The organism is Hoeflea phototrophica DFL-43 (assembly GCF_000154705.2).
GTDB lineage: Bacteria > Pseudomonadota > Alphaproteobacteria > Rhizobiales > Rhizobiaceae > Hoeflea > Hoeflea phototrophica.
The window spans coordinates 746834-977519 of the sequence record NZ_CM002917.1 but is presented as its reverse complement, the minus strand read 5'-3'; the positions used below and the strand labels follow the sequence as shown (position 1 = coordinate 977519).

The 230686-nt window shown below is 59.4% G+C and carries 202 protein-coding genes, 1 tRNA gene, 3 pseudogenes and 1 riboswitch (2 of these 207 cut by a window edge); of the genes and pseudogenes, 81 read left to right on the top strand and 125 right to left on the bottom strand.

Annotated elements, in window-relative coordinates; genetic code table 11:
• Together HPDFL43_RS04600 and HPDFL43_RS04595 are read left to right on the top strand one after the other, a co-directional pair.
• Positions 1–717: the 3' portion of a Gfo/Idh/MocA family oxidoreductase gene (locus HPDFL43_RS04600; RefSeq protein WP_156970190.1), read on the top strand. The gene continues 243 nt to the left of window position 1, outside the view; the window shows 717 of its 960 coding nt (coding positions 244–960); its start codon lies off the left edge, out of view; its stop codon occupies positions 715–717.
• Positions 714–1529, top strand: a complete 816-nt coding sequence (locus HPDFL43_RS04595; RefSeq protein WP_007196092.1) for an SDR family oxidoreductase — start codon at positions 714–716, stop codon at positions 1527–1529. The genes HPDFL43_RS04600 and HPDFL43_RS04595 overlap by 4 nt, the downstream gene beginning before the upstream one ends.
• Positions 1530–1651: 122 nt before the next feature.
• Here the strand turns inward: HPDFL43_RS04595 and HPDFL43_RS04590 are convergent, their stop codons facing one another.
• The 6 genes from HPDFL43_RS04590 to HPDFL43_RS21250 form a co-directional block, all read right to left on the bottom strand.
• Positions 1652–2326, bottom strand: coding sequence for a right-handed parallel beta-helix repeat-containing protein (locus HPDFL43_RS04590; protein ID WP_007196091.1), 675 nt, complete (start codon positions 2324–2326; stop codon positions 1652–1654).
• Positions 2323–3477: a DegT/DnrJ/EryC1/StrS family aminotransferase gene (locus HPDFL43_RS04585; RefSeq protein WP_007196090.1), complete on the bottom strand. Its 1155-nt coding sequence runs from the start codon at positions 3475–3477 to the stop codon at positions 2323–2325. Before HPDFL43_RS04585 ends, HPDFL43_RS04590 begins: the two co-directional genes overlap by 4 nt.
• Positions 3478–3481: 4 nt before the next feature.
• Entirely contained in the window at positions 3482–4720 is a 1239-nt protein-coding gene (locus tag HPDFL43_RS04580; protein WP_007196089.1) for a polysaccharide biosynthesis protein, read from the bottom strand.
• Between the two features lie 40 nt (positions 4721–4760).
• On the bottom strand, positions 4761–5846 hold the full coding sequence (locus tag HPDFL43_RS04575; protein ID WP_052093155.1) for a nucleotidyltransferase family protein: 1086 nt from the start codon (positions 5844–5846) through the stop codon (positions 4761–4763).
• A gap of 323 nt (positions 5847–6169) precedes the next feature.
• Positions 6170–7291, bottom strand: coding sequence for a non-hydrolyzing UDP-N-acetylglucosamine 2-epimerase (wecB, locus tag HPDFL43_RS04570; RefSeq protein WP_007196087.1), 1122 nt, complete (start codon positions 7289–7291; stop codon positions 6170–6172).
• Positions 7292–7580: 289 nt separating this feature from the next.
• The gene (locus HPDFL43_RS21250; protein WP_007196086.1) at positions 7581–8339 is read right to left on the bottom strand and encodes a TylF/MycF/NovP-related O-methyltransferase; all 759 of its coding nucleotides are present in this window, start codon (positions 8337–8339) and stop codon (positions 7581–7583) included.
• Between the two features lie 857 nt (positions 8340–9196).
• Between HPDFL43_RS21250 and HPDFL43_RS04560 the strand changes: the two genes are divergently transcribed.
• Positions 9197–10402: an IS256 family transposase gene (locus HPDFL43_RS04560; protein WP_007196085.1), complete on the top strand. Its 1206-nt coding sequence runs from the start codon at positions 9197–9199 to the stop codon at positions 10400–10402.
• On the opposite strand, the gene HPDFL43_RS04555 is transcribed toward HPDFL43_RS04560, so the two are convergent.
• From HPDFL43_RS04555 to HPDFL43_RS04545, 3 genes are read right to left on the bottom strand one after another with little or no spacing between them, the layout of a single operon-like run.
• The gene (locus HPDFL43_RS04555; RefSeq protein WP_007196084.1) at positions 10403–12148 is read right to left on the bottom strand and encodes a recombinase family protein; all 1746 of its coding nucleotides are present in this window, start codon (positions 12146–12148) and stop codon (positions 10403–10405) included. It lies immediately after the preceding gene.
• Positions 12149–12151: 3 nt separating this feature from the next.
• Complete coding sequence (locus HPDFL43_RS04550) at positions 12152–12601, bottom strand: DUF2924 domain-containing protein (RefSeq protein ID WP_007196083.1); 450 nt, start codon at positions 12599–12601, stop codon at positions 12152–12154.
• Entirely contained in the window at positions 12598–12954 is a 357-nt protein-coding gene (locus HPDFL43_RS04545; RefSeq protein ID WP_040449631.1) for a DUF3489 domain-containing protein, read from the bottom strand. Before HPDFL43_RS04545 ends, HPDFL43_RS04550 begins: the two co-directional genes overlap by 4 nt.
• Positions 12955–13690: 736 nt before the next feature.
• Here HPDFL43_RS04545 and HPDFL43_RS04535 point away from each other — a divergent pair.
• From HPDFL43_RS04535 to HPDFL43_RS04500, 8 genes are all read left to right on the top strand, one after another.
• Positions 13691–14671 carry a LysR substrate-binding domain-containing protein gene (locus HPDFL43_RS04535; RefSeq protein ID WP_156970187.1) on the top strand — a complete coding sequence of 327 codons (981 nt, stop codon included), beginning with the start codon at positions 13691–13693 and terminating at the stop codon, positions 14669–14671.
• A gap of 117 nt (positions 14672–14788) precedes the next feature.
• Positions 14789–16318 carry an amidase gene (locus tag HPDFL43_RS04530; RefSeq protein WP_040449065.1) on the top strand — a complete coding sequence of 510 codons (1530 nt, stop codon included), beginning with the start codon at positions 14789–14791 and terminating at the stop codon, positions 16316–16318.
• A 4-nt stretch (positions 16319–16322) separates the two neighbouring features.
• Positions 16323–17606: a TRAP transporter large permease gene (locus HPDFL43_RS04525; RefSeq protein WP_007196078.1), complete on the top strand. Its 1284-nt coding sequence runs from the start codon at positions 16323–16325 to the stop codon at positions 17604–17606.
• Positions 17607–17629: 23 nt separating this feature from the next.
• Complete coding sequence (locus HPDFL43_RS04520) at positions 17630–18604, top strand: TRAP transporter substrate-binding protein (protein WP_007196077.1); 975 nt, start codon at positions 17630–17632, stop codon at positions 18602–18604.
• Positions 18605–18628: 24 nt separating this feature from the next.
• Positions 18629–19189, top strand: coding sequence for a TRAP transporter small permease (locus HPDFL43_RS04515; RefSeq protein ID WP_210165619.1), 561 nt, complete (start codon positions 18629–18631; stop codon positions 19187–19189).
• Positions 19190–19288: 99 nt separating this feature from the next.
• A complete protein-coding gene (locus tag HPDFL43_RS04510) occupies positions 19289–20578 on the top strand; it encodes a malonyl-CoA decarboxylase (protein WP_007196075.1) in 1290 nt (429 codons plus the stop codon).
• A gap of 11 nt (positions 20579–20589) precedes the next feature.
• The gene (locus HPDFL43_RS04505; RefSeq protein ID WP_007196074.1) at positions 20590–22113 is read left to right on the top strand and encodes a malonate--CoA ligase; all 1524 of its coding nucleotides are present in this window, start codon (positions 20590–20592) and stop codon (positions 22111–22113) included.
• Positions 22114–22164: 51 nt separating this feature from the next.
• Positions 22165–23550 carry an FAD-binding oxidoreductase gene (locus tag HPDFL43_RS04500; RefSeq protein ID WP_007196073.1) on the top strand — a complete coding sequence of 462 codons (1386 nt, stop codon included), beginning with the start codon at positions 22165–22167 and terminating at the stop codon, positions 23548–23550.
• Positions 23551–23794: 244 nt separating this feature from the next.
• On the opposite strand, the pseudogene HPDFL43_RS04495 reads toward HPDFL43_RS04500, so the two are convergent.
• Positions 23795–24962, bottom strand: a pseudogene (locus HPDFL43_RS04495) (IS3 family transposase).
• A 29-nt stretch (positions 24963–24991) separates the two neighbouring features.
• On the opposite strand from HPDFL43_RS04495, the pseudogene HPDFL43_RS04485 reads away from it, so the two are divergent.
• Positions 24992–25675 (top strand): annotated as a pseudogene (locus HPDFL43_RS04485) (IS6 family transposase).
• Positions 25676–25859: 184 nt separating this feature from the next.
• Here the strand turns inward: HPDFL43_RS04485 and HPDFL43_RS04480 are convergent.
• Complete coding sequence (locus HPDFL43_RS04480) at positions 25860–26849, bottom strand: LacI family DNA-binding transcriptional regulator (protein WP_007196069.1); 990 nt, start codon at positions 26847–26849, stop codon at positions 25860–25862.
• 178 nt (positions 26850–27027) lie between these two features.
• On the opposite strand from HPDFL43_RS04480, the gene HPDFL43_RS22100 reads away from it, so the two are divergent.
• The 5 genes and pseudogenes from HPDFL43_RS22100 to HPDFL43_RS04460 all read left to right on the top strand — a co-directional run bounded on the left by HPDFL43_RS22100 (position 27028) and on the right by HPDFL43_RS04460 (position 30760).
• Complete coding sequence (locus HPDFL43_RS22100; protein WP_169743225.1) at positions 27028–27168, top strand: hypothetical protein; 141 nt, start codon at positions 27028–27030, stop codon at positions 27166–27168.
• A 51-nt stretch (positions 27169–27219) separates the two neighbouring features.
• Positions 27220–28105, top strand: a pseudogene (ltnD, locus tag HPDFL43_RS04475) (L-threonate dehydrogenase).
• Positions 28102–29364: a 3-oxo-tetronate kinase gene (otnK, locus tag HPDFL43_RS04470; RefSeq protein ID WP_007196066.1), complete on the top strand. Its 1263-nt coding sequence runs from the start codon at positions 28102–28104 to the stop codon at positions 29362–29364. The pseudogene ltnD and the gene otnK overlap by 4 nt, the downstream one beginning before the upstream one ends.
• Positions 29361–30011 (top strand): 3-oxo-tetronate 4-phosphate decarboxylase, encoded by a 651-nt coding sequence (gene otnC, locus HPDFL43_RS04465; RefSeq protein ID WP_007196065.1) that lies wholly within the window; start codon positions 29361–29363, stop codon positions 30009–30011. Before otnK ends, otnC begins: the two co-directional genes overlap by 4 nt.
• Positions 30008–30760: a hydroxypyruvate isomerase family protein gene (locus HPDFL43_RS04460; protein WP_007196064.1), complete on the top strand. Its 753-nt coding sequence runs from the start codon at positions 30008–30010 to the stop codon at positions 30758–30760. Before otnC ends, HPDFL43_RS04460 begins: the two co-directional genes overlap by 4 nt.
• An 80-nt stretch (positions 30761–30840) precedes the next feature.
• On the opposite strand, the gene HPDFL43_RS04455 is transcribed toward HPDFL43_RS04460, so the two are convergent.
• The 42 genes from HPDFL43_RS04455 to HPDFL43_RS04245 form a co-directional block, all read right to left on the bottom strand.
• A complete protein-coding gene (locus HPDFL43_RS04455) occupies positions 30841–31956 on the bottom strand; it encodes an NADH:flavin oxidoreductase/NADH oxidase (protein WP_007196063.1) in 1116 nt (371 codons plus the stop codon).
• Between the two features lie 78 nt (positions 31957–32034).
• Positions 32035–32847: an enoyl-CoA hydratase/isomerase family protein gene (locus HPDFL43_RS04450; protein WP_007196062.1), complete on the bottom strand. Its 813-nt coding sequence runs from the start codon at positions 32845–32847 to the stop codon at positions 32035–32037.
• A complete protein-coding gene (locus tag HPDFL43_RS04445; protein ID WP_040449058.1) occupies positions 32844–34034 on the bottom strand; it encodes an acyl-CoA dehydrogenase family protein in 1191 nt (396 codons plus the stop codon). Before HPDFL43_RS04445 ends, HPDFL43_RS04450 begins: the two co-directional genes overlap by 4 nt.
• 101 nt (positions 34035–34135) lie before the next feature.
• Positions 34136–35728 (bottom strand): class I adenylate-forming enzyme family protein, encoded by a 1593-nt coding sequence (locus tag HPDFL43_RS04440; RefSeq protein ID WP_007196060.1) that lies wholly within the window; start codon positions 35726–35728, stop codon positions 34136–34138.
• Positions 35729–35795: 67 nt separating this feature from the next.
• Positions 35796–36560: a FadR/GntR family transcriptional regulator gene (locus HPDFL43_RS04435; RefSeq protein WP_040449056.1), complete on the bottom strand. Its 765-nt coding sequence runs from the start codon at positions 36558–36560 to the stop codon at positions 35796–35798.
• A gap of 71 nt (positions 36561–36631) precedes the next feature.
• A complete protein-coding gene (locus HPDFL43_RS04430) occupies positions 36632–37312 on the bottom strand; it encodes an ABC transporter ATP-binding protein (RefSeq protein WP_007196057.1) in 681 nt (226 codons plus the stop codon).
• On the bottom strand, positions 37309–38061 hold the full coding sequence (locus HPDFL43_RS04425) for an ABC transporter ATP-binding protein (protein WP_007196056.1): 753 nt from the start codon (positions 38059–38061) through the stop codon (positions 37309–37311). Before HPDFL43_RS04425 ends, HPDFL43_RS04430 begins: the two co-directional genes overlap by 4 nt.
• Positions 38058–38996, bottom strand: coding sequence for a branched-chain amino acid ABC transporter permease (locus tag HPDFL43_RS04420; protein WP_007196055.1), 939 nt, complete (start codon positions 38994–38996; stop codon positions 38058–38060). Before HPDFL43_RS04420 ends, HPDFL43_RS04425 begins: the two co-directional genes overlap by 4 nt.
• Complete coding sequence (locus HPDFL43_RS04415; protein ID WP_007196054.1) at positions 38996–39898, bottom strand: branched-chain amino acid ABC transporter permease; 903 nt, start codon at positions 39896–39898, stop codon at positions 38996–38998. Before HPDFL43_RS04415 ends, HPDFL43_RS04420 begins: the two co-directional genes overlap by 1 nt.
• Positions 39899–39975: 77 nt before the next feature.
• Positions 39976–41292 (bottom strand): ABC transporter substrate-binding protein, encoded by a 1317-nt coding sequence (locus HPDFL43_RS04410; RefSeq protein ID WP_156970186.1) that lies wholly within the window; start codon positions 41290–41292, stop codon positions 39976–39978.
• Positions 41293–41820: 528 nt separating this feature from the next.
• A complete protein-coding gene (locus tag HPDFL43_RS04405) occupies positions 41821–42393 on the bottom strand; it encodes a toxin-activating lysine-acyltransferase (protein ID WP_156970185.1) in 573 nt (190 codons plus the stop codon).
• 654 nt (positions 42394–43047) lie between these two features.
• Positions 43048–43986, bottom strand: a complete 939-nt coding sequence (locus tag HPDFL43_RS04395; RefSeq protein ID WP_040449054.1) for a phosphotransferase — start codon at positions 43984–43986, stop codon at positions 43048–43050.
• Positions 43986–44915, bottom strand: a complete 930-nt coding sequence (locus HPDFL43_RS04390; RefSeq protein ID WP_007196049.1) for a phosphotransferase — start codon at positions 44913–44915, stop codon at positions 43986–43988. The genes HPDFL43_RS04395 and HPDFL43_RS04390 overlap by 1 nt, the downstream gene beginning before the upstream one ends.
• A complete protein-coding gene (locus HPDFL43_RS04385; protein WP_007196048.1) occupies positions 44912–46195 on the bottom strand; it encodes a Zn-dependent hydrolase in 1284 nt (427 codons plus the stop codon). Before HPDFL43_RS04385 ends, HPDFL43_RS04390 begins: the two co-directional genes overlap by 4 nt.
• 243 nt (positions 46196–46438) lie before the next feature.
• Entirely contained in the window at positions 46439–47968 is a 1530-nt protein-coding gene (locus tag HPDFL43_RS04380; protein WP_007196047.1) for an amidase, read from the bottom strand.
• A 67-nt stretch (positions 47969–48035) separates the two neighbouring features.
• Entirely contained in the window at positions 48036–50051 is a 2016-nt protein-coding gene (locus HPDFL43_RS04375; protein ID WP_169743224.1) for a nitric oxide reductase activation protein NorD, read from the bottom strand.
• A gap of 274 nt (positions 50052–50325) precedes the next feature.
• Complete coding sequence (locus HPDFL43_RS04370) at positions 50326–51114, bottom strand: CbbQ/NirQ/NorQ/GpvN family protein (RefSeq protein WP_007196045.1); 789 nt, start codon at positions 51112–51114, stop codon at positions 50326–50328.
• Between the two features lie 87 nt (positions 51115–51201).
• Positions 51202–52245, bottom strand: coding sequence for an aliphatic amidase (locus tag HPDFL43_RS04365; RefSeq protein WP_007196044.1), 1044 nt, complete (start codon positions 52243–52245; stop codon positions 51202–51204).
• A 52-nt stretch (positions 52246–52297) separates the two neighbouring features.
• On the bottom strand, positions 52298–53164 hold the full coding sequence (locus HPDFL43_RS04360) for an urease accessory protein UreD (RefSeq protein ID WP_007196043.1): 867 nt from the start codon (positions 53162–53164) through the stop codon (positions 52298–52300).
• Positions 53161–53844, bottom strand: a complete 684-nt coding sequence (ureG, locus tag HPDFL43_RS04355; RefSeq protein WP_007196042.1) for an urease accessory protein UreG — start codon at positions 53842–53844, stop codon at positions 53161–53163. The genes HPDFL43_RS04360 and ureG overlap by 4 nt, the downstream gene beginning before the upstream one ends.
• Positions 53841–55544, bottom strand: coding sequence for an urease subunit alpha (ureC, locus tag HPDFL43_RS04350; RefSeq protein ID WP_425348829.1), 1704 nt, complete (start codon positions 55542–55544; stop codon positions 53841–53843). The genes ureG and ureC overlap by 4 nt, the downstream gene beginning before the upstream one ends.
• 12 nt (positions 55545–55556) lie before the next feature.
• Positions 55557–56252: an urease subunit gamma gene (locus HPDFL43_RS04345; RefSeq protein ID WP_007196040.1), complete on the bottom strand. Its 696-nt coding sequence runs from the start codon at positions 56250–56252 to the stop codon at positions 55557–55559.
• Positions 56253–56269: 17 nt separating this feature from the next.
• Complete coding sequence (locus HPDFL43_RS04340) at positions 56270–56953, bottom strand: urease accessory protein UreF (RefSeq protein WP_007196039.1); 684 nt, start codon at positions 56951–56953, stop codon at positions 56270–56272.
• A complete protein-coding gene (gene ureE, locus HPDFL43_RS04335) occupies positions 56946–57410 on the bottom strand; it encodes an urease accessory protein UreE (protein ID WP_007196038.1) in 465 nt (154 codons plus the stop codon). The genes HPDFL43_RS04340 and ureE overlap by 8 nt, the downstream gene beginning before the upstream one ends.
• Positions 57411–57473: 63 nt before the next feature.
• Positions 57474–57803: a hypothetical protein gene (locus HPDFL43_RS04330; RefSeq protein WP_007196037.1), complete on the bottom strand. Its 330-nt coding sequence runs from the start codon at positions 57801–57803 to the stop codon at positions 57474–57476.
• A gap of 9 nt (positions 57804–57812) precedes the next feature.
• Positions 57813–58499, bottom strand: a complete 687-nt coding sequence (locus HPDFL43_RS04325) for a tetratricopeptide repeat protein (protein ID WP_007196036.1) — start codon at positions 58497–58499, stop codon at positions 57813–57815.
• Positions 58500–58522: 23 nt separating this feature from the next.
• A complete protein-coding gene (locus tag HPDFL43_RS04320; protein WP_007196035.1) occupies positions 58523–59653 on the bottom strand; it encodes a Rieske (2Fe-2S) protein in 1131 nt (376 codons plus the stop codon).
• A 76-nt stretch (positions 59654–59729) separates the two neighbouring features.
• Complete coding sequence (locus HPDFL43_RS04315) at positions 59730–62099, bottom strand: N,N-dimethylformamidase beta subunit family domain-containing protein (RefSeq protein WP_210165617.1); 2370 nt, start codon at positions 62097–62099, stop codon at positions 59730–59732.
• A gap of 130 nt (positions 62100–62229) precedes the next feature.
• Positions 62230–62670 (bottom strand): N,N-dimethylformamidase alpha subunit family protein, encoded by a 441-nt coding sequence (locus HPDFL43_RS04310; RefSeq protein ID WP_007196033.1) that lies wholly within the window; start codon positions 62668–62670, stop codon positions 62230–62232.
• A gap of 37 nt (positions 62671–62707) precedes the next feature.
• Positions 62708–63406 carry an urea ABC transporter ATP-binding subunit UrtE gene (urtE, locus tag HPDFL43_RS04305; protein ID WP_007196032.1) on the bottom strand — a complete coding sequence of 233 codons (699 nt, stop codon included), beginning with the start codon at positions 63404–63406 and terminating at the stop codon, positions 62708–62710.
• Complete coding sequence (gene urtD, locus HPDFL43_RS04300; RefSeq protein ID WP_007196031.1) at positions 63406–64149, bottom strand: urea ABC transporter ATP-binding protein UrtD; 744 nt, start codon at positions 64147–64149, stop codon at positions 63406–63408. Before urtD ends, urtE begins: the two co-directional genes overlap by 1 nt.
• A 12-nt stretch (positions 64150–64161) precedes the next feature.
• Complete coding sequence (locus HPDFL43_RS04295; protein ID WP_007196030.1) at positions 64162–65265, bottom strand: ABC transporter permease subunit; 1104 nt, start codon at positions 65263–65265, stop codon at positions 64162–64164.
• A 56-nt stretch (positions 65266–65321) separates the two neighbouring features.
• On the bottom strand, positions 65322–66197 hold the full coding sequence (urtB, locus tag HPDFL43_RS04290; protein WP_007196029.1) for an urea ABC transporter permease subunit UrtB: 876 nt from the start codon (positions 66195–66197) through the stop codon (positions 65322–65324).
• A gap of 89 nt (positions 66198–66286) precedes the next feature.
• The gene (locus tag HPDFL43_RS04285) at positions 66287–67594 is read right to left on the bottom strand and encodes a transporter substrate-binding domain-containing protein (RefSeq protein WP_040449049.1); all 1308 of its coding nucleotides are present in this window, start codon (positions 67592–67594) and stop codon (positions 66287–66289) included.
• Between the two features lie 416 nt (positions 67595–68010).
• Positions 68011–68619 carry an ANTAR domain-containing response regulator gene (locus HPDFL43_RS04280; protein WP_040449047.1) on the bottom strand — a complete coding sequence of 203 codons (609 nt, stop codon included), beginning with the start codon at positions 68617–68619 and terminating at the stop codon, positions 68011–68013.
• 19 nt (positions 68620–68638) lie between these two features.
• The gene (locus HPDFL43_RS04275; RefSeq protein ID WP_210165616.1) at positions 68639–70066 is read right to left on the bottom strand and encodes a transporter substrate-binding domain-containing protein; all 1428 of its coding nucleotides are present in this window, start codon (positions 70064–70066) and stop codon (positions 68639–68641) included.
• Positions 70053–70928 carry a GNAT family N-acetyltransferase gene (locus HPDFL43_RS04270; RefSeq protein WP_007196025.1) on the bottom strand — a complete coding sequence of 292 codons (876 nt, stop codon included), beginning with the start codon at positions 70926–70928 and terminating at the stop codon, positions 70053–70055. The genes HPDFL43_RS04275 and HPDFL43_RS04270 overlap by 14 nt, the downstream gene beginning before the upstream one ends.
• Positions 70929–70930: 2 nt before the next feature.
• On the bottom strand, positions 70931–71611 hold the full coding sequence (locus HPDFL43_RS04265; protein ID WP_007196024.1) for an aspartate/glutamate racemase family protein: 681 nt from the start codon (positions 71609–71611) through the stop codon (positions 70931–70933).
• Between the two features lie 6 nt (positions 71612–71617).
• Positions 71618–72460 carry an ABC transporter permease gene (locus HPDFL43_RS04260; protein ID WP_007196023.1) on the bottom strand — a complete coding sequence of 281 codons (843 nt, stop codon included), beginning with the start codon at positions 72458–72460 and terminating at the stop codon, positions 71618–71620.
• 1 nt (position 72461) lies between these two features.
• Entirely contained in the window at positions 72462–73328 is an 867-nt protein-coding gene (locus tag HPDFL43_RS04255) for an ABC transporter permease (RefSeq protein WP_007196022.1), read from the bottom strand.
• Positions 73329–73399: 71 nt separating this feature from the next.
• A complete protein-coding gene (locus HPDFL43_RS04250; protein ID WP_040449044.1) occupies positions 73400–74692 on the bottom strand; it encodes an ABC transporter substrate-binding protein in 1293 nt (430 codons plus the stop codon).
• Positions 74693–74741: 49 nt separating this feature from the next.
• Positions 74742–75746 carry an ABC transporter ATP-binding protein gene (locus HPDFL43_RS04245; protein WP_007196020.1) on the bottom strand — a complete coding sequence of 335 codons (1005 nt, stop codon included), beginning with the start codon at positions 75744–75746 and terminating at the stop codon, positions 74742–74744.
• Between the two features lie 312 nt (positions 75747–76058).
• Here HPDFL43_RS04245 and HPDFL43_RS04240 point away from each other — a divergent pair, with 312 nt between their 5' ends.
• Entirely contained in the window at positions 76059–76709 is a 651-nt protein-coding gene (locus HPDFL43_RS04240; RefSeq protein WP_007196019.1) for a GntR family transcriptional regulator, read from the top strand.
• Positions 76710–76808: 99 nt separating this feature from the next.
• Here HPDFL43_RS04240 and HPDFL43_RS04235 read toward each other — a convergent pair whose 3' ends face one another.
• On the bottom strand, positions 76809–79319 hold the full coding sequence (locus HPDFL43_RS04235; protein ID WP_007196018.1) for a CoA transferase: 2511 nt from the start codon (positions 79317–79319) through the stop codon (positions 76809–76811).
• A gap of 36 nt (positions 79320–79355) precedes the next feature.
• Complete coding sequence (locus HPDFL43_RS04230) at positions 79356–81020, bottom strand: GMC family oxidoreductase (RefSeq protein WP_007196017.1); 1665 nt, start codon at positions 81018–81020, stop codon at positions 79356–79358.
• Between the two features lie 209 nt (positions 81021–81229).
• On the opposite strand from HPDFL43_RS04230, the gene HPDFL43_RS04225 reads away from it, so the two are divergent.
• Positions 81230–82138: a LysR family transcriptional regulator gene (locus HPDFL43_RS04225; RefSeq protein ID WP_007196016.1), complete on the top strand. Its 909-nt coding sequence runs from the start codon at positions 81230–81232 to the stop codon at positions 82136–82138.
• Between the two features lie 16 nt (positions 82139–82154).
• Here the strand turns inward: HPDFL43_RS04225 and HPDFL43_RS04220 are convergent, their stop codons facing one another.
• The 7 genes from HPDFL43_RS04220 to HPDFL43_RS04190 all read right to left on the bottom strand — a co-directional run bounded on the left by HPDFL43_RS04220 (position 82155) and on the right by HPDFL43_RS04190 (position 89282).
• Positions 82155–83036: a 4-hydroxyphenyl-beta-ketoacyl-CoA hydrolase gene (locus tag HPDFL43_RS04220; protein WP_007196015.1), complete on the bottom strand. Its 882-nt coding sequence runs from the start codon at positions 83034–83036 to the stop codon at positions 82155–82157.
• Positions 83037–83043: 7 nt separating this feature from the next.
• On the bottom strand, positions 83044–84858 hold the full coding sequence (locus HPDFL43_RS04215; protein ID WP_007196014.1) for a feruloyl-CoA synthase: 1815 nt from the start codon (positions 84856–84858) through the stop codon (positions 83044–83046).
• Between the two features lie 22 nt (positions 84859–84880).
• Positions 84881–85357, bottom strand: a complete 477-nt coding sequence (locus tag HPDFL43_RS04210) for a MarR family winged helix-turn-helix transcriptional regulator (protein ID WP_007196013.1) — start codon at positions 85355–85357, stop codon at positions 84881–84883.
• Between the two features lie 34 nt (positions 85358–85391).
• Positions 85392–86165, bottom strand: coding sequence for a crotonase/enoyl-CoA hydratase family protein (locus tag HPDFL43_RS04205; protein ID WP_007196012.1), 774 nt, complete (start codon positions 86163–86165; stop codon positions 85392–85394).
• A 27-nt stretch (positions 86166–86192) separates the two neighbouring features.
• Positions 86193–86960, bottom strand: coding sequence for an SDR family NAD(P)-dependent oxidoreductase (locus HPDFL43_RS04200; RefSeq protein ID WP_007196011.1), 768 nt, complete (start codon positions 86958–86960; stop codon positions 86193–86195).
• 141 nt (positions 86961–87101) lie between these two features.
• On the bottom strand, positions 87102–88727 hold the full coding sequence (locus tag HPDFL43_RS04195; protein ID WP_007196010.1) for a thiamine pyrophosphate-dependent enzyme: 1626 nt from the start codon (positions 88725–88727) through the stop codon (positions 87102–87104).
• A 9-nt stretch (positions 88728–88736) separates the two neighbouring features.
• A complete protein-coding gene (locus HPDFL43_RS04190) occupies positions 88737–89282 on the bottom strand; it encodes an aldehyde dehydrogenase family protein (protein ID WP_007196009.1) in 546 nt (181 codons plus the stop codon).
• A gap of 160 nt (positions 89283–89442) precedes the next feature.
• Here HPDFL43_RS04190 and HPDFL43_RS04185 point away from each other — a divergent pair, with 160 nt between their 5' ends.
• From HPDFL43_RS04185 to HPDFL43_RS04165, 5 genes are all read left to right on the top strand, one after another.
• Positions 89443–91197, top strand: coding sequence for a sugar phosphorylase (locus tag HPDFL43_RS04185; RefSeq protein WP_040449621.1), 1755 nt, complete (start codon positions 89443–89445; stop codon positions 91195–91197).
• Complete coding sequence (locus tag HPDFL43_RS04180; RefSeq protein WP_007196007.1) at positions 91176–92012, top strand: HAD-IIB family hydrolase; 837 nt, start codon at positions 91176–91178, stop codon at positions 92010–92012. The genes HPDFL43_RS04185 and HPDFL43_RS04180 overlap by 22 nt, the downstream gene beginning before the upstream one ends.
• Before the next feature lie 8 nt (positions 92013–92020).
• Positions 92021–93244 (top strand): glycosyltransferase family protein, encoded by a 1224-nt coding sequence (locus tag HPDFL43_RS04175; protein ID WP_007196006.1) that lies wholly within the window; start codon positions 92021–92023, stop codon positions 93242–93244.
• A gap of 260 nt (positions 93245–93504) precedes the next feature.
• On the top strand, positions 93505–94560 hold the full coding sequence (locus tag HPDFL43_RS04170; protein ID WP_040449041.1) for a sugar phosphate isomerase/epimerase family protein: 1056 nt from the start codon (positions 93505–93507) through the stop codon (positions 94558–94560).
• Between the two features lie 2 nt (positions 94561–94562).
• A complete protein-coding gene (locus HPDFL43_RS04165; protein ID WP_007196004.1) occupies positions 94563–95735 on the top strand; it encodes a Gfo/Idh/MocA family protein in 1173 nt (390 codons plus the stop codon).
• 28 nt (positions 95736–95763) lie between these two features.
• Here the strand turns inward: HPDFL43_RS04165 and HPDFL43_RS04160 are convergent, their stop codons facing one another.
• From HPDFL43_RS04160 to HPDFL43_RS04155, 3 genes are all read right to left on the bottom strand, one after another.
• On the bottom strand, positions 95764–96417 hold the full coding sequence (locus HPDFL43_RS04160) for a hypothetical protein (RefSeq protein ID WP_007196003.1): 654 nt from the start codon (positions 96415–96417) through the stop codon (positions 95764–95766).
• Entirely contained in the window at positions 96414–96554 is a 141-nt protein-coding gene (locus tag HPDFL43_RS21865; RefSeq protein ID WP_156970184.1) for a hypothetical protein, read from the bottom strand. Before HPDFL43_RS21865 ends, HPDFL43_RS04160 begins: the two co-directional genes overlap by 4 nt.
• A 118-nt stretch (positions 96555–96672) precedes the next feature.
• A complete protein-coding gene (locus tag HPDFL43_RS04155) occupies positions 96673–97608 on the bottom strand; it encodes a hydrogen peroxide-inducible genes activator (protein ID WP_007196002.1) in 936 nt (311 codons plus the stop codon).
• Between the two features lie 86 nt (positions 97609–97694).
• Here HPDFL43_RS04155 and HPDFL43_RS22325 point away from each other — a divergent pair, with 86 nt between their 5' ends.
• The 3 genes from HPDFL43_RS22325 (at position 97695) to HPDFL43_RS04140 (ending at position 99200) form a co-directional block, all read left to right on the top strand.
• Entirely contained in the window at positions 97695–97901 is a 207-nt protein-coding gene (locus tag HPDFL43_RS22325) for a DUF465 domain-containing protein (RefSeq protein WP_007196001.1), read from the top strand.
• A 204-nt stretch (positions 97902–98105) separates the two neighbouring features.
• Positions 98106–98315 (top strand): hypothetical protein, encoded by a 210-nt coding sequence (locus HPDFL43_RS04145; RefSeq protein ID WP_007196000.1) that lies wholly within the window; start codon positions 98106–98108, stop codon positions 98313–98315.
• A gap of 108 nt (positions 98316–98423) precedes the next feature.
• Positions 98424–99200: a MipA/OmpV family protein gene (locus HPDFL43_RS04140; RefSeq protein WP_007195999.1), complete on the top strand. Its 777-nt coding sequence runs from the start codon at positions 98424–98426 to the stop codon at positions 99198–99200.
• Positions 99201–99285: 85 nt separating this feature from the next.
• Here the strand turns inward: HPDFL43_RS04140 and HPDFL43_RS04135 are convergent, their stop codons facing one another.
• On the bottom strand, positions 99286–99729 hold the full coding sequence (locus tag HPDFL43_RS04135; RefSeq protein WP_007195998.1) for an Lrp/AsnC family transcriptional regulator: 444 nt from the start codon (positions 99727–99729) through the stop codon (positions 99286–99288).
• A gap of 239 nt (positions 99730–99968) precedes the next feature.
• Here HPDFL43_RS04135 and rocF point away from each other — a divergent pair, with 239 nt between their 5' ends.
• The 6 genes from rocF (at position 99969) to HPDFL43_RS04105 (ending at position 106612) form a co-directional block, all read left to right on the top strand.
• Positions 99969–100892 carry an arginase gene (gene rocF, locus HPDFL43_RS04130; protein WP_007195996.1) on the top strand — a complete coding sequence of 308 codons (924 nt, stop codon included), beginning with the start codon at positions 99969–99971 and terminating at the stop codon, positions 100890–100892.
• Between the two features lie 40 nt (positions 100893–100932).
• The gene (locus HPDFL43_RS04125) at positions 100933–101988 is read left to right on the top strand and encodes an ornithine cyclodeaminase (protein ID WP_007195995.1); all 1056 of its coding nucleotides are present in this window, start codon (positions 100933–100935) and stop codon (positions 101986–101988) included.
• Between the two features lie 66 nt (positions 101989–102054).
• Positions 102055–102540, top strand: a complete 486-nt coding sequence (locus tag HPDFL43_RS04120) for a YaiI/YqxD family protein (protein WP_007195994.1) — start codon at positions 102055–102057, stop codon at positions 102538–102540.
• A 147-nt stretch (positions 102541–102687) separates the two neighbouring features.
• The gene (locus HPDFL43_RS04115; RefSeq protein ID WP_007195993.1) at positions 102688–103623 is read left to right on the top strand and encodes a LysR family transcriptional regulator; all 936 of its coding nucleotides are present in this window, start codon (positions 102688–102690) and stop codon (positions 103621–103623) included.
• An 81-nt stretch (positions 103624–103704) separates the two neighbouring features.
• Positions 103705–104715 carry an allantoicase gene (gene alc / locus HPDFL43_RS04110; RefSeq protein WP_040449614.1) on the top strand — a complete coding sequence of 337 codons (1011 nt, stop codon included), beginning with the start codon at positions 103705–103707 and terminating at the stop codon, positions 104713–104715.
• A 175-nt stretch (positions 104716–104890) separates the two neighbouring features.
• Positions 104891–106612, top strand: coding sequence for an adenylate/guanylate cyclase domain-containing protein (locus HPDFL43_RS04105; protein ID WP_007195991.1), 1722 nt, complete (start codon positions 104891–104893; stop codon positions 106610–106612).
• A 102-nt stretch (positions 106613–106714) separates the two neighbouring features.
• Here HPDFL43_RS04105 and rpe read toward each other — a convergent pair whose 3' ends face one another.
• Complete coding sequence (gene rpe, locus HPDFL43_RS04100) at positions 106715–107377, bottom strand: ribulose-phosphate 3-epimerase (RefSeq protein ID WP_040449612.1); 663 nt, start codon at positions 107375–107377, stop codon at positions 106715–106717.
• 183 nt (positions 107378–107560) lie between these two features.
• Between rpe and HPDFL43_RS04095 the strand changes: the two genes are divergently transcribed.
• Positions 107561–107953 carry a VOC family protein gene (locus tag HPDFL43_RS04095; RefSeq protein ID WP_040449610.1) on the top strand — a complete coding sequence of 131 codons (393 nt, stop codon included), beginning with the start codon at positions 107561–107563 and terminating at the stop codon, positions 107951–107953.
• A 34-nt stretch (positions 107954–107987) separates the two neighbouring features.
• Here the strand turns inward: HPDFL43_RS04095 and HPDFL43_RS04090 are convergent, their stop codons facing one another.
• The 4 genes from HPDFL43_RS04090 to HPDFL43_RS04075 all read right to left on the bottom strand — a co-directional run bounded on the left by HPDFL43_RS04090 (position 107988) and on the right by HPDFL43_RS04075 (position 112130).
• Positions 107988–109202, bottom strand: a complete 1215-nt coding sequence (locus tag HPDFL43_RS04090) for a mandelate racemase/muconate lactonizing enzyme family protein (protein WP_040449037.1) — start codon at positions 109200–109202, stop codon at positions 107988–107990.
• 125 nt (positions 109203–109327) lie between these two features.
• Complete coding sequence (locus tag HPDFL43_RS04085; protein WP_007195987.1) at positions 109328–110140, bottom strand: cephalosporin hydroxylase family protein; 813 nt, start codon at positions 110138–110140, stop codon at positions 109328–109330.
• Positions 110137–110889, bottom strand: a complete 753-nt coding sequence (locus tag HPDFL43_RS04080; protein ID WP_007195986.1) for an FkbM family methyltransferase — start codon at positions 110887–110889, stop codon at positions 110137–110139. The genes HPDFL43_RS04085 and HPDFL43_RS04080 overlap by 4 nt, the downstream gene beginning before the upstream one ends.
• Positions 110883–112130 (bottom strand): class I SAM-dependent methyltransferase, encoded by a 1248-nt coding sequence (locus tag HPDFL43_RS04075; RefSeq protein WP_007195985.1) that lies wholly within the window; start codon positions 112128–112130, stop codon positions 110883–110885. The genes HPDFL43_RS04080 and HPDFL43_RS04075 overlap by 7 nt, the downstream gene beginning before the upstream one ends.
• Before the next feature lie 116 nt (positions 112131–112246).
• Here HPDFL43_RS04075 and HPDFL43_RS04070 point away from each other — a divergent pair, with 116 nt between their 5' ends.
• The 11 genes from HPDFL43_RS04070 (at position 112247) to HPDFL43_RS04020 (ending at position 125272) form a co-directional block, all read left to right on the top strand.
• Positions 112247–113101: an NAD-dependent epimerase/dehydratase family protein gene (locus HPDFL43_RS04070; RefSeq protein WP_007195984.1), complete on the top strand. Its 855-nt coding sequence runs from the start codon at positions 112247–112249 to the stop codon at positions 113099–113101.
• On the top strand, positions 113098–114174 hold the full coding sequence (locus tag HPDFL43_RS04065; RefSeq protein WP_007195983.1) for a radical SAM/SPASM domain-containing protein: 1077 nt from the start codon (positions 113098–113100) through the stop codon (positions 114172–114174). The genes HPDFL43_RS04070 and HPDFL43_RS04065 overlap by 4 nt, the downstream gene beginning before the upstream one ends.
• The gene (locus HPDFL43_RS04060) at positions 114171–115403 is read left to right on the top strand and encodes a glycosyltransferase (RefSeq protein WP_007195982.1); all 1233 of its coding nucleotides are present in this window, start codon (positions 114171–114173) and stop codon (positions 115401–115403) included. Before HPDFL43_RS04065 ends, HPDFL43_RS04060 begins: the two co-directional genes overlap by 4 nt.
• Before the next feature lie 201 nt (positions 115404–115604).
• The gene (locus HPDFL43_RS04055) at positions 115605–116807 is read left to right on the top strand and encodes a glycosyltransferase family 2 protein (RefSeq protein ID WP_245271096.1); all 1203 of its coding nucleotides are present in this window, start codon (positions 115605–115607) and stop codon (positions 116805–116807) included.
• Positions 116804–117970, top strand: coding sequence for a glycosyltransferase (locus HPDFL43_RS04050; protein ID WP_007195980.1), 1167 nt, complete (start codon positions 116804–116806; stop codon positions 117968–117970). Before HPDFL43_RS04055 ends, HPDFL43_RS04050 begins: the two co-directional genes overlap by 4 nt.
• A gap of 65 nt (positions 117971–118035) precedes the next feature.
• Entirely contained in the window at positions 118036–119739 is a 1704-nt protein-coding gene (locus HPDFL43_RS04045) for a B12-binding domain-containing radical SAM protein (RefSeq protein ID WP_007195979.1), read from the top strand.
• A 453-nt stretch (positions 119740–120192) separates the two neighbouring features.
• Positions 120193–121377, top strand: a complete 1185-nt coding sequence (locus HPDFL43_RS04040; RefSeq protein WP_007195978.1) for an ABC transporter substrate-binding protein — start codon at positions 120193–120195, stop codon at positions 121375–121377.
• Positions 121378–121456: 79 nt separating this feature from the next.
• A complete protein-coding gene (locus HPDFL43_RS04035; protein WP_007195977.1) occupies positions 121457–122245 on the top strand; it encodes an ABC transporter ATP-binding protein in 789 nt (262 codons plus the stop codon).
• Positions 122242–122946, top strand: a complete 705-nt coding sequence (locus HPDFL43_RS04030; protein ID WP_007195976.1) for an ABC transporter ATP-binding protein — start codon at positions 122242–122244, stop codon at positions 122944–122946. Before HPDFL43_RS04035 ends, HPDFL43_RS04030 begins: the two co-directional genes overlap by 4 nt.
• A gap of 5 nt (positions 122947–122951) precedes the next feature.
• Positions 122952–123962, top strand: a complete 1011-nt coding sequence (locus HPDFL43_RS04025; protein ID WP_007195975.1) for a branched-chain amino acid ABC transporter permease — start codon at positions 122952–122954, stop codon at positions 123960–123962.
• Positions 123959–125272: a branched-chain amino acid ABC transporter permease gene (locus HPDFL43_RS04020; protein ID WP_007195974.1), complete on the top strand. Its 1314-nt coding sequence runs from the start codon at positions 123959–123961 to the stop codon at positions 125270–125272. The genes HPDFL43_RS04025 and HPDFL43_RS04020 overlap by 4 nt, the downstream gene beginning before the upstream one ends.
• A gap of 121 nt (positions 125273–125393) precedes the next feature.
• Here HPDFL43_RS04020 and HPDFL43_RS04015 read toward each other — a convergent pair whose 3' ends face one another.
• The 4 genes from HPDFL43_RS04015 to HPDFL43_RS04000 form a co-directional block, all read right to left on the bottom strand.
• Positions 125394–126032 carry a nucleoside triphosphate hydrolase gene (locus tag HPDFL43_RS04015; RefSeq protein ID WP_007195973.1) on the bottom strand — a complete coding sequence of 213 codons (639 nt, stop codon included), beginning with the start codon at positions 126030–126032 and terminating at the stop codon, positions 125394–125396.
• A gap of 8 nt (positions 126033–126040) precedes the next feature.
• Positions 126041–126841: an ATP-binding cassette domain-containing protein gene (locus HPDFL43_RS04010; protein ID WP_210165615.1), complete on the bottom strand. Its 801-nt coding sequence runs from the start codon at positions 126839–126841 to the stop codon at positions 126041–126043.
• On the bottom strand, positions 126817–127914 hold the full coding sequence (locus HPDFL43_RS04005; protein WP_007195971.1) for an ABC transporter permease: 1098 nt from the start codon (positions 127912–127914) through the stop codon (positions 126817–126819). The genes HPDFL43_RS04010 and HPDFL43_RS04005 overlap by 25 nt, the downstream gene beginning before the upstream one ends.
• Before the next feature lie 132 nt (positions 127915–128046).
• The gene (locus HPDFL43_RS04000; RefSeq protein WP_007195970.1) at positions 128047–129084 is read right to left on the bottom strand and encodes a sugar ABC transporter substrate-binding protein; all 1038 of its coding nucleotides are present in this window, start codon (positions 129082–129084) and stop codon (positions 128047–128049) included.
• Between the two features lie 224 nt (positions 129085–129308).
• Here HPDFL43_RS04000 and HPDFL43_RS03995 point away from each other — a divergent pair, with 224 nt between their 5' ends.
• Positions 129309–130535: an ROK family transcriptional regulator gene (locus tag HPDFL43_RS03995; protein ID WP_007195969.1), complete on the top strand. Its 1227-nt coding sequence runs from the start codon at positions 129309–129311 to the stop codon at positions 130533–130535.
• Between the two features lie 25 nt (positions 130536–130560).
• On the opposite strand, the gene HPDFL43_RS03990 is transcribed toward HPDFL43_RS03995, so the two are convergent.
• Both HPDFL43_RS03990 and HPDFL43_RS03985 read right to left on the bottom strand, forming a co-directional pair.
• On the bottom strand, positions 130561–131568 hold the full coding sequence (locus HPDFL43_RS03990; protein ID WP_040449032.1) for a cytochrome d ubiquinol oxidase subunit II: 1008 nt from the start codon (positions 131566–131568) through the stop codon (positions 130561–130563).
• A complete protein-coding gene (locus HPDFL43_RS03985; RefSeq protein WP_007195966.1) occupies positions 131561–132961 on the bottom strand; it encodes a cytochrome ubiquinol oxidase subunit I in 1401 nt (466 codons plus the stop codon). The genes HPDFL43_RS03990 and HPDFL43_RS03985 overlap by 8 nt, the downstream gene beginning before the upstream one ends.
• 173 nt (positions 132962–133134) lie before the next feature.
• Between HPDFL43_RS03985 and HPDFL43_RS03980 the strand changes: the two genes are divergently transcribed.
• The 4 genes from HPDFL43_RS03980 to HPDFL43_RS03965 are packed head-to-tail and all read left to right on the top strand — an operon-like array spanning position 133135 to position 136689.
• On the top strand, positions 133135–134025 hold the full coding sequence (locus HPDFL43_RS03980; protein WP_040449605.1) for a metal ABC transporter substrate-binding protein: 891 nt from the start codon (positions 133135–133137) through the stop codon (positions 134023–134025).
• Positions 134022–134960 (top strand): manganese/iron ABC transporter ATP-binding protein, encoded by a 939-nt coding sequence (locus HPDFL43_RS03975; RefSeq protein WP_007195964.1) that lies wholly within the window; start codon positions 134022–134024, stop codon positions 134958–134960. Before HPDFL43_RS03980 ends, HPDFL43_RS03975 begins: the two co-directional genes overlap by 4 nt.
• Positions 134957–135838 (top strand): metal ABC transporter permease, encoded by an 882-nt coding sequence (locus HPDFL43_RS03970; protein WP_040449030.1) that lies wholly within the window; start codon positions 134957–134959, stop codon positions 135836–135838. The genes HPDFL43_RS03975 and HPDFL43_RS03970 overlap by 4 nt, the downstream gene beginning before the upstream one ends.
• A complete protein-coding gene (locus HPDFL43_RS03965; RefSeq protein WP_007195962.1) occupies positions 135838–136689 on the top strand; it encodes a metal ABC transporter permease in 852 nt (283 codons plus the stop codon). The genes HPDFL43_RS03970 and HPDFL43_RS03965 overlap by 1 nt, the downstream gene beginning before the upstream one ends.
• A 32-nt stretch (positions 136690–136721) precedes the next feature.
• Here HPDFL43_RS03965 and HPDFL43_RS03960 read toward each other — a convergent pair whose 3' ends face one another.
• The 3 genes from HPDFL43_RS03960 to HPDFL43_RS03950 all read right to left on the bottom strand — a co-directional run bounded on the left by HPDFL43_RS03960 (position 136722) and on the right by HPDFL43_RS03950 (position 138772).
• Complete coding sequence (locus HPDFL43_RS03960; protein WP_040449028.1) at positions 136722–137495, bottom strand: EAL domain-containing protein; 774 nt, start codon at positions 137493–137495, stop codon at positions 136722–136724.
• Positions 137496–137696: 201 nt separating this feature from the next.
• Positions 137697–138386 (bottom strand): RES family NAD+ phosphorylase, encoded by a 690-nt coding sequence (locus HPDFL43_RS03955; protein WP_007195960.1) that lies wholly within the window; start codon positions 138384–138386, stop codon positions 137697–137699.
• Entirely contained in the window at positions 138383–138772 is a 390-nt protein-coding gene (locus tag HPDFL43_RS03950; RefSeq protein ID WP_007195959.1) for an antitoxin Xre-like helix-turn-helix domain-containing protein, read from the bottom strand. Before HPDFL43_RS03950 ends, HPDFL43_RS03955 begins: the two co-directional genes overlap by 4 nt.
• A gap of 97 nt (positions 138773–138869) precedes the next feature.
• On the opposite strand from HPDFL43_RS03950, the gene HPDFL43_RS22415 reads away from it, so the two are divergent.
• Positions 138870–139259 carry a recombinase family protein gene (locus HPDFL43_RS22415; RefSeq protein WP_084594562.1) on the top strand — a complete coding sequence of 130 codons (390 nt, stop codon included), beginning with the start codon at positions 138870–138872 and terminating at the stop codon, positions 139257–139259.
• On the opposite strand, the gene HPDFL43_RS21860 is transcribed toward HPDFL43_RS22415, so the two are convergent.
• The 3 genes from HPDFL43_RS21860 to HPDFL43_RS21855 all read right to left on the bottom strand — a co-directional run bounded on the left by HPDFL43_RS21860 (position 139218) and on the right by HPDFL43_RS21855 (position 141639).
• Positions 139218–139892: a hypothetical protein gene (locus HPDFL43_RS21860; RefSeq protein WP_156970181.1), complete on the bottom strand. Its 675-nt coding sequence runs from the start codon at positions 139890–139892 to the stop codon at positions 139218–139220. The genes HPDFL43_RS22415 and HPDFL43_RS21860 overlap by 42 nt on opposite strands.
• A 24-nt stretch (positions 139893–139916) precedes the next feature.
• Positions 139917–141070, bottom strand: a protein-coding gene (locus HPDFL43_RS03940; RefSeq protein ID WP_245271052.1) for an IS3 family transposase whose coding sequence is annotated in 2 segments (ribosomal slippage) — positions 139917–140818 and positions 140818–141070 — 1155 coding nt in all. Because the reading frame shifts where the segments join, the coding sequence is not laid out codon by codon here.
• Between the two features lie 77 nt (positions 141071–141147).
• On the bottom strand, positions 141148–141639 hold the full coding sequence (locus tag HPDFL43_RS21855; protein ID WP_156970180.1) for a hypothetical protein: 492 nt from the start codon (positions 141637–141639) through the stop codon (positions 141148–141150).
• Between the two features lie 307 nt (positions 141640–141946).
• Positions 141947–142033: riboswitch (glycine riboswitch) on the top strand.
• A 148-nt stretch (positions 142034–142181) separates the two neighbouring features.
• Between HPDFL43_RS21855 and gcvT the strand changes: the two genes are divergently transcribed.
• From gcvT to gcvP, 3 genes are read left to right on the top strand one after another with little or no spacing between them, the layout of a single operon-like run.
• Positions 142182–143321, top strand: coding sequence for a glycine cleavage system aminomethyltransferase GcvT (gene gcvT / locus HPDFL43_RS03925; protein WP_007195953.1), 1140 nt, complete (start codon positions 142182–142184; stop codon positions 143319–143321).
• Between the two features lie 56 nt (positions 143322–143377).
• Positions 143378–143740 carry a glycine cleavage system protein GcvH gene (gene gcvH / locus HPDFL43_RS03920; protein ID WP_007195952.1) on the top strand — a complete coding sequence of 121 codons (363 nt, stop codon included), beginning with the start codon at positions 143378–143380 and terminating at the stop codon, positions 143738–143740.
• A gap of 11 nt (positions 143741–143751) precedes the next feature.
• A complete protein-coding gene (gcvP, locus tag HPDFL43_RS03915) occupies positions 143752–146604 on the top strand; it encodes an aminomethyl-transferring glycine dehydrogenase (protein ID WP_007195951.1) in 2853 nt (950 codons plus the stop codon).
• A gap of 81 nt (positions 146605–146685) precedes the next feature.
• On the opposite strand, the gene bcsN is transcribed toward gcvP, so the two are convergent.
• The 9 genes from bcsN to HPDFL43_RS03870 all read right to left on the bottom strand — a co-directional run bounded on the left by bcsN (position 146686) and on the right by HPDFL43_RS03870 (position 159414).
• A complete protein-coding gene (bcsN, locus tag HPDFL43_RS03910; RefSeq protein ID WP_169743222.1) occupies positions 146686–147672 on the bottom strand; it encodes a cellulose biosynthesis protein BcsN in 987 nt (328 codons plus the stop codon).
• A gap of 5 nt (positions 147673–147677) precedes the next feature.
• A complete protein-coding gene (locus tag HPDFL43_RS03905) occupies positions 147678–149834 on the bottom strand; it encodes a hypothetical protein (RefSeq protein ID WP_007195949.1) in 2157 nt (718 codons plus the stop codon).
• Positions 149831–152230, bottom strand: coding sequence for a cellulose biosynthesis cyclic di-GMP-binding regulatory protein BcsB (locus tag HPDFL43_RS03900; RefSeq protein ID WP_007195948.1), 2400 nt, complete (start codon positions 152228–152230; stop codon positions 149831–149833). The genes HPDFL43_RS03905 and HPDFL43_RS03900 overlap by 4 nt, the downstream gene beginning before the upstream one ends.
• A complete protein-coding gene (gene bcsA / locus HPDFL43_RS03895) occupies positions 152223–154532 on the bottom strand; it encodes a UDP-forming cellulose synthase catalytic subunit (RefSeq protein ID WP_245271095.1) in 2310 nt (769 codons plus the stop codon). Before bcsA ends, HPDFL43_RS03900 begins: the two co-directional genes overlap by 8 nt.
• Before the next feature lie 314 nt (positions 154533–154846).
• Positions 154847–155533, bottom strand: a complete 687-nt coding sequence (locus HPDFL43_RS03890; protein WP_007195946.1) for an ABC transporter ATP-binding protein — start codon at positions 155531–155533, stop codon at positions 154847–154849.
• On the bottom strand, positions 155530–156282 hold the full coding sequence (locus HPDFL43_RS03885) for an ABC transporter ATP-binding protein (RefSeq protein ID WP_007195945.1): 753 nt from the start codon (positions 156280–156282) through the stop codon (positions 155530–155532). Before HPDFL43_RS03885 ends, HPDFL43_RS03890 begins: the two co-directional genes overlap by 4 nt.
• The gene (locus HPDFL43_RS03880) at positions 156275–157264 is read right to left on the bottom strand and encodes a branched-chain amino acid ABC transporter permease (RefSeq protein WP_007195944.1); all 990 of its coding nucleotides are present in this window, start codon (positions 157262–157264) and stop codon (positions 156275–156277) included. The genes HPDFL43_RS03885 and HPDFL43_RS03880 overlap by 8 nt, the downstream gene beginning before the upstream one ends.
• Positions 157257–158177 (bottom strand): branched-chain amino acid ABC transporter permease, encoded by a 921-nt coding sequence (locus HPDFL43_RS03875; protein ID WP_007195943.1) that lies wholly within the window; start codon positions 158175–158177, stop codon positions 157257–157259. Before HPDFL43_RS03875 ends, HPDFL43_RS03880 begins: the two co-directional genes overlap by 8 nt.
• A 94-nt stretch (positions 158178–158271) precedes the next feature.
• The gene (locus HPDFL43_RS03870) at positions 158272–159414 is read right to left on the bottom strand and encodes an ABC transporter substrate-binding protein (protein ID WP_007195942.1); all 1143 of its coding nucleotides are present in this window, start codon (positions 159412–159414) and stop codon (positions 158272–158274) included.
• A 299-nt stretch (positions 159415–159713) separates the two neighbouring features.
• On the opposite strand from HPDFL43_RS03870, the gene HPDFL43_RS03865 reads away from it, so the two are divergent.
• Positions 159714–159950, top strand: a complete 237-nt coding sequence (locus HPDFL43_RS03865) for an Lrp/AsnC ligand binding domain-containing protein (RefSeq protein ID WP_007195941.1) — start codon at positions 159714–159716, stop codon at positions 159948–159950.
• Positions 159951–159989: 39 nt separating this feature from the next.
• Here the strand turns inward: HPDFL43_RS03865 and HPDFL43_RS03860 are convergent.
• Both HPDFL43_RS03860 and HPDFL43_RS03855 read right to left on the bottom strand, forming a co-directional pair.
• Positions 159990–160066, bottom strand: a tRNA-His gene (locus tag HPDFL43_RS03860).
• A gap of 173 nt (positions 160067–160239) precedes the next feature.
• The gene (locus HPDFL43_RS03855; RefSeq protein ID WP_007195940.1) at positions 160240–160698 is read right to left on the bottom strand and encodes a phasin; all 459 of its coding nucleotides are present in this window, start codon (positions 160696–160698) and stop codon (positions 160240–160242) included.
• A gap of 256 nt (positions 160699–160954) precedes the next feature.
• On the opposite strand from HPDFL43_RS03855, the gene HPDFL43_RS03850 reads away from it, so the two are divergent.
• Positions 160955–164890, top strand: coding sequence for an ATP-binding protein (locus tag HPDFL43_RS03850; protein WP_040449021.1), 3936 nt, complete (start codon positions 160955–160957; stop codon positions 164888–164890).
• 317 nt (positions 164891–165207) lie between these two features.
• Here the strand turns inward: HPDFL43_RS03850 and HPDFL43_RS03845 are convergent, their stop codons facing one another.
• The 3 genes from HPDFL43_RS03845 to HPDFL43_RS03835 all read right to left on the bottom strand — a co-directional run bounded on the left by HPDFL43_RS03845 (position 165208) and on the right by HPDFL43_RS03835 (position 171431).
• On the bottom strand, positions 165208–168249 hold the full coding sequence (locus HPDFL43_RS03845; protein WP_007195938.1) for an efflux RND transporter permease subunit: 3042 nt from the start codon (positions 168247–168249) through the stop codon (positions 165208–165210).
• Between the two features lie 16 nt (positions 168250–168265).
• Positions 168266–169312: an efflux RND transporter periplasmic adaptor subunit gene (locus HPDFL43_RS03840; RefSeq protein ID WP_007195937.1), complete on the bottom strand. Its 1047-nt coding sequence runs from the start codon at positions 169310–169312 to the stop codon at positions 168266–168268.
• 166 nt (positions 169313–169478) lie between these two features.
• Positions 169479–171431 carry an acetoacetate--CoA ligase gene (locus HPDFL43_RS03835; RefSeq protein ID WP_040449020.1) on the bottom strand — a complete coding sequence of 651 codons (1953 nt, stop codon included), beginning with the start codon at positions 171429–171431 and terminating at the stop codon, positions 169479–169481.
• 181 nt (positions 171432–171612) lie between these two features.
• Here HPDFL43_RS03835 and HPDFL43_RS03830 point away from each other — a divergent pair, with 181 nt between their 5' ends.
• Positions 171613–173487 carry an AsmA family protein gene (locus HPDFL43_RS03830; RefSeq protein ID WP_156970179.1) on the top strand — a complete coding sequence of 625 codons (1875 nt, stop codon included), beginning with the start codon at positions 171613–171615 and terminating at the stop codon, positions 173485–173487.
• A gap of 104 nt (positions 173488–173591) precedes the next feature.
• Positions 173592–173846, top strand: a complete 255-nt coding sequence (locus HPDFL43_RS03825) for a DUF6460 domain-containing protein (protein ID WP_245271094.1) — start codon at positions 173592–173594, stop codon at positions 173844–173846.
• Positions 173847–173892: 46 nt separating this feature from the next.
• On the opposite strand, the gene HPDFL43_RS03820 is transcribed toward HPDFL43_RS03825, so the two are convergent.
• The 6 genes from HPDFL43_RS03820 to HPDFL43_RS03795 form a co-directional block, all read right to left on the bottom strand.
• Positions 173893–174705, bottom strand: a complete 813-nt coding sequence (locus HPDFL43_RS03820; protein WP_007195933.1) for an ABC transporter permease — start codon at positions 174703–174705, stop codon at positions 173893–173895.
• Positions 174702–175610 carry an ABC transporter permease subunit gene (locus tag HPDFL43_RS03815; RefSeq protein WP_007195932.1) on the bottom strand — a complete coding sequence of 303 codons (909 nt, stop codon included), beginning with the start codon at positions 175608–175610 and terminating at the stop codon, positions 174702–174704. The genes HPDFL43_RS03820 and HPDFL43_RS03815 overlap by 4 nt, the downstream gene beginning before the upstream one ends.
• A 10-nt stretch (positions 175611–175620) precedes the next feature.
• On the bottom strand, positions 175621–176007 hold the full coding sequence (locus HPDFL43_RS03810) for a hypothetical protein (protein ID WP_007195931.1): 387 nt from the start codon (positions 176005–176007) through the stop codon (positions 175621–175623).
• A gap of 9 nt (positions 176008–176016) precedes the next feature.
• Positions 176017–177156 carry an ABC transporter ATP-binding protein gene (locus tag HPDFL43_RS03805; protein WP_007195930.1) on the bottom strand — a complete coding sequence of 380 codons (1140 nt, stop codon included), beginning with the start codon at positions 177154–177156 and terminating at the stop codon, positions 176017–176019.
• 60 nt (positions 177157–177216) lie between these two features.
• A complete protein-coding gene (locus HPDFL43_RS03800) occupies positions 177217–178314 on the bottom strand; it encodes a polyamine ABC transporter substrate-binding protein (RefSeq protein ID WP_040449019.1) in 1098 nt (365 codons plus the stop codon).
• A 243-nt stretch (positions 178315–178557) separates the two neighbouring features.
• On the bottom strand, positions 178558–179994 hold the full coding sequence (locus HPDFL43_RS03795; RefSeq protein WP_007195928.1) for a helix-turn-helix domain-containing protein: 1437 nt from the start codon (positions 179992–179994) through the stop codon (positions 178558–178560).
• Positions 179995–180275: 281 nt separating this feature from the next.
• Between HPDFL43_RS03795 and aceA the strand changes: the two genes are divergently transcribed.
• The 5 genes from aceA to HPDFL43_RS03770 all read left to right on the top strand — a co-directional run bounded on the left by aceA (position 180276) and on the right by HPDFL43_RS03770 (position 186606).
• A complete protein-coding gene (gene aceA, locus HPDFL43_RS03790) occupies positions 180276–181565 on the top strand; it encodes an isocitrate lyase (RefSeq protein ID WP_007195927.1) in 1290 nt (429 codons plus the stop codon).
• Positions 181566–181666: 101 nt separating this feature from the next.
• Positions 181667–181906: an SMc00767 family acetate metabolism repressor gene (locus HPDFL43_RS03785; protein ID WP_007195926.1), complete on the top strand. Its 240-nt coding sequence runs from the start codon at positions 181667–181669 to the stop codon at positions 181904–181906.
• A 1450-nt stretch (positions 181907–183356) separates the two neighbouring features.
• The gene (locus tag HPDFL43_RS03780; protein WP_007195925.1) at positions 183357–184226 is read left to right on the top strand and encodes a delta-class carbonic anhydrase; all 870 of its coding nucleotides are present in this window, start codon (positions 183357–183359) and stop codon (positions 184224–184226) included.
• Between the two features lie 131 nt (positions 184227–184357).
• Positions 184358–185938, top strand: a complete 1581-nt coding sequence (locus tag HPDFL43_RS03775; RefSeq protein ID WP_007195924.1) for a sensor histidine kinase — start codon at positions 184358–184360, stop codon at positions 185936–185938.
• A complete protein-coding gene (locus HPDFL43_RS03770; RefSeq protein WP_007195923.1) occupies positions 185935–186606 on the top strand; it encodes a response regulator transcription factor in 672 nt (223 codons plus the stop codon). Before HPDFL43_RS03775 ends, HPDFL43_RS03770 begins: the two co-directional genes overlap by 4 nt.
• Before the next feature lie 14 nt (positions 186607–186620).
• On the opposite strand, the gene HPDFL43_RS22150 is transcribed toward HPDFL43_RS03770, so the two are convergent.
• Entirely contained in the window at positions 186621–189152 is a 2532-nt protein-coding gene (locus HPDFL43_RS22150; protein ID WP_052093152.1) for a methyl-accepting chemotaxis protein, read from the bottom strand.
• Positions 189153–189585: 433 nt separating this feature from the next.
• On the opposite strand from HPDFL43_RS22150, the gene HPDFL43_RS03760 reads away from it, so the two are divergent.
• Together HPDFL43_RS03760 and HPDFL43_RS03755 are read left to right on the top strand one after the other, a co-directional pair.
• Complete coding sequence (locus HPDFL43_RS03760) at positions 189586–191022, top strand: glutamine synthetase family protein (protein ID WP_007195921.1); 1437 nt, start codon at positions 189586–189588, stop codon at positions 191020–191022.
• A 12-nt stretch (positions 191023–191034) separates the two neighbouring features.
• Positions 191035–192321, top strand: coding sequence for an NAD(P)/FAD-dependent oxidoreductase (locus HPDFL43_RS03755; RefSeq protein ID WP_007195920.1), 1287 nt, complete (start codon positions 191035–191037; stop codon positions 192319–192321).
• A gap of 305 nt (positions 192322–192626) precedes the next feature.
• Here HPDFL43_RS03755 and HPDFL43_RS03750 read toward each other — a convergent pair whose 3' ends face one another.
• A complete protein-coding gene (locus HPDFL43_RS03750) occupies positions 192627–193154 on the bottom strand; it encodes a hypothetical protein (protein ID WP_040449595.1) in 528 nt (175 codons plus the stop codon).
• Positions 193155–193715: 561 nt separating this feature from the next.
• Between HPDFL43_RS03750 and zwf the strand changes: the two genes are divergently transcribed.
• The 3 genes from zwf (at position 193716) to edd (ending at position 197846) form a co-directional block, all read left to right on the top strand.
• Entirely contained in the window at positions 193716–195188 is a 1473-nt protein-coding gene (gene zwf, locus HPDFL43_RS03745; RefSeq protein WP_007195916.1) for a glucose-6-phosphate dehydrogenase, read from the top strand.
• 7 nt (positions 195189–195195) lie between these two features.
• Positions 195196–195924 (top strand): 6-phosphogluconolactonase, encoded by a 729-nt coding sequence (pgl, locus tag HPDFL43_RS03740; protein WP_007195915.1) that lies wholly within the window; start codon positions 195196–195198, stop codon positions 195922–195924.
• A gap of 104 nt (positions 195925–196028) precedes the next feature.
• Positions 196029–197846, top strand: a complete 1818-nt coding sequence (gene edd / locus HPDFL43_RS03735) for a phosphogluconate dehydratase (protein ID WP_007195914.1) — start codon at positions 196029–196031, stop codon at positions 197844–197846.
• A gap of 51 nt (positions 197847–197897) precedes the next feature.
• On the opposite strand, the gene HPDFL43_RS03730 is transcribed toward edd, so the two are convergent.
• Positions 197898–198251, bottom strand: coding sequence for a hypothetical protein (locus tag HPDFL43_RS03730; protein WP_007195913.1), 354 nt, complete (start codon positions 198249–198251; stop codon positions 197898–197900).
• A gap of 654 nt (positions 198252–198905) precedes the next feature.
• Here HPDFL43_RS03730 and HPDFL43_RS03725 point away from each other — a divergent pair.
• Positions 198906–199223, top strand: coding sequence for a hypothetical protein (locus HPDFL43_RS03725; RefSeq protein WP_007195912.1), 318 nt, complete (start codon positions 198906–198908; stop codon positions 199221–199223).
• Between the two features lie 195 nt (positions 199224–199418).
• Here HPDFL43_RS03725 and HPDFL43_RS03720 read toward each other — a convergent pair whose 3' ends face one another.
• The 4 genes from HPDFL43_RS03720 to HPDFL43_RS03705 form a co-directional block, all read right to left on the bottom strand.
• Positions 199419–200081: a methyltransferase domain-containing protein gene (locus HPDFL43_RS03720; RefSeq protein WP_052093151.1), complete on the bottom strand. Its 663-nt coding sequence runs from the start codon at positions 200079–200081 to the stop codon at positions 199419–199421.
• A 96-nt stretch (positions 200082–200177) separates the two neighbouring features.
• Positions 200178–200576, bottom strand: coding sequence for a DUF6326 family protein (locus tag HPDFL43_RS03715; protein ID WP_040449590.1), 399 nt, complete (start codon positions 200574–200576; stop codon positions 200178–200180).
• Positions 200577–200640: 64 nt separating this feature from the next.
• A complete protein-coding gene (locus HPDFL43_RS03710) occupies positions 200641–201264 on the bottom strand; it encodes a class I SAM-dependent methyltransferase (RefSeq protein WP_007195909.1) in 624 nt (207 codons plus the stop codon).
• A gap of 62 nt (positions 201265–201326) precedes the next feature.
• The gene (locus tag HPDFL43_RS03705) at positions 201327–201995 is read right to left on the bottom strand and encodes a DUF2306 domain-containing protein (RefSeq protein ID WP_007195908.1); all 669 of its coding nucleotides are present in this window, start codon (positions 201993–201995) and stop codon (positions 201327–201329) included.
• A gap of 122 nt (positions 201996–202117) precedes the next feature.
• On the opposite strand from HPDFL43_RS03705, the gene HPDFL43_RS03700 reads away from it, so the two are divergent.
• Positions 202118–203008, top strand: a complete 891-nt coding sequence (locus HPDFL43_RS03700; RefSeq protein ID WP_245271093.1) for a LysR family transcriptional regulator — start codon at positions 202118–202120, stop codon at positions 203006–203008.
• Positions 203009–203929: 921 nt separating this feature from the next.
• On the opposite strand, the gene HPDFL43_RS03695 is transcribed toward HPDFL43_RS03700, so the two are convergent.
• The 5 genes from HPDFL43_RS03695 to HPDFL43_RS03675 all read right to left on the bottom strand — a co-directional run bounded on the left by HPDFL43_RS03695 (position 203930) and on the right by HPDFL43_RS03675 (position 210579).
• A complete protein-coding gene (locus tag HPDFL43_RS03695; protein WP_007195906.1) occupies positions 203930–205018 on the bottom strand; it encodes an ABC transporter ATP-binding protein in 1089 nt (362 codons plus the stop codon).
• 32 nt (positions 205019–205050) lie between these two features.
• Positions 205051–206727 (bottom strand): beta-galactosidase BglA, encoded by a 1677-nt coding sequence (gene bglA / locus HPDFL43_RS03690; RefSeq protein ID WP_007195905.1) that lies wholly within the window; start codon positions 206725–206727, stop codon positions 205051–205053.
• Positions 206728–206737: 10 nt separating this feature from the next.
• Positions 206738–207880, bottom strand: coding sequence for a carbohydrate ABC transporter permease (locus HPDFL43_RS03685; RefSeq protein ID WP_007195904.1), 1143 nt, complete (start codon positions 207878–207880; stop codon positions 206738–206740).
• Positions 207881–207891: 11 nt separating this feature from the next.
• Complete coding sequence (locus HPDFL43_RS03680) at positions 207892–209133, bottom strand: carbohydrate ABC transporter permease (protein ID WP_007195903.1); 1242 nt, start codon at positions 209131–209133, stop codon at positions 207892–207894.
• A gap of 96 nt (positions 209134–209229) precedes the next feature.
• Positions 209230–210579, bottom strand: coding sequence for an ABC transporter substrate-binding protein (locus HPDFL43_RS03675; protein ID WP_007195902.1), 1350 nt, complete (start codon positions 210577–210579; stop codon positions 209230–209232).
• Between the two features lie 317 nt (positions 210580–210896).
• Between HPDFL43_RS03675 and HPDFL43_RS03670 the strand changes: the two genes are divergently transcribed.
• On the top strand, positions 210897–211970 hold the full coding sequence (locus HPDFL43_RS03670) for a LacI family DNA-binding transcriptional regulator (RefSeq protein WP_007195901.1): 1074 nt from the start codon (positions 210897–210899) through the stop codon (positions 211968–211970).
• A gap of 344 nt (positions 211971–212314) precedes the next feature.
• Here the strand turns inward: HPDFL43_RS03670 and HPDFL43_RS03665 are convergent, their stop codons facing one another.
• From HPDFL43_RS03665 to HPDFL43_RS03655, 3 genes are read right to left on the bottom strand one after another with little or no spacing between them, the layout of a single operon-like run.
• Complete coding sequence (locus HPDFL43_RS03665) at positions 212315–212521, bottom strand: hypothetical protein (protein WP_156970178.1); 207 nt, start codon at positions 212519–212521, stop codon at positions 212315–212317.
• A 15-nt stretch (positions 212522–212536) separates the two neighbouring features.
• On the bottom strand, positions 212537–212929 hold the full coding sequence (locus HPDFL43_RS21245; RefSeq protein WP_007195899.1) for an MAPEG family protein: 393 nt from the start codon (positions 212927–212929) through the stop codon (positions 212537–212539).
• Position 212930: 1 nt separating this feature from the next.
• On the bottom strand, positions 212931–213269 hold the full coding sequence (locus HPDFL43_RS03655) for a hypothetical protein (protein WP_007195898.1): 339 nt from the start codon (positions 213267–213269) through the stop codon (positions 212931–212933).
• 66 nt (positions 213270–213335) lie between these two features.
• On the opposite strand from HPDFL43_RS03655, the gene HPDFL43_RS03650 reads away from it, so the two are divergent.
• The 4 genes from HPDFL43_RS03650 to HPDFL43_RS03630 all read left to right on the top strand — a co-directional run bounded on the left by HPDFL43_RS03650 (position 213336) and on the right by HPDFL43_RS03630 (position 215875).
• Positions 213336–213923, top strand: a complete 588-nt coding sequence (locus HPDFL43_RS03650; RefSeq protein ID WP_169743221.1) for a TetR/AcrR family transcriptional regulator — start codon at positions 213336–213338, stop codon at positions 213921–213923.
• Complete coding sequence (locus HPDFL43_RS03645; protein WP_007195896.1) at positions 213920–214618, top strand: TIGR02453 family protein; 699 nt, start codon at positions 213920–213922, stop codon at positions 214616–214618. The genes HPDFL43_RS03650 and HPDFL43_RS03645 overlap by 4 nt, the downstream gene beginning before the upstream one ends.
• Positions 214619–214818: 200 nt before the next feature.
• Positions 214819–215256 (top strand): GFA family protein, encoded by a 438-nt coding sequence (locus HPDFL43_RS22410; RefSeq protein WP_425348824.1) that lies wholly within the window; start codon positions 214819–214821, stop codon positions 215254–215256.
• A gap of 208 nt (positions 215257–215464) precedes the next feature.
• Positions 215465–215875, top strand: a complete 411-nt coding sequence (locus HPDFL43_RS03630; protein WP_007195893.1) for a hypothetical protein — start codon at positions 215465–215467, stop codon at positions 215873–215875.
• A gap of 257 nt (positions 215876–216132) precedes the next feature.
• On the opposite strand, the gene HPDFL43_RS03625 is transcribed toward HPDFL43_RS03630, so the two are convergent.
• Both HPDFL43_RS03625 and HPDFL43_RS03620 read right to left on the bottom strand, forming a co-directional pair.
• Positions 216133–217179, bottom strand: coding sequence for a CNNM domain-containing protein (locus HPDFL43_RS03625; RefSeq protein ID WP_007195891.1), 1047 nt, complete (start codon positions 217177–217179; stop codon positions 216133–216135).
• Positions 217180–217396: 217 nt separating this feature from the next.
• Positions 217397–218293 (bottom strand): LysR family transcriptional regulator, encoded by an 897-nt coding sequence (locus HPDFL43_RS03620; RefSeq protein WP_007195890.1) that lies wholly within the window; start codon positions 218291–218293, stop codon positions 217397–217399.
• A 117-nt stretch (positions 218294–218410) separates the two neighbouring features.
• Between HPDFL43_RS03620 and HPDFL43_RS03615 the strand changes: the two genes are divergently transcribed.
• From HPDFL43_RS03615 to HPDFL43_RS03600, 4 genes are all read left to right on the top strand, one after another.
• Entirely contained in the window at positions 218411–218839 is a 429-nt protein-coding gene (locus HPDFL43_RS03615) for a DoxX family protein (RefSeq protein ID WP_040449009.1), read from the top strand.
• 66 nt (positions 218840–218905) lie between these two features.
• Complete coding sequence (locus tag HPDFL43_RS03610) at positions 218906–219793, top strand: VOC family protein (RefSeq protein WP_007195888.1); 888 nt, start codon at positions 218906–218908, stop codon at positions 219791–219793.
• A gap of 9 nt (positions 219794–219802) precedes the next feature.
• Complete coding sequence (locus tag HPDFL43_RS03605; RefSeq protein ID WP_007195887.1) at positions 219803–220303, top strand: cytochrome b; 501 nt, start codon at positions 219803–219805, stop codon at positions 220301–220303.
• 75 nt (positions 220304–220378) lie between these two features.
• Complete coding sequence (locus HPDFL43_RS03600) at positions 220379–220984, top strand: protein-methionine-sulfoxide reductase heme-binding subunit MsrQ (protein ID WP_007195886.1); 606 nt, start codon at positions 220379–220381, stop codon at positions 220982–220984.
• A gap of 200 nt (positions 220985–221184) precedes the next feature.
• On the opposite strand, the gene folD is transcribed toward HPDFL43_RS03600, so the two are convergent.
• Positions 221185–222084: a bifunctional methylenetetrahydrofolate dehydrogenase/methenyltetrahydrofolate cyclohydrolase FolD gene (gene folD / locus HPDFL43_RS03595; RefSeq protein ID WP_007195885.1), complete on the bottom strand. Its 900-nt coding sequence runs from the start codon at positions 222082–222084 to the stop codon at positions 221185–221187.
• 170 nt (positions 222085–222254) lie between these two features.
• Positions 222255–224717, bottom strand: coding sequence for a GumC family protein (locus HPDFL43_RS21240; protein WP_169743220.1), 2463 nt, complete (start codon positions 224715–224717; stop codon positions 222255–222257).
• Positions 224718–225232: 515 nt separating this feature from the next.
• Here HPDFL43_RS21240 and HPDFL43_RS03585 point away from each other — a divergent pair.
• Positions 225233–226498 (top strand): lipopolysaccharide biosynthesis protein, encoded by a 1266-nt coding sequence (locus HPDFL43_RS03585; RefSeq protein ID WP_007195883.1) that lies wholly within the window; start codon positions 225233–225235, stop codon positions 226496–226498.
• 49 nt (positions 226499–226547) lie between these two features.
• On the opposite strand, the gene HPDFL43_RS03580 is transcribed toward HPDFL43_RS03585, so the two are convergent.
• From HPDFL43_RS03580 to HPDFL43_RS03570, 3 genes are all read right to left on the bottom strand, one after another.
• Complete coding sequence (locus tag HPDFL43_RS03580) at positions 226548–227426, bottom strand: DUF6492 family protein (RefSeq protein WP_156970177.1); 879 nt, start codon at positions 227424–227426, stop codon at positions 226548–226550.
• A 96-nt stretch (positions 227427–227522) separates the two neighbouring features.
• Positions 227523–228302: a WecB/TagA/CpsF family glycosyltransferase gene (locus HPDFL43_RS03575; protein WP_040449585.1), complete on the bottom strand. Its 780-nt coding sequence runs from the start codon at positions 228300–228302 to the stop codon at positions 227523–227525.
• 134 nt (positions 228303–228436) lie between these two features.
• Positions 228437–229609 (bottom strand): glycosyltransferase, encoded by a 1173-nt coding sequence (locus tag HPDFL43_RS03570; RefSeq protein WP_040449583.1) that lies wholly within the window; start codon positions 229607–229609, stop codon positions 228437–228439.
• Between the two features lie 144 nt (positions 229610–229753).
• Between HPDFL43_RS03570 and HPDFL43_RS03565 the strand changes: the two genes are divergently transcribed.
• Positions 229754–230686: the 5' portion of a glycosyltransferase family 2 protein gene (locus HPDFL43_RS03565; RefSeq protein WP_007195878.1), read on the top strand. The gene runs 57 nt beyond the window's last position; 933 of the gene's 990 nt are visible here — the first part of the coding sequence; the start codon lies at positions 229754–229756; its stop codon lies beyond the right edge, outside the window.

The window sequence follows — 230686 nt, the reverse complement described above, 5'->3', positions numbered from 1 at the left end:
GAAAAGCTTTGCAAAGCATGCAAAATTGACAAAGCGGTTGGCCGACCCGAAGAAATGCTTGGGGAAATCGACGCTCTAATCATTGGCCGGGATGACTGGGAGACCCATTTTTCTCTGGCCATGCCAGCTCTGGAACGCGGCATAAAGGTATTCATCGACAAACCACTTACCTTAAACGCCGAAGAACTGCGTCTACTGGAGCCTTACTTGAAAGCAGGTCAAATGATGTCAACTGCAGGCCTGCGTTATGCCGTCGAACTAGATCCTATTCGATACAATCCCAAACTGGTCGGAGCGGTCAAACTTATTCACGGTGCAGTGCTGAATAGCCCCGAAAGATACGGTATTCATCTGATTGATGCGCTTCTCGGTTTGGGGTACGGGGTTCCAACGCGATTGACCCGGTTAATTTCGCCACACGACTCTTTTTCCATGATCTTCGGAGAAGACGGCCCCCAGTTCATTCTCAACTGCCTTGGAGCTGTTGGGAAAACTTTCCATCTTGGAATTTATGGCGCCGCGGGCAATTTCCAGGCCGATCTCCATGACAATTTTGGCGCCTTCCGGCGAACACTTGCTGCATTTTTTACTATGGTTCAAACTGGAATTCAGCCGATTGCACCTGAGCAGACTATCGGAACAATGAAGCTTCTTATGGCGATGCAGGAAATGGGCGTGGGAGACACTCGAGCGCTGGATTGGGGCAGCCAAATATGAGTGCGCTATTCGATCTTAGCGGCAAGACTGCAATCGTTACGGGCGGTAGCGGAATTCTCGGTCAGGGCTTTTGCCGCGTTCTCGCTGAGCACGGTGCCAATGTAGCGATTGTAGACCTCAAGAAAGAAGCAGCCGAACAAACAGCAAGCGAAATTCGGGAGTCGCGTCCGCGCGGACAACTGCTTCCCCTCTCCTGTGACGTATCAAACAAGGACGACGTCAATAGGATGCTTTCGGCTGTGCTCAACACGTTCGGGTCGGTGGAGATTCTCCACAATAATGCTGCCAGCAAATCTGCCAATCTAGCCGCCTTTTTTGCGCCCTTCGAGGAATATGACTTAGCGGAATGGCGGAACATCATGTCTGTTAATTTGGACGGCGTCTTCTTGGTATCACAAGCTGTTGGCACGCACATGGCTCGAGAGGGTTGTGGTGGAAGTATCATCCATACGGCATCTATTTATGGCGTCGTCGCGCCTGATCACCGCATATACGAAGGTTCGTTCTATTTAGGACAGCAAATCAACACTCCAGCAGTTTATGCCGCCTCCAAAGCCGGCGTAATAGGGCTATCAAATTTCCTTGCAACATACTGGGCAAAGGATAACATTCGCGTCAATGTTTTGACTCCGGGCGGAATTGAAAGTGGTCAAAATGAGGTTTTTAATAAAAACTATAGCAACCGCGTACCAATGGGTAGAATGGGTCAAGCAAATGAGCTGCACGGTGCGCTTCTATATCTAGCGTCCGATGCATCTTCATATGTCACCGGACAAAATCTGATCATCGACGGTGGACTTTCTTGCTGGTGATCCATCTCGCATAAGCCTTTGTGATAGTTTTTACTTAAACAGCGATTGGTCTATATAAGACTTGAATAAATACAGCACATAATCCAGATGATATCGCTTGCACTAGAGATTGCGACGCTTGCTTATTTTGAAAGCTCACAATCAGCCTGTAATGCCAGAATTTGCGTCCTTGGTGGCTTCAAAGATTCTGCTTCGTGCCAATCTTGCTCGTAGTAGCAGGTTTGGGCGTTGACCCTGATATCTACAAAATAGTCATATTTTTTGTTCTGAACCTCTTGCGGGGCTATCACGGTGATGCCCGACATGGACACCTCGTTAACATCAAGCGTTATACCGATCAGAGAGGCATCCGAGACTTTAAGGTTGCTAAGCATTAGACGTCTAATCGGCTCTCCATCAGAAGTAGGCTCTCCGCGGATACCGAACAGAAAGCCAGCTATGGAACCATTGGCAATCTTGATGTTGTCGCCTCCATTAATATAGATCCCGGACTGGGTGCTTGATTGACCGGGTCCGGTGACTGCCTTTCCCTTCAGATTCACCTGAACATCAGAAGAATTGATGTAAAGAAAATAATCGTTGTCCCCCTCTAGTACAACATCTTCCTGCAATTCAAAACAGCCGGGCTGGTCCAGTACTGCCGTGGCGAACAGCATGAAGCAACCATTGTCGAGTTCATGCCAGTAAGGCGAAGCTCTTTTGTTGATGGGCGCCATCAGCAAAAAGGAAATGACGCCGACAGCAAAAATCGCCACGGTTGCTGCATACAGGCGTGTATTATCCGCTGCCCTGCTCATGATTTTGCGATTTCGTTACGCATAACCTCAATGACCTTAGCCTGATCGGAAGTACTCAACCCGGTAGAACAGGGCAACGTCAACACTCTATGCCAAATATCATCGCTTACTGCCATCGCGGTGGCAGGTGCGGCGGCGTAGGGTGCCTGCAGGTGGGCAGGTTTCCAGAACGGCCTGGCATCGATCCCTGCCTCACGCAGACGGGCGCGCAGATCGGGCAGATGCCCGGCAAAATCCCGGCGGAGCACGACACCTGCAAACCAGTGACCGTTGCGGACGTAATCCGGGTCCGGGAATGGCTCAACCATGTCGAGGTCGGCAAATGCATCACGATAGGCGATGGCAATGCGCCGCTTGGCATTCAGGAACAGATCCAGATTCTCCATCTGGGCGCAGCCGACCGCGGCCTGGAGATTGGTCATGCGGTAGTTGAAGCCGACCATGTCGTGATCGTAGTCGGCGCCGACGCGTGCGGTCGTGGTCAGATGCCGGAACAGCTTCGCCTTGGCCTCGTCATCCGTGACGATGGCACCGCCACCCCCGGCAGTGACCGTCTTGTTGCCATTGAAAGAAAACATGGTGAAATCCGCGCCCAGCGCGCCTGACGGACGGTTCTTGTAGCTGGTGCCGAGCGCCGCGGCCGCATCGGAGACAATCGGCAGGCCGTAGCGTTCCGCCAGAGCGACGATCGGGTCCATGTCGGCCGGGATTCCGAGCGTGTAGACCGGAAGAATGGCTGCGACGCGCTGCCCGGTCGCCCTGTGGCGCAGGATTCCGTCTTCCGCCCGTTCGGTTTCCGCCTCAAGCGTTGCCGCAAGCAGTCGCGGATCGAGTGTCCAGCTGTCGGCGGCCACGTCAAAGAGCCATGGTTGGGCGCCGCAATGGGCGATCGCGGCAACCGAGGCAATGAAGGTAAACGACGGCGCGATGACCAGATCACCGTGCCGCACGCCGGAGGCAACAAGGGCTGCGTGCAGGGCCGTGGTTCCGGCCGAGGTCGCGACCGCGTATTTCGCGCCTGAAGCTTCAGCCACCATTTCCTCGAAGCGTCCCACGAAGGGGCCGACCGTCGATACGAAGGTCGATGTGATGCATTCCTGGAGGTACTCTGCCTCGCGGCCGGCAAGGTTCGGGACGGCTAAGGGGATCATCGGCTCATACTCTAAGATCGAGTGATTTATCGCTGGATTTGTGGGTCGTGAGAAAGGACGGCTCGATCCGCGCAACCAGGTTCTTGAGGTGATCCTTGTCGATACTCGGCGGACGCGCAGCGGTAGCACCTTCACGGAAAATCGCCTCGACGTCATCGATCAATGCCGAGACAAGCCCCTTTTCGGCCGGCTTGTAGGCGATCGCCATCAGCTCGTTGAACCCCACGTCCAGCGCAGTTTCGCCTTCGGCGATGAATTCCTCGTAGGGCTTTTCGCCGGCCGTATCGAGCGGCGTCAGCAACAGCGGCCAGCGGCCTTCGGCGCGAAGCCTGCCAACCGATGCCCGCGCCTCGGCTTCGTCGGTCATGATTTCCGGCTTGAAGCCGGATTTCTCGAGAAAGCCGCTTGCCATGCTCTCAAGCAGAAGCAGGTGTTCATCCGGATTGAGCTTCGGCACGATGATGTGCTGATCCGGTCCGCAGATCGATGCCAGGGCGCAGAGCTGCCCGGATTCCTCGAGCGAGACGAAATAGCGGCGGGTGTCGCGCGGCGCGGCCAATGGCTGGCCTTGCTGCAGTCGCCGCTCGAAGCTCTGCAGCAGCGATCCGTTGGAGAACGCAACATTGGCAAAGCGCGCGGATGTAATGGTCGCTTCCAGTCCTTCGGCCGCCTCGCCGCTGAACATGACGTGTTCCATCAGCCGTTTGCTGGCCCCCATGAAGGAGCTGGGGTTTGCGGCCTTGTCCGTCGAAACCGAGAAGAAGCGTCCCGAGAATCCGGTCTCCTTCAACCAGCGCAGCAATTGCGCCTGCTTGCGGAAATTGGTGTCGAACATCTGCAACATGGAGAAGACGTCCTTCTCCGAGCGGACATGCTTGATGGCGGCGAAGTTAAGGACGATGTCATAAGGCGCCTGCTCGTGAATAAGCAGCCGCATCGCCGGAGAGCCATAATCCAGCGGCAGGGTCCGGAAATCCTCGACGGCGAGCGCCTGTTCACGCGAGCGGAGGGTGCGCACCAGTTCGGCAAGCTCGTTTTCGTTCTGGTCGACCACATGCAAGGATGCCGGTTCATAGCCGGCAAGCACTTCAACGGTCGAGGAGCCAATGGAGCCGGCTGCGCCGATCGCCAGAATCCGCCGCCCCTTGACCCGTTCCTCCAGTGTACTCGCAAGCTTCCGGAGGTCACCGGAAAACAGTGGCGTCGATCGTCCGGTGGCGAGGCTGGCGAGTGTGTTCGGCACGAATTCACCTATTGCTTAGTGTTTACGCGAGCGCGTGCGCTCAAGTGGTGGAGCCGGTGTCCGGAGATCCCTTTCCGCCGGCCACGGCGGAGAACGTGTTGTTGGCGCGCTCGAGATCGTCCGGCCGACCAATGTCGAGCCAGTGTTCGCGCACCGGGAACGCCACAATCGGCTTGTCGAGATCGATCAGGCGGTCAAAGAAGCTGTTCATGTCGAAAAACTCGTCAGACGGGACATGATCAAGCACCTCCGGCTCAAACAGGTAGATACCTGCATTTACCAGGAAGTTGCATTGCGGCTTTTCACTCAGTCCGGTGATGCGCCGGTCCCGGACATCAACGACGCCGAAGGGGACCTCATAGCTGAAGTTGTTGACTGCCATGGTCGCCAACGAGTTGTTTTCCTGGTGAAAACTGCGCATCGCCATCAAATCGACGGAGGTCAGAATGTCGCCGTTCATGACAAAAAACGAGGTTTCAGGCCGCTTGTCGAGCAGAGAGAGGGCACCAGCTGTTCCCATGCGCTTGTTCTCGCGCACGTAGGTGAATCTCGCGCCGTAGCGCGATCCGTCACCCAGATGCTCCTCAAGCATATGGCCGAGGTAATTGACGCACAGCGTGATGTTGGACAGCCCCTGCGCCACCAGCCGGTCGACGATCGTGTCGATGAGCGGCCGGCCGCCGACCGAAATCAGCGGCTTGGGAACTTTCTCGGTCAGGGGACGAAGACGGGTTCCCAGACCTCCGGCCATGATCACCACCTCGTTGAGATGGCTGGACTGCTGCTCGAGCATCGGCAGATAGGCAAGGTCGCGGACCCGCCCCTCGTCATCGACAATCGGCATGTGGAGGATTTGCTCATGCCGCAAGCGGCTCAACAGTACCTGCTTGTCGGATCCCCAGTTGGCAGTCCGCGGCTTGGCCTGCATGAATTCCCGAATCGGTGTCTCAAGACCATGCCCCTGTAGCAGGGACCGCCGTATGTCGCCGTCAGTTACCAATCCCAGCAGCCGCCGGCTGTCATCAATGATGATCGCGATTTTCAGCCCGCTGGTATCGATTGCCTCGATCGCGGCGCGCATCGGCTGGTCAGGAAGCAACAGAACTTTTTCTATATCGACATACACGGTATTCACCTACCTAGCATTTTTGCGCCCGCGATGCGCCCCATCCATCATTTCCGGTCTGCAGCACGTCTTCAACGAGTGCGTCGAAGACTCTGAAAAGCCGCGGATGCAGAAAGCATTCATTACCTTCAACCCGTTTGACTTGCCACCCCCTTTGTTGCCGCTTTTGTATACATGAAGAACAAAAACCGCTGCTGCTGCGATTGCAGCAATGCTCATCCGCGGGAACAACTATCGAGAGGCCGGGACGGCAGAGGGGCGCTGGCCAAAGGCCGGGCGGATCGCGCCGCCTGACCCAGTCGACAGGCGCATTTTCCTTTTCGTCAGCGGCGCCATACCCGGCGATTGACATAGTCGGTATAGCTCATGACGATCCGGACGATCTTGTCGGACACATTAGTGGGCAGGTAGTCATTGGGTATCCTGAGGCTGCGGTCCTCGCCGCGAGGCTGCTGTTCGAGAATATCGAGCGCCTGCAGGATCCGCTCGGAATCAAGCCCGACCATCATCACCGACGCTTCCTCGAAGCCTTCCGGTCGTTCGTGCACTTCACGCATATTGAGCGCCGGAAAATTCAGGATCGCACTTTCCTCGGTGATGGTTCCGCTGTCCGACAGCACGGCGCGAGCCCGGATCTGCAACTGGATGTAGTCGAGGAATCCGAAGGGCTTTTCGAACCTGACCAGCGGATGGGCCGCCAGTCCCAGTGCATCCAGGCGATTGCGCGTGCGCGGATGAGTAGAAACGATCACCGGCTCGCCGTTACGCTCTGCCAGGCCATTGACGATCCTGATGAGAGCCGAGAGCCGTTCCGGGGCGTCGACATTTTCCTCCCGATGCGCGCTGATGACGAAGTAACGCCCCTGCTCTAGGCCGAGCTGCGCCAGAACGTCGGATTTCCGGATATCCTCGAGGTAATGCTCGAGCACTTCTCCCATCGGGCTTCCGGTAACAATCACCTGGTCGGGGGGGAAACCTTCGCGCAGCAGATATTGGCGCGCAATCTGGCTGTAGGTCAGATTGATGTCCGAGACATTGTCGACAATCTTGCGGTTGATTTCTTCAGGAACCCGCTGATCAAAGCAGCGATTTCCCGCCTCCATGTGAAAGACCGGTATCTTGCGCCGCTTGGCTGAAATGGCCGCGATGCAGCTGTTGGTGTCACCCAGCAATAAGACGGCGTCGGGCTTGTGTCTTTCGAGCGCAGCGTCCGACTTGACAATGACATTGGCAATGGTCTCGGCGCTACTCTGACCTGCGGCCTCAAGGAACTCGTCAGGACGGCGAATGTTCAACTGGCCAAAGAAGATCTCGTTAAGTTCGTAGTCATAATTCTGGCCGGAGTGGACAAGCACGTGTTCGAAATGCTGGTCGAACTTGGCGATGATACGTGACAGCCGGATGATTTCCGGACGCGTTCCGACGATAGTCATAATCTTGAGCATGGGTTTCCCTGGGGCTTTCGATTTGCTACCAAACTGCAGATGTTGAACGCCATGGTAAGCCCCTTTGCGGCTTCTTCTTGTTTCATGCCATATCCCTGTATTGCAAGCACACAACTAAAAAAGTGAGCCGCGCTAGGTTTGTTTGGCCCCTGGAAATTTTCGCTTACGCTGGCCCAAAATTGGGTAGACCTTCAAAACGTATCAGCCTTTCTGTGTCACGTGGTCCGGCTCGCAGGTTCACTCCCATAAGGGGTCGATATTCATTGCTGTCTAAAACCGTTGCGCAAACTTAACCGTAAATGCGTAACGGCTCATATGTTGTGACAATTTTCTTATCGGAAATTGGCTTGCGCACGAACCAAACTCCTTTACTCTCGCCTGCAACTCGTTCGGGTTTGGTTGGCTGTCCGGCAAAGAACTCATCCACTGCCAGCGAAGCTCCAGGCCATTTTGCTTGGGCATAGTCATCAAACACGATCACGCCGCCAGGGACCAGCTGATCGTAGAGGACATTGAGGCAATCAAGGTGCGATTCGTAAAGGTCGCAATCGATAAAAATGAAGCAGTATTCGCGAGGTGTTAGCTTTGGCAAAGTGTCGGAAAAAAAGCCTTTAACAATGTTGCCTCTGATGCCATAGACATCAAAAAACTGTGTGAGCCTATAAGGCACATCAAGTGCATGCTTAAATTTTCGGCGAATCTTGAAGCGGAAACGGAACGGCCCAAGGTCGGAGTCCAGAATACGGTCTTGCGGGAAACCTTCAAAACTATCGCAGGCAAAGAGGTTCTTTGTCGGGGCGAGGTCACGCATTCGTCTGCCTAAAAGACGTGTCGTGTTGCCGCGATAAACACCGCATTCGATCACATCCCCATCAAGCTTAAGACTTTCCTCGAACAGCTTCATGAGCGGGTTCTCATGACATGCGACATCGAGCTGTTGCCAGTATTCAGCCCTTCCAGCTTCGGTTTCCATCAGCCTTGCGATCTGATCGTCAAGTCGAATTCTTTGACGATCAATCCGCTTCATAATTGAAGCCCGCTCGAGCATATATTTTCCGCGCCTTAGGAATCGAAGGCCCATCTCCCAATAATTCAAATTTTCGCATCCGTTTTTGGCTCTGATACAAATGGATCTAGTTTTGTTAGACCGCTGATGTGTGGACAGGTGACCTTCACACATCTGTTCCTTGGTTGGGCCGCTTCCACCTACGCAATATTTGTTGCAGGGGAAGCTTGCCACTGGCTGACCACCCGCTGGGTCTGGGGCCGCGAATTTCCGGCTCCCAAAATAAATCTGAAAATCCGACAAGCGCCGTCCGTGATTCTATCTCCAAACTCCGCCGGAGAAGGTCTATCCATTTGGTCGCGGTTTGCGGCCTTTGAATCGTGGTCCAGCAAATTGTCTTGCACGACTGTCCCCCAGGAGTGTATGACAATTGTCTTACAAGAACTGAGGTGATCCGTTTTTTCCTAATTATTTCAGAGCTTTGAGATAGGGTAGAAAACCCTTAGCTGGGAATCCAGGTTCCCCAGCCACTCTTTTCAAGTTTTTGATCTGATTTACTTTCTCGCTCGGATTGCAGCTATATTTCAATGGCTTGCAAGCGCACTCGTGTGACTGAGACCGGATATTTGGCTTTTCCCGGCCCCTGAAACGCCGAAAGTCTCAGTCGGCCAATTTGGGGCTGACAGTTTGCCGAAAGAGCATCACCAGGCCATCGGGGTTCTTGGGGTATTTGGGGTTTGGTGCTCAATCAGAGAGTCGCAAGGATGCGCCGTTGGGCCGGTAGTGTCCGTACACGTGGTGTAATTTCATCGGCATTGCCGGTGTAATCTGGGTGGCCATCGAGGTGTATGGTCGAGGTGGAGTTAGCAGCTTCAACTACGAGCCACACGGAGACCCCGATGACCAAGACCAATATGGACCTTTCAGAGCTTCTGCAAAAGCACGATCAGGGCGACTTGCTGCGCTCGATTGCCGAGGCTGTTCTTCAGCTGATGATGGAGAGCGATGTCGACGGCCTGATCGGCGCAGGACGCCACGAACGGGCCGAGCAGCGGACGACCTGGCGCAATGGCTACCGTGACCGTTGTCTCGATACCCGATTGGGGACGCTGAACCTGAAGGTGCCGAAGTTGCGGCAGGGCACCTATTTCCCCGGCTTCCTCGAAGCCCGCAAGACCTCTGAGCAGGCTCTGGTTGCGGTGATACAGGAAGCCTGGATTGGCGGAGTGTCCACAAGGCGGGTGGACGAACTGGTTCAGGCTATGGGGCTGAGCGGCATCTCGAAGAGCACGGTGTCCAAGCTGTGCAAGGACATCGACGAGCGGGTCGGCGAGTTCCTCAATCGCCCGCTCTCCGGCGAATGGCCCTATGTCTGGCTCGACGCCACCTACCTCAAGCAGCGCCAGGGCGGTCGGATCGTCAGCGTGGCCGCCATAATCGCTGTTGCCGCCAATACCGAGGGCCGCAGGGAAATCATCGGCCTTGGCGTCGGCCCCTCGGAAGCTGAGACCTTCTGGATGGACTTCCTGCGCTCGCTGAAGGCCCGCGGTCTTGACGGCGTGAAGCTGGTGATCAGCGATGCCCACAGCGGCTTGAAGGGCGCGATCTCCCGGGTCTTCGAGGCAACCTGGCAGCGGTGCCGCGTTCACTGGATGCGCAACGCCCTGGCTCATGTCTCAAAGGGCCAGCACACGGTCGTCGCGGCCGCCATCCGGCAGGCCTTCGATCAGCCAGACCGCAAGCATGCAGGCGAAACATGGCAACGGGTCGCAGATCAGCTCCGCCCGAGATGGCCCAAGCTCGCCGATCTGATGGATGTCAGCGAAAACGATGTGCTGGCCTACATGGCGTTCCCCCGCCAACACAGGACCAAGCTTCACAGCACCAATCCGATCGAGCGGCTGAACAAGGAAGTGAAACGACGTGCCGACGTCGTCGGGATATTCCCCAACGAGGCCTCGATCATGCGTCTCATAGGCGCGGTGTTGTTCGAACAGAATGACGAGTGGCAGACTTCAAGCCGCTACATGATGGTCGAAGCCTTCGCCCAGATCGACAAGGAGGAGATCGACCCCATCCTCAGCATAACAATGAAAGCCGCCTGATCATGACCTCAGGCCATCTGGAAAATTACACCACCTTGACGGACGTGACCGTTGGGCCTGCCAGTCCGAGGGCAGCGGATTGATGCCAAGCCATTTCGCGGTAAGGCCATCGGGCTGGTCACCCTGGACGATGAGCTTGACGATGTCCGGGGCGAGGAAGGCCAGGTCGATCACCTGCATGATCCGTCTCTTGGAGAGGTTTTCGCTTTCCGCGATCTCCTCAAATGTCTGACCGTTCTTGATCGCGCTGTAGTACTGATGCGCCTTGGCGATGCTGCGGATCAGGTTGGTGTCGGCTGGTTTCGAAGTGTCCGACCCGATCGTGAGTTTCGTTTCAACTCCACGCTTTCTGAACTGGAACGGCAGTCTGAGCACCAGACCATCCGGGTTCAGCTCGTCTTCCGAGATCTCTATTGTGTCGGCGATCGCCTCTGGATTGAGGCTGATCTCGATTGCACCTGGCCTGACGGTTCCCTTTTCGATGCAGGACAGGATGCTGTTCGGACCTTTTGTGCGCGACTGCGCATCAAGCAGATCGAGGTGGTTGCCGATCTTTGAAAGTGCATCAGCTGCGGGATTGATCAGGAGATCGACCGGGAGCCGGTTGCGAAGGTGGGACAAGGTTGCCTTGGCGATCTGATCTTCAAGCGCCTTGGCTGGCAGCCTCCAGCCACCGGTCTTCCTGTTGCTACCGTCTTTCCCGGCAGTGTTGTGCAGGCGGTTGGAGACATAATAACGGTAGCGCTTTCCCTTCTTGCTGGCATGACTTGGGGTGAACTTGTCACCGGTCTCATCAACAAGCGTGCCGGCAAGAGGACTGATGATTGACCCATCCTTCCCCTCACCACGCTTTCGGCCGGCACTTTCCTTCATATGCTCCTGGACCCGAACCCAAACATCCGGATCGATGATTGGCGGATGCTGCCCCTCGTGGATTGTCTCCTTATGCCGGATGCGACCGGCATAGACCGGGTTGGTCAGCAGGTAGTGAAGTGCTGCGCGCTCGAAAGGGACACTATAAGCATCAGGGTTGGTTGAAGGCGTTGTGGCATCGCTTCTGTTTTCGTCAGGCCACATGTTAGCCTTCTTCTGCTTCCTCAACTTTACCTTGCCGCGCAGCCGCAGCCGGTTGGCGTGATCCACCACCGCGAGGATCGAACGATGCTTAAGGTAGAGATCATAGAGCGTTCTCACCGTCTCAGCTTCTTCCGGTACAATCTTCAACGTTCGCCCATCCGGCTCATAGCCTAGCGGGATCGTGCCTCCCATCCAGAGCCCCCTCTTCTTGGAAGCCGCGATCTTGTCCCTGATCCTCTCCGCCGTGACTTCGCGTTCGAACTGGGCGAAGGAGAGAAGCACGTTGAGCGTCAACCGCCCCATGCTGGTCGCGGTGTTGAAGGATTGTGTCACGGAGACAAACGACGCATCGGCTGCATCCAGCCGATCGACCAGCTTGGCGAAGTCTGCAAGCGATCTCGTCAGCCGGTCGATTTTGTAGACGACGATCTGGTCGACCAACCCCTCATCCACATGCTCGAGGAGTTTCTTGAGCCCGGCCCTTTCCAACGTACCACCGGAGATGCCGCCATCATCATAGTGCTCGGGTAATGCCACCCAGCCCTCATGCTTCTGGCTGGCGATGTAGGCGGCACAGGCTTCCCGCTGGGCATGGAGGGAATTGAACTCCTGGTCTAGTCCCTCTTCCGATGATTTCCGTGTGTAGATGGCACAGCGGATCTTCTTCATGGTCTACCCCAATCCGAAGAAGCGCGGACCCGACCAATGAGCGCCCGTAATCTTCCTGGCGATGGCGCTGAGCGACCGATACCGTTTGCCATCCATCTGGAAGCCATCGTCCAGAACCTCAATCTGATAGGTCCTGCCGTTCCACTCGCGGACCAGATGGGTTCCGGGTCTGAGCGTGGATTGGAGAGCCGGTCTAGGACGACCTCCCCCTTCGGATGTTCTTTGATCGGCCTTCAAAGCGGCTTTGAGGGCCTTTCGAACCGCCGTTGAAGGGCCACCATGGGTTTTCATCTGTGCTTCATATGCCAGCGCGCTGCGCATGAACTGCACCGAGACATACTTCAGCGACTGACCTCCCATCGTACGCCGCCATTCGTCGATGCAGTCCTCGCGAGACATTGTTTCGAAGCGAGCGATCTTGACAAACTCCCCTGCCCTTGCCGCCCGATTCATGACGACGCCTCGGCGGCATCGGCTTCATTCTCCTTCGAGTTGGCATTGATCGCGTAGACCATCTCGCCGGTCTTTGGGGACTTCGACGTCACGATCTCATGCCCACGTTTGCGCAGACCCGAGATTGCAGCGCGCACAGTATGGGCCTGCCATCCCAGCCGGTCCGAGATCACCGAGACCCGCACGCCATTCGGCTTCGACAGCAGGGCCACCAACTGATCTTGCTTGCTCTTGGCGCCTTTGTTGCCCGACTTCGCTGAAGTGGCCCCACGCTTCCTTTTCGACGCATTCGCTGTCGCGGCGCCCGGGAGCGCATTCTGGTCTGCGTCATTCTCGATCTTCTGCGTATTCATCGTGATCTCACTCAGGTTCCAGGACCGGAACATCCGGCCCCGCACTGAGTGAAGCCCGCTATGCGGGCAGGATCAGCAGCGACACGATTTCGCTGACCCGACATCAGGAATGCTTGCTTTGACGTGGAAGTCCAGTGGGAGTTCCGAAAGGTTGCTGAGCGGAGAACCCAGGGGTGGCCGTCGCTTTCAGAACGACCGCAATACGCCCCCGAAACGGTCACCCGCGTAACGGGACTCTAATACCGAAAGCGGTCATTCGCTTCATACCCGGTTGATGTCCTTAAAGGGCGGGAAGCGGTCGTTTGCTGCGCTCCGAGCGAGCGGCTGCGTTGCGGACTCTACCGCCGTTCAGTGGATTGTCATCAAGGTCCGCTTTGTTCTGTTCGCGGCGGCGGCGTGAAACACCATGTTCGTGAACCCGACGTTCTCTGTGGTTATGATGCGCCCTGACCGCTTCAGTGCAAGCTGAAATTCATATAAGACTTTTGCCGGATTGAAGTTTGTATTGGCGCACATTGTCTTCGAGTTGATGGTGACGACGTCCATGCCTTTCATCAGCTGTAGCCATTGAAGAAGCTGGCTTTGCCACTTGGTGTACCCAGGCGGGTTATGGACCAAGCGCTGGCGACACATAGTGTGATGTTGAACTCTGGTCTATTTGACGTGGTTGGCTCCAGTGGTGTGAAAACCAATCATTTGCCTGTCCGAGATAGCATATGACCCTATAAAGGCGGAGTTGGCGCAAGTTATCAACGCGGAGGTAGCACAAATTTTGCGAAAGGGTTTTCAACAGGGGATTACACTTCGGCACTTGCGTGCTCTTGTTGCGTTGTCGGATCTGAAACTAATCGCGAGGGTTTCTGAAGCGCTTGGGGTGACGCAGCCAGCCGTGTCAAAACAAATTGCCGAGTTGGAAAAGATCGTTGGCGTGCCCGTCGTGACCCGGGATCGCAACAGGCTTTACCTGACGCCGATCGGCGCGAGGCTTGCTGAACATGCGCGTCAGGCGCTTGGGCAACTTGATCGCGCCGCCTTTGATATCGAGGCGATGACAAGCGGTGTGTCGGGCTCTGTTGCGGTCGGTGTCGTCAGTTCCGTTGCGCCGACACTCTTGCCCAGCACGATTTCCTTGTTCAAGCGCAGCACGCCACAGGCAAACGTTTCGGTCTCCGAAGGACATTTCGTCGAACTATTGCCGCAACTTGAAGCTGGCGCACTGGATCTGTTGATTGCGCGGGTTTGGCAGCCTCAGGAACTGGCTGGTATTGATCAAATGGCTTTGTTTTCTGAACCAGTCGTCGTCGTCGCGGGGCGCGATCATCAGCTTGCACAAGAGGCTGCCGTCAAATGGGCGGATGTTGCAAATTTCCCTTGGATACTACCGAAACCAAACTCGGTCGCCAGACAAGCCGTGGATGCGCTTTTTGCCGCAAATGGATTATCGCCGCCCACGAACACAGTTTCATCCTTGTCACTGGCGCTAAATACCGAACTTTTGCGAGCCATGCCGGTTCTTGGGTTGCTGCCACAGCGGCTGGCACAGACGCAGGCTGGGCGCGGCGAGTTGGTCACGCTGCCGCTGGATACGCATGATTTACTTTCAGAGGTGCGGTGCTTCTGGCGAACAGACCAGATCGCACAGAATGTGGCGCTTGTCTTGTTCTTGAAGTGTCTGGGGCAAGCGACGCAAGATATCGAAACCATTCCGTTTAGTTAATGTTTCCGACATATTTTTCATTATTAATTGCCAAGATCATCTTTTAGCTTAACCAAACACACGGTTTGGGAGGGCTATTGTGTCTATTCGTATCAACTTAAAGAATCGTGCGCGCTCGTGAGCAGCTCCGAGCTTTGCGCGCTCTCCGCTGGTGATGTACTAGCCGCTTTTGCGGCCAAATCCCTGACGCCGAGCGAATATCTTGCAGCTTGCCTAGAGCAGATAACGCAGTTCAATCCCAAAATTAATGCCTTGGCGGCGATGGACGTCGAAGGCGCTGTTGTCAGCGCCGAAGAGGCGACACGGCGCTGGCAGTCTGACACGCCCATGGGGCCGCTGGATGGTCTGCCAATTGGTGTCAAGGATTTGCAGGACACGAAGGGATTGCTGACCACGCATGGCAGCATCCGCGCAAGGGGTCATGTGCCTAACGATGATATGCCAATGGTCGCACGCCTGCGCGCGGCGGGCGCCATTATTCTTGCCAAGACAAACGTTCCCGAGGTGGGGGCCGGAGGAAACAGTTGTAATCCCGTCTGGGGTGCGACAGGCAACCCGTTTGATGCCAATTTGATTGCGGGTGGCTCGTCGGGTGGCTCGGCCGCGGCGCTGGCGGCCAACTTGCTGCCGCTGTGCACCGGCTCTGATACGGGCGGCTCGCTCCGGATGCCCGCGGCCCTTTGCGGCATCGTTGGCTATCGCCCGTCAGTTGGTGTGATCGCCCACCCAACGCGCCCCTTGGGGTGGTCAGGGATTTCGGTGTTGGGCCCAATGGCGCGTACAATGGATGACCTGACGTTGATGCTAGGGGTTTGTCAGGGGCATGATTGGGACGATCCTTTGTCCGTTTCTTCAGTGCCGGATCGCTTCGAAGCATTGCCTCCAGTGTCCCTGAAAGACCTGCGTGTAGGGTTCAGCGAAGATTTTGGTGGCGCCCCTGTCGAACCGACCATCCGCCAGACATTTCGTGCCCGCCTTGATCTGCTGCGCCCGCACGTCAAAGAATGCCGCCTTGTTGACCTCAATCTTGGTGATATGGATCGCTGCTTTGATGTACTGCGGGCCGAAAGCTTTGGCGCAGCCTTTGGCGCGGGTGTCCAAGAAGACCCCGACGGCTTCGGCCCGCATATCAACGAGAATGTTGCGCTCGGTCAGACCATGTCCCTGGCGGATCGCGGTTGGGCGCACAATGAGCAGACTCGCATTCTGCGCCGTTTCAACGCGCTTATGCGCGAAGTTGATGTGATTGTGCTGCCGACTTCGCCGGTGTCACCCTTTCCGTGGACCCAATCACACCCTTCCCGGATCGACGGGCAGGACATGGACATCTACTATCGCTGGCTGGCGCTGTGCTATCGCGGTTCGCTTAGCGGGGGGCCTGCGATTACGCTGCCTTGCGGACGCGATGCTTTTGGCATGCCCTTTGGACTCCAGATGCTAGGAGCGGTGCGAGGCGACGAACAGCTTCTGAGCGCAGCAAAGGCCATCGAAGGTCTGTTTGCTGCCGAAGCAGAAACGGCACGCCCGTTGGCCGATATGAAGACCCTTGCCCTTTCGAAGATCAATCTGCGGTCGATCGTGACGCACCCGCCGATCCTAGCCGAATCCGGGCAATCGGCGCGCGCGTCCCTGCAAACGGCGGTGTAGCGTGATGTGGTATGTTCCGATAGTTTTCATCATCCTGCTGATCAGTGGCACGGCTTTTGCCTATCTCATGGGGGCGGTCTCGGTCCTGACGTTTGTCGCCGTTGATAAAACCCAGTTTCTGTCGATCCTGCCGCAGCGCATCTTTGCACAGCTCGACGTCTTTGCCTTCATGGCAATGCCGCTGTTTATCCTGACGGCCGAGATTATGAGCCGCGCAGGGGTGACCCGCAGCCTGATTGATTTCGCCATGTCTATTGTCGGACGCTTTCGCGGTGGTCTGGGTCATGTGAACATTCTCACGAGTGTATTCTTCGCAGGCATTTCAGGTTCTGCGATTGCCGATAGTGCCGCCTTGTCCCGCACATTTGTGCCCGAGATGAAGGCACGCGGCTATGATCCTTATTATGCAGGCGCGATTACGGCGGCGTCTTCGATGATCGGCCCGATCATTCCTCCGTCGATCATCATGATCATCTATGGCGGCCTGACGGGTGCTTCTGTTGCAGCTTTGTTCATTGCAGGCGTGATCCCCGGCCTGATGCTTGCCGCTGCGCTGATGATCTTGAACGCAGTCATCGCGCATGTGAAGGGGCATCCAGGCGGTGCATCCGACGACCTGCCGCGCTTTCTGCCCAGCTTGCTGAACGCAGCCCCTGCTTTGTGCTTGCCTGTAGTGATCCTTGGCTCGCTGGTCTTTGGGCTTGCCACCCCGACTGAAGGCTCTGCCATCGCCGTGTTTTTCGCGCTCATGGCCGGCCAGTTCTACAAGGGGCTGAACTGGCGCATGATTTTTGACGCGGTCGAAGCCACTGCAAAGATGACCGGGACGATCTTTATTATCCTCGCTGCGATTTCAGTATTGGGGTATCTTGCGGGCCAGTTAGGCTGGTCCAGCGCACTGGCCAATTGGGTGGAGTCCTTCGGGCTGACAGGTACGAAATACCTGTTTTTCCTTGTGATCATATTCCTGATCGCGGGCATGTTCATGGACACGCCCGTCGCCCTCACTCTGCTGATCCCGCTCTTTGCTCCGCAGGCGATGGAGCAAGGCATCAGCCCGATTCAGCTTGGAATTGTGCTGTGCTTCAATCTGTGCATCGGCCTGATCACGCCGCCTTTGGGCAAATGCCTCGTGGTCGTCTCGGCGCTGACAAATCTTAACTACTGGCGGCTGGCCTACGCTGTGCTGCCCTTCATTCTCGTTCAGGTGATGCTCCTGCTGGCGCTGGTCTATTGGCCCGCAATCAGCCTCACGTTGCCACGCCTGTTCGGGTTTTCTGTGAACTAACCAAACCTAAGGGAGGACTACCAATGAAACTCAAGGCACTTACACTCGCGGCATTGCTCGCGATGGCCACAACTGCGTCCGCAGAGGTAAAAATCGCATTGGACAGCAAGCCGGATCTGGAAACCTCTGGCTCGTATAACTGGGCATATGCCTTTGGCAATGCGCTGAAAGAGGCGGGCATGGAAGTGCGGGAAATGCCGCGCGGTTCTGTGGGCAATGAAGCCGAAAAATTCGATCAGGTCTCAACTGGTCTGCTTGAAGTCTCGCTGTCCGATGTGCGCGCGGTTGCGCAGGTTGATCCATTCATCTATGGCGTCCGCCTGCCTTATATCTTTGACAACATCGACCATATGGACCGTGCAATGGCTGCCGGGGATGTCTACACGCGCGTCAACGAAAACCTTGCTAAACAAGACGCAATCCTGCTGGCGCTTGCGCCGCTCGGGCCTGCCTCTGGCGTGATCACCACAACCAAGGCCGTGCGCTCGCCCGCGGATATGTCAGACCTACGGATGCGTGCCTTGGATGATGCACAGATCGCGATGTATCAGGCATGGGGATCGAGCGGCACCATCGTGCCTTGGGGCGAAGTGCCTGCGGGTCTGCAAACCGGTGTGATCGACGGTTACCTGAACTCGCCCTTCATCCCTGTAATGTTTGGACAAACCGACTTTGTAAAGAACTTCGCCACGGCAGATGTAATCTGGCCGCTGCGCGCTGTGATCGTGTCCAAAACATGGTATGACGGCCTGTCTGATGACGACCGCGCCGCTGTGGATGCCGCCGTCGAAACAGCCGATGCGGCAACCCGTGCATGGCTTGCCGAAGCGTCTGAGAATGGCCTGACAGCTCTCGAGGAAAAAGGCGTGACCGTCCAGCGCTTGACCGACGAAGAGCGCGCAGTCTTCCGCGAAGCCTCTTTGCCGGTCTACAATTCCGACCTGATGTCGGCCGAGGACACGGCTCTGTGGAAGAAACTCTCTGACGAGAACCGCTAAACCGATATGGGCGGGCCGCATGACGTGGCCCGCCTCTTGCATAACCGGGGAAGTCAAATGCAGCATTTCATCATCAGCACCAGCGACCGCCTGCACTTGATCATACGCCGCGTGGCCGTGTTTGCAGTCTGTGTGATGTTCCTGACGGTCGTCGTGCAGATTATCGCGCGCTATGTCTTCTCTTCTCCCCCCGTCTGGACCGAAGATGTCGCCCGCTATGCAATGGTCTGGACCGGATTGCTGGGCGCGACCCTGTCCTTCAAGACACGCTCGGATGCTGTTCTGATGGACAGCGTCTTTCCCAAACGCCCACATTACCTTGGGCTTCTCGCGGAGGCGATCCAAAGCGCGGCGGTGCTGATCTTTGTCTTGCCGGTGGTTTATTTCTGCTTCATCGGCCTGCGGGGCGGTTTCGCAAAGGGCTACCTTGCGCGCCAATCGGGGCTGACAGCGGATACCCTTGGGATACCAATGGTGTGGATCTCAGTGGCCGTGCCCCTGTCCATGATCATCATTCTCATCCATCTTTTCGCCCGTTGGGCCGGGGATGACGTTTTGGATGAAACGGGCACCGAGCTCGATTGAACGATTTGATTAATCAAGAACGAGAACACGTTTGAAGTGAGTGTCGGGTGCCGTGTGTACCCTTAATCCGAACTTGACTCATTCAGAGGATCGATCTCGATGACGCAGCAGAGCTTTTTGAGCGAGATCCTTGCAAGGATCGCAGGGGCGGGTCGGAGCCGGACACAAGCAGTAGAAGATACCGCAGCCAGCCTGATATCGCTGTGTCATTCCCTGGTCCGCGACGTAAGCGAGGCTGAAGGACTGAAGATATCGCGTCAGATTCTCGACATTTACGCGGCAGCCGACGTCGCAGAAAAGGCGGCCTTCTTTTTCGCTGTCAGCCGAGAATTCGGACCCGACGATGCAGCGCTGAGCGCAGCCGTCGCCAATTGGACCCCCGGAGACATCGACGCTGCACGCGCACTTCATTTCGTGGCAGAACCCCAAACCCAGGAGTTGATCCGCACCATCAACCGGGTCCCCGGAGCAACTGTTGAATTGGTCGCGATGCGGGCTGATTTGCTCGCGCATGCAAAACAGAACCCACATTTGCGCGGGCTGGACTCGGACTTTCAACACCTCTTTAAGTCTTGGTTCAACCGCGGCTTTCTGGAGATGCGACAGATCAATTGGTCAACTTCGGCACAAATTCTGGAAAAGATCATCACATACGAGGCAGTCCACGAAATCGCCGACTGGGATGATTTGCGCCAGCGCGTCGGGGATCCTGACCGGATGCTCTTCGCCTTTTTCCACCCCGCGATGCCAGACGATCCACTGATCTTTGTTGAAGTCGCTTTGCTTAGCGAGGTTCCGAATGCAATCGGGCCAATCCTTGCGGTCGATCGCAAGCAGACCGATCTCGACACCGCCACCGTTGCGACCTTTTATTCGATCTCCAATTGCCACGCGGGGCTGCGCGGCGTGTCTTTCGGCAACTTCCTGATCAAACAGGTTGTCGCGGAGCTGCAAAAATTGCGCCCGAACCTAAAGACATTCGTCACGCTGTCGCCGGTGCCGGGCCTTAGGAAATGGGCCGAGCAATCCTTGCTGAACGGCGACGCTTTGCTAAGCGATACCGACAAGGCGACGCTAAGCGAGCTTGGCGAAAACTACCTGCCGCAGGATGACTTCGTCACCAAGCTGGCTGCGCGCTTTCTGACCGAAGCCAAAAGGGCGTCGGGCACGGCGGCTGATCCCGTGGCTCATTTCCATCTGGGCAACGGGGCCACCTTGTTACGCGTTCATCCGGGCGCCGATCAAAGCCCGCGCGGCATCGCCAGTTCGTGGGGTGTGATGGTCAACTATCTCTATGACGGTGAGACGATAGAACAAAACCATCAGGCCTACGCAAATCATCACGATGTTTCGGCATCACCCAGTATCATCGCACTGAGCAAAGGGTAAAAGGACGCCCCATGTATCACGGAAACCACTTGGCCGAGAGATTGCGTGCAGCCAGCCTGGGCGCAGAAAACAATCCGTTCCTGCGCAATCATCAAACTGGCGAAAAGGTCTCGTACAAGGCGTTTTTTGCCAACGCCGAACGTATGGCGCAGGCCTTGGTGGCATCAGGCGTAAAGCCCGGCGACCGCGTGGCCGTGCAGGCTCCAAAGACGCAGGCAATGTTGGAGCTATACGTCGCAACAGTTCTTGCAGGAGCCGTATTTTTACCCCTCAACACGGCCTATACTGCCGCCGAGATCACCTATTTCCTGACTGATGCGGAACCGCGGATTTTTGTCTGCGATCCAAATTGCGAGGATGAGCTGTCAGCCGTCGCAAAAGACGCTGGTGTGGCCGAAGTGCTGACCATCGGCGCGGATGAAGGTGGGTCGCTGCCAGAGCGACGCGATGCAGCAGCCCCCGGGTTCACCCCAGTCCCTCGCGGACCCGACGATTTGGCCGCGATCCTCTATACCTCGGGTACGACGGGGCGGTCTAAAGGGGCCATGCTGACGCATCAGGCGCTGGCGTCGAATGCCCAAACTCTCAAGGAAAGCTGGCACTTCAGCGCGGATGACGTCCTGATCCACGCTTTGCCGATCTTTCACACACATGGCTTGTTCGTCGCCACAAATATCACGCTGATTGCCGGGTCGTCCTGCATTTTCATGTCAAAGTTCGACGCCGATGAAATCCTTGATTACATGCCAGAAGCCACGGTTCTGATGGGCGTGCCGACCTTCTATGTGCGCCTTCTTGAAACCGAAGGGCTGCGCAAGGCGTCGGCCAACATGCGCCTGTTCGTATCCGGCTCGGCTCCATTGTTGGCCGAAACCCATAGTCGCTGGCGCAATGTGACCGGACACGCGATTCTGGAGCGTTATGGGATGACCGAAACCAACATGAACACCTCGAACCCATATGACGGCGATAGGCGGGCCGGAACGGTGGGGTTCCCATTGCCAGGGGTTGAGTTGATCGTCACCGACCCGGCAACCGGCGCACCCTTGCCGCAGGGCGAAACTGGCGTGTTGGAAGTGCGCGGGCCCAACGTATTTGCAGGCTACTGGAAGATGCCTGATAAAACAGCGGAAGAGTTGCGCGACAATGGGTTTTTCATCACCGGTGATCTTGGGCGCATCGACGCAGACGGTTATGTTCATATCGTTGGACGCGGAAAAGACCTGATCATCTCGGGCGGCTACAACATCTATCCCAAAGAGATCGAGCTGGTGATCGACGACCTGCCGGGCGTCGTTGAAAGCGCGGTCATTGGTGTCCCGCACAAGGATTTTGGCGAAGCCGTCGTGGCGGTCATTGTCGCCCAGGATGGTGTCGAGATTTCAGCGCAAGACGTCTCTAACATGATCAAAGATAATCTGGCCCGCTTCAAACAACCCAAGAGCATCGAGTTTGTCGAAGCCCTGCCACGGAACGCCATGGGCAAAGTTCAGAAAAATGCGCTGCGCGAGGCTTATGACGGGGTATTCCAATAAAGCGCGCCTACAACGCTGATCGAACATTAAAAAGAGAAATAGGGAGTTGGTATGACACAGCACAATACCGCTTTGGCAATTGCCGCCTTGAATGACCTGTTAGGAGATCGCCTGTCCACCGGCGAGTCCATCCGGGAAATCCACGGCAGGGATGAGGCCTATTCCGAACCCGCTTTGCCGGACGCAGTCGCGTTTCCGGAAAGCACTGACGAGGTTTCGGCGATCGTGAAGATCTGCGCGCAGCATAAGGTGCCGGTTGTGCCGTTCGGTATCGGCACATCACTGGAGGGTCACGTCATCCCGACCCATGGAGGGATCAGTGTTGATACCAGCCGGATGAACAAGATCCTTGAAATCCATGAAAGCGATCTGGACGCGGTTGTGCAGCCTGGGGTTTCACGCACTCAGCTGAACGAGGAACTGCGCGCCACCGGGCTGATGTTCACCGTCGACCCTGGCGCGGATGCGACGCTTGGCGGAATGGCCGCAACGCGCGCGTCCGGTACCAACACCGTGCGCTATGGCACCATGCGCGAGAATGTCTTGGCGCTAGAGGTTGTGTTGCCCGACGGCACGGTGATCGAGACCGGATCGCGGGCGCGGAAATCCTCGGCCGGATATGATCTAACGCATCTCTTTGTTGGCTCAGAAGGCACGCTTGGGATCATTACACGGCTGACAGTGCGTTTGTTCGGCCAACCGGACACGATACTTGCCGCCACCTGCGGATTTGAAACGGTCGACGACGCTGTGAATAGCGTCATCATGGCCATCCAGATGGGTATTCCAATGGCCCGGATCGAGTTGCTGGATGAGATCCAGATGAAAGGGATGAACATCTTCAATCCGGATCTGAGTCTGCCGGAAAAACCCCATCTTTTCCTGGAATTTCATGGTTCAGACGCCAGCGTGAAGGAACAGGTGGAGTTTTTCGAAGGTGTCGCTGAGGAATTCGGCGTTTCGGGCTTCGCGTGGGCGACAAAGGCCGAAGATCGCGGTCGCCTGTGGGCGGCGCGGCATAACGCCTATTACGCGGGGAAGTCACTTCGCAAAGGCTGCGAGAGCGTTGTCACTGATTGCTGTGTCCCCATCTCGGCGCTGGCGGACTGCATCTCACGCACCAAGGAGATTATCAACAAGGCTGGTTTGATCGCCCCAATCGTTGGGCATGTGGGGGACGGCAATTTCCACCTGCTGATCCTGTTTGACCCCAACGATCCCGAAGAACTGACAAAAGCCAAGCAGCTTGCATCTGATGTAAACCGAGTCGCATTGTCTTTTGGCGGGACTGTAACCGGTGAGCATGGCGTGGGTACGGGCAAGAAGAAATATATGGCCGAAGAACACGGCGCAGCCTATGCGCTAATGGCGACGCTGAAGCGTGCGGTGGATCCGGATAATATCATGAACCCGGGGAAAACCGTCGATATCAACTGACACATCATAGGGAAAGTGGTTGAGATCGGCAGGGTGGTTGTTTTCTTGACAGCGTCCAGAACCGCCAATTTCTGCATGTTCTCAACGCCTGTTCCGCTGAGCGAGCGAACCAAACCACGCAAAATCTGTACTCTCAGCGAATGTCAGCAATGCGCAAAAACAGTGCAGCATTTTGACGGCAGAAAGAAAGCCCGCTCTGGGCCGTCCTTGTGGAGTGCCCCTATCGGGTGGTCCGGCTTGATTGTTAGTGCATCATGGGCCTCTGGTCCATCGGGACGATGCTTTCCGGTGCTGGCGGACGATACCCCAAGGAGCTGTGCGGCCTGACGGCGTTGTAGTGAACTCGCCATTGCTCGATCAGGATTTTCGCCTCCCTTAGGCTGTAGAAGATTTCGCCGTTCAGCAGTTCGTCGCGGAAACGGGCGTTGAAGCTTTCGCAGTATCCGTTCTCCCATGGTGAGCCTGGCTCGATGTAGGCCGTCTTGGCTCCGACAGCTGCAATCCAGTCCCGCACTTTCTGGGCGATAAATTCCGGCCCATTGTCCGACCGAATGTACTCCGGTGGGCCGCACAGGATGAACAGGTCTGTCAGAGCATCCAGCACGTCCGTTGAGTTGAGCTTGCGGTCCACGCGGATCATGAGTGCCTCCCTGGTATATTCGTCGATGATATTCAGCGTCCGATAGACGCGGCCGTCAGCGGTTCGATCCTGGACGAAGTCGTAGGACCAAACGTGATCGGGGCGTTCTGGGCGCAACCGCACGCAAGAGCCATCGTTCAGCCAGAGCCGACCTTTCTTCTTTTGTTTCTGCGGGACTTTCAGCCCTTCGCGTCGCCAGATGCGCTCGACCCGCTTGTGGTTCACGTGCCAGCCCGCGTTGTTCAGCAAGCCGGTCACCATCCGATATCCGTAGCGCCCGTACTTTTCGGCCAGTTCGATGATATCGTCTGTCAGACGTTCTTCATCAGCGCGGCCCAGTGGCACCTTGCGCTGTGTAGATCGATGCTGACCCAAAGTGCGGCAGGCGCGGCGCTCTGATACACCAAGCTCCTGCCGCACATGGTCGATGCATTTGCGGCGACGGGAAGGGCTTAGAAGTTTCCCTTTGCCGCCTCGGTCAGAATGAGCTTGTCCAGTGTCAGGTCCGATACCGCGCGCCGAAGCCGTTGGTTCTCCTTCTCAAGCTCCTTGAGCCGGGCGAGCTGTGACCGCCCCATCCCGCCATAGAGCTTCCGTCCCTTTGACCGGCAGGCAATTGCGAAGCAAATGCCGAGAGGGGGCGATAGAACGTCTGCTGCGTCACGCCGATCTGACGCACAGCCTCGGCGATCGTCGCGCCTTGTCCCTGCAGAACTTCAACCTGACGAAGCTTCGATACAATCTCTTCAGCCTTCTCTCTTTTTCCAGCCATCGCTGATCCTCCAATTGCGGGACAAAACTATCCCAATTGATGGACCACTTTCAGGGGGCTACTCCAAGCTTGCCGTCTGGCTGTACTTCCGATTTCCGCTGAACTTCCGCGATGTGGAGGACCTGCTCGCAGAGCGCGGCATTGACACTTCCTATGAGACCGTTCGGCGTTGGTCCTTGAAGTTCGGGCTGGTTTTCGCCGCCAAACTCAGACGTGCACGGCCAACGCCTGGTACATGCTGACATCTCGACGAGGTTTTCGTCTTGATCAATGGCCAGCGCATGTACCTGTGGCGCGCCGTCGACAGCGAAGGCGACGTGCTTGATATCCTGGTCCAGGCCCGTCGAAACAGGAAAACTGCGCTAAAGCTGATGCGCAAACTGTTGAAGAAGCAGGGATACTCGCCGGATGCCGTTGTGACAGACAAACTGCCATCCTATTCCGCCGCCCTCGGAAATCTCGGCATGAAGGCGAAACACGTCACTGTCTGGCGCAGCAACAACCGAGCGGAAAATTCACACCTGCCGGTCAGGTTGAGGGAGCGACGAATGCAGCACTTCAAGTCGGCTGGATCTGCACAGAGATTTCTTTCAACCCATGCCGCCGTCTACAACACCTTCAACGTCCAACGCCATCTCATCTCCCGCAAGACACTTCGAAAGTTCCGCGGCGATGCAATGGCTACGTGGCAGTCAGCGGCGGCTATCATATGATCGAAGAGTACGCATCGGTCTCGTGCGGCTAGCGGTGCTTACCGTGACAAGGCCAATCAATCAGTCAGGGAATCCCGAATCTGAAAAGCTGCGACACGCTTTGGAAAACGATCGCCCGGTCGTTTGAGACGAGTTAGAATTCGTCTGACAGCCCAACGGCGGATGCCCCACCAAACGGAAATGATCAACAGGTTTCGCCGGGGATGAGACGAAAACCCAGGTCGATCACACTCGGCGATGGCAGACTCTCCGATGGCTCAGATGCTTGCATCACATGTGCGGCTGCGCGCCTTCCCATTTCCAGACGAGGCGTCTCAACGGTCGTCAGGCGTATCGGCAGCGCTTCGAGGAAAGACAGTCCGTTGAACCCGGCAAGCGCGAGCTCTGACGGAATTTCGATGCCCTCGCTCAGGCAATGCATGATGCCCCCTGCGGCAAGGTCGTCGTTGGAGAAATAGATCGCATCGGGACGGTCTGCCGAGGCGACCATCTGCGCTGTCGACCGCCGGCCCGCCACCATCGAGGAGGGGCCTTCGACCAGAATTTCATTGACTATTTGGGCGCCAGATTCCCGAACGACGTCCCGGAATGCGGCGAAGCGCTTTTCGGCTCGCAGATCCTTGCCATCTCGGCTGCCAATATACCCGAAACGGCGATAACCCTTCGATATCATATGGGACGCAGTCGTGCGGCCTGCCTGGGTTTGCGACAGCCCGAAGGCTGCGGATATCGGGTCGCCATCGGTGTCCATGACTTCGACCACCTGGACACCGGATGCAAGAACCGCAGCGCGCGTGGCATCGGAATGCTCCAGGCCTGAGAGGATGATGCCTCTGGGCCGCCATGACAGCAGGTCGAGCACCAGTTCTTCCTCCCGCTCCTGGGAATATTCGGTCACACCGAAAACCGGCCGGTACCCGCCGGTTGAGAGGACCTCATTGATCCCGTCAAGCACTTCAGAAAACACACGGTTGCGCAGGGTTGGCAAGACAACGGCGACAAGTGTGGAGCTTTCATCACGCAATGCGGTCGCCAGCCGGTTCTGAACATAACCGAGCTTGCGCGCCGCATCATGAACCCTTTCGCGGACTTCCACAGAGGTCTGTCCGGTGCCTCTGATGACCCGCGAGACGGTCATTTGGCTGACCCCGGCTTCGACCGCAATATCGCCCATTGTAGGCCGCAAATCCGGTCTTCCTGACACCGACTTCATTCCCTTCGATCATTGCGCGAACCACTCGCCCACTCCTATCTCCTGAGAAAGGTCTTGACAATTGTTTACGTAAACGCGATGAAAAAGACGATATGTTTACGTAAACATCAAAGAATGAAAGTCAGTTGAGCTTGTATGATTGAAGCCACAGACCGTCATGGATGAACCGCGCGAAGCCAAGAAGATGCCGATGGTCAATGGCCTTCCGGGCAACTGGGGCACCGGCGCCAGTCAGCAGGTTGTGTCCGACCACGTCCGGCATGGCACTTGGACCCGTTGAGGCGCAACACGTTGCGCAAAAGCGTAGGAAAGGCAGGATAGTATGTCAGAGTTGAAGACTGCCGTGGTCGGCCTTGGGTCGATGGGATACGGGATGGCTTTGTCCTGTGTGCGCGCCGGTCACCGGACCTGGGGGATCGACATCAACGCCAGCGCCGTTGAGCGCTTCGAAAAGGCGGGGGGGGCAGACTGGCGTGCTGCCATCAGATCTCGATGCACTGGTTGTGGTGGTGCTGAACGCGGCACAGACCGAAGCGGTGCTCTTTGGCGAGAAGGGCATTGCCCCGGGCCTGCCCGCAGGCGCTGTGGTCATCGCCTGCGCCACGGTCGCGCCAGAGTTTGCCCGCACCATGGAAGCGCGATGTGCCGGTTTGGGGCTGCATTATCTCGATGCGCCGATTTCGGGCGGGGCCACGAAGGCGGCCAATGGCGAGCTCTCCATCATGGCCTCGGGCAAGGGTGAGGCCTTTGCCGCCGCGCGTCCGGTGCTTGATGCCTGCGCGCAAACGGTTTTTGAACTGGGCGATCAGGCCGGACCGGGCTCGGCCATGAAGGCCGTCAATCAGCTTTTGGCAGGCGTGCATATCGCCACCATGGCCGAGGCGCTGACCTTTGGCATGACGCAAGGGGTAGAGCCGGCCAAGTTCGTTGAGGTGATATCAAAATGTGCCGGCACCAGCTGGATGCTGGAAAACCGGGCGCCCCATATTGTGGAGGGCGATTACACGCCCCGGAGCCAGATAAACATCTGGCCCAAGGATCTCGGCATCGTGCTCGACGTGGCAAAATCGGCGGGGTTCTCGGCCCCGATCACGGCTGCGGCCCTGCAGCAATACATGGTGGCGGTCGGCATGGGGCTGGGGGGCGATGACGATGCGGCAATCGCAAAGGTCTATGCGCGAAATGCCGGTCTGAGCTTGCCGGGTGAGGACAAATGACGACGCTACTTGGCTGCATCGCCGATGATTTCACCGGCGCGACAGACCTGGCCGGACTGTTGGCGCGCTCGGGCGTGCAGGTCTCGCTGCGGATCGGCATACCGGACACGCCGCCCCATGAGACGGCCCCTTTCGAGGTGATTGCGCTTAAGTGCCGGACCGCCCCGGTTGCTGACGCGGTGGCAGAATGCCGCGCGGCGCTGGCCTGGTTGCAGGCTGCCGGGACCGAGCGCTTCTTCTGGAAATACTGCTCGACGTTCGATTCGACGCCTGAGGGCAATATCGGGCCGGTCGCAGAGGCCTTGATGGACGATCTGGCGGTGCAGCAGACAATCTACTGCCCGGCTTTTCCAGAGAACGGCCGCTCGATCTTCATGGGCAATCTCTTTGTGGGCCGCGAACCTCTCTGCGAGAGCCCCATGAAGGATCATCCACTGACGCCGATGCGCGATTCCAACCTGATGCGTCTGCTCGAGCCGCAGGTGACCCGTCCGGTGGGGCTGGCCGACCGGCTGAGCGTTGCCAAGGGCGCAGCGGCGTTGCGTGCGGAACTGGATCAACTGTCGCTCAAAGGCGTGGCGCACGTGGTTGTCGACGCTGTGGCAGATGAGGACCTTGGGGTGATTGCGCAGGCTTGCCGCGACATGAAACTGCTCACCGGCGGAAGCGCAGTGGCTATGCCGCTGCCTGCCTTGTACCGGGCCGATGGCGCGCTGGCCTTCGACGCGCCACGCATGGAGACGCCAAACTTGCCGCTGGCGGCAGTGATCTTGTCAGGCAGTTGCTCGGCCATGACCAACGCCCAGGTCGCGGCCTACCGCGCCACGGGCGCACCGGCGTTGCAGCTCCACCCGCTGGTGCTTGCGCAAAGCGGTCCGCAGCCAGCGCTTGACTGGCTGTCGCGGCAAGACCTTGGCCAGGCGCCGCTGATTTACGCCACCGCAGACCCCGCCAGTGTCCGCGCTGCACAGGAGCAGCTGGGCCGTGACCGTGCGGGTGAGCTTGTCGAGAATGTGCTGGCGGCCTGTGCCGTGGCAGCGCGGGAGAAGGGCGCACGACGCTTTGTGGTGGCCGGAGGTGAAACCTCTGGCGCGGTGACACAGGCGCTTGCCGTGGACCGGCTGGACATCGGGCAGGAAATCGCTCCCGGCGTCCCCTGGACATTCTGCAACACCGGCGGCCACCGCATTGCATTGACACTCAAATCAGGCAATTTCGGCCAACCGACTTTCTTCATCAACGCCCTGGAGGCCCTTTGAGCAACGAAACCGCATTGCGCGAACAGATCTGTCTTCTGGCCAAATCGCTGTTTGACCGGGGACTGACCCATGGCAGCACCGGCAACATATCGGCGCGGACACCGGATGGCGGGCTTCTGGTTTCTCCGACCGGAACAAGCTTCGGGCGGCTCGATCCGGCCAGGCTCAGCCACTTCAATGCCGCCGGACACCTCATCGGCGGTGACAAGCCCACCAAGGAGATGCCGCTGCACAGCGCCTTCTATGAGACACGGTCGACGGCGGGCGCCGTTGTGCATCTGCATTCCTGTCATTCCGTGGCGCTGTCGATGATGCCAGACGCGAACCCCGATGATTTCCTGCCGCCGCTCACCCCCTACGGCATCATGAAGCTGGGCCGGGTCAAGCTCTTGCCGTTCTTCCTGCCGGGCGACCCGGAGATGGGCGCGGCGGTGCGCGGACTTGCCGGCAAACGCTCGGCGGTGATGCTCGCCAATCACGGCCCGGTCGTCGCCGGAAAGGATGTGGAGGCTGCCTGCAACGCCATTGAAGAGCTCGAAGATACCGCCCGGCTGGCGATGATGGTGCGTGGCCAGAACCCAAATGCGCTGACAGAGACCCAGGTTCAGGCCATCGTGTCGAAATTCGATGTGGAGTGGGAGGCGTGAAGTTTTCCGCAAATCTCGGCTTTCTCTGGACCGACCGTTCCTTGCCCGATGCGATCCGGACCGCGAAGGCGGCTGGTTTCGATGCGGTTGAGTGCCACTGGCCCTATGAGACGCCTCCGGAGCAGGTGAAGGCCGCGCTCGAAGAAACCGGGCTGCCGATGCTGGGGCTGAACACGGTCCGTGGAAACCCCGGCGAGAACGGGCTCTGCGCTCTTCCCGGCCGCCAGCCCGAGGCGCGCGCCGCCATCGATCAGGCAATCGATTATGCGACCGCCATCGGTGCCGGGGCCATCCACGTCATGGCGGGTTTTGCCGACGGCCCCGAAGCAGAGGCTGCGTTTCTTGAAAACCTCCGCTATGCGCGGCGGAATTGTCCGGCCGGGATCGACTTGCTCATCGAGCCACTCAACCGTCACGATGCGCCTGGATATTTCCTGCGCACAACCGATCAGGCGGCTGCGATCCTGAAGCAACTCGATATGCCCGGGATCAAACTGATGTTTGACTGCTACCATGTCGGCAGGACCGAAGGGGACGTCGTGACCCGCCTCAAGGCGCTGGCCCAGGTCATTGGCCATATCCAGTTCGCCTCTGTTCCGAGCAGGGGGGCACCGGATCAGGGAGAACTGGACTACAGGTTTGTGTTTGCAAAGATCGCCGAGATGGGCTGGTCACAGCCTTTGGGGGCCGAATACAAACCGGGTGGCGCAACCGACGACAGCCTTGGCTGGTTGCGCAGTTTAAGGTGACCTGGTCCACGGGCGGCGCTTGTTGCGTGCGCCCTATGCTTCTCGAAATTCGCACTGCCGCATACAGGGCCTCGGGCGATCTAGCGTTGACCGATCTTTGAATCCTTGAAAAGCGCGGGAAACTCCCGCGGAGCTGATCGCCAGTACTGTTTGGGGGCGCTCACCTTTGCCCCCAGTGCGGCGGCGGCGTGCCACGGCCAGTGCGGATCGTACAAGATACCCCGAGCCAGCGCTATTGCGTCGGCTTCGCCGTTTTGCACAATCGCATCGGCCTGTTGGGGATCTGTGATGAGGCCCACTGCAATGGTGGGCAAGCCGGTTTCCGCCTTTATCCTTGTGGCGAACGGCACCTGGAACCCGGGTCCGACCGGTATTTTCTGCTTTGGCGACACACCACCCGTCGACACATGGATCGCAGCACACCCGCGCTCCTTCACCGCCGCGCAGAGCGCAAGCGTGCTTTCGAGATCCCAGCCGCCTTCCACCCAGTCTGTCGCCGAAACCCGGATCCAGACGGGTATATGCGGGGCAACTGCGGCTCTGATTGCATCAAACACCTCCAGTGGAAACCGCATCCGGTTCTCAAGCGTTCCGCCATAGGCGTCGTTGCGCTGGTTCGACAAGGGCGAAAGAAACTGATGCAGGAGATAGCCGTGGGCCATATGCACCTCAATCCCGCAAAATCCCAGACGCACCGCCCTTTCAGCCGCCCGTACGAAATCCTCGCGAACCCGCGCCAGCCCGGCTTCATCAAGCGCGATGGGCACATCCTCGCCATCGGCATGGGGCAAGGCAGATGGAGCCTCTGCTTTCCATCCTTCCGGTTCCCCGGGCCGGATTTGCGACCCTCCGTCCCAAGGCGCGTGGCTCGATCCCTTGCGCCCGGCATGCCCGAGCTGGATGGCAACGGGCATGTTTGACTGCTTGGCGAGCACCTTCATGACATGTCCCAGCGCCGCTTCGTTCTCGTCCGAATAGAGTCCCAGATCCGCCGGTGAAATGCGCCCTTCCGGCGAAACAGCGGTGGCTTCGATGATCAACAGTCCTGCTCCTGACAGGGCCAGGTTCCCCAGATGGATCAGATGCCAATTCTGCGCGCTGCCATCGACGGCGGAATACTGACACATCGGCGCAATCACAATCCGGTTTTCAAGCTCAAGCGTGCCGAGTTTCAGTGGTTCAAAGAGATGGCTCATTCGATCAGTTCCAGTCTTCATGTGCTTGTTGAACCTTATGCCGGATGCAACAGTGCCCCGACGGCAGCTGCACCCCGGTCAGAGTGCGTTTTTAAAGTCAGGAGAACGCCGCTCCAGAAAAGCCTTCACCCCTTCGCGCCCCTCGGGGCTTTTACCGGCTTGGGCGATGGCGGAGAGTTCCCGATCCATCTGGCTGGCAAATCCGGACGCGAAGCTTTCGTGCAGCAGCTTGCGGGCAGTGCCCATCGACGCCACCGCGCCCAAAGCCAGCCGGGCAGCCAGTTCGCTCCCCTCACGTTCAAGTGCCGCGTCCTCCACCACACGGGTGACAATCCCGATGGCGGCCGCCTCCGCCGCTTCAACGCGGCGGTTGGTCAGGATGATATCCTGCGCCTGACGCATTCCCACAAGCCGCGGCAGCAGCCAGGTCATGCCGCCATCGGGCGTCAGTCCGATCCCCAGATAGGCTGCGGTAAAATGCGCGGACGGATGAGCCAGAACAACATCACCACACATCGCCATGCTCAGCCCTGCCCCTGCGGCAGGTCCGTTGACCAGGCAGATCAGGGGCTTCTTCATCGACACCAGCAGCGTCATCGTTTGATGCAGTGTGCCTGCCAAGCGCCCCAGAAATTCGCCGATGCTTGCGCTATTGTCGGCAAAGTCACCAATATCGCCGCCGACGCAGAACATCTTTCCCGCTCCGGTGAGAACCACGCATCGAACCTCGGGATCGTTGGCTGAATGCAAGACTGCGTCCAGAAGCCCATCGGCCATTGGCTGATTGAGCGCGTTGCCCCGCTCCGGGCGGTTCAGCGTGATGCGCGCAATCCGACCCGTAACATCGAGCAGAACCGGCGGCGAGGCCGTGGGGTCAGCGGGGGATGTCATACCGCGTGCTCCGTTTTCCAGTCTCGCTTGATCTTCTTGGCAAGGCTCCATTTGTGGACCTCGGTCGGACCGTCATATATCCGGAAAGCACGGATCTCCCGGAACACCTGTTCGACCATGGTATCGCCAGCCACACCTTGCCCGCCCATGCATTGCACACAGCGGTCGGCAACACGCATCAGCGCCTCGGAGACAGCCACCTTTGCCATCGAGCTCTCGGCGCCACCCTGCGCGCCCGTGTCGAGCACATCGGCGCACCAGTAGATCATCAGCTCCGCCTGCTTGAGGTCCATCAGGTTCTCGGCCAGCATGAAGCCGACCCCCTCATGGTCGATCAATGGCTTGCCGAAGGCCATGCGGCGGTTGGCGTAGTCGGTGGCAATCTCGTTGGCGCGCACGCATGCCCCGAGCCAGCGCATGCAATGGCTCAGCCGCGCAGGCGCGAGACGGACCTGGGCATATTTGAAGCCTTCCCCGGATTCGCCCAGCATCTGGTCGGCGGGCACACGCAGATTCTCGATGGCAATGACGGCATGACCGCCGGGCATGGAGTTGTCGATGGTGTCGAGGACCCGCTCGATGCGGATCGCCGGGTTGGGCAGATCGACAAGGAACATGCAGGCGCCATCGTCGGATTTGGCCATGATGATGCCCATGCCGGCGCCGTCCGCTCCGGTGATAAAGGTCTTGCGGCCATTCACCACCCAGTGATTTCCGTCCATCTTGCAGGTGGTCAGCATCATTGACGGATCGGACCCCGCGCCGCCTTCTTCGGCAGGTTCTGTCATGAAGAAGGCAGAACGCATGCTGCCGTTGATCATCCGGGGCAGAAAGCGTTGCTTGAGCTCCGGCGAAGCGACCTTGCCCAGAAGATACATGTTTCCTTCGTCAGGCGCACAGGTATGGCAGGCCAGCGGCCCCAAGATCGAAAGGCCCGAGCGGATCAGCACAGCGGCGGTTTCGCGTTGTGTCAGGTGATCACCATTATCAAGGATATGCGGAGTCATGACACCGGCCGCGCGTGCCAGTGCTTTCATCTCGTCGGCCAGCGGCTCGGAAGGACCGTGGCTGCCAAGCCTCGGATCGCGCTCATAGGGCACGATCTTCTCACGGACAAAGCTTTCAACCCTGTCGGAAATCTGGAGTGCCCGGGCCGACACTCCCGCTCTTTGCAACAGTTTGCTCATATTGAATCAGTCCTGATTTGGGCTGCCGGCCTTGGGCTTGGCCGGCGGGCCTTGGCGTGGAAGGGTTCACCTGCCGCATGTCTGCGGTGTCGCGCATAAGGTCATGGATCGAGGAAGCCCAATTCCTGCCTGATCTGACGCTTGAGGATCTTGCCATTGGCGTTTCGCGGCAGCGGCGCCTGATAAAACGTGTAGCTTTCGGGGCATTGGTAATCTGCGAGCTGGGCGGCGCATTGTGCAGACACGGCCTCCTGCTTTGCCTCGTCCTGATTGACCGAAAGCACCGCATGCACGCGCTCGCCGAGGATCGGACAGGGTTTGGCGACCACGGCGGCTTCGATCACGCCGGGACAGGCTGTCAGCACGCTTTCCACCTGGGCGGTGAACACCTTATAGCCACCGCGGTTGATCATGTCCTTCTTGCGATCATGAACATGGACAAAGCCGTCCTCATCCACCGAGCCAATATCTCCCGATTTCCAGAACCCGGCGGAAAACTCGCGCGCGTCCGCTTCAGGGTTGCGCCAGTATCCCGGAACCACCATCGCGCCCCGGATCCACAGCTCCCCGTCAACGCCCGCCGGCACTTCGCGGCCCGCCTCGTCCATGACGCAAATCTCGGCGCCCGGAACCGGCAGCCCCACCGACAACCGCCGTGCCGCGGTCTGGTCCGACGGCATGACAGTTGCCGGAGACGTCACTTCCGTTGCGCCATAGGCGTTCATCAGCCCCAGGCCAGGCAGCGCATCCGCCAGCCGTTCAATGGTCGCCGCAGGCATCGGCGCGCCCCCGTAACCGCCAACACGCCAGGCCGACAGATCATAGTCACTCAGATTGGCCTGAAGCAGGCAGAGATTGTACATCGCAGGCACCATCAGCGAGCAGGTCATGCCTTCGCGCGCGGCACATTCGAGAAAACGCTCGGCTTTGAAATCGCGCATGATAGCGATGCTGCCGCCTGCACAAATTAACGTGTGGATCCCCGCAACCAGCCCCGTGACATGGTTCATCGGCACGACCACGATGGTCTTGTCTGTCGGGCCCAAATCCATCGTGGTCACGAAATTGATGGACGAATGGACGATCCCGAGGCCCGTCAGCATCGCGCCTTTGGGGACCCCGGTTGTGCCGGAGGTATAGAGGATGGTCGCAACCTCGTCTTCGCTCACATCGGCGGCGTCTGCCAGCGGCCCGGTCCTGCGCAGCCGGTCATAGTCGAGATACCCGGACGCCTGTCCGACTGCGATACGGGAACTGAGATTTGGCGTCTCGTCGGGCGGAGGAACCAGATCGATGAACTCGGCCTCAACGATGAGTGCGATTGCCTCCGAGTTCAGCAGCGCATGGCGGATGCCGGGCATCTGCTCGCGGATGCTCAAAGGGACCGTCACGGCGCCGAGCCGGGCCGCCGCATAGGTCACCACCACGAAAGGCACGCCATTGCCCAGCAGCATCGCCACCCTGTCGCCCTGCCCCACGCCGAGCGCGGCCAACCCCGCAGCGACACGCCCGACCTCGTCATCAAGCTCAGCATAGCTCAACCGGGTCTCGCCGCAGATCAGGGCTTGCCTTCGCGGATGGCGGGCGACGGCACTGGCCAGCATTGCATGGACATTGCGCGGGCGTTCGGCGTGGCACGCGACCACGCGATTGCCGTAGTGAAGTTCCCTGCGCAATGCCACCTGTGTTGTCATCTGCGGTCCTCGACCCAATCCGACCCGCCAGCCGAGCGGCGGTACCCCCTGTCTCTGTTTCGCCTTGTCATGACGGCTGGCTCAAACCGGCCAGCCGGCCAGCCGGACTGGCGATCGGCTCGTCAATCGGCAATCCGGCATGCAGGTAACCGCGCATGAAATCATCGATATGCCGGGTCATCCACAGCCGGGCAGTGTCAGCGTCCTTGCCCCGTATCGCTTCAATGATGTGATGATGCGCGACCAATTGCCGTGACATGGCCTGCGGCAGCTTGGGGATCAGCACATCAACGCCGCTATAAAGCAAAAAACCGATCGGCTCGCGCGCCAGCTGCAAAACCCGGTTTTTGCTTGCCGCTGCCACACGGGAATGAAAGGCAGTGTCGATTTCCACCGTCGCCTGGCCCTGGCCTTCCGCGGCCACCAGCGCCCGGTGGATCTCGTCCAGCGCGGCCATGTCGTCGGCATCGGCGTGTTTTGCAGCCAGTTCGGCAGCCAGCGGCTCGGTGGCGATCGCCACATTCCAAAGTTCTTCGAAGGTGACATCGAGCATGCTCAGCGCGCGGGTTTGCCGTGACGACAGCTCGGCCATGCGCGGGATCGAGACCACAAGCTTGCGCGGCGAAATCCGGCGGACAAAGCCCTCGCTTTCAAGCCGCCGGATGCCCTCGCGCACGGTGGAGCGGTTGACGTTGAACATGCTCGCCATCTCGACCTCACCCGGAAGCCGGTCGCCGGGTTTGAGTGAGGCGTTGAGAATCTGGGCTTCGATTTCGGTCGATACCTGTTCATAGGCATGCTGGACACGAAGGTGTTTGGGCTTGAGCGGCATGGGGACTTATCTCTTCAAATCCTGTCCTTGGAAGCAGGACCCCGCTGCAGGCAGGTGTTGGCGTGTCGCTCTCATAACTTCTCCCTCAGCGTTGAATCAATCACGTTCACCCTGATGATCTCGCCGCGTTCGATGACGCTTTCTCGCTGCAGCAGATCGACCGAATGACTGAGCTCGGACTGCGCGATCAGTACCGACAGACCCTCTCCCTTCAGAGAGGTAATGACTTCCGAAATCCGCTTGGCCAGTGCCGGCGCAACGCCCTCGAACGGTTCATCGAGCAAGAGGAGTTTGCCACCGGCAATCAGAGCCCGCCCCAGAGCCACCATCTTCTGCTGTCCACCCGAGAGCAGCAGCGCCTTGCGCGACGCCATCTTGGTCAGCTCAGGCATCAGGTCGTAGACAAATTCCAGACCTTTCGGGCCATCGATCTCATCATTGGCCCATGCCGGCAGCAGCATGTTCTCCTCGACCGTAAGATCGGGCACCAGGCGGCGGTCTTCCGGCATGTAGCCAAAGCCCAGCCGCGCGCGGTCGCGCGGCGCCATGTCGGAAATGTCCTCGTCATTCCAAAACACCTTGCCGGCTGACATGCCGGCCAGCCCGGTGATGGTGCGCATCACCGTGGTCTTGCCTGCTCCATTGCGGCCGACAAGCCCCATGCGTTCGCCGCTGCCAACCTCCAGACTGACCCCGCGCAGGATGGGCGCCGCCTGGATGCTGACTTCGACTTTCTCGAGTTTCAGGGTCATGCCGGGGCCCCCGTCACATAGCGCTGGACTTCCGGGTCCGAAAGAACCTCGTCGGGCGCATCATCGGCAATGATCCGGCCATCGTAAAAGGCCAGCACCCGCTCGGAGTAGCGGGTGACGATGTCCATGTCATGCTCGACGAAAATCACGGTAACGCCGGCGGAGCGCAGAGCGTCCATCACCAGGTCCATGATCGGAAATTTTTCGTCAGAGGCGACGCCCGAAGTCGGCTCATCGAGCATCATGATCTGGGTGTCCCCGGCCATGGCCATGGCAATGTCCAGCAACTTCTTGACCCCTCCCGAAAGCTCCGGAATCAGCCGGTCACGGTGTTCGGCGATGTGAAAGCGCTCCAGCGTGGCCACCGCGCGTTCTCGTGCCTCTGCATCATGCGCCCGGCGCAGGAACGAAGGCCCCGAACGGCCATGGATCGCCGCAGCCACCAGCATGTTTTCCTCTACCGTGAGTTCCGTGCACAGTTGCGCGATCTGGAAGGAACGGTGAATGCCCAATCGGGTGATCTGGCGCGGCGCCAGTCCGGCAATGTTGCGGTTGCCAAAATTGATCGTACCGGAATCAGGCTTGAGATAGCCTGTCACTATGTTGACGAAAGTGGTCTTGCCGGCACCATTGGATCCGATCAGCGAATAGACAGCCCCTTCAGGCACCGTGACTGAGATATCCTTGGCAGCGGTGACTGCGCCAAAGGTTTTCTGCACGTCGCGGACTTCAAGCACACCCTTGCTCATGCCGCCTTTCCTTTCCGGCGTTTGACCAAAGATCCCAGTCCGTTGGGCAGGACGATGATCACCACAAGCAGGAAGATCCCGAGCGCCAATTGCCAGGTGTTGGGGAAGTAGAGATTGGAAAACGACCGCACCAGTTCGAGGATGATCGCCGCGACGAAGACCGACGGAACGGACAGAAAACCAGCAAGGATCGCGACGAAGACAAACTCGCCGGAGGTCGTCCAGAAGGCAAATTCCGGGTCGACATGGCCCAGAGCCAGCGCCGCAATGGTTCCGCCAATTCCGCCCAGCACCGCGCCAAAGACGTAGTTGTAGGTCATGACATTGCGCACCGAGGCGCCGAGATACTCGACCCTGAGTTCATTGTCGCGGGTGGCGAGCGTGATCAGTCCGCGTTCACTGTCAAAATAGACGCGCATCAGCGTGCCCGCGATCACGACAATCGCCACCACATAAATATAGAGCGCTGTCTGGAGCGCGCGGCCTTCCGGCGCCCAGCCCAGAAATGTCGGCGCGGCAATGTTCAATCCATCCGTCCCGCCGATGAAGCTCATCTTGGACAGCGAGCCATAGAGCACCATCGACAGCGCCAACGACAGCATGGCGAAGAAGATGCCCCGGTAGTTCGACAACAGCGGCCCAAAAGCCATCCCGACCAGAAGGCAGACCGCCGCACTCAACAGCGTCAGCAGGAAGATGTCGGAGACACCGAAATTGTTGGCCACAAGCGTCGCGGTGTAGGCGCCGAGGCAATAATAGAGCCCCTGCCCGAACGACACGACGCCGCCGCGCATCATGCCGACAATGCCGAGGCAGACCAGGCCCTTGGCCAGCGCCATGGCGAACAGGAACATCGCCCAGTCCGGCAGGACCACCGATCCTGCCGCCAGCACGACAAAGGCGACGACGGCCGCGAGGATGAGATTGTACCGCATCAGATTTTCCTCGCCTGGGTTTTCGCAAACAGCCCCTCAGGCCGGAACAGCAAGACAATCGCCATGACGAAATAGATGATGAAGAGCTCGGCCTCAGGCAGCAGATGAACAGAGGCCGCACGGCTGATCCCGACCATCAACGCTCCAATGGCAGCCCCCGGAACCGATCCGAGCCCGCCGATGATCACCACGGCGAAGGCGACGATGATGACATTGACGCCCAGCCCCGGGGTCACGGATATCATCGGTGCAGTCAGCGCGCCGCCAAGAGCGGCCAGGAACGTCCCGGCCATGAAGGCGCCCAGATAAATGCGTTGCACGTTCACACCCATGGTCTGGCTCATCTCGGAATCATGGATGACCGCCAGCACAACCTTGCCGACCCGGGTCCTGTTGAGCGTCAGCCAAACCGCCAGACCGACGATTATGGCCGCCGCGATCACCGCGAAATCGTAACCGACATAAAACAGCGGCCCGATCTCGACATCGCCAAGCAGCGTGTAGGGTTCGTAGACGAAATAGGGGTTCACGCCCCAGATCAGCTTCATCACGTCCTCGAGTATGAGGAACACCGCATAAGTCACCAGCACGTTCAGCACTTCATCGCGGCCGTAGAAAAACCGCAGCAGGCCGCGTTCCAAAAGCGGGCCGAGCACCAGCGCAACCAGCACCGCCGCCAGGATCATGGCAACATAGCTGCCATAGGGAAAAGCTTCGCCGCCGAGGGCAAAATAGGCTCCCACCATTGAGGCGGCCGCATAGGCGCCGATGGCATAGAGACTGCCATGCGCAATGTTGAGAATGTTGAGCACACCGAAAACGAGCGTCAGGCCAACGGAGACGATAAACAGCCAGCCCGCATAAATGAGTCCATCAACAAGGATGGTTGCCGCAAGATCCATGGGTCAGGGGTCCGAACACTTGTACATGAGAAGGGATCCCGTCGCATGTCTGCGACGGGTCTGTTCAGGTTTCAGTGTCAGTCGCACTCGGCGCCGGGGAAACCCTGCGCCAACCAATCCTGAGACTTCATGCCTTCCGGCGGATTGACGCAACGGGCAGCGTAGTACTCCACGTCAACCAGTTCCATTTCGCCGGCATCAGCATTCCACTTTGTGGTGCCGATGGCGTTTGGCTGGATTGCCTGGTGCCCGCCTGCAAGCGCCATCTCGATGCGGCCCGAGGGTGCATCCCATGACAGGCCCTTCATGGCTGCGGCCAGCTCCTCGCTGGTCGGCTTTGTACCGCCATTGTCGGCCATCGCCTTTTCGACCGCCGTCTTCAGACCGAACAGCGCCTGCCACATGCGGAACGGGGCCTGAACCGGGAAGGTGTTGTATTCCACCTCATAGGCATCCCACATCGTGTCGGTCAGCTCCTTGAGCTCGCCGCCGCGGGCGTGAGCGGCCAGACCGTTGACGCCGCGCGCGCCAAGGAAAATCCCGTCAGGCATCTTGTCCTGAAGCTGCGGAATCACGTGATCGCCCGCTGCCAGCGCCAGTTGCGCCCGCTTGTGCAAGCCACGCGCCGTGGCCTGGATCAGGAAACCCTGCAAGTCGCCGCCCCAATTGGACGAGTGGACCAGCGCCGGTTTTTCACGCAATAACGCCGAGATTTCCGTTCCGTACTGTCCGGCACCGAATTTCGGAAACAGCGCGGTTTTGACTTCGGCATCGGGATAGAGCTGCTTCATTGCGCCTGTAAAGTCGGCCCAGCTGTCCTGCCCCCAGGCATAATCCTGATTCAGTCCGGCGAAGCTCGGGACATCGAAACTACGGGATTTGAGGTAGCGTGCAAGGCTCACATTGTCCATCGTGGCATGAGCCGCGGTGCGGAACACATATTCGTAGCTGCCATCCTCGAAGACCCGCGGGGTGCCGCAGTCATACAGGATCGTGAAGGCTTTCAGTTCATCGGCAACCGGCGGAATGGCCAGACAATCGCCGGAGGAGACGTAACCGACGACTGCGTCGACTTCCTCACGCTGCACGAGGTTGCGGAACTCCTGCACCTGCTTGGTGGCGCCACCGGCTTCATCAACGATGACGGCCTCGATCTTCATGCCGCCAAAGCCCATCTTGTCATAGGGCGCGGGCAGTTTTCCGCCTTCGTTGAGCATGTCGACCAGCAGCTTGCCACCGTTCCAGGCCGGCACGCCAAAGCTTTCGGCCGCCTGCCCGGACAGGAACGTGATCACGCCGATCTTGAACGTATCATCTGCGGCCGTTGCCGGCCCTGCCATGCAGGTGGCAAGTGCTGTTGCGGCAAGTGCACCGCCTATCTTGGATTTCATCATTTTCATTGTCTCCTCCCTGAGAAATGTCCGGACAGGGCTTTCGACAAAAGCTGTGGTCGCGACTGTGCTCCTCCAGCACATGACTTGCCGCACCCACCATCGCCATCAGCCCAGACTGCTACCTTTAGTGTCCGATTGTTGGACACTAAAGGCTATTTTCGCATGGCGTCAACCGAATCCGGCCCCAGGCCGCAAAGGAGGCTCTGCAACGGCCCTGAACGGGAAAGGGCATATTAGAAGGAGCTTGGGTCCTGGGTGCGGAGAGATGGAAGGCGACCAACTGCGCGCCGCGCCCTTGTCCGAAGCGCGACGTGCCACCAGTTGAAGTCAGCATGTTGGGAGTGCCATTCGCGCCGACCTAGCCGCCGGATCCGAGCAAATTCAGCAGCGATCACCCCGGCAGGCCATCCTCGAACAAAACACAATCGCTACTGCGGCCTTGGCCTGAGCGTCCGGCGCATTGCCCGAGGCAATGGCTTCCTGCCCCCCGTGCCCTGGATCGGGGAGGCACATTTTCATAATCGGTGCTTAATTCAGTGCCGACAAAGGGGGGTCTTCTTGGGCGCTGTCCGCCTGCATCAGGATTTCAAGGATCTCGGGATCAACCAATCCTGCGACAATTGGATGGATGTTGAGCGGCTGAGCCTTGGCGATCTGCTTGAAGCTCACGAGCATCGCGGTCGCCAGGTCGCGGTTCGGCGCGATGATATCGAGGAGCCAGACCCGGTCGCCGCTTTTCCAGTCCATAACCTTGAGGCGGACCGGGAAAGCACCCGCCTCGATCTGTTCCTTGATTTTCTTGTCGACCTGATCGGAAACGCTCGCCCAGATGGCAATTGCCGCCGGTGCCAGAGCCGTCTCCGGATCGGCGTCTTCGATCGGTTTTGCTGAAGCGATGGAAATGCAATCACGCACCAGCGGATCGATGACAAGGTGGGCCAGATCCGCAAGCGAATGGTTCCGGTAGCGCGGCACCGAACTCATCGCCAGCACCACCTGTCCGATCGAGGAATGCATCTGCGCCTTGACGCCTTCGATCATGGCGAGCGCTTCCGGCGACAACTTCACCAGATCGGAACCTTCAATACTGATTTCGCACATCCTGATATCCTCGTGATCGATCTGTGGAACGCGTTCGGATACGCCCACACATCGGCACACCTTATCAATTAGCCCAACATTACAACCTGAAGACGAACATGGTATTGGGCTTTGACACAAGTCTTGATTTTCGGAGTAAGGCCTTGGTGTCACCAGTTTTGTTCAGGCAGGGTAACCAAATGGTGCAGACCAGTTGCCCAGTCTGCATCACAATGAAACACAATGTCTTTCTGGGACAACCGGCCCGGGCCAAGGCAAACGGACAATCCGGAGTCTTGCCGATAGCCATGAGCCGCATCGCCCTCAAAGATGTGACGTGGTCCAGCTCCGGGACTCAAAACGCTGACTTCACTCTTTACCCAACGTCATCAGACTCACGGACACCGTTTTGTGTTTAATGAAATGATTGGACCTTGAGCGACCGGGTGGAGAAACGGAACAGAAAGCGCGGCCGGCAGATTGGACGGACCTTTGCAAAGCCGCGCGATCGCATCCGGCTTGTGGCGCCGGCAGGTTCGTCATGGAGGATTGGCTGAGATAGACACAGCCGGAACTTCAGAGACAGCGGGCGGCTTGATTTCCAACCACTCACCACGGCAAAACATCACGCAACCTAAACGCGATTTAGTGATTGCTTTTGAGCGGGCCGTTTCATCACAGCTTGCGCAAATGCGTCGACCAGTCCGGATGTTCCATGATCGCGCGCGCCCGCATTTTCTTCCACATACCATACTTGTGAAAGTCGAACCTGAGCCGTGAAACCTTGAGCTGAACCATCGACCACAGGCACCATTTCACATCGGCAAGAGCTTTGTGGACAATCACACGGGACACAATGTCGGAGCGCACTTCACCGAAATACTCCTCAATCAGCTCAAGCTCCCGCTCGGGTGAAAAGAACATCTCGCCGAACCAGATGCCGAAATCGTAACAGCGGTCATTCATCGACGCATATTCGTAATCGATCAGCATGATGGAGCCATCTTCACCGATCATGAAATTGCCCGGCATCGGGTCGTTGAAAGACGTTACCAGATCAAGGCCAGAGGCGTTCATCGCGTCGCGTGCGATCGCAGTGTTGAGCAGGATCCAGTCACTGTCCTTGTACATCGGCGCACCGAGATCGCGCACCTGACCGACATGTTCATCGATCATGTCGAAAACCGTCTTGGTGAGCCCCAGAGCCGGCAAACCGTGAAGGATGCGGTAGGCGCCGATTGCCGTCTTGCAGGTCTCCAGATCGGCGAAATCACCATGGTTCGAAGGGCGATGTCCGGGAAGGAAATCATTGATCTCCACGCCCCTGTCGGCAAGATCATCATAGACCCTTGGCCCAAGACCGGCTGCGGCAGCCTTCTTGGAGGCATCAATCGCCGTGATGCGGTCGATGAACATCTCCGTGCCGTTGCCGGGAACCTTGACGAACCAGTCTCCAGCCCCTTGCGTATTTTTCACACGCCAGTTCTCATTGGAAATACCGCCTGAAACGGGTCCATAGACCATTCCGGCACCGCCTTGGAACAGCGGTGCTTCGCGGATAACGCTTTCGATTGTGTCTTCCATCGGGTGCTGTGCACTTCCAAGAGCTTTCATCATGATGCCGCTCCCGAAGTGCGGATTTTCTCTTCGAAGAGCGGATGGACCAAGGCCATCCGCAGTCGCAGAAGCCGCCATTCGCCATACTTGATCCACTCGACTGCCTTGCGCTCGGAGCGGTGCGCCATTCGTCGGCTCCAGAGCGCATGGAGCATGTCGTCGACGTGGGACCAAAGCCGCGAGCGCGCAAACCCGACCGGATCAAAAGCGCCTGCATAGGCGGCATAGCCGTCATGCATATCGCGTTCGTGATCCGTCATCTCGGCCAGAAGACAGCCCACATCATAGAGCGGATCGTTCATCCCGGCACGATCGTAATCGATCAGCAAGACCTTTCCCTCGGGACCGATCATCAGGTTCGACGAGGATCCGTCATTCCGGCATGGCGCAAGTGTTGCGCTGTCAAGCAGCGGCTCGGCCATGGCGATGACCCGGCGCAACCAGACAACATCGTCAGGGAGCGCAACACCTTCGCTGGAACAAGATTCCATCAGCTCATCGATCCTGGCAAAGGGGTCGAACCGATGGGAAATGGCGGCGCAGCCATGGAGCTTCTTCATTGCCTGCATCGCAGCTTCGATTACAGCGGGGATTTGCAAGTCATTCTGACGGGCCGTCGTCCAGCCATCTCCCAGGGTCTCCATCGCAATTGTCCCCGATGCAAGATCGCTCCACCAGATCTCAGGCCCTGCGCCCGCCTGCCCGGCTCGTTTGGCGAGTTCAAACGCGGTGGCAAGATCGAAGTCTTGCTGCATTTCGGGATGAATGCGCTTAACAAAGCTCCCACCGGTGATGATCGAACGGCTCTCCAAGGCCTGATAGCTGGGAGAGGCGAGCGCTGCCGGGCCGGCAATGGCCCCCTCCATCCCAAGACCGGCTGCCGAGACGGCCTCTGCCATCATGGTGTCGCTCACAAGTCCATTCATTTGACGTCTCCTGCGTTGTCCAAAGAGCCACCCGCCAAGTCCAGTTGCCGGATCATGTCGAGAAGAACATTGCCACCGGCGGCAAGATCCTCTGGCGAGGTGTATTCATCACAGCGGTGGATGACTCCATTGACCGATGGCACTGCAATAACGATCGCGGGCATGACTGCGTTGACGGCCACGGCATCATGACCGGCAATCGTATCCAGCCGCATCCGCGGATAGCCAAACTTGTCAGCACCCTGCTCTGCCAGACCCACCAGCCTTTGGTCGAATTTGCCGGCGGGGCGATGATCGATTGCAATGATCTGGGCCTCGACCGAGGCATTTTCCGCAAGCGTTGGAAGCGCTGCTTTCAACTGCGCCTCGGACCATTCAAGCATGTCCGGTTCAGGCGCTCTCAGTTCCACAAAAAGGACAGCCTTGCCGGGAACGATGTTGGGTGAGTTTGGCGAAATGTCGACGCGGGCAACAGAGGTGTAAAGCGTGCCGGCGGCAGTGTCGGCGAGTTCCCGGACCTTGGCGATGATGTATGCGGCACCGAGCACAGCATCATGGCGGTCTTCCATGGGTGTCGGGCCGGTATGGTTCTGCTGGCCGATCACTTCGATGCGGATCTTGAGTGCACCCCAATGGCGCACAAAGGGTGCAATCCGCTTGCCGGCCTGCTCCAGGGCGGTGTCGCCTTCGATGTGCACTTCAAGAAAGCAATCGGGCTGCGGAGGCTCATCAGTGCCCAGATAGCCTGTGCGAAGCAGCTCCTGCTCCACGGTCTTGCCATCGCGATCGGTGCGCGCCAACGCAAAGTCGCGCGTCAAGCTGCCCGCATAGACCGAAGATCCCAGCAACGAGGGCTGAAACCTCGCCCCCTCCTCATTCATCCAGTCAACGATGACGTAGTTGCAACTCGGTGCGATGCCACATTCGGCAGCTTCTCTTCGCCATGTCTCAACCGCCGTCAGCGCCACAACCACGCCATAGGCCCCATCAAAGCGTCCGCCCTTGGGTTGACTGTCGAGATGCGACCCCACCATCACCCTTGGTGCGTCCGGACCAGCCAGATCAAGGCAGCCAAAGACATTGCCGATATTGTCCACCAGCACCGTATAGCCACGCTCGCGCAACTCGCTGCACAGCCAATCACGCGCTGCCTTGTGATTGTCGCTCAATGCCGGCCGGTCCACACCACCATCACCGGTGTCGCCGAAGCTTGACACCTGTTCCATCAGGGCCTCCAACAGCGCAGTGTCGATCGGGAAGAGATCATGGGCCTCAGACAAAAGCGGTGTCCTTCCATGCCCTGTTTCCGCTTGGAAAATGAACTTCCAGCGCTTCCCTGCCACAGAGGTTTGATGACGGTTTCTTCTTTCCCCGCCAAGGTGCCCTGCCCTTGGTTGGATGAGGACCGGCAATGCGGGTCTTCAACCCCATGCGAAGCAAACGCCCACGCGACTTGGCAGCACCTGCTGTCTGACTTGAGCAAAATGCAGTCTGCGACCTGGTCATGAGCGGTTCCACCCGGCCTATTCGACCGCTGGTTTTCGATGCAGCGTGGCCTGCTCATAGGCATATGCCATTCCGATCAACTCCGTCTCGGACCATTGCAGGCCCAGGAAAATGAGTTCGAACGGAGAACCGGATGCGTAGTATCCGGCAGGAACCGTGACCGCGGGGATTCCCGCGATGTTCAACTCTCCAACGGTCGTCTCCATGAGCGGCTCGCCGGAATGAAGCCCGGGCAACTCATACTGCATTTGCGGGAACACCAGGCCGTCGAGGGAATGCTTGTCAAACACCTCGGACAACAAGCCCAGGTAAGCCGCTTTCAAGGCGATGAATTCAGGCAGCTCCGGCGGGGCTGTCGGGTTTTCCATGGCCGTGCGGAAATCCGGCAAGGACGGCATGAAGCTCAACACACCACCGGGCGAGAAGGGATCTTCGGATTTGACGACCTCGACGAACTCGCTCCAGCTTTTGATTGCAGCGCTCGGGCCAAGCCGCTTCAGGTAACAGTCGACATCCCAGGCGATGGACTCCAGTCCGCGCCCGTCAAAATGAGGCGTTGGCGGGGTCACTTCGCGCAGATCCGCAAAGCCGGTTCCGGCAAAGGGATCCTCAATGAGAATGGCGCCGGCATCCGAGAGTTCAGCCTGGGCCCTTTTGTAAAGAGCAATCGCTTCATCGGACAATGTGTCAGGGCGCCAGCCCGGACCATAAAGGCCGAGCCGCTTTCCGCTGAGCGCGCCCGTGGACATCTTGGATCCAAAGCCACCGGCAGGAATTTTGCCCACGCTTGCCAGCGTTTTGGGATCCTCCGCGCTCCATCCGGCCAACACATCAAGACAGCTGGCCGCATCGGCAACGGTGCGGGCGATCGGGCCGACAACGTCACGGTTGCCTGAAAGCGGCACCACGCCGGCGTTCGGCACCAGACCCATGGTAGGCTTTATGCCGACAAGGTCATGGGCCGATGCCGGGTTCTGGATCGAGCCGCCGGTTTCTTCGGCCAGGCCCACAACACACATGTTGCAGGCAACTGCAGACGCGGTACCGGCGCTGCTGCCGCCTGGCAATCGGTCCTCCATAACCACGTTGATCGTCGGGCCTGCCCAACTGTCATTGGCGTGGGAGCCCGTGTGACTGAGAACAGGAACATTGGTCTTGCCCAGGATCACGGCATCGGCCGCCCGCATCCGTGCCACAACCGGCGAGTCCGTCTCTGGCATCAAATCCACACCGCCGGTCTTGCTGTACAAAAGATGCCAACCGGCGGTGGTGGGGAAGCCTTTCATGTCCATCGGATCCTTGACAACGACGGGCACGCCGGCGAGCGGGCCCAAGGCTTCTCCGGCGGCGCGGCGCTTGTCGATCTCCCGGGCGGTTTCGAGCGCTTCGGGGTTTTCAAGAATGATCGCGTTGTAGGTGCCGTTGAGCTTTTTCACCTGTTCGAGGCTTGCCAGAGCAAGGTCTTCAGCGGTGAAGCTCCCGCTGGCCAGGCCCTCGCTGATCGAGGCAATGCTGAGGGTCTCCAGATTGATTGAAGGATGTGTCATTGCAGGTCCTTTCCAAGGCGGATCGTGGTGAAATGTCGAAGCTGCGACCGATGATTGATCCGGCTCTTCATCGCGAGAGTTTCAGATAAAGCGCGGCAAGCTTCGCAGGCAGTTCCTGAACCGTGGCGATGTTTGCAAAACCGTTGCGGCCAAAGATCGAGTTTTGAACGTCGAGAGCGGTTGCGCCCAAGCCGACGCAAAACACATCAACGCCGCTGGCGGCCAACAACCGAACAGCCCGCCGCGCATCGTGCAGAAGGTAATCAGGGTCATCACAATCGATGTCGGAGGGTTCGCCATCGCTCAACAAGAGCACCAGGCGCCGACGAGCCCTGACCTTCATGAGTTCTGATCCGGCACAGCGAAGAGCAGCGCCCATACGTGTCGAATAACCGGACCTGAGCGCAGACAGGGCGCGCCCCGTCTTCTCGTCCGCCGGTTGGTCAAAGCTCTTGATGGGATAAAAACGGACATCATGCCTGCCGACGGAACAAAAGGCATTGATGGCGAAGCGGTCTCCAACCTCTTCAAGCGCAGCTGCCAGAACCGCCACCGCCTCCATTTCCAGCTCAAGAAGCGTAGCGGTTGTCTCCCTCATCTGGTCACCTGTTGATTGGGAAATGTCTATGAGGATGCTGACCGCCAGTTCGCGCGCCGGATTGCCGCGTTTTTCGTAGATGCCCGGATCCGGCATCTGCCCCATTTTCAATTGAGAGAGCGCAGCGACGCAGGCATCGATGTCCAGAGACTCGCCATCCGGCTGGCGCTTCCGGTTTCTTGTTTCGCCAAATGCGCTGGATTTGATCAGCGACGTCAGACGGCTGATCAGCTGCGATTTCTCGGAAAGGATTTTATCCCAGAAGTCTCCCGAACCCTGCACTGCCTCGTAGCGGTTGACCGTGACCCAGTCGGCTCTCTCACGATTGATCTGGACGTCGAATTCGGGGAAGCGGCCAATCAACCGGCCAGTGTCCCGGCTTTGATCTGCCTCCATCGGTTTTGCGGTTTGGCGTTCATCCTGCTCACTGTCCCGAGTGCTGTTGTTTCTGGACGAGCCGTTTTCTTCCTTTCGGACTTTTATCGCTTCGGTCTGCAGTTCCACGGTTTCGGGATTGTCGGCCAGAGGCGGATCAAGGGAATCCCAGATTCCATGATTGTCGTCACGATAGGCGGGCTGGACAGTGTAGTTCTTGGCATTGAGCTGAACACGCATTTGCCCCAGATCATTCCCCAGGCCGTTTCCAAGCCGGCGGCTGAGATCAGGGTCCTCCCACTCATCGCGTGCATCAAAAAACATCCTGCTGGCTTTGCCGACCCAGCTGTTTTCCTGGCCCTTATCCGGAATTAAATCGGGAGCAAAGAGCGCGTGCGTCAGGGAGGTCAACATATGTGGCGCGGTCTGCATGGCAGAGGGTTTGGCGGCGTGAAATGGCTGCCACAAACGCCTCAGACCCGGCATGTCGCGCATCGCCAAATGCTCCACGCGCGCATCTTCGATCACGGAAACAACCGCAATCTGGATCGGGCGGAGACGTCCCTTGGTTATCTTGCATGGCGAATACGCCAGATGCGCCCCGACATGTGCCAGACTCGCCCGATAAAGCGCCTTGAGCTCAGACCGTCCAAGCCCGGGCATGGCGGCAGGAACACTGATCACGCCGTGTGAAAATGTCGCCCGGTAATCAGTTGGATCGACATTCGCGGGGACGTTCTCCCTGAGTTTCAATCGCAAACCGTAAAGCCCCGCCAGATAGGCTTCCATACCGGTTGAGAAATCGGCGAAACTTGCTTCTCCGGCAGCCTGTGCCAGCCCGCGTATCGCTTCAGGAGCCTCGAGTTTGAAATAGGCCAGCTGCCGGGCTTGATCACTGCCTGAGCTCCGAATGCCGGACCACACCCAGAATTCAAGACCTTCAATCGTGAGGCGCTGTGTCAGCAGTTCCATCTGCTTGAGTGCGAATCCCAATGACGCAGCGGCGCGGCTTATGAGCAGACCGATGAGAGCCAGCCAACGCTCGAACGCGTCTGGTTCATCATATCTTCTGTTCACCAGAACAGCCTTGGCACAGAGATCTTCAGCCACCGATGATCCGGATTTGATTGCTGCCATCGAGACCGTGTCGGCCAATTGGATTGCGGCGGCGGGGCCTCTTCTGTCAGCGATTTCGACAGATGCTTTTTGGTACGCCCTTGCGACCCGAGGGGCATAGCCTGCCGATCTCAACCGCTCACAAGCCTGCGCCCAGATCTCATGCTGGTCATGCAACGGACTGCTGATCGATGATCCGCGCGACAAAGCGCACATGACATTGGAAGAGACCGTGGCTTGCCTGATGCGGGTTGGCGCAGCGCTCATATCAGGCTCCCGGAAGACAGGCATCGACAATCCCGCTCAGGGCATCCCGTATGTCCAGATCATCGGTGAGCGGTATGATGAGTGCGAATTGCGCGGCCTGGTCGAGCGGCAAGCCGGCAGCCGCCAGTCGCGCCATCTGAACAAGAATCCGCGTCGATGCCCCTTCGGCAAGCCCCTCTCCGCCAAGGTTGCGGGACTTTTCGCCAATCTCGACAATGGTCCTTGCAAGCCGGTCTGAGACATTGCCTTCATCGCGCACGATCTGCGCTTCCAAAGCCCGGTCCGGATAGGCAAAATCAAGCGCACAGAAGCGCTGTTTGGTGGATTCCTTGAGGTCCTTGAGAATGCTCTGATAGCCAGGATTGTAGGAGATCACCAGTTGGAAATCCGGATGCGCCCGGACCATCTCACCTTTCTTCTCAAGTGGCAGCATACGCCGGTCATCGGTAAGCGAATGGGTGACAACTATGGTGTCCTGCCGCGCCTCGACGACTTCATCAAGGTAACAGATGGCGCCCATTCGAACCGCCATTGTCAAAGGTCCATCCTGCCAATAGGTGCCATCGGAACCGAGCAGGAAACGGCCGACCAGATCCGCCGCGGTCATGTCTTCATGGCAGGAAACGGTGACCAGCGGCTTTTGCAACCGCCACGCCATATGCTCGACGAACCGGGTCTTGCCGCATCCGGTCGGCCCTTTGAGCATGACCGGCAACCGCATGGAATATGCCGCCTCGTACAATGCAAGCTCATTGCCAGCGGGGTAGTAGCGCGGCTCGCTCTCCAACATGTACTGATCGCAATCCAAACCGATCGCCTCCGGGATAAAAGGTCCAGAAGCCCGCCATCAAAGGCGAGCTTCCATGGGCTTTGCGGCCTAACGATGCGTCGCAGCGGTCTTCTGGTTTGGAATATTGTCCATCGGACATTGATCCGTCCCGACAGTGGGCCGGGTCATTGCCTCGACCATTTCGCGGGTGCCCTCGGGGTCTTCCGCCCATTTGGTGTAGAACTCGTAGGGACAGGCGGCGAGCCCCTTGTCGCCATCACCGGAGTTGATCATGCCGGTGTATCCACGGTGGACCAGCTTGAACAAATGGTTCTGGGACTGACCGTTTGCACGTGCGTCGCGGATCGCCGAGACCGAGAGCTGTCCGTACTGTATCCCCATTTCCTCTTCGCCGCATTCGCCCAGCGTCCGGCCATCAAATCCGATCAACGCGGAATGCCCGAAATAGGAATAGACGCCGTCAAAACCGGCCGCGTTGGCAACGGCCACATAGACATTGTTGGCCCATGCCATGGCCTTTGACATGACAACCTGCTGCTCCTTGGCCGGATACATATAGCCCTGGCAGCGCACGATCAGTTCTGCGCCCTTCATTGCGCAATCGCGCCAGATTTCCGGATAGTTGCCATCATCGCAGATGATCAGGCTGATTTTCAGGCCCTTCGGCCCTTCTGCGACATAGGTGCAATCGCCCGGATACCAGCCTTCAATGGGAACCCACGGCATGATCTTTCTGTACTTCTGAACGATCTCGCCCTTGTTGTTCATCAGGATCAGCGTGTTGTAGGGGGCCTTCCTGGGATGTTCCTCATGCCGTTCGCCGGTGAGCGAAAACACGCCCCAGACATTAGCTTCCCTGCAGGCGGCTGCGAAGATCTCCGTCTCTTCGCCGGGAATTGCCGAGGCTGTCTCATACATTTCCCGCTCGTCATACATAATGCCATGCGTCGAATATTCGGGAAAAATGACAAGATCCAAACCCGGAAGACCCTGCTTCATGCCTTTGAGCATGTCCGCGATCTTGTGGCAGTTCTCGATCACCTCGGCCTTGGAGTGCATGCGAGGCATCTTGTAGTTGACCACTGCAACCCCAGCGGTATCGTTGCTGCTTGAGATATCTCCATGATACATGACGCTAACTTCCTCTCTGTTGTTTCGGCCATCACGCGTGGCCGATGGCTCACTATTTTCGTCTGGGCATGGGAGTTTTACCTGTCAGGGCAACGCGTATTGCACTCCAGAGGGCCTGCATTGCATTGGTCAGGTTTGCACCGCTGGTGGCGATCAACCGAACAACAACAACAGAGCGGTCGGCCAGATGGGTTTGGCCGGCGTAGACGCAGCCTGGATCAAACCCGGCAATGCAGCCTTCAAGTGCAGATGAGATCAGCGCTGCGTTGCCGGCGTCATAGACAAGGAAGGTGCCTGCGCATTGGCGACCGTCCGTTGCGCCAAACCAGTTTTCTCCCCGCACCACCGCCCGATCGACATAGAAGGTCTCGCCCTCTTCGTTATTGAGGCTGATCTTGTTGTCGAGTTCGTTGAACGTGGCGCCATCGCCTTCCGGATCATGGCAGAGCTGCGCATCGCAGAACAAAAGCTTGCTGGTAGGATGAACCTTGGCCGTCAGCGTGCTTGTCAGCCGTGCACCCGGAAACAGGATTGCCGGTTCGGGACAGAATTCCAGCCAGCCGTTTTCACCAACCTTCAGTTCGACATCGATCCTTGAACTGCTCTGATGTGAATTGTGAATGATGGTCGACGCCTGGCTGGTGACATGCGCGCAGGCTCCATCGTCCACCTCAACGCAGAGATGATGGTCATCATCATGATAGAGCCCGCCGGCGCTTGACTGCAGATACAGGGTCGCCATGCCTTCGGGGTCGCCGCTGATCGCGAACGGGCGGGTAATGTGAAACGGGTGCGGCGTGTGCTGGTCCGCAAGATAGGTCCTGCTTCCAGACTTGCGGAACTGAAGCCTGGCACGAACACTTCTGCCGAGACTCGTTGAGCGGAACGGCAGATCCTGGACCGAAACCGGGATGTTCATGCCGGAACCTCGGCACCGAAGAACAACACCTGATGGCAGATGAGATCCACGATCTCATCAAGGCCCTTTCTTTCCGCAAGCCCTCGGCTGATGCAGCCAATGGTCGGGCGCTCACCGCGAATGGCTGACGCCTCCGCAAGAATATTGGCGGCATCCACCAGAACATGGCGCGCGAGATCAAGCTTGTTGATGACCAGCAAATCGCATTGCAGCGTGCCCGGTCCGCGCTTGCGGGGAATGTCATCGCCCTGCGCCACATCGATCACGAACATCCACCAATCAACCAGATCAAGCGAAAAGGTTGACGCCAGATTGTCACCACCGCTTTCGATCAGGATCAGATCGAGCTCGGGGAACTTGGCCGCCAGATCGTCGGCAGCCGCAATGTTGAGGGTCGGATCTTCTCGGATCACGGTGTGCGGGCATGCGCCCGCCTCTACCGCCACCACCCGCTCGGGATCGATCAGGCCGCTGGCCTGGACCCGCCGTGCATCCTCCTTGGTCACCAGATCATTGGTGATCACGGCCAGTTCGACACCCCGGTCATGAAACAGCGGAATGAGCGCTTCAATGAGCGCCGTCTTGCCTGAGCCGACAGGGCCACCAATCCCGATGCGGGCAGCAAACTGGCTCTTGCGATTGGCCGGCTCGGGTGCCGCGATTTTCTCTTGAATGGTCATCGCAGCATGTACCTCTGGGCCAGAGGCAATTGGGTCGCCGGCTCGCAGGTCGCCAATTTGCCATCAACGAAAACGTCGAAGGTTGAAGGGTCCACTTCGATGTGCGGGCAGGCATCATTGTGCAGCATATCGGCCTTGGTCAGCACTCTGGTGCCTTGTGCGGGCAGCAGCTTCTTTTTCAGGTCGAGGGTCTTGTCGAGACCGTTGTCGATTGCCCGCGGATTGACGAAGCAGGCGCTGAGGCTTTGAGCGGCGCGCCCGAACGCACCCCATTGCGGGCGCATGATCAGCGGCTCGCAGGTCATCAGGCTGGCGGCGGAATCTCCCATCGCACCCCAGGCGATGAAGCCGCCCTTGACGATAAGCTCCGGCTTGCTGCCGAAGTAACCGGGCCGCCAAAGCACGATATCCGCCATCTTGCCGTCTTCCAGCGAGCCGATATGGGCGTCGATGCCGAAGCTCTTGGCGGCGTTGATGGTGTATTTGGCGATGTAGCGCTTGATACGCTCATTGTCGCCCTTGGCTGATCTCTCCTCGGGAAGCCGGCCACGCTGCGTGCGCATCTTGGAAGCCAGTTGCCAGGTGCGGGTGATCACCTCATGGATACGGCCCATCCCCTGGCTGTCCGACCCGAGCATCGAGATCGCACCGATGTCATGAAGCACGTCTTCCGCAGCGATTGTCTGGGCCCGAATCCGGCTTTCGGCAAAGGCCACATCTTCCGGGATCGACGGATTGAGGTGATGGCACACCATCGTCATGTCGAGGTGCTCGTCAAAGGTGTTGATGGTGAAGGGATTGGTCGGATTGGTCGAAGACGGAAGGCAATTGGCAACACCTGCGACGCGAATGATGTCGGGCGCATGCCCGCCGCCCGCGCCTTCGGTGTGATACATGTGAATGGTCCGATCGCCGATGGCAGCCAAGGTATCTTCCAGAAACCCGCTCTCGTTGAGCGTGTCGGTGTGGAGCTGAACCTGGAAATCGAGTTCATCGGCGACACTCAGACAGCAATTGATCGCCGCCGGCATAGCCCCCCAATCCTCATGGATCTTGAGCCCCAGACACCCCGTGTTGATCTGCTCGATCATGGCTTCGGGCTTGTGCGAATTGCCGCGCCCCAGAAATCCGAAATTCATCGGCCAGTGTTCAGCGGCCTGCAGCATCTTGCCGACATTGAACGGGCCGCCTGAATCGATGCCCACCGTAATCGGTCCGAGCGAACCGCCGAGCATGGTGGTGATGCCGCTCGACATCGCATGTTCGACAAGCTGTGCACTGTCAAAATGCACATGGACATCAATGGCACCGGCCGTGGCAATCAAGCCTTCCGCATCGCGGACCGTGGTAGACGCTCCAACGATCAGGCGCGGATCGACGCCGTCCATGATGTCCGGGTTGCCTGCCTTGCCAACGCCGACGATCTTGCCATCCTTGATGCCTATGTCGCCCTTGACGATGCCCAGCACCGCGTCGATGACCACGACATTGCAGATCAGCATGTCCAGCACACCTTCGGTGCTGGTCTTGCCCGCGACCAGTCCCAGCCCGTCACGCAACGTCTTGCCGCCACCATGCATGCATTCGTCGCCATAGACCGCATAGTCATGTTCGATTTCGGCCCAAAGCTCTGTATCGCCCAGGCGAATACAATCCCCCTTGGTGGGGCCGAACATCGCCGCATATTCTGATCTTGTCATTTCAACCACGGCTCACGCTCCCTTGAATCCGGATGCGCGCGCCTTTTCCAAGGCAGCCGGCTTCGCATCTTCTGTTGTTTCGCCGTTGGTCAGCGAATTCAGGCCTCCGACCTTGCGGGCACCACCAAAGCGCACCAGCGCAACTTCGCGGCTTTGACCGGGCTCGAAGCGAACCGCCGTGCCTGCGGGGATGTCGAGCCGGAAGCCGAAGGTTTGCGCGCGGTCGAACTCGAGCGCCTTGTTGACTTCGAAGAAGTGGAAATGACTGCCGATCTGAACCGGCCGGTCGGCGGTGTTGACCACATGAACGGCGGTTTTCTCTCTGCCCGCATTGAGTTCAATCGTGCCTTCGGCGGCCCTGATGTGGCCGATCACGCCCAGGCTTTCGTCCGGTGCCATTTTGCCGGGCCGGATCGGATCGTGAACCGTGACCAGCTTTGTGCCATCGGGAAATGTCGCCTCCACCTGGATCATCGGGACCAGGTCGGCGATGCCGGGCATGACATCATCCTGGTTCAAAATGGTGGATCCGAGGGAAATCAGCTCCGCCACAGATTGGCCGTCGCGCGCACCTTCCAATATCTCGTCGCAGATGATTGCGATCGCCTCCGGCGCGTTGAGACGCCGCCCTCGTGCCCGGCGCTTGCGCGCCAATTCCGCAGCCGAGAAAATGGTCAGTCGTTCCAGTTCGGTGGGTGTCAAAAGCATTGCTAGTTCCTGACCATCTAGGTTGAAAACAGGTTTGCGCCGCCGGATGACTTGCGCATCACCGCGATGTCGGCCAAAGGCGAAAAGCTGCTCGGGAAGGGTTGCGGCTCGTCTTCAAGCTGTCTGGCCGCAACGACGGAGACATCTGCAAGGATGCCTTGCGCCTCAATGGCGCCAAGCTTGCCAAGCCGAACGGCAGAAGACACGAACCCCATCAGGGTGCTGTTCAGCGCGGCGACTTCCGCCTGGTGCTTGCCCAGTCCCAGAGCATGAGACACCAGCCCCTGGATCACGGGCTCGTAACCCGCACGGTCCATGGTCTGGCTCGACGCAATCAGCGCCTTGTAGGCAGCCGCCCCGGGGGTTTCGATCCTGGAGTGCACATTGAGGAGCGCCCTGCCAATCCGCCGGGATGCCTGCGCAAGATCATTGTTGGTGTTGTAGAGATGGCATTGCTGATCAACTGCTGTGACCCGTTCGAGATCACCAACGCATTGAAAGGCCTGCCCGACGAAGTACCGGTCCAGCGACAGCCAGCGCGGCAGGATTTGCGTTTCAATGACTTCGGCAATCCCCTTCGCGCTTTGAACCCGGCCCTCGTTGACCAGCGTTTCCAGGCCATTGGAAAATGCAAAGGCGCCCGACGGAAAGGAACTGTCGTTGCACTGCATGAGACGCAACAGATTCAGGATCTCAGCCATTCACCGCACCTCTTTCGAACTGCGCCTTGACCGAGCCGTCCTTGATGAGAGTGTCAATCCTGTCCGTGTAGCTCTGCAACTCCCGCTCAACAGCGACGAGCAGGTCATCACCGTCGAAGCGTACCCGCCAATGCAGGTTTCCGGCATGAAACCCGACCTGGAGCGCAGAGGACTGATCCCTTGGCGTAAGCCGTAGCCAGTCCTCGGCTTCAACCTTCACCACCAGCGCATTGTGCTGATCCAGCATCAGGACTGCACCATCAAACAGCTGCTCGTCACGCGCCAGGCTTATGGCGATGTCGCATCCTTTTTCGCTCGACGAACGAAACCGCCGCCGTGAGAGGTCCTGCCGGGGCAGCAACAAAAAATCGACGGCATGGGCATGCTCCAGATCGTGAATGCGATCATGAAGTGCGGCGTCCGACACGGAGCCGATGATGTGGTCGATCTTCAGCATCGGGCCACCCCGGACTCTGCATCGCTCGACGCCCGATCAGGAAATTCCGGCTGCAAATGTCCGCTACGCTGCAACATGGCTTTTCGCTTTCCTGTACATCAAGACCCAATTTCTCTCCGCACCAACAGGCACGGGAACGGTGTCCTCGGACGGGCTGTTCATCCCGAAGCGTGAGACCATGTGCTCCTTGATGAGGGTCGCCGCGCGTTCGCTCAGCGTTGGTTTGCAGATCCAGATCATGGATCCGGCTTCACCATCACGAAGGCACAGAACGGCCTGATCATCAGTCCCCGTGGTCAGTTGGATGGTCCAATCCGCGCCATCGGTTCCGAACTCCTTGAGGTAACTCAGGAGCTCGAACTTGATTTGCTGGATGCTGTATTTCTGTTCCATCTTCGCCGCCTATTGCAGTGTCGGATCGATGACAGCCTGGCTGGATATCGAGCTTGTCTTGCGGCGCCATGAGTGGATCAACGCGGCTCCCTCGCGCTTTTCCTCGGCGGACATGTCCTGCAAGATGCGTTCAAGTGAGCTCAACGCCGTGCCAACGCCGTGCTGCGCGGCGAGCGCATACCAGACATAGGCGTTGACCCGGCTCTTTGGGACGCCGGAACCATGCTGGTAGCAATAACCCAGGCGCGCCTGGGAGGGATAATGCCCCTGCTCCGCAGCACGCTTGTACCAGTGCGCAGCGCGGTCCATATCGGGTTCCACGTCCTTGCCCGATGACAGTATGGTGGCGAGATTGAACTGGGCGCCGACATCATTGAGTTCCGATGCCATCTCCAGCCATTTCAGACCGGCCTCCACATCCCGCGCACATCCCTGCCCGGTCGCCAGCATCGCTCCCACATTTGTCATGGCTTGCGCAAATCCGGCCTTGGCGGAGCGTTCGAAACACTCGAACGCCTTGGCCGGGGACACCGGTTTGCCCTCACCATTGGCGTAGCAGGAGCCGAGCCACATCATGGCTTCCGCGTCGCCGCCATCGGAGAGACTGGTGAAGATCTCAGCCGCGGTTTCAAACGATCCCGAGACGTACATCGCGACACCGTCGGCGACCGTCTGATTTGCAATTGTCAGGTTCATTGCTCACTCCACGCGCATTGTTGCTAGATCAGATAGTGCTTGAGAGGCTGATACAGCGGGTCATCGGCAATGGTCCGCGGCATGGTCATCAGCCGGTCGATCAGCACGGATTGGGCCCAGTGTTCGATAGGCGAAACACGGCCATTCGCCGGTGAGATGCCAGGTTCGACAAGTTGCCTGTTCTCCTGGCTGACGAGATTTCTCTGGGCTTGTTCAGCGGTTTCACGGGTCTGGGCGATAACCCTCACCAACGCCTCAAGGCTGCTGGCCGAACCAGCGTCAGCGGCGTCAGCAAAATACTGGATGCGGCACATGGCCTTGCCGAGTGCTGTCGGCTGAATTCCGATGGTGCATGCTGCACCTGCCGCGCGGAGCAAGAAGAGATTGGGGTACAGCCAGGTTGCGAAAACCTCGACAGGGCCATTTTCGCCATCGGACGTCTGCAGCATCGCGGAGAGCACGTCCGGTTTGCCGGAACCGGCTGTCGCCACAGCCCCGAACATCGCCTCACCGACGGATTTCCAGTTGCACTGAAATTCAAGCCAAGCCTTGGAGGTGCGATCCCTCGAGACCGCTGACACCATGCCGGCGTCCAGATCGGCGGCACGATTTGCGAAGTCCTTGTCCGGCCCATCCAGGTTGACGAAAATCAGCTTGCCCGCTTGCGCCACCGAAACCCGCAACAGCCGCTCGGGACGCAGGCCGACATATTGAAACATCAAAGCTGTTGAGGTTTCGGCGTCCGACGCGGATATGGCGTCCCTGTCACGGCTGTAGCCGCAGGATGTGAAACTGCATTTGGTCTTGCTACCGCTTTGGCATTGCTGCGGCACGACGCGGCAGCCGCCATGCTGGGCATTGTTGAAGCGGCCCTCCAGCGTGCCGTCAGCCATGCGTTGCACATGAATGCCGTGATTGCCGATCGTGTAGGGCAGCAGATCGCCTTCATCGGGGATATCGTCAGTGGTCCCGATGAAGATCCAGTCCCGTGTCCAGATCGCCTCGTTCTCGAGCAGAGAAAAGGTCAGGGATCGATAGACCAGAGTATTTATGTGCTCCGCCTGTTCGACGGGCAGCCGGGCATTGCTCCAGGTGGATGCATCCAGAAGATCCAGATCATCTTCAAAATATCCAATATCCGGACGTCTCGCCATCAGCCTGTCTCCCGTTCCTCTGGTTTGCGTGGTCGGCCACCGCGCCCGAAAGCGCGGCAGCGGTTTGATGCTGGGATCAATAGTCGGCGCGGCCCCGATACTTGACCGCTTCGGCAGGGGCTGGCGGCAAGGGTCCATCGACCATGAAACGGTCAAGGACGTTCTTGGTCAGCGTCGATATGTTGTTGTTGCACTCGTTCCAGGGCAGCGAACCGCAATAGGCGATCGATGAGAACGAGAAGCAGGCACCACCATTGGGGGTCTCATGGTAGGCGATGTCACCCCGAACACGCGGGTGGGTGGTGCCATCAAGACCCTGCTGGTTGAAGCCGAAGTCTTCCATAACCAGCAGATAGGCTTCGGTATGCCGGCCCGCGGATGTGGCCACGGTCAGCGTGTGCGGCGGAGATCCGAGCATCGTGTCCACGATGTCGAGCTCGAGACCGGCAGCACCGCCGCCGACGAGACCGAAATTGCCGAGCTTTTCGTCGTAATCGATGCCTTCGAAGGCCCAGCTCACACGGCTGTCATTGCTCTCCGGCGTGCGTGAGAAGTACGACGAGATATCGAAGCCTTCCGATGACATGCCGACACCCGCGACGGAGTGCAGGTAGCGGCCACGGAAGCGCCACATGCCGCCGAGCTCGCCGGTGCCCTGATGATAATATTCGCCCGGGTCGGCACGCCAGGTCCGGATGCCCGATTCACAGCGGCGCATTTCGGTGATGACGCCACGGCCGAGTTCATCATAGGCCGGGTGGAACGAGTGCACCCAGTACCAGGCGTCGGCGCCCATATACATGAGCCGGCCGCCACGCTGGGTGTAGTTGTGCAACGCATCCAGCTGGGTTCCGGAATTGTGCTCGGGATGCGAGCCAGTAATGATGACGTTGTAGTTCTCAAGCCGGGCGATACCGTCATAGGTGAGATCTTCGTCCGTGATGCAGTCGTAATCATAGCCCATCGTCTCCAGCCAGTAGATCAGGTGGAGGTCGGCCGGGTACTGCCACGGCGCCTGGGCCAGGAAGTGGTCGTATTTGGGCCTGATGCTAAGGATTGGCCGCAGGCGCGATGACAGGCAGATGCCCGATCCATCGGTATGGGTGTCATAGATCGAACCGCCATACTCGCGGTGCTCGGACAGGAACATGTTCTGGTGCTGCATGATCGGCACGCGGTAGATGAACAGCTCCGCGCCACCCGCATTACAGGCCACGTGCTCATTGGCGTAGGCCATGTAGCTGATGGTCGGTACCATGAAGGCGATCTTGGACTGCTCCTTGCCGATCTCCGGGACAACCCAGAACGGAATGTAGTCCTCATCGCCGTCTTCGGTCGTCAGCTTGGCGGCGTAAAACCGGCTCAGGCAATCCTCTGGAACGGTCCATTCGAAGTCGACATCCCAGCGGGCGTCATCGACATCATCATCGTGGAAATGGATTGCGCCGTATTGCTCAGGCGCCTGCTTCCAGTCAAACACGGTGCCGGACCAGTTGTACCCAGTCAGGGCGCGGGTCGGACAATTCACCAGATGGGCGTTAAGGCGATACGGGCCAAGATCCGTCGCGACGATCGTGTTGATGCCCTCGGAGAAGTCCCAGGCACCGACGATGACTTCGGACAGGGCGCCCGTCGGGCCGCTGTTGCGACGCTCGGTGAGGCCAGGCTGAGCGCCCAGTTTCATCATTTCGATTTCAGCCCGATTAAGGGCCTTGGCGCAAAGCCGCGGCGAGTCGATCTTGCCGTTGTATTTGCCTGTGAACACCACACCTGCCGGCTTTGAAGACTTTGCCAAGGGATCATCGGTGACTTCGTCGACATAAGCCGCGATCGCGAGCGGAACCGGAACATTTTCGATGCCCGAAGAGAGCGTCGTCTCCACAGGTTCGATCACCGGGTCGAGCGCATACTGGATCTGCGGTTCATGAATGAGAACCAATTTGCCGGTTGCCGCATCGAAGGTCGCGGCGAGAAAATGCCAGGCGTGATCACGCAGCGGTGTCGGGGTCTCGATCGACTGACCGTTGACGCGAACTTCGGCATGGCCCTTTTCGTTGATGAACAGACCGTAGCCTTTGCCGCCAGACCATTTGGTCACCAGGCCCTGGGCACCGTGCTTCCAGTATTTCGGGTGCGTGATCGGTGTCGTCGGCCAGACATAAAGCTGCAACGTGAAGCTCTCGACGTTGAGCGCCTTAACATCCGGCACATATCCATAGGAGCCGCCGTGAATGATCTGCCTCTTGCCCGGCAATGTCTCGGTGAGACCACCGGCGACCGGCTTTTCAATGAAGCCTGGTCCGCGCGGATTGGTATCGCCGTTGATCATCTGGACGATCTCGGCCTTGTAAGATGAAGGTCCGTCGCAGTTGACGTAGAACTTGATTGTCTCCCCTGGATGGACCCCGAACTTGTCGGCGTATCCGGTCAACTTCATTGCTGTCATATCCATTCTCCTAATCAAAGATCGTTCCAGTGGAGCGTCCCGTTGGACAAAGCTCCGCCGTTCGCGCCGCAGCGCGTCAATATTTGCCTCAACGAATCAAGGGCTTGTCTCTCTCCCTAGGTGAGCGACGTCAGGTTACCGGCCAGTTGTCGCTGCGGCGCTTCCACCCCTCGTTATAGTGCTCCGGCATGCCCGCGGACTCGGGCAGTTCGTCCAGACGCATCAGGAAGATGTCGTGCTGAATCTCCTGCTCGTTGTCGTAGACCTTGTCGTCAATGAACTCTGGCGGGACGCCGCGGATGCCGGAGAGCCGGGCAATGCGCCATTCCTTCTCCACCTTGGTGCAGATGACAATCAGCTTGCCGGCCGGGCTCTCGCCGCGCATGCGCAGCAACACGCGTTTGAGAAGCGGGCTTTCATGCACGCCGCCGGTGATCACGGTGGTATCGCCTGGTGTCTCGCATTTGAGAACCGAGAAGCCGGCGACGCCCTTCATGGAGTCGACGCAGGCGCGATGTTCGGCGATCAATGCTTCCCTCTCGGGAGAGCCCTTCGGAGGTATGTCAATCATTGTTCTCTTCCTTTGCTTCTATCCAACTTCACTCAAATCAAACCGTCATGTGGCGCTCGACCACCTCATCGGTGAGGGCCGAAATGTCGCCGCTGTCGACAACGCGCCCGTTGTCCATCATCACAAAGGAGTCACCGAGTTTGCGGGCGACCTTGATGTGCTGTTCTGTCAGGATGAGCGTGATGCCGAGCTTCTTGTTGAGCATCTGCAGGGTCTCGCCGATCTCAGCCACGATGTTGGGCTGAATGCCCTCGGTGGGCTCGTCCAGCAGCAAGATCTGCGGATCAACGGCAAGCGCGCGGGCGATCGCCAATTGCTGTTGCTGCCCGCCGGACAAGAGGCCGGCACGCCGGCCCAGATTTTCGCGCAGATAGGGAAACAGCTCGAGACAGATCTCCGGAATGGCGTCCGTTTCCTGCTTGCTGGCAAATGTGCCAAGCACAATGTTCTCGCGGACGGTGAACTTGCCCAAGATCTGGCGGCCCTGCGGAATGTAGCCAATGCCAAGCTTGGCGCGCTCATCGGTTCGCTGGGTTGTCAGCTCGGATCCATCAAGACTGATTGAGCCCTCCGTCTTGTCGGTCAATCCCATGATGGTGCGCACAAGCGTGGTCTTGCCGACACCGTTGCGTCCCAGAACGCAGACACATGAGCCCTTGGGCACACCGATGGAAATGTTCCGGAGGATTTGAGTTTCACCGTAATAGGATGAGACGTTTTTGAGGTCCAAAAGCATCAGTGATCCTCCGTTCCAAGATAGACGTCCCGAACACGCTGATCTTTTTCGATTTCCTCAATGGTTCCCTGTGCGAGCAACGAGCCCATGTGCATGACAACCACCTCATCCGCGATCTCGCGGACAAATCCCATGTCATGTTCCACTACGATGAGCGTCTTCTTCTTCTTGAGTTCATTCAAGATCTCAGCTGTTTTTGCGATTTCCTGTTCGGTCATTCCCGCGACCGGCTCATCGAGCAAGAGCAAGGTCGGGTCCTGCATCAGGACCATACCGATCTCAAGCCACTGGGTCTCACCATGCGAGAGCGTGCCGGCGACAATCTCCAACCGCTGAGACAAGCCGACCATTTCGGCGACTTCATCAATGCGCTCTTCGCATTTCGGATTGAAAAAGCTGAACAGGTTGCGCAGCGCACTGACCTCGAGGCTGTAGGCGACCTCAAGGTTCTGCGCGACGGTCAGTTCCTTGAAAATGGACGGGATCTGGAACTTCCGGCCCAATCCGCGGCGTGCGATGTCCGGCTCGGTTTGTCCGCTGATCACATCGCCCCGGAAGATGACCTCCCCGGATGTCGGCTTGAGACGTCCCGTGATCAGGTCCATCGTGGTTGTCTTGCCTGCGCCGTTTGGCCCAACCAGGCAACACAATGTGCCTTCGACAACAGACATGCTGAAGTCATTGATGACTTTCGCAGCATCGAAGTTCTTCTGCAGATTCTTGATTTCCAAAACGCCAACCATGACCGGTTATTCCTACTCAGATGACTTGCTGGGTTGTTCGATGCCGGGGGACAGGCTGATGCCGCCGGAGACAAGACGCCCCAACAGGGTCTCGACCAGGCCAGCCAGGCCCGTGGGCAGAAACCGAACAACCAGAATGAAGAAGAAGCCGAGGATCAGGATCCACGTGTTGAGAAATTCGTCACCCAGATAACTCTGCGCACCCTGCACGATGAAGGCGCCAAGAATGGCCCAGAGCAAGGATCCGCGACCGCCGATTGCGGCCCAGATGACAATGGAAATGCTGAAGCTGACATCGAACTGGCTGGGCGATACATACTGCGTCAGATAGGCAAAGCAGCATCCGGCCAAGGCAGCCATCAAACCCGAGATCGTGTAAATCAGGGTTTCATAGACAGCGACATTGTAGCCCAGGAACCGGACCCGCTCGGCGTCATTGTTCTGGGCACGAACGATGAGACCGAACTTGCTCAGCGTGATCAGTTTCGCGGCAATCGTGCACACCAGCAGAACAATATAGACGCCCCAGAATGACGTGGTGGAATAGGGATCAACCTCAAGCGATCCCAACATCAGCGATTGCGGCGGGCTGATGCCGTTGACGCCATTGGTCAGATATTGAAGGTCGATGAAGACGGTGTAGATCGCGCTGAGCATGGCGAGGGTCATGATCGCGAAGAAAGGTCCTGACACGCGAGCCTGGAACATGAGCGCGCCAAAGATCAGGCAATAGAGCGTCGGGACTGCAAGCGCCAGGAAGATACCAAGACCGGTGTTGGCAAAAGGCTCCCAGATTGCGGGCAAGGCATCAAGACCGTTGTTGAGCATGAAGGGCGGGATCGGGTCGGCCGCGTCCTGGGTCTGCATCTGCATGGTCATTGCCATGCCGTATGCCCCCAGCCCGAAGGCAATTCCCTGCCCCAGGTTCAGGATGCCGCCGAAGCCCCAGCACAGGCTCAGGGACAGCGCCAGTATCCCGTAAACGCCATAGGTCGAGAGCTGGTTGAGCAGGAAGGCGTCATCCATGGACAGCGGGATCAATGCGATCAGGGCAAAGAAGACGGCATATGCCCCCCACTGATACCTCACATTCTGATAGGGATTCTGTTTCAGCACTTTTGAACTCCGGTCATTCTGACTCACCACGGGTTTGATCGGGATAGGCTCTCCGATCAGCGGCGGCTTGCTCCCGCGCTAATCATGCCTTGCGGCCTGAATCTGAGGAAAATTACGATCAACACGAACACGAGGAACCTTGCGTATGTGTCGTTGTAGATGAATGCGAATGCTGACTGGATCTGGCCCGTCAAAGCGCTTGCAAGGATACTGCCGAGCAGGCCTCCGCCTCCCGCAACCACCATCAGGAAGGCTTCAACCACGTAACTGGTGCCCATGGTCGGAAGCACGATGTTCATGGCGCCAAACAGGGATCCGGCCACACCTGCCAGGCCCGCGCCGATGGCGAAGGTGATGGAATAGATACGGCTCGAATTGATGCCGAAGGACGCTGCCATGTCCTTGTTCTGGGTGACCGCCCTGACCTTGATGCCAAAGGTTGTCCGGTAGAAAAGATACCAGGTGGCGAGCACCATGATCAGGCAGATGAACATTACGAACAGTCGGAACGTCGACAGGTTGACGATCCCGAGGTCAATGTTGGTCGACAGGAAGGACGGGACCTCGACATATTTGGGGTCGCTGCCGAAGATGATGCGAACGCCCTGCATCAGCACAAGCGACACGCCCCAGGTGGCGAGCAATGTGTCCAATGGGCGGTTGTAGAGACTGCTGATCAGGACTTTCTCGATCAGGTATCCGATAAAGCCAACTATGACGAAAGACAGCGGAATACAGATGAAAAAGGGCAGGCCCAGAACGGTTTGCATCATGAAGGTGCTGTAGGCGCCAAGCATGATCAGTTCGCCATGGGCCATATTGATCACGCCGGCGGTGCCATAGATGATCGCCAAACCAAGAGCAGCCACCAGGAAGACGCTGCCAATACTCAGACCGAGAAACACGGCGCTCGTGATAGAGCCAATATCCATTGGGTGCCTCTACAAATATCGAAACAGGAACAGGCGGGTCCGGACGGGCGCGCGGAGAATGAGCGCCCGTCCAAAAGCGGGATCTGCGATCAGATCACGTCAGTCTTGAGCGTCCCATCGGGGGCCAGAAGGCCATCAGCCGTGCAAGTGCCGAGGTCGGGATAAATCGAGTAGGGATCCGGCGCGACGTGCTCTGGTGCCTCCTTGACGATCTTGAAGCTGCCGTCGGCCTGGCACTGACCGATCTTGGGGACAAGCCAGGTGTTGAAGTTCTTCTCGTCGATCCAGATCAGGCCTTCCGGAGACACATCCGCCTCGACACGAACGCCAGCAGCCGCATCGCGGATTTTGCGTGGCGTGACGTCAGCAATGCCATGCATCTCGATGGCTTTTTCCAGCGCAGCCTTGAAGACGTAGGCCGAGAGGTAGGTCTCCTCCATGTTGTAGTGGGTGGTTCCGTTCTTGCCATATTTACTGGATAGGAAGCCCTCCACGAACTTGGCGTTGGTTTCGTTTTCCATGTTCTGGAAATATGGAGCCGAGAGGAAGTGGCCGGCGCCGAACTCAGCACCCATGGCCTTGGTTTCGATTTCACCCGTCGTCAACGAGGCGATCGGCATCGTGTCAACATTCAGGCCGGCCTGCTTGAACTGGCGGTGGAAAGCGATGTCGGAGGCGCCAACCACAGTTGAGAAGATGAAGTCCGGATTGGCGGCCCTGATTTTTTCAAGGACCGGACCGAACTCGGAAGATCCGAGCGGAATGTACTCTTCGCCCAGAAGTTCGCCATTTGCATTTTCAAGCCAGATCTTGGCGTTCTTGTTGGACTCTTTCGGCCAGACATAGTTCGAGCCCACGAAGAACACGCGCGGTCCGAACTGCTCGACCATATAGGGGATCAGATCAAAGGAGTGCTGGTTGGCCAGAGGACCTGTGCAGATGGTGTTCTGCGTGCATTCCGCGCCTTCATAACAGGTCGGATAGAACAGCAGGTTGTCCCGCTGCATGATCGTCGGCAGGACCGCTTTGCGGCTTGCGGATGTGTAGCAGCCGAAGATCGAGGTGACCTTGTCGCGCAGAATGAGTTCGCGGGTCTTTTCGGAGTAAACCTTGAAGTCGGATTTCGCGTCGACGATGACCGGGTCGATCGGCAAGCCGGCCACACCGCCTGCAGCGTTGATCTCATCGATCGCATACTGCATCACCAGGGTTGAATCCTCTTCGGGGACCGCGAGGCCACCGGTGAGGGAAAACAGCAAGCCCACCTTGATCGGCTCGCCTTCGGTCAATGTGGCGCCCCAGGCTTCACGGGTACCGGGCATCCAGATATGCGGGGTTGCGAGTGCAGCGGCACCCAAAGCGGATGTTTTCAGCAATTTTCTGCGGGTTACAGACATGATTTTCTCTTCCTTTTCACAGTTCCACCGGATTATTGGCCAGCACGTCTCACGGCGCCGGCAATTTTCACCCCTGGTAATATTTTTTTCTCCGCCTGAAATGGTCGAGCGAAAACTCCGTCATCCAAGTGACGAGCGCAGACATGGCTCAAGTGAATCCCCAGAGGTCGGGATCACAACACTTAAAAGACAGAGGATTATGAGAAACGGACAGTCAGTGGGAAACTACTCGTATTCCTTACTGAGTAGATCCAAGACCCAATCACCTGGTTCCGGCGACGGTATCTTTGTCCGCATAGCGCTTAAAGAACATCGTTCGTCAGGCTTATTTCGCCAAAAAAAACGAATACGATTCTTATCAAGCAAACTGCTATTTTGGAGCAGCTAGTGGGACATCGTTGGCCCACAATTTCAGACTATACACGATCAATGCCCTTTGACAAGAGGTCATTTGCGTTGATGACAGCGACCGCCATTTCTTCAATCGAGACCCGCTTGGCCATCGCTTTGCTGCGCAAGACGCGATAGGCCTCGCTCTCACTAATCGACTGTAATTCCATAATTATTTCTTTTGCGCTGGCGATATTTTTTTGCGCAACGATCTTCTTCTGCAACCGGACAGACTTCTCGGCGAGTTGAATTGACTCCTCCCATTTCGACCGCGCGACCACAAGATTGATCAGCATTCCAAACTCTCTTATTGGCTTGGAAATTACTGCGAACGCGCCCAACTCCAGCACATTTTGAAGCATGGCAGGATTTTCATAATTCACGATGGCAAGCACGGTCGGAGACGATGCCTTGGTTTTCTTCAGCATCGCTTTCAACTCGTTTTGCCATTCGAAGAAAACACCAGCAATCACGATATCGGTGCCGGGGGGCAGTGCTTTGGTCGGCGGCCAAACCAGCTCGGTCCGGCACCCAATTCTGTTGAGTTGGTCCAGAAGCGCTTTTCCATCCTGGTCCAATGGATGCACGACGATGACCGATAAATCTCTTAGATCCTTAAGCCGGAACGTCGTCATTTAAGTGCAATCCTCCCTACTAGAATGACTTTTCGTCATTCTGGCTGTTTCCGGGATCAAAGCCTTTCAGGTAAGGGTCGGGAGGGACCGGCTCGAAAGACTCCCGAACGATCCTGAACTCACCGTTGGCATCAACTATGGCGACTTTCGGCCAGAGATGCGTGTGGTGATTTTCCCTGCTGACACGCACGACCCCCTGGGGCGCCTCGAAGCTGAATGTCGGCAGCACACGCAAGATACTCTCCCTGTCGACAGCTCCCGCCCTTTTCGCGGCCTCTGCAAACAGATGCACCTGAAGGTAAGCAGCTTCGGCGGCAGCACAGATAGGAGATTGCTTGCCATATCGGTCCCGATAATGGGCCACAAATTTCAAATTCTGCGGAGTATCAATGGAGCTGAAATAGGGTGCGGCTGTCACATGCCCCGCAGATGCCCGGGCACCGATCTGCTCAACTTCCGCTTCTCCAGTGATCAGGCTGGCAATCGGACTGGTCTTCGGATCGATCCCCGCTTCGTGATAGGCCTTGTAGAAAGACACGGCCCCTTGCCCCACCAGCGTCGAAAACACAACGATCGGCAGCGCAGCTTTGATCTTTTCAATAACCCGGGCGATCTCTTCGGGACTTGGGTTCAGTGGAATGTAGATTTCATCGACAACATCGCCGCCCCGATTGGCCACAAGGTCGCGCATGACCCGGTTCGTTTCATAGGGGAATACATAGTTCGAACCGACAAGCAGGTATTTCTTCTCATAGCTGTCGAGGAGGTAATCCGCCAGCCAGAACGTGTTCTGGTTGGGCACGGCGCCCGAATAGATGCAGTTCGGGGAGAACTCGAAGCCTTCATAGAAGGTCGGGTAAAACAACAATTTCTGATGTTGGGCGATGATTGGCAGCGTCACCTTGCGCGTGGATGACAAATAACAACCGAAAAAATTGGATACGCCAGATTCAAGCAGTCTGAGCGTCTCCGCTTCAAACAATTTCAAATCACCTTTCGGATCCGCCTCTTCCAAAACAAGATGCCGACCGCCTATTCCGCCAGCCGAGTTGACTTCGGAAACGGCCAGAGAGACAGCATTGCTTAGCGTTCGCTCCACAAAAGCTGTTACGCCCGTTCTGGAAAACAGGCTGCCTATCTTTATGAAATCAGAATTTGTTTCGGTCGACATAGTTCTTACAAAAATAAAATCCGCAAAATGCGCGCGGCGACAACTCAACTCATCAATACGCAAACGGCCTTTGAATGCAAGGAGGACGCTTGCCGTTCGCACAGCGGCAGCCACCGCAGCTTTTCCGATTGCCGTTCCATTCGTGCGTGAACGGTTCCGGTTGGGCGAAGCACCCAACACGCTTGACGTTTTCCGTGAACACACCGGAGTTCTGAACATGCCGGCAGCATCCTGCGTGCCGAAATAAATTGAGCCAGTTAGGTCAACCCAGCTCAAAGCTGGTCACGCCATAGACTTTGGACCACGGTATCTCTGGCGCCGAGCCGCGGTACATGCGTGCTGTTTCGAACACCGGCGTAAGGCCGGCGCTCTGAGCCATCGTCATCGCCTTGTGATTGGTTTCCGGCACATCAAGTGTGATGTCTGCCCCGGATTGGACCTTTGCACAGCATGCCTGAAACAGCGCTTCCGCGGCTTGCTGCGTTGGCGCGAACAACGGTCCGATCTTATAGCCATCAACGCATTTGCGGATCGTGGCATAGCCGCTTACATCACCGTTCTCGATAGAAATAAAAGTGCTGCGCACGGCGTCAGGGGCAGCGAAGATCCATGCCTTGAGGAAGCCTGACCTTGGCACACCAGAACAGACCCGATCGAGCGTTTCGATCTGATCGGCATGGCCAGTGCGCGCCGCCTCAGTCTTTACGGCAGGCCCGGGGAGACCGGCCAGTCTGGGAACGCCCGTAAAGCGGATGTTGCGGCCAACGAGCTGAAAGCCGCTTTTGGTGTAATTGTCTTGCTGTGCGACAACGCCATCCAACCCGACCGTGCGGTCTGCGAGATAGGCCATGCTGGCGTTCCAGGTGGCGGTACCGAAACCTTTGCCTCTGGCTTCCGGGTGGACGATGTAGAAGCCGAGAAATCCCTGTTCGTCGCCATAGCGCACCACCGAGATGGAGGAGACCGGCTTGCCATCGTCAAACCCCATCAGAAAGCCGGAGGGATCGGCGGCAAAGAAGGCTTCGAGATCCGCGACGCCAGGATTCCAGCCCTCGTCGCGTGCCCAACTGAGCGCAACGGCGAACTCTTCCACCGTTGCGCTGCGCACCTCAAAATTGCCCGCAGACCCGGAACTCATGATCAGGCCATACCCGTGTTTTGCAGCCGATTTGTGGCTTCACGCTCACACCATGCGACCGCAGCGCTGACGCCTTCAATAACCGGAATAGAATAAGTGTTTTCAAGAATGAGCGCCATATCCGCCATGCCTGCGCATCCCAGCACGATGGAGCGGCATTGGTCCATCTCGATCGCATCCGCGATTTCCGAGCCAATGCGCGCCAGGGCCTGTTCAGGGTGATGTTCGAGGTCGAGCACCGGAATGTCGCTGGCGCGAACCCGCGCGCATTGTTCCGACAGGCCATAGGACTCGATGTTGTGCTCAAGCACGGGAATGGAAACCGGGAGTGTCGTGATCACCGAAAAGGGTGCAGCCGTTTTGGCTGCCTGCAGATAGGCGGCTTCGCCGATCCCGGTGATCGGCAGGTCAGACCGGGCCCGCAACTCACCCAATCCAGTATCATCAAAGCAGGCGATGATGACCGCATCAAAGGGATCCTCGACGCCCATATAGGTGTCGAAGACGGCGAAAAGGCCGGGCAGCGCCGCTTCGCCGTCTTCTGGCCCCTGGATGGAGGCCGGACCGTTGTCCGGGTTGACCGCAAGGATGGTCGTTCCGGCTGAAGCAACCTTTGCTGCAGCCGTTCCGATCGTCGCGGTCATGGAGGCCGTGGTGTTGGGATTGATGATCAGAATGCGCATGGCTGGTTACACCAGACCATTGCCAGAATCATTGCCGGTGCTGGCATGCTTCCGGTTCAGCAACCAGGCGCTCAGGATGAAGAGGGCGATGACAACAAGCGAGAAAACCGTGGTCAGCGTGCCGAGCGCATAGAGAACCGGCGAGGTAACATTGGTGGTCATGCCGAAGATTTCCAGCGGCAGGGTGTTGTAGGAACCTGCGGTCAGCAATGTCCGGGCGAATTCATCATAAGAAAGGGTGAAGCCGAACAAGGCGACACCGATCAGGCTCGGCGCGATGATCGGCAGCACAACATGGCGAATGGTCTGCCAGGAGGTTGCACCAAGATCGCGGGCTGCTTCCTCATAGGTCTTGTCGAAGCGGTTGAACACCGCGAACATGATCAACAGGCCGAACGGCAGGGTCCAGGTCAGTTGTGCGCCAAATCCCGAGGTGGTCCAGTGCACATCGAGATCAAGCTGATTGAAAATCAGCCCGACGCCGAGTGAAATCAGGATCGAGGGAATGATCAGGCTGGTGATGACCAGATAGAACAGCACGCCTGACCCTTTGAAGCGCTTGCGAAAGGCCAGGCCGCCCATCACCGAGACGATAACCGTCGTGACCATCACCATCAGGCCAAGCGCCAGAGAGCGCCGGAAAGACCCCCAGATATCGCCAACCGCCTGTTGCTCGAACAGATTGTGAAACCAGTGCAGCGAAACGCCGTTCATCGGAAAGGTCAGTCCGCCCTTAGGCCCCTGGAACGAAAGAATGGCGATGGTGATCGTCGGGCCATAGAGAAACAGGATGAAGAGGGCGAAAAAGCCCGCCAGCAGATAGAAGGAGCGTCCACGCTGTTCCAACATTTCAGAGCTCCTTCCGGATGTTGACGAAGCGCAGCATGATCCCGATCACGATAAGCACGGTGATCAGCAGCACCACGGAGGTGGCGGCCGCGGAGGGATATCTGAGCAACGCCACGTCGTTGGAGATCAACCGGCCGACATTGGCCGATTGAGAGCCGCTCATGAAGCGCACGGTGATGAAGTCGCCCATCACCAATGTGACGACAAAGATCGAGCCGATCATGATACCGGGCTTGGTCAGCGGCAGGATGACGTTGGTCAGTGTCTGGAAACCGGTGGCGCCGGCATCGCGGGCGGCTTCCAGCAGCGATTTGTCGATGCGCATCATGGTGTTGAAGATCGGAACCACCATGAACAGCGTGTAGAGATGGACGAAGGCCAGCACCACGGCAAAATCGGAAAACAGCAGCCATTCCAGCGGTTCATCGATCATGCCCATCGAGATCAACGTCTGGTTGGCGATGCCGTTGCGGCCGAGAAACGGTACCCAGGAAATCATCCGGATGATGTTGGAGGTCAGGAATGGCACCGTGCACACCAGAAACAGCACGATCTGCCAGGTCTGGGCGCGGATATGGAAGGCAAGGAAATAGGCAACCGTAAAGCCGATCGCGAGGCACAGCGCCCAGGAAATGATGGTGAACATGAAGGTCTTGAGAAAAACCGAATAGGTCACCGACGAGCGGAACAGGAATTCGTAATTGTCGAAAATGAATGCCGGATAGATCGAAAATTCGGTGGCGCCCCAGAAGCTGACGATGACAATCATGGCGATCGGCAACACCAGGAAAAGCGCAAGCACGAGGGCCAGTGGCGACGCCATCAGCCAGCCGGAAAGCGTGCTGGAAGGGGTTTGTTTGGAAGACATCTGCGACCTGGCCTTCTGGGGTGGGATCCCGCGCCCGGAATGGGCGCGGGGAATTGCGATGGGACCTCGCCTTAGGCGGCGATGAACTCATTCCATTTGCCGACCATGTACTGGTTTTCGTCCATAACGGCGTTCCAGCAGGCAACGGCGCCCATGCGGTCAATGTAGGAGCCGCCATCGCGCACGTCGCCGGCAGAGGCCAGCTTGTCGCCGGTCGGGCTGGTGATGTCGCCGGTTGCTGGCTTGCCTTCGTACCAGTAGCCCCACTCGTTTTCGGACATGAACAGCTTCGAGGTTTCCGGAACAGCGGAGTAGTAACCCTGACGCATCAGGTAACCACCGACCCAGCCGGAGAGATACCAGTTGATGTACTCGTAGGCAGCTTCCAGCTCGAGGCCCGAGAGGTTGGCTGACAGGCCGATGCCGCCGCCCCATGAGCGGTAGCCTTCCTTGAGCGGCTGGTAGACGCAGGGGATGCCCTTGGACTTCACGGCCGTAATCGCAGGCGACCACATGGACTGGATCACGACTTCGCCAGACGCCATCAGGTTGACGCTTTCGTCAAAGGACTTCCAGAAGGCGCGGAACTGGCCGGCCTTCTTGGCTTCCATGAAGATGCCGATGGTCTTGTCGATCTCTTCGCGGGTCATGTTGCCCTTGTCGGCATATTTGATTTCGCCCATGGCTTCGCAGACCATGGCCATATCCATGATGCCGATCGAAGAGATGTCGAGGATCGAGGCCTTGCCCTTGAATTCAGGGTTGAGCAGTTCGGCCCAGGTGTCGATCGGACGGCCAATCAGGTCGGGGCGAATGCCCAGCGTGTCGGCATTGTAGATGGTCGGGATCAGGGTCATCCAGCCGGTGACATCCTTGGCAAACGAGGTGCCATCCTTGCCATCGACAAAGCCGACCGTGCTTGGTGCAGTGCCCTGAGCAACGGTGCTTTCCGGCGTCAGCTTGCCGGTGGTGAAGATCGGCGCAATCTTGTCGAAGTTCGTGATCTTGGATGTGTCCATCGCTTGCAGGTTGCCTGTCGGCCAGACCTTCTTGCAGATCCAGTATTCGATATCGGCGATGTCGAAGCTCTTGGGCTGGGTGGCGGCACGCTGGGTCACGCTGTCGGAATCAAGCGCGGTCATCTCCAGAGTGAACCCCAGATCTTCCTTCACCTTGTTGGCAACATCGTTGAGGTTGGACACCCCGGTGCCGAACTGGCGAAGGGTCACATCCTTGATGTTCTGCGCCCAGATGGTCGGGAACCCGGTTACTACGCCCGAACCGATGGCGGTGCCTGCAACTGCGGCTGTGCCCTTGAGCATCGACCGGCGGCTGATGGCGTTGGATTTTGGCGTCTTAGTCATATTCATTCTCCTTGGTGGTGATTGGCATGGTGTTGGTTGTTGGCGTGGTTCAGTTCGCCAGACGGTGCGCGTCGTCCGGCTTCCAGTTGAGAAAGACCGTCTGGCCGATCTCCAAAGGTTCTTGGGAAAAGAGGGCGTCGGGAATGGTAACGCTGATCGGGTTGGAGCCTTCCACGCCCGCAGCGTCATTCAGGGCAACGGAGAAGGTGGTTCCCAGATACTCGATCTCGCGCACAACGGCCTTAAGCCCGGCGGCGCCCTTGGGCTTGGTCCTGGCGACCTTGATCTTGTCTGAGCGGATCGCCAGGTGAGACTGACCATCGCTCATGACATTGTGGCCGCCCATGAACTGGGCCACGAATTGGGTTTCCGGACGGTTGAAGACATCCTGCGCGTTGCCGACCTGCTCGATCCTGCCCTTGTTCATGACGATTATCTGATCGGCCAGAGACAACGCCTCGTCCTGGGAGTGGGTGACATGAATGAAGGAAATCCCCAACTCCCGCTGCAACCGCTTGAGCTCGGAGCGCATGCGCAGACGCAGGAACGGGTCAAGCGCCGACAAGGGTTCATCAAGCAACAGGATTGATGGATTGGTGATCAGCGCGCGGGCAAGCGCGACACGCTGCTGCTGGCCGCCCGAGAGTTGTGCCGGCAGACGACCGGCAAAGCCTGCCATATCCACCAGCTCAAGCAATTTCATCGACTCGGCAAGACGTGCGGCCTTGTCCACGCCCTTCATTTTCAGGCTGAAGGCGACATTGTCGGCGACGCTCAGATGCGGGAACAGCGCATAGTTCTGAAACATCATAGCCGTGCCGCGGCCGGCCGGCGGCAGATCGGTGATGTTCTTGCCCCCGAGCAGAATGTCGCCCCGGGAGACGGTCTCATGGCCTGCGATCATGCGCAGCGTCGATGATTTCCCGCATCCTGACGGCCCCAGAAGACAGGTGTAGGAAGCACCCGGGATCTTCAGCGAAATTTCGTCAACGGCAATCGATTGGCCATAGGATTTTGTTACTGAAATCAGCTCTGCTGCGGATTTGTCCATCATGGTCTGGCTCCTTGCCTACCGTTTGGGTTTTGCAAGCAGCGTGCCAGACTCTCGAAATTTATATACTATTGATTTTTCATGATATTTTATCTCACCCTCAGCAATGGACATGGGACCTGCCTAAATTGTAGCCAATTTTTTATACAATAAGCCTAATTATTGTATACAATTTTGCGTTGCCAAGTCGGGTGACGAATTCTATAAATAGGCCTCAAGATTCTAAGGTGTTTCAGGCATGCAGCGGTGATCAGAGCTCTACGCACAACCCAAGGCGAGCCGCATGGGCCCACAGGCGCGGCAAGCCGGTCGGACATGGTTGTTGCTGGTCTTCAACGTGCGATTTTTGAACACAAGATCGCGCCGGGCACCAAACTGTCTGAGGATGAAGTCGGTGAGATCTTCGGGGTCAGCCGGACCATTGTGCGCGCTGCGCTGCAGGCCCTGGCCCATTCACAGCTTGTCTCCATCGAAAAGAATCGCGGCGCGTTCATCGCCAGTCCGACTCCGAAGGAGGCGCATGAGGTTTTCGAGGCGCGCGGCCTGATCGAACCCCGGGTTGCCGCCATGGCAGCCAAGCGAATGACGGACCAGACGATTGAAACCTTGCGCCTCCATATCGAAGAAGAGCACGCGGCGATGGATTCGGGGGACAAGGGCCGGGCATTGTCGCTGTCGGGCGAATACCATCTCAAGATTGCGGACATTGCCGGACATGACGTCTTCACCGACGTCATCCGCTCCCTGATTTCGCGATCCTCCTTGATCATCGCACTTTACTGGCGCCGGGCCGACACCACCTGCGAAAGCCATTCTCACCACGCATTGATGAAGGCTTTCGAGCAACGCGACCCGGCTGCGGCGGAAGAAATCATGCGCAGCCATATTGTCGATCTGCATTCGGGATTGAATTTGAACGACCCGAACAGGCCGCCACTCTCGCTGGCGGATGCTTTGCGGGGTTAGCTTATCGCGAACCTGTCACGTTCGACCCGGATGCACGGGCGAATTCAAAACCGGGCCTTCGGTGTCCATTCACCCCAATTGAAAACTGCATTGCCAGCTTCAGCTTGGCAGATATTCCTTGCTCCAGCTTTCGCTGATCTGCCCGGTCTTGAGGACGGTCTCGATGGCCTTTTCGGCATATCCGAGCTCGCGCAGGATCGCGCGGGTCGATGTGCCGAATTTCTCCGTCGGTGGCAGCGCGAAAACGCGGCCGCGCTGGCTCCGCACCGCATAGGGATCAAGCTGGATGATTTCGTGGCCGCTGGGATGATCCCGGTAGACAGAAAAGGAGTAGCTGCCGTTCTGTGTGCCGGGTGTGCCATCGGCTTCACGGGTGTTCTGCGCGCGCAATGCGTCGATGTTGTCGCAGATAGCGCAGCCGATATCCGCCGCTCTGAGCCGCTCCACCCATTCGCTTGCCGGCTGTGACTGAAACGCGGCGGCGAGAAAACCGGCGCGGTCCTCTTCGGCAATATCGGGCAGCTCCTCAAGCCCTTCGGCATTGCGAAACCGTGGTATGTCAGTCTCATAGGCGCTCAGCAGGATGTAGATGCCTGAGGCCGTGCTGTAGAACCGGCTCAGCGGCCCATACCCAATCGCCTCGGGTCCGGACGGCTCGTCATACAGGCTGCGCCCGTCATAGTCGTAGCAGAACGGCACTTGCAGCAAGCCGCTGTTGGCATTGAGCGAGGTGCGGCCGCGGCCGATCCGTCCAAAGCGGTGCTTCTGGTAAAGCGCAGTCGCGACAGCGAGAGCCCCGCCGAAGCCACACATCACGTCGATCGTGCCGACATGCGCATGTTCCTCCGGGCGGTCCATCGCACCGCCAAAGCGCAGCATGATGCCGGTGATGGCCTGCACCAGATCGTCATAACCGATATAGTCGGTCCGCGTTCCACGGCGCACACCGCTGAAGCAGTCCAGCTTGCAAAACAGCGCATCGGGATTGAGCCTGCGCAGGCTTTCGGCATCCAGCCCCATGCGCTTGATCTGGGTATCGGGCGCATTCCAGACGATCACGTCAACCGTCTTGACCAGGTCCTCGAAGACCTTGCGGCCATGTTCGGATTTTATGTCCGCCAGGATCGAGCGTTTGCCCCGCCCCTGGCTCAAGCCGTAGACCACCGTATTCCAGCTATCATAATAAGGCTTGGCCGGATCAAGCTTGATGACCTCGGCGCCAAAGCGCGCCAGGTAGCTTGCTGAATGCGGGCCGGCGATGACGTTGCACAGATCCAAAACCCGGACACCAGAGAGCCAGCCTTCCTGCGTAACGCCTTCCGAGGGCTCGGGAATTTCGGTCCGGATCTTGCGCAGGACTTTCAGGGCTTCGTCAAACTCGACCCAACGGCGCGGCTTGGGTTCGAGAGACTCTTCGCCGCTCTCCTCCATCCAGACCACCGGACCGGGCTGGGTCATCGGGCCCAGTTCGGGATCGTCGACATCGATCATCAGTCCCGACATCTCGGCATATTCATCGTTGACCCACTCCTGCAGCCAGCGCTGGGCGGCGCCCGGTATTCCGGCACGGCCAAACATCCGGTTCCATTCATGCGAGGTGCGGGTCATGAACACCTCTTTCATCCGGGCGGCGAGCTTGTCGGCCCAGAACTTCGGCATCGGGTAGACCCCAAGCGAGGTGTCTGACGACCATTCCGACTGCGGCTTGTAAGTGTCCTCTTCCTCGGTCAGCCCCTCCTCGACCATTTCGTCATAGATGCCCAGCACCTGAAGGCAGCGGCGCGCATGGTTCTTGTGGCTGGGGCAGACGACATAAAACATCCGCCCGTCCTTGCACATGTAGCTGCGGAAGAACGGATCGAGCAGTTCCTGGAGATCTTCATAGGAGACGTTCATCGGCAGGCCTTCGACCCGCCGGCGCTCGATCTCGATTTCGCGCTGCGTGAGATAGCGCTCGGGCATGTCCGAGACCTTGATCGAGTTGTAGCAAAGTCCCTCCATCACCGCGGCGGCAAGCGGCACCTCGATCTGATCACCCAGACCGGTCAGCTGCCGCGACTGCAGTGCCAGGACGGTCGAGGACGCAGCTATTTGCGACGCATAGGCAGAAGCCAGCGGCAATGGCGAGAATGACGGGCTCAGCCCCATCAGAACGCGGTTCAGGCCCATATCGGTAAAGACGCCGGAACTCGCAGCGATCACGCTTTCAAAAGCCCGCAGCTCGCGCCGCTCATCATCGTTGGATGCAAAGCCGGGCAGCGAGACCGTGATCAGTTCGGGGCGTTCTTCGCGCATGGTGGCAAAGTCGAGTCCGAGCTTGGCGAGCTTGCCAGGGCGGAAGTTCTCGATGATGATGTCAGCCTCGGCACACAGCGCGCGCGCTTTCTCCAGGCCATCTTCGCTTTTCAGATCAAGATTGACGATCAGCTTGTTGCGCATCAGCGTTGCATTGGCGTGGCTCTGCCACATCGGTCCGTCCGGTGGATCGATGTGCACAACCGTGGCGCCCAGATCGCCGAGCAGCATTGCGACCGCCGGGCCCGCAATGTACTGGCCGAAATCAACCACTTTGACACCTGTCAAAGGCAGCTTGGAAAATGAAGTGCGCATTATTCCTCCAGGAAAAACGGAAACAGCCGGATGATGCTACTGAGCTGACAGCATCCAGCGCGCGGCTTTTTCCGCGATCATGAGGGTCGGAGAGTTGGTGTTCCCGCTGGTAATCTCGGGCATGATGCTGGCGTCCACAACGCGCAGGCCGTTCACACCCTTGAGCCGGAGATGCGGATCAAGCACTGCGCTCGGGTCATCAACGCGCCCCATCTTCACCGTGCCGACCGGATGGAAAATGGTGCTGCCGATGTCCCCGGCGAGCTTGGCCAGCTGCTCATCGCTCTGATACTCGATTCCGGGCTTGTACTCTTGTGGTTGATAGGCCTGCATCGCAGGCTGTGCCATGATCTGGCGAACCTGCCTCAAGCTGTCGGCGGCAACCTTCCGGTCTTCTTCGGTTGCAAGATAGTTGGGCGATATTTTCGGCGCATCGCGGAAATCGGCAGATCTGATCTGCACACGACCGCGGCTGGTTGGATTGAGATTGCAGACGCTGACCGTGATGGCGGGAAATTCGTGCAAATCTTCGCCAAAGGCCTCAAGGCTCAAGGGCTGCACATGATATTCAAGATTGGCGTGGGCGCGGTCGGGATCGGAGCGGGTGAACGCACCGAGCTGGCTGGGCGACATGCTCATCGGGCCGGAGCGGTTGAGCAGATATTGCAGCCCGATCTTCGCCTTGCCGAGCAGGCTGTTTGCAAGCGTGTTCAGGGTCGGCGTACCCTTGACCTTGAACACGGCACGGATCTGCAGATGGTCCTGCAGGTTCTCACCCACCGGCGCATCCTTGATCACCTCGATCCCGTGAGACTTCAAAAGCGCCGCAGGACCGATGCCCGACAGCTGCAGGATTTGCGGGGAATTGACCGCTCCAGCCGAAAGCACTGTCTCGCGGCGGGCCTTGACCGACACGGACCGGCCGGCGCGATTGACCACGGCGCCGGCACAGTGAAGCGAACCATCCGCCTTCGTTTCCAGGGTCAGCTTCTCGACCTGTGCCTCGGTCCAGACGGTGAGGTTCGGCCGAGATTTTGCCGGCCGCAGAAATGCCTTTGAGGTGTTCCAGCGCCAGCCGGAGCGTTGGTTTACATCAAAATAGCCGACGCCCGCATTGTCGCCGCCGTTGAAGTCATCGGTCTTATCGATCCCGGTTTCGACCGCAGCGTCAGCAAAGCTGTCGAGCACATCCCAGCGCAGCCGCTGCTTTTCGATGCGCCACTCCCCGCCATGGCCATGCATGTCGGAAAAGCGGCTGTTGCTCCCGGTGGCGGGATCAGCTCCATCGTCGAGCTTGTAGTGGTCTTCGTGCGCCTTGAAATCGGCCAGCGCATTCTCCCAGTTCCAATCGTCCTCACCGCTCTGGCGGGCCCAATTGTCATAGTCCCGTGCCTGGCCGCGCATGTAGATCATGCCGTTGATCGAGGAGCAGCCGCCCAGCGTCTTGCCACGGGGGTAGCGAAGACTGCGTCCGTTGAGCCCCTTGTCGGCTTCGGTGGAATACATCCAGTCCGCACGCGGATTGCCGATGCAATAGAGATAGCCAACGGGAATATGGATCCACGGATAGGTGTCGGGTTTGCCCGCTTCCAGAAGGAGCACACGGTTCGCCGGATCGGCGCTCAGCCGGTTTGCCAGCAGGCAACCCGCTGAGCCACCACCAATCACGATATAATCGAAACTCGTGTCTTGATCAGGCATGACGCCCCTTTGCTTGATGCCCCTTTTCGGAGCCCTGTTAGAAAGGAGGAGCAATGGACAAACCATACGCGCGTATCATGACAGAAGTCCGGAGCGCTGATCGGAGTGTCTTTTCGCGTCCTCCCAGTCCGCGAACAGGCACGACACTAGAAATGCTGATCTGAAAAATCCAATGACAAATCACACATTACGATATTAGTGTTTTTTATATGGACCGATTTACAAACATCAGCACCCTTCAGGCCTTCGTCACGGTCGCACGTGAAGGCAGCGTGTCGAAGGCAGCCGAAATCCAGAATCTGACCCAGCCCGCGGTCAGCCATCAGCTAAAACGGCTGAGCGAGGAGACCGGGATCACGCTGTTCCGCCGAACCGCCACCGGCCTTCAGATCACCCAGGATGGCGCCGCGATCTTGCAGAAGGCGGAGCAGGTGCTGGCAGCGATGAACGAGTTCCACCGCAGCGCCCGCCTGCAGCTGGGGCGCGTTGAAGGCAAATTGAAGATCGGAACCATCGTTGACCCCGAGTTCATTCGCCTTGGCCGATTGCTTGGCCAACTCAGGGATGAGTATCCGGACATCACCACAGAGCTCATTCACGGTGTCAGTGGCGACATTCTCAATCAGATCAAACGCGGCCGGATTGATGCAGGCTTTTACCTCAGCGCACCGGAAACCTTCGATCACCACGATGGGGACGAACCGGTCCATGCCGAAAAACTTGCCGATTTTTCCTACCGTGTGATCGCACCAGCCGGCTGGCAGGGGCGGGTTGAGAATGCCAGTTGGAGTGACCTGGCTGAATTGCCATGGATCGGAACGCCCGAGGTCTCGGTACACAACCGGTTGCTAGCGACCATCTTCGAGAAACACGGCTGCAAGCAGAATGTCGTTGCACTGGTCGACCAGGAAGCTTCGATGCTGGAAATGGTCCGTGCAGGCGTCGGTCTGAGCCTGTGCCGTGAATCGATCGCCCTTCACCAAAGGCAGTCCTTTGGCATTGCGGTGTGCAACTCGGTCTCAGTCCCGGCCTGCCTCAGCATCGCCACGCTGGAACGCCGCAAAGACACTCCGGTGGTGTCGGCTCTTTTCAGCCTTCTGGAAAGCACCTGGGGGTAGAGACCCGATCACAAGCTCAATCCGTTTCGGATACGCCCAACAGCCGCATGGCGTTTTCCTTGAGGATCAGGGGCCGCACCTCATCCTTGAAATCCGCCTTGTCGAATGCGTCCAGCCACTTTTCCGGCGCGATCATCGGCCAGTCGGAGCCGAACAGCATCTTCTTCTTCAGAAGCGTGTTGGCATAGCGGATGAGGATCGGCGGGAAGTATTTCGGGGACCAGCCGGAAAGGTCGATATAGACATTGGGTTTGTGAGTGGCGATGGAAAGCGCCTCTTCCTGCCACGGGAATGACGGATGAGCGAGGATGATCGGCATGTCGGGGAAGTCGACGGCCAGATCATCGATGTACATCGGGTTTGAATATTTGAGCCGCATCCCGTTGCCGCCGCGCATGCCGGAGCCGACACCGGTCTGGCCGGTGTGAAACAGCGCCGGCTTTCCGGTTTCCGCGATCGCCTCGTAGAGATCATAGGCCATGCGGTCATTGGGGTAGAAGCCCTGCATGGTCGGGTGAAACTTAAATCCCTGGACACCGTGGTTCTTGACCAGGTCAAGCGCTTCGCGCGCGCCAAGCTTGCCCTTGTGCGGGTCGATCGAGGCAAAGGGGATCAGGATGTCACTTTCCTTGGCGCAGGCCTCGGCGACTTCGTAATTGTTGTAGCGGCGAAAACCGGTCTCGCGCTCTGCATCGACAGGAAAGATCACCGCCGCGATGTTCATCTCGCGGTAATGCGCCGCGGTTTCGGGAATGGTCGGCGGATGTTCCCAGGGAGCGCCAAAATACTTGGCCATCGTGGTCTGCAGATCGTCATAGCCGTCGTCCGCGTGGCAACCACAGGGTTCTTCCGCATGGGTGTGGGTGTCGATCGCACGGACCTTTGAAAAATCTACCATTGGTTCCTCACACCCGGATCAAAGCCGGGTCCTGGTTGTCATAAAGCCGCTCGAGAATGTCGGCGCGGCGGGTGATGATCTTGCGAACATTGAGCGAGCCCTTGTCGGTGATCTCCCCATCCTTAAGACTTGGCGGTTCGGCAAGAATGATGGCCCGCGCGATCCGCTTGGCTGAACCGGAAGACGCCCTGGCCATTGCACGCAGGCGCAGTTCGATGGCGACTTGAAGATCTGGATCGATAACAGCGCCTTTCGATGTCGTCGGGCCATGGACCTGATCCGGTTTCGGGAACACGAACAGCCCGATCTCGCCCCGGTCATGGCCACAGATCACAACATCCTGCACAACACCGCGGAGCTGCTCGAGCACCTCCAACCGGAGCCTGCCCGCCTGGACCCAGGTCCCGGTCAGCAGCTTGAAGTCCTCGGAGACGCGTCCATCAAAAACCAGACCGCGTTCGGGATCATCGGCATCGACGAACCGCACCGCATCACCGGTGATCAGGAAGCCTTCCTCGTCAAAGGCGGCTGCCGATTTTTCTTCGTCACCCCAGTAGCCGGACATGACATTGGGGCCTTTGACACGCAATTCGCAGCGCATGTCGTCATCGGGGATGAGCTTGATCTCGGTGTCGGGCAACGGCAGGCCGATCACCCCGGAACGGCCGATCGGTTCGTAGACCATGATTGTGGCAGGCGCGGTTTCGGTCATGCCCCAGCTGGAAATCATCAAGGGCAGCCTGCCGCGCACTTCAATCGCCATTTCTTCAAGGCGGGTCCAGACATCCTGCGGCAAGGATGCGCCAGCGTAAAACAGCATGTCCAAATCGCGGAAATAAGCATTGCGGAGTGCCATGTTGGTTTCCATCTCCTGCACCAGCATGGCAAAGCCAACAGGCACGTTGAAAGACAGCGTGCCCGGCTTTTCGATGATGTTCTCGACGGTGAGAGGAAAGCCCGAACTGGTTGGCTTGCCATTGTCGATGTAGAGACTGCCGCCATGGGCGAGCATCATCAACGTGTTGTGCGAGCCGCCAAAGACATGGTTCCAGGGCAACCAGTCCATGATCCGCGGCGGCCTCTCCTTGAGAAAAGGCAACACGCTGGCCATCTGCGCCTGGTTTGTGCACATCATCCGCTGGGTTGTCAGAACCCCTTTCGGCTCAGAGGACGAACCGGAGGTGAAGAGGACCTTGGCCAAAGTGTCGGGGCCGACTTTGGCATGAACGCTGGCCAGATCGATTCCGGCATCACCGCGCAGCAATTCATTGAAAGGCGTGACCGCACCAGGTGCGCCTTCGGTCCGGCTGGCAATGATCTCCACGCCAGCCAGCTCGGGGCGCGAAATCGCCGCACCATAGCGCGAAGCATTGTCGACAAACGCCATCGCCGGCTTGATCTTGTTGAGCACATAGACAAGACGCTCATGCGCTTCGGTGATCAGCGAATATTGCTCGGCAAGCGGGACCGTCGGGATTCCCGCATATTGCGCAGCGAGCGAAAGCAGCGCGTGGTCAATGCTGTTGCCGGACATGATCACGATCGGGGTCGAGCCATCCATCCCGCGCGCCACAAGGCTCGAGGCGATGGCGTGGACAGCATCGCGGACCTCCGCATAGCCCATCTCACGCCAGCCTTCGTTTGACCGTTCAGCGAGAAAGACGCGAGACGGGGCCTCATCCGCCCATTTGTCGAGCCAGACACCGGCGTTGGACACCACCGGGTCACAGGCAGTCGGGCTGGTCATCAGCAGGTCTTGCGCACGCCGCTCGATGTTTACCGCGTGGGGCACCAGTGTCAGCCCGGTTGTGTTGTCTTTCATGCCCTGCCTCCCAAGCAGTCATTCAGCTCTTGCGATTGTCTTCGATGATCCGGCCAAGCAGTGCTTTGAGTGTCTCGCGCTCCACCGCAGACAATCCCGAGAGGATGCCGTCTTCATGCTCATGAACCAGCTTCTCGGTCCGGTTCCAGAGCTTGCGGCCCTTCAATGTCGCTCGCAGCGCATAGGACCGACGATCACCTTCAACCTTGTTGCGCGAAATCAGATCGGCATTTTCCAGCTCATCAACAATGACGACCACGCCGGAGCGCTCGATCTGCAGTGCCTGAGCCAGCTGTGTCTGTGAGATATCCGGGTTCTCGACCACAATGCCGAGCGCGGAAAAGGTCACGATCCTCAACCCGGTTGGCTTGAGAACGCGCATCATATCGTTCTGGATGAGAAGATAGGCGAGCTTCATCTCATAGCCGACAAACTGGCGAAGATGTGTCTGCGCCAATGGCTCTTCATTTCCTGCCGTATCGGTTGCGCGCTTTTTCATATCCGCTCCTGTCCAGGAATGCCTGATTGGGTATCTATCGGAACACCGGACGGCGTTTTTCGAGGAATGACTTCAAGCCCTCTTCCGCATCAGCGCTGGTCTGCGAGACAGCGGCGCAGAGGCTTTCAGCAAACAGCCCGTCCGACTTCGACATGTCGGAGATCCGGCTGATCGCCTGGATCATCATGTAATTGGAGAGGCTGGCATTGTTGGCGATCTTGCCGGCCAGCTTCTGCGCCAAAGCCATGGCTTCGCCCTCGCCGACTGTGTAGTGGGTCAGTCCGAGCGCCAGGCCTTCCTCGGCATTGTATTTTCGTCCGGTCAGCATCATCTCGCACATTCGGTCGGCACCGATGATCCGGCCGACACGAACGGTCGCGCCGCCGCCGACAAAGATGCCGCGCATGCCTTCGGGCAGCTGGAAAATGGTCGAGGGCTCGGCAATCCGCACATGGGTAGATGTGGCAAGCTCTAGCCCGCCACCGATGACCGCTCCAAACATCGCCGAGACAACCGGAAGGCCGGAAAACTGGATGATGTCCATCACCCGGTGCCAGTTGCGCGAATGACGCATGGTGCCTTCCGCATCGCGTGACACATGCTCGGAGAGATCAAGGCCGGAGCAGTAATGCCCTGCAGTTCCAGTCAGGATCACGGCCTTGACGCCTTCAAGCGGCGCAGCAAAAAAGGCCTCCAGCGCGTCAAGCAACTCATCGCACATGGCGTTGCGCTTGGCCGGGCGGTTCATGGTCAGAGTGGCAACCGGTCCGTCGGTCGTCACCAGCAGAATGTCGCTGGAACTGGTCATCTTGATCCTTGCATTCTCATCGGTTTGCTATTTGGCGGGCATACGGGCGGCACCGTCCAGACGGATAACACATCCGTTCAGCATGGTGTTTTCAACAATCTGCTGGACCAGCTGCGCATATTCGGCAGGCAAGCCCATCCGGCTCGGGAAAGGTACATTCTTGAGAATATCCCCGCGAACATCATCAGGCAGTCCGGCACTCATGCCGGTTTCAAACAGGCCCGGCGCGATGGCGACGACCCGGATCCCGAACCGCGCCAGCTCCCGCGCTGCCGGCAGTGTCATCGACACCACGCCGCCCTTGGAGGCGGAATAGGCTACCTGGCCGATTTGCCCGTCCTCGAACGCCACCGATGCCGTGTTCACGATCACGCCGCGCGCGCCATCCTCGTCGACAGGTTCGGCAGCCGCCATTGCACGGGCTGCGACATTCATCACTGCGTAGGTGCCCATCAGGTTGACGCGGATCGTGCGATCAAAGATCCCGGTTGTCAGGGAGCCGTCGCGCGGCAGGATGCGCGAAGCCGTGCCGATCCCGGCGCAGGAGACGACCACGCGAGGCGCACCGCCCAACGACTGGATTGCCTGCTCGAAGACAGCCTCCACATCGGACACATTGGAAACATCGGCAGCAAGCGCCACCCCGCCGATTTCACTGGCGACACGGCTTGCCGCATCAAGCGAAAGATCAAGCACGGCGACGCGCGCGCCGGCCTGAGCCAGACGTCTGGCTGTGGCCTCGCCAAGGCCACTGCCGGCTCCGGTAACAAGCGCGATGGTTCCGTTCAAATTCATAATGTCTCTCCTCGCCAAGATAGTGATTCAATATAATTGTTATGTCAATGAACAATTATAGTTTGGACCAATTTCCGCACACCAAGACCCGACAGCCATCGAGATAGCCGGGAATGACGACCAAACGTTGGAGCGAATGGGCTATTTCAAAGGTGCCGGGTGGATGAACGGCCAGGGCGAAGTGTCCGAACCGCGCGGGATGCTCACTTCGATCACCACAGGTTCATTGGCCTGCACTGCCTCGGCCAGCTTGCCGCGAAGGTCTTCCGGACTGTCGGCTTTCATCGCCATGACGCCAAATGATTGCGCGAGCGCGACGAAGTCGGGGTTTTCGAGATCCGCGCCAAGCAGCCGATTGCCGTAGACCGTCTGCTGGTCGCGGCGCACATTGCCATAGGCCGAATTGTTGAAGACGATCGCAACAACGGCGATGCCGAACTGTTTGGCTGTCGCCAGTTCCTGAACTCCGAACATGAAACCGCCGTCGCCGGAGACGGAAATCACCACCTTGTCGGGATTGGCGACTTTCACACCGAGAGCGGTGTTGAAGCCGAAGCCGAGATTGTCTTGATAGCCGCAGGTGACATATTGCCGGGCGGCGTAAACCGGGAAGCACATCCGCGCGGTGAACCCGACCTGCGAGACCTCTTCGACGAAGAAGCCGTCGCGCGGTAGCACATCACGGATCACCCGCAGATAGCCTTCCTGCGGCTGAACGCTGCTCAGGGCTTCCGCCGCATCGGCTTTCAGCTTTCCAAGTTCGGCTTCGCGTGAGGAGCGCTCAGGCAACCCCTTGAGTTCGTCAATCAGCGCCCGGATGCCGGCCGCAGACTCCGTCACCAGTCCGACATCGGGCTTCAGCCGCACCATTTCGGTCGGATCGATATCGACGCGCACGACCTTCAGCCCCTCAGGCATCCAGCGCCAGCGGAAATACTGCAGTTCCAGCCGCGAGCCGATGCCGATCAGCAGATCGCAGGTCTGCCAGTAGTGCCAGGCGGCTGGCGGCAGTAGCGCGAGCGGATCATCATCGGCCAGGATGCCCTTGCCCGAACGGTGCGCGGTCACCGGCGCCTGCAGCAAACGGGCGAGCTCGGCCACTTCGGCTTCCGCGCCGATGGCGCCGGAGCCGAGCATGATCATCGGGTTTTTCGCCTCGCGGATCAGCGCCGCGGCCTTTTCAACGACTTCAGGATCGGGCCGCGGCGCGGCAACCGGCTGCGCCGCTTCGGGCATGTCGACATCCGCCGCCATGCCGAACACATCCCACGGCGCCTCGATGCCGACAGGCCGCTGGCGGCCGGACAGCATCTGCCTGAAGCCTTCATTCATAACGGCACCCGCTTCCGCCGGATGATTGATCCGCTCGGCCCATTTGGTCAGCCCCTTGAGCGTACCGAGATGATCGGGCAATTCATGCAGTTGCCCCCTGCCCTGCCCGATCAGATGCGACATGATGTTGCCGGTCAGGCACATCACCGGCGCATTGCCGCCATAGGCGGTACACAGCGCAGCGCCGGAATTCAGAAGACCGGGTCCCGGCACCACCGTGTAGGTCCCCACCCGTCCGGTGGATTTCGCATAGCCATAGGCCATGTACCCCGCGCCCTGCTCATGGCGGGTATGAATGAACCGGATGCTCTCCGCTTCGCGGGCAATCGCGTCGTTGAAATCATACATATGCGCGCTGGGAATACCGAAGACGGTATCCACGCCATTGGCTATGAGCGATTTGGCCATTACTTCGCCGGTGGTCATGCGGGTCATTGAACTATCCTACTTTGCCATGCTGAGTATCTGGACGGTGGTGTATTCGCGCAAGCCTTCTTCGCCGAACTCGACGCCAATGCCGGACTGCTTCACTCCGCCCATCGGAACCGTCGGGTTGAGAACCCCGTGCCGGTTGACCCAGCGAGTCCCGGCGACGAGCTTGCGCGCCACCTTTGCCGCCTCTTCCGGATCATTGCCCCAGGCCGAAGCCCCAAGCCCGACTTCCAGAGCATTGGCTTTCGCAATCGTGTCATCAAGCTTGCTGTAACGGATCACCGGCAGGATCGGCCCGAATTGCTCTTCGGCAACCACACGCATGTCGTCCGTGGCATCCGCAATGATGGTCAGCGGGTAAATGTAGCCGTTGCCATCGGGTTTCTCGCCACCGGTCAGAATGTATGCTCCCTTTGACCTCGCATCCTCGACCAGTTCGACGATCTTGTCGAACTGCATCTTGTTCGATAGCGGACCGATCAGCGCAGAACTGCCGGCGCCAATTTCCTGGGTGTCGGCATCGACGTTACGCCTTTTGCCGGCCCCATGCGCGCGCATGCCAGGAAGTACAAGACAGACGTCTCAGACACCGTAGCCTGAATTCACACCCGCAGCTCACGGAAACGCACAGGCCTTTCAGTTATCCCATGCTCTTGCTAAATCCGGAGACGCTGCTAAAAATTTAGCCATGGTTACAATTTATGCAGAAGCGCCGCAAATGTCGGCTTTGACACCCAAAAAAACACCGAAGCGTTTGCGGGAAGGGCTGCTGCATCTGTTGCAATCAGTCTACCCCGATCACGACACGAAGGACCTTCTCGAACGCGTGCTCACCGCCTTCTGGCCCGGCGATGAGCCGCCACGGCCCCGCGGACGGCCGCCGGGCAACACCTTGTGGAGTGAAAAGGACAGCTATGTCATCACCTATGGCAACAGCTTCATAAATGGCGAGCACAAGCCATTGGATCTGCTCTATGATTTCCTCGACACACGGCTGCGGGGCGTCGCTACCGGTGTCCACATCCTGCCCTATTTCCCCTACACCTCCGATGATGGTTTCGCCGTAACCGACTATTATGCGGTCGACAGCATGCTGGGCGCCTGGGAAGATGTCGGGCGCATCGCGGGACAGTTCCGGCTGATGTCGGACATGGTGATCAATCATTGCTCGAGCCAGAGCGTTATGTTCAACGCATACCGGCTCGGCCATTCCCCCTATGACAAGTTCTTCTTCGAGGCCTCGCCGGAGGATGACCTGTCGATGGTGGTGCGGCCCCGGGCCCACCCGCTGCTGCGTGAGGTGGACACCGCCCAAGGCCCCAAACATGTCTGGTGCACATTCAGCCATGATCAGGTGGATTTCGACTTCTCCAACCCCGAGGTGCTGCTCGAGTTCCTGCGGATCCTGCGCTTCCATGTCGACCGGGGTGTGCGGACCGTGCGCCTCGACGCGGTCGCCTTCCTTTGGAAGGAGGTCGGCTCGCCCTCGATCCATTTGCGGCAGACCCATGAGGTCGTCCGGCTGCTGCGGCTGCTTGCGGACTATTGCGCGCAGCCGCTGGTCCTGATCACCGAAACCAATGTGCCCAATGCGGAGAACCTGAGCTATTTCGGCAACCGCAACGAAGCCCATGTGGTTTACAATTTCTCGCTGCCGCCGCTGTTGCTGCATGCTCTTCTTCACGGCACCTCGCAGCATCTCAATGCCTGGCAGATGTCGATGCCGCCGGCACAGCTTGGCTGCACCTATTTCAATTTCACCGCCTCCCATGACGGCATCGGCATGCGCCCCGCGGAAGGGCTGTTGAGCGAGGAGGACATCGACAGCGTGATCGCCACCGCCAAGCGTTTCGGCGGTCTGGCGTCGATGCGGACCATGCCCGATGGCAGCACCCGGACCTACGAGATCAACATCGCCTTGTTTGACGCGCTCAAGGGCACCGTGGAGGGCGAGGATCAGTGGAACATAGAGCGGTTCCTGTGCAGCCAGACCATCGCTCTGGGGCTCGAGGGCATTCCCGGCATCTACATTCACTCGCTGCTCGGCACCGGCAACGATTATGAAGGTGTCGAGAAATCCGGTCACAACCGCGCCATCAACCGGCGGCGCTGGCACTATCCCGATCTGCTTGCGGAACTCGAGGATTCGGGGAGCACCCACGCGCGGATCTTCCAGGGCCTGACATCCCTGATGAAGCTGCGCAGCAAACAGGGCGCGTTTCATCCCAATGCCACGCAGTTCACGCTTCAACTGGGGAACCAGCTGTTCGGGTTCTGGCGCCAGAGTCTCGACCGGTCGCAGAGCATTTTCGCGATTCACAACCTGACCGCCGATGAGGTGGCCATTCCGGTGATGGCGCTCAACCTGATCGGCGGGGAAACCTGGACCGACCTGATTTCCGGCGATGACATCAGCTCGATGGGCCGTGACATCATTTTTGCACCCTATCAATGCCGCTGGATAACAAACTGACCCGCTCCGCAATGCCAGCAATCCGTCACGACCGGCTGATCGTGTTCACCGATCTGGATGGCACGCTGCTCGATCACGAGACCTATTCCCATGCCGCCGCCGGCGCGGCGCTGGCCGCGCTCAAGAGCCACGGCGTGCCGCTTGTCCTCGCCTCAAGCAAGACCGCAAGCGAGATTGCGCCCTTGCGCGCGGAACTGGGTTTTGAGCATTGCCAAGCGATTGTCGAGAACGGTGCCGGCATTCTCGAAGCGCATCAAACCGGTGACGGGTCGGACCAGGTTCACCAACGCCTTCTGGATGCACTCGTCGAACTTCCACCGGCGCTTCGCAGCTGCTTTGAGGGGTTCTCCGACTGGAGCGATGAAGAGGTGGCAAGCCGCACCCACCTGCCGCTCGATCAGGCGCGAATGGCCAAACAGCGTCAATTCTCCGAACCGGGCCTCTGGTCTGGCGGCGAGACGGAGCGCGATCAGTTCAAGGCCTTGTTGAAAAAACGGGGGATCACGGCCTTGCAGGGCGGTCGTTTCATGACATTGTCATTTGGCAGCGACAAGGCTCAACGTATGATCGATATCATCGCGCGCCATTCCAGCCCCGGATACAAACCCTTCGCTGTCGCACTGGGAGATGCGGGCAATGACATCAAGATGCTGGAGAGCGCCGATCTTGGTTTCATCATCCCCAATTCCAGCCACGGCGGCATCGGACAACTTGCCGGAGAGGCGAGCGGCAGGATAATTCGCGAGACCGCCGAGGGGCCTGCCGGTTGGAACCACGCTGTGCTTGGGCTATTGAAGACATCCAGCAATACCTAGGAGAACCTATGGCCGATTTTCATCAGAACGGCAGCGTGGCGACGCTTCACAATCTCACCCGCATGCCGCTGGAGTTGATGGAAGCGCAGTTGAGGCAGTTTTCCTCAAGCCGCAAGATCACGTTGATCCTGCCGTCGTTGTTTTCCGAACTTGAGCGGGATGCGCTCAGGAAGATCGTCGATGAGCTGCAGGGCGCGGACTACATCAACCACATCATCATCGGTCTGGACAGGGCCAGCGCCGAAGAGTTCGCCTATGCGAAAGACTATTTCTCCCGGCTGCCCCAGAAACACGACATCCTGTGGAATGACGGACCTCGGCTTCAGGCAATCCACGCTCAGCTCAAGGACGCGGGCCTTGCGCCGGAAGAACCCGGCAAGGGACGCAATGTCTGGTATTGCATCGGCTATGCGCTTGCCTCGCAAAATGCCGATGTGGTGGCGCTGCACGATTGCGACATCACCACCTATTCCCGCGAGATGCTGGCGCGGCTGATCTATCCGGTTGCCAATCCCGGGTTCCCCTATCAGTTCTGCAAGGGCTACTATCCACGCATCGCCGAAGGCAAGCTCAACGGACGGGTCTCGCGCCTTCTGGTCTCGCCACTGCTGATGTCGATCCAGAAGGTCTGCGGTCATCAGGATTACATCGAATACCTCAAGGGGTTCCGCTATCCGCTGGCGGGCGAGTTCGCAATGCGCATGAACATTCTTCCCGACATGCGCATCCCGTCGGACTGGGGGCTGGAAATCGGCGTTCTCTCAGAAGTCTGGCGCAATCTTTCCAACCGCTCTGTCTGCCAGGTCGACATTTCGGACGCCTATGATCACAAGCACCAGAAGCTGTCGAAAGAGGATGCCAGCAAAGGGCTGTCGCGGATGTCGGTGGACATCTCGAAAGCGCTGTTCAGGAAACTCGCAACCGACGGCGTGGTCTTCAATCAGGAGACGTTCCGCACCATCAAGGCGACCTACTACCGGACCGCGCTGGATCTCATCGAGATGTACCACAACGACGCGTTGATGAACGGGCTCTATACCGACCGCCACCAGGAAGAAGAAGCGGTGGAACTGTTCGCCGCCAACATCGTCAATGCCGGCCAGATCTTTCTGGAAAACCCGATGGAGACGCCCTTCATTCCGAACTGGAGCCGGGTGCAATCGGCCAATCCGGACCTGCTGCGCAACCTCGCCCGGGCGGTGGCTGAAGACAGAACCGATGTAGACGGCTAGGCAACGCGCAGGCGCACCCCCCGCACTCAACCGGACAGCCGCAACACTCCCCACAGGCAGCTTGTGCCATCTTCACGGAGATTCCGCTGTGGAAGACAAGATGGGGTTTGCTCTTTTCCACTGAAATCGATTACACTCCCGGAAAACCGCGGTTGCGCCCCCTTGGAGAAGGTGGTGGGGAGACACAGGGCAGACCGCGTCCGGTTCTTCAGAGCCGGCTTCACAATGCCCGACAGCAGACGAATTTGGGAGGAACATACATGCCAAAGACAATGAAGGGGCCGGGCATTTTCCTGGCGCAGTTTGCAAGCGACGAAGCCCCTTTCAACTCCCTTCCATCGATAGCCAAATGGGCAGGCTCGCTGGGCTACAAGGGCATTCAGATCCCGAGCTGGGATGGGCGCTTGTTTGACCTTGAAAAGGCCGCCAGTTCAAAAGTCTATTGCGACGAGGTCAAGGGCATCTGCGCCGATGCGGGCGTTGAGATCACCGAATTGTCGACGCATCTCCAAGGCCAGCTGGTGGCCGTGAACCCGGCCTATGATCTGGCCTTTGATGCCTTCGCGCCTGCTCAGGTCCACAACAATCCCAAGGCGCGCCAGGCATGGGCCGTGGAGCAGATGATGATGGCCGCAAAGGCCTCCGCCAATCTCGGGCTCGAAGGCCATGTCTCGTTCCCCGGGGCGCTGGCCTTCCCCTTTGTCTATCCGTGGCCGCAGCGCCCGGAAGGCCTGATCGACGAAGCCTTCACCGAGCTCGCCAAACGCTGGAAGCCGATCCTCAATGCCTTTGACGAGGCAGGAACCGATGTCGGCTTCGAGATCCATCCCGGCGAGGATATTTTCGACGGCACCACCTTCGAGATGTTTCTCGACAAGCTCGAGGGTCACAAGCGCTGCTGCATCAATTACGACCCTTCCCATTTCCTGCTGCAGCAGCTCGATTACCTGGCCTTTATCGACATCTATCACGAGCGGATTTCGGCCTTCCACGTCAAGGATGCCGAGTTCAATCCGACCGGTCGCCAGGGTGTCTATTCGGGCTATGCCAAATGGGTCGACCGCGCCGCCCGGTTCCGTTCGCTGGGCGACGGCCAGGTGGATTTTGGCGGCATTTTTTCCAAGCTCGCCCAATATGACTACGACCGCTGGGCCGTGATCGAATGGGAATGCTGTCTCAAACATCCAGAGGATGGTGCTGCCGAAGGCGCTCCCTTCATTTCCGACCATATCATCCGGGTCACCGAGAAGGCCTTTGATGATTTCGCCGGCGGTGAAACCGACCACGAGACCAACCGGAAAATGCTGGGGCTGTAACGATGGCGATCGAGGGGACACACAGCAAAACCGCTGGCCGGATCCGGCTGGGCATGGTCGGCGGCGGCCAGGGCGCGTTCATTGGCGGGGTGCACCGGATCGCCGCCCGGATAGACGACGAGTTCGAACTGGCGGCTGGCGCGCTCTCATCCGATCCGGAACGGGCTCTTGCGTCGGCAAAGGAGCTGGGACTTGATCCGGACCGCTCCTATGCGAGCTTTGCGGAGATGGCGAAGGCCGAAGCTACGCGCGCCGACGGCATCGAGGCGGTGGCAATCGTCACACCCAACCACATGCATTTCCCCGCCGCCAAGGCGTTCCTGGAAGCAGGCATTCACGTGATCTGCGACAAGCCGCTGACCTCCACCCTTGCCGATGCCAGAAAGCTTGCCGCGATTGTCGAGAAGTCCGGCAAGCTTTTCGTGCTCACACACAATTATACCGGCTACCCGATGGTGCGTCAGGCCCGCGAAATGGTGCAGAGCGGTGTGCTTGGGACGATCCGTCTGGTGCATGCGGAATATGTGCAGGACTGGCTCACCGAACCACTGGAGAAAACCGGCCAGAAGCAGGCTTCCTGGCGCACTGATCCGGCCAAATCCGGTGCAGGCGGTGCAACCGGCGACATCGGCACCCATGCCTACAATTTGGGATGCTTCGTCTCTGGCCTAGAGCTCGACAGTCTATCGGCCGATCTCGATGCCTTCGTCGATGGCCGTCTTGTCGATGACAACGCCCACATCATGATGCGCTACAAGGGCGGCGCCAAGGGCATGCTCTGGGCGAGCCAGGTCGCACCGGGCAATGAGAACAGGCTCTGCCTGCGGATCTTTGGCGACAAGGGCGGGCTTGAGTGGGCGCAGGAGGATCCGAACTATCTGTGGTACACGCCGCTGGGCAAACCCAAGCAGCTGATCACCCGCAATGGCGCTGGCGCGGGCGCTGCAGCCGGACGGGTCAGCCGGATTCCGGCCGGTCACCCGGAGGGTTATCTCGAAGGCTTTGCAACGCTCTATGCCGAGGCCGCCCGCGCCATCCGAGCGGTTCGCAAGAAGAACGGCCGTATTCCCAAGGACGTGGTGTTTCCGACAGTCGCCGATGGTTTGGCAGGCGTCGCCTTTGTCGCGGCCTGCGTCAAGTCCTCGAAGAAGAACGGTGCCTGGGTCAAACCGTAAGCGAACCCGGGTCGATACGCTGCCTGTCTCAGCCGAAACGGCGGCGCCTGTGAAGGGGCTCGATCAGCAGCACCAGCCTTGCATTGGTGGCAAGCAACAGCAAAAACGCGGCAATCAGCCCGCTGCCCTGCCCCGCCACATCCTTCCAGAGGTAGGAGCCTGGAACCAGACCATCAATTCCGGCATGGATGACAAGGAATGCGATGGCAGCGGCAAACAATGTGAGGAAGGTGCGCGAGCTTCGGATTTCCCGGCTGAACAGCATGAACATCGCCACCACACCCAGACTGTAGACAAGAAATGTCGCAGACCATCCACCCGGGATTTCAAATCCGTTGGCATCAAGGTGCAATTGCGCATCCAGGGAAATCACCACGGCGGCCGCAGCAAGAACAAGCCAGAACAGGGTGCCAAAGGTAAAGTCCTTGCTGCGGATGTAAAACACCAGTCCCGATGCACCAGCGGTCATCGACATGCAGATCACCAGCAAGGCTGTATTGAGGCCGTCACCACCGAAATGAAACCCGGGGTTTTCCATTGGCGAGAGGTAGACTGAAAGCACAATGCTCAACAGCACCAGAACGAAGCCGAGGCTCGCGAAGCCGATGAAGATACCGGGAAGTTGCTCCTCGGGCGCATAGCCTGAAGCCGACTGTTGAGGGGCGTAACCTGTGACACTCATAGGTCTGAATTCTCCGCAAAATCTGCGGTCGCGCTGTTTTCAAAGGCACGCAACAACCGCAATCGCCTCCCAAAAGCACAGTTGAACGCATCGCGCGCGCGGTTTTTGATGTAATGGTTAGCGGCAAAACCAGACATTTTTAGCTATTTCCTGGATTTATCTGCCAAATCTGATCGTAAAATTGCCAGAGCCGAGAGCACGATTGCCTGTAGCGCGCCAGAACTTAACAAACCGCTGACACTCAGGATCTGTCAATCAATTCTGTACTTGGGAGATGCCGACGACTTGCATGTTCGCAATTGCCTCGGCGGCCAAATCCGCCAGGGTCCGGTAGTGCTGCTCGCGCACATTGCCGCGCCGCCAGGCAAGACAGATGGTCCGGCGGATTGGCCATTGCGCGATTTCACACAGGCGGATGGCGGCATCGTCGCCGATTTCAGACGCGGCATAGGCGGCTGGAAACAGCGACAGGCCCATGCCGATCGAAACCATCTGCCGCAGGGCGTCAAGACTTGTGCCCTCATAATCCTCGCGAAGCTGCGCGCCGGAAACATCGCAAAGTGTTTGCACCTGGTCATAGAGCCGGTGGCCGCGCCCCAGCGTGAGCAGCCGGAAGTTACCAAGCATCTCAATTTCGATTTGTTTCTCCCGCGCCAACGGGTGCTCTGCCGGAATCCCCAGGTAAATCGTTTCTTCGCAGATCGGCGCGGTGACGAACTGACTGCTTCCCTGCGGCATAGGGGTTATGGCGCAGTCGATGGTTCCATCGCCCACGCCGGCCTCGAGTGCCAGGGGCCGGTCTTCACGGATGTAAATCTCGAGGATCGGAAACACCGCATGCAGGCGCGGCAGGAAATGCGGCATGAAATAGGGCCCGAATGTCGGGGCCACGCCCAGCGTGATGAGACCTCCAAGGTTCTCCGCACCGGTCGCAGCCAGATCCACCATGTCGTCAAGCGCTGAGAGGACCGCGCGTGCACGCGGCAAGAGCTTGAGCCCGACTGGCGTTGGCCTGGCGCCGGCCACGCCCCGTTCGATCAGATCCGCTCCCAGTTGCTCCTCCAGCAACCGCAATTGGGTCGACAGGGTCGGCTGCGAGACGTTACAGGTTTTCGCAGCCTCTGCGAAGTGGCCACGCTCGGCGACAGCAACAAAATACTCAAGCTGGCGATGGGTTGGGCGGTACGGCATAGCTGATAGCCTTTTTCTATGAATTTCATATAGACAATCGATTTGCTCTATCAAGCCTCATCCCCCATTTTGGTCTCGTCCACACGATGGAAGGGTTCGAAATGATATCGAGACTGAAAGCACTGAGAAATCGGCACGGCATCATTCAATCCCGTATTCAACGCGAGGAGATGCGCCCGTATCCCTGTTCGATCCGGATTATGTCGATGAAGAGAATCCGGCTTCACCTGCGTGAAGAAATCCAAAAGGTCGAAGAAATACTGATCCGCTCGACCGAGAAAACCCCGGCGTAAGCAGGGGCCAGAGGAACCGGGCGTGGGGTGGTGAAGCCACACCCGGCCCCGGCGAAGCCGCCACACGCCCGGTTCCCAAATGTTTCGCGTCTCGTCATCAGATCCAGACGCACACCTCACCACCCGGCCTCATGTCCCGCTGCCGCCGGCGGGTCATGGCTTGAAAAGGGTTCGTTGTTCACACCTGCGCCGAAGGAAAACCCGATGTTCTTCAACCCATTTGCCATGATCTCCGCTTCCGCCATCCCGCAGAAGCGCCACAGCCGCCTGCAGGAACTCGATGTGCGGATGCAGGATTTCCTGGCGACCAAGCGTGGCGCCGCCAGCGGCAAGGTCCTGGAAAACGTCAAGTCGGCGCGCGATCATGTCCGCCTTGAAATCCAGGGAAACAGCCTGTCCCGGGGCCCGAAATAAGGCAGCGGCAAAGATCCCCGGCGATTGAAACACGGGTGGCGGCTTGTTAACCTTCTGGTTTCATGATGTGAGAGGCCCACACAACTTATCGCCTACCGGGATTCCGCTATGATTCAACGTTTCAGCCTCGCCGCGACAAGCCTTCTGGCGTCTGCGGGTTTCGCTTTAATTCCCGCTGCACAGGCGCAGGATGCGAGCGGGCCGGGAATCACCTTTGAGCTGGGAGCCGCCGGCAAGGTAACGCCAAGCTATTTCGGATCCAGCGATTACATATTGTCACCGGTGCCGCTGATCCGGCTCAAGCGGCTGGAACTGCCCAATGGCTTTGTCATTGGCGGCGGTTCTGACGAAGGATTTTCGCTGAGCCCCTCCTTCGCTGTCGTCGGCGAGCGCTCGACTAAAGACTCCCCTGAACTGGTCGGCCTGAACACCATCGACACAGCATTCGAGTTCGGTCTGGCGGCAAAGTACCAGGTCGGGCAGTTCCGCGTCATGGGCGCGCTGCGCCGCGGTTTTGGCGGGCACGAGGGCATTCGCGGAGAACTCGGTGCCGACTACATCTACAAGCCCGATGACAAGTGGACCTTTCATGGTGGCCCGCGTCTCGACTTCGCCGACAGCACCTTCGCCAACACCTATTTCGGCGTCACCGCGGCTGAAGCCTCCGGCAGCTTTCCGGCAACAACCGCCAGCGGCGGCCTGATCAGCGCGGGCCTGGAGGCCGGCGTTCGCTACCAGGTCAACGAGGCCTGGGCCGTCGAGGCCGGCGCAAGCTGGGACCGCCTGGTCGGCGACGCGGCCGACTCCCCGATCACCGCGCAGGGATCGAAGGACCAGTATTCCGTCCAGTTCGGCCTCCTGCGCCGGTTTGACATCGGCTTCTGAGATTTCCACCTTCAAAGCGGCGCTTCACCTACAGGGTGGCGCCGCCGCCATCCTCGGGCGAGACGACCTTGCCTGGATGAGCGGATCAGCGCCGGGTCGACGCCCGGCGGGAAGACAGCAACAGGTTGGTCTCGCTTGTGGTGATGCCCTCGAAGCGGCGGATGCGGACCAGTGTGTCGTCGAGTTCCTGCAGCGTGTCGGTCGCCAGTTCGATAATCAGGTCCCAGCGGCCATTGGTCGAATGGACCGCCTGAACCGCCGGCATGCCCTGCAGATGGGCGACGATCCGTTCCGTTCCCCTGCCCTCGATGCCGATCATGGTCAGTCCCCTCACCGGCGCCGCCGTCACGTCGGCGCGGGTGAGAGCCGTGAAGCCGGCGATCTCGCCGCTGGCCATCAACCGCTCGATGCGGCTGCGCACAGTGGCGCGGGCCAGCTTCAGCTTGGCCGCCAGATCGGAAATCGACGCCCGCCCGTCGCGCCTCAAGGCCGCGATCAGGCGAATGTCGATATCGTCCAATGTTGACATATTGTGCTACCGATCTGGTCATACCGCTTTTCGCTTTGATCATAATTCATCATTCCGGCTTCGCAAAGAGCTAAGCTCTTTCTCTTTTCACGGCTTGCACGCCTGTTCCTCGCCGCCCGGCTTTGCCAAATTGGCAAAGCTGGCTGACACAAGCGCGGTTTTGCTGCCCGGAACGGGCAAACTTCCCATTTCAACCGCCAGCAGCCTCTGCGACGGATCGTCCGAACAGAGGATCCCCGATGAACCAGCATTGCATTTTGGTCGGCGCGCCCGTCGACAGCGGTCAATCCAATCCCGGCTGCCTGATGGGACCGGCCTCCTACCGGGTGGCGGGCCTTGCCGGAACACTTGCCGAACTCGGCTGCAGCGTCGAGGACCGCGGCGATCTCGCACCGCGACCGCTTGCGCCAGAGAACTGCGCCAATGCGGCGGTGCATCACCTGGCAGAGACCATCGCCTGGACGCAGGCGCTAACCTCGGCAGCCGAGGCGGCCATGGCGGAGGGTTTTCCGGTGTTCCTCGGAGGCGATCACAGCCTTTCGCTTGGCACGGTGGCCGGTGTTGCCGCCCACGCCCAAAAGCAGGGACGGCCACTGTTCGTGCTTTGGCTCGACGCCCACAGCGATTTTCACACGCCGATGACCACCCGCTCGGGCAATCTGCACGGCACGCCGGTTGCCTATCTGGCTGGGCTCGGAGACTTCGAGGCCTTCCCGCCGTTCCCGGGTCCGGTGCCGGCCGATCGCATCTGCCTGTTCGGGATCCGCTCGGTCGACCCCGACGAACGCACAGCGCTGCGCGGCCACGGCATCACGCCCGTCGACATGCGCGAACTCGATGAACGCGGTTTCGTCGCGCCGCTGAGCGCCTTCCTCGACCAGGTGCGGGCGGCCGACGGGCTGTTGCATGTCTCGCTCGATGTCGATTTTCTCGATCCGTCGATCGCACCGGCCGTCGGCACCACGGTGCCCGGCGGCGCCACCTTCCGCGAGGCGCATCTGGTCATGGAGATGCTGCACGAATCGGGCCTCGTCAGTTCGCTCGACCTGGTCGAGCTCAATCCGTTCCTCGACGAGCGCGGCCGCACAGCCCGGCTGATGGTCGATCTCACCGCCAGCCTGATGGGCCGGACCGTCTTCGACCGCGTCAACAGAAGCCTCTGAGGTCAGCGACCATCCCCCTTCCAACCACTGGAGACAGACAATGGCACCTCCTTCGCACCTGGCCTATGTGCCCTTCATCAGCGTTGAGAACATGATGCGGCTTGTCCACTCCATCGGCATTGAAACCGTGCTGCGGGAGCTTGCCGACGCAATCGAGCACGATTTCACCCGTTGGCCGCTGTTCGACAAGACCCCGCGGATCGGCAGCCATTCCGATCTGGGCGTGATCGAATTGATGCCGACATCGGATGGCGAGCTCTACGGGTTCAAATATGTCAACGGCCACCCGACCAACACCAAACAGGGCCTGCAGACGGTCACCGCCTTTGGTCTTCTGGCACAGGTCTCATCTGGTTATCCGGTGCTGTTGTCGGAGATGACCGTGCTGACCGCGCTCAGGACGGCTGCAACATCGGCCATGACCGCGCGGCATCTCGCACCCCGGGATGCGAAAGTCATGGCTCTGATCGGCAATGGCGCGCAGTCGGAGTTCCAGGCCCTGGCATTCAAGGCCGTGGTCGGCATCGAGGAAGTGCGGCTCTATGACATCGACAGTGCAGCAACCCGCAAATGCGCGGCAAACCTGGCGCAAAGCGGGCTGAGGGTCACGCCTTGCGGCTCATCGCAGGAGGCGATGGAAGGCGCGCAAATTGTCACCACCTGCACAGCTGACAAGCAATACGCCACCATTCTGACCGACAACATGATCGGCGACGGGATCCACATCAACGCGATTGGCGGCGATTGCCCGGGCAAGACCGAGCTTCACCGCGACATCCTTTTGCGGTCGGATATCTTTGTCGAGTATCCGCCGCAAACCCGGATCGAAGGCGAGATCCAGCAATTGCCTGAGGATTATCCGGTCACTGAACTCTGGAAGGTGATCACCGGTGAGGTTGAAGGCCGCCGATCGGCCTCGCAGATCACCCTTTTTGACGGCGTCGGCTTTGCGATCGAGGATTTCTCGGCGCTCAAATATGTCTACACGCGAGCGCTCGAAACCGGGCATTACCAGCATCTCGACATGATCGCCGATCCTGACGATCCGCGTGACCTGTTCGGCATGCTGACCCGTGCGGGCGTGGAAGCCCCGTAGCTGGAAAGGCCCAGGGAGCTGAAGCGACATCTTGGCGGCAGCGCCATCACGGGGTAAAGCAGCCGCATGGACCAGACTGACACTGAAACAACCCTGCCCGTCCGCCTGCTTGTGGACGCCGATGCCTGCCCGGTGCGCGAGGAGTGTGTCCGCGTGGCGCTGCGGCACGGCGTCAAGGTGACCTTCGTCTCCAACAGTTTCTTCCGGATCGAGGCCGATCCGCTGGTCGAGCGGGAGATCGTGCCGGGCAATTTCGATGCGGCTGACGACCGCATCGTGGAACATGTGACGCCGCGCTCGGTGGTCGTAACCGCCGACATTCTGCTGGCCGAACGCTGCCTGAAAGCCGATGCGTCGGCGGTGCTGGGGCCCAATGGCAAGCCTTTCACCCATGATTCCATCGGCATGGCGGTGGCGACGCGCTCGATCATGGCTGATCTGAGGGCCGGCGGCGCGCAGGTGGGCGGGCCTGCGCCGTTTGCCAAGGCCGACCGCTCGCGGTTTCTCTCGGCACTCGATGTCGCCATCGTGCGGCTGAAGCGCCAAGGTTGACACCGCTCCGGCCAAGACCCGCGATTGCGCAAGGTCAAAAGCCGGATTACCATGACATTCAAGACAATCAATCCGGCTTTCTGAATTTTTCCGACAATCGGCATTTTCGAGCGGTTAAGAATTGCCAGGGGTTCAGGGGAAACAATCATGGCCTATGTGGACATGCTCAAGACATTTGTCCGGGTTTATGAACTGGGCAGCATGTCGGCGGCGGCACGGGATCTCAGGGTGTCAGCGGCGGTGTCGTCGAGCCGGATCTCGGATCTGGAAAAGAGCCTCGGTGTGCGGCTGTTCAACCGGACAACCCGCAGCCTGCGCGCCACCGCCCATGGCGAATTGTTCTACAAGGGTGCGATCAAGATCCTCGACACCATCCGGGAGGTCGAAGGCGGGATTGCCGAAATCACCGCGCAGCCGAAAGGTACGCTTTTCATCTCGGCCCCGTTGGCACTCGGCAAGAAACTGGTGGCGCCGTTGATCCCCGCCTTCAAGGCGGAATATCCTGACATCAATGTGCGGCTGAGGCTGTCGGACCGCAAGGTCGACATCGCCCAGGAAGGGCTCGACGCGGCCTTCGTGCTCGGAGCACTGCCTGATTCCGATTTCCGGGTTCGCGCAATCCACGAATTCGAGCGCGTGCTTGTTGCCTCGCCCGATTACATCAAAGCCCACGGAATGCCACAGAACGGTGAGGCGATCATCACGAACAAGCACAAATGCCTGCTTTTGCGCTATCCCGGCGCCACCGAGTTCTTCTGGAACCTTGTTGTCGAAGGCGACATCCGGGCATTCCATCCCCAGGGCTCGCTGGAAAGCGATGACGGCGATGTGCTGACCGCCTGGGCGCTGGCGGGCTGTGGGATTGTCAACAAGACCCGCTTCGATGTGGCGCCGCATCTCGATGCGGGAACGCTGGTCGAGGTGGCCACGGCAACACCGCCGGTGCCGCAGCCCTTTTCCTGTCTGTATCCGCACAAGCGGTTGCAGGATCCCAAGATCAAGCTGTTCATCGACCATGTCATTCGCGGCTCACGCGCGGAGATAGAACGGACGGCGGCTTCAACATCTTCAGGAAAAATTTGAAACTCAACCTGATTTGTTGAGATAAGCTGGTGTCAAGAGATGGCCGAACCGGGCCCGACCCAGATATCCAGGAGCATGAATATGAGTGACCACGTTTCGTCGGCGCTTCCCGCCTTTGCCGTCAACAGCGTCAATCTCGCCTCGGGCGGCCTCGGCGCCAAGGGCATTTCCGTCACGGACGAGTTTTTTGCGCCGGTCGAGCGCATGCTTTCAGACGCGCCGGCGGTGTTCATCGAAGACAAGTATGATGACAACGGTAAGTGGATGGATGGCTGGGAAAGCCGGCGCAAACGCGTGCTTGGCCACGATCATGCGGTGGTGCGGCTTGCAACTGCCGGCCGGATCGATGGTTTCGACGTCGACACCTCGCATTTCACCGGCAACTACCCGCCGGCGGCCCGCATCGAAGCCTGCAATGTTCAGGGAGACCCCGACGACGCAACTGTCTGGACCGAGGTGCTGGGCACGTCGCCGCTGGGGCCGAGCGCACACCACTATTTCGCCTCCATATCCGGCGAGGTCTTCACCCATGTCCGGCTGCACATCTATCCCGATGGCGGCGTGGCGCGGCTTCGGGTCTTCGGCCAGCCCTATCTCGATCCCGCGCGGGTCGGTAATGGCGAAATCGAACTGTCCTCTTCGCTCAATGGCGGCCGAATCATCGGGTTCTCGGACGCCCATTACGGCGCCTATCACCGCCTGCTCGCGCCCGGGCGCGGCGTGAACATGGGCGATGGCTGGGAAACCAGCCGCCGCCGGGTGCCCGGCAATGAGTGGATCGTGATCGCGCTTGGCGCACGCGGCAGGCTTTCGGGCGCGATCGTGGACACCGCCTTCTACAAGGGCAACTTCCCCGACAGCTGCTCGATCCAGGCCGCCGACATGAGCGATTTCGGCACCGACGCCGGTGACGCCATCATCACCGCCTCGATGTTCTGGCCGGAGCTGATCGGACAACAAAAACTCAAGGCCGATCATATCCATGACCTCTCCGCCCATATCGCCGATATCGGGCCGGTGACCCATGTGCGGCTCAATGTGTGCCCCGATGGCGGCGTCAGCCGGCTGAGGCTGACAGGACGGATCGCCTAAGGCTGCGAATGGGCTTCGCTCACCGGTTTGAGGAGCAGTCAGGTTGACGGCAAAACTGAGCGATGCCTTACTGATCGCTTATGTAAAGGCTTTATCGATATCCCAGCCACTTGCTAGGAACCGCCATGGATTTGCGACTGGAAACAATTGAGCAACGGCCGCTTCCGGGGCCCGCATGGACCTGAGGCAAAAGACTTTTGCCCTGATCCTTACCACATTTGTGGTCTCCGCCATTGCGTTGTTGTATTTTGCCTCATCAATTACACTGGCCGGCTATCAGACAATTGAACGCGAAAAAGCCAATCAGGATCTGCAGCGCCTAGAAAAAGTCTTCGTTGCAGATCTGATGCGCCGGTTTGCCACGCTCGAAGACTTCTCCTCATGGGATGACACCTATGATTTTGTCGAAACAGGCGACCCGGATTATGTGGAATCCAACTTCACCTCAGCGACATTCTCTGTTCCGGGGATCGAATTTGTCGTCATTGTTGATCCGCTTGGCCAGACAGTCCATGCATCTGCCCATGGCGTCCCCGATGATATGGCCGCGCCTGTCCTTGCCGGATTGTCCGAGGCTTTGAATGTCGAAGGTGACCTGTTCGAGGAACATCCTTCAGAATACGGCCTCATCACGATCGCGTCCTCAACGCTGATGATTGCCATGGCGCCCATTCTCCGCAGCAACGACAGCGGCCCTCCCCGTGGCGTCATGCTGGCTGGCAAGATGCTCGATGACCAGGAAATCAACAATTTGAGCCTAAAGACCCAGTTGAATATCAACTACGAGAATCTTGCCCTCACCGACCCCGGAGACGTCAGCGAAGCCGGCTTCCAGCCCTCCATCCAGGAGATGACTGCAGACGGACTTTCTCTGCTGCGGCCACCGCATCTTATTCATCCGGTCAACGACGAGCGACTCGCGGGTTACATCCTGATGCCGGACATCACCGGCAACCCCATATTGCTGTGGTCTGTCCTGATCCCACGTGACATCTATCAGCGCGGCAAAGACAGTCTTAATGTTCTTCTGCTGGCACTAGTTGCCATCGGGGTCGTCCTGACGCTCTGCATCCTGCTTCTTCTCGAGCGGCTGGTGCTGCGGCGCGTTGCGCGGCTGGGTGATCAAGTTACCGACATAGGCCAGAAAGACGATCCATCCATGCGAGTGCATGTCGATGGTAAGGACGAGTTGGGCCGATTGGGAACAACGGTCAACTGGATGCTTAATCAGTTGCAGCTTAGTCGGCAAAAGGTTGTCGAGGAACACGAGAGGGCTGAAAGCCTTCTTCTCAATATCCTACCGACACGCATCGCCGAGCAATTGAAGACCACCAGCGAACCGATCGCGGACTCGCACTCCGGCGTCAGCGTCTTGTTTGCCGATCTCGCAGGATTCACACCCCTTTCAGCCCGGATGGACCCCGTGGAACTCGTCTCCATGCTCAATTCGATCTTTTCCCAGTTCGATGAACTGACGCAGGATTTGCAGCTTGAGAAAATCAAGACGATTGGTGACGCCTACATGGTCGCTGCGGGCCTGCCGGAGCCTCGGACCGATCACGCACAGGCAATCGCGGATATGGCACTCGGAATGATCAAGGCGACAGAGACTTTTTCAGAACAGCATAGCGTCCCGCTTCAGATCAGGGTGGGTATCAACAGTGGAGTGGTGGTTGCCGGCGTTATCGGCAAGAAAAAGTTCATTTATGATCTCTGGGGCGATACAGTCAACATCGCCAGCCGCATGGAGTCCTCGGGCGAGACCGGGATGATCCAGGTGACCGAATCGACCTATCTCGAGCTCAAGGACATGTTTGTCCTGGAAGAGCGCGGCCTGATCGACATCAAAGGCCGTGGCAAAATGAGGACCTACATATTGAAGGGGCGTGCCGGGTAAGAGCGCGCAAGTCAGGATCCAGGACAACCAGTTCTCTTGAACTTGCCGAAGCTCGACATGATAACGTCCCAAAACATGCGAGGCATCAGACCGCCTGTAGCATTACACAGCCTCGCGGATTGCGGTGATGTTCTTCGCCCAGTCGGTTTCTCCATTTCCCTTGAAAACGGCGGAGCCTGCGACCAGCACATCGGCACCGGCATCGGTGACCAACGGCGCGGTCGCGGGGGTGACGCCGCCGTCGATCTCGATGTGGATCGGACGGTCGCCGATCATCTTCTTGACCCGCGCCACCTTGTCGACCACCGAGGGAATGAAGGCCTGACCGCCGAAACCGGGGTTGACCGTCATCAGCAGGATCAGATCAAGCCGGTCGAGCACGTATTCGATGACGCTTTCGGGCGTCGACGGGTTAAGCGAAACACCAGCCTTCTTGCCAAGGGCCCGGATCGCCTGCAGAGAGCGATCAAGATGCTTGGTGGCTTCGGCGTGGACGGTGATGATGTCACAGCCGGCGTCGGCGAAGGCCTCGAGATAGGGATCGCAGGGCTCGATCATCAGATGGCAGTCGAAGACCGCCGTGGTGCGCGGCCGCACGGCCTTGATGATGCCGGGGCCGAAGGTGATGTTGGGCACGAAATGACCGTCCATCACATCGAGATGGATCCAGTCGGCGCCGGCGCGCATGACGCCTTCGATGTCATCACCAAGGCGGGAGAAGTCGGCCGACAGAATGGACGGGGCGATCAGGATGGGCTTGGACACGGCGGGTTCCTCGGATTGGGAGCGGCCGGGCCGTGAGGCCCCGGCCCGTTGGGCAGCGGTTTGCCCGATGCAAAGCGGCAAGGTCAAGCCGACTTTCGATCAAGCCTGTGCAAAGCCCCGCGGCCACTTGCCCGAATCATGGCGCCGGAGGCAGTCTCCAATGACACGCAAAAGGAGCCCTTGATGTCGAGACCACCGATCAGCCACTCGATCGTCTTCACCTACACCAGCGATCTCGAGCGCGGATCGCGGTTTCTGCGCGAGGTGATGGAGCTCGATTTCGTGGTCGACCAGGGGGCCTGCCACATCTACCGGCTGACGCCGATGAGCTATATTGGCGTGTGCAACCTGCCCGACCGCCCGCAGGGAACCGCAGGCGTGACGCTGACCATCGTGTCACCGGATGTCGACGGCTGGCGGGATTTCCTCGAAGCCAAGGGCGTTCGATATGTCAGCGGCCCTGCGCACAGCGAAGAGTTCGGCGTCTATAGCTCGCTGTTTCATTCGCCCGACGGCTACCGCGTCGAGATCCAGAGTTTTGACGATCCAGAGTGGGACAAGGGCACTCTCGGTTAAGGCGCGCCCTGCCCCATGCGGCGTTGGGACCGGATCAGTACCGGATCGGCTCCCGGGTCATTTCCAGATGCAGAACGTCACCGCTCCAGGGATTCGCCTCGCAGACCGCCTCGTTGAGTTCGACACCCAGTCCCGGCTCGTCCGACGGAATGACAAAGCCGTCTTCCCATTCGATTTTCTTCTTCAGCACCTCGGCGTGAAACCCGTCCCAGGTCTTGATCGATTCCAGCACCAGGAAGTTGGGCAGGGTCGCGGCCAGCTGAATGTTGGCGGCGGCGACCAGCGGGCCGCAATAGCAGTGCGGGGCGATCTGGATGCCGAAGGCCTCGGCCATGCCGGCGATCTTCTTGGTTTCGAGCAGCCCGCCGGAGCGGCCCAGATTGGGTTGCAGGATCGCCGCGGCGCGGATTTCGATGACACGGGCGAATTCGTGCTTGGTGACCAGCCGCTCTCCGGTCGCAACCGGGATTGATGTGGCCCTGGCCACTTCCGCCATCGCCGCGATCTGATCGGGGGGCACCGGCTCCTCGAACCAGAGCGGATCGGCAGCCTCGATGGCGCGTGCCATGCGGATGGCTCCGGCAGCAGTGAACTGGCCATGGGTGCCGAACAGGATGTCAGCGCGGGCGCCGACCGCCTCGCGCACCGCGCGGACCATGCGGGCGGAGAGATCGATGTCGGCCAGAAGCGGCTGGTGTCCGCCCTGCACCCGGTAGGGGCCGGCGGGATCGAACTTGACCGCGGTGAAGCCCTGCCTGACGGCTGCGAGCGCCGCGGAAGCCGCCATGTCCGGATCGTTGTAGACGTTCTTCGGGCTGTCCGTCTCGGACGGATAGACGCTGCCGGTCTCGGGATAGAGATAGGTGTAGGAACGCAGGCCTTCGTGCACCCGCCCGCCGAGCAGCTTGTGCACCGGCTGCGCAGCCTCCTTGCCGATGATGTCCCAGCAGGCCATTTCCAGCGCCGAGCAGCAGGCCATCATGGTCATGTCGGGGCGCTGCGAGAACCCCGAGGAATAGCAAAGCCGGAAGAAATTCTCGATGTCGTGCGGATCGCGGCCGACGAGGTAACGCGCGGCCACATCTTCCATCAGCTTTGCCGTCAGATGCGGATCGAAGGCCGCATCATAGGCTTCGCCATAGCCCACCACGCCGCCATCGGTGACCAGCTTCACGAACAGAAAGTAACGCCCGCCGGTCTGCGGCGGCGGGTTGGCAACCACATAGGTTTTGACGTCCTTAATCTTCATAAAAGCACTCCCCGCATCCGGCATCGTCAGGCGCAATCGATCAGGATTTGAAAACAAAATCCAGTGCCGATTTTGAAATCAGAACGGAGCTCGGCTACATCAGACCAGCGTCCGATGCTTGCTGCTCAGATCCGCTTGAGGAAGCCGTCAGAGGCGGCAGTAATCATCAGCTTGGCCTCGATCCGGCGGTCGATCTCGAACTTGAGCGGCTTGCCGTCGGCACCAGTACGATTGGCGCTGTCCTGATCGACGAGATAAGCATGCAATGCGGTTTTGGGATTGTCGCCCTTGCCCCATGGCCTGTCGGTGCACATGTCGGCGGGAAGGTCCTCGACGCCACTGTCCCAGACCACGCAATAGGACCCCTGCGAGACCAGCGGCGCATAGGCGTGGAGTTCGGCCAACACATGGTCGTGGGTGTGGTTGGAATCGAGAAACACCATCACCCGATCATGGTCCCTGGCAATGGCATGGACCTGATCGACAATGTGCTTGTCGATTGCCGATCCCTGGATCAATTCGATCTTGTGCTGCAACGGATGGGCTTCGATCCCTGCGCGGTTGTGGGCGCGGATGTCGATGTCGATGCCAACCACCTTGCGGCGGCTTGCCTTCGGATCAAGCACAGTGCCAGCTGTGACAGCATCGCAATAATCGAGCATTGCCAGCATCGAGGCACTCATCGCCAGAGAGCCGCCATGGGCGATGCCGGTCTCAATGATCAGATCTGGACGGTAATCCCAGATCAGCTCCTGATAGGCATAGGTGTCCTGCGGCACCTGGATGATCGGGCGGCCAAGCCAGGTGAAGTTCTGCGCGTAATTGTGACGGATGCACTCGCGCACCCAGACCTGGGAGAGTCCGCGAAACCCCGGATCATCGGCTGCCGAGCGGATGTTGTTTTCCACATAAGCCGCAAATTCAGTTTCCTTGCTCACGGGGTCGTTTCCTTGTGTTGGGCATGGCGTGCGGCGTGAATGTCCCACCAACGGGTCCGGGGTGCCAGGCGAACACCTTCACGGGTGCGAACGGTGGTCGCATAGGTTTCAATGAAGTCCGGATAGGCTTCCCAATCATCCGGGAGGTCCGGTCCGAAAAGGCCCGATGAGCCATCGGGGAAAACATGGTTACAGGCCGGATCGATGGTTCCGGCAATCCCCGACTGATCCACCAGCTGGAAGGTTTCATATCCGGCCTGCGACAGGATACGCGCATAGTCGAACCCGAAGCGGCAATCCTCTATGCTGATGAAATCGGGCAGAACCTGGTTTGCGGCCACCTGCTCGAGCACCAGCATGTCGGCCCCCTCGACATCGATCTTCATGAAATGCGGAACGCCATGACGGGCATAAAGAGAGGCAAGGCTCACACTTTGGACCGTGATGGCCTGGCAGGCGCTGTCATCGCGTCCTGCCCAGTTGATGTCCATGCTGCTCCAGTGGTGATTGTCGAGATTGACGTGGAACGTCACTTCACCATCGTGGTCACCGATGGCCGCCTCGATGACGGACAACCGGCCGGTGGTGATGGCTTCGGCAAAGCGCTCCCTTGCCATCTGGCAGAGCGCCGGGTTTGCCTCCACAGCGACGACTTCAAACTCCCGCTTGAGGTAGTAATCCGTGTCATCGCCATTGTTCATGCCAAGATCATAGATCAGGCCCGGCATGCTTTCCCTGATGTTCAGCATGCCGGTGATTTCCGCTCGTTTGGGATCGCGTAGATGACGGCACCGGTTCCGCACCAGCTGTGATTGCGCATCAGCAGGCGGTAGCCTTCGAGATTGGCACGCATCCATTGGGCAGTGCGCCAAAGGCCATCCGCGTTGTGGTAGATCGTGGCTGCGATCAAGGGGCGGTTTGGCGCGATCGAAGCAAGCCCGCCCTTGAGCGCATCCAGTTCGCCGCCTTCCAGGTGCAGTTTGACGAAACCGGGCTCGAGACCCTCTTCTTCGAGGGTCTTGGTCAGAATATCCCCTGAACCGGTCTGTGAGAATTGGGACATGAAGCCAAGCCCGCTGTGAAAACGGCGTCTGCGCGAAGTGGCATCGAGAGCCTCGCGCCGCAACTCGATCCGCGGCTTGACATCATCGGGCAGGCTTTGAACCCAGGCGGCATATTGATCCGCATTTGCGCTGTCCGGTTCGAAGGCGACAATGCGGCTTGCCGTGCCGGCTAGGGCCAGAAACGCCTCGGATACACTGCCATGATGGGCGCCGCCGTCAACGAAGAGTTCATCTCCTGCCAGCGCAGCAAGAAGCTCGGGCACAAAGAAACGGTTGGAATTGTCGATCGATACGCCTTCAAAACGCCATTCCTGACGGGCCAGCCGCCAGGCCAGAAACATCAAATGGTGCGCCCGGGACAGATCATCATCCCATGCATCAAGGCTCTCGGCGATGCCGGTCAGATCTTCCGCCAGCAGGGGGGCGGCAAACCAGCCATTGGAGAGCGGATGGGTTGAACGGAAGCTCTCCGCCAGATCATAAAAGGGTACGGCATTCCGCCAACCCTGTTCATGCAGTTCTTTGAGAATCGGCGTTACAGGGCTGGTGACAATGCTTACAGCGATCAGCGCTTCGGCCTTGAGCTCAGCGGGGACGTCCTGCGGCGCACGCACATCGATCCCCGCCCAGGAATCGCCGTCGCGGATTTCATCGGCCCGGGCGTCAATAACCATGACGGCCTCCAGCCCCACATCGCTGAGGAAGTCGAGCGCCATTCGACCAAAAGTTCCAGCCCCGTAGATCACCAGTGGACCGGCCGGCACGACGGGGGTGGCAGGACAGACCTGATCCAGCAGTTGATTGAGGAGCTCGCGGGCTTCAGTGCGTGAAGGGATACTTTCAATCAGGCGCGAGCGGTAGACCGGCACCATGTCATGAATGTCTGCATCGTTGCGCCCGAAAGCTGACGGGGCGATTTTCATCATGTTTTGACCGCCTCCTCTGTGCGACACTGCAAGCGAGAATCACATTCCCGGGACGGGAGCGAACCAGTGGCTGCAAACAATACCACAAAGCTTTTCCGGGCCTTGCCTTGAGTGTAGTGCTTGTCACAGGTGCCAATGGCTTTGTTGGCGCACAGATCGTCAAGCGGCTTCAAGAGAACGGCCACGCGTTGCGGCTGGTGGCCCGCCCAGCGGCTGCATCCCGCCTCGCCGGTCAAGTCCCGAATGCCGAAATTGTCTCATGCGACGACATCTTCGCGCAGACCGCTCAATGGTGGGAGCAGGCATGCAATGGCGTGGATGCGATCGTCCATGCCGCCTGGTATGTGAACCCCTCCGACTATCTTGATTCCGAGCAAAACGCGGCCTGCGTTGCGGGCACCTTCAAGATGGCGCAAGGGGCAGTGGCAGCAGGGGTGCAGCATTTTGTCGGGCTTGGCACCTGCATGGAATATGCACTGCCTTCCGAGCGGCTTTCCATAGATTCCCCGACAGTGCCCACGACCGTTTATGGCACCTGCAAACTGGCTCTTTTCGAGATTTTGGACGGGTTTTTAAAGACCGCCAATATGCGGTTCTCCTGGTGCAGGCTGTTCTACCTGTTCGGTGAGGGTGAGAACGACAAACGCTTGTATCCCTATCTCAACCACTGCCTTGCGGCTGGAAAGCCGGCGAAACTAGGGGCAGGTACCCAATTGCGCGATTATCTCGATGTCGCGGCCGCAGGCGCAGCGGTAGCGGATGTGATTGACACTGGTCAGGTTGGCGCAATCAATGTCTGTTCAGGTCGACCCGTGAGCATTCGTGAGTTCGCCGAAAGCATCGCCGACCGGTACGGACGTCGCGATTTGCTCGAGTTTGGCGAACATCAGCCGCATCCGCGCGACCCCCCGGCTGTGGTTGGCGTGCCGAATTTTGCTGTTAGAATGCCCGAAAAGGAAGCCCGGTCATGAAAGCTCAACTGAAACCTCGGATCAATCTTGAGGACAGGACCGCACTGGAAACCGTCATTCCGCTGGAAACCCCCTTTGTGGTGTTCGTGGATCCATCCAGCGCCTGCAATTTCAAATGCACATTCTGCCCCACCGGACACCGTGGCATGATCGCTGACACCGGCCGTTTTCAGGGCGCGATGAAGTATGATCTTTTCACCAAGATCATCGACGACCTGGGTGAATTCGGCAAACCCATCAAGGTGCTCCGCATGTACAAGGATGGTGAGCCGTTCCTGAACAAGCGTCTGGCGGACATGATCGCCTATGCCAAACAAAGCGGCCATGTCGACTATATCGACACCACCACCAACGGCACCTTCCTGACGCCCGAGCGGATGGGACCTGTGATTGAAGCCGGTCTCGACAAGATCAACATCTCCGTCGACGGCATGAACAAGAACACCTATCAGCGCTTTACCAAGTTCAATTTCGATTTCGACGGCTTCGTTGAAAACGTCAAATGGGTCTATGCCAACAAGGGCGACATGGAGATCTCGATCAAGATCCCCGGCGAGTTGCTGGAGCCTGGCGAACGCGAAAAATTCTTCGACACCTTCGGCGACCATTGCGACCGGATCTTTGTCGAGAACTTTGCGCCCTGCTGGCCCGAGTTCGACATTGAGAAGCACACTGGCGTGAAAATCGAGAAGGGCATCTACCAGCAGGAAATCAGCAACACTGAAACCTGCCCCTATATTTTCTACAGCATGTCGGTCAATCCTGATGGGTTGGTGAGTTCCTGCTTCCTCGACTGGGCGCGTGATCTGATCATCGGCGATGTGAAGACGCAGTCGATCAAGCAGGTCTGGAACTCCGACAAGATGAACGCGCTGCGGCTGCAGCATCTTGAGGGACGGCGTTGCGAGAACGGAACCTGCGGCAGTTGCGGTCAGCTCAGCCATTGCCTTCCCGACAATGTCGACGCCCATCGCCCGATGCTGCTTGAGCGGTTTCGCGAGATGGTGAAGCTCGATCCGGACATCAAGGCTCCGGGCGCCAAGCGCATTCCCTCGCCCGTCGCGGCAGAATGAAAATCCTCCACATCACCCCCCATCTGGGCGGAGGTGTGGGCAAGGCGCATGCGGCACTCTGCGAGGCGGACAAGCAGGCTGACGAGCGTCATTATGTGCTTCTGGAAGCGCCGCGTGATACCCGCCATGTCGATGCCATCCGCCGCAGCGGCGCAGCGGTGAGCATCGCCCAAGACATGGGACTGGTTCGCGATCTGATGAGCAGCGCCGACCTGGTTCAGTTCGAATGGTGGAACCATCCGTTGATGTGTGGCCTTCTGGCCGGCTCACCCCTGCCCGCAATGCGCACCGTGCTCTGGAGCCATGTGTCAGGGATCAACGCGCCTTTCATACCCACGGGCCTGATCGAAACGGCGGACCAGTTCGTCTTTACGTCCGAGTGCTCCAGGCTTGCCGGCAACCTGGCCGGATTGAAGACGGAAGCCGTTGCCCGCACCGAAGTGATCAACAGCGGCTTCGGGTATGCCAGCACGGACGGGAACCAACAACGGAAACGAAATGGACGCGGGATCAGCTATCTGGGCACGGTCGAGTTCACCAAGATGAATCCCGCAATGATGGATGTCATCGACCGGATCGTGCACAGCGATGCAGCGGTCGATGTCTGGGGCGGTGTGGATGCCTTAAGCCCGGTACACAACGCCATTGCCGAGATGACGCATCCTGAACGTTTTCGGCTGCGCGGCCACAGCGATGACCCGAGGGACGCCCTTCTTGAGACCTCGATTTTTCTGTATCTGTTGCAACCATTCCATTTCGGCACGGCTGAGAACGCGCTGGTCGAGGCCATGTCACTTGGTTGCGCGCCTTTGGTGCTGGCCAATCCATGCGAACTGGCAATCGTGCGCGATGGTAAAACCGGTCTGGTGGCGCAATCAGTCGACCATGCCGTTGAGCTGCTGAACTGGATGCTCGAGCACCCTCATGATGTCAGCCGGATGGGCGAGGCAGCATGCAAGGAAGTCAGCGAGATCAAAACGCCTGAACGCTCGCTCGCCGCGTTTCGCACGCTTTGGCGATCAACCATGGCGCGGCCGAAACGAACACACAACTTCGCCACCACCCTCGGCCAGACACCGCGAGACTGGCATGCGGCGTTACAGGGCGGGTCATGCGCCCGCTACACTGGCTTACAAGAGGCACAATCGGCTTCCAAGGGCAGCCTCGCCCATTTTGAGACTTATTATCCCGATCTCGACCAGGCTCCGACAATCCAATGCGATCCGTAATTTGACCCAGGCAGACTCCGATAATCTGTTTCAGCCCGGCAAATTCTGGAGCTGATGTCACAGCCTGATGCCACCGGATGTCCTGCGGAAACCGGATTGGCCGGCAGCGGTGCCCATCTCTTTCCGACAGCGAGTCAGCGTCACACAAGCTAATCTTGCGAGAAACAAGGCGCGTGATGGCAAATGGGAGCATCTGTTTTGGTGTATTTTACGATCTGCATTCCGACGCGGAACCGGCAGAGCTATTGCATCGAAGCGCTCAAGGCGATCGCGGAATCGCGCGAAACGGACTTCGAAGTCCTTGTCGCCGACAATTCAGACGATCCTGCAATCCTTGATGATTTCTTTCGCAACCACTTGAAAGATGACCGCTTTCGACTTCTGCCGCCGGAGCAGAACGTCCTGTCAATGGTCGACAATTGGGAACGCACCGTGGCTGAGGTCGGCGGCAGGTGGGTGACCATCATCGGCGATGACGATCACATTGAGCCAAGCCTCATTCAGATCTTGCGCCGGTACGAAAGGGAGTACAACGACCTTGAAGCCGTCAGCTGGGCGCGGATGAGTTACAATTGGCCCGACAACAGGACCATTGCCACGCTCGCATCTGTACCTACCGGTCACGAGACCTACATCCCCAAAAAGAGAATTCTCCACGATCACCTGTTCCGCTGGAGCCAGCGGGAGAAACGTCCCTCCTGCGGTTTTGGGATCTACCATGGCGCGGTGCGGCGCTCACTGATGGAGCGGATCAAGCGAAAATACTCCAATCGCTATTTTGAGCATCCGACAGTTGATTTTGACAACAGTTGCAAGGTGATCCGCGAAGCCAAGACACTGGTGCACTGCCAACGACCGCTCTCGGTTCTTGGCGCCTGCGGAGCTTCCAATTCGGCCAGCACCCAGTCGTTTGAGCTCATGAAGAAGCTGGCTGACGATTTCTATCGTGAACTGGGGGATGGCCAACCAATTCAGGAAGACGACTTTCCGTTTTCACCCAGACTGCCGGGCCTCGCCATCATCTCATCCATTGCCGCGGCAACGTGGTGGTTCTGCCGCAAGTATGACGTCGACAATGAAGGCTTCCAGGAGAATTTCGCCCATGCCGCCGTGCATGAATGCCTGTCGTCGCGAACTGTTGAGGAATACGAAATCAAGGTGGAAGGTCTGCGTCGGGGCTTCGCAGCCTTCGAAGGCGGGGCTTGGAGCAAGCATTTCAACCCGCCGGAAGTGTTCGTTCCATCCAACTCGCAAAACCAACTTTGCGGTGTGTTCAAGGGGAGCATCTATATTCGCGAAAGCAGGCTCAAAGCTGCCACTCCGTCAGAATTCTACCGCTTTGCCCAGAGTTTCGTGATGCCAGTTGAGCATGTGGCCTCCGGAAGACAGGCGTTTGCGGCATGACCATGCTGTCCATTTGCATACCAACCCGCAACCGGCAGGTTTACGCCATATCTGCGGTGCGGGCGATGCTCATGTCGGAACGGCAAGACTTCGAGGTGGTTCTCGCAGACAACTCTGACGACCCAGCCCCATTGGCACAATTTGCCGCCGAAGCGGCTGATCACCGTCTGAAGTTGCTGCCACCGGAAGACCAAGTCCTGTCGATGAGGGCCAACTGGGAGCGTATGGTTCCTCAAACATCCGGCGAATGGATCAGTTTCATTGGGGATGATGACTATCTCGACCCCGAATTGTGCGAAGTGCTTCGGGTCACCATGTCCAGAGTCCCCAATGTCGACACGCTGACCTGGGGGCGGCTCTATTTCACCTGGCCAGACGCCCGTACAGGCCGCGAAAACACCACCATGCCGACTGGAAGCCATCTGGTGGGTCTCAAGAAGGAAGACATGATCCGCAAGCTGTTCTTCTGGCAAGAGGCATCTGACCGTCCAAGTTGTCCATATGGTGTCTATCACGGTGCGGTCAAACGGGCTCTGCTCGACGATATCCGCGATACCTTCACTGGACAGTATTTCGGCCATCCGATTGTCGATTACGACAACATCTGCCGAACGCTTATGGTGGCCAGCGCCTTTGTGTATTTTGAGCGCCCGATGTCGGTATTTGGCGCCTGCAAGGCATCAAACAGCATGGGCTTGCGCGATGCGAACGCAGCTAAGGAGTTGTTCAAGGTCTTCCGCACTGAAATGGACGGCCACATGGAAGCCTCGAATTTCCCGTTTCCTGTGGAGCTTGGACTCACGGCACAGATTGGCCATGTGATCGAAGCGTTCAAACAGGAGCAGGGGATCGAAATCACCGGGTGGGAAGACAACTTCATCAAAGCCTGCGCTCGGAACTGCGAAGGGCACTTTGATCGCGCGCTCTTTGAAGAACGCAAGGAAGGTTATCGGAAGGCAATCATTGAATGGCGTGGCAAGGAGGCTCTTGCGTCATTTGATCCAAAATACAAGCATCGCTCCGACCTCCCGCATTTTGTCGGGCTTCACGAGAAAGATCTCAAGATGGACATGGAGATTGGCGGCGCTACATCAGCAGCAGAGTATTATGACATACTCAACACGATGATGTTTCCGATTCCACTGCTCGAGGGGCGTCTATGATGACTGTTCATAAACCGACCATAGGCGGCGACAATTGGTCCAGCCGCGCACCGGGAGTCTGACCAGTGAAAAAACTGCTCTTTATCATTCCACCCTATTTCAACGCGAACGACTATCTCGACAAGCATCGTGCCGCCGTGTTGCCCGCCTTCACCATTCCTTACGGAATTTTGTCGATGCAGGCTTATCTCACCAAGCATTGCGAGCAGTTGGGCGAAATGCGGCTGGTCGATCTCAATGTGACGCTGAAGCGGTTGGTGGAAACCCAGACGGTGGAAGCGCACCAGGAAGTCTTCAATGCCGAGCTGCAGGCGGTCCTGGAAGATTTCGAACCCGATATCGTCGGCGTCTCTGCGCTGTTCAATTCATCGTCCGGCTACATCCAGAGCCTGGTAAAGGGTGTCAAGGATTTCAACCCGGCGATCCTTACCATTGCCGGCGGAGGACTGCCTTCAGCCGCCTACAAGCTGATGCTCGAAACCTGCCCGGATCTCGACGCCATCTGCAAGGGTGAGGGTGAACTTCCGCTCAAGACGCTGATCGATTCAGACGACCCGATGCAAGTGATCGCGACCCACCGCTCCTGGATTGATCGGGCCGGTATCGAGCGCGGGAAATTCCCTGCACATGATTTCATCGCCGATCTCGATGACATCCCGCCGATGAACTATTCGATCATCGATCTGGACAATTACAATCAGCGCGGCATCGACAAGCGCTACACCGACCAGCCTAAGCGGGAAATGGCAATCCACACCTCCCGCGGCTGTCCATTTCTCTGCGTGTTCTGTTCCAACCCGTCCCTGCATGGCCGCGAGGTCCGTTTCATGTCGGTCGAACGCGTTGTGGCGGACGCCAAGCGCATGCGCGATGAATTCGGCATGACCGTTCTCATGCTTGAGGATGATCACTTCTTTCACGACAAGGATCGCGCCAGGCGTCTGCTTCGGGAACTGGCGAAACTCGGGATCCGATGCGAGTTCCCGAATGGCGCCGCGGTTTACGCGATTGACGACGAGATGGCGAAACTGCTGGCCGAGGCAGGCGTCTCGGCCGTCGCGCTTGCCGTCGAGTCCGGCTCGGACCATGTGCTCAACAACATCATTAAAAAACCACTGAAGAAGAAGCTGATCAAGCCCGCGGTGGAGGCGCTGCGCAAGCACGGCGTGCGGTCCCATGTTTTCATCGTCACCGGTCTACCTGGCGAGCAGGACGAACACCGGCAGGAAACGCTCGAAATGCTGCTCGAGAACGGGTTTGACTGGATCCATATCTATCTGGCGATCCCGATCTTCGGCAGCCGACTCTACGATATCTGTGTTGAAAACGGATACATCGAAAACACAGCCAATGAGAATTTCGTCGCGACGAAGTCAGTTATACGGGCTCCGGGAATCGATCCCGTGAAGCTTGAGGCCTTTGCCTACGAAACCCAGTTGCGGGTCAATTTTGTCGAAAACCACAATATGAAAATCGGGCGTTACGACATCGCGCTGCACTACATGAAAAACGTTGTCGACAAATATCCCGACCACGCTTTCGGTCATCTCTATGTCGGTCAGTGCCACGCGGCGCTCGGTGAGCGGGATCTGGCACTGAAGCACGCCAATGCGGCGCGGGAGGTTTTCGAGACCGACGACTGGTGGAAAACGCTTGCCGACAAGCACGGCTGCGACTATCCGCGAATTATCGACGCCATCACCAGCGGGAAAGCAGCCCAGGCAAGCACAGTGCCCGCGATGGCCGAGGTGGAACTCGCCTCGGCTTGACTGATTTGAAACGGGAGCTGGCAACAGCCAACAATCCTGATCAAGCGGCCCAGTGCAGGGCTTTTCCAACTGGCGCGTTGTGAACAACCGCGTGCGCTAAAGCTATGCTGCCTTTGGCAGATATGCTTGAACGTGGCGATTTCCCCTAAGGTTGAACGCCCGGGGTCTCCACTCTGTTGTGGTTCTCATTTTTTTCGATCTCTCGTTCACATCCGGCCACTGTGCGGCTTTTCTCCTGGGGCCACTGATCCTTGACGCGCCCAATTTACCTTTTGCCTACTCCCCTTTTTCTGATGCCTGAATGAAACTCTCCGAAGGGCTTGCTCATTGCCTTGGCCGGACGGTGATTTGAAAAAAAAATCGACGCGTGCAAAATTCCCGCTATGCTGAAACCCGTGCGGCGGATATCAGTTCAAATTGGGACGAATTTTTGCCCTATTGAGGAGTATGAGAGTGAAAAACCTTCTAATCACAACAGCGCTGACAGCGGTCCTTATGGCAAGTGCTGCTTCCGCTGAGGACGTCAAAATCGGCGTCATCCTTGGTTTCACCGGACCTATCGAATCCTTGACGCCAGGCATGGGCGCAAGTGGCGAATTGGCCATGAAGGAAGTCTCCGACAGCGGAAAATTCCTTGGCGGTTCGACTGTGACGCCTGTGCGTGGCGACTCGACTTGTGTTGACGCTGCAGCCGCCTCTGCAGCTGCCGAACGTCTGATCACATCCGACAATGTGAGCGCGATTTTTGGCGCTGACTGTTCCGGTGTGACCGGCGCCATCCTGCAGAACGTTGCGCGGCCAAATGGCATCGTGATGATCTCCCCATCTGCAACATCCCCTGCTCTTTCGGATGCGGAAGATGACGGCTTGTTCTTCCGCACAGCGCCGTCCGACGCCCGCCAGGGCCAGGTGCTTGCAGACGTGCTGAAGGAAAAGGGTGTCACATCGGTCGCGTTGACCTACACAAACAACGACTACGGCAAGGGTCTGGCTGAGAGCATCAAAACCAATGCTGAGGCAGCCGGCATCAAGATCACCATCGATTCTTCTCATGAAGATGGAAAAGGCGATTACTCCGCTGAAGTCGGCGCTTTGGCTCAGGCTGGCGGAGATGTCTTGATCGTTGCCGGCTACCTTGATCAGGGCGGCAAGGGCATCATTCAGGCGGCACTCGACTCGGGTGCTTTTGAAACCTTCGTTCTTCCCGACGGCATGGTGGGCGATTCCCTGCCGGCATCGATCGGCGATGGCCTGAACGGCTCCTACGGCACGATCGCAGGCACCGACAGTGAAGGCGCGGCCATGTTCAACAAGATGGCAGAAGGCGCAGGCATCAAGATCGATGCCTATGTCGGTGAATCTTATGACGCCGCGGCTTTGATCATGCTCGCCATGCAGGCTGCCGGTTCTTCTAACAGCGCCGATTTCAAGTCCAAAGTCATGGACGTTGCCAACGCACCAGGCGAGAAAATCCTGCCGGGTGAACTTGGCAAGGCTCTCGAGCTTTTGGCTGAAGGCAAGGACATCGACTATGTTGGCGCAACAAATGTCGAGCTGATCGGCGCCGGTGAAAGCGCCGGCTCGTTCCGCGAAATCCTTGTGGACGGTGGCAAGATCACGACAGCGAAGTTCCGCTAATCGCTTCCAGAACTCGAACTGCCCGGATTTCAATCCGGGCAGTTTTTGTATTGTCAGCTCCAAGATTGAGAGTGAACTGTTGATTGTAGTTGAAAATCTGCACAAGAATTTTGGCGGCATCCGTGCGGTTGACAATGCATCTCTGACGATCAGAACCGGTTCGATCACCGGCTTGATCGGCCCAAATGGCGCGGGCAAGACAACATTGTTCAATGTGATTGCAGGGCACTACCGCCCCACTTCCGGGCGCGTTCTGCTCGATGGCAAGGACATAACCGGGCTCTCCCCACATGAGCTTTTTGCACAAGGCGTGCTTCGAACATTTCAGATCGCCCATGAGTTTTCGACGCTGACCGTGCGCGAGAACCTAATGATGGTGCCACCGCACCAGTCAGGTGAAACACTTTTCAAAGCCTGGACACAGCCAGGCCTGGTCCGACGCGAAGAAGAAAAAAACCGCGCCAAGGCCGAGGAAGTCATCGAGTTTTTGGAGATTTCCCATGTTGCCGATGAACTCGCGGGCAATCTGTCTGGAGGACAGAAGAAGCTGCTCGAGCTTGGCCGCACCATGATGGTGGACGCGAAAATCGTTTTTCTGGATGAAGTTGGCGCAGGCGTGAACCGCACGCTGCTTGGCACGATCGGCGATGCGATTCTGCGCCTCAATCGAGAGCGCGGCTATACATTTTGCATGATCGAACACGACATGGACTTCATCTCGCGGCTTTGCGACCCGGTTATCTGCATGGCCGAAGGCACCGTTCTGGCGGAAGGCACTGCCGAAGACATCAAGAAAAATGAAGAGGTCATCGAAGCCTATCTGGGCACGGGGCTCAAAAACAAACCAGCGAAAGCCGCAGTGCAATGAGCTTCTTGCTGGGAAAAGACATGACCGGCGGCTATGGGGCAGCCGATATTCTGCACAATTGCACGATCGGCGTTGAGCGCGGTGAAATTGCTGTTGTCGTGGGTCCCAACGGCGCCGGAAAGTCCACCGCAATGAAGGCCGTTTTCGGGATGCTTGATCTGCGCGCCGGCAAGGTGACAATGGAGGGCGAAGACATCACATCTTTGAGCCCGCAAGCGCGCGTGCAAAAGGGCATGGGATTTGTGCCGCAGAACAACAACGTCTTCCGCTCGATGTCTGTCGAGGAAAATCTCGAGATGGGCGCATTCATCCGCACCGATGATGCCCGCGATACGATGGCCCAGGTTTTTGACCTTTTCCCGATCCTGAAGGAAAAACGGAACCAGCCCGCCGGTGAATTGTCCGGTGGCCAACGTCAGCAGGTTGCGGTCGGGCGCGCGTTGATGACACAGCCAAAAGTGCTGATGCTCGACGAACCCACAGCCGGTGTTTCACCGATCGTGATGGACGAGCTTTTTGACCGGATCATCGAGATTGCGCGCAGCGGTATTGCCATTCTGATGGTCGAACAGAACGCCAAACAGGCGCTGAACATTGCCGACAAGGGCTATGTGCTTGCTCAGGGGGCAAATCTCTACACGAACACGGGTGAAGCGCTGCTGAATGACCCTGATGTTCGCAAAGCGTTTCTGGGTGGTTGATTGATATGGAAATCTTGAACGCTCTGGCGTTGCTGTCCAACTTTCTCGTCATTCCGGCGCTTGCTTACGGCTCACAGCTTGCGCTTGGTGCTCTGGGTGTGACGCTGATCTACGGCATCTTGCGGTTCTCAAATTTCGCCCATGGCGAAATGATGGCGTTTGGCACCATGACGGTCATCCTGGTGACGTGGTTTTTGCAGGCACAAGGCATTTCGCTGGGCTTTTTGCCCACTGAGCTGTTGGCATTGCCGTTTGGCATACTGGGTACTGTCTTGCTGGCGCTGGGAACCGACCGCATCGTGTACCGGTTCCATCGCGCCAAGAAATCACCGCCAGTCATTTTTCTGATCGTGTCGCTTGCCGTGATGTTTTTCTACAGCGGGCTCATCCGCTTCATCATCGGGCCGGACGACCGCAATATGGGAGATGGCGCCCGCTTCATCTTCACGGCACGTGAATTCAGGGAATGGTCGGGCCTGGACGAAGGTATCGCACTGCGCACGACACAGGGCATCACTGTCGTGGTAACGCTGATCTGTGTTGCCGCGCTGTTCTGGTTTCTCAACCGGACACGCGCCGGCAAATCCATGCGCGCCTATTCCGACAATGAGGACCTGGCTCTGCTGTCCGGTGTCAACCCTGAGCGGGTCGTCCTGATTGCATGGACATTGGCTGCAGCGCTGGCGACGATTGCGGGCACCATGTATGGTCTGGACAAGACGTTCAAGCCATTCATCTATCTGCAATTGCTTTTGCCGATCTTCGCGTCAGCGATTGTTGGCGGGCTGGGAAGCCCGATTGGCGCTGTTGCCGGTGGCTTCGTCATTGCGTTCTCGGAGATCACGGTCACCTTCGCCTACAAGAGAGTTCTCACCTATCTCACACCGGGTGATTATGTGCCCGACGGCCTGGTGCAGTTGCTGTCCACCGAGTACAAATTCGCGGTGTCATTCGTCATTCTCGTGGTGGTTCTTCTGGTGCGTCCAACCGGCATCTTCAGGGGGCAATCGGTATGAGCAACAGCATCCGAATTTCGTCGCTCTTTGCCCTTATGGCCATATTGCTTGTCACTGTCGGCGTGGTCCAGAGCCCGTCGCTTGCGCTTGCCATTCTCAACCTTTGCCTGATCTCCGCCATCATGGCGCTGGGCGTCAACATTCAGTGGGGCTATGCGGGCCTCTTGAACGTTGGAATCATGGGATTTGCAGCCTTTGGCGGAGTTGCCGCGGTGCTGGTTTCCATGGAGCCCGTTTCGGCAACCATAGCTGTTGGCGGACCCGGAATAATGGTTGCAATCGCTGTTGTTGCCGTGACCATCGCCCTGATCGTGTGGGTGTACAAAACGATGAAAGGGCGACGGCGAAGCGTTCTGGTGACGATCATCGCCGTTTGCGGGTACTTCGGCGCGCGCTACTTCTTCGACCCTGCTGTCGAAGCGATCGAGAGCATCGATTCCGCCGCGACCGGATATCTTGGCGGCCTTGGGCTCCCCATCATAGTCTCTTGGCTTGTCGGTGGCCTTTTCGCTGGCGGTGCGGCCTGGCTTATTGGCAAGGTTTCGCTGGGCCTGCGCTCGGACTATCTGGCGATTGCAACGCTCGGCATCTCTGAAATCATCATTGCTGTCCTGAAGAACGAGGACTGGCTGACGCGGGGCGTGAAAAACGTTACTGGCCTGCCGCGCCCCTATCCTGTTCCCTACGAGGTAGAAATACAGCAATCGCCCGTGTTCCAATCATGGGCTGCCTATTTCGAAATGAGCGCGGTCGAACTGTCCTCTATCGTTGTGAAGCTGGCTTATACCGGCCTGTTTGCCATCGTTCTCCTCATCCTCTTGTTTCTGTGCGAAACCGCGCTTCGGTCTCCATGGGGCCGCATGATGCGGGCTATCCGTGACAATGAGACCGCGGCTGAAGCCATGGGCAAGGACGTCAAGGGGCGACACCTGCAGGTGTTTGTTCTGGGGTCAGCCGTGGTTGGCATTGCGGGCGCCATGCTCACGACCCTTGATGGTCAATTCACGCCGGGAACCTATAATCCGTTGCGCTTCACCTTCCTGATCTGGGCAATGGTGATCATTGGCGGTTCGGGCAACAATTGGGGCGCTGTACTTGGCGGCTTCCTCGTATGGTTTTTCTGGGTCGAAGCAGAGCCTGTTGGATTGTGGTTTATCGATCAGATGACATCCGGCATGGATGAAGCTAACCCGCTGCGCCTGCATTTGCTCGACAGTGCGGCCTATATGCGTCTTATGGCGATGGGTGTGATCATGCTGCTGGTACTGCGGTTTGCGCCCAGGGGCCTGATACCCGAAAGCAGACGCTAACGTCATAAGACATGCATCTCGCGCTCAGTTGGATTCAATTGAGCGACAACATACATGCACCCTTTCAAAGTGATAAAGCGGCCGTAGCTGGCGAGACCTTCTCAGCTTATAAAGACGCAAGTCAGCTCCCGCTTTCGAGCAGAACATCGGTGGCCCTCGATGACTGGAACACCAATTCGGCGTTCGGGATGTCATTGCCCAGCGCGCGCGCTGTGGCTTCCGGGGCGGAGAGGCCATGATCGAGCCAGCGCTGGATCAGCCGCTGGCTCAACACCTCCGGGCTCGCCGTGAGCATTACGCTCATGTCGAACAGCCCCCCCATCTCCCGCCAGGGGGGCTGGTCAAGCAGAAGGTAGTTGCCTTCGGCGATCAGGAAGCGGTGACCCGGCTCGATGATGCGGCCACCGGCGCGTGACAGGTCAAGCTCGCGGTCAAACACCGGGATGGCGATGTCGCGGTCCGGTTCCCTGCCAAGACGCCGCATCAGCGCTGCGAACCCGTCCGCATCGAAGGTGAAGGGCGCACCCTTGCGATGGCGGTCACCACGCGCGTCGAGCACCGCATTGTCAAGATGAAAACCATCCATCGGAACCACCGCGGCAGGCTGGCCGCGCCGGGCAAACTCCTCGACGAGCGCGTCAGACAGCGTGGATTTGCCAACCCCGGGCGGGCCCGCCAACGCCAGAATGAAGCGTTGCCGGTTGCCTGCCCTTTCGAGCGCCAGATCGGCAATCCGCCGAGTGTTGTCTGCGAGGTTCACAGGCTGCCTCAAGCGGCAATCTGGTCTTGCGGAGGTTCCTTGGCGCCGGTCATGAAGGCCACGGCGTCGGACATGGTGTAATCCTTCGGATCGACCACGCAGAGCCGTTTGCCGAGCCTGTGAATATGAATCCGGTCGGCGACTTCGAAGACATGCGGCATGTTGTGCGAGATCAGAATGATCGGGATGCCGCGGGAACGCACATCCTGGATCAGTTCGAGAACCCGGCGGCTTTCCTTCACCCCAAGCGCTGCGGTCGGTTCATCAAGGATAATCACCTTGGAGCCGAAGGCCGCGGCCCGGGCCACGGCGACCCCCTGACGCTGTCCACCCGATAAGGTTTCAACCGCTTGCTTGATGTTCTGGATCGTCATCAGACCCAGCTCGCTGAGTTTGTCGCGGGCGAATTTCTCCATCGCGGGACGGTCCAATTGGCGGAGAATCTTGCCGCGAAAACCGGGTTTGCGCAGCTCGCGCCCCATGAACATGTTGTCTGTGATGGACAAGGCAGGGGACATGGCGAGGGTCTGATAGACGGTCTCGATGCCATGCTCGCGGGCCGCAATCGGGTTGCTGAAATGGACCTTTTTGCCTTCGAGATAGACTTCGCCTGCATCCGGGACAGTGGCCCCGGAGAGAGTTTTGATCAGACTGGATTTGCCAGCACCGTTGTCGCCGATGATCGCGAGGATTTCCCCGGGATAAAGCTCGAAATTGCAGTTGTCCAAAGCCGTCACACGGCCATAGCGTTTGGTCAGGCCAACACCTTTGAGGATGGGTTCCATTATGCTGCCGCCTTTCTGATCCATTGGTCCACGGTTGTCGCGCCAATAATGAGCACGCCGATAAGCAGGAAGGTCCACTGGGGATCCGCACCGTACATGCGCAGGCCAAGTTCGAAGACGCCCACGATCAAGGCGCCGAACAAGGCCCCAAGGATAGAGCCACGTCCGCCAAACAGGGAGATGCCGCCAATCACCACAGCGGTGATCGATTGGATATTGCCGATCACACCGGTGGTGGCAGAGGGAGAGACGGAGCCGAAGCGTCCGATCATCACCCAAGCGGCAAAGGCGCAGATCAGGCCAACCACAGCATAGACGGAAATGATGGTGCGTTTGACGTTGACGCCGGCCAGTTCCGCCGCCTCCGGATCATCGCCAACGGCATAGACATGCCGGCCCCACGCCGTGTGGCGCAGCACATAGGTCAGCAATAGAAACAGAAAGACCATGAAGACGACACCAAGGGTTATCGTCGCGCCACCGCGACCGGCCTCGTCGGCACCGACCTTGAAGCTTGTCCCGAAGAACTGCAGCAGGGGCGCTTCCGCCTCGATATCCTGGCTTCTGATCGTTTCATTGGCAGAGTAAATGTAGTTGGCGGCAAGCACGATCTGCCACATGCCCAGCGTCACGATGAAGGGAGGCAGTTTCACCCGCGCGACCAGCCAGCCGCTTGCAGCGCCAATCAGCGTCCCGGCAAGCAGGCCGATGGGAATGGCGAGGGATGCGGGAATGCCATAGCGAAAGGTCACCTGCCCCATAACAACGGAACAGAGAACCGCAATGGCGCCGACGGAAAGGTCGATACCGGCCGTGAGGATGATCAGGCTTTGCGCCGCAGCCAGAACGCCGACAATCTGCACCTGTTGCAGGATCAGGGTCATGGCAAAGGGCGAGAAGAAGCGCTCTCCGACCAGCACTGCAAAGACCAGCAATGACATGACCAGAACGATCAGGGGAACAAGGGCAGGATTCTCGTGGAGCACATGCTGCAGCTTGTCGATAGATCCACGACGGTTGCTGTCAAATTCGGCAACGCTCTGGGCTGCTTTGGACAAATCGGACTCAAAGTCCTGCCCCTTAGAGGTCTCGGACATGCATGTTCCCCCCGAAATGAATGTGGTTCGGCATCTTCGTGCGCGCTATGCGGCAATTGTAGTCAGGCTTGCCGTTTCCCGTCTACATCGAAGGGGCGAATTTTCGCCCCTTCGAATAGTCGTGATGCGGGATCAGCCCCAGCAGCGATCCTTGCCTTCAGCGACAGAGATTGACTCGACGCCGTCAACAGACTTGTCGGTCACCAGCGAAACGCCGGTATCGAAGAAGTCTTTGCCGGGGGTGTTTTCCGGCTTGGTGCCGTCCTTTGCCCATGCTGCAATGGCTTCAACGCCCAAGGCCGCCATCAACAGAGGATACTGCTGCGAAGTTGCACCGATCACGCCGTCTGCGACGTTCTGGACGCCAGGGCAGCCGCCGTCCACAGACACGATCAGCACGTCACCTTCACGACCGATGGCTTTAAGCGCTTCATATGCGCCGGCAGCGGCAGGCTCGTTGATGGTGTAGACAACATTGATCATCGGATCCTTGGCAAGAAGGTTTTCCATCGCCTTGCGGCCACCTTCTTCGTTACCGGCGGTCACGTCGTTGCCGACAATGCGCGGATCGGTTTCATCGCCCCATTTGTTCGGGTCGCCGAGATCGATGCCAAAGCCCTGCAAGAAGCCCTGGTCACGCAGAACACCAACGGATGGCTGGCTGATGGCCAGGTCAAGCATCGCAATCTTTGCGTTCGCGGCTTCGTCGCCAAGCGTGGCTGCAGCCCATTTGCCGATCAACTCGCCAGCAAGGAAGTTGTCAGTGGCGAATGTGGCGTCAGCCGCATCGATTGGCTCCAATGGCGTATCCAGAGCGATGACCAACAGGCCAGCGTCTCGGGCTTGCTGCACAGAAGTGGTGATGGACGATGTGTCGGACGCAGTCAGCAGGATGCCTTTAGCGCCGTCTGCGATGCAGGTTTCAATGGCCTGAACCTGGGTTTCGTGGTCACCATCAACCTTACCGGCATAGGACTTGAGCGAAACACCGAGTTCGGCGGCCTTGGCTTCAGCGCCTTCCTTCATCTTGACGAAGAACGGGTTGGTATCGGTCTTGGTGATGAGGCAGGCGCCCACGCTGTGGCCGCCGGCATAGGCAGGTGCCGCGGCCATCGCGCCAAATGCGGCGGCGGCAAGCAGAGTCGTCTTGAGTGCGGAAATTGATTTCATGTCATCCTCCCAGGATTTTTTGAAGCAAGTCAGTCTGTATATGCGTCAAACGACAGATCCTCACTGTCATTTTCGACGTCACTCACATGACACCACAGTTTCATCCAGCCTGTCAATAAATAATTCACTTTTGTTTACTTATTGACTACATCAAACGGTTGTTGCATTGTGTACTCTAGGGGAGGCCGTGTTTCATGACACGCATGCCGGGAGGGAACTGCCAAATGCCTTTTGACAAGAGCGCCGGTTGGGACCGAGCGGGCACAGTTATCCCATCGCTCAGGGGCTCGAACCAGAGCGGCCTGAGGGCATACAATCAGCGTCTTGTGCTCAGCCTCGTCTACGCGCACGGCAGTCTGGCTAAGACGGACATTTCGCGCATGACGGGATTGTCGGCCCAGACCGGATCGGTGCTCATGCGCGAACTCGAGGCAGAGGACCTTATCGTCAAGGGCGAGCCTATCCGCGGCAAAGTCGGACAACCATCCGTACCACTGTCGATCAATCCCGATGGCGCTTTTTTTGTGGGTCTCAAGGTAGGCCGCCGCTCAGCCGAACTGATCCTGATCGATTTCCTCGGCCAGCCGAAGGCAACACTGCGCAAGAGCTACCCATGGCCAACGCCGCCGCTGATCATCGACTTTACCTTGGACGGTCTTGGAGAATTGCTCGACGCCCTGCCAGAGCATCTTCGCACGCGGGTTGCCGGACTTGGCATTGCCACACCGTTCGAACTGTGGAACTGGGCCGAACAGGCCGGTGCCCCACGCGACGAGATGGAGTTGTGGCGTAGCTGTGATCTCAGGGCCGAACTTGCTGCAGTGTGCGACATGCCTGTCTACCTGCAAAACGATGCCACCGCGGCCTGTGCCGCGGAGCTTGTCTTTGGCAAGTACGAAGGCCTGAGCGATTACCTCTATCTCTACATCGGCACATTTCTCGGCGGTGGCGTTGTGCTCAATGGCAGTGTCTATTCCGGCCGCACCGGAAATGCGGGGGCGCTTGGTCCCCTGCCGGTCACAGGCCCTGAAGGCACTTCGGTGCAATTGCTCGACCGTGCCTCGATCATGGTGCTCGAGCGAATGCTCAGGGATCGGGGCATCGACCCGTCACCGCTGTGGAACAATCCCGAGGATTGGCAGGGGTTTGAAGACTTTCTGGAGATATGGATTGCAATCGTGGCCCGCAGCCTGGCCCAGGCGATCGTCTCGGCAACGGCGGTCATCGACTTCGAGCATGCCATCATTGATGGCGGGCTGCCGGCTGACGTCCGCGCCAGGATTGTGGAGGCGACGCGCGCCGAAGTCGAACGCTACGATCTGCGCGGCCTGGAACTGCCCAAGATCCTGCCAGGCACCGTCGGCAACCTCGCCCGCGCCCTGGGCGCAGCCAGCCTGCCGCTGTTTGACAAGTACCTGATCGATCGCAACACCCTGCTTGGCAGTTCCTGACGGTCCAGACGCTGCTGGCGAGAGCTCAGTCGTAACGCAAGTCCACAGCCTTGCCGCCAAAGATCCGGTAGGCCCAGATCGAATAGCCCGTAATCACCGGCAGCACGAAAAGTGTTCCCACCAGAATGATCGCCAGGCTTTCGGTCGCGCTTGCGGCCTCCGCGATGGTGATCTGGCCCGGCACCACATAGGGATAGAACGACCAGGCAAGTCCGGCAAAGCCAAGCGCGAAGATGCCCGCGAGCGCCGCAAATGGCGCCAGGTTCAACCGATCGCCCTCAAGCGGCATGCGCCCCGACAGCCGCCACAGCCAGACAAACAGCGCCACCGTCAGGATCGGCAGAGGTGCCAGGATGAGGCTTTCGGGAAAGCCCAGCCAACGATCCCATATCCGGGTGCTGGCCAGCGGGGTGGCCAGCGAAATCGCCGCCATGCCAAGCGCCACCAGGCCAAGCGAGGCACGCAGCCATTTGACCGCCCGGACCTGCAGCGTGCCTTCGGTCTTGTGGATCAGCCAGGCGGCCCCGATCGCGGCATAGGCGGCCGCAAGGCAGACCGCGACAAGCGCTGCAAAGCCGACCGCCGGCCAGCTGGTGTCCAGTCCCAGCACATAGAGGCCAAGCATGTATCCCTGCGCCAGAGCCGACATCAACGACCCTATGAAGAACATGCGGTTCCAGGACGGTTTCGCGTCCAGGCTGACCTTTGCACGGAACTCGAAGGCGACGCCGCGCAGGATCAGGCCGATCAACAGAACGGCGACCGGGAAGTAAAGCGTGGTCAGGATGACACCATGGGCGACCGGGAATGCCACCAGCAACAGACCGACGGCGAGCACCAGCCAGGTTTCATTGGCATCCCAGAACGGACCGATGGCCGAGACCATGCGGTCCTTCTGGGTGTCATCGGCAAGCGGCGACAGGATGCCGATGCCCAGGTCAAACCCGTCGAGAATGACATAGACCAGGATCGCAATGCCCATCAGGGCAGCGAAGATATAGGGCAGCCACTCGCTCCATTGAAACTCAGCCACGGCCGTTGCCCTCCAGTCCAAGCACCATCGCAGGGTCGGGATTGATACCGGCAGTGTTGATGCCGGGCGGCGCTTCATGCGGCGTTTTGGCTGCTTTCAGCGCAAGCGCGATGATCACCGACAGATAGGCTGTGATCAGGCCGGCATAGACCAGCAGATAGGCCACCAGGGTGATCCCGACGGAGGTTGCAGGCAGTGCCGCTACAGCGTCCGAAGTCTTGAGCACACCATCGACCAACCAGGGCTGGCGACCGATCTCGGTGGTGTACCAACCGGCAAGCGTTGCCACCCAGCCCGAGAGCGCCATGGGCACCAAAACATAAGCCATGGGGCGGTTGATATCGCCACGGCGCCAGATCATCCATGCACCGATCCAGGAGATGAAGAGCATGGCAAAACCGACGCCGACCATGATGCGGAAGGCGAAGAACAGCGGCTTCACCGGTGGATGCAGCACCGTACCGTCTTCTGCGACAAAGTCATTGAGGCCCGGCACAACACCATCAATGTCGTGCTTGAGGATCAGGCTGGCGCCTCCGGGAATTCCGAGCTCGAAACGGTTTTCGCGCGCCTCTTCATCAGGGATCGCGAACAGCAGCAGCGGCACGCGCGGCCCGGTTTCCCAGTTGCCCTCCATCGCCGCAACCTTTTGCGGCTGGTGCTCGAGCGTGTTGAGGCCATGCAGGTCACCGGCAAGGATCTGCAACGGGATCAGCACCGCCCCCATGGTCAGGCCGGTTCGAAGCGCAAGAAATGTGCCCTTGGCCCGGTCTCCGGCAAGCCAGCGCAGCGCCGAGAGGCCAGCCACCAGGAAGGCCACTGTCAGGCCGGAGGCGAGCAACACATGCACCAGCCGGTAAGGCATCGACGGATTGAAGACGATCGCAAACCAGTCGGTGGCGTGCGCCACGCCATCACGCATCTCGAAGCCCTGGGGCGTGTGCATCCACGAATTCAGGACCAGGATCCAGAAGGCTGACATGGTGGTGCCAAACGCGACCAGAAAGGTGGCCAGCGTGTGCACCCGCGCCGAAACCCGGCGGGACCCGAACAGCATGATGCCCAAAAACACCGCCTCGAGGAAGAACGCCGTGAGTACCTCATAGGCCAGCAACGGCCCGGCGATGTTGCCCACCCGCTCCATGAAACCCGGCCAGTTGGTGCCGAACTGGAAGCTCATGGTGATGCCCGAAACCACGCCCATGGCAAACGACAGCGCGAAGACCTTCACCCAGAAGAAATAGGCATCCATGTAGGCCTGGTCGCCGGTCCGGTTGAACCGGAGGCGGAACCACAACAACAGCCACCCCAGCGCGATGGTGATGGTGGGGAAGAGAATGTGAAACGAGATGTTTGCGGCGAACTGTATGCGGGACAGCAGTAAGGCGTCCATTTCGAGGCTCCTGTTGATCGCCCCATATGTGGGGTGACCTGCTGAGCATAGCAGATGACATTCCGCCGCAGTGCAGCAAATTCGCCCCGTTGTTGCAAATGATTTGCAAAAGCATTGACACAGGGCTGATTCAGCATAGATTGCCTTTTGCAAACCATTCGCAGGAAGCTCCTATGCTGTTTATCAAAGTTCTCGTCCTCTCTGTCCTCGTGGCCCTGGGCGGTGCCGGTTCGGCTTCGGCCAAAATCAAGGTTCTGACCTCCTTCACCGTGTTTGCCGACATGGCGCGCAATGTCGCCGGCGAGCATGCGGATGTGGTGTCAATCACCCGCGAGGGCGCGGAAATCCACATGTTCCGGCCAACGCCCGGAGACATCAAACGCGGCCTTGGCGCCGATGTTGTGCTGTGGAACGGGCTCGGGCTTGAGACCTGGTTCGAACGTTACCTCGAAAATCTTGGCGACGTGCCCGCCTTCACGCTGTCAGACGGCATTGAACCGATTGCCATTGCCGAAGGGGCCTATGAGGGCCGGGCCAACCCCCATGGCTGGATGTCACCGGGCAATGCGATGATCTACATCGACAACATCGTCCGCGCACTTTCCGAGACCGATCCGGACAATGCGGACGCCTACGCCGCCAATGGCGCGCGTTACAAGGACGAAATCACCGCCACATTCGCGCCGATCCGGGCGCAGATCGAGGCGCTGCCCGAATCCCGGCGCTGGCTGGTTTCCAGCGAAGCCGCATTCTCCTATCTGGCTGCAGATTTCGGCCTCAAGGAAGCATCGATCTGGGCGATCAACGCCGATAGCCAAGGCTCACCACAGCAGGTGCGCCGGATCATTGACTTGATCCGCGACAATGACATTCCGGTGATTTTCTCCGAAAGTACGGTTTCGCCCAAACCAGCCGAACAGGTGGCGCGCGAAACCGGCATAGCTTACGGTGGCATTCTGTATGTGGATTCCCTGTCGACGCCGGACGGACCGGTGCCGACCTATCTCGATCTGCTCAGGGTCACATCGCAAACCATTGTCAACGGATTGACGGCAACACAATGAACATCCCTGCCAGCATTCAGGCCCAGTCGACTGCAGTGCATGGCCTCGATGTGCACGATGTCTCCGTGGTCTACCGCAACGGCAACCGCGCGCTTGATGGCGCAAGCTTCAGCGTGCCCCGGGGCTCGATCACCGCTTTGGTCGGAATCAACGGCAGCGGCAAGTCGACGCTGTTCAAATCGCTGATGGGCTTCGTGCCGCTTGCCGGCGGACAGATCAACATCATGGGACTGAGTGTCAGTGAAGCGCTGAGACAAAACCTGGTCGCCTATGTGCCGCAAAGCGAAGAGATCGACTGGTCGTTTCCGGTGCTGGTCGAGGACGTGGTGATGATGGGCCGCTACGGCCACATGAATTTCCTGCGCATGGCCCGGCCGCATGACCGGGCCGCCGTCGATGATGCGCTGGAGCGCGTCGGCATGGCCGCCTATCGCAAGCGTCAGATCGGCGAACTTTCCGGCGGTCAGAAGAAGCGCGTGTTCCTGGCCCGGGCACTGGCCCAGGAGGGCCAGGTGATCCTGCTCGACGAACCCTTCACCGGTGTCGACGTGACCACCGAAAACCAAATCATCGAGCTGCTCAAGGGCCTGCGCGCGGAAGGCCGCGTCATGCTGGTCTCCACCCACAATCTGGGCAGCGTGCCGGAATTCTGCGACCGTGCGGTGTTGATCAACCGGACCGTTCTGGCCGAAGGTCTCACTGCGGATGTCTTCACCCAGAAAAATCTCCAAAAGGCCTTTGGCGGTGTGCTCCGGCACTTCGTTCTCGGCGGTGAGGATCTGCATGATGATGATGACAGCCGCCAGGTGACAGTGCTTACCGATGATGAGCGGCCCTTCGTCATCTACGGCGAAACCGAACGCAAATCCCGAAAAGCCAAGGCCACCGTGAAAAAAACGGCTCAAGCCAAGAGCGCCAAGGACAAGCGCTCATGAGCGTCCTGCTCGAACCGTTTTCCTACAGCTACATGGTCAACGCCATGTGGGTGTCCGCGCTGACCGGGGCGATCTGCGCCTTTCTGTCGTGCTATCTGATGCTCAAGGGCTGGTCGCTGATCGGCGACGCACTCTCGCACTCCATCGTTCCCGGTGTGGCTGGCGCCTATATGCTGGGTCTGCCCTTCGCAGCCGGCGCGTTTCTGGCCGGAGGGCTGGCTGCGGCGGCAATGCTGCTGATACGGGCGCGCACGAGGCTGCGCGAGGACGCGGTGATCGGCATGATCTTCATCTCTTTCTTTGCGCTCGGGCTGTTCATGGTCTCGATCTCGCCGACGCCGATCAATGTGCAGACAATCGTGCTCGGAAACGTGCTGGCGATCACGCCATCCGACACCACCCAGCTGGTGATCATCGGCGCGGTCACACTCGTGGTGCTGTCGGTGATCTGGAAGGATCTGATGCTGGTGTTCTTCGATGAGAGCCACGCGCGCGCCATCGGGGTCCGGGCCACCGCGCTCAAGGTGATCTTCTTTGCGCTGCTCTCCGCCTCCACCGTGGCGGCGATGCAGACGGTGGGCGCGTTTCTGGTGATTGCCCTGGTGGTCACGCCCGGTGCCACCGCCTATCTGCTCACCGACCGGTTCCCGAGGCTGATCGTGATTGCTGTCGCCATGGGATCGATCACCTGCTTTGCCGGCGTCTATCTGAGCTATTTCCTCGATGGCGCGACGGGCGGCGTGGTGATCATGCTGCAGACCGGGATCTTCCTGCTCGCCTTCCTGTTCGCACCACGGCACGGGCTTCTGGCCCAGCGGGCGCAAGTCAGGGCCCAAACACCGGATGCGGCCAAGACATCGGAAGCGGAGGCGCTGTGATGGAGGGTCTTGTCGACTTCTTCCTCGATCCGTTCCGTTTCGCCTATATGCAGAAGGCGTTCCTGATCACCTTCCTGGTGGCGATCCCGATGGCCGCGATGAGTTCGCTGATGGTGCTCAAGGGCTGGTCGCTGATGGGTGACGCGATGAGCCACGCTGTGCTGCCGGGCATCGTCATGGCCTTTGTCGCGGGCCTGCCGCTGGCGGTCGGCGCCTTTGGCGCGGGGCTGTTTTGCGCGGTCGCCACCGGCTGGCTTTCGGCCAACAGCCGGGTGAAGGAAGACACGGTGATGGGCATCGTCTTCTCCGGCATGTTCGGTCTCGGGATCGTGCTGCATGTCAGCGTCCGCTCGAGCCTGCATCTCGACCATATCCTGTTCGGCGACATGCTCGGCGTCGCCTGGTCCGATCTGGGAACAACCGCTTTTCTGGCGCTTCTGTGCGGCGGCTTCCTGGTGCTGAAATGGCGCGATCTGGTGGCCCAGGCCTTTGATGAGCTGCACGCCCGCGCCATTGGACTTCGGACCGGCTGGCTGCATTACGGGCTGCTCACGGCGATCGCTCTGATGATTGTCGCGAGCCTCAAGGCCGTCGGCATCATCCTGTCGATCGCGCTGCTGGTCGCACCGGGCGCCATCGCCTTCCTCGTTGCGCGCACCTTTGCCGGTATGCTCACAGTGGCCGTCGGGTCGGTGGTGCTCTCGGCGCTCATCGGCATTTTCGCCAGCTACCACATCAACAGCGAACCGGCGCCGACGATGGTGCTGTGCCTGACCGGGTTCTTCATTGCCGCACTGGTGGTGGGGCAGGTGCGGGATTTCCGGATGCGGCGACTCTCGTCTTCCGGATAAGGCCTTGTTGTGGCGTCGGAATGCGGCTGTCGTCAGGCCGTCAACCGCAGTGCCGTCTGGTTTGAAAAACTGACCTGTGGAAGCATCTCGAATTCCGGGCGGGCGAACCAGTAGCCCTGGAACAGGCCAATGCCTGCGGCCTTGAGAACCGCGAACTCTTCCTCGGTCTCGATGCCCTCTGCCAGAACGGTGATATCGAGCGCCCGGGCAATTCCGACAATGCCCGACACAACGGCCTGGCGCGCAAGGCTGGTGTCGATGCCCCGAACGATCTTCATGTCAATCTTGATCAGATCAGGCTGAAAATCGGCGAGCAGGCCAAGACCCGCATAGCCAGCGCCAAAATCATCAATGGCTGTGACAAACCCGTGCTTGCGATATTCGGTGATAATATTCTGGAGGTGCGCCGGGTCCGACACCTCCTCGTCCTCAGTAAACTCGAACATGATCGCGGACTGCGGGAAACCGAAACGCTTGGCCGCCAGGAATGTTGCCCGCAGGCAGGCGGCGGGTTCATAGACCGCGTTGGGCATGAAGTTGATCGAGAGTTTCAACTCTTCGGCGTCGGGAAAAAGCTGAGAGGCCAATTCTATCGCCTTGGTCCGGCAGGCCTGATCAAACACATATTTCTGTTCGGGCTTGACCCTGGACAGCACCGAATGGGCACCTTCGCCATCAAGACCGCGGACCAGCGCCTCATAGCCCCACACTCGCCCCTGAACGGCATCATAGATGGGCTGGAAGGCCATGGAGAATTCAAAATCGAGCTTAGCGCCGCTCTGGCATCCCGGACATGGTTTTGACATCTCGCGTCTTTCGCAATGGCGTTGGCGACCGGATGATGCACAAAATTCGTTTACAATTGCCCAAAATTGAGGCTTTAGGCACAATATTGACGATTTGCTTTACAAAAGATTGGCCGTTTACTGGCCACGACGCGCGAACCGGAAACATTGTCTTGCTTGTCCGGTTATTCATCCAGCGTCCGAGGCCCTTGACGGAAGACATTACAGCCCCTCGATGGCAAATTCCGGCGCACTGTTCCAGACCAGTTTCCAACTCGCGCCCGGACGGACGTTCTGAATGATGCCCGGATCAAAGGCGACGAAGCATCGCCCGCCCTTATGGCGCACCGAGGGGTAGATCAATCCGCGGTGGCCTTCCCCGCGCAACTGCGCCGCCAGTGCCTGTCCCGCCGGGTAGCCATGTCCGGGGTCAGGATCGAGCGCAGGGTGAGCCTCTCCATGCAGATCCGGAAAATCGCCGATGAAATCAGCGAGCAGTTCGACATAGCGCGCTTCATCCTCGTAACGGTCGATGAAGCCCAGTTCGCGAGTCCGGTGAAAGCCCACCTCCTGCGCACTGGTCAGCATCTCCCACGCACAGTACCAGGCGCCGCGATTGCCGCTGTTGAAGCGGTTGCCGCTTGGCCTTGTGTAGGTGAAGGCGGCATTGATGTGGCTTTCGCCATAGAGCTTGAGGTCCTGCGCGCGCCGGGCGAAGGCCAGTTCGCGGCGGTCGAGCGCCGGGCTGCCCTGGCGCTCCGCAATCAGCCGCGCGCTGGTTTCGCCCTCAAGCTCGGCGAGGACCGCCATCTCCTCGTCGCTGTCGACAAGCCCGCGCAAGACGGGCGGCTTGTGATGTGTCTCGGGGATCAGGCGGACCAGCGCGCGGTCATTGACCGGGGTGATCTTCACATGCCGCCCCGGAGCGCATCGACATATCCCCGCACGCGCAGGATCTTCGGCAGGCCGCCGGCAATCATTGCATCGACCGGCCGCGCGCCATCAAATTCAGGGCCCTTATTGGGCAGCCTCGGCCATTGCAGTGCAATGGGCTCGTTGAAGTAAAGCTCCAGCGATTTATAGAGCCCGATGAGCGCGCTGAGACGCAGCATCTGATCCTGCGTCAGATCACCGGCAAATGCCGGCTTCTTCGCGCGCTTCCAGGTGGATTCCGACATGTCGGCAAGTGCTGCCGCTTCGCGCAGCGTCAACGACCATGCATCGGCAATCCGCGCAAAAGCCTTGAGGCCCACCGCCTGCCGGTCCGGCGCCACCTGCTCCAGGACAAGATTTTCCATTGGAGGCTCCTTTTGAAAGACGCCTTCAATGTAAGGCCATATGGCCACTTTTTCAATACCATACGAGCTCTTTTTACGAACTGACCCGCTTCCTTGAATGTACCCATTCAAGGGAGCGGGTCAGAGCAGGTCAATCGACACGACGACAGTTCAAGGCCGCCTGACGTTTCATCTCATGGGCGTACTGGCTGAATTTGAGGGCTCGCTGATCGTAGAGCGAACGCAAGCGGGGCTACAGGCCGCACGAAAGCGTGGGCCGCGTCTAGGCCGTCCAAAGGCGCTCACAAGCGCTCAAGTCAAACATGCTCGCAAGTTCATCTATGCGGGCGAGCGTCCCACAACGGTCGCCCAATCGTTCGGGGTGAATAGATCAACCCTCTATCGCAATTTAAAAGGCGACCTCAACATTAATTGGAATATTCTAAAAATAGACAAATCCTCGCCTTCACCTAACCTCTCTCCTACAACGGTACACACCATCATTTGAAATGTATTTGCAACTGTCGTAATATTCGACGAGATACCATCCGAAATCATCACTATCGAACACGCCGTATTTGAAGCCTCCAACTTTGCTCGCCATCTGTAGGAGCTTCATCAGTGGGTCAGCGCTATCTCCAGCTTGGATAGTACCTCGGTAACGGCACAAAAACTGGCCATTGTCGATGATATTGCATTTGTCCAGAAAGACTTTATCTACGCGCATCTGAAGCATGCGCGAATTTATGTTCCCGCCTAGCGTCTGTATGCAATTTATTGAAGCCATTAAATTCGTACCACTATTCTCCCTACAATCAGCAGCACGAAGATCTAACGCTGCAAGCTGATCAACGACATCCCGATTTAAGGCTGATCTGATATTTCGCGCTAGAGTAGCATTCAAACCCACCCGCTTACTATCATCAGAACTGAAGCTACCCTTTGCAGTTTTTTGTCTCGGGTGCAGGCGTGCTGACCTATTCTCTACCTTTGAAATCACATTTTCAGGTTTGGCTGGAGCAGCTTCAGATTGCGCAACCACGGTTTCACGACCCTTTGAAAACCTGTTTTCAAAGATCGAAGTAAAGTGGTTATTGGGAAACTGAGCAAAAAGTTTCAGGCGCTCTGAGCTACTCCCCATTCGTTGGACAGTTTCTGGCGTAAATTAAGCTACTCTTTGCACTTGCTGATCGGGTTGGGTTTCGTCTTTTCCCAGCCAATAGACCACGGCAGGTGGTCTTCCACCAAGGGCTGAGTGTGGGCGTTGATGGTTGTAGAACGTCATCCATTTGCGGATGCCCGCCTTCGCTTCTGATCCGGTCTCCCAGGCATGCAGGTAGACACATTCATATTTCAGCGTCCGCCACAGGCGCTCGATGAAAATATTGTCGAGGAACCGCCCCTTTCCATCCATCGAGATGCGCACGCCGGTCCGGCGCAAGCGGTCCGTCCAGGCGAAGGATGTGAACTGGCTGCCCTGGTCTGTATTCATGATCTCCGGCTGGCCGAACTTGTGGATGGCCTCATTCAGCGCCTCGACACAGAAGTCGGCCTCCAGCGTATTCGAGACGCGCCAGGCCAGAACCTTACGGGTGTGCCAGTCCATGATGGCGACGAGGTAGAGAAAGCCACGCCGCATGGGCAGGTAGGTGATGTCCGAGCACCAGACCTGGTTCGGTCGATCCACGCGCAGTCCTTTCAGCAGGTAGGGATAGGTCTTGTGCCCTTTCGCCGGCCTGCTGGTATTGGGTTTCTGATAGATCGGCATCAACCCCATCAGGCGCATCAACCGGCGTATCCGTTTCTCGTTCACCAGATGGCCATCGTTGCGCAGATGCCAGGTCATCTGCCGGACGCCGAAGAACGGCGTTTCAAGGAACTGCTCGTCGATTTGACGCATCAGGTCGAGGTTCTGCTCGGTCTCGCCCTTAGGCGTGTAGTAGAAGGACGAGCGCGCGATCGACAGCAGCTTGCACTGCTGGCCTATCGACAGCTGGGGGTGATCGGGTTCGACCATGCCGCGCCTCACTTCCCGCCCCATGGCTTCAGCTTTCTTTCCAAAAAAGAGTTGGCCACGGCCAGCTCCCCGATCTTGGCGTGGAGTTCCTTCACCTGCTCCTCGTCGATCTCGGGCTTCTTTCGACCGCCGCGTTCGAACACGCCGGACGCGCCCTCAAGGAGCGCACGTTTCCATTGATGGATCATCGTTGGATGCACCCCGAACCGGCTCGCCAACTCAGCGGCGGTTTCCTCGCCCTTCAGGGCTTCCAGCGCGACCTTCGCTTTGAACTCAGGCGCGTGTTGCTTGCGTTTCGACATCTCTGATCTCCTTCTCGTCGAAGATCAGCAGACTGCAAATCGTAGCTTATGTCAGTGTCCAAATTTCGGGGGGTAGCTCACTCGCTCAGAATTTCTGCTTGTTCGCAGCTAAACTCAGCATCGCGGCGTTCGCCGTGGATGCATGCCACGGCATGAAAGTATAGCGAGCTCGGAGGGTCTTTCCTTATGAGCTGATGTCCAGCTTGAACACAGGAATTGAAGAAGCCTAGTTTGCAAGCTTTTACACACTGATCAACCTGCTTCTTTTCTACGCAAGCACCCGCGATGGGACGTAGGACATTCCATGATGGCTTGTCTTCGGCCACAAATCTATCTAGCTCCGCCAAGTCAGGCACTACATAACCGAACCGAACTGACTTATCTGAGGCAGGTAATCCAGCCTTGGCGCACGCGTTGGTATCACCTTCGCCACAAGCAGCCTTACAGGCATCCAAACTACCCATAATACAGCCACGTTGATTTGGACTAACTTGACCATTTGACGCCGTGGTTGAAAAAATAAATACTACAGAAAATATGTACAATAATGAATATATTGATCGCAACATACTGAGAAAACTCCATGGAAATTCAGCTGTAACCCCAACACGCTGTGTCAGTGGAGAGTGCTCATTTCAAATAACATGCAGAAGCAAAACCTACAACTTTTCGAGCGCTAGGTTTTGATACTCCGCCCATCGTTCCCGCCATTGCTGCAAAAGCTCGGGGCTGATCCAATCCCGCTGCTTCTTGCTGCTGAACCCATGGCCGTGGTTCTTGCGAAGGGTCAGCATACAGCGCATAATTTCCGTGCCTGACAACTCACCCACACTCCCCCTCCCCCTTGCCATTCCATCGCGATTCAGCCTAGATAACCTTGTCCCGTTGGGAGAAACCGGTTCATCCGGTGCCGAAGGAGCAACCGCCCCGGAAACTCTCAGGCAAAAGGACCAACGGAACGTTTTGGACTCTGGAGAGTGGCGCGTGTTGCGTCCGCCGAAGGGATAGCAATCTCAGGCAAAAGGACAGGGGGGGCTTGTTGAAAGGCGTTTGACGCCTGAAGATTGGCCCGTGCGCGGCGTTTGCCCGCACCTGAACTGGAGACTGGCGCGTGGACACCACCGCAGACCTTCTGAAGACACCGCTTCATTCCCTGCATCTTGAGCTTGGCGCGCGCATGATGGCGTTTGCCGGTTACGACATGCCGGTCCAGTACCCGATGGGCGTGATGAAGGAGCACCTTCACACCCGCGCCGCCGCCGGGTTGTTCGACGTCTCGCATATGGGACAGATCCTGATCCGCGCCAGATCCGGCGATGTGACCGACGCGGCACGCGCGCTCGAAGCCATCACGCCGGTGGATGTGCTGGGCCTCAAGCCCGGCCGGCAGCGCTACGGGCTGTTCACGAACGACAAAGGCGGACTCGAGGATGATTTCATGGTCGCCAACCGTGGCGATCATCTTTATCTGGTGGTCAATGCCGCGTGCAAGCATGAGGATCTGGCCAGGATCCGGACAGCACTGTCGGACAGCTGCGAGATCGAGGCGCAGTTTGGCCGCGGCCTGATCGCGCTGCAGGGCCCGGTCGCGGAGGCCGTGCTGGCCTCCTATGCGCCCGACGCAGAAGACATGCTGTTCATGGATGTGGCGGATTTGAAGATCGGCGGCACGCCGGTGGTGGTGTCGCGCTCGGGCTATTCGGGCGAGGACGGCTTCGAGATCTCGATCCCGGCTGATGAGACCGAACGGGTCGCACGGCTGCTTCTGGCCGATGACCGGGTCGAGGCGATCGGGCTTGGCGCGCGGGATTCGCTGCGGCTTGAGGCAGGCCTCTGCCTTTACGGCAACGACATCGACGAGACCACCACCCCGGTCGAGGCCAATCTCAAATGGGCGATCCAGAAGGCGCGCCGCGCGGGCGGAGAGCGCGAAGGCGGATTTCCAGGGGCTGATGTGATCCTTAACCAATTCGACACCGGACCCGCGCGGTTGCGGGTCGGCCTCCAGCCGTCCGGCAAGGCCCCGGTGCGCGCCGGGGCGGAGCTTTATGACAGCGAAAGCGGCGGGGCTGCGATCGGCACGGTGACGTCGGGCGGGTTCGGCCCCAGTGTCGGCGGTCCGGTTGCGATGGGCTATGTGCCGGCAGACCTTTCTGCAGCGGGCACCACGCTCTACGCCGAGGTGCGCGGCAAGCGGCTTGAGCTTGCCGTCAGTGCCCTGCCCTTCGTTCAGACCACCTACAAGCGCTGACCCTTCAGCCTTCCTTAACCCCATTCCCAAAACCAAGATCACACAGGAACAGTTCCATGCTCAAATTCACCGAAGACCACGAATGGCTCAAGATCGAGGGCGATGTCGCCACTGTCGGGATCACTGCCCATGCCGCCGAACAGCTCGGCGATCTGGTGTTTGTCGAACTGCCGGACGCCGGCAGCACATTCGAGAAGGGCGGCGAAGCCTCGACCGTTGAATCGGTCAAGGCCGCATCGGATGTTTATTGCCCGCTTGATGGCGAGATCGTCGAGAGCAACCAGGCGATTGTCGACGACCCGTCGCTGGTCAATTCCGACCCCACCGGCGCGGGCTGGTTCTTCAAGCTCAAGCTCAGCAATCCCAGCGACGCAGACGCGCTGATGGATGAAACCGCCTACCAGGCAATGATTGGTTGAAAGCGAACGCCATGACCCTGAAGCTGACAGATTACGATCCCTATGACTTCGCCAACAGGCGCCATATCGGCCCCTCGCCGTCCGAGATCGCCGAGATGCTGGAGACCGTCGGCGCGACGTCGCTCGACGCGCTGGTCGACGAAACCGTGCCGGCTTCGATCCGCCAGAAGACGGCGCTCGCCTTCGGCGATCCGATGAGCGAACGCGAAGTACTCGATCATCTGCGCGCCACGGCAAAGAAAAACACCGTGATGCTGTCGCTGATCGGCCAGGGCTATCACGGCACCATCATGCCCCCGGTGATCCAGCGCTGTATTCTCGAAAACCCGGCCTGGTACACCGCCTACACGCCCTATCAGCCGGAGATCAGCCAGGGGCGGCTCGAGGCGCTTCTGAACTTCCAGACCATGGTCAGCGACCTGACCGGGCTCGACATTGCCAACGCCTCGCTGCTCGATGAGGCGACGGCAGCGGCGGAAGCCATGGCGATGGCAGAGCGGGCGTCAAAGTCCAAGACCACCACCTTCTTTGTCGATCATCACTGCCACCCGCAGACCATCGAGGTGATCCGCACCCGCGCCGAGCCGCTGGGCTGGGAGGTGCAGGTCGGCGATCCGTTTACCGAGCTGGACCCGGCAAAGGTGTTCGGCGCGATCTTCCAGTATCCCGGCACCTATGGCCATGTGCATGATTTCACCGATGTCATCGCCACGCTTCACGCGCAGAAGGCGATTGCCATCGTGGCCGCCGACCCGTTGTCGCTGACGCTGTTGAAGTCACCGGGCGAAATGGGCGCTGACATCGCCGTCGGATCGATGCAGCGCTTCGGCGTGCCGATGGGCTATGGCGGCCCGCATGCGGCCTATATGGCGGTCAAGGACGCCTACAAGCGCTCGATGCCCGGGCGTCTGGTCGGCGTCACCGTTGATGCGCGCGGCAACCAGGCCTACCGGCTGGCATTGCAAACGCGCGAACAGCATATCCGCCGCGAGAAGGCGACCTCGAACATCTGCACCGCGCAGGTGCTGCTTGCGGTGATCGCCTCGATGTATGCGGTGTTTCACGGACCGGTGGGCCTGCGCGCGATTGCCGGGCGGGTTCACACCAGGGCCACCACGCTGGCTGCGGGTCTCAAGAAGCTGGACTTCATCATCGATCCGGCGATCTTCTTCGACACGGTCACCGTGTTTGCCGAAGGCCGGCAGGCCGAGATCCTGGAGGCGGCGCGCAAGGAAGGCATCAATCTGCGCAAGGTCGGCGATGACCAGATCGGCATCTCGCTCGATGAGGTGTCGCGGCGCGCAACGGTGGAAGCCATCTGGCGTGCCTTTGGCGGCAACATGTCATTCGACGATCTCGAGGCCGGGCCGCAGATTCCCGATCCACTGGTCCGGCAGTCACGCTATCTCGAGCATCCGATCTTCCACATGAACCGCGCCGAAAGCGAGATGACGCGCTACATCCGGCGTCTGTCGGACAAGGATCTGGCGCTCGACCGGACGATGATCCCACTCGGCTCATGCACCATGAAGCTCAATGCGACAGCGGAGATGCTGTGCATTACCTGGCCGGAATTTGCCGACATCCACCCCTTCGCGCCGGCGGATCAGGCGCTTGGCTACAAGGAGATGATCGACGATCTGTCCGACAAGCTCTGCCTGATCACCGGCTATGATGCGATCTCGATGCAGCCCAATTCCGGCGCGCAGGGCGAATATGCGGGGCTGATGAGCATCCGCAGCTTCCACCGCGCCAATGGCGAGGGACACCGCAACATCTGCCTGATCCCGACCTCGGCGCATGGCACCAATCCGGCCTCGGCGCAAATGGCGGGAATGACGGTGGTGGCCGTGGGGACACGCGAGAACGGCGACATCGATCTCGATGATTTCCGCGCAAAGGCCGAGCAGCATTCGGCCAATCTCGCCGCCTGCATGATCACCTACCCTTCAACCCATGGCGTGTTCGAGGAAACGGCTGCGGAAGTCTGCAAGATCACCCATGATCATGGCGGCCAGGTCTATCTTGACGGCGCCAATCTCAATGCGCTTGTAGGGGTTGCGCGGCCGGGCGACATCGGCGCGGATGTGAGCCATCTCAATCTGCACAAGACCTTCTGCATCCCCCATGGCGGGGGCGGCCCCGGCATGGGCCCGATCGGGGTCAAGGCGCATCTGGCCGAGCATCTGCCCGGTCACATCATCACCGATGGCAGACCCGGTGCAGTCTCGGCCGCACCCTTCGGGTCCGCTTCGATCCTGCCGATCTCCTGGGCCTATTGCCTGATGATGGGTGGCGACGGCCTGACCCAGGCGACCAAGATTGCGATCCTGAGCGCCAACTACATCGCAGCCCGGCTGAAGGGGGCCTATGATGTGCTCTACACCTCGCCCGGTGGACGGGTGGCGCATGAGTGCATCCTCGATACGCGGCCACTGGTGCAAAGTGCCGGCGTCACCGTTGATGATGTCGCCAAGCGTCTGATCGACTGCGGCTTCCACGCGCCGACCATGAGCTGGCCGGTGGCTGGAACGCTGATGATCGAGCCGACGGAATCGGAAGTGAAGGCCGAGCTCGACCGGTTCTGCGCGGCAATGCTGGCAATCCGCAACGAGGCCTGGGCGATCGAGGACGGGCGCATGGACCGGGACAACAACCCGCTGAAGAACGCGCCGCACACGATCGAGGATCTGGTTGGACCATGGGACCGGCCCTATGGCCGCGAGACGGCAATCTTTCCGGATGGCGCGATGCGCAACGCCAAATATTTCGCTCCGGTCAACCGGGTCGACAATGTCTATGGCGACCGCCATCTGGTCTGCTCCTGCCCGCCAATGACGGACTATGCAGAAGCCGCCGAGTAGCGTTGCGACCCAGGACCTCAGTCAGGACAAAGGCGGCCGGTTGGCCGCCTTTGTCATCTTCAGTTTCCTGCGTCGAGAAAGCTACCGGTTCAGATCCCCTGGCAACGGAATAGCCGGGGCCTCCACCACGCGCACGGAAACAGGTTTTCCGGGGCTCTCCAGCGCTGTCGCGGCGGCGCTTGCCGGTTTGAGAACCGGGCCACCGCCCTTCTGCGCCATGGCATAGCCAGCCAGCTCGCCAGGCTTGAGAACGCGCGGCGCATTGCGAACGGGTGCCGTAACTTTCGCAGTCTCGGGCGGGCTGCTCTTGACCCGGACAACCAGGTCGGAGGCCGGTTTAAGTGCCACCGGGCGGGCCTGGATCACAGAGGGCTCCTGCGCCGCATAGGCACGGCGGGCCGCGACACCGGTGCCTTCGGCAAAGCGCAGCATTTCCACCGTCGTGGGCGTGACCTCGCGGATACGAAGCCCGGCCATCAGCGAGGAGAGCGATGCTTCACCCATGGTCGGATGACAGTAGCGAAGACGGATCTTGGCCGCATAGCTCTTGCGCCCCAAAAGACCCAGTCCGGTCGCAGGTGCGCGGCTGATCTCCCTGGCCGTCTGCCAGGCGAAAATACAGTTTGCTCCGTCTGTGGTCCTGCCAATGGCATAGCCGAACGGCCCTTGTAGGTTCTGTCCCGCAGAAGAGGTGATCTGCATGGGAACACCGGGCAGAGCGGCGCGCATTTCATTGATGATCTGACGCTGGGTCGGGGCCTGATAGAAGGACTGGTTGGTGCCGGGCGGCGCGATTGCAACGGTCAGCCTGTTTTCACCAACGCCGTAACCGGGATTGGGGTAAAGCACGGTCTGGAATATCTGATCCGTTTGCGATGTCTGGCGGACGGCCTCGACCCGGCCCGCCACCTGCGGCAGATAGGCAACAGCGAATTCCGGCGACACATCTGCTGATAGCGTCGGCGCCTGCGGTTTGATCGAACCTGTGAACAGATCGGGGTCATCCCCGGTGGTGCATGCCGATAGGGATGCAACCAAGGCCATCATGGCCATGAGACGCGGCATCATGGGATTCATCTCCCTTCCCTGTTGTTTATCAGCCCGATCGCAGCAAGTGCGCTGGTATCCCTGATCACCATGTTGAGCTGTTTGAAGACGGCAGTGGCGCGAGCCGACTGACCCGAATGATAGTAGGCCCAGGCCCGCATCTGCATGAGGTCGCGTGGCTCGGCGACCAGTTCAGCGCGGGCATCGAGCGCCCTGAGAACGCGGTCAAACTGCTGATGATCAAAGGCGGAGCGAGCGCGCTGGTAGTAGATCTCCGCCCGGAGCTCCCGGTCGCGCTCCGCGGAGACCGGATAGGCCGAAATCAGCGCATCGGCCTCATCGGTCAACCGTGATCCGAGCAGGGCCAGTCCGGCACCGTAAACAGCATCCGCGCGGACCTGGCCCTTGCCGGCCATGCCTCGCTCGAAAGAGATCCGCGCATCGGAAAAGCGCTTCAGTCCGATTTCGCACCAGCCCCGGATCACCGCGACCGAAGGTTTCAAGCCGCCCGAACCCAGACGGTCGATTTCGCGCAGGCAGGCAGGATAGTTCTTCGCCTCGAAATGCTTGACATAGCTCGCCCGGACGTTCTTTGCCGGTGTTTTCACCGACGCCGCGTCGCCCCCCTTGGGCGCAGACGCCACTGCGATTTCCGACCAGATCTCGGGATAGACGTGGGTGAAATCCTGCTTCAATGCAGCAAAGCCGCGCTTGTCACCGCTTTGCAGAAGTGCCAGCGCCAGCCCCTTGAGACGATCCGCCGAGGCTTCCCAGGAATAGGACTGACGGAACCAGGCTTCAGCGGCATCAAACTGGCGGGAATTGTAGGCGTACCAGCCAAGAATTTCGGCATGGTCGGGCGAACTGGTTTCCATGATCGCAGTCGAATAGGCCAGCACAGCCTCCTCGCCGATGGCATCCTCTCCCGGATTGCCGAAACGGGAGGACAGCACGTTCATCAGGAACACCGGGTCATCCGAGAGATCCGACAGGTGGGTCTCGGCAAATTCATAGGCCTCGCGATCCAGCTTCTGCCGTTCAAGCGAGAGATACATGCCCTTGGCATTTTGGGGACCGGGTGCGACCTCCATGGCGATTGCAAACCACTCCGATGCGCTCTGGGGCTGCTCCACCTTGATGTCGTGCCAGCCCAGGAGCGACAGGTCCTCCGGGTTTCTGGTCTTGCGGGCTTCGAGCGCCAGCAACTGTTGCGCCGAGGACGGTACCGGAGCCGCTTCTTTGTTCGCGTTGAATTCCGCAACCTGCTTGCGGGCAATATCGAGCGCGACGGCCGCAGGAAGATAGGTTCCCGATTGTTGCGGCCAAAGCACCGAAGCCAGCTTACCGATTTCGGCGGCAGGAAAATCCCGCAACGCCTTTTGCAGGGTTACGACGAGATGCTCATCGGAGAGCCGGTTGGCGCCGTCGCGCAACAACACGCCACGCAGGGACTTCGCCAGTCCGTCGCGGTTGCCTGTGGCCGAGAGGGCGTCGATCTGCATCCAGATCAGATCCACGTCTGTTTCGGTCGCGGTATCGATGCTGGCGGAGAGATCGGCCAGGCCAAGCCAGTCTTCGGCGTCGGCCAGTTCCTTCATGCGCACACGCTGTTTCTTGCGCGCCAGTTTGGCCTGGAAATCCGCTGTTGGCATCCAGCCCGGATCGGCTGCGGTGCGGCGAATGATTTCGGCGTCGATACTGGTGAAATCATCTGCCGCGAACAGGTCCCAGAGCGTTGTTTCGTCCGGCACGATCTCATCGGCGGCGAGATAAAGGTCCTGCGGCGGATTGAAGCCCGGGTGAAGCGAGCGCAGACGGGCAATTTCGGCTTCGACCCGGTCGATCTGACGCTCCTTGGCATAGTAGTAGAGCGCCGCCGTGTGGACAGGGTCGAGGTTCGGCGCAGCTTCCTCACCGTCTCTCAAGGTTGCGTGTCCCACCGGGGTTTGCGGTGACCTGTCCGACTGATCGACGGGAAACAGCTGCAACGCGTCGGCAATGATCAGACCGGTTCCGTCTTCGGCGTGGACATTGGTCACAGAGTTGGCGGCCAGCGACAATACAAGAGAGAGGGCCAGTGATGGAACCAGCGTCCGGGGCCCCCGGCAGACAGAAAGGGGTATTGCGGGGACCTGGGCCAAATGGCCTGTCTTGCTGACATGGTTTTTGAAGGATGTGTTCATTGGTCGGTCCTCACACCAGCGCGCGGAGTGGCACGTCCAAGCCAGATGGCGAAGACTGCCATCAGGCCAAGCACCAGCGCGACATAGATGCGGAAGTGGTCCGAGAACCACGCGGCCGCCACCCGGCGCAGGTTTGATGGTCCATAATCGGTCACCTTGTGGGCGAAATAGCTTTCCGGACGCACGGTGCGGATCGAACGCTGATCAAGGTCGAACACCACGTTCTCACCTTCGATCCGGTTCCAGATTGCAGGATCGGCCAACATCGTCGAGACATCGAGCATGTCGAGAGAGGTGTCCGCTGTCAGCCAGGTGACCACACCGTCGCCCGATACGTTTGCGCGCTGAGACAGCGTTGCCTTTCGGCGCGGCTCGACCAGGGGAGCAGCATCGGAGGGGCGCTCGTAGTTGAGCCACTGGCGGAAGGAACGAAAGCCGCCGGAAAGGGCTTCGCCGAGATTTTCGACAGTGTTGGCATCGCTCCGGAGCATGCGGGTGGTCTGGCGGAAGGCATCGAGCAACGCCAACGGGTCGGTGGTCATGGCCATCGGAATCGCCGCGCCGGGCAAGTGGATCGAAGCGGTACGGATTGGATCGGCAAAGCTGAAATCGGCCGCGAACTCGATGCGTTCGGAAACCTGCGGGAACGCCCTGGGGCCCAGACGGGCGAGTTCCTCGACAGCGCGCTGCGGCGCGATCACCAGGGCGTTGCCACGAAGATCGGCAGCCGGCGGGCCAAAGGCAAGCCGGACAGGCAGGGGCTCGCGAGCGGCCATGCTCATTCTGGCAACCATGGTCAGCGCCGCCGACACCGAATAGGCGTCGGGCCTGAGGGCATAAACTTCAACGCCCGTGGTCGACGCATAGGGATAGGCGGAGCCGGCCATTGTGGCCAGTTCCGGCAAACGCGCCACGCGGGCCAATTGAGGAACGCGAAGTTCGGTGTTTTCAAGCAGGATGAAGCGCGGCGTGGCCTCACCGCGTTCGGCGAAGACGCAGGCGTCGTCGGATTCACGCTCCAGTTCGGCAAGCAACTCGACCTGGTTGCGGCCAGGGCGGAAAGCCCGCAAAGGCAGCTCCAGCTTGCGGCCATTGAAGACCTGACCACCAGCATCACGCATCGGCAGGCTCTTGACGATATGGCCGTTGATGCGGACCAGCATTTGCGAGGTCGGCTTCAGGCCGGGCGACGTCGCGGCATGGAGCATAAGGTCAAGGGTGGCGTATTCGGCCGGATAGAAATCCGCGGGCATCACCATCTCGAAGCCGGTGCGGAACAGCCGACCGCTGAACGGGGTGGCGGTGTAGCCCGCGTCCGCCAGCGTGTGGACGCTCGAGGCTTCGGCACGGATCTCGCCCTTTTTGGGCGCACCCATGCCGGTGTCGATGAGGCTCTTGAGCGGCCCCTGGATAGCAGCGAGCAAGGCGCCTGGAATTTCCTGCCTGGTGGCGGTCCGCAGCGTCACCCTTGCGCGGCGCGGATCGGTTCCTGCGGCGACCGACAGGCCATAGGGTGCCTGGTTTGCAATAGCGTCCGAATGCTCCTTTGAGCCGTCTGTAACAACGACGAGATCGATGCCCGGGCCGGTGCCTGGAGTATCTGCGACGCTCACGGAGATGTCGTCACGATTGAGCGCCAGGGCCATGGTCTGTACCAGAGGTGCGGCCATGTTGAGCGCCTCGACACCGGCGTTCTCGGGCAGGACAAGCCGCATGTCTGTCAGTTGATCAGCATTGCGCCCGATGCCGCGCAGCCGTGCAAAGCCCGCCGGGCGGGTGGCGCTGTTGGGCCGGAAACCAGACGCCTGCTGATCGATCTCGGTCCAGAGCTCATAGGTCGCGTCTATGGAGCAGTCGACCCGGTGGCGCTGAACCGCGCGGAGCCGCACCTCATTGACACCGTCGCGCAGCAGGGCCGGCGAGATGGAAAGCTTGCGAGTGGTAAACCCGGAGGGCGAGCGGATTGCAAACTCTCCGGCGGCTGCGCCGTTGACAGTCACGGAAAGCAGCGAGGCTTCCGGCATCACCGACACCGCGTTGCGATAGGCGATCACGAGATCCCCGCCTGTGGCAAGCGTCGCCTTGTCGACCACAAGGCTCAGATCGACCACATCGGTCTCGCCCTCAAGCATCAAGGCGGATCTGGGCTGCTCGAAAGCAATCAGCATCAGGTCCCGGTCCGCCGCTGCGCGGGCCAGCGAGGTCGGCCGGGTTGACAGGATCATGCTCTGGCCGAGCGCCGTGGTGCCGGGGATCGTGTCGGCAAGGTTCGACAGCGGTGTTGCAGTTTCCACCGTGGCGGGTGCCTGAAGCAGGCTTTGCCCACTTGCACCGGTTGCGGTGACCAGTGTGGCGGCCAGCGCAGGAACCGTCAGCTTGAGGATCAAGTTACGCATGGGTCCGCACTCCACGAATATCGGGCACGCTTGCCGCCTTGCCCGGTATCTGGGCATTGTTGGTCTTGACCACGATCGGCGCGTCGTCATGCGATTCAACGCTCTCTGCACGTGCGAAACCAAGCAGGTAGCCAACCGCTCGGAACGATTCGACCAGGCTCCAGCGGGCAAAGCGCAGCGTCCCGCTGACAATGTCCAGACGGACCTGGCGACGCGAGATCCGTTCCTGGAGCACAGCCTGATCGGAATACATCACCTCGGCGATCGCCATAAAGGTTCCCGGCAGCCGCTCGGGATAGGCAAAGCCGAAAACATTGGTGCCATCAAAGTCCCGCACGGAACGGATGGTGACCGGGAAGGAAACCGGGCGGCCGCCGCGGCGCACCTCGATCTTGCCGCGCCAATCGGAATCCACATCGATATCGGGTTCGTGATCAGCGAACTGCACGGAGACGCCACCGCTCGAGGCATCGAGCAGGATCACGGTCCAGTTGCGGTCTCCCTGACGCAGAATAGCGTGGCGGCGGATCGGCAGGCGCTGATTCCGGCGCAGTTCGCGGCGTTCAGCAACCACGCCAAGGCCTGCGCCGGCGACACCGAGATTGATCAGATTCCAGATCGCAACGATCATCAGCAGGTCGGAGGCCACGGGCTCCGTTGCAAGCCGCCAGACCGAATAGACTGCGGCCGCAAGCAGCACGAAGAACATCACGAAGTAGGGAATGGCGATCGGCGACAATCCGTCGGAGTTCAATGTCTGGCCCTTGGCGGTGACGTTGAAGGTCGGTTTGCGCGGATTGCGGATCACGCTGATGATCGATCCTACCAGCATGATCGACTGGATGTATTCGTAAAGCTCGGAAACCCAGGGCCAACGCACCTTGCCGTAAAGGTAGCTCTGCATTGCGAAGGATGCGATCAGATAGGTGAGCGCATAGGCCCCGAACTCCTGGATATTGGCCTGATAGATTTCCAGTGAGAAGAAAATGTAGAGCAGCGGCGACAGCATGAAGGCCAACCGCGACAGCGGAAACAGCCAGAACATGTTGATGCCGGCGTAGCAGATGCGCTGCCCCATCGTCAGACCCTTGGCCAGGAACGGCCGGTTGAGGATCAGGATCTGCAACATGCCCTGACACCAGCGCGCCCGCTGGCCGATGAAGGCAACGAAGGTTTCAGGCTGCAGACCGGCGATCAGCGGCTTGTCGACATAGAGAGAGCGCCAGCCCTTTGCATGGAGGCTCAAGGCGGTTTCGCAATCCTCGGTGATCGACTGGCCGGAGAAACCGCCAACGGCTTGAAGCGCCTTGCGGCTGAGCACGGCAGCTGAGCCGCAGAAGAAGGATGCATTCCACTTGTCGAGGCCGCGCTGCAGCACCGAATAAAACATCTCGTTCTCCGACGGCATCGAGCGGAAGGTCCTGAGATTCTTTTCGAGCGGATCCGGGTTAAGGAAGTAGTGCGGGGTCTGCACCAGGAACAGCTTGGGATCTTCCTTGAAGAAGCTCACGGTCTCCTTGAGGAACTCACGCACCGGTGCGTGATCGGCATCGAACACCACAACCAGATCAGAACCAGAGACCTTGAGGCCGTCATTGAGATTGCCGGCCTTGGCGTGGTCGTTCTTCTTGCGGGCGTGGTAGTGGACGCCCATCGCCTTGCACAGCGCCTTGAGCTGTTCATGGCGGCGGGTTGCTGCGAGCGCGACCGTGGGATCCTTGTGGCTGCGCTTGGCCTGGGTGCTCCCATCGTCAAGCAGCCAGATGGTCAGCTTGTCACGCGGGTAGATCATTGATTTCGCCGCGGCCAGCGTGCCGGCCAAAAGCTCCGGATCCTCATTGTAGGTCGGGATCAGCACATCCACGGTCGGTAGGTCGTCGAGCGAACGAACCTTGGGTGCGACGCGCTTGATCGGATCGGCGAGCATGAAGAAGCTGATCGCCAGCATCAGCAGGCAATACATCTCGGCCATGTAAAGCAGCAGGCCGGGAATGAAGTTGAGCGGCTCGGAGAACACCGGAAGCGTCTCGGTCGTACGCCAATAGGCATAGCGCAAGGCGAGAACCGCGCAGAAGATGAATGTTATGAATCGGAAGACGGTGTTCTCCGGACGGCTCATGCCAAAAAACATGACACCCAGGGCCGCAAGGCTGAGGACCAGCTGCGCCTGAAGACTGAGCGGCATCCATAGCAATGCCAACCCGACTACACCGGCCAAAAGCGCCGTCCATTTAACGCACATCATGTGCATGATCACCCCACCAAAATCGATTTGAACCGTCTCATACGGTCGCGGTTTCATCCGAATGCGCTAACATTAGGGATCGAATGGTTCACAGTTCCCTAAGCATTTTAACGACCGGCCTGTTTGTGAAGCGATGGTTAATCAATGCTTTATCGGCAAAAGTGTAGGCAAACAGAACAGTTACGCTGTTGTGCGGCCGATTACCCAGCGGCAGAAGCGCAAAAGGCTGTCCCGTTTTCGCACATGAGTGTGCAAAGGTCAGACAGTGCAGGCGAATGCCGCCCCAGCCGACCGCGCGGCTGGAACGCAAATGGGTTCGAACAAGTGTTGACGGGAGTGTCTGTTGTGCGCGCGGCTGGCCGCAGGTTTTGCTAGACGCCGAGCATTTCGGTTTCGATCTCAGGCGTGAGTTGATGTGGCATTCCCGACCAGACGCTCTGGCCACGGGCCAGGATGACGCAGCGGTCAGCGACTGCACGCAACTCGGAAAAGGCCTTGTCGATCACCAGGATCGACTGCCCACCCTGCTTGAGGCGGGCAATCGCCGCCCAGATCTCCTGGCGCACCACCGGGGCAAGCCCCTCGGTCGCCTCGTCGAGAATGAGAAGCCGCGGATTGGTCATCAGTGCCCGGGCGATGGCGAGCATCTGCTGTTCCCCGCCCGACAGCGTCGCTGCCGTCTGGCCCATGCGCTCACCTAGCCGTGGAAAAAGCGCGGTTGCCGTTTCAACTGTCCAGGGGCCCGGCCGCGCCGAGGCCATCAGGTTTTCCGAAACCGTGAGGCCGGCAAAGCAGCGCCGCCCTTCAGGCGCAAGACCGATGCCCAGCCGTGCGGCCCGAAAGGACGGCAGCACGGTCAGGTCGGCGCCATCAAACCGAATCTCGCCGCGCGTTGTGCGCAGCATCCGGGTGATCGATCGCACGGTCGTCGTCTTGCCCATGCCGTTGCGACCCATGAGCGCCACCAGTTCGCCCTCGGCGATGGCGAAGTCGACGCCGAACAACGCCTGGGAACCGCCGTAGAAGGCCTCAAGGCCCCTGACTTCCAGCAGGCTCATGCCTCGTCCTCCCCGAGATAGGCGGCGCGCACGTCAGGATTGTTACGGATCTCATCGGCGTTGCCACGGGCGATGATGCGCCCGGCAACCAGCACCGAGATCCGGTCGGCAAGTTTGAACACCGCATCCATGTCATGTTCGATCAGCAGGATCGGCGCTTGTGTACGCAGCTTGTCGAGGAAACCGATCAGACGCGCCGAGCCTTCCTGCCCGAGGCCGGCCATCGGTTCGTCCATCAGGAAGATGCGCGGCCGCATGGCAAGCGCCATGGCGATTTCCAGAAGCCGCTTTTCGCCGTGGGAGAGTTCACTCACGCGGATCCCCGCACGCTCCTGGAGACCAACGCGCTCGAGGGCTTCCATCGCCTCGCCGGTGAGATCGGGATCCATAGCCACTTGGCGTACAAAGCCGAAAACCGAGCGTCGCCGCGCCTGGGCCGCCAGCGCGACATTGCCGCGCACGGAGAATTCCGGGATCAGCGAGGAGACCTGAAAGGTGCGGGTGAGGCCGAGACGGGCGCGCGCCACCTGATCGAGACCACTGATCTCGCGGCCCGCAAAGCGGATTTCACCGGAATCGGCAGGCATTTCGCCCGCAACCAGCTTGATCAGGCTCGATTTGCCCGCGCCATTGGGACCGATCAGGGCATGGATCTCACCGGGACGCAGATCGAGATCGACATCATCGGTGACCTTCAGAGCGCCGAAGGACTTGTTCAGTCCGGAGAGTGCAAGGACCGGTTCAGTCATGGCGTGCCCTCCCCACCACCAGGCCGATGAAACCGCCACGCGCAAACAGCACCACGCTGAGAAGCGCGGCGCCTAGGAAGAATTGCCAATGGGTGGTGAAACTGCCGAAGAGGTGCTCGAACAAGACGAACAGGCAGGCACCGACCACCGGGCCGAACAGCCGCGCGACGCCGCCCAGAATGATGAACACCATGATTTCGCCCGACAGGTGCCAGGAGATCATGGTCGGGCTGACGAAGCGGTTGAGATCGGCATAAAGCGCACCGGCAAGGCCCGTGACCATTCCGGAGATCACGAAGGCCGCCAGCCTGATGCGGTAGGGTGAAAGGCCGAGTGCTGCCACCCTGCCCTCGTTCTGGCGAACCGCCTGCAGCGCCACGCCAAAGCGCGCACCGGTCATCCGCCATTGACCGATCAGCACGACGATCAGCACCGCATAGCACAGCAGGAAGAAATCCAGCGGTCTGAGCGTGTTGATGCCGGGAAAGGCGTTGCGGACATAGATCGAGAGACCATCCTCACCGCCATAGGCCGGCCAGGATATGGCGAAGTAGTAGATCATCTGCGCGAAGGCGAGCGTGATCATGATGAAATAGACGCCCGATGTGCGCAGGCTCAGCGCCCCGATCAGCAGCGCCGCGATGCCGCTGACGACAATCGCGACCAGCCACAGCACCAGCATCTGGTTGGTGCCGTTGATGATGAAGGGCGAGGTCATCAGCGGCTCAAAGGTCTGGTGGTGGCTGGCGAGAATTCCCACCGCATATCCGCCAAGGCCAAAGAAGGCGGCATGGCCGAAGGACACAAGCCCGCCGAGTCCCAGCGCTATGTTGAGGCCGACGCCGGCCAGCGCCAGAATGGTCGCGCGGGTGGCGAGCGTAACCAGGAAGGGTTCATCTGCGAAATGCGCCACCAGAGGCGCGATCAGCAGGATCAGCGCCAGGATGATGTTGAGCCGGTGTTCTGTGAGATGCTTAAGCATTGGCGGGAAACAGCCCCTTTGGCTTGAACACCAGAACCACCGCCATCAACAGATAGATCAACATCGAGGCAATTGCCGAGCCGATCCCGCGGGCCGCGGATGCCTCCATGACGCCGGAGAGCAGGGTCGGCAGCAGGAAGCGGCCCATGGTGTCGACCAGACCAACAATCAGCGATGCCACCAACGCGCCGCGGATCGAGCCAATGCCGCCGATGACGATGACCACGAAGGCGAGGATCAGAACCGGTTCGCCCATGCCGACCTGAACCGACTGGAGCGCGCCGATCATTGCACCGGCAAAGCCCGCCAGGGCTGCGCCCAGCGCGAATACCACGGTGTAGAGAAAGCGGATGTCGACGCCCAGTGCCGCGATCATTTCACGGTCGGCCTCGCCGGCGCGGATCTGCATGCCAAGCCGTGTGCGACTTATAAGAAGGCCGAGCCCGATGGCGATGAGAACGCCTGCGACGATGATCGCCAGCCGGTAGGCCGGATAGGGCAGACCGCCGGGCAACGTCACCGGGCCAGCCAGGATCGCCGGCGGGTCAAGGTAGAGCGGAAACGAGCCGAACAGAAACCGCACGCCTTCGGAAAACATCAGCACCAGCGCGAAAGTGGCCAGCACCTGGTCGAGGTGATCACGGTCATAGAGCCTGCGGATGACAACGATCTCGACGATCGCACCGAGGGCGGCGGCAGCAACCAAGCTGGCCGCAAGGCCGATCCAGAACGATCCGGTGGCCGCCGCAACCGCCGCACAGACGAAGCCGCCGACCATGAACAGCGAGCCGTGGGCGAGATTGATCAAGCCCATCACACCGAAGATCAGTGTGAGGCCCGCCGCCATCAGGAACAGCGTCACGCCGAGCTGCAGTCCGTTGAGAAGCTGTTCAAGAAAAAGGGCAGTACTCATGGCTTACCGGTCTCGCACCAGCGCCGAAGCCTAAGGTCGGGGCGCACTCGAAGGTCCGGACGGGCGCTGCGGCCCGTCCGGGATGGTTCGGTGATTACATCTTGCAATCGGCTGCGTAGGCGTCACTGTGATCTTCAAGCGCAACGCCCACCAGCTTGTTGGTATAAACGTCGCCTTCCTTGATCACTTCGCGGACATAGATGTCCTGGATCGGATGGTTGTTCGGTCCGAACTTGAAATCGCCGCGGGTCGATTTGAAATCAGCGGCTTTCAGCGCGGCAAGAAATGCCGGTTTGTCCGAGATCGGCGCGGAGCCCATGGCCGAGAGCAGCAGGTTCGCGGTGTCGAAACCCTGACTGGCATAGAGCGATGGCAGACGGCCATACTCGGCCTGGAAGCTTTCGACAAAGGCCTTGTTGGTCTCGTTGTCGATGTCCTTGGACCACTGCGAGGTGTTCTTGACGCCAAGAGCTGCATCGCCGACGGCCTGCAGAATGCCCTGATCGAAGGAGAAGGCGGGGCCGAGCAGCGGCACGTCAACGCCGGCACCTGCATATTGCTTCATGAAAGCGATCCCCATGCCGCCGGGCAGGAAGAAGAACACGCTGTCGGCGCCCGAAGCGCGGATCTCGGCGATCTCGGCCGCATAATCGGTCTGACCGAGCTTGGTATAGATCTCGTTGGCGATTTCACCCTTGAAGAAGCGCTTGAAACCGGTCAGCGCGTCCTGGCCTGCCGGGTAGTTCGGGGCCAGGATGAAGCTTTTCTTGAAACCGGCCGTGTTGGCATAGGCGCCCATGGCCTCATGCAGATTGTCGTTTTGCCAGGCGACGTTGAAATAGTTCTCATTGCAGCCCGCACCAGCCAGCGCCGACGGGCCGGCGTTGGGCGAAAGATAGATCTTGCCCTGGGCAACCGCGCCGGGGATCACAGCCATGGCAAGGTTGGACCAGATGATCCCGGTCATGATGTCGACCTTGTCAGACTGGATCAGCTTGTCGGACAGCTGCACCGCCAGATCCGGCTTGCGGGCATCATCCTCGACGATCAGCTCAATATCGGTGTTGCCCGATTGCTTGATTGCCAGCTCGAAGCCGTCGCGCACATCGATGCCGAGCGACGCGCCGCCGCCCGAAAGGGTTGTGATCATGCCGACCTTGACCGGCTCGGCAAAGGCCTGGGTTACGCCAGTGGCAAGCGCGGTTGCGGCCGCAAATGCAATGATTGCTTTTTTCATGGGTCGTCCTCCGAGTAATGTGTTCCCGAGCCGCAGAACCTTGTTTCGATCCAGTCAGCTTTTTTAAGATGCGACGGCGATACCGGACCGCCATTCCATATGACCTTATCAGTCACGGCGAAGAATTCCAGTCGTTTTTTTAAGCTTAAAGTATTTCGGTATCACTTGCCTCTTGCGATCTTTGTCAGGGCGTGGTTCCAAAGTGTGACACCCCAATGGGCGGCCATATCATTTGAGGCCGTCAGTGACACAAGCGGCCACGGACACCAGCACCGGGTCATGACAGGAGAACACAGGCGATGCAGTGTTTTTTCGTGGAATTTCAATGCAAACTCGGCGAGGCTTATGCCGTGGCCGACGAAATCGCCAATCGCGAGATCGCTTCGGAAGTCTATTCGGTGAGCGGCCAGTTCGATCTGCTGGCCAAGTTCTACATCGAGGATGATGTCGATATCGGCCGCTTTGTCGCCGACAATATCCACACCGTGCCGGGCGTGGAACGCACCCACACCATCCTGACCTTCAAGGCTTTTTAGCCAAGGCCGGACCTGTTCTCGGTCAAAGGCAAAATCGGATGGTACGGTTGGGTGGGCTCGAACCACCGACCTCCGGATCCACAATCCGGCGCTCTAACCAACTGAGCTACAACCGCACAAGCAGAATGCAGGGCAAGACCCTGTCCGCTTTCTGGAGGCTCACATACGGGGAGCAGTTGGTTTTTGCAAGAGGTCAGGCACCGGTTTTGGCAATTTCCAACCGCACAGGATCGCATGAAAAAGGCCGGACACGAGGTCCGGCCTTTTTCATTCAGTACGAAGATTGAATTCAGGCGACCTTGAATTCGGCCATTGCCTTTTCCGAGACAGCCTTGACCGGCTTGGAAACATCTTCTGCAACCTTCTTGGCGGCTTCCTGCATGACCTTGGTCTGATCAACCATCAGTTCAGCCTGCTTGCGCATGAATGCGGTCTGCAGTTCGAACATCTGAGCGACCGACTTGACGCCAAGCAGCGCTTCCATGTGCGAGAGCGAAGCTTCGGCGTTCATGCGTGCAGTGTCGATGGCCTTGAGGCTCAGTTCAACAGTGCCGGCCTGAGCGTTCTCGAGAGTTGCTTCGATCGCCTTGGTGGTGTCTTCGGCCGCCGACTTGACCTTCGCATAGGCTTCCTTGGTCTGGTTGACAGACTTGTCAGCCATCTCACGGTAGCCGTCGGCCATCTTGGTCATGTCGAAAGCCGGGAATTCAAACATTTCAGCAGTGGTTGCGGTTTTCTTGGTCGCCATTTCACTTCTCCTTGAAGGTATGTGGGAAGTTCGGTGGGACCTGTTCGCGGCCCCGTTTCAAGTTCACGAGAGCTATAGCAGCTTTCATTGTGCAATGCAACATTGTTGTGCGTCGCACCATCCGTTAACCTTTTATTGACAATTCCGGGCGACCCGGCAGCCCGTTGCTGGACCGCCGAGCGCCGCAAAGCTATTAACGAACCCTTAATCTGCCATGATCAGGCAGCAAGTCTTGGCCGAAACTGGAAGGCAGCCCATGCAGGCGCACCACTATCCGTTCATCGATCTTGCCGTGCACCGGGCCGTGCGGGAGCGCTTTGCCAATGGCGATGCCGTTGCGGTGCTAAGTCCGGATCTTGAGGCTGTGCTTTGGGCCAATGGCGCCGCTGCGGAGCTGTTCGGCTTCGAAACCATCTACGACATTCTCGATGAGGGGCTGAGCAACCAGCCTGTGATCAAGCGGCAGATCGCGAGTGCCCTGAGTGGCGTTGACCGCACCGGCAAACCGCAGAGCTTCATGATGCGTCTTGGCCGCGGCTTTTCGCGCACGATGACGCCGGCAAGCCTCGAGACAATCATCCTGCCCGACGGGGCGCAGGCCTTCATGATCACCAGCCACGCCAAATCGATCCTGGCGCCGGCCGCACGGGCACGGCAGATCATCAGCGGCTTTGAAGGCACCGGCACCCATGTTGCCGTGCTCGACGCCATGGGGATCGTCCTGGCCGCATCGCGGACATTTGACACAATCGGCCTTGATCCCGTTGCCATCGAGCGGATGATCGCCGATGTGGCGGGAGAAGAGGACCGCCTGGTCAAGCGGATGGTCGAGGCGCGCGAGGGTGCGATGCCGGCCGCCATCGGCCGGCTCACCGACAGCCCGCTGCTGCATCTGCTGTTCGCGGTCGAGCCATCTGCGTATGAAGACACTCTGGAAGACGCCGAAGCCCCCGAGGACAGGATCGTACCCGCTTTTTCGGAACCGCAGGACGATGACGCGGTTGTCACAGAAAGCGATGCCCAGAGCGATCTGGCAGATGCGGACGAGAGCGAAACCATGGAATCAGGTGGCGCAGAGGCTGACGAAGCCGAAGGCGGTTTCGACGCTAAACGTGTGCGAACGGAGCTCGGTCAACACATCCAGCCAGCGCCTGAAGAAAGCAGGCTTCCCGAGCCTTTCGCAGAGGCCCGCGGGATCGCATTCTCTCCGGTGCCGGAAGAGCCTGAAGAGGCTGGTCGGCCGCGGAATGAAACAGGCCCTGCAAGTGACGGCACAGATACCGCTTCAGAGTTGACTGGCCGGGAGCCGGACGACACCGCCGATACCGATGCCCGGCCCTGGGAGCATGAGCAGGCCACTGCCCTGCCCTCCCAGCCTGCAGACCCTGCAAAGACACCGAACAAGGCCGGAGATGCCGAATTCCGTTTCGATCCGAATGCCAAACCGACCCGGTTTGTCTGGAAGATCGACCGGGGCGGAGCCTTCAGTGAAGTCTCGGCCGAGTTCGCTGCTGCCGTTGGCCCAAATGCCGCCGACATCATCGGCCGCAAGTTTCCCGACATCGCCAATGTGTTCAATCTCGACCCGGATCATGTGATCATCGAGGCACTCAACCGCCGTGACACCTGGTCGGGCAAGACCGTGTTCTGGCCGATCCAGGGCACCAATCTGGTCACCCCCGTCGATCTCGCGGCCTTGCCGACCTACACCCGTGACCGGCAGTTTGACGGCTTCCGCGGCTTTGGCATCGTGCGCAGCGGTGAAACCCGCACCGACCCCGAAGCCATCGGCCTGGCGCTGTCGCCCGGCGCGCCAGTGTCCACATCACCGCACCAGGACACTGACGCCGAGGCGGAGACCGATCAGGCGGAGCTTTTGGACATTGATGGCGCCGTGGATGCCGAAACCGAGGAGGATTTGGCCGATCTCGCCAGGCTCGACGGTGCAGACCCTGCAACCATCGGCCATTCCGACGCGCCAGACGCGCCGGATGTACAAGATTCCGAAGTCCCCTCTGCCGAGACCGTAACTGAAAGCCCTGAAAGTGCGGATGCACCGGAGGACGCCTCAACAGACGTTGCGGACGCCGACATTGATGCTGACGATCCGTTCCGGGGCGAAAAACCGGCGATCCGGCTGGTCGAGACCCCGATGCGCCGCAACAGTGACAAGGTCATCGACCTGCAAACACGGCGTGAGCGCTCGGCACGCGAAAGCCTTTCAGCAGGTGAACAGGCGGCATTCCGGGAAATAGGCGCACGGCTCAGCGACGCCGGCGGGTCTGATGACAAGGCGGACGAAACCGGCGAGCCCCCGCGGTTCGGCAAACGCCAGCCGCCTTTGGAGGCTGACAGCGACGTCCGCGATATTGAAGTCGACTTCGACGGTAAAGCCCACACGGCTGACGGGATCCGCTCCGCCGGTGACGCAGTTTCGCGGGATGACGAGGCCAGCTTTGAAGACGATGCCCGGGCTGACCTTGAAGACAGCAGTGCGACAGCAGCGGAAGCTTCAGAGCAGACAACCGGTATCGACGCGGCGCGCGACGAAGCATCCGCAACCGACGAGCGGTCAACAGAAGGCCGCGAAGCTGAGGATGCGCCCGTTCCGGCGACGCCCTGGCCATCGGCCTTTGCGCTGCCGCCGCGCCAGGTGATGCATGCCGGCCTCAACGCCTCGCTGATTGATGCCATCCCCTCGCCCCTGCTGGTGCATGCAGCAGACACACTGATCCATGCAAATCCGGAATTTCTGGAGCTGACCGGCTACGGCTCGCTTGAAGCCCTGTCAGAGGCCGGCGGCCTTGATCATCTGCTCGAACGGTCCGGCGATGATGGCCAGCTGGAAGATGGAAGCCTGACTGTGCGGCGCGGCGATGGCGCGTCGCGCAAGGTCTCCGCGCGGCTGCGGTCGGTCAATTGGGGCGATGCGCATGCGCTTTTGCTGGCGCTTGCGCCTGCCACCGAGAGCGCGCCAGAGGCCGATCAGGCCGAGAGCCCCGCACCCGTTGCACAGCTGATTGCGACCAATGATATGGACATTGATCCGGCACAGGCCGGATCATCCGATGCGCTGGCGATTGAAGCCGAAGAACTGCGCTCGATCCTCGAGACCGCAACCGACGGCGTGGTGATCCTCGACAATGACGGCACCATCCGCTCGATGAACGGCTCGGCCTTCGCGCTGTTCAACTATGATGAGCACGATACGCTGCACCAGCCCTTCGCCATGCTGTTCGCCCATGAAAGCCAGCGCGCGGTGATGGATTACATCAGCGGCCTTGCCGAACATGGCGTCTCCAGCGTGCTCAATGATGGCCGCGAAGTCATCGGCCGCGAGGCCTCGGGCGGCTTCCTGCCGCTGTTCATGACCATCGGGCGGCTTTCCAGATCAAACGGCTATTGCGCGGTTCTGCGCGACATCACCCAGTGGAAACGCACCGAAGAGGAACTGCGCACGGCCAAGCGCGACGCGGAGACCGCGAATTCGCACAAGAGCGACTTCCTGGCCCGGGTGAGCCACGAAATCCGCACGCCGCTCAATGCGATCATCGGCTTTTCGGAGATGATGTCCGAGGAGCGGTTCGGCCCGATCGGCAGCCCGCGCTATCTCGAATATGCCCATGACATCGGCAATTCCGGCAAGCATGTGCTCGACATCGTCAACGATCTTCTCGACATCTCGAAGATTGAGGCCGGTCAGGTGGACATGGAATTCACCGCCGTGTCGCTCAATGATCATCTGGCCGAAAGCGTGTCGTTGTTGCAGCCGATGGCGAACAGCCAGCGGGTGATCATCCGCACCAGCCTGTCGGAAAGCGTTCCCGATGTGGTTGCCGATCAGCGCTCGGTCAAGCAGATCGCGCTCAATCTGCTGTCCAACGCCATCCGCTACACGCCCTCGGGCGGGCAGATCGTGGTGTCCACGTCCTACGAGCCGTCGGGCAATGTGGTGATCCGCATCCGCGACACCGGCATCGGGATGAACCGCAAGGAGCTCGAGCAGGCGATGAAGCCGTTCGGCCAGGTCGGCGCCGGTCCGCGCCAGCGCGGCGAAGGCACGGGGCTCGGTCTGCCTCTGACAAAGGCAATGGTTGAGGCCAATCGCGCCCAGTTCGACATCGTCTCGGCTGCCGGAGAAGGCACGCTTGTGTCGATCGCGTTCCCGCCGCAGCGAGTCCTAGCGGACTGAAATCAAAAGAAAAAAGAAGGGGACCACGATCGGGTCCCCTCAAGATAAAGCATCAGTGCTGACCATCATCAATGGGAGTGAAGCGTCCCGAATGGTTGACACGATTAATGCGCTGAAACCCTTACCAGATCCTTACTTTGCCCGCTAAAATTTAACCGATCATAAAGACTTTGAAAGCCTTGGTTAACTTTGGCGGTCACCTTTTGTTAATAAGTTGAGCGAGGGTTGGACATGGTTGGCGCAGCAAATCATGGGCGCGGCCAGGCAACAAGCCGACCTTCGCCTCAGCGCTCCGCAATGCCGGTCAGGCCCGCATGTCAAGCCTGCTTCTCTGCCTCTTTGACCCTTGGCATGAAGAACACGTCATAGAGCACCGGTGCGGCCACCAGCGTCAGGATCGACGCAAAGGCGAGACCCCCCATGATGGTCACCGCCATCGAGACGAAGAACGCGTCGCCCAGCAGCGGGATCATCCCCAGGATCGTCGTCGCCGCAGCCAGCAACACCGGACGCATACGCGAGATCGAGGCGATGATTATGGCCTCGCGGAGCGGACCTCCCGCCTCGCGCTCGATGTCGATTTCCTCGACCAGCACGATGCCGTTCTTGATCAGCATCCCGGAAAGGCTGAGCAATCCCAGCAGCGCGGTGAAGGTGAAAGGCAGACCGGTGCCCAGAAGCCCGATGGCTGCCCCGTTCACCGACATCGGCACCAGCAACCAGATGATCAGAGGCTGCCGCAAGGCATTGAACAACACCACGGTAATCACGATCATGATCAGGATGGTGGCGGGCAGTTGCGAAGCCAGGCTGGCATTGGCGTCGGCGGAGGATTCGAACTCGCCGCCCCATTCCATCCTGTAGCCCGGCGGCACGGGAATCGCCTCGACCGCGGCGCGAACTTCGTTGTGAACCTGCGCGGCGGTCATTTCGACCGGAATACTTGCTCCCACCGTGATGGTTTCGACCCGATCGCGCCTGTAGATGATCGTGTTCTGGGCTTCCGCGGCAAAGCCGTCGACGATCTGCTCGATGGGCAGAAGCGTTTCACCATTCTGGGAGATCAGGGCCTGGTCGAGAACACCGACATCGGAGGACGGTGCATTGCGCAGCACGATCTGGATCCCCCGGTCGCCTTCGCGGTAGACACCGGCGGTGATGCCGTCGGTGGCAAAGGCCAACACCTCGGAGACATTGTCGCGGGTAATGCCGGCAGCCTGGGCCCGGTCGGTTACATATCTCGGCCGCAGGATCAGTTGTTGCTCGCGCCAGTCGTTGCGCGGTGCCAGAATGTTCACCGAGGCCTGTTCCATGACGCTGATCGCCTGGTCGGCAAGATCACGCAGCACCTCGGGGTCAGGACCCGAATACCTGACCTCAATCGGACTGCCGCTTCCCGGGCCGAACACCAGCCGCTCGGTTCTGAATTCCCCTTCAGAGAGGTTTTCTGCGGCGAAAGCCTCAAGATCAGCCTGAAGCGCCGGGATCAGAGACAGGTCTTCGGTCCGGACGATCAGATGGCCATAGGCCGCGTTGGGAGGTTCGGAGCTGTAGGTCAGCAGGAACCGTGTCGCGCCCTTACCCACAAATGTGGAAAACGACACCACATCATCATGCTTTTCGAGATAGGCCTCCAGCACTTTCATTTGTTCGGAGGTCTTCGAGATTGGCGTGCCCTGCTGCATCGTGTAATGCGCGAAGAACAGAGGCGTGTTGGAGTTGGGGAAGAACTGCTGTTTGACCTGGCCAAAACCCACATAGCTGGCCGCGGTGATGATGACCAGTCCGACCAGCACAAGCCAGCGGAACCGCAAGGCCCCTTTCAACAGTCCGCCATAGGCGCGGAACACCAAGCCGCCATAGGAATCCTCCCCGACGCCATCACCATGCTTGAAGACATAGTGCCCGAGCAGCGGCGTCACCGTTACGGCGAGCACCCATGACAGCAGCAGCGAGATGGCGATCACGGCGAACAACGAGAACATGAACTCGCCCGTCGAGTCCGGGCTTAGGCCGATGCCGGCAAACGCCATGATGCCGATCACCGTCGCGCCAAGCAGAGGGATCTGGGTCTTTCCGGCCGCTTCATCGGCCGCATCACGCGAGGACTTGCCGCGGAGCATGGAGATCTGCATGCCCTCGGCGACGACGATGGCGTTGTCGACGAGCATTCCCATGGCGATGATGAGCGCTCCGAGCGAAATCCGCTCCATCTCGATGGAAAACAGCGCCATGAACAGCAATGTCCCAACGACGGTCAGCAGCAGCGTCGCTCCAACCACGACAGCCGCCCTTGGCCCCATGAAAAGTCCGAGCACAAGCACGACGATGCCGACCGACATCGCCAGATTGACGAGGAAGCCACTGGAGGATTCGTCCACCACCACATGTTGCTGGTAGATCGGGCGCAACTCCACCCCGTAGGGTATTTCAGGCATCAGGGACTGCAGGTGCGCATCCACGCGGTTGCCAACATCAACAATGTTTTCATCGCTTATCCCGGCGACACCCAGGGTGAAGGCTTCCTGCCCCTGAAAGCGGATGATGGTGGAGGGGTTTTCGACACGGTCGCGGCTGACCTCGGCGATGTCGATCAGATTGATGAGTTCCCCGCCAACCCCCACGGTGAGCTGGGCAATATCGCTGACGCTGTCGGATCCGACCGGGGCCTGTATAAGGACACGCTCTTCGCTCCGGGTCAGCGAGCCGGCGGGCTGAACCGAATTGGAGGTTGCCAGCGCCTGGACCAGAACTTGCACGTCGATCCCCAGCTGGGAGGCGACGGCGAGGTTGGGTTCAACAAAAATCGCCTCCTCGGGCAAGCCCGACACTTCCACATCGGCGACGCCGCTAACCGTCAGCAATTCCCGGCGCAGGAACGATGCCAGGTCATGCTTCTCGGCATCGGTGAAGCCGTCAGACGTCACCGCGAAGAAGATGCCGTAAACATCGCCAAATCCGTCATCGACGACCGGGGCATTGGCTTCGCTTGGAAGTTGCGGCTGTGCCGTTTGCAGCCTCTGGCGCAACTCGGTCCAGATATCGGGCAATTGGTCACCGCTGATCGTGTCCTTTATGAACACGTCAATGCGCGACACGCCCGGACGATTGACCGAGACAATCTCCTTGACCTCACCCATGCGCTGGATTGCCGATTCCAGCGGTTCGGTGACTTCGTTGGCGACCTGTTGCGCCGAGGCGCCGGGATACTGGGTGATCACCACCGCCTGCTTGATGGTAAAGGCCGGGTCTTCAAGCCGGCCCAAACTCAAAAAGCCCCAGATGCCGCCGAAAAGGCATGTCAGAATGATCAGCCAAATCAAGATTGGCCGGTCGATGGAGGCGCGAGCGATGTTCATGGCCGATCCCCCGCCGTCAGTTCGAGAAGCCGGTAAATCGTCTCACCATCTGTCCGTCCGCCAGGGCTTGGGCGCCGATGTGAACAATCTCTGTTCCGGCCTCCAAACCGGAGATCACGCGGAACTGGCCATCACGCGTCGGCTCAACCTCAATGTCGACCTCGCTGAGCATGCCGGCGCCATCGTCCGCCGGTGCGAACACCAGAACACTTGTCGATCCGTCATTGGCTATGCGCAGGGCTGTGGCCGGAATAATAAGCCGGGGCTGGCCCGCATCGATTGTGGCCAGAACCGTTACGGTGCTGCCGGGCAAGGCGACCATGTCGGATGGACGTTCCATCCCCAATGTCAGCCGAAAGGTCTGGCCGACCGTCGAGGCTTCGGCGTTGAACTCGCGGATTTCAAGCGGATAGGTCTTTGTCCCTGTCGGAAAGCGTGCCTCAAGCGTCAGATCGGCATTTTGACCCGCGCGCTGGAACAGCACTTCAGGCACGTCAATATCTACACGCAATTCGGACATGTCGTGCAGGCGCACGACCGGCGTTCCAGAACTCGTGGTGGTGAAATTGGCCACATTGCGGCTTGCGACCAGCGCGTCGAACGGCGCCAACAGGGTCGCATTTTCAAGCGCCACTTCGGCATTGCGCAGGGCAACCTTGGCCAGCGAAAAACTTGTCGCCGCATCTTCACGCGAAGCTTCCGAGACCGACCCGGCAAGCTGGGTCATGCGCTCAAGTGCGCGCTCTGCCTGATCGGCCTGCAACTGGGCCTGTTGCAATTGCAGCTCAAACGGCTCCAGATCGAGCTGCGCTATCAGGGAGCCTTCACTGATTTCGGCGCCCTCATCGGCTGGAAACCTGACGATCTGTCCTGAGACCTGAAACGCCATGTCAACTGTTTGGCGGGCCACCACCTGACCAAAGAACTGCCGTGTCACACCACCGGTTTCACTGCCCACGGTCATGAGCTTCGCCACCCTGAGCGGCGTATCCTGAGCAACCGCCGGGGTTGCCAATGGTGCCGCAAGCGACGCGATGAGCAGCATTCTGAAGGCATAAATCATGGACTGTTTCCAATCATTTGACGGGCAACTCTATCGGCGGGCACTTTGGCACGAAACAGCAGCCCTGCACACCTTTCGCGCCAATCTGATCGTCTTGTTCACGACGAATTTATGTTCTGCCACCGGACCGGTTTCCATTCGACCGCGCGACGATGGCTTTTCAACGTCAGAGCTTCAACTCTTCCAGATCCGCGAAAAGCGCCAAGGCTTCGGGATTGGCGAGCGCCTCCTGGTTCTTGACCGGGCGGCCATGGACGACATCGCGCACGGCAAGTTCGACGATCTTGCCGGACTTGGTGCGTGGAATGTCAGAGACAGCGATGATCCTGGCGGGAACATGGCGTGGCGAAGCGCCGGTGCGGATCTTTGTGCGGATCCTCGCCTGCAAGTCCTCATCAAGTGCGACGCCGTCAGCCAGGCGGACGAACAGCACGACGCGGACATCGTCGTCCCAATCCTGGCCAATGCAGATCGCCTCCAGCACCTCGTCCATCTGTTCAACCTGATTGTAGATCTCGGCGGTGCCGATGCGCACGCCGCCCGGGTTGAGGGTGGCATCGGAACGGCCGTGGATGACAATGCCGCGATGGGGCGTCCATTCGGCGAAATCGCCATGGGTCCAGACATTGTCGAAGCGCGAGAAGTAGGCTGCGTGGTATTTGACGCCCTCGGGGTCGTTCCAGAAACCGATCGGCATGGCCGGGAACGGCTTGGTGCAGACCAGTTCACCCTTTTCTCCGGTGATGGATTTGCCGTTGTCGTCCCAGACGTCGACGGCCATGCCAAGGCCGGGGCACTGGATCTCGCCGCGATAGACCGGAAGCGCCGGGTTGCCCAGCACGAAACAGGACACGATGTCGGTGCCGCCGGAGATCGAGGCCAGATGCACATCCGGCTTGATGCCCTCATAGACGAAACTGAAGCCTTCCGGCGACAGCGGCGATCCGGTTGATGTGAGCAGCCGCAACGATGAAAGATCATGGGTTTTCGCAGGCTCAAGACCCGCCTTGCGCACCGCATCGATGAACTTGGCCGAGGTTCCCAGCACCGCAAACTGTTCCTGAGCCGCGTAGTCGAACAGCACATTGCCATCAGGCGCGAAGGGCGAGCCGTCGAACAGGCACAGTGTCGCGCCGGCGGCCAGTCCGGAGACCAGCCAGTTCCACATCATCCAGCCGCAGGTGGTGAAGTAGAACAGCCGCTCGCCGGGGGTGACGCCGCAATGCAGGCGATGCTCCTTGAGATGCTGCAACAATGTGCCGCCGGCCGAGTGCACGATGCATTTTGGAACGCCGGTGGTGCCCGAAGAAAACAGAATGTAGAGCGGATGGGCGAACGGCAACGGCTCGAAGCTGACGGCGGTGGCCGGAAATGCGGCAATGAAGCCAGCAAGCGTGACAGCGCCGTCCACGGCGCTGGCCACCGCCTCGCCGTCATCCAGCAACGGCACGATCACGGTTGCCGCGGGCTTGAGCGCGGCGGCGATCTCGATGAGCTTGTCCGCCACCTCCTGGCGCTTTCCATTGTACCAGTAACCGTCGCAGGAAATGAACAGTTTCGGCTCTATCTGGCCGAAGCGATCGAGAACGCCCTTGACGCCGAAATCGGGCGAGCAGGAGGACCAGATCGCACCGATCGAGGCGGCGGCCAGCATGCAGGCAATGGTTTCGGGCATGTTCGGCATCATCGCGGCGATACGGTCGCCCTTTTCAACGCCGTGGGCGCGGAAGGCCTGCTGCAGGCGCGAGACAAGCGCCGAGAGTTCGTCCCAGCTCATCTGCCGGCTGATCTTGTCTTCGGCGCGGAACAGGATCGCCGGTTCCGAACCGGTGCGGGTGAGCAGGTTTTCAGCGAAGTTCAGCCGGGCATCGGGGAAAAACCGCGCGCCAGGCATGGCGTCGCCGTTCTCCACGATCCGCTCGCCCTTGTCGCCGCGCACATCGCAAAAGTCCCAAAGCGCTGACCAGAAACCCTCGCGGTCGGTGACCGACCAATCCTGCAAGGCAAAGGGATCAGCGAGTGAAAGACCGGTTCTTTCGCCTGCGAAACCAGCGAAAGCCATCCACGGGCTGTCATCAAGTCTCTTCTGATCCGGGCTCCACAAGGGGGTGTCAGTCATCTCGAAGCTCCTGCCAGGTTTTTTCGGCTGTTTAGTAGCACCGACGTGTTGCAATGCAAACAGGCATCCGCTTTCAAAGCGTCGCGGACAAAGCGTTTGGGGGACAGGCTAAACCCTGCAATTGCATTCCCCTTCACCAAGCTTTAACCAGAACCTCAAGGCTGGGTCGGGAGTGGTGAATTTGAAGTTCGACAGAGGGCAATGGCGAGGACGCCGGATCGCGATAGGCGGCGCTGTCCTGTCGTTGATTGTCATGCTGGCAATCGCTGTCAGCGTGCCCTTGGCCGTGTCCAGCGGTGTGGTGCGTGACAGGCTGGAGCGCGACATAGGCGGCTGGGCCGGGCATGCCGTTTCACTGGGTGATGCGCCGTCGCTGGATTTCTGGCCGACGCCCACGATCAAGCTCGACAATGTGGTGATCAGCCCGGCGACCTTTGCTGACGGCGATCCGATTCTGCGCGCCGACAGCATCGTTGCCAATTTCAACCTGTTTTCCGCGATTGCCGGCGCGCCGAGCTTTACCGAGTTCCGCCTGATCCGGCCAACTTTCAATCTTGAGCTTTACCCGGACGGGACATCAAACTGGTCGTCATCACAGGGACAATTGGCGCAGGGCATTGAGTCGGCACTGGCCCGCCACCAGGCGGAGCAGGCAGGCGAACCGATTCCGGCCAGCGCGATCATTCCCGATTCAGCGGCTCTGGGCACGGTCACGATTGAAGACGGCACCTTGCGCTGGATCCGCGATCCGGGTGCGGAAGCTGAAAGGCTGACGGCGATCAACGGATCACTCGCCTGGACCGCACCGTCAGCGCCGGCACGCGCCGATATCACCGCAATCTTTCGCGGCGAGCAGATGACGCTGAAAGGGTCGACTTCCGCACCATTGCTGTTCTTTGGGAAGAACACGGCTCCGGTGGAGCTCCAGTTGTCTTCCCCGCCACTGACCCTGGAGTTCAACGGATCGGCGAGCCTGGGCCCGGATCTGTACGGATCGGGCGCGCTGCGTCTTTTCAGCCCTTCAGTCCGGCGGGCGCTGGAATGGTCGGGGGCCGACATCAAGCCCGGCGAAGCGCTGGGAGCGCTGGAACTGACCGCGCAGCTATCGGCTGAGCCGACACGGGCCAAGCTCGACGATCTCATCATCATGATCGATGCCAATCGCGGCATCGGTGTGCTTGACCTGGAACTTCACGAAGATACGCCGCCGATGATCGCCGGGACGCTGGCCTTCAACCGCCTCGACATCGCCTCCTTCCTGCAGGCCTTCACGCCGCTGCCGCGTGGCGGCGTGGACATTGCCTCGACAATCGACACAAGGTTTCTGCGCGAGATCGGGCTGGATCTGCGGCTGTCGGCACAATCGGCCAGTTTCGGTCCGGTGGTGCTGTCGAACCTTGCCGCCGCGGCACGGGTTGAACAGGGGCGCGCCAATTTCGATGTCGGTGACGCCACCGCCTATGGCGGCAGCCTGATCGGCCGCATCGCGGTGTCGGAGAAGGGCATTGACGGCGGGCTGGATATCCAGCTGTCGACCCGCAACACCAATTTTGGCCAGTTCTTCGATGCTGTCGGCCTGAGCGGGCCGCTGCCACGCGGGACGGGATCGCTCGACATCGAGCTCACCTCCCCCTACCCCACCTGGGCCACCGCGCTGACAGACCTGACCGGTGAGTTGCGGCTTGCTCTGGACGCCGGCTTCGTGCCTGGGCTGGACGTCTTGAAGTTCCGGGAACTGGCCGCAACCGAACGCTTCTTCGATCTTGCGCAACTTGGGGCGAGTGCACGATTTGCCTTCGAGACCGCGCGGTTTGAAGCGATGATTGCCGCCGGTGAAGCCGATCTGAAGGTCGCCGAACTGGTCGGGCCTGAGCAGACGGTCTTCCTGTCGGGCGTGATCCCCTACACCCGCAGCAGCCTCGCCATCGCAGGCGTTCTTGACCGGACGCCTCCGGCCGAAGGTGATGGCGGGACCGCGCAGGACGGGCCGCCGCCTGTCCGTTTCTTCCTCGGCGGCTCCTGGCCGCAGCCGGTGATTTCGCCGGTCCGGCCGTAAGCCGGGGAAAAACCATCGGAGCTTGCAGAAACGCGCGGTTTTAGAGACAATCCCGCTCAACAAAGGTGCTTCGCAAGGCAGATCAGACTTGTGGGCGAGAGGGATTGGCCGGGGACATGCTGCGGGTGCTTTCAGCAATCATCAAGATCGGGCTGGCCTCACTCGCCACCGGCGTGGTGCTGTCGGCGCTGAACATCTCGGCAGCGGAACTGCTCGCGGAAATCGGGCTGACGCCGGAGAACGTGTTCGAATTGCTCCAGCAGGGCGCGGCATGGGCGATCCCCAACATCGTTCTTGGTTCATTGGTGATCGTGCCGATCTGGCTGGTGACCTATCTCCTGCGGCCACCGCGCAACTGAACCTCAATCAGACAAGGGCTGATCTGGCAGCAGGCCGTGAGCTGTTTCAGCCGGCGGCCCGTTCATCGCGCAGACGCATCACTTCGCGTCGCTTGTTGAGCAGCGATGCGGCCACCACGCCGATGGTGACGGCACCGATCAGCAAGGTGCAGACCGCGTTGATTTCAGGCGTCACGCCGAGGCGAACCTGAGAGTAGATCTTCATCGGCAATGTGGTCGCACCCGGGCCGGAGGTGAAGCTTGCGATCACCAGATCATCGAGCGAAAGCGTGAACGCCAGCATCCAGCCGGAGATCACCGCCGGCAGGATCACCGGCAATGTGACCTTCATGAAGGCCTGGAATGGCGGGCAGCCCAGATCCTGCGCCGCCTCCTCGAGCGAGCGGTCGAATGTGATCAGGCGGGACTGTACGACGACGGCGACAAAGCACAGCGAAAAGGTGATGTGGGCCAGCGTCACGGTCCAGAAACCACGGCCGAAATCAATCGAGACGAACAAGAGCAGCAGCGACAGGCCGGTGATGACTTCGGGCATCACCAGCGGCGCGTAGACCATGCCGGTGAACAGCGTGCGGCCATTGAAACGCGTGTAGCGCACCAGCGAAACAGCGGCCAGCGTGCCGAGCACCGTGGCGATCGTGGCGGAGAGCAGAGCAACGCGGATTGTCACCCAGGCGGCATCCATTAGCCCCTTGTTCTGAAACAGCTCGCTGTACCACTTTGTCGAAAATCCGGCCCAGACCGTGACCAGCCGGGATTCATTGAACGAGTAGATCACCAGAAGCACGATCGGCAGATAGAGAAAGGCAAAACCGAAAATGACCGAAGTGATGTTGAACCAGGACCAGCGCGCGTTCATTTGCCCGCCTCCGCTGCTTTCGCCTGGGCGTTCTGAAACAGCACGATCGGGACCACCAGCACGATCAGCAGGATGATGGCGATCGCCGAGGCCACCGTCCAGTCGCTGTTGTTGAAGAATTCGATCCACAGCGTCTTGCCGATCATCAGCGTGCCGGAGCCGCCCAGCAGATCGGGAATGACGAACTCGCCCATGGCCGGAATGAACACCAGCAGGCAGCCAGCCAGAATGCCCGGCACGGCGAGCCGCGCGGTCACCTTCCAGAAGGCGCCGATGCGGGTGCAGCCAAGATCACGCGCCGCCTCAACGAGGGATTCATCCATTTTCTCGAGCGCCGAATAGATCGGCAGCACCATGAAGGGCAGATAGGAATAGACGATGCCGATATAGACCGCAGTGTTGGTGGAGAGGATCTCAAGCGGCGTATCAATGACGCCCAGCCACAACAGGAACTGATTGAGCAGCCCCTCCTGCTTGAGGATGCCGATCCAGGCGTAGACCCGGATCAGGAAGGAGGTCCAGAACGGCAGGATCACCAGCATCAGCAGCATCGGGCGCAGCCGGTCCGGTGCCCGCGCCATGCCATAGGCGAGCGGAAAGCCGATCAGCAGAGTGAACAGGGTCGACACAAAGGCGATCTGCAGGCTCGAAAGATAGGACTTGATGTAGAGCGAGTCGCCAATCAGGAAAGTGAAGTTCTCGAGATCGAACATCGAGACCTTATCCCAGAACCCCGACCAGCCATCGCTGAGGCTTAGCTGCGGCGTGTAGGGCGGTTGTCCGTATTCGAGATCGGACAGGGCGATCTTGAGCACCAGCAGAAACGGCAGCAGGAAGAAGAACAGCAGCCAGATATAGGGAACGATGATGACCAGCCGGGTCTTGATGGCGGAGAGGATGTTCATCCGGCGGCCCTCACAGCGATTTCACGATGCCGCGTAGCACCAGTGCAACCATGACCAGAGCCAGCAGGATATAGATCATGCTGCCATGGATCTCGATCAGTTCCGGGGCGCCGATCAGGGTGGCAAAAAAACCTGCCGTTGACACCGTCACATAGGCTGCAAGATTTTGCTGGCGGAGCGGATAGGGCTTGACCAGAATGCCGCGGCTTCGCGCAAAACTGATTACAAGAACCGATATGGCGACGTGGCTTATGAAAACCCAGGCCAGCTCGGGGCGCTGCATCAGCAGCACGCCGGCGATGGCCAGTGTCATGACAATTGAGGACATCCAATTGACCCTGAAGGCCTTGTCCGCGATCTGCGAATTGGCCTGATCGGTCTCTTCAATCTGCGCCATGAGCCCCCCTCACCGATCCAGCACGATGCCGGATTCGGCACCGAAGGAGAGCCAGACACGCTCATCATAGCCGATCGGATCCTCGACCAGACGCAAGCGGTTGAGCATGGCTGCCTGGACAACGGCGCCGGAGCCGAGCCTGACATTGAGCACGGTCATGTCTCCCAGATAGGCGATGTCCCAGACCTCGCCTTCGAGCGCATTGACGGCGCCTTCCGGCTTGGTCCGGCTGATCTCGATCTTTTCCGGCCTGATCGCAAACCAGGCAGTGGTGCCCTTGTCGATCGATGCACCGCGCAGGGCGCCGGTGATCTTTCCGTCAGGGCCATCAAGCACAACATGACCGTCGTCGGTGCTTTCAACCCGTCCTTCGAGAATGTTCACCGAGCCGATGAAATCGGCAACGTAGCGGGAATTGGGCGCCTCGTAGATTTCCGCGGGCGTGCCGGTCTGGACGATGACGCCCTTGTCCATGACCGCGATGCGGTCGGACATGGTCATCGCCTCTTCCTGGTCGTGGGTCACGATCATGAAGGTCAGGCCGAGTTCCTGCTGCAGATCCATGAGTTCGAACTGGGTTTCCTCGCGCAGCTTCTTGTCGAGCGCACCGAGCGGTTCATCGAGGATCAGCAGCTTGGGCCGCTTGGCAACCGCGCGGGCCAGAGCGACACGCTGACGCTGACCGCCTGAAAGCTGGTGCGGCTTGCGCCGGGCAAACTCCTCGAGCTTGACCAGCTTGAGCATCTGCTCGACGCGTTCGTCCTGGGCGGCTTTCTCCATGCCGTCCTGCTTGAGCCCGAAGGCGATGTTGTCGGCCACGCTCATATGCGGGAACAGCGCGTAGGACTGGAACATCATGTTGACCGGACGCTTGTGCGGTGGCACGCCCTTGAGCGGCTGGCCGTCAAGATAAAGCTCGCCTTCCGTCGGCTCCTCGAAGCCCGCAAGCATGCGCAGAAGCGTGGTCTTGCCGCAGCCTGACGGGCCGAGCAGCGAGAAGAATTCACGCTCATAGACATCAAGCGAAAGGTCCTCGACCGCCGTGAAGGTTCCGAACCGCTTGGTCACGTTCTGAAAGGAGATATAGGGCTTGGCGCCGGGATCTTCCCAAGGCGCAAACGAACGACGAATACTTCCAAGAGATGGCATTGAGGTCCCCACCGATCGAAAACGAAAAACCCCGGCGCCTGGACGCCGGGGTTCGATCACTCACTGGCCGGATTTGACCTCGGTCCAGGCGCGGTTGAGAATCCGCTTCTCGCGCGCATTGTCCGGAGACACGGTGTAGAGCCGTCCAATCGTCTCGTCATCGGGGTAGATGGCGGTATCGCCGATCACATCCTCGTTGAGGAATGGCTTGGAGGCCAGATTGCCATTGGCGTAGTAGACATAGTTCGATGCCTTGGCCATGACTTCCGGCTTCATGATGTAGTTGAGGAACTCATGCGCCTCGGCGACATTCTTGGCATCCGAGGGGATCGCCATGTTGTCGAACCACATCAGTGCGCCTTCCTTGGGGATCTCGTAGGCCACTGTCACACCGGCATCGGCTTCCGCCGCGCGGTCACGCGCCTGCAGGATGTCACCCGACCAGCCGACAGCCAGACAGATGTCGCCATTGGCAAGCGCGTTGATGTATTCCGAAGAGTGGTACTTGCGCACATTCGGACGAACGCTAAGCAGCTGTTCCTTGGCCTTGTCAATCGATTCCTGATCCTTCAGGTCCGGATCCATGCCCATATAGTTGAGCGCGGCCGGGAACATTTCGGTCGGCGCGTCGAGCATGAAGATGCCGCAATCGGCAAGCTTGTCCGACATGTCCTTGTTGAATACCAGATCCCAGGTGTTGAGCGGCTGATCGGCGCCCAGGCGTTCCTTGATCATGTCGACATTGATGCCGAGACCGGTGGTGCCCCACATGTAGTTGATGGCGTATTCATTGCCCGGATCATATTTTTCCAGACGGGCGGAAATCGCCGGGTCCATGTTGGCAAGATTGGGCAGTTGCGACTTGTCGAGCTTCTGGAACACACCGGCCTTGATCTGGTTGGCCAGGAAGGTTCCTGTCGGCACGACGATGTCGTAGCCTGTGGAGCCTGCGAGCAACTTGGTTTCGAGCACCTCGTTGGAATCAAACACGTCGTAGACGACCTTGATGCCGGTCTCCGCGGTGAATTCGGTCAGGATCTCTTCGTCGATGTAATCGGACCAGTTGAAAACGTTGACGACGCGTTCCTGGGCGGTGGCGAGCACAGTCGATGCTGCAAGCATGGCGGCGACTGTAAATAGGCGGGTTTTCAGGGTCATTCCTGTTCCTCTCATTATATTTGTTCCCTTCGCCGGACGGGCCCTCGGGTGGTCGGGACCTTGTCGAAAGACCCGGCCCCGCAGCCTGCATCCTGCATGGATCCGGGCCAGCGCCAAAGCTGCCGGTGGCCTGCGGACTTCCAACCCTATGAAGGAAATGTCAGACTCACAAGAGGGGATCGTACGAACAACCGCAATTGTGTTGCAGCGCAACCAGCCCGGTCCGCAGCGAGAGCCGGGCACCTACTGGAAATCGAATGCGGACAGACCGGTGACCATCTCGTCGAGCCCCAGCGGGCGGGTGATCGGAGGTTCGGCGCGCGCCAGGCAGCCCGAGCGCTCGCAAAGGCGGCAGGACGGCCCAACCGGTATGGAAACCGGTTGCGGGGTCTTGCCTCCGGTGACCGGCAGCGCCTCGCCATAGACGATCTCATCGCGAAAACCGATGTCACAGCCCAGCAGGATTGCGGTGCGGCGCGGGCGTTCGGAGAATGAGCCCTGCGGCCCCTCCAGCGTGCGGGAAATGGTGATGAATTCGGCACCTCCGGGCATTTCCACGGCTTCCACCAGAACCTGTGCGGGCTGGGAGAAGGCGGCATGAACCGAGAGCTTGGGGCAATTGCCGCCAAAGCGCTGCTGCGGGAAGCCCTGCGCGCCGGCGCGGCGGAAGCGGTGGCCGGCGACATCGACCTCGAGCATGAAGAACGGCACGCCCTGGAGATTGGCACGGCACAGCGTGGTGACGCGGTTGGCGGCCTGCTCGAAGGAGACGCCGAACCGGGATTTGAGCACATCAATATCGTAGCGCGCGCGCTGGGCTGCGGCGTGAAACGCCTGATAAGGCATCATCAGCGCGTGGGCTGCGTAGCGGGCAAGCTCGAATTTGGCGATGCGGCGTGCCTCGTCACTCGACAATTTGAGCGCTGCGACACCCGCGGCAATGGCAACATTCATGCGGATCAGCGCCGCCTCCATGGCGACCTCGCGCAGCTGATCAAACGGCGACAGCCGCTCGGAGAGGAACAGACGGTGCGAATGACGGTCATAGCGGCGGCGCCAGTTGGGCATGGTGGCGACCGGCAGGGAGCGGACCACGACACCATGCTCGGCTTTCAGCCAGGCCTTGAGCGCGCCCATCAGATCATCGCCGGGCTTGAGCAGCGTGTGAAAGGCTTCGGCTTCCTCTTCAAGTGCCGGGTGATGGTTTGGCGTGTTCTCCAGCACTTCACGGACCTCGTCCATCGGCAGCCGGGTACCCGAGAGCGACGGGGCCTGGCCATCACGGGCCAGCATAGCGGAGAGATCGGACAGGCGTTCGGCCTGCTCGCGGTAGGCGCGATGCAGCTTGATGATCGCAGCCCCTGCATTTGGTGCTGCCTCGGCGATCTCGACCACCTCCTGATCGCCCGGCAGTTCACCGGCGAGCAGCGGATCGGCGAAGACCTCCTTGAGGCTTGCCAGCGCACCACCGGCCTCGCCCTGCAGCTCCTCGACATCGACCTTGTAGACAGAAGAGAGCTTGAGGATCAGCTGCACGGTGAGCGGGCGCTGATTGCGCTCGATCAGATTGAGATAGGAGGGCGAAATGCCGAGCGCTTCCGCCATCGCCGTCTGGGTGAGACCCTTGGCGTTGCGGATGCGGCGGATCCGGGGACCGGCGAAGATCTTCTGGTCAGCCATCAGCCAGCTCTTTCATCAGCCACGTCGATCATCAGCTGCACCTTGACAGATCTTTACAGACTTTTCCCGCAGTTCGCAGCGTCTTCGTTTTTACAATTGTGACAAATTTACAGAGACAATCAGTCAAAGACAAGACAGCGTGACTTCAATTTGCGCCTGAAAATGCGGATTTTTCTCGGCTATGTGTGCGACGCAATGTAAATCTCGTCACATCAAAGGTGGTCAAGACGTTCCCAAGCTTGACCGCCAGATAGAGACAGATTGCAGATCGGAGAGAGATCATGACTGATTTTTACAACCTCGTCCCCACCGCACCTGAAGGCCGCTATGACGGCGTCGAGCGGCCCTATACCCCGGCAGACGTCCAGAAGCTTCGCGGCTCGGTGAGCATCAAGCACAGCCTGGCCGAAATGGGCGCCAACCGGCTGTGGAAGCTGATCCACGAGGAAGACTTCGTCAATTCGCTGGGCGCCATGACCGGCAACCAGGCCATGCAGCAGGTTCGCGCGGGCCTCAAGGCCATCTACCTCTCGGGCTGGCAGGTTGCGGCTGACTCCAACACCGCGTCTTCCATGTATCCCGACCAGTCGCTCTATCCGGCCAATGCCGCGCCGGAACTGGCCAAGCGGATCAACCGCACTTTGCAGCGCGCCGACCAGATCGAAACCGCTGAAGGCAACGGCTTGTCGGTCGACACCTGGTTTGCCCCGATCGTCGCCGACGCGGAAGCCGGCTTCGGCGGCCCGCTGAACGCGTTTGAAATCATGAAGGCCTTCATTGAAGCCGGCGTTGCAGCCGTTCACTATGAAGACCAGCTGGCATCGGAAAAGAAGTGCGGCCATCTGGGCGGCAAGGTTCTGATCCCGACGGCTGCGCATATCCGCAACCTCAACGCAGCCCGTCTGGCCGCCGACGTGATGGGAACGCCGACCCTGGTGATCGCCCGCACCGATGCGGAAGCCGCCAAGCTGCTGACCTCCGACATTGACGAGCGCGACCGCCCGTTTGTCGACTATGACGCCGGCCGCACCATCGAGGGCTTCTACAACATCAAGAACGGGCTCGACTCCTGCATCGCCCGCGCGGTTGCCTATGCGCCGCATTGCGACCTGATCTGGTGCGAGACCTCGAAGCCCGATCTCGAGCAGGCCCGCAAGTTTGCGGAAGGCGTGCACAAGCACTATCCGGGCAAGCTGCTCGCCTACAATTGCTCGCCGTCGTTCAACTGGAAGAAACATCTCGACGATGCGACGATTGCCAAGTTCCAGCGCGAACTCGGCGCCATGGGCTACAAGTTCCAGTTCATCACGCTGGCCGGTTTCCACCAGCTCAACCACGGCATGTTCGAGCTGGCGCGCGGCTACAAGGACCGGCAGATGGCGGCCTATTCCGAGCTGCAGGAAGCGGAATTCGCTTCCGAGGTCAACGGCTACACCGCGACCAAGCATCAGCGTGAAGTCGGCACCGGTTACTTCGACGCCGTGTCGATGGCGATCACCGGCGGCAAGTCCTCGACCACCGCGATGGGCGAATCCACCGAAGCCGCACAGTTCAAGCCGGCTGCCGAATAATCAACACCACCCCTCCCCCGCCTGGCACTGACCGGGCGGGTGGGGACCCCAAGACAAAACCGAGACCACCGATCACAAACCCCGTTAGAGGAGAAATGCAAATGGCACCCCAGACCCGAGTCAAGGAACGCGCGGAAGAGCAGTCTTCCGCAATGGATGCAGACCAGCAGGCAGCGATCCGCATGCTGGCCAACGACCTGCACCGCCTCAACCATTCCGTCATGAAGGCAGTTGATGCCGGCGTCTCGGTGGAGCTGGTGCGGTCGGCCCGCCACCATGGCGGCGAGGGCAACTGGGGTGATCTGCTGATCCCTGTGATTGTGACCCAGGGACGGGGATAACACCGGCCCGCATGAATGGCTCTGCCCTGGAGCTGACGAAGCCCGCCATGGTTTGCCCTGGCGGGTTTTTGCGGGACGGGTTATTTCTTATGGGGCGGGTTTTTTTGCGGGGCGGGGTTTTGCAGGCCGCAGCTGGGCGGTCGCCTTGCCTGTGTCGCCGATTGCGCGCCGCAGCCGCCGGACATGCCAAATCCTCCCGCGCGGGGATCCCGCCGGGGTGTGATGGGGGTTGAGATCCGGAGGGCCGCGCGGGGCGTGCGCCGTCTGGAAAGTGTGTGTGGTGTGCATGCCGCTGCTTTCGCAATGACATGCACGGGGTGGCGCAAACCCTGCGCGGCCCGATGTCCGCCGGATGGTGTCCACATCCGACAGGCCCGGCTGTCCCCTTGCCGCCAGCCCGGACACGGGCAGCGGCTCAAGGGCGGGCGGCATTCTCCGACACGGGCTTGGCCTTTCGTTGCCGGTGCGGGGGCGCCGGCGCTGCACCGCTCGGAAGCGATGCGACGCCAACCCCGCACCCGAAAGACGGCCCGCCACAGGCCCGTTTCCACCCCCCGCCTGGCTGCCGGCCGGCGCGGACCGGCACAGGGGCCGGGGGTTTCTCCGGTGGCTGGGTCAGGCCGTGCGCCCGAAAGGACCGCGTGACCTGCCAGCTGAGCAATGCCGTTGCCTGGCCTCCTCCTTCGTTTCGCCGCACGTTACGGCAAAACCCCGGAGGCCTTCCTCCCGCCTGGCCCGAGACGTTTTCGAACCATCCGGCAGCGGGAGTGGGGTGAGTATGGCACGGTGGTTAAGGGTGGGGATGAAATGGGGAGATTCTTGTGGGCTGTCCTTCTCCCCCCTGGTGGGGGAGAATGCAAAATCATGACCTTAGCTTCAGCTAAGTTATAGATTTTGCAAGAGAGGGGGTGAGCGCAGTGCCCGGAAATTTCCCCTCACTTGCGATTTCTAGCACTTGGCTAAAGCCAAGATGCTGAAATCGCTTTCTCTCCCACAAGGGGAGAGATCAACCCGGCCGCAACCTGCATGCACATCAGCCGATCACGCCGCCCGTCTTGCCGCATACTTGCCGCCGGGGAGTGCTGTGGCGTGGCGCGCACCTTCTCCCACTCGGTGGGGGAGAATGCGAATTTCAGCAGCTTAGCGCCAGCTAAGTGCTAGAAATTCCAAGAGAGGGGGTGGAGTTCGGGGACAGGAATACCCCCTCACCTGAAAAATCTATGACTTAGCGCTACGCACCAAGATCATGATTTTTCTTCCTCTCCCACCAAGGGAGAGGGGGCTTCGCGCGAAGCCGTACCAGTCCGGTTGTCCCGCCGCCCGCCTGCACCACCAAAGTCCAAGGCAAGATGAACGGCAGATTAACAGAGGATGAACATGCCGTTAACGGGGTTGGAAGAGCAGTATTGCAGCCTTAGTTTGAGGCGAGACTGCAATCAGAGGACGCGAAATGAGATCGAAACTGTTTAAAATCATGGGATTGTCGACCGTTGCGGCCGTGTCGCTGTCGGCCGCTTCATTTGCTGCGGATCCGGGCGCCGGCGAGGTTGCGGACTCGGTGATCGAGACCCAGCGCGCAGCACTTGCGGAAAACACCAAGGGCTTCGGATTCGGTCCGCAGGCGCCGCGCGACCTGGAACAGACCAGCGGCAACAACCAGCGCTCCTTTGCCTCGGCTCCGGCATTTTCGGAAATGAACCTCTGCAACATCCACTTTCACGCCGGCGCCGAGCACAGGGGCGGCGAGTTCACCCGCTATGTCGGCAATGGCAATGGCAAGGGCTATGGGACCGGCTTTGCGTATTCCGGCGAGCTGACCGAGGCTGAACTGGCCCCGATCGACGCACTGATCGGCGATGTCGGTTATGGCGGGCTGGAGCCGGGCGACACGATCGAGGTGCATTATGTCCACACCACCGCTCAGGTGACACCCGGGCCAACGCTCGGCGCCTGCCTGAGCGACGCGATCATCAATCCGCAGCTGCGGGTGGAAACCCAGGTCTTCGTGCTGGTCAATGACCCCAACGCCCTGGATTTTGTCGAGCTTGCCCGCCACGAGGTGGTCAACGGCTTCCATCAGGCCATCAACATGCCGACCACCAGCGGCGATCCGGTTGAATATGACGGCTCGACCACCGGCCCGAGCTACAACGAGAAGGGCTCGCCGCTGCAGGTGACCTGGAGCGTGCCGCCGAAGGTCTCGAAGGTCAACATCGCCAGCGTCGGCGCATGGTTCGAAAACAACGTGTTTGAGGAAAAGGGCGCGCACGGCGTGCGCAACCTGGTGCTCAATCCGGACCTGCTGTCTCCGATCAACTAGCAAGATTCGGGTGTCTCCCCCCGATCCTGAAGGATTGGGGGGAGTTTTTTGCTGCGCTCCATTGCTTTGACCCATCCGTTCCGGCAGAGGTTTTGATTGCAAACGGGGCCGGAAGTATTTTTAACTACGTCATGCTTTTTCGGACCAAGGTCATCACCGCATTTCTGGCTCTCGTCGCGGTGGCGATCGGATGCGCTGCGGTCCTGATGGTGTCGACCTGGCAGAGCGCATCGAACAATGTCCGGGCCAATCTCGCCCATGACAATCTGTCAGGCTATTTCCAGCTCTACGGCGCCGTGTTCCGGACCTTCAAGCTGGCCCGGCGCGACCTCTTGTCAGGGCCGGACGGTTTCACCTTCGATTTCGATGCGGCGGCGGGCGACATCCGCGCGACACTCACCCAGATCGAAACCACATCGCGCGCGGAGATCGCCTTCCGGGGAGGCGGCAAGAACCAGGAAGTGCTCGACCGGCTGGCGCTTCTGGAACGCGAGGTCAACACCGCACTCAAGGATATCGACCAGGCCTCGGGAATGATCATGAACGGCGATGTCGAGCGCGGGCGGGCACAGGCGGTGGCGGTGCTGGAAGGCCAGGTCGACAGCCGCATCGGGCTGCTGATCGACGAGGCGATCGCAGAGGAACGCGATGACCTCGCCAGGTCACGCGCCGATAGCGAAAGGCTGCAGATCAGACTGCAATTGTTCGCCTGGGGCACGGTTGCGGTAACGGTGGCATTGTCGGGGGCGATCCTGTTAACGCTCCTGCAGCGCTTCCGTCTCGGGCTCGGCGCGCTGGCGACCGGGGCTAAGGCTTATGGCAACAATGAGCTCAACCATGTGATCAATCTTCCCGGCCGCGACGAGCTCTCCGACCTCGCCAGGCAATTCACTGGCATGGCGGAACAGATCCAGCTCAAGCAGCGGGCCCTGGAAAAGGCCCGGGACGAGCTTGAGTCGCGTGTCAGCGAACGCACTGCGGAGCTCTCGGGCGTCAATGCGGAACTGCGTGAAAGCGACGAGCTCCGGCGGCAGTTCTTTGCCGATATCGGCCATGAGCTGCGCACCCCGGTCACAGCGATCCGCGGTGAGGCGGAGGTGGCGCTGCGAGCCCGCGACAATCGGGAGGAGGCCCAGAAGGCCGCGCTCGAGACGATCGTCTCCCTGTCAGAGGAACTGACCGACCGGGTCGGCGATCTCTTCCTTATCGCGCGGGAACAGGCTGGCGTGCTTGAGTTCCGCTCCAATTCAATCGATCTCAGCCAGGCCACCGAACGCGGTATCGAGCAGATGCAGAGCCTGAAGCGCAAGACGGCGGCGCGGATCAGCCCGAAGCTGAGCCGCGAACCGCTGCAGATCATGGGCGACAGCGCGCGGATTTCGCAATTGGTGCGGCTGCTGATCGCCAACGCGCTGCAGCACGGCCATGACACGGTCCGGATCCACGTCGCGACCTACGCCGACGATGGCATGGGTGTGCTTGAGGTCAGCGATGACGGGCCGGGCATTCCCGATCAGGACCAGGCGCGTGTTTTTGACCGCTACATCAAGCGCCCAACCGGCACCGAACACAGCGCCTCGGGAACCGGACTGGGACTGGCGATCGCAAAGTCCATCACCCAGGCGCATGGCGGCCACATCAGCGTGGCATCCGTTGCCACCGGCGGCGCGCGGTTTATCGCCCGCTTCCCGCTTGGCGTGGCGGCTGCATGAAACTCCTGGTGGTCGAAGATGATGAACGGATCTGGCAGTTCCTGTTCCGTGGCCTTTCCGCTGAAGGATACAGCCTGACGTGGGAGGCCAATGGACGCGCCGGACTGGAGACCGCGCGCCGTGAGCAGTTCGATGCAATCATCCTCGACCTTATGCTGCCGGGGATGGACGGCCGCGAGATCTGCCGCCGGCTGAGGGCGGAGGGCGTAAGCACCAAAATCCTGATGCTAACAGCTCTCGAGACCACCGCAGATCTGGTCAAAGGCTTGCGGATGGGGGCTGACGACTATCTCTCCAAGCCGTTTGCCTTTGACGAATTGACCGCACGGCTGGAAGTCCTGACCCGCGGCCTTCCGGCCACAAGACAGCCGCCGCACATCCTGAGCGCGGGGCTGTTGCAACTTGACACGGCGGCAGTGCAGTCGGAATTCGACGGGGTTCCGGTGGCGCTGACGTCGCTGGAACATGGGCTTCTGGAACTGTTGATGGAGGAACGGGGCAAGGTGGTCACCCGGGCCCGGATCCTCAAGCGGGTCTGGGGCACCGACCAGGACCCGCTGACCAATGTGATCGATGTCTATGTCCGGCGGCTGCGCAGCAAGCTCAAAAGCGCCGGCGCACCGGACATGATCACCACGGTGCGCGGACGCGGCTACCGGCTGGACTGACGACCCGGGCCGCCTCAAGCGGCCCTGTCGGTCTCCACCTGCTGCGCGCGGCCCGCGTCAAGGCGGAAGGCGGCGACGAGTTCGTTGAGCGCGGCGGCCTCCTGGGCCAGGGTGTGGCTCGACGCGTTGGTTTCTTCCACCATGGCGGCGTTCTGCTGGGTCATCTGATCCATCTGGCTGACCGCCGCATTGACCTCGCTGATGCTGGTGGACTGCTCGCGGCTGGCCTTGGCCATGGTGCTGACATTGTTGGAAATGTCCTCGATGCGGGCGATGATGCGGGTGATGGCATCACCGGTCTCGCCGACCAGCGAGACACCGGAACGGACCTCCTCGCCCGATGCCGATATCAGTTCCTTGATTTCCTTGGCGGCCGTGGCCGAACGACCGGCCAGCTCACGCACTTCCTGGGCGACCACGGCAAAGCCCCGGCCCGCCTCGCCGGCCCGCGCCGCCTCGACGCCTGCGTTGAGCGCCAGCAGGTTGGTCTGGAAGGCGATCTCGTCGATCACGCCGATGATCTTGTCGATCTTGCTGGACGCCTCCTCGATGCGGCTCATGGCGTCGACCGCGCGGGACACCACGTCGCCGCCCTCCCGGGCATCGCGGCTGGCCTCGGTGGCCAGCGCATCGGTGGCGGTGGCGCGTTCGGACGCGGTGTGGACAGCGGATGAAATCTGATCAACAGCGGCGGCGGTCTGTTCGAGCGAGGCGGCCTGCTGCTCAGTGCGGCGGGCCAGATCATCGGCGGCGGAGCGCAGCTGGGCGCTGTCGCCCTCGATCGAAACGGCATTGGTGCGGATGTGCCTGAGCGCATCACGCATGCGATCGACGGATTCGTTGAAATCGATCCGCAGCGCATCAAGCTCACCGCTGAACGGGGTGTCGATGGTGGCCACCAGATCGCCCTGGGACAGGTTGCGCAGAGCCGAGCCGAGCGACTGGACGGCGAATTGCAGCTGGGCATCAGCCGCCGCCTTCTCGGCATCGGACTGGTGGCGCAGGGTTTCGGCTTCATCGCGCGCGCGGGTGCTTTCGCTCTCGACGCGGATCTTGTCGAGTGCGTTCATCTTGAAGACGTCGAGCGCACGGGCCATTTCGCCGATCTCGTCGGCGCGGGCGCTGTCGGCCACATCAACGTCGAGATCGCCGGAAGCAACATCGCGCATGGCGTTGACCAGCCGCAGGATCGGACCCTTGAGAGCGGTGACCAGCAGGAAGGCCGCGATCAGACCGAAGGACCCCGCGCCGATTGCCGCGGTGACGGTGATGCCGCTGGCGCGATCCTTGACGGCTTCCGCGCCCTGTTGCTGGCTGCTGGCAAAGGCGACCACGCCGCTCCAGGCCTGGTCGATGCGGGCGGACGCCTGGTCGAACAGTTCCGTCCTGGCTTCGTTCATGGCGATCAGGTCACGCATCAGTTGCGGAATGGCGACCGATTTGCCGGCCCATGTCTCGCCCACGGCCTGAAGAATGACATCGCCGCCGGTGGACATGCTGACGGTCTGGATGCTGTAGGCGACCCCGCCCAGCTTGGCGGCGACGATTTCGGCTGCGGCTTCGGCCGGCTGGCCGGCGAATTGGACAATCGCCAGTTCCAAAGCAGCCAGGGCTTCGAGGAAATCGCGGGAATCGGAGATCGTGCGCTGGCCGGTGACGATCTCGTCATCGAGTTCGGCGAACTTGACCGTCGCCTCGCGGGCAACCTTGGCGGCAAGCCCCTGCAGCTTGATCCCGGTGGGGCGCAGGGCATTGGCATATTTCTGCAGTTCGTTCATCCCGGCCTGGGAGACGACACCGGCTTTCATGGTGTCAGTCAGGCCCGCCATATTGTCGGCAATCAGGCTCTTGAGGGCGGGATCTGTGTCCGGGATCGCCTTGCGCAGGGTCTTGCCGACCTTGCGGATGTCGCGCTTGACGTCATCGGCGGCGGCAAACGCCTCCTCAGGGGTTTGGGCGCCGGAAATGGCGCTGGAAATCTTGACCACTGTCTGGGCGTCGCTGGCGAGCTGGTCAGCGGTGCGAAGCTTCGACTTGGTTTCGTCCTCGGCCTCTGCGAGAGCCTTGGAGACCGTGTCGATCACCGCGTTGAGGCGGGCACGCAGCTCATCGATCTCGTGAATGGTATCGGTGATTTCAGCGCGGATTGCGGTTTCCTCGCCATGCAGGGCCCAGAGACTGTCGACGTCCTTGCGCAGTTCATCGGTCAGCGCCCGGGAACCGGTCAGGGCTTCGGATTCACGCGCATTTTCAGCCAGGGTGAGGGCGTTTTCGACGCGGTTGATCTGCGTGTCGAGGCTTTCCATCACAGCCTCGCGCTTTTCCTCGTTCTGGTGATGCAGGAAATTGGTCATGCCGGCATAGGCATTCTTGAAACCGCCCAGGGTTTCAATGCTGGTGCTGGTGCTGGTCAACCGCCCGCCCAGGAGCGAACCGGTGTAGAGATTGAGCGCAGCCATGGCGATGATGCCGCCGATCAGGGGAACGATAAAGACGAGGACCTTGGTCTGAATCGAAAATCGGGCGAGAAACCGGTCAATGCTCATGGGGATTTCCTGCAACTTGAAGGGACAAATGGGATAGCCGCCGACACGTCTGACTGCATCATGCAGGTCGACCGAAGCACCTTCGAATCGCGGTCTATTTGATGTTAAGGTGGCACCGGATCGTTAATGCACCCTAAACGTGAGCTCCCAGAAACCACTGGCGAGGAAAAGAGTTACAAAAACCTGCCCACCTGCCGCGCCTAGCATTCGCCTTCAACAGACCGCGCGGGGAGCGCCGGACAGGATAGAAGATGCGCTGCAGCATTCGAGGACGAAGCGCATCCAATTGGGTGCGACATGCTTTGAATGGGTGCATATTCGTGATCGCTCAATTGAATCCAATCGAGCGCGACATGCATTGGGCCGCTTGCGCTGGTCAAGCTGCGAAAAACCTCTATGATCGCGCCGATATTAGCAAAAACCATGGTGATTCATGACATCGCGAAAGGTCGGCAAGCCGGCTGCATCGAAATCCGCGTCGCGCAAAGCCGCGCCAGCCTTTCTTGACGCCAAACGGGGTGTTTCCACCTGGGCCCAGGCATCGGAATGGCTCCGGGTCCGCGGCATCGAAGACATCGAGTGCATCACGCCGGATTTCGCCGGAGTGGCGCGCGGCAAGATGATGCCATCATCGAAATTCACCTCCAACACCTCGCTGTCGCTGCCGTCTGCGGTGTTCCGGCACACGATCTCGGGCGAGTATCCGGAGGAAACCGGCGATTTCCGCTACGATCCTCTGGATGGTGACCTTAAGCTGATGCCGGATCTGTCGACGCTGTCGGTGGTGCCTTGGGAAACAGATCCAACGGCGCAGGTGATCTGCGACATGGTCACCACCAAGGGGGATCCGGTCAGCTATACGCCGCGCAACGTGCTCAAGCGGGTGGTCGAGCTCTACACCGAGCGCGGCTGGAAGCCGGTGGTGGCACCGGAAATCGAATTCTATCTGGTGGCCCAGCACGAAGACCCGGACTATCCGCTCAAGCCGCCGAGAGGCCGTTCCGGCCGGACGATTACCGGCGGGCAGTCCTATTCGATCGCCGGGGTCAACGAGTTCGACGAGCTGGTCGACGACATCTATGATTTCTCCGACAAGCAGGGGCTCGAGATCGACACGCTGATCCATGAGGAAGGCCCGGCGCAGCTGGAGATCAACCTGCGGCACGGCGACCCGGTGGAGCTGGCCGACCAGGTGTTCCTGTTCAAGCGCACGATCCGCGAGGCGGCAATCAAGCACGGCGTGTTCGCCACCTTCATGGCCAAGCCGATGCAGGAATATGCGGGCTCGGCAATGCATATCCATCAATCGGTACTCGACACCAAGACCGGCAAGAACATCTTCTCCAGGCCTGATGGCGAGCCGAGCGAAGCGTTTTTCAACTTCATCGGCGGGATGCAGCATTATGTGCCCAAGGCGCTGGTGATGATGGCGCCCTATGTCAATTCCTACCGGCGGCTGACGCCCGACATGGCGTGTCCGGTCAACAATGCCTGGGGCTATGACAACCGCACCACCGCGTTCCGCGTGCCGAATTCCGATGCGGCGGCGCGGCGGGTGGAAAACCGCCTGCCCTCATCCGACGCCAATTCCTACCTGGCGCTGGCGGCGTCGCTGGCCTGCGGCTATCTCGGCATGATCAATGGCGTCGTGCCGGGCGATCCGGCCGAGGAAACCGTCAATGAGGGCACTGTCGACCTGCCGCGCGGTTTGCTTGAAGCGGTTTCGCTTCTGGAAAGCGATGCGGCCTTTGCCGAGGTGTTCGGACAGGAATTCGTCAACACCTATGCGGGCGTCAAGCGCGGCGAATTCGAGACCTTCATGCAGGTGATCAGCCCGTGGGAACGGGAATTCCTGCTGCTCAATGTGTGAGATGCGTAATCCATGACTTACCAAAGCCCGATCGCGCCGGGGATTTCCTTCTATGAGGCAACCCTTGGCGAACGCCCCAGCTATGACGCGCTGAAAGCTTCCGCAACAGCCGATGTGGTCATTGTCGGCGGCGGATTCACCGGCCTGCAGGCGGCCTATCATCTGGCGGCCAGCGGCAAGGATGTGGTGCTGATCGAAGGCGCGCGCTTTGGCGATGGCGCATCGGGGCGCAATGGCGGACAGCTGGGCACCGGCCAGCGCGCCTGGCCCGATGAGCTGGAAGCCGATTTCGGCAAGGCCCATTCGCTCCAGCTGTTTGCGGTGGCGGAACGGGCGAAGGCGCATCTGATGGATTTCGCCAAGGCGCACGGCATTGACGCGGATTTCCGCCCGGGCCAGATCTCAGCCGCCCACAAGGCCAAGTATGTCCAGGATTACCGCGACCACGTGCGGCAGATGACCGAGGAATACGGATATCAGCATCTGCAGTTCCTCGACCGCGACGCGCTGGCCGAGAAACTCGGATCAACGCGCTATCATGGCGGCGCCCATGATGCGGGCACGGGTCACATCAACCCGATCAAATATGTGGTCGGGCTGGCGCGCGCCACGGCCAAGGCGGGCGCGCGGATTCACGAAAACACCAGGGCACGGGCAATCTCGAGTGCCGGCGGCAAGGTGACGGTGAAGACCGACGCCGGCGATATTGTTGCAGGCCAGGCGCTGATTGCCTGCAATGCCTTTATCGAGGGGCTGGAACCGGTGACCAGCGCCCATGTGATGCCGATCCGCTCGTTTATCGGCGCAACCGTGCCACTGGGGGATGACAGCCCGGTGATCCCGGGGGGCGAGGCAGTGGACGATTCCCGCTTCGTGGTGCGTTATTTCCGCAAGAGCGTAGATGGGCGGCTGCTGTTTGGCGGGCGCGAGGCCTACACCTCGGACAATCCGCGCGACATTTCCGATCACATCCGGCGGCAGATCGCGGAAATCTACCCGGCGCTCAAAACAGTCGAGATCACCCATTCCTGGGGTGGCTCGGTGGGGATCACCCTGTCACGGCGGCCCTTCGTGCGCGAAGTCATGCCCAATGTCACCTCGATCGGCGGGTTCTCCGGCCATGGGGTGATGCTGTCGAATTATTGCGGCAAGCTCTATGCCGACCACGCGCTTGGCGGCTCCGAAGATCTGGAAGCCATGCGCAACCTCAAGGTCGGCCCCTTCCCCGGCGGTGACAAGCTGCGCAAGCCGCTGCTGCTGCTGGCGCTGACCTGGTATTCGCTGAGGGACCGGTTTTAGCCGATCATCTTTAGCTGGAAGCGATTTGAAGGACAGGATTTTTCGTGTCCGCGAGGAAAGACCGCAGGCGCGATGCAGCGCATCGTGCGAGGATTTTGACGGCGCTGGCGCGGAAAAGACGTGCAAGCCTGGCGAACCGCGCAGCTGGACCAGAATCAATCCATTATAATCGCATGAACTTGGTCTTTCGCGCCCAGTTGAATCCAATTGAGTGAGACATGCGTATAGTCTTTCAGAAAGTTGACACGCACTCTTTACGAAACCGATTGGATGCGCAGCGCTGAAGGCGGGAGTTGCCGAGAGCCTCAGGCTACAAGTCGGGCCACGACACACCGCTTCAATCGTTCACCGATGGATTTGTCTCCCGATGCAATGGCGTCGTTGGCCTCTTTGACAACGAGGGCCTTTATCAGATCTTCCTCAGACAGCTGGCCTCGCAGGAAAAACCACCGCGCCACTGACGACCAGAGCCACAGAGGACGATCATCCGTCACTTTGGCGACTGGAGCGGGGAAACCAGTTCCGCGATCGCCCTTTGCATACAAGGACACTGCGGCCCTGGTAACGCCTGCCCGCGCAGATATCTCCGACAAGCTAACCAACGGATCTGGCTCAACCCTGTCAACCACAGCACCTACGCTTGTGACATTTTCAATGGCAGATGAAATGGCCTGGTCAACAGATGGCGCTTCTCTCGCGAAATCGATGATTGTGTGTCCTTTCTGGAAGGATACCAATGCATCGTCGCAGCCACCATCGTAGAACTTGGCTTCAAAATCGTCCGCTTGCGGATCCAGTCCAGAAGCGATGATACTGAATTCATAGTTCTTCATCGTGCTGATCTCTTTGTTTGTGCGGACATCTGGCCACTGCCCGGTAAATTTGTTTGGCGTGGTTGCCAGCGTTCTTCGGTGTGCCATTCACACCAAGCTGGCACCCGTCGCGGTCAGCATGAGCGCAATACAATCGCCCCCAATGCCCTTGCTTCCGGAACGTCCACCCTTCGGCTTCTGCATACGCCACCGCCTCCTCAACCTCCTTGTTGGGGTGGCGCGGCCTACGCATCGCATGTTTCCAAGATGGCATCGCCGTTAACATTTGTCAACGCACACAACTCCGAGATTCCTTTCATATCTTCGAGGCTGAAAAGGATGAGGAGCCAATTTTCAACCTTTGCCAAAACCGCCAGGGCCCAATTACCAAAGCGCGAAGCCATGCACTTGATACAACCCTATCACCCATAACTTCCACCAGACCAGCCGTGCTTTTTTCCAGGCTATCTGAATGGTTATGAGTTGAGCTGAAAAACCGACCGTCCTTTACCCCACGACCCTAGCTTTATCTAATCGATTAGATTATGTGTTTGGCACCGTTCATGGACAGGATGCCCCCCAATGAGTCAGATCATTCCGGTCGATCCCTTTGACTATGTCGTCTTTGGCGGCACCGGAGACCTTGCCGAGCGCAAGCTTTTGCCGGCGCTCTACCACCGCCAGATTGCCGGGCAATTGACCGATCCGACGCGGATCATCGGTGCCTCGCGCTCGGAGATGGATCATGACGGCTACCGCAGCTTCGCCCGCGATGCGCTCAAGCAGCATCTCAAGGAAGGTGAATATGCCGAGGACGAGGTCAACCGCTTCCTCGAGCGGCTGTTCTACGTCCCGGTCGACGCGCGCTCCGATCAGGGCTGGGGCGAGCTCAAGGCTCTGCTTGATGAAGGCAGCGACCGGGTGCGGGCGTTCTATCTCGCCGTCGGGCCGGGCCTTTTCGGTGATATTTCCGAGCGCATCCGCGCCAATGGCCTGATCACCGATCTCACCCGCATCGTGGTGGAAAAGCCGATCGGGCGCGATCTTGATTCCGCAAGGACCTTGAACCGCACCATTGGCGATGTTTTTGACGAAGAGCAGATCTTCCGCATCGACCATTATCTGGGCAAGGAAACGGTTCAGAACCTGATGGCGCTGCGCTTCGCCAATGCGCTTTACGAGCCCTTGTGGAACTCGGCGCATATCGACCATGTGCAGATCACGGTGGCGGAATCGGTGGGGCTTGAAGGCCGGGCCGGCTATTACGACAAGGCGGGTGCGCTCCGCGACATGGTGCAGAACCACCTGGTGCAGCTGCTCTGCCTGGTCGCCATGGAACCGCCGTCCTCGATGGAAGCGGAAGCGGTGCGCGACGAGAAGCTCAAGGTTCTGCGCTCGCTCAGCCCGGTCACCGAGCGCAACGCCGACACGGTGACAGTCCGCGGCCAGTACAAGGCGGGCGCCTCATCAGGCGGCGCGGTGAAGGGGTATCTTGAGGAGCTCGAGGGCGGGGTGTCCGACACCGAGACCTTTGTGGCGATCAAGGCGGAAATCAACAATTGGCGCTGGTCGGGCGTGCCGTTCTATTTGCGCACCGGCAAGCGCATGAGCGAGCGGGTGTCGGAGATTGTCGTTACCTTCAAATCAATCCCGCATTCGATCTTCGGCGCCAGCGCCGGGCGGATCACCGACAACAAGCTGGTGATGCGGCTGCAGCCCGATGAGGGCGTGAAGCAGTGGATCATGATCAAGGATCCGGGTCCGGGCGGAATGCGGCTCAAGCATGTGTCGCTCGACATGAGCTTTGCCGACCGGTTTGCCGAACGCAATCCGGATGCCTATGAACGGCTGCTGCTGGACGTGATCCGCTGCAACCAGACCCTGTTCATGCGCCGCGACGAGGTGGAGGCAGCCTGGAACTGGGTCGACCCGATCCTCAAGGCCTGGGCCGAAACCGGACAGAAGGTGCAGCCCTACACTGCCGGAACATGGGGGCCGAGCCAGGCCATTGCCCTGATCGAACGCGACGGCAGGACCTGGCATGAAAGCGACTAAGGGGGTCATGAAAGCGACTGAAGCGGAACGGCCCACCCCGGCAATCAACCGCAACGATTTCGCCAATGGCGCGGAGCTGGCCAAGGCGCTCGCCGGGACCGTGGCGGGGGCGCTGGCCGAGGCGATTGCGGCACGCGGCAAGGCGACGCTGGCGGTGTCGGGCGGCTCCACGCCGAAACGGTTTTTCGAAGCGCTTTCGCAGCAGCCGGTCGATTGGGACCGGGTCACCATAACCCTGATTGACGAGCGCCTGGTGCCAGCGGATCACGAGCGGTCGAACCACAGGCTGGCAAGCGAATATCTGCTCACGCACCTCGCTGCCAAGGCGCGCTTCGTGCCGCTTTACTCCGACGCGGCTGATGCGGATCAGGCAGCCAGAACTGCCGCTGCGCGGATTGACGGGCTTGGCTTGCCGCTTGATGTCGCGATCCTCGGGATGGGAACGGACGGGCACACCGCATCGTTCTTTCCGAACGGGTCCACGCTCGATCTTGCGACCGACCCCGCCTGCCCGCACAGCGTGATCGCCATCGAGGCGCCCGGCGCGGGCGAACCACGGCTGACGCTGACGCTGCCCAGGATCGTGGAAGCCGGGCTGCTGCTGCTCCATATAGAAGGGGCGGAGAAACAGGCGGTTCTCGAAAAGGCGCTTGAGCCGGGTCCAGCTGACGACATGCCGGTGCGCGCGGTGCTGCGCGGCGCCCGCAAGCCGCTTGAGATTTACTGGGCGCCCTGAGCAAAGGGACGCTTTGAGCATCGGGCCAGCGGCTGAGCCGAAGTCCCCGGATCACAATTCCAAGGCCGGAAACCTGAGCCACACACACGAAAAGGATGCCAGCCATGACCGTCGCCCCCAGCATTGCCGCCGTCACAGCCCGGATCATCGAACGCTCCAAGCCGAGCCGCGAGACCTATCTGGAGCGTCTGAGCCATGCCGCCTCGCAGGGGCCGCACCGCTCGACCCTCTCCTGCGGCAACCTCGCGCATGGATTTGCCGCCTGCGGGCCAACGGACAAGGCAAATCTTTCCGCCGATGTGGTGCCCAATCTGGGCATCATCACCGCCTATAATGACATGCTCTCGGCGCACCAGCCATTCGAGACCTATCCGGAACTGATCCGCAAGGCAGCGCGCGAAGCCGGTGGCGTGGCGCAAGTGGCGGGCGGCGTGCCGGCCATGTGTGATGGCGTCACCCAGGGCCAGCCGGGCATGGAGCTGTCGCTTTTCTCACGCGACGTGATCGCCATGGCGGCAGCCGTCGGGCTGTCGCACAACATGTTCGATGCGGCTGTCTATCTGGGCGTCTGCGACAAGATCGTGCCGGGGCTGCTGATCGCGGCACTGACATTCGGGCATCTGCCAACGGTGTTCATTCCCGCCGGGCCGATGACCACCGGGCTGTCCAATGACGAGAAGACCCGGATCCGCCAGCTCTATGCCGAGGGCAAGATCGGGCGCGCCGAATTGCTGGACTCGGAATCGAAATCCTATCACGGTCCCGGCACCTGCACCTTCTATGGCACCGCCAACTCGAACCAGATGCTGATGGAGATCATGGGCCTGCACACGCCGGGCGCTTCCTTCATCAATCCGGGCACGCCCTTGAGAGATGCGCTGACCACGGAAGCGGCCAAACGGGCGCTGGCAATCACCGCGCTGGGCAATGAGTTCACGCCGATCGGCGAGATGATCGACGAGCGCTCGATCGTCAATGGCGTGGTCGGCCTGCATGCCACTGGCGGCTCGACCAATCACACCATGCATCTGGTGGCGATGGCGCGGGCGGCCGGCATTGTGCTGACCTGGCAGGATATCTCCGAACTCTCCGACGCGGTGCCGCTGCTGGCGCGGGTCTACCCCAATGGTCCCGCCGATGTGAACCATTTCCACGCGGCGGGCGGGCTCAACTTCCTGATTGCCGAACTTCTGTCGCAAGGCATGCTGCATGAGGATGTGCGCACCGTCTGGGGCAAGGGGCTGACAGCCTATGCGGTGGAAGCCAAGCTCGGCGAGAACGGAACGGTCAAGCGTGTGCCGGTCTCCAGGGAAAGCGGGGACCCCAAGGTGGTGACAACTGCCGACAAGCCGTTCCAGCCCAATGGCGGCGTCAAGATGCTGACCGGAAACATGGGCAAGGCGGTGATCAAGATCTCGGCGGTGAAACCTGAACGCTTCGTGGTGGAAGCCCCTGCGCGGGTGTTTTCCGACCAGAACGAGATGCAGGCCGCCTTCAAGGCCGGAAGCCTGACCGGCGATTTCGTTGCAGTGGTGCGGTTTCAGGGACCCAAGGCCAACGGCATGCCGGAGTTGCACAAGCTGACGCCGTCACTGGGCGTGCTGCAGGACCGGGGACAGGCGATTGCGCTGGTCACCGACGGGCGCATGTCGGGCGCTTCGGGCAAGGTGCCGGCGGCGATCCACGTGACGCCGGAAGCCAAGGATGGCGGCCCGATCGCCAAGATCCGGGATGGCGACATGATCCGGCTCGATGCGGTCGCCGGCACGCTGGAGGTGCTGGTCCCGGCTCATGAGTTTGACGCGCGCGAACCGGCCACCGCCGATCTGAGCCGGAATGAATGGGGCATAGGGCGCGAGCTGTTCGCACGGCTGCGCGACAATGCGGGTCCCGCCGACGAGGGTGCGAGCGTGCTTTATTAAGGCGCGGCAAGGCTGACCAACTCGCAAGCCGGGCTGGCGTGGGGGCGCTTGTCAGGCCCTCAGGTCGAGCAAGCGGTCGCGATGGGCCCGGTGGTGGCTGTAGACGAAGATCCGGTCCATGTCCCGTTGGCTCAACAGCCTGAGGAACCGCGCCTCGATGGTGTCGTTGGCATTGATGCGTTTGAGAACGCAGCCGATCCGGTCGATCCGGGCCTCGGGAATATCGAGGCAGAACTGTTCGGGAATGGTGAATTCCGTGACAATCCCGAGAATGGCCGTGCTGAACGAAATGCCGAGCAGCATGCAACGGCGTGAGGCCATGTGCATGATACCCTTCTCCGTGTACTCGATGCGGGCGTGGTTGAGGGTTTCCTCCACGACGAACTGCGTTTCGCGATCGTACATGAAGGATTCTTCGCGATGCAGATAGTGCGTTTCGCTACCAGGCACAGCTCTTTCTCCAGTTTATGGCATTCACGGTATCGGGCGACTGTTAAGAAAATATTTGCCATGAACCCACCGCTTATGGGGGGATTGAGCATGTTGCAGTTTCGAGCAAATGCAGGTTGAGGCCGGTCTGGCCATCCCGAGACTCCCGGATTTCGACCGTATTTTGATCACTTGCGGTAAGCCGCGATCACATACCGCGTGATCGGGTGTGAGAAACAGCTCGATTTTCGATCACACGGACTCCAAAAAGGCCCGACAGCCCCAAAAAAATCGATCCGCGCCAAAGAGCGTAAATCCGGGGTTCCGGCGGTGTTCGAGCAGCTTCCCGGTGAACGCTGCGGACACTGACCGTGGACGAAGCGGTGCCCCCCAGATCGAGATCACGCTTTTTATCTTTTTGTTTTTATTGCTTTATTTTCCGTCATGGGTTGAGCCCATCATGAATTCAAGCTCGCCATTTGCACGCAGTGTTCACATCTATGTGGTTCGCAATTCATCGGGCGCATCCACACATTCAACTCATCGGAACGGCGCGGCCCATCTGTGCAAAACATGAGACGGACCGCACCGCCGCATCGTTCAAAGACCACGTACGCAAAGGATAAAAACATGAACAAGATCATCATCGCACTGGGCCTGACACTCGCGACCGCAACCGGCGCATTCGCCCAATCTTCCGCACTCGATGCCTATGTGCCTCAGGCCAAGAACGGCACTGCCACGCTCTCGGTCAATGACGTGAAGAACGACCAGGTCGTCTACAACCGTGCCGGCAATGACGGCTCACCGGTGTTCAAGGCCCCTGCAGGTGGCAGCATCGACTACACCGCCACTGCATCCATCGGCGCGTCCGATCCGACCGGCGCACTGAATGACCAGATCATCTATCACCGCGCCGGCAATGATGGTTCGCCAACCTTCAGGTAAGCCCTGACCTGGCGGCCAAGTGCCAGACCTGACGGGGCCGGTTTCCTCCCGGCCGGCTCCGTCCATCCTCCCTTCAGTGTCAAACTACAGCGGTTTTGCCTTATTTGTCAGCCGGTTTTGCCACAACGTGATTTTCTGAAACCCTCTTTGAAGGCTTTTCAAAGCGGGTGCCCTGGCTTATGGGGTAAAGCATGCTTAGCTAGAAATCGAGGCAACGCCGATTTCGGCCATTCGTCTTGCAAGTAGCGTCGCCGCTGGCCCCCTGCTTGGAACTGAACGCACCTCGAACTCGCCTAAACTGCTTATCGCGTGGATCACGTGTTCACGCGAAAGGAGCTGACCAGTGCCGCGCCACAACAGGGCACGGCGCATCAAACGGTCGGCAAGGCCGCTTACCGGCATATCCGCGCAAAACGCTAGGCAAAGCACACCGCCACGGCGAACCACCCGGCAAAGTTCCATTAAAGCAACGTTTGGATCAGGAACGGTTTCCAGCGCCCAGGCGCAGGTCACGATGTCAAATGTTTCATCATCGAAAGGAAGGGATTCAAGCCGCCCCTTGACCTTAGCCGCCGGGATGTCGACGCAACGCGCCAACATCGCGTCCGACGGATCGAGAAGCGTCATGCCCGCCGCCGACATGCCTTCTGCGATCAGGGCGCGGGCCAAGGCACCAGTGCCACAACCGGCATCAAGCAAATCGCTTTTCGAGGTTGCCAGTGCCCTCACCATAGCCTCTAGCGCGGCCTGCGCCTCGCCACCAGCATGCCGCAACCAGCGGCGGTGAAGCCTGTCATAATCGGGCGCCAGCCTATCATAGTGATCGGCCAGGTCGCGTGGAGGGCGCTGTAGAGACATATGGTTATTCCTGATTTCGTGCAGGGCGTTCGTTGGGCTCGCACTACCCGCATACTCATTGTTGGATGACGACGAGAGCTTGGAGCAGCAGACAGCTTATGGGTGGGACATATCGCGTTTCGGCCAAGTCCATGCAGTCCACGCGATGGCCGCCATTGCCGCGAGTTCAATGACAAGGTGAAGCATGTCGTCCATGTCAGTTGGTGCGGCCGATAAAAGCCCGCTGGCCGTGACGAGAACCGCGACGAAGGTGATCGGACGGCCGATGCGGCGGGTGAGCAGTAGGGAAAACAACACCATCCCGATTGGAACCTGGACCATGATGCCGCCAAGCAGCATAAGCCGCTCTGTGATCTCGACGCCGTTATAGGTACCGGTCAGCAGCATCTCGAGCTCGGACTTGAGAACGAGTTGATGAATGTCCCGGAAAACTATGTTCAGCAGGACGAACAGCCAAAGGGAGGAGAGCAGAGTATTCGTTTCGATTTTTCGCATTGCGCCGTCTTTCTTATGGAGGTGTCTTGGTGCGGGTAACCCAGCGCCGTCTTGGGGGTCGGATTCAGGCATTGGATCGGCGCGCGACAATGAATGGACTCATCCGTTTCTTGCCGAAGTGCACGTTCTGCTCGATCTCGAAGTCCGCATCCTGCAGATGCTGCACAAGCTCCGCCTCGCCGAGAAATGTGACGCGCGGGGCGATCCCCACAAATGCGAGAGCATTGACCATGGCGCGGATTGGAAACGGCACGTCTTTCAGGCACACCGATTTTGAAATGAACATTCCGCCCGGCTTCAATTGCTTTCGAACGATGGCGATAACCTTCGGCACGTCCTCGACGAGATGCAAAAGGCTAAAGGCGCATACTGCATCGAAGGGGCGACCTTCGACCATTTCTACCGCGTCGGCCTGTTGAAACGTGACATTCGTCGGGGTGTCCAGCTCCAGTTTGGATCGGGCAATATCGATCATGCTGCGCGAGCCATCCGTGGCAGTGTAATGCGCGACACAGGGCGCAAGCCGCAACGCCGTGCTACCTGTCCCGCAGCCGATCTCGAGCACATGGTCGGTGGCTTGCAAAAGCGCGCTGACCTGCGCCAGCTTTTTCTCATAGGCTGCAGGATCGTCGATGGGCTTTCGGGAGTATTTCGGGGCAACTCGGTCCCAGAAGGGTTGCGCAGTCATGTGGGCCTCCTGTTGGTGCTTGAAAGATCGACGGCGGATCAGAGGGGATCAGAGGATTTCGCTTAGCTGGCGGTCAGCCCAAGAGGTGTGCGATCCCGATTGATCAAGAGCCTTCTTATCAACATTTCGGCGATCAGCAGGTTGAGTATCCAGGCAATAATCATCATTCCGTCACGAAGTGGCCCCAGCGCCTCTGTCCCGGTCACGATAATCCAGCCGATGCCAAGGACGGCCTGCGTGGACGCGCCCTGGCCAATTGCATAGGCGCGAAACATTGCAGCGCCATGGCTTAAGTGATTACGAGACCTGATTGCGAACAGGGCCCATGTGATCAGGCCGATCATCGACAGGCTCAGCACAATCCGCGCCCAAAAGAGAGCTGGCCCCTGTATCTCTGCCGGAAGGGTATAGTGGGTGGTCATCCAGAGCCCGGTCAAAGCGCTTGCCAGCCCCGCGACAACCACTGTGCGGCCAACCCTGCGATGCAAGGCCGGAGTGTTCCGCCTCAGGCTTGGCAGGAATTGAAGCGCCCCGACAATGCAGAAAACAAAGCTGCTCAGGATATGGAGCACGATAGGCAAGGGATCGGTCATTGCACGCGGATTTTCGGGCGCAATGGCCGGACCACCGGCCAGTTCGAGGATCCGGAGTAAACCGCCGAAGGCCGGCACGAAGGAATAAAGCAGAATGGTCGCGAGGAGCGCCCATTCGCATCTGGTTACCGATCCCATTCAAATCCCTTTCGGTTGCTGTGCATCTGTAGACGCCGAGCACAGATTAGCTATGCGCCGATGGATGGTGTATTGCTGAAATTCGTCCATCTGTTATACGTCTATGGATGAACTGGCAGTCGATGTCCTTTGATTGGAATCAGGTGCGGGCTTTTCTTGCGACGGCCGAGGAAGGATCGTTCAGTGGTGCGGCCCGCGCCCTGAAGACGACCCAACCGACTATCGGGCGCCAAATATCAGGGCTAGAGGCTGCACTTGGCGTAACTCTGTTTGAGCGCACTGTCAGGGGACCGACCCTGACAGAGGCCGGGCGGGATCTTCTGGATCACGTGCGGGTCATGGGGGAGACCGCAACGCTGATTTCCACCGTTGCAGCGGGACAGTCCCAGGAAGTGACCGGAGAAGTTGCAGTCTCAGCCACCGATCTGGTGTCGGCGGTAATCCTTCCTGGCCTGCTTGGTGACCTGCGGGAGACAGCGCCGGGCATACACCTTCGGATCATTGCATCAAACGACATCTCGAACCTGATGCGGCGCGAGGCCGACATCGCGATCCGTCATGTCCGGCCCACGGAAGTCGACCTGATCGCGCGGCATCTGGGCGATTTTCGTGCGAACCTATACGCCGCTTCCGTTTATCTGGACAAAGCAGGACGCCCGCGCAATCCGCGCGCGCTGGCGGACCACGCCTTTGTCGGCAGTCCAAACTCCGACCAATTGGTGACGATTCTGCGTGACAAGGGTATCCCCGTGCACCGCGAAAATTTCGTGATGTCCAGCGAAAGCGGCATCGTCCAGTGGGAACTAGTCAAATCCGGCTATGGCATCACGTTTATGCCAGCGCTTCTGGGTGAGGCTACGTCCGGTATCGAAAAGGTGTTGCCGGAGCTCCCATCGCTTGAGTTTCCAGTTTGGTTGGTCACGCATCGCGAACTCAAAACAAGCCGTCGCATCCGGGTCGTGTTCGATTTTCTGGCACGAAAACTGACAGAGATCATCCGCACCAATCTGTGAGCGGATGTGCAGCCATGACTTTAATGAGCCTTGTGCACCCCCGAATGGTCGCGTTCTTCCCGGACTGTGAAGCGTGTCGCGATGCAACAAAATTGGCCCGCGGCGCATTTGTAGCGGAATGGTGCTCTGTACACTGTGCCGACATTGATCCATCAAAAATATTGGGTGATTGACGAATGGCAGCAATGCGGCGGCTGCGGCGCAGCATTTGACAAGGTGACGGAGGTCCGGATAGGGCCGAAAACGCCATTCTGGTTTCAGCTTACAAGGGTCCGACCAGGACTCGAAGCGGTCGCTCTCCTCAGTGTACAAAGCGACGATTTCCAAGGCCGCCAAGCTCTATGGCGCGGTCGGCGCTTCCAACTTCCAAGGCCGCGTCTCGGACCGTCACTTCGCAAACCCGGAAACGCTAGCGCATTGTTTTTCCGACTTTCCCGGATCTCGTCTAATTGTAAGAGCTGGGCTCTGAAGTCTTTTTCCCGGACCCGTTTGGAAATTGCCACAGGTTTGGCTTGAAACAGCGGTAGCTATGCGGGAGCGCGAAAGTCCGATAGCCATTGTTTTTATTATGTTATGCGGCTTCTCAAAACTCTCTCACAACCGTTTTGAAGGGTTCTCGAAATTGTACTGCATGCTGGCGGTTGGCTGCGGATTTCCGCGAACTGTGCATGACCGAGCGACAAGTTGATCGGTGCCGTTGCACCGCCGTTTGCCCTTTAGCCCGATGTTATTGCGCGCTTTTCCACCAAATCCCAGGCAATCCCGGATATTCCGACTTTGTGGCAGGACCGGGTGACAAACTGCATTCAGTCAAAACGCCAAAGCCCCGTTGCAGAGAACGGGGCTTTGGTGTGAAGAGGCGGCTCGCTCTGGTCTGTTTCACGAAGGCGTCCAAACCGGACGGCTTGCGGGATCCTCCGGTTACTTCCGGTAGGTCTTGCCGTTAGCGTCGAACAGGTGAAGCTTCTCCCGCTCGGCCTGGAAGCGCACCTTGTCGCCGCGGCCGATGGTCTGGTGGCCGCTGAGCTTGGAAATGATCGGCTCGCCTTCGGTCAGGCCCTCGACATAAAGCAGCGTGACCTCGCCGAGATGCTCAACCAGAGACACGGTGCCTTCGAACAGGAAATCGTCGCCGGTCGAGATCGAGAGATCCTCGGGCCTGACACCGAAGGAGGCCTTCTTGCCCTTCTCGCTTGCGGGCACTGCAATGCCTGTGTTGACCTGCTTTCCACCGGCCAGCGAAACGGCGGCGCTGTCGCCGGTCTTTTCGATGGTGGCAGGAATGATGTTCATCGCCGGCGATCCGATGAACTGGGCGACGAACAGGTTGGCAGGCCTGGAATAGAGCTCCATCGGCGGGCCCACCTGCTCGATGTAACCACCGGACAGCACCACGATGCGATCCGCCAGTGTCATGGCCTCGACCTGGTCATGGGTCACGTAGATCATGGTGGTTTCGGGCATGGATTCGTTGAGCTTGGAAATCTCGATCCGGGTGGCAACACGCAGCGCGGCGTCGAGGTTGGACAGCGGCTCGTCGAACAGGAAGACCTTCGGATTGCGGCAGATGGCACGGCCGATGGCCACGCGCTGGCGCTGGCCACCCGAGAGCGCCTTGGGCAGGCGATCAAGATAGGGTCCAAGCTGCAGGATGTCGGCGGCGGCGCGCACCCGCCGGTCGATCTCCTCATTGGTCTCCTTGGCGATGCGCATGCCGAAGGCCATGTTGTCATAGACCGTCATGTGCGGATAGAGCGCATAGGACTGGAACACCATGGCAATGCCGCGCTTGGAAGGCGGCACGTCATTGACGACCATTCCGTCGATCTCGAGCGTGCCACCGCTGATCTCCTCAAGACCGGCGATCATCCGCAGCAGGGTGGACTTGCCGCACCCTGACGGGCCGACGAAGACGATGAATTCGCCCTGTTCGATCACCAGATCCACACCATGGATCACCTCGACGGCTCCGTAGGACTTCTTCAGGCCCTTTAACAGCAGACCAGCCATGTCATTTCCTCCCCTTCACGCCTGATATGGCCTCACCCGAGCCTGGCGAAAAAAGCATCGTAGGGTGATAGTTCAATTGTATCGGCGCGCAGGAATCCGGAGAATCCATGGCCGTCCAGCGGCTCGACTTCACCAGCCGGGCGCGCGATGATCTGGGTTTCCTCGCTCAGATTGAAGGCGCAGAAAATTGCTTCATTGCCGTCACGGCGGACCATCGAAAGCACCTGATCACCGGACTCGTGAAACTCCAGACTGCCCTTGGCCAAAGGCCGGTGTGCCTTGCGGAACGTCAGCAGGCGCCGGTAGTGGTTGAGCATCGACCCCTGAACATGGTCTTGCGCGTCGACCGCGAGATGACGGTGTTCGGGGGGCACGGGAAGCCAGGGCTGGCCGATGGTGAAGCCGGCGCTCTGTTCGTTCTCGGACCAGACCATCGGAGTCCGGCAGCCATCGCGCCCCTTGAAATCGGGCCAGAACTGGATGCCGTAGGGATCCTGCAGATCCTCAAACGCCAGATCCGCTTCGGTCAGCCCAAGTTCCTCGCCCTGGTAGAGGCAAACCGAACCACGGAGTGACAGGATCAGGCCGGCAAGCAGGCGCAGGAAGCGGTCACGGTCATTGACGTTGTCACCCCATCTGGTGGCATGGCGGATGACATCATGATTGGAGAACGCCCAGCAGGCCCAACCTTCAGGGGCGGCAGTGATAAAATCGGTCATGACCGTGCGGACACGATCAACCGTGACCGGCGCCTTGGAGAGAAACTCGAAGGCGTAGCACATGTGCATCTTGTCGGTGCCGGATGTGTAATCGGCAACGATCTGCAGCCCACTTTGTGCGTCGCCGACTTCGCCCACTGCCGTGGTGCCGGGATACTCATCGAGCAGGGCGCGAAAGCGCTTCAGGAACTCGATGTTTTCCGGACGGTTCTTGTCGTAGATGTGAAGCTGGTGATTGTAGGGATTGACCGCCGGGGCAATCGAGTCGTTGCGCAATTCCCTGGCCAGCGGCGGGTTGTCGCGCAGTTCCTTATCGTGGAAGTAGAAATTGATGGTGTCGAGCCGGAACCCGTCGACGCCCCGGTCGAGCCAGAAGCGCACCACATCGAGCAGCGCATCCTGGACTTCCGCGTTGTGAAAATTCAGATCCGGCTGCGAGGTGAGAAAATTGTGCAGGTAATACTGCTCGCGCTTGCCATCCCATTGCCAGGCAGATCCGCCGAAGATCGACAGCCAGTTGTTGGGCGGGGTACCATCGGGCTTGGGCTCGGACCAGACATACCAGTCGGCCTTCGGATTGGTGCGGTCCAGGCGGCTTTCGATGAACCAGGGATGCTGGTCGGACGAGTGGGAGAGCACCAGATCGATGATGATGCGGATGCCGTGGTCGTGGGCGACTTTGACCAGATGATCGAAGTCACCAAGCGTGCCGAACATGGGTTCGACATTGGTGTAGTCCGACACATCGTAGCCGAAGTCCTTCATCGGCGAGGTGAAGAACGGCGAAATCCAGATTGCATCAACCCCAAGCGAGGCGATGTAGCCGATCCGTTCGGCAATGCCGATCAGATCGCCGATCCCGTCGCCGCTGGTGTCCTGATAGGACCGCGGATAGACCTGATAGATCACGCCGCCGCGCCACCAATCGGCGTCCGGTATGATTTCGGAGCCGGGTTGCGAGCGCTTGCCGGCAAGAGTCATGGTTTTCATAAAAGCCTCGTTATTTCACGGACCCGGCCAGAAGGCCGCGCACGAGATATTTCTGCATGGCGAAGAACACCGCCAGCGGGACCGCAATCGACACGAAGGCGGAGGTTGCGAGAATCTCCCAGTTTCCACCCCGTGTGCCCAGCAATTCGACAATCTGCTTTGTCATCACCGTGGTTTCGCCTGTCGCATCGATCAGGAAGACGAGCGCGACGAGAAGATCGTTCCAGGTCCACAGGAACTGGAAGATGGCGAAGGAGGCCAGAGCCGGAAACGACAAAGGCAGGATGATCTTGACGAAAATCTGGAAGTCGGTGGCACCATCAACGCGGGCGTTTTCGATGATATCGCGCGGAAGGCCGACCATGTAGTTGCGCAACAGATAGATCGCCAGCGGCAGACCAAAGCCGGTATGGGCGAGCCACACCCCCAGATAGCCTTTGCCGATACCGATGTCGTTGTGCAGTTTGAGCAGCGGGATCAGAGCCAGTTGCAACGGCACCACCAGCAGGCCGACAACCGCGGCAATGAGCAGAGACCGGCCGGGGAACCGCATCCAGGCCAGCGCGTAGGCGGCAAAGGCGGCGATCACGATCGGGATCACGGTGGCGGGAATCGTGACTGTCAGCGTGTTGAAGAAGGCCTTGGCCATGCCCTCGCGGTTGCTCGGATCGAACAGCACGAACCGGTAGTTCTGCAAGGTGAATTCAGGCGGCGTGGTGGCCGTGGTGAAGACACGCGGAAGACGGCCGTCACCGAAGCTCTGCGGCGCCGAGAGGCGGAATGCGCCATCGACGGCGACGCTGAGCATCTGGCCATCGCGCAGATCGACGACCTCGCCGGGCTCATAGGCTTCGGGCGCGCGCGAACTGGTTCCCCAGCGGCTGATGGTGGCATCCGTGGTGTCGAACAGACTGCCCTCAATGACGAATTCGCCGTCGATCTCCGCCTCGTTGCCTGCGATGCGGATCGCCGGTGCCTGACGTTCCTGTGTGAACAGCGCCATCCACCAGCCGGTGTTGGCGATCTGGTCGGCCGTGCGGAACGAGGACACGAACAGGCCGACGGTGGGGAACAGCCAGAGCGCCACGAGGGCCACGACCGATATGTGGACGGCCCAGGTGAGAGGCGATTTTTTCGATGATGATGCGTGCATCCCGGCCTCCCTCAGCGCGTTTCTTTGCGGGCGTTGTAGACATTCCAGACCAGGATCGGGGTGACCAGCAGCATGATGATCATGGCGCTGGCGGAGCCAACGCCCCAATCATTGGCGCGGAACAATTTGTCGTACATGTAGTTGGCCAGAACCTGGGTTTCCCATTGCCCGTTGGTCATGGCGAAGACGATGTCGAACACCTTGAGCACAACGATGGTGATGGTGGTCCAGACCACCACGATGGTGCTCATGATCTGCGGCACCTTGATCTTGAAGAAGATCTGGAACGGGTTGGCACCGTCAATGACTGCCGCCTCGACGGTCTCTTCGGGAATGCCGCGCAGGGCCGCCGACAGGATCACCATGGCAAAGCCGGTCTGGATCCAGATCAGCACGGTCATCAGGAAGATGGAATTCCAGAACGGGATCGTCAGCCAGGTCTGGGGTTCGCCATAGGGCAGCGTGGCGGAGATCAGCGACAGGATCGCGCCCAGTGTCTGCCAGATCAGCCAGGCGCCGATAATGGCGCCGACGATCTGCAGCAGCAGTCCCCACCAGTGGGACTCGCCATGGCCTTTCTCCCGCCCGAGCAGCGGCCGCAGTGTCTGGTAGATGGCATAGGCAATGGCGAGGATGAAGACGGCCAGCAGAAGCAGAGGTAGGATCTTCAGAATGAGCGTTGAAAAGGACCCCTCCCCGAAGCTCAGCCAGACCGCATTGAGCACGCCGATCTGATCCTGATCAGCGGGACGGGTGTCGTAGACCAGCTTCCAGATGACCGCGGCGCCGACAAAGGAAATCGCCATCGGCATGAAAATCAGCGATTTGGCGATGCCGCCCCAGCCGATGCGGTCGGTGAGCTGAGCCGCAAGCAGGCCGAAGCCGGTTGAGAAGGCCGGCACGATGATCAGCCAGAGCATGTTGTTGCTCACGGCTTCCCAGAATTTCACGTCGCCGAACATCTTGGAGTAATTGGCGAGGCCGACAAAGGCGCCACCGGCATCACGGTCGGTGACCGACAGCCACAGCGTGGCGAACACCGGATAGGCGAGATAGAGGCCGAGCGCGAAAAGTGCGGGAAACAGAAACAGCCAGGGCCTTATCTGATTGGCCCGGTTGATGTTGCGTCCGGCATTCTTGCCGGTGGCGGGGAAGAGGACCTTGTCGAGGAACTGATTGGAAAAATAGAAATATCCAATGCATCCGCCGACGCCGACGATGATGGTGATAATACCCTGAATTGCCGGATGCATCCTACCCTCCCCAAAAGTCCGTTTGACCCCGAAAGACCGTTCAAATGGAGATCCCGGCCAATTGCCGGGACCTCCCGATTTGCAAGAGCTGTCCGCCTATTTGAGCGAGTCCCAGGATTTCTGGATAGAGTCGGCCACATCTTCGGCAGACCGGCCGCCGGTGTAATCGACCATACCGGTCCAGAAGGAGCCGGCGCCAACGCCGCCTGGCATCAGGTCGGAGCCGTCGAAGCGGAACGTGGTCGCGCCGAGCAGCACGTCATTCATCTTCTTGAGGGTCGGGTCGCTGAACAGGGCCGTGTTGACGCCCTTGTGAGGAGTCAGGAAGCCCTTCTGTGCCATCCAGACCTCATGCGCGATCGGCGACTTGAGGAACTCGATCAGCGCCTGGGCGCCGGGGCTGTCATTGGTGATGGCCCACAATGTGCCTGCACCGAGAACCGGCTTGCCGAGATCCTTGCCTTCATAGGCGGGCATGTAGAAGAAATCCGCATCGGTGCCAACCTGGGTGCCTTCGGGGAAGAAGGCGGGGATGAAGGAAGCCTGGTGGTGCATGTAGCACTGCGGCGGCGAGGAGAAGAGACCCTTCGGGCTGTCGCGGAAATCGGTGGTGGCGACCGCGCCTGCACCGCCGGCGACAAAGGCGTCATTGCGGGCGAACCAGCCGAATTCCTCAATCGCGCCGATGACGGCCGGGTCGGTGAACTTGACCTCGTTGGAGACCCATTTGTCGTAGACATCCGGGGTCTGGGTGCGCAGCATCATGTCTTCGACCCAGTCGGTCGCCGGCCAGCCGGTGGCACCCCCCGATCCCAGGCCAATGCACCAGGGCGTATCGCCATCGGCGACAATCTGTTCGGTCAGCGCCTTGAGCTCTTCCATGGATTGGGGAATTTCATAACCCGCATCCTCAAAGTTCTCCGGAATGTACCAGACCAGCGACTTCACATCGACCTTGTAGAAAAAGCCGTAGAGATTGTCCGAACCGTCCTGGCCGGCATAGGTGCCCAGATCGACCCAGGACTGGCCGGCAGCGTAGTTTTCCCTGACCCAGTCACCGGTGCCTTCAGGCAATGGCGACAGGAAGCCGCGCCTGGCCATGTCGGCGGCGAGGCCGGGCTGCGGGAAGACAGCAATGTTCGGAGCCGAGCCGGCTTCCGCATCGATCATGATCTGCTGCTCGAAGCTGTCGGAGCCGACATATTTCACGTCCGCGCCGGTGGCTTCGGCGAAATAGGCCAGCACCGACTCGGCGAATTCCTGGTCCGGCCCGAGCCATGGGCCGAATACGGTGACTTCCTCACCATCGAGCTGGAGGGCCTTGAGGGCTTCATAGCTCTCCCAGTTGAAATCCCCCTCGCCGGGCGTGAACTTGAGATCGGCGGCAAACGCCGTTCCCATGGTCAGCGCAGCGGCTGCGGCGCTTAGCAGAAGCATCTTTTTCATCGAATTTCTCCTCCCGGCCATTTCCGGCCTTCTCATGAAGCTGAATGCATTTTCATCGCCGGTGCCTCGGCTTTCCCAAAGCGCTTTGGCTTGCTTCCAGAGGATTACGTGTGCCTGCCTGAGTCAAGCGCAAAAGTCGCGAACAGAGACAAAATTCCCGGATTTGCTGCACTGCGAAGTGATTTTCGCGCTGCAAAATCAAATTTTCAGGCTTTTTTTGGGGGGAAACCTTTGATTTGCTATGGACTTGGCTTGCGAGGAGGAGTGATGTTGAGCGGAAATTTTCAAAGCGCTTTGAAGGACCCGGGCGGTTTGCTGTGAACCTTAAACAACTCTCCCAACTGCTGGATCTTTCCCAGACGACGATCAGCCGTGCCCTCAACGGCTATCCCGAAGTCAATGAGAAAACACGTCTGCGGGTGCTCGAGGCCGCGCAAAGCCACGGCTACAAACCCAATTCGAATGCGCGCAAGCTGGCAACCGGCAAGGCCGGCTCGATCGGTTATGTGCTGCCGGTGGGCCGCAATGTCGATCTGGACCCGCATTTTGTCGAATTCCTGTCAGGCCTGGGCGAACATGCGCTGTCGCATGAGATCGACCTGTCGCTGACCCCTGCCCCCTATGAGCGCGAGACCGAAGCCTATGGGCGGATCGCGGCGAGCCGTTCGGTGGACGGGGTCTATCTCTCCTCGATGCGCAATGATGACCAGCGCATTGCGCTGATGAAGAAACTGGGCGTTCCGTTTCTGGCCCATGGCCGGGCACTGAAACCGGCCGATGGCTACGCCTTCATGGACATCGACAATGAAGGCGCGTTTCACGACGCGACGCGGCTGCTGCTGCAACTGGGCCACCGGCGGCTGGCCTTCATCAATGGCGATACGGATTTCAGCTTTGCCGTGCACCGGCTCAACGGTGTCAAACGGGCGATGACAGCCTTCGGGCTGACGCCGGACGCACTGGTCGCCCATTCGGCTGCGATGAATGAGGAGAACGGCTACAATCTGACGATGTCCCTGTTTGCCGGCTGCGATGCCAGCACGCGGCCAACCGGCATCCTCAGCGCCTCGATGTTCACCACGCTGGGGATCGTTCGCGCGCTCAACCAGCTGGGGCTGCGAATGCCCGATGACGTCTCGGTGATCTCCCATGACGACGTGTTCCCGTTTTTGAAACCGGAAAGCTTTTCGGTGCAGCAGACCACCACGCGCTCCTCGATCCGGGCGGCGGGCGCACGCATCTGCGCTCGCCTCGTCGACATCATCTCCGGCGTAGAGCGCGAACCGGTGCAGGAAATCTGGCCGGTGGAACTGATCGTGCGGGCCTCGACCGGCCCCGCGCCGGCGGAGCGGAAACCGGTCCGCAGCAGATCACCGCAAGCAGCGGAGTAGCGGGCTCGGCGAGACGGCAAAGCTTGGCCGGAATGGGCTGGATGCAGGTTTTTGCTGCACCATGATCAAGGCCTGTTGTGCGAACTAAGCTTGCGCCTGAGAGGAACAATCCGATGACTGCTTCATTGCCGTGTTCAAATCAAGCCAAGGCGAGACAGTGATGCTCATTCACAATGCTGGTCGATCAGAAACCGGTTTCCGTCCGGATCTGTGAGGCGAGTATGCACAGGCCCCAAGCCCTCGGGACCACAGTTCTTGTCTAGCCTCAGGCCGGCAGCCTTGTTTTTACACAGCGAGACTGATCGAAAAAGCACCGGGTTTCATTGCAGAGGGCCTTTCGGTTTTCAATCGTTCTTCAGCCGCGCTTCCAGGTCTTCCCGGATCTGTTTTGGCGTGGCAATCCGCTTGAAGATGATCGCCCCGGCAATGCTTCCGGACAGAAAGAAAATGATGAACAGGGCAACGCCCCAGAGGCCGCCAAGTGCAACCCAGACTGCCAGTCCGGCCAGGGCGGATGCAAAGGGGATCAGGAACTTCAACCAGGGTGCCATCCGCTTTTCCATCACCTACATAATCAGGGTCACCGCACCGATAATCAGAAGTGCAGCAGTTCCGGCGGCCGATACAAATCGCCCGGCCTTCTTCCAAGCGGGTGCGTTCGTATCGTCGAACAGGACAATCGGGTGAATGAGCCTCAGCAGCACCAATACGATGCCGTAGGCATGGAGCAGATGATCCTCTATTCCCCGAAGCTCCATCAGCAGCAACAAGAGGATTGCGACTGCCGCATATTCCGACAGATTGCCGAACCGCCTTATGGCCAGGGCCATCGCAGCGTTGCCGCCATCCCCCAGGGCCACCCCGGTTTTCCCGCGCATGACTCCCGTCCACGTTGACAGCGCCGCCATGAGCAGTGCAATCGCCGCCGCGTAGATCGGTGTAATTGTTACCGCTGTCATTCTAGGTCCTCTTCAGAGCTTTCTTGTAGCAATGGTCTGCGACTTTGCGCCATTGCGCCTGATCGGCCTCGCCAACGACGATCCAATCCTTCATCGGCGGCTTTGTCTTGAACGGCGCCAGATGCTGCCAATGAGACAGACCCAACATGCTGACATCAGCCTCGCGGCCGACACGTGCGCCAAGCCCGATGCCGCCGCCCTTGGTCGAGAAAAAGACAAACACCTTTCCCCTGCACAGCAGCGCATCGGCAGACATCATGCGCCCGCTTTCAATGTCGGAATGCGCCGCCATCATGGCCCGAACCAGCTTGTACCATTCGGTTTTGAGCCTGTCGTCCATGACATTTTCTCTTGAGCCGCAGCATGAGTATGGTATTTATATATGTTAGTCAACATTGATAAAATGATGCGCTTGAAACCCGACGACAAACAAAGGCTGGTTGAGAAAATACGATCCGGCGCGGCGAAGGCCTTTCGGGCGCACGGCTATGACGCCGTGAACCTTGATGCGGTGATGAAGCAATCCGGACTGACGCGCGGTGCGTTTTATGCGCATTACAAAAGCAAGCAGGCCCTGTTTGCCGATGTTGTCCGGCATGAACATCCGCTGCTGAGGATGCTTGAGGAAAGAGGCGGAGCCGACGCAAGGACACTCTATTGCGAGATGTGCACTATCTTTGAAGGATATTTGGGACCCGACAATCTGGAAGAAGTGTTTTCCGGTTGTTCACTTGCCGCGCTCATAGGCGATGTTGTACGGGCCGGTCCCGAGGTGAAGGCAGGTTTTGATCAGGCCATGCAGGACACCTGCGCAGCCATGGCACTTGGCCAAGACCACCCGGCAAAGCACTATTTGCCAGCCCTTGTGCTTGCAACGGCGGCTGTGAGAAATGCACAGGCCTCGGCAGACCCGGACTTGCGGTCCGAGATCCTAAACGGTGCGCATTCGGCCTTTCTTGCTCTTTTGCCGAAACCGGCAGAGGCCCCGGCATGAGTGATTTCCCCAGGACAACCTGTCAATTCCTCGCCGATCTGCGGGACACCAACACCCGCACTTGGTTCGACGCCAACCGTGACCGGTACGAGAGGGAATGGTTTGGGCCGGCGCAGAGGTTCGTCGAAGCAATGGCGTCACCGATGTCCGGGCTTTCGCCGCATCACAAGGCTGTGCCAAAGGTCAACGGATCCATTCGCCGGCTGCACAGGGACATCCGGTTTTCAAAGGACAAGACGCCCTTTGATCCCCGCTTGCACATGGTTTTCTGGACTGGCGGCCATCCCAGCCGATCGCCGGCAATCCATATCGTGCTTCACCCAGACCACACCGGCTTTGGCGCGGGCCAGTTCGCCTTTGGAAAACAGGAACTGGAGCGGTATCGGCAATGCGTTTCGCAAAATGCCGGAAAGGCCGACGAGCTTCTTTCCATTCTGAGCCAGCTTGAAGCCTGTGGATGTGCCTTGACGGATGAAACCCTCAAAAAGGTTCCGCCCGGCACAGACGTCGCGCCACACCATGAAGCATTGGTGAAACGCAAAGGTCTGGTGGCGAAAACGCATGGCTCCCGTCACCCGCCCGATCGCCTTTGTGACCGGCCCTTCATGCAGCAGTTCCTTGAAAGTGCTGCAAGCCTCAACAACTGGCTTTGCAGGGCTGCCGGCGGCGACGAGAGCAAGGTTCGGGGAAACTGACCGGCTCCGTTGCCGGATTGCATTCGCGGCATCTTGTGCCCGCGGGCGGAATGGGTGGGAACCGGACCACTGCTGCAAGGTCTGACAAGGGCAGCCAAGCGAACAAACCAGCCCTTTGCTGATAAAGATCCGATGGCCGCTCTCCCACCATAGGCTCGTATCAAAACAACGTTGTTGCGAAACCGGATCTTCTTCCTAAAATGAGCCGAGGAGGAACGGTTATGTTGCCAAAGCAGTTCACCGGTGGGTGTGCGTGTGGAGCAATCCGATACAAGTCCGAAGGTGTCGCCCGCTACATGGGCAATTGCCATTGCCGTGATTGTCAGCAGGCGACTGGAAGTGCCTATTTTCCGGCAGTTCTGGTGAAACAGTCGGATTTCAAGCTCGAAAGAGGGGATCCAAAATGGTTCGAGCGCCGGGCAGATCGCGGACATGCAATGCTTCGCGGCTTCTGCTGTGAATGCGGGTCACCGCTGTTTCTGATCAACAAGGCAAGTGAGGGAGCAATGATCCTGTTCGCGGGAAGTCTGGACGATCCGAGCTGGTACGCCCCGAGCCGTGACATTTACGTGCAGAGCGCGCAGCCTTGGGATCAAATGGACCCCAGTCTCCCAAAATCAGATGGATTGCCTGGCTAATTTTGCCAATGGTGCTGTTTTTTTGGTATCAGTCGCAAGCTGACGTTCAGGCCGAAAGCACAGCCGGTGATCAGGCAGCTCTGGGTGGGAAGCCGATCAGCTTCGTTGCGGGATTGCATTCGCAGCATCTTGCGCACGCGGGCGATTTCCTTGCCGCCTTCCCGCCTGGCACCCACGCAAACTGGCGGTCAGTTGAGAGGAAAGTCGTATGTTCGGTGTCGTGGCACTTATCACTTTGTTCCTGCCATGGATCCTTGTCCCGGCGATGGCAATCCTGATCTGGCTGTTGCGCCGGCGGCTTTTGCGCGCGTCACTGGCTCTGGCAGCGCTGGTGCTGGTGGCAGTGGCCCACTCGCGCGAGCTTCTCTATGATATCGGTCTGGGACTGCCCCATCCAGACGAAGAATCGGGCGCACTGATCAGTGCCTTTCGTGCGTTGGTATATGCGACCGAATGGTATGCTTGGCAGATCCTGGCCCTTGCAGCCGTGTCGGCGGCCTTGCTGTCCTGGCCCCTACCAGACGGGCTGGGCAAGCGCGTGCTGGCCGTGATGGTGGTGGTGGGGCTCGGGGTATCGGCCGCGCTGACCTGGTCGTTCACGGGGATGCGGTTCAACTGATCCACAGGCTGGGCCCTTCGCTCCGATGTCTCAGGAGAGTTCTGATCCGTCGTTCGCCGCGCCGAGAATGAAAGTCCACTCAGGGCAAAAGCACCAAAGCTCGTTGGTCAGTTTGGGGGGAAGCCGATCAACTTCGCCGCAGGATTGCATTCGCAGCATCTTGCGCAAACGGCTGGTCATCATGAGGTTTTCGTGCGGTGGAAATGCGCACAAAGCGCCGGACCACCTGAGCCAACCAACGACAGTCCTGCCGCGCGTCAGCTCTCCGGCTTGCCCCGCGCGTTGCGCTGGCGGATGGCGCGGAGTTTGGCCACTCTTTGCAAATCCTCGGCTTCATCGCTCTCGTCAACGATCTCGGTGCCGAGCAGGGTTTCGATGACATCTTCCATGGTCACGAGGCCGGATGTGCCGCCATATTCATCTTCGATGAGGGCTATATGCGCCTCGTTTTCCATCAACAGATCGAACAGCTTGTCGAGGTCCGTCTCTTCCGGGATGCGCTGAATGTCGCGGGTGAAATCGGAAACGGTCTTGTCCCTGCCATCGCGCAAACCGGCCAGAAGAAGATCGCGGGTGAGCACAAAGCCCTTCACGTCATCGATGTTTTCGCCGGTGACGATGAAGCGGGAGACCGGGAAGGTATCCCGGTCCTTCACAACGGAACCGACGGTCTCCTCCGCGCCAAGATGCTGGATGACCGTGCGCGGCGTCATGATCTCGCTGGCTTCGATTTCCGACAGGCGGAACAGGTTGGTGACAACGCGCGTCTCGTCTTCCGCCACGACACCGAGGCGCTGGCCCGCGGTGGTCAGCGCCGTGATCTCCTGGCGCGAGACTTCCGCGTGGCGGTCGCCACCCGTCAACAGCCGCGTCAGCGCCTGGCTCATCCACACCAGGGGCAGCTGGATGATGATCAGCCAGGGCAAGACCCGGACCGCAAACGGCGCCAGGGCGCGCCAGTAGGTGGCGCCGAGCGTCTTGGGAATGATTTCGGAGAGAATGAGAATGGCAAGCGTCAAGGCGGCGGAAAAGATGCCGACGCCGGTGTCGTCAAACACCAGTGCGGCCTGCGCACCGGCGCCGGTGGCGCCGACGGTGTGGGCAATGGTGTTGAGCGACAGGATGGCGGCAAGAGGGCGTTCGATATCCGCCCGCAAGGTCCTGAGTTGTTTGGCAAGACCCGGCCGCTCTTCCTCGGCACCTTCGACAAAGGACGGCGTGATCGACAGCAGCACTGCCTCGAGGATCGAGCACAGAAACGACACCCCGATGGCAAGCAGCACGAAGATAATCAGCAATGTCATCGCGGGGTCCCTGGCGTTCTCTTTCCGTCGCTGAGGGTGTTATCGCACCTTGCGCGAGATGCCAAGGATTGCAGGGGGTGGGGGCGTGGGTTGGCTGGCTGCAAAGGGCGGGGAGCAGTCTTTCGCTGCGGGCTGCGCCAAGGTCCGCTATGCAGGACGATGTAGAGTACACCAAACAAACTGGACCCTCTCAGTCACACATCTGGCCTTCGATAGGCTACTTCAAGATGCTGGAAAATCCATCGGGTCCGGCCAAGAAATCCAGAAAACTTCTCACCTTCGCAGGCAGATAGCTGCGATCAGCATAGATGGCCTGAATATGTAATTTCGGCCACGCGATCATCGGCAGTACGGCTTCAAGTCTGCCGTCTTCTATATCGTCCTGAGCGGCCCAGTTCGGAAGCATGGCAAAGCCCATGCCAGCAACAGCCGCTTGATGGAGAATGCTCTCGTTGGCGCTCACCAAGATTGGCCTGAGTTTGACATCTACCCCGTCTTCACCGCCGAACTTGATCCGGCCGTCCGCAGCTACCTGATCATAAGCAAGCATAGGCGCGTTGTTGAGATCACCGGTGGTTTTGGGACGGCCAAAGTTATCCAGAAAAGCAGGGGCAGCTACCAGTTGAAACGTAACATCTGCCAGTTTTCGCGCGATCAAGCCCTCATCCAACTTAAACGCAACACGCAGTGCCAGATCGACACCCTCTTCAACCATGCTTATCTTGCGGCCACTTAAGTCGACATCAAAAGTCACATGCGGGTTTAGCTGATGATAGGCGGTCAATAGTTTCGCAAAGGCCGGATTGGACATCCAGACAGGCATCGACATTCTGAGCGTACCGCGCGGCGAAAGACTGTTTGAGATCAATTGCGCTTCGGCTTTGGCTAGCTCGTCAAGCAAAGGGCGGATCGTTTGCAGGTACTGCGCGCCAGCCTCGGTCAGACTGACGTTCCGGCTGTTGCGATTGAGCAGGCGCGCACCGACGCGCGCTTCGACATGTTTGACGTGTTTGCTGGTCATCGCAGGCGAGAGGCCAAGGCGCTCCGCCACGGCAGAGAAGTTTTTGTGTTCAGCGACTTCGGCAAAAACACGCAGGCTCAGAAGTGTGTCCATTATCAACTCACAGTAAACGGTAGACCAATAAATAGCCTAATGATGCCTCTAGGGGAATGGTTTATTTCTGATCTCATCCCAACACGCTAAAGAAGCGGTTTTTAGGAAGAGAACGACATGACAACGATTGACACGAACCCCGTACAAGCCGGCAAGGGCTGGACTATTGGCCTATGGGGCGCCCAAGGCCTTTTGGCCGCAATGTTCCTGATGGCAGGCTCGACAAAGCTGATGTCCGGATCGGCCGAATTGGTCGCGATGGGTATGGGCTGGGCGGAAAACGCGCCCTTATTCCTGATCAAATTCATTGGCCTTGCCGAGGTAGCAGGCGCGCTTGGCCTGATCCTGCCATCTGCGACACGCATCATGCCGCATCTGACGAAACTGGCCGCGACCGGTCTGGCCGTGATCATGGTTCTGGCCGCTGGCCTGCACATCACACGCGGCGAATTCGAAGTGGTGCCGGTCAACGTGATCCTCTTTGCACTGACCGCATTTGTGATCTGGGGCCGCACCAAGAAGGCACCGATCGCACCGCGCGCTTGACCCACCCTGACGCGCCCCAGCCTCTCCCGCCGGGGCGCCTTTTCTTCTGCAATAGGTCGCCATCCCATGCTCAATTCCGTGCACCTCACCAAAACAAACCTTTCCCCGCAATATGACCGCGTGTCGTGGGGGGTGGTCGAACTTCAGGTGACCGACCTTGATCGTGCGATTGAATTCTGGAGCTCGGCCCTGGGGTTGATCGAACGCGATCAGTCAGCGTCCGGCATCGCACTCGGAACAAGGGATCGCACACTGATCGTCCTTCATTCCGGCGCGGATACCCCTGTCGCAGCCCCTTACACGGGCATGTATCATGTCGCGATTGGCGTGCGCAGTCAGGCCGAATTTTCCCGCATGCTTGCCCGTTTGATCCAACTGAACGTGCAAGTCGGGCCGACGGATCACTTGATGGCGAAATCGCTGTATCTCCAAGATCCTGATGGCCTGGAGATCGAGATTACCTATGAGACACCTGAAAGGTTTGGCCATTTCGGCGATATGTCTAAGGGCCTGACTTTGTACAGTGTTAACGGCGAAGCCCATTCTGGGCGCGGACCGCTGGATGTGAGGGCCGAACTGTCACATGCGGCGGGCACAGACCCGATGGCACCCTTGGCGGACGACAGCTACCTCGCGCATCTGCACTTCAAAGTCCCAGCACTTGAGCCTGCTTTGGAATGGTACGAGACCCTTGGATTTGAGCGTCACCTGACGCTGGACGCTTGGGGCTTTGCCGATATGGGCGCGGGCGCTCCCAACACGCACCGTTTGGCCATGAATATCTGGGCCGGCCCCAATAACCCGCCTATGCCGCAAGGTATGGCTGGGTTGGTGCACTACGAATTGATCACACACAGCGAGATTGTCGCCTCACCACATCTGCGCCAAGACGGCGATGCCTTGCGCGGAACCGATCCAGCAGGCGTCGCAGTTACCCTTCGCAGTGCCAAATAGGGGCGCCTCATGACAAATTCCCCGACATCCTACCGCCCCGCACAGATCGTTTTGCACTGGGTCGTTTTCGCGGCCATCTGGGTGCAATGGCTTATCAACGAGCCTATGAAACGCACCATAGAGGCGATGCAGACTGGCGCTACGTATGCAGGCAACGACATGACCATGGCCTGGGTTCATGTAGGCTTTGGATCGACGATCTTTTTTGCTGTGATGGCACGGCTTTATCTGCGCTACCGCTTTGGTGCGCCTGGTCACGCCCCTGGCACATCCCCGACGCAGGCCAAGATTGCCACAATTGTACACTGGTCGCTTTACGGAACACTGATTGGCATAGTGATCACGGGTGGGATGACATGGAACGGTGTCGCTGATTTGGGCTATGTGCATTGGCTTTTGAATATTGTGCTCTTCGGCCTGATCACCGCCCACGCTGCTGCGGCCATTTTTAACCAGTACGTGCGCAAGGACGGCACGCTGGCGCGGATGATCCCTGCCATTAAGAAGTGAAGATATCGCCCGAGACGCGACGGAAAATCATGGCTCGGCGTGTCGGTACAACAAACACATTTGCTTGGGCAAAAAATGCAACGTTTCTTCGCCGCGACCTCACCGTATCTCACATGGGCAGTGCTTGCTTCGCTCGGGATCATGATGACGTTCACCGCTCTGACATCCGATGATCCGCGGATTTTCCACCAACTTGTGCACCCATCCGGTGAAACCTCCGCAAGGCTGTTGATTGTTGCGATGATGGCGACCCCTCTGGCGATGCTGCTGAAGGGATGGCGCGGACCGCAATGGTTGAAACGCAACCGCCGCTATTTGGGCGTCGCCTCTTTTGGCTATGCCCTGCTGCACACAATATTCTACCTGCTGGATAAGGCGTCACTGACAACAGTCGTTGATGAGCTGCCGCGTCTTTACATCTGGACGGGCTGGGTGGCCTTCCTCATTTTTGTGCCGCTGGCTCTGACGTCCATGGATTACTTCGTGCGCAAAATGGGTACGTGGTGGAAGTGGTTGCAACGTTGGACCTACGCCGCCGCCGTGCTGACATTGGTGCATTGGGCCGCTTTGCATAACTGGAATGGCGCCGCCCCCGCCCTGATCCACTTTGGTCCCCTGATCGTGCTTGAGGCCTACCGTATTTGGTACTGGTATCTGCGGCCACGACCCGTCGTGGCATAGTGATCAGCTGAAGATCGAAGATCAACCTATCACGCAAAGCGAAGTGGTTGGTTTCTAGAGCCACGGTGCCACTCGTTATTCTTGCGTTCGATACTTGAGGATGAGACCTGACATTAACAGATGGAGCGCGCATGTCCGCTCAGGGCCGAAAGCCCCCCGCTCCCGGTATCCCGATAGCGCGCGCTCCCTAAATGCCACCCTCAAAAACTCGGCGGCTTGATTCCATGCGCGCGCATGGCGGCGGTCACGGTGTTGGCCATCAGCATGGCGATGGTCATGGGGCCGACGCCGCCGGGGACCGGGGTGATGGTGGATGCCACTTCGGCGCATTCATCGAAGGCGACGTCGCCGACGAGGCGGGTCTTGCCTTCGCCACGCTCGGGCGCGTCGATGCGGTTGATGCCGACATCGATCACGGTGGCGCCGGGCTTGACCCAGCCGGCCTTGACCATCTGCGGGCGGCCGACGGCGGCGACCAGAATATCGGCGTTGCGGCAAACGGAGGCGAGATCCTTGGTGCGCGAGTGGGCGGTGGTGACGGTGGCGTTGGCGGCCAGCAGCAATGCCGACATGGGTTTGCCGAACAGGTTGGAACGGCCGATGACCACGGCGTTGAGACCGGAGAGATCGGGGCCGTGGGTCTGGCGCACGAACAGCATGGCACCGGCCGGGGTGCAGGAGATCAGCCCGCCCTCGAGATCGCCGGTCATCAGCTTGCCGGCATTGACCACATGCAGGCCATCGACATCCTTCTCCGGCCTTATGGACTGGATCACCGGGTCGGAATTGAGACCGTCAGGCAGCGGCAGCTGCACCAGGATGCCGTGAATCTCGGGATCCTGATTGAGGGTTTCGACCAGCGCTTCGAGCTCGGCCTGGCTGGTGGTCTCGGGCAGGGTGTGCTGGACGGATTTGAAGCCGCACTGCTTGGCCATGCGGCTTTTCGAGGAGACATAGACGTGGGACGCGGGGTCATTGCCGACGATGACAACGGCGAGCCCCGGGCGCACGCCGGTTTGTGCCTCGAGCGCGGCGCTGGCCGCGGTTACCTGTTCCACAACGCCGGCGGCAACGGCTTTTCCGTCAATCACAGTGGCCATTTGAGCATTCTCCCGTTCTTCAGGCGGCGCGGGCCCTGCGTGGACCAGCGCTCAATTGCGGATCCCGATTCCGCATCGACGAGGCGGACCCTAAGCGATCCGGGCATCAATCCGATAGCTTCAATGCGTCCTTGGACGTCAAAAAACAAGTGTTTCGGGCAAGGCGCGGCTCAGGCGCGGCGGCGTGCGGCCGGATGACCGCCAATGCGGGAGCGGAGCTTGTCCATCTGGCGGCGAATGCGGTCGACCTCAGAATCACGGGGGGCGTCGCCGGCGGGGACTTGACCCTGGTGGCCGTGCTGGCTTGCAGGCTGGGTTGGCGCAGGGGCTGGAACAGGCTCAGCAGCCAAAGCGGGCTGCGGCGCATAGGCCGGCGGTACTGCCGGGTGCATGGCGGCTGCAAGCGGCTGATGCGGCATCACCGGCGCCGGGGCCGGCCAAGTTGGCGAACCGGGATAGGGAACGGCGGGGTGTTGGGCCGCAGGATAAGCATAGGCCTGCTGGGCGGGATACCCAGGCTGCGCCACCGGCTGCTGGTAAACCATCCCGGCATGCGCGAAGCCCGGCATGACACCTCCCTGATGGGGTGGGACGGCATCATATGGCGCCGGATGAGCGAAGCCTTGCTGGTGCGGCTGGTGATAGGGCTGCGGATGGGGCGGATAGGCCGGGGGCGCAGCGGGCTGGACCTGTTGCTGCAGATGAGGTTGCAGCGGCGGTTGGGCAGGCGGCGTCTCAACAGGTTGCTTTGGTCGCACATCGGAAATTGCCTGCGCAGCGGCATCAGCCATTTCCTGCGCCATTGCGTCTTCAAGCTCTGCTTCAGCCCGGCTCGCGGCATAGCCGGCCGCGCGCCCCTGCGCAGCTCGTGCATTGTGAGCGGTTGAAGCGTCACCCTGGTCCGGCCAATGGTTGCGATTTGGGCCTCGGGGCGGAACCCGGGGACCAGGAAAGGGTGGGTTCGGAGAAAGCCTGCGCCCGCCCGGTCTTTTGCCAGTGGCGCCGAACGCGCGAATGCTTTCCATAGCTCCGGCCAACAGAGCCAAGCCCAGGCCGACGAAAAAGCCACCGACCATTCCGCCCACAGCAATGAACTTGCGCGACGGTCCCATCGGATTGAGCGGCGCCTCGGCCGGGGAGATCACGCGGACATTGCGGGTCGACAGGTTCGAGCGCTCACTGGTCTCACGGGACCGTCTGAGGAATGCCTCATAGATCTCGCGGGTGGCTGTTGCCTTGCGCTCGAGTTCGCGCAACGTGACGAACTCGACGGACTGGTCCATGGCTCGGCTCTTGGCCACCGCCATCTGGCTCGCAAGCTCCTGCTCGGTCTCCACAGCGCGTTGCAGTTCACTCTGCGAGCTGGCGACGATACGGCGCAGCTCACGGGTGATTTCGGCGCGGATGGTTTCCAGGGATTGCCTTGCCGACACATATTGCGGATGGCGCGGGCCAAGGCGTGTCGCCAGGGAATCCGCGGTGGATTTGGTCTGGGTGTATTGCTTGCGCAGATCGACCAGATTGGACGACAGAAACTCCTCGGGGAAGGATCCGGAGAGGACCTCCTCGGGGTCCGCCTTGGCGAGGTTCTGGGCCTTGACGCGAACACCGACCTTGACCGCGCGGGCATTGGCCAGCTGATCACTGATGGCGAGGATTTCCTTGTCGTCAATGGACTGGCCACCGCCGACACCGACGATGCCGTTCTCGGCCTTGAAGCGCTCGACTTCACGCTCGGCCTGGTCAAGATCGGCGCGCAGCGCATTGATGCGCGTATCAATGGCTTCGGAGGTGCGTTCGAGCAGGCCGGACTGGGCCGCACCTTCGGAATCCAGATAGGTGTCGACAATCTTGTTGGCGATCAGAGCGGATTTTTCGGGATCCCGGGTGTCGACACCGACGATGATCACGAAGGTCTGGGTGTCGCGCGACACAGAAACGGCGTCGCGGAGATGCTCAAGGGCAATCTGTTCGGCATCCGAGGCCGGGTCCTTGCCAGTGATGATTTCCTTGATAATGGCGATTCCGCCACTCAACCCGCCGGCTGACAGAGAGCCGTTGAACTCGGCGTCCTGGGCAAGGCCAAGCTCGGCGATCACCTGTTCGAGAACACTGGTCGAGGACAGGATCTGCAACTGGCTGTCGATGATCGCCAGGATTGCCTCGGTGGAGAGCTGCTGGTTGCGCACATCGTCCTCGGTCACACGGACCTCGCGCGGATCCACAAACAGCCGGCTTTCGGCATAATATTTGTGTGGTGTCGCAAGAGCGATCATCACCCCCACAACCGCACCGAGAATGGTGGCGACGGCAATCAGATTGCGCCAGCGCCAAACCGCGGCGATCAGGATCGATGGGTCAAGCAGGGGCCGCTCATCCGGACCATCCCAGGATTGCGGCGCGGGCTGCGCCCATTCGTCTTGATGACCAGACGCTGCTTTGTCTGCCGGATAGAGCGCGCGCTCGCGTGAAGGTCCGGGCGCCACGGGCTCGAATGTGTCCGCGTCCCCGGAGCGCTCCTTTGAGCTGCCGGAGCTTCTGTCCGGTGGAGCAACGCCGCCCACCAATTGCGCGATGCGAGCGCCAAACGAGCGGGGCGTTGTTGGCGCGGCCTGTGGTTCGGGGGCAGACACAGCCTCTGCCGGCTGTTGCCTGGCCTGGTCATTGCCAGCAAAGCGGGAGGTGGAAACCCGCGGGCTGCCCTTCGCTACGGTCAGCAATGAACCCGCAACCGGTCTTGGTGCAGATGTGGGCGCAGACGCAAGCACAGATCGCGACCCGGCGCGCGGAACAGCGCCGTGTCCGGAAGGCGCTTCCGGGGCGTGATCCAGCATAGATCCCACGCGGGATCGATGCCTTCGGTCGTTTGTGGAATCATCCATGTCTGGCCGGAGCGCCTCTGTTGGCGAGATTTCATCTTCGTTAAGGCAGTCTATAAATTCATGGGTAACAAATGGTTAATGTTCCCGGGAAAAGCTCCTTTTCCGCCAATTATTCCGTGAATTAGCCCGGTGAGGCGACGGTTCCAAATCAGCTCTCAATGTTGACCCAAAGCTGTATCCAAACGCCGAATTAACGTTTTTCCAGTAGGGTTTGCAGGCTGAAACATGGTTTGCACGCAACGCAAACGCATTGCCCCCGGATAGAGATGATCGCGCGCCTGAAACACCTTGCCGACACATACAGGGCCTCAATCCGCGCCTATCTCTCGATGATCGGCGGATCAGTGGGCCGGCTGGTGATTTCGCTGGTCTATTTCATTGCGATCGCAAACACGCTGTCGATCTCCGATTTCGGACTGTTCGCCACCGCATCGGCTTGCGGGATCATGCTCTCGCGGCTGATGGCGTTCGGCTTCGTTTCCCCACTCTACCGGATCGCCACCGTGAAACAGCGGTTGCTTGGCGTCTACACCGCCGGGTTTCTGGCCGGTCTGGTGCTCTCATTGCCGGTTATCGCGCTTGCCGCCTGGGCAACCCACTGGCTGATCTTCAACGATCAGATGGCACTCGCAACATTTGCGAAAATCATCGTGGCCGAAGTGCTGTGCTGGCGGATCATGGAGATCGTCGTCATCATCAGCTACGGGGTAAACCGGTTTGGCGCCGGTTCCTCGCTGGTAGTGGCGGCGACCGCGCTCAAGACCATCGCAGCTGTTCTCTTCGCCTGGCTGGCAGATGGCTCGCTTTCCACCTGGGGCTGGTACTATTTCGGCGCCAATGGCCTGGCGGCACTGCTGGCGGTGGTGTTTTTCTACCCCCGTGTCAGGCTTCGGTGGAAACCGGTGCTGTACATCCGGCGCTGGGTCGATGCGGTTTCGGTGGCAGGTGCCGAGATGCTGTTCTACATACAGTCAGAGCTCGACAAGGTGCTGGTGCTTTCGCTCGGTGGCGCTGAAGCCGCAGGCATCTATGCCATTATCATGCGGCTTGTGGATCTGACGGCGCTTCCGGTCCGCGCCTTCCTGACCTTGCTGACACAGCGGCTGATGCGCACTGCCACGCTGCTTGAAAGTGTAAAGACCCGGATCATGCTGGAGGGCGGAGTTGCCGCCATCTCGACCGCAGGGCTTCTGGGCATGGCGGGCTTCCTCTGGATCTTCCCCAATGCACTGGGCAAGAACGTGGCCGAGGTTGCGCCGATGCTTGTTCTGGTGGCTCTGGTCCCGGCGTTCCGCAATCTCATCGAGTATCACTCGGAATTGCTCTACGCCACCGGCCGCACCGTGATCCGGATGCTGGTCCTGACTTCGCTGGGCGCGATGAAAGCGCTGCTTCTGGCCTATGTGCTCGGCTTGGGGGCGGAGATCCCGGTCTGGGTGCAGATGATGAACGTCTTGTTCTTCGTGCTCTACGTCCAGTCCGCGCTGCTCACCTACCAGGCGCTGCGCAGCAACCGGAAACGGCCGATCTGAAGCCGCAGGGCGAGTTCTTGCGTGTGGCGGCGCTCACGCCAGGCAAGCCTCAGACAGGCGTCACCGAAAAGGCAAGCCGCCGGATCTCGGAAAGCGGATGCCCGACAAAGGACTGCACGCCGATCGCAACCTGATCGGGCCGCAGCCCACTCATGAAATCAGCAAGACCCTCGCTGGTTTGCGGGAAGGTTTCCTTGAACCAGAGCACATGAGACAGCGAGCGCGCATCGGGACGATGCCCGGCACCACCCAGGATTTCATCGGCAAAGCGGCCATAGATCATGCATTCGGAGATGTCGCGCGAGGCAATCACCGCCCGGATCCAGCTCTTGCCGGATCGTGCTTCAACGTGGTCGAGGAGGGCACGCGCGGTATCCATGCGCCAGGCGACCATGTTTGAAATGTAGTCGTGCGCCGGGTCGGGCCGCTGCGGCAGGCCGAGTATATCACCGGCATGGGCGAGCCAGGCCAGATGGCCCGGAGTGGCATCATGCGCACCATTGTCAGCGCGGAACATGCGCAGCCGGCCATCGCTCCACAGATCCGCGGGATCGAAGGGGCGGACGAGCACCACATCGGAATCAATCGACAAAAGGGCATCGGCCTCGACAAGGCGGGACATGGCGAGACGGCGCAATTGCTGGGCATGCCAGCCACGCAGCGGCAGGGAGAAGGGTGAAAGCCAGACCCGGCGCCTGCCCAGGCTGAAGGGATCCGGAAACGCCCGCAACCAGGCGGGAAACAATTCGGATTCGCTGACCACCGTCCGCTTGGCACCTTCAAGCGTCTTGAAGAGTTTGACGTCGTTGTCCTCGACCAGCAGATAATGATGGCATTGGCCTTGCATGAACCGGTCCATGCTCTCGCACAAGAGCGCACACCGCTCAAAATCGGCGACATAGGAAGCGGTCATGATGGCAGTCTTCATGGAAACTTCGGCCCGTTTGACAATGCTGCTCTTGATGGCGAACTGAACGTGCATCAGGATTGATACAGCATGCCGCCTCCGAGACCCGGTGTGGCGCTACGCCATGATCCGGTTGTTCCGGTTGGTTCCCGCCAGCTTGTATCTCAGAAGATTAAAAAGAAAGACAGGATTTCCCAGAATGTAACGCCGCCACAGCCGTGAGGGTTCCTGGATTAGTCGCCAGAGCCATTCGATGCGCAGATCGCGAAAATATTTCGGCGCCCGTGCAACCGAGCCGGAGACAAAATCGAACAGCGCGCCGACACCAAAGACGACACGGCCATGTCCGGGCCGGATGTGGCTATCGATCCAGAGTTCCTGGGCGGGGCTGCCAAGCGCGACCAGAGTGATGTCCGGATCCAGCTCAGCGAGCCTGTCAAGCACCGCCTCGCTGTCTGCCTGATCGAAATATCCATCAGACACCGCATGAAAGCGATGCCAGGGCGTGGCCGCCTGGAAATTGACAAGCGCCTTGGCGAGGATTTCCGGCCGGGCGCCGATCAATGCGATGGTCAATGGCCTTTCGATATGCACCAGCACAGCGGGAATGAGATCGGTGCCGTTCAGATTGGCTGGGAAAGCGGTGCCATAGAGGGTACGTGAGGCAATGTCGACGCCGACGCCATCGGGCAGCACTTCACACCGGCGAAGCCCCTGCCAGTAGGTCTGATTGCGCATAGCCAGATTGGCATTGTTGGCGTTGAGGAAATTGAAGATCCGCTGAGGCCCGTCAGCATTGAGGGCCTCTTCCACATTGCGCAGAGCATCCCCCCATTTGAGTGCCGCGACGCGAATACCCATGATATCGCGATGTTGTTCACAGTGTTGTTCTTGCATCAAGTTTCCAAGCCCACTTCGGGCACCGGCCTGCCAATTTGGTTCGCCGTGCATCCGCATTTGGTATTAGCATCTCCTGAAAAGGCTCGCATTGCGGATCACCAATCTCGGTTAAACCTCCTGTTAATCTTTTGTTAACCATGACTTGGCCAGTCCGCCAATCCGCTTGAAAGCCCCTGTTTCAGACCTTCCAACTGGCGCTTGTGGAATGTTCGCCCGTCGCTGTCGGTGCTGTTGCCCATGCGGGCAGTTTCGATTTGCGCCTGCAAGGCTTCGGCGAAGGCAGCCGGGTCGTCGGCACGGACACAATTGGCGGGGATCTCCGCGATCCCGCGCAGGGCATTGGCCGTCGCAACGGCCGGCAGGCCCATTTCAAAGGTCTCGATGGTCTTCAACTGAACCCCTGTGCCAGTCTGGGACACCAGCGGAATGATGCGGCAGGAGCGGACGAAGTCGCGAGCGTCAGGCACACGGCCAAGAAACCGAACATTGGAGGGGGCTTCGGGCATCTGCGATCCGAACCCTCCGGCAATCGCAATGCTGAAATCGTCCGGCAGCAACGGGACGACATGATCCAGGAACCAGTCAAGACCGGCGCGATTGGCAGCCCAGCTCCAGGAGCCGATCATGCCGGCATCATAGAGTGGCGTGCGCGGGCTCGCGGGCTCAGGTGGGACCACGGAGGTGACCAGCGGCAAGGTCGTGGAACGGCCTTGCTTGTCCAGGCCAAGATCGATCCGGTCCGCTTCCGAAAGAGTGAAGACGTGACGGGCGGCGGAGCATAGCTCGTCCTCGAGGCGAGCCAGAAGCCTTGCATCCCGGGCGTAGAGCATGCGGGTCAGGGTGTTTGAAGCCAGTCCGGCATTGGAGGCGGCGGTGCGGCTTTCGACATTGTGGGCGATGAACACATGCGGATAGGGCTTGAAAATGTCGTGGAACGCGCCTGACAGCTGCACCGAATTGAGGATCAGCCCGTCAACCGGCCCTAAGGAATCCAGCGCGGCCTGGACGGCGGCCGGGCTCACCGCATGCATCTTGGCGACGGACACCGGCTCGCCATGAACGAACGCATTCTTGAGCCACAGCGCTTTCTGGAGCTTTCCAACACGGGCATTGGTGACTTCCATCTCACCCAGAAGCCTTGTCTCGCCAGTGGCGGCCGCCTGATGGCCGGGCTGAAGGAACCCGATGACCGAAAGCTTGTGGCCCAAAAGACGGATGGCATCGGCAATCACCCGGTTGGCGATGTCATAGCCTGAGGCAGGTGCAGCTACAGGCACCAGCGACGAAATGAAAACGAAATGCATGCGCGATCCCATCAATTGCAGCATCCCGTCATACCGCAATCCCTTGAAGGGCTGGTTAAGCACCCCGTGCAAATGCTTTGAGTGGACTTCAGGCAATCTTCAGATTCGTGTGTTTGGATGGCGGACATTCGAAGGAAGACGGCCATGCTGCCAGATCGCAAAGAGATTACCCAGAAGGCCCGTTCCGCGGGCCTGAAACCCGAAGCAGTGCGGGTTGCCATAACCTTGCCGACCTTTCGCAGGCCGGAGCACCTTTTGGCGACGTTGAATTCGCTGGAAGCTCAGGGCCTTGGTTCTGAGGTCGCGGTCATCGTTATGGACAATGATGCCGAGGGGCTCGAGGGTGCTGAGGCTGCGGCAAAATGGTTCGAGACATCAGCGCTGAACGGTCTGGTGATCGTCGCTCATGAACGCGGCAATTGTCATGCCTACAATGCCGGATGGCACACCGCTCTGGCTGAATTTCCCGGCTTGTCGCACATCGCGGTGATCGATGATGATGAGCTCGCCGGACCGGCATGGCTGGAAAGGCTTTTGAACACAGCAGAGCGCACCGGAGCTGATCTGGTTGGCGGGCCACAGGCGCCGGTGTTTTCCGATCCGGCACTTGAGCGCTGGCGGACGCATCCGGTTTTCCGGCCACACTATGCCACGACCGGCCCGGTTCCGATCCTCTATTCGTCAGGCAATGTGCTGATCTCGCGCAAGGTGCTTGACGCCATGCCACATCCGTTTCTTGACCCTGCTTTCAACTTCATTGGCGGCGGCGACAGCGATTTCTACCGCCGCGCCAAGGCGAAAGGCTTCAAATTCGCCTGGTGCGCGGAAGCGGTTGTGATGGAGACCCTGCCCGCGCGCCGTGCCGAGTTCTCCTGGCTCAATGCCCGGTCCCTGCGCAATGGCGCGATTTCGGCGATCATAGAGAAACGTCTGAACCCCGGCTTTGCCGGGCGTCTGCGGCGGCTTGCCAAATCACTGGCGCTGCTTGCCGCATCTCCCCTGCGCGGTGTGCGACTGTGGATCCAGAGTGGCTCAGCGGTGATCGGGCTCTATCACATGCAGGTGGCCACCGGACGG

Bases quoted from the DNA above. Each gene is read 5' to 3' on its own strand.
- HPDFL43_RS04595 (WP_007196092.1), top strand. From the start codon at position 714: ATGAGTGCGCTATTCGATCTTAGCGGCAAGACTGCAATCGTTACGGGC.
- HPDFL43_RS04590 (WP_007196091.1), bottom strand. From the start codon at position 2,326: ATGAGCAGGGCAGCGGATAATACACGCCTGTATGCAGCAACCGTGGCG.
- HPDFL43_RS04585 (WP_007196090.1), bottom strand. From the start codon at position 3,477: ATGATCCCCTTAGCCGTCCCGAACCTTGCCGGCCGCGAGGCAGAGTAC.
- wecB (WP_007196087.1), bottom strand. From the start codon at position 7,291: ATGCTCAAGATTATGACTATCGTCGGAACGCGTCCGGAAATCATCCGG.
- HPDFL43_RS21250 (WP_007196086.1), bottom strand. From the start codon at position 8,339: ATGCTCGAGCGGGCTTCAATTATGAAGCGGATTGATCGTCAAAGAATT.
- HPDFL43_RS04560 (WP_007196085.1), top strand. From the start codon at position 9,197: ATGACCAAGACCAATATGGACCTTTCAGAGCTTCTGCAAAAGCACGAT.
- HPDFL43_RS04555 (WP_007196084.1), bottom strand. From the start codon at position 12,148: ATGAAGAAGATCCGCTGTGCCATCTACACACGGAAATCATCGGAAGAG.
- HPDFL43_RS04550 (WP_007196083.1), bottom strand. From the start codon at position 12,601: ATGAATCGGGCGGCAAGGGCAGGGGAGTTTGTCAAGATCGCTCGCTTC.
- HPDFL43_RS04545 (WP_040449631.1), bottom strand. From the start codon at position 12,954: ATGAATACGCAGAAGATCGAGAATGACGCAGACCAGAATGCGCTCCCG.
- HPDFL43_RS04525 (WP_007196078.1), top strand. From the start codon at position 16,323: ATGTGGTATGTTCCGATAGTTTTCATCATCCTGCTGATCAGTGGCACG.
- HPDFL43_RS04520 (WP_007196077.1), top strand. From the start codon at position 17,630: ATGAAACTCAAGGCACTTACACTCGCGGCATTGCTCGCGATGGCCACA.
- HPDFL43_RS04510 (WP_007196075.1), top strand. From the start codon at position 19,289: ATGACGCAGCAGAGCTTTTTGAGCGAGATCCTTGCAAGGATCGCAGGG.
- HPDFL43_RS04505 (WP_007196074.1), top strand. From the start codon at position 20,590: ATGTATCACGGAAACCACTTGGCCGAGAGATTGCGTGCAGCCAGCCTG.
- HPDFL43_RS04500 (WP_007196073.1), top strand. From the start codon at position 22,165: ATGACACAGCACAATACCGCTTTGGCAATTGCCGCCTTGAATGACCTG.
- HPDFL43_RS04480 (WP_007196069.1), bottom strand. From the start codon at position 26,849: ATGGGCGATATTGCGGTCGAAGCCGGGGTCAGCCAAATGACCGTCTCG.
- otnK (WP_007196066.1), top strand. From the start codon at position 28,102: ATGACGACGCTACTTGGCTGCATCGCCGATGATTTCACCGGCGCGACA.
- HPDFL43_RS04455 (WP_007196063.1), bottom strand. From the start codon at position 31,956: ATGAGCCATCTCTTTGAACCACTGAAACTCGGCACGCTTGAGCTTGAA.
- HPDFL43_RS04450 (WP_007196062.1), bottom strand. From the start codon at position 32,847: ATGACATCCCCCGCTGACCCCACGGCCTCGCCGCCGGTTCTGCTCGAT.
- HPDFL43_RS04445 (WP_040449058.1), bottom strand. From the start codon at position 34,034: ATGAGCAAACTGTTGCAAAGAGCGGGAGTGTCGGCCCGGGCACTCCAG.
- HPDFL43_RS04440 (WP_007196060.1), bottom strand. From the start codon at position 35,728: ATGACAACACAGGTGGCATTGCGCAGGGAACTTCACTACGGCAATCGC.
- HPDFL43_RS04435 (WP_040449056.1), bottom strand. From the start codon at position 36,560: ATGCCGCTCAAGCCCAAACACCTTCGTGTCCAGCATGCCTATGAACAG.
- HPDFL43_RS04430 (WP_007196057.1), bottom strand. From the start codon at position 37,312: ATGACCCTGAAACTCGAGAAAGTCGAAGTCAGCATCCAGGCGGCGCCC.
- HPDFL43_RS04425 (WP_007196056.1), bottom strand. From the start codon at position 38,061: ATGAGCAAGGGTGTGCTTGAAGTCCGCGACGTGCAGAAAACCTTTGGC.
- HPDFL43_RS04420 (WP_007196055.1), bottom strand. From the start codon at position 38,996: ATGCGGTACAATCTCATCCTCGCGGCCGTCGTCGCCTTTGTCGTGCTG.
- HPDFL43_RS04415 (WP_007196054.1), bottom strand. From the start codon at position 39,898: ATGGATCTTGCGGCAACCATCCTTGTTGATGGACTCATTTATGCGGGC.
- HPDFL43_RS04410 (WP_156970186.1), bottom strand. From the start codon at position 41,292: ATGATGAAATCCAAGATAGGCGGTGCACTTGCCGCAACAGCACTTGCC.
- HPDFL43_RS04405 (WP_156970185.1), bottom strand. From the start codon at position 42,393: ATGTGCGAAATCAGTATTGAAGGTTCCGATCTGGTGAAGTTGTCGCCG.
- HPDFL43_RS04395 (WP_040449054.1), bottom strand. From the start codon at position 43,986: ATGAAAGCTCTTGGAAGTGCACAGCACCCGATGGAAGACACAATCGAA.
- HPDFL43_RS04390 (WP_007196049.1), bottom strand. From the start codon at position 44,915: ATGAATGGACTTGTGAGCGACACCATGATGGCAGAGGCCGTCTCGGCA.
- HPDFL43_RS04380 (WP_007196047.1), bottom strand. From the start codon at position 47,968: ATGACACATCCTTCAATCAATCTGGAGACCCTCAGCATTGCCTCGATC.
- HPDFL43_RS04370 (WP_007196045.1), bottom strand. From the start codon at position 51,114: ATGTTGGAGAGCGAGCCGCGCTACTACCCCGCTGGCAATGAGCTTGCA.
- HPDFL43_RS04365 (WP_007196044.1), bottom strand. From the start codon at position 52,245: ATGTATCATGGAGATATCTCAAGCAGCAACGATACCGCTGGGGTTGCA.
- HPDFL43_RS04360 (WP_007196043.1), bottom strand. From the start codon at position 53,164: ATGAACATCCCGGTTTCGGTCCAGGATCTGCCGTTCCGCTCAACGAGT.
- ureG (WP_007196042.1), bottom strand. From the start codon at position 53,844: ATGACCATTCAAGAGAAAATCGCGGCACCCGAGCCGGCCAATCGCAAG.
- ureC (WP_425348829.1), bottom strand. From the start codon at position 55,544: ATGACAAGATCAGAATATGCGGCGATGTTCGGCCCCACCAAGGGGGAT.
- HPDFL43_RS04345 (WP_007196040.1), bottom strand. From the start codon at position 56,252: ATGCTTTTGACACCCACCGAACTGGAACGACTGACCATTTTCTCGGCT.
- HPDFL43_RS04340 (WP_007196039.1), bottom strand. From the start codon at position 56,953: ATGGCTGAGATCCTGAATCTGTTGCGTCTCATGCAGTGCAACGACAGT.
- ureE (WP_007196038.1), bottom strand. From the start codon at position 57,410: ATGCTGAAGATCGACCACATCATCGGCTCCGTGTCGGACGCCGCACTT.
- HPDFL43_RS04330 (WP_007196037.1), bottom strand. From the start codon at position 57,803: ATGGAACAGAAATACAGCATCCAGCAAATCAAGTTCGAGCTCCTGAGT.
- HPDFL43_RS04325 (WP_007196036.1), bottom strand. From the start codon at position 58,499: ATGAACCTGACAATTGCAAATCAGACGGTCGCCGACGGTGTCGCGATG.
- HPDFL43_RS04320 (WP_007196035.1), bottom strand. From the start codon at position 59,653: ATGGCGAGACGTCCGGATATTGGATATTTTGAAGATGATCTGGATCTT.
- HPDFL43_RS04315 (WP_210165617.1), bottom strand. From the start codon at position 62,099: ATGACAGCAATGAAGTTGACCGGATACGCCGACAAGTTCGGGGTCCAT.
- HPDFL43_RS04310 (WP_007196033.1), bottom strand. From the start codon at position 62,670: ATGATTGACATACCTCCGAAGGGCTCTCCCGAGAGGGAAGCATTGATC.
- urtE (WP_007196032.1), bottom strand. From the start codon at position 63,406: ATGCTTTTGGACCTCAAAAACGTCTCATCCTATTACGGTGAAACTCAA.
- urtD (WP_007196031.1), bottom strand. From the start codon at position 64,149: ATGGTTGGCGTTTTGGAAATCAAGAATCTGCAGAAGAACTTCGATGCT.
- urtB (WP_007196029.1), bottom strand. From the start codon at position 66,197: ATGGATATTGGCTCTATCACGAGCGCCGTGTTTCTCGGTCTGAGTATT.
- HPDFL43_RS04285 (WP_040449049.1), bottom strand. From the start codon at position 67,594: ATGTCTGTAACCCGCAGAAAATTGCTGAAAACATCCGCTTTGGGTGCC.
- HPDFL43_RS04280 (WP_040449047.1), bottom strand. From the start codon at position 68,619: ATGACGACGTTCCGGCTTAAGGATCTAAGAGATTTATCGGTCATCGTC.
- HPDFL43_RS04270 (WP_007196025.1), bottom strand. From the start codon at position 70,928: ATGAGTTCCGGGTCTGCGGGCAATTTTGAGGTGCGCAGCGCAACGGTG.
- HPDFL43_RS04265 (WP_007196024.1), bottom strand. From the start codon at position 71,611: ATGCGCATTCTGATCATCAATCCCAACACCACGGCCTCCATGACCGCG.
- HPDFL43_RS04260 (WP_007196023.1), bottom strand. From the start codon at position 72,460: ATGTTGGAACAGCGTGGACGCTCCTTCTATCTGCTGGCGGGCTTTTTC.
- HPDFL43_RS04255 (WP_007196022.1), bottom strand. From the start codon at position 73,328: ATGTCTTCCAAACAAACCCCTTCCAGCACGCTTTCCGGCTGGCTGATG.
- HPDFL43_RS04250 (WP_040449044.1), bottom strand. From the start codon at position 74,692: ATGACTAAGACGCCAAAATCCAACGCCATCAGCCGCCGGTCGATGCTC.
- HPDFL43_RS04245 (WP_007196020.1), bottom strand. From the start codon at position 75,746: ATGATGGACAAATCCGCAGCAGAGCTGATTTCAGTAACAAAATCCTAT.
- HPDFL43_RS04240 (WP_007196019.1), top strand. From the start codon at position 76,059: ATGGTTGTTGCTGGTCTTCAACGTGCGATTTTTGAACACAAGATCGCG.
- HPDFL43_RS04235 (WP_007196018.1), bottom strand. From the start codon at position 79,319: ATGCGCACTTCATTTTCCAAGCTGCCTTTGACAGGTGTCAAAGTGGTT.
- HPDFL43_RS04230 (WP_007196017.1), bottom strand. From the start codon at position 81,020: ATGCCTGATCAAGACACGAGTTTCGATTATATCGTGATTGGTGGTGGC.
- HPDFL43_RS04225 (WP_007196016.1), top strand. From the start codon at position 81,230: ATGGACCGATTTACAAACATCAGCACCCTTCAGGCCTTCGTCACGGTC.
- HPDFL43_RS04220 (WP_007196015.1), bottom strand. From the start codon at position 83,036: ATGGTAGATTTTTCAAAGGTCCGTGCGATCGACACCCACACCCATGCG.
- HPDFL43_RS04215 (WP_007196014.1), bottom strand. From the start codon at position 84,858: ATGAAAGACAACACAACCGGGCTGACACTGGTGCCCCACGCGGTAAAC.
- HPDFL43_RS04210 (WP_007196013.1), bottom strand. From the start codon at position 85,357: ATGAAAAAGCGCGCAACCGATACGGCAGGAAATGAAGAGCCATTGGCG.
- HPDFL43_RS04205 (WP_007196012.1), bottom strand. From the start codon at position 86,165: ATGACCAGTTCCAGCGACATTCTGCTGGTGACGACCGACGGACCGGTT.
- HPDFL43_RS04200 (WP_007196011.1), bottom strand. From the start codon at position 86,960: ATGAATTTGAACGGAACCATCGCGCTTGTTACCGGAGCCGGCAGTGGC.
- HPDFL43_RS04195 (WP_007196010.1), bottom strand. From the start codon at position 88,727: ATGACCCGCATGACCACCGGCGAAGTAATGGCCAAATCGCTCATAGCC.
- HPDFL43_RS04190 (WP_007196009.1), bottom strand. From the start codon at position 89,282: ATGCGCGCGCATGGGGCCGGCAAAAGGCGTAACGTCGATGCCGACACC.
- HPDFL43_RS04185 (WP_040449621.1), top strand. From the start codon at position 89,443: ATGTCGGCTTTGACACCCAAAAAAACACCGAAGCGTTTGCGGGAAGGG.
- HPDFL43_RS04180 (WP_007196007.1), top strand. From the start codon at position 91,176: ATGCCGCTGGATAACAAACTGACCCGCTCCGCAATGCCAGCAATCCGT.
- HPDFL43_RS04175 (WP_007196006.1), top strand. From the start codon at position 92,021: ATGGCCGATTTTCATCAGAACGGCAGCGTGGCGACGCTTCACAATCTC.
- HPDFL43_RS04170 (WP_040449041.1), top strand. From the start codon at position 93,505: ATGCCAAAGACAATGAAGGGGCCGGGCATTTTCCTGGCGCAGTTTGCA.
- HPDFL43_RS04165 (WP_007196004.1), top strand. From the start codon at position 94,563: ATGGCGATCGAGGGGACACACAGCAAAACCGCTGGCCGGATCCGGCTG.
- HPDFL43_RS04160 (WP_007196003.1), bottom strand. From the start codon at position 96,417: ATGAGTGTCACAGGTTACGCCCCTCAACAGTCGGCTTCAGGCTATGCG.
- HPDFL43_RS21865 (WP_156970184.1), bottom strand. From the start codon at position 96,554: ATGTCTGGTTTTGCCGCTAACCATTACATCAAAAACCGCGCGCGCGAT.
- HPDFL43_RS04155 (WP_007196002.1), bottom strand. From the start codon at position 97,608: ATGCCGTACCGCCCAACCCATCGCCAGCTTGAGTATTTTGTTGCTGTC.
- HPDFL43_RS22325 (WP_007196001.1), top strand. From the start codon at position 97,695: ATGGAAGGGTTCGAAATGATATCGAGACTGAAAGCACTGAGAAATCGG.
- HPDFL43_RS04145 (WP_007196000.1), top strand. From the start codon at position 98,106: ATGTTCTTCAACCCATTTGCCATGATCTCCGCTTCCGCCATCCCGCAG.
- HPDFL43_RS04140 (WP_007195999.1), top strand. From the start codon at position 98,424: ATGATTCAACGTTTCAGCCTCGCCGCGACAAGCCTTCTGGCGTCTGCG.
- HPDFL43_RS04135 (WP_007195998.1), bottom strand. From the start codon at position 99,729: ATGTCAACATTGGACGATATCGACATTCGCCTGATCGCGGCCTTGAGG.
- rocF (WP_007195996.1), top strand. From the start codon at position 99,969: ATGAACCAGCATTGCATTTTGGTCGGCGCGCCCGTCGACAGCGGTCAA.
- HPDFL43_RS04125 (WP_007195995.1), top strand. From the start codon at position 100,933: ATGGCACCTCCTTCGCACCTGGCCTATGTGCCCTTCATCAGCGTTGAG.
- HPDFL43_RS04120 (WP_007195994.1), top strand. From the start codon at position 102,055: ATGGACCAGACTGACACTGAAACAACCCTGCCCGTCCGCCTGCTTGTG.
- HPDFL43_RS04115 (WP_007195993.1), top strand. From the start codon at position 102,688: ATGGCCTATGTGGACATGCTCAAGACATTTGTCCGGGTTTATGAACTG.
- alc (WP_040449614.1), top strand. From the start codon at position 103,705: ATGAGTGACCACGTTTCGTCGGCGCTTCCCGCCTTTGCCGTCAACAGC.
- HPDFL43_RS04105 (WP_007195991.1), top strand. From the start codon at position 104,891: ATGGACCTGAGGCAAAAGACTTTTGCCCTGATCCTTACCACATTTGTG.
- HPDFL43_RS04095 (WP_040449610.1), top strand. From the start codon at position 107,561: ATGTCGAGACCACCGATCAGCCACTCGATCGTCTTCACCTACACCAGC.
- HPDFL43_RS04090 (WP_040449037.1), bottom strand. From the start codon at position 109,202: ATGAAGATTAAGGACGTCAAAACCTATGTGGTTGCCAACCCGCCGCCG.
- HPDFL43_RS04080 (WP_007195986.1), bottom strand. From the start codon at position 110,889: ATGCTGAACATCAGGGAAAGCATGCCGGGCCTGATCTATGATCTTGGC.
- HPDFL43_RS04075 (WP_007195985.1), bottom strand. From the start codon at position 112,130: ATGATGAAAATCGCCCCGTCAGCTTTCGGGCGCAACGATGCAGACATT.
- HPDFL43_RS04065 (WP_007195983.1), top strand. From the start codon at position 113,098: ATGAAAGCTCAACTGAAACCTCGGATCAATCTTGAGGACAGGACCGCA.
- HPDFL43_RS04060 (WP_007195982.1), top strand. From the start codon at position 114,171: ATGAAAATCCTCCACATCACCCCCCATCTGGGCGGAGGTGTGGGCAAG.
- HPDFL43_RS04050 (WP_007195980.1), top strand. From the start codon at position 116,804: ATGACCATGCTGTCCATTTGCATACCAACCCGCAACCGGCAGGTTTAC.
- HPDFL43_RS04030 (WP_007195976.1), top strand. From the start codon at position 122,242: ATGAGCTTCTTGCTGGGAAAAGACATGACCGGCGGCTATGGGGCAGCC.
- HPDFL43_RS04025 (WP_007195975.1), top strand. From the start codon at position 122,952: ATGGAAATCTTGAACGCTCTGGCGTTGCTGTCCAACTTTCTCGTCATT.
- HPDFL43_RS04020 (WP_007195974.1), top strand. From the start codon at position 123,959: ATGAGCAACAGCATCCGAATTTCGTCGCTCTTTGCCCTTATGGCCATA.
- HPDFL43_RS04010 (WP_210165615.1), bottom strand. From the start codon at position 126,841: ATGGATCAGAAAGGCGGCAGCATAATGGAACCCATCCTCAAAGGTGTT.
- HPDFL43_RS04005 (WP_007195971.1), bottom strand. From the start codon at position 127,914: ATGTCCGAGACCTCTAAGGGGCAGGACTTTGAGTCCGATTTGTCCAAA.
- HPDFL43_RS04000 (WP_007195970.1), bottom strand. From the start codon at position 129,084: ATGAAATCAATTTCCGCACTCAAGACGACTCTGCTTGCCGCCGCCGCA.
- HPDFL43_RS03995 (WP_007195969.1), top strand. From the start codon at position 129,309: ATGCCTTTTGACAAGAGCGCCGGTTGGGACCGAGCGGGCACAGTTATC.
- HPDFL43_RS03985 (WP_007195966.1), bottom strand. From the start codon at position 132,961: ATGGACGCCTTACTGCTGTCCCGCATACAGTTCGCCGCAAACATCTCG.
- HPDFL43_RS03980 (WP_040449605.1), top strand. From the start codon at position 133,135: ATGCTGTTTATCAAAGTTCTCGTCCTCTCTGTCCTCGTGGCCCTGGGC.
- HPDFL43_RS03975 (WP_007195964.1), top strand. From the start codon at position 134,022: ATGAACATCCCTGCCAGCATTCAGGCCCAGTCGACTGCAGTGCATGGC.
- HPDFL43_RS03970 (WP_040449030.1), top strand. From the start codon at position 134,957: ATGAGCGTCCTGCTCGAACCGTTTTCCTACAGCTACATGGTCAACGCC.
- HPDFL43_RS03965 (WP_007195962.1), top strand. From the start codon at position 135,838: ATGGAGGGTCTTGTCGACTTCTTCCTCGATCCGTTCCGTTTCGCCTAT.
- HPDFL43_RS03960 (WP_040449028.1), bottom strand. From the start codon at position 137,495: ATGTCAAAACCATGTCCGGGATGCCAGAGCGGCGCTAAGCTCGATTTT.
- HPDFL43_RS03950 (WP_007195959.1), bottom strand. From the start codon at position 138,772: ATGGAAAATCTTGTCCTGGAGCAGGTGGCGCCGGACCGGCAGGCGGTG.
- HPDFL43_RS22415 (WP_084594562.1), top strand. From the start codon at position 138,870: ATGTACCCATTCAAGGGAGCGGGTCAGAGCAGGTCAATCGACACGACG.
- HPDFL43_RS21860 (WP_156970181.1), bottom strand. From the start codon at position 139,892: ATGGGGAGTAGCTCAGAGCGCCTGAAACTTTTTGCTCAGTTTCCCAAT.
- HPDFL43_RS21855 (WP_156970180.1), bottom strand. From the start codon at position 141,639: ATGTTGCGATCAATATATTCATTATTGTACATATTTTCTGTAGTATTT.
- gcvH (WP_007195952.1), top strand. From the start codon at position 143,378: ATGCTCAAATTCACCGAAGACCACGAATGGCTCAAGATCGAGGGCGAT.
- gcvP (WP_007195951.1), top strand. From the start codon at position 143,752: ATGACCCTGAAGCTGACAGATTACGATCCCTATGACTTCGCCAACAGG.
- bcsN (WP_169743222.1), bottom strand. From the start codon at position 147,672: ATGATGCCGCGTCTCATGGCCATGATGGCCTTGGTTGCATCCCTATCG.
- HPDFL43_RS03905 (WP_007195949.1), bottom strand. From the start codon at position 149,834: ATGAACACATCCTTCAAAAACCATGTCAGCAAGACAGGCCATTTGGCC.
- HPDFL43_RS03900 (WP_007195948.1), bottom strand. From the start codon at position 152,230: ATGCGTAACTTGATCCTCAAGCTGACGGTTCCTGCGCTGGCCGCCACA.
- bcsA (WP_245271095.1), bottom strand. From the start codon at position 154,532: ATGAAACCGCGACCGTATGAGACGGTTCAAATCGATTTTGGTGGGGTG.
- HPDFL43_RS03890 (WP_007195946.1), bottom strand. From the start codon at position 155,533: ATGAGCCTGCTGGAAGTCAGGGGCCTTGAGGCCTTCTACGGCGGTTCC.
- HPDFL43_RS03885 (WP_007195945.1), bottom strand. From the start codon at position 156,282: ATGACTGAACCGGTCCTTGCACTCTCCGGACTGAACAAGTCCTTCGGC.
- HPDFL43_RS03880 (WP_007195944.1), bottom strand. From the start codon at position 157,264: ATGCTTAAGCATCTCACAGAACACCGGCTCAACATCATCCTGGCGCTG.
- HPDFL43_RS03875 (WP_007195943.1), bottom strand. From the start codon at position 158,177: ATGAGTACTGCCCTTTTTCTTGAACAGCTTCTCAACGGACTGCAGCTC.
- HPDFL43_RS03870 (WP_007195942.1), bottom strand. From the start codon at position 159,414: ATGAAAAAAGCAATCATTGCATTTGCGGCCGCAACCGCGCTTGCCACT.
- HPDFL43_RS03865 (WP_007195941.1), top strand. From the start codon at position 159,714: ATGCAGTGTTTTTTCGTGGAATTTCAATGCAAACTCGGCGAGGCTTAT.
- HPDFL43_RS03855 (WP_007195940.1), bottom strand. From the start codon at position 160,698: ATGGCGACCAAGAAAACCGCAACCACTGCTGAAATGTTTGAATTCCCG.
- HPDFL43_RS03850 (WP_040449021.1), top strand. From the start codon at position 160,955: ATGCAGGCGCACCACTATCCGTTCATCGATCTTGCCGTGCACCGGGCC.
- HPDFL43_RS03845 (WP_007195938.1), bottom strand. From the start codon at position 168,249: ATGAACATCGCTCGCGCCTCCATCGACCGGCCAATCTTGATTTGGCTG.
- HPDFL43_RS03840 (WP_007195937.1), bottom strand. From the start codon at position 169,312: ATGATTTATGCCTTCAGAATGCTGCTCATCGCGTCGCTTGCGGCACCA.
- HPDFL43_RS03835 (WP_040449020.1), bottom strand. From the start codon at position 171,431: ATGACTGACACCCCCTTGTGGAGCCCGGATCAGAAGAGACTTGATGAC.
- HPDFL43_RS03820 (WP_007195933.1), bottom strand. From the start codon at position 174,705: ATGAACGCGCGCTGGTCCTGGTTCAACATCACTTCGGTCATTTTCGGT.
- HPDFL43_RS03815 (WP_007195932.1), bottom strand. From the start codon at position 175,610: ATGAACATCCTCTCCGCCATCAAGACCCGGCTGGTCATCATCGTTCCC.
- HPDFL43_RS03810 (WP_007195931.1), bottom strand. From the start codon at position 176,007: ATGGCGCAGATTGAAGAGACCGATCAGGCCAATTCGCAGATCGCGGAC.
- HPDFL43_RS03805 (WP_007195930.1), bottom strand. From the start codon at position 177,156: ATGCCATCTCTTGGAAGTATTCGTCGTTCGTTTGCGCCTTGGGAAGAT.
- HPDFL43_RS03800 (WP_040449019.1), bottom strand. From the start codon at position 178,314: ATGACCCTGAAAACCCGCCTATTTACAGTCGCCGCCATGCTTGCAGCA.
- HPDFL43_RS03795 (WP_007195928.1), bottom strand. From the start codon at position 179,994: ATGGCTGACCAGAAGATCTTCGCCGGTCCCCGGATCCGCCGCATCCGC.
- aceA (WP_007195927.1), top strand. From the start codon at position 180,276: ATGACTGATTTTTACAACCTCGTCCCCACCGCACCTGAAGGCCGCTAT.
- HPDFL43_RS03785 (WP_007195926.1), top strand. From the start codon at position 181,667: ATGGCACCCCAGACCCGAGTCAAGGAACGCGCGGAAGAGCAGTCTTCC.
- HPDFL43_RS03780 (WP_007195925.1), top strand. From the start codon at position 183,357: ATGAGATCGAAACTGTTTAAAATCATGGGATTGTCGACCGTTGCGGCC.
- HPDFL43_RS03775 (WP_007195924.1), top strand. From the start codon at position 184,358: ATGCTTTTTCGGACCAAGGTCATCACCGCATTTCTGGCTCTCGTCGCG.
- HPDFL43_RS03770 (WP_007195923.1), top strand. From the start codon at position 185,935: ATGAAACTCCTGGTGGTCGAAGATGATGAACGGATCTGGCAGTTCCTG.
- HPDFL43_RS22150 (WP_052093152.1), bottom strand. From the start codon at position 189,152: ATGAGCATTGACCGGTTTCTCGCCCGATTTTCGATTCAGACCAAGGTC.
- HPDFL43_RS03760 (WP_007195921.1), top strand. From the start codon at position 189,586: ATGACATCGCGAAAGGTCGGCAAGCCGGCTGCATCGAAATCCGCGTCG.
- HPDFL43_RS03755 (WP_007195920.1), top strand. From the start codon at position 191,035: ATGACTTACCAAAGCCCGATCGCGCCGGGGATTTCCTTCTATGAGGCA.
- HPDFL43_RS03750 (WP_040449595.1), bottom strand. From the start codon at position 193,154: ATGAAGAACTATGAATTCAGTATCATCGCTTCTGGACTGGATCCGCAA.
- zwf (WP_007195916.1), top strand. From the start codon at position 193,716: ATGAGTCAGATCATTCCGGTCGATCCCTTTGACTATGTCGTCTTTGGC.
- pgl (WP_007195915.1), top strand. From the start codon at position 195,196: ATGAAAGCGACTGAAGCGGAACGGCCCACCCCGGCAATCAACCGCAAC.
- edd (WP_007195914.1), top strand. From the start codon at position 196,029: ATGACCGTCGCCCCCAGCATTGCCGCCGTCACAGCCCGGATCATCGAA.
- HPDFL43_RS03730 (WP_007195913.1), bottom strand. From the start codon at position 198,251: ATGTACGATCGCGAAACGCAGTTCGTCGTGGAGGAAACCCTCAACCAC.
- HPDFL43_RS03725 (WP_007195912.1), top strand. From the start codon at position 198,906: ATGAACAAGATCATCATCGCACTGGGCCTGACACTCGCGACCGCAACC.
- HPDFL43_RS03720 (WP_052093151.1), bottom strand. From the start codon at position 200,081: ATGTCTCTACAGCGCCCTCCACGCGACCTGGCCGATCACTATGATAGG.
- HPDFL43_RS03715 (WP_040449590.1), bottom strand. From the start codon at position 200,576: ATGCGAAAAATCGAAACGAATACTCTGCTCTCCTCCCTTTGGCTGTTC.
- HPDFL43_RS03710 (WP_007195909.1), bottom strand. From the start codon at position 201,264: ATGACTGCGCAACCCTTCTGGGACCGAGTTGCCCCGAAATACTCCCGA.
- HPDFL43_RS03705 (WP_007195908.1), bottom strand. From the start codon at position 201,995: ATGGGATCGGTAACCAGATGCGAATGGGCGCTCCTCGCGACCATTCTG.
- HPDFL43_RS03700 (WP_245271093.1), top strand. From the start codon at position 202,118: ATGTCCTTTGATTGGAATCAGGTGCGGGCTTTTCTTGCGACGGCCGAG.
- HPDFL43_RS03695 (WP_007195906.1), bottom strand. From the start codon at position 205,018: ATGGCTGGTCTGCTGTTAAAGGGCCTGAAGAAGTCCTACGGAGCCGTC.
- bglA (WP_007195905.1), bottom strand. From the start codon at position 206,727: ATGAAAACCATGACTCTTGCCGGCAAGCGCTCGCAACCCGGCTCCGAA.
- HPDFL43_RS03685 (WP_007195904.1), bottom strand. From the start codon at position 207,880: ATGCACGCATCATCATCGAAAAAATCGCCTCTCACCTGGGCCGTCCAC.
- HPDFL43_RS03680 (WP_007195903.1), bottom strand. From the start codon at position 209,133: ATGCATCCGGCAATTCAGGGTATTATCACCATCATCGTCGGCGTCGGC.
- HPDFL43_RS03675 (WP_007195902.1), bottom strand. From the start codon at position 210,579: ATGAAAAAGATGCTTCTGCTAAGCGCCGCAGCCGCTGCGCTGACCATG.
- HPDFL43_RS03665 (WP_156970178.1), bottom strand. From the start codon at position 212,521: ATGGCACCCTGGTTGAAGTTCCTGATCCCCTTTGCATCCGCCCTGGCC.
- HPDFL43_RS21245 (WP_007195899.1), bottom strand. From the start codon at position 212,929: ATGACAGCGGTAACAATTACACCGATCTACGCGGCGGCGATTGCACTG.
- HPDFL43_RS03655 (WP_007195898.1), bottom strand. From the start codon at position 213,269: ATGGACGACAGGCTCAAAACCGAATGGTACAAGCTGGTTCGGGCCATG.
- HPDFL43_RS03650 (WP_169743221.1), top strand. From the start codon at position 213,336: ATGCGCTTGAAACCCGACGACAAACAAAGGCTGGTTGAGAAAATACGA.
- HPDFL43_RS03645 (WP_007195896.1), top strand. From the start codon at position 213,920: ATGAGTGATTTCCCCAGGACAACCTGTCAATTCCTCGCCGATCTGCGG.
- HPDFL43_RS22410 (WP_425348824.1), top strand. From the start codon at position 214,819: ATGAGCCGAGGAGGAACGGTTATGTTGCCAAAGCAGTTCACCGGTGGG.
- HPDFL43_RS03630 (WP_007195893.1), top strand. From the start codon at position 215,465: ATGTTCGGTGTCGTGGCACTTATCACTTTGTTCCTGCCATGGATCCTT.
- HPDFL43_RS03625 (WP_007195891.1), bottom strand. From the start codon at position 217,179: ATGACATTGCTGATTATCTTCGTGCTGCTTGCCATCGGGGTGTCGTTT.
- HPDFL43_RS03620 (WP_007195890.1), bottom strand. From the start codon at position 218,293: ATGGACACACTTCTGAGCCTGCGTGTTTTTGCCGAAGTCGCTGAACAC.
- HPDFL43_RS03615 (WP_040449009.1), top strand. From the start codon at position 218,411: ATGACAACGATTGACACGAACCCCGTACAAGCCGGCAAGGGCTGGACT.
- HPDFL43_RS03610 (WP_007195888.1), top strand. From the start codon at position 218,906: ATGCTCAATTCCGTGCACCTCACCAAAACAAACCTTTCCCCGCAATAT.
- HPDFL43_RS03605 (WP_007195887.1), top strand. From the start codon at position 219,803: ATGACAAATTCCCCGACATCCTACCGCCCCGCACAGATCGTTTTGCAC.
- HPDFL43_RS03600 (WP_007195886.1), top strand. From the start codon at position 220,379: ATGCAACGTTTCTTCGCCGCGACCTCACCGTATCTCACATGGGCAGTG.
- folD (WP_007195885.1), bottom strand. From the start codon at position 222,084: ATGGCCACTGTGATTGACGGAAAAGCCGTTGCCGCCGGCGTTGTGGAA.
- HPDFL43_RS03585 (WP_007195883.1), top strand. From the start codon at position 225,233: ATGATCGCGCGCCTGAAACACCTTGCCGACACATACAGGGCCTCAATC.
- HPDFL43_RS03580 (WP_156970177.1), bottom strand. From the start codon at position 227,426: ATGAAGACTGCCATCATGACCGCTTCCTATGTCGCCGATTTTGAGCGG.
- HPDFL43_RS03575 (WP_040449585.1), bottom strand. From the start codon at position 228,302: ATGCAAGAACAACACTGTGAACAACATCGCGATATCATGGGTATTCGC.
- HPDFL43_RS03570 (WP_040449583.1), bottom strand. From the start codon at position 229,609: ATGCATTTCGTTTTCATTTCGTCGCTGGTGCCTGTAGCTGCACCTGCC.